Source organism: Clostridium ihumii AP5 (assembly GCF_000612845.1).
GTDB classification, from domain to species: domain Bacteria; phylum Bacillota; class Clostridia; order Clostridiales; family Clostridiaceae; genus Clostridium_J; species Clostridium_J ihumii.
In genome coordinates, this window is the sequence record NZ_CCAT010000083.1 from 230,686 (window position 1) to 427,593 (window position 196,908).

Below are 196,908 nucleotides of genomic sequence, written 5' to 3' on the forward strand. Positions count from 1 at the left end.
CACAATATATTCAGGAATAGCAACTTTATTAGCAGCAGCATTAGTTGCAGCAATAAGTAAAGTTGGATATAAGAAAATATTAGTTTTTGGTGGAGCAGTTTCAATAGCTGGATTAGTACTAGTAAGTTTTACTAGAAGCTGGATAGCTGTAAGCTGTATAACACTTGCATTATTATTAGGACTATTATTATTTGACTGTGTATTGCCACCGTTCTTAACACAATACACAACAGAAGAAGAAAGAGATAAAATGTTCTCAAGAACTATGTACTCAAACGTTGCAGGTATGGCAGTAGCTAGTTATACTGGCGGTATGCTAATCGTTTGGAGATTTGCAGCAAGAATGGGAATAGGATATGCAGAAGCAGAAGCTTTATCAAGTAAAGCAGCAGAATTTACATCAGCACAAAATACAGCATACATATCAGCACATACAGATATACTATTAATATTTGTAGTAATGGCTATTTTAGGAACAATTCCACTATTACTACTAAAAGAAGTAAAATCAGACTATAGAGCTGAAGGCAAAAATGGTGAAAAAGTTAAAACTGATTGGAAAGTTTTATGCAATAAATATGCATTATTATACTTAATATACAATAGTTTAATAAGATTTGGTGCATCTCTTATAGTTCCATACTTTACTATATTCTTAGGAACTCTAGGAATTGGTAGAGCGGTAGTTTCTAAACTTGTTGCAGTACAAACACTAGCAATGGTTATATTTATGGTATTCTCACCATGGTTCTCTAAGAAGTTTGGTAGAGTTACATCAATATCAGTATTATCACTACTTTCAATACCATTCATGTTAATCATAGGAAATGGTGATAAGTTTGGTAGTATGATGGTACTTGCTGTAGGAGCAGGATTATTCTTTAGATCAGGTCTTATGAATGCAGCTAACCCAATAGTACAATCATTACCAATGGAATTCGTTACTAAAGAATTAAGACCAGCATATAGTTCAGTTATATTCGTTTCTCAATCAGTAGTAACTATACTTGCAGGTTTATTCACAGCAGGATTCTTATTTAATGATAAGTTCTTAGGAGCTTCAGGATATAGAATAGCTTACTATGTTACAGCAGTTCTTTACCTTATAGCAATAGGAGTTCTAGCAACTCAATTCACTAAGAAATTTAATAGACCACAAAGTGAAAATAAAGAAGACGTAGCATAATAAAAAATGAAAGCAATATCAAAAAGAAAGTAAAATCTTTTTGATATTGCTTTTTTAATAAAATATTATTCCTAAGATAGCAGAAAATACAATTATTAATATAGGATGTATCTTGGTCTTGAATAATAGAATAGCAATTATTCCACCAATAATTAAACTTTTAAAATCTATATATGAGGTTTTACTAAGAGAAATAAAAACTCCAATTATTAAACCTATTAAAGCAGGTTTCATTCCAGAAAGTGCAGAAGTTAATAATTTAGATTCTTTAAATTTCTCAAAAAAGATATATGCAAGTGTTACTAGTATGAAAGAGGTTGTTACAACACCTAAAGTAGCAACTATACTTCCGAGTACACCATATACTCTATATCCAGCAAAAGTAGCACAATTTATAGCAACAGGTCCAGGTGTCATTTGAGAAATACCTATTATATCAACAAACTCACTAGAACTAAGCCAATGATTGTTTGTAACTACTTCTTTTTCTATAAGTGATAATATTGCATACCCACCACCAAATCCAAAAGTTCCAACTTTTAAGAAAGCTAAATAAAGTTTTAAAAGAATAGGCATTTAAGACACCTTCTTTCTATTATAAATTATGCCATATATAGCAGATAATATAATAATTATTACAGGGTTAATATCAAATAAAACTACTAAAATTACAGTAAATATAATTATAAGTATATTATTGATGTTTTTCTTTATAGATTTACTAAGACTGACAACTGCAACTAACACTAATAATGGAACAGCAGCATTTATACCTTTAAACATTCTTTCAACAATATGTAAACTTCTAAATTTTTCAAAAAACATTGCTATAAGGACTATTATAAAAAAAGATGGTAATGAGACCCCTAATAATCCTAGTATGGCTCCTGGAAGTTTGCCTATCTTATAGCCTATAAAAGTACAAGTATTAATAGCAAGAGCACCTGGGAAGCTCTGAGCTATAACTAGTATATCTAGAAATTCTTCCTTGGTAAGCCAGTTATGATTTTCTACAACTTCTTTTTCAATTAAAGGAATCATTGCATAACCACCACCAAATGTAAAACTTCCTATTTTGAAGAAAGTCCAAAACATTTGAAATAAATTTTTCATAAAATAATTCACCGCCTTTTATAATATTATTTACTAATGGTAATAAAAAAATGAACATAAAATAATAAACATTATATACCATTTTGAAAAAAATTACCAACAACATATTTTTTTATTAGCTTTCAATTAATAAAAGTTTTGTATATAAATTAAAATACCTATATAATATATGTAAGAATACAATCTAAAATTTTATTTATACATATAAGTGGAGGAGTTAAATGGAAATATCTAAAGTAAGGAATACACCGCAGTTGCAACAAGAAAAAAGTAGAGTTAGTAGGCAAATGGATTTTTCACAGAATTTTAACTTTGCACAACAAAAAAAATCAGAAGAAGAATTAAAAAAAATGCTTAAGGGCATAAAAAACAAAGGATTAAAGTTGGTGGCAAGTAAAAGTTATGCTGATGTTAAAGCATATAAAAGAGAAATAAAAGCATACTTAGAATCTGTTTTGGCATTTATGTATTCAGTTAAAAGAGATACAAGCTTTTGGCAAACTCAATATTTTTTAACTGTTGAAACTATAGATAAAAAATTAGAAGAATTAACTATAGCTTTAATAAATGAAGAAAAAGAAAATTTAGATGTGGCAAGCACTGTAGATGATATAACAGGATTGATAGTAGATGTATATAAATAAAATCAATGACATACTCAAATGAAGTATGTCATTGATTTTATTTATGCTTAGAAGTTTTATTTTTATGTTTTTCTGAGTTTTTGCGTTTAGCTGTTTTCTTTTTCATAACAGAATATCCAAAAGAACCTAAAGAATTAGGTTTTATTTCAAAGTATTCTCCATGAGCATATGTAATTAAATTTGCCTTTTCAAAGTGAATTTTCCCTTTTTCATCTATTAATGTATCATCAACATAAGATGACAGTATTTCAGCTAAAAATAAATCATGTGTACCTAGTTCTGTAATGGATTTTACTTTACATTCAAGTGTAATAGGACAAGATTCAATCATATCAACACTGATATTATCACAAGGAATCATATTAAAGTTACACGCTTTTATTTTGTCTATAGATCTTCCAGAGCGAACTCCACAAAAGTCTACTTCTTTAACTAAGTGCTTTGAAGGGATATTAACAACAAATTCCATTGTGTCCTTTACATATTCATAAGAGAGACGTTCTTTTCTAATTGCAACAGTAATCATAGGTGGCTTAGTACATGCAGTTCCAATCCAACCAACAGTAAAAACGTTTTGAAGGCCAGCTTTATTTTTACAACTAATAAGAACTACTGGCACAGGATTAAGCATAGCACTTCCTTTAAATTTTGTTTTGTTCAAGTTTTTCACATCGCTTTCCATTTGAAAATTACAAATTAGATTATAACATACAATTAATCGGAATACTTATTTTCAAAGAAAAGAATATTTGATATATTTGAATTCAATGGTGTAATATAATTATACTATTGAATTTAAAGAAGCTAACATATATAGGAAAGCAAGATCAAATGAAATTACTTTTATTTCAGTTAAGAAAGAGAGCGTTAAAGTATTGCACAAAAATTAACAATGAAGGATAAAATTAAAGTATCAGTTTTTAAAAATTAATTTTTATAATGATTTGTAAAACAAATTATTTAACGAGTATATAGAAACTTAGTTTTTACAAAATATCCAAAGTAATATTTATATTTACTATTAAACCTATGTTTAGTCAGAAGATTATAATGGGGAATTTATTCTCCAAAATGAATTTTTTATGGATAAATATTATATTAATTTTATTTGAAGTACAAATAAAACATTGTAGCGGGAATTTCAATCCCAAGGATATTTACCATCATTGTTAATTGCTAACTGTTAATTGGTTCAAAACATAACAATGGAATAAACTACAATATTAGTAGTATCATTTGAGAAAGCTATTATTTTGAATTTAAGCTTGGAACCCTATATATAAGAACAAACAATTTATTAGAAGAATTTATAGGCATGAAAGTAGGAGATTATATGAAAAGCAGAAAAGTAAGAGATTTAGTTATTGTTGATATAAATGAAAAGGAAAGAATGGTTATAGCTTGTGATAGTTCAGGATCTATTGGAAATAAAAGATATGATCTACTACAAGTAGAACCTTTTATTACAGGAAAGTATACTGTTAGAGTAGGATTATTAGAAATTTTATGTAGTGGTGCAGAAGTCATAACAATAGTTGATAATGTTTGTGCTGAAATGGAACCTACAGGGCGTGAAATTATAAGAGGAATTAATAGTGAACTAAAATTAGCTAAAATTGATGATGTACCTTTAACTGGTAGTACAGAAGAAAATTTTGAAGTATTTGCTACAGGGGTAGGAATTACTGTGATAGGTATAATAGATAAAGATAAGTTAAAAGTTAATAATATAAAGTCAAATTCGGTAATATATTCAATAGGTATTCCTAAAGTTGGAGATGAAATTGATTTTTATAACGATAATGATATATTTGGATATGAAACCTTGTATGATATAAAAGATTTAGAAGGAGTATATGAAATAGTTCCAGTAGGATCTAAAGGTATATTATATGAAGCTATTGGTCTGGCGACTAATAATGGAAAGAAATTTATTCAAAATGAAAATTTAAACGTGGATATAAAAAGAAGTTGTGGGCCAGCTACAGTGGTAATAGTAGCTATTGATAAATCTTTAGAGGATTATATAAAAGGAATAAAAAATTCTTGTAAAATTGGAGAAATAATATAAAAAAATAATCATACTATAAATTTAATACAAGCATGATTATTTTCCTAAAGTATATAATATGAATATTAATATGTATTCTAATATAAGTGTAATTGTGAGAATAAAAAATAACTTTTTAAAAATTTTCATACATACCTCCTAGTATAGAATTAAAATTATATAATCATATACTATAAGGTATGATGTTTAAATTAAAAAAGTTACTTAATATGTAAATTTAAATGTAACAAAATTTTAAATAAGGATGTTATCTAGTTTGATAACATCCTTATTTTTATCTTCTATGAGAAACTTCTATTCTCACTTTTCTTTTATTATTAATTTTTTTGCCAGAGCTTTTTTCTATTATTATATCAACTAATTGTGATGGAACATCTATAAAAGTAAATTTATCTAATATATCAATTCTACCAAGTTCTTTAGATTTTACACCAGCTGTAGTATCTAAAAACTTAACTAAATCTAGAGTGTTTACTTTGTCTAATCTACCAACAGATAAGAATAAACGAGATATATCATCATTATTAGCATTATTAGTATTATTAACAGTGTTATTCTGTAAAGTATCTTCTGTATAATCAAAGTTTGATTCTTTATCAAAAATTAATTTTATTAAAGAAGCAGAAACATCTTCAGCACCATATTCAGTTATAAGATCTTTAGAAATTTGTATAAATTGTTCATATGAATTAGCTTCTAAAGTTTCTTTTATAGAATCTATTATAGCCTCAGATTTTGATGCATATATATCAGCTAAAGTAGGGATTTGTTTTCTTAACATTTTACTTTTTGTTGTATTTTCGATTTGTCTTATCATAGACATTTCTTTACGACAAGCAAAACTATAAGCAGTACCTTCTCTATTAGCTCTTCCAGTTCTACCAATTCTGTGAACATATGATTCAGAGTCTTGAGGTAAATCATAATTTATAACATGAGTTACATCTTCAACGTCTATTCCACGAGCAGCAACATCTGTTGCAACTAAATAGTTTAATTTTCCAGATTTAAACTTATTTAATGTGTTTAATCTTTGGATTTGTTTCATATCTCCGTGCATACCTTCAACTATGTAACCTTTACTTTGCATAGATCCAACTAATTCATCTACACCTTTTTTCGTTTTACAGAAAAGAATAGCTGATTTTGGAGCATCAACATCTAAAATTCTGCAAAGTGCTTCAAGTTTATTTTTAGGACTAACTTCAAAGTAATATTGTTCTATTTTAGAAACTGTTAAAGACTTTTTAGCTATAGCTATATGTTGTGCATCTGGTTTCATATAATTTTTAGCTAAGTTTTTGATTTGTCTTGGCATTGTTGCAGAGAATAACATTGTTTGTCTAGTTTCTGGTAAGTTGTGGATTATTGCTTCTATATCTTCAATGAATCCCATATTTAACATTTCATCAGCTTCATCTAAAACTAAAAAATTAGCATTTTCAAGTCTTAAAGTTTTTCTGTTTATGTGATAAAGAACTCTTCCAGGAGTACCAACAACAATGTCAACTCCTTTTCTTAAAGGTGCAAGTTGTTTATCTATAGATTGACCTCCAAATATTGGAAGGATTTTAAACTTAGTATATTTATTAAGTCTTCCTAATTCTTCACTAACTTGTATAGCAAGCTCTCTTGTAGGTGCTAATATTATAGCTTGAACTTTACCATTAGAAGGCTCCATACGACTTAAAAGTGGTGCTCCAAAGGCTAAAGTTTTACCAGTACCGGTCTGAGCTTGACCTATAAAATCTTGTCCCTCTAAGCTTACAGGAATACTTTTAGCTTGTATATCCGATGGATTTTCAAATTTCAAATCATTTATTGCCTGTAAAACATCTGGGTTAAGATTTAATTCTTCAAATTTTATTTTATTCATTAACATTCCTCTTTCTATTATTGGTTTAGTATAAAAATTTTAAATAAGTTATTATCAATTAAGTAAGGGTATGACGTTGAAGTTCTAATATGAATTTTCAATATGAAAAGTTACCCTTTAGAAATCCAACAAAATGAATAATTAAACTTTGAAGCCGGATTTCTATATATGAAAATTTACTAATGAAATTTTTTATTTAAAGTTAACATACAATTCATAGTACCACAATATTAATATAATAGCAATCAATATATTTAAAAATATTAAAAAAATACAAGAAAAAATATGGCATATATGAATATAAGTGCTATATTTTTAGAGTGTAGATTACGTTGATTTACTATAGCCAATATATTATAGTATTCTAGAGAGTAATTTGCTTAAGACATTTCATTTATAGAAAAGCAAATTTAAAAATTAACTTAGTATATTTAAGTTAAAATCAAAAATTAGAACTAATGTTTTTTTTATTTAGGTTCAATTATTATATAATGTAGAGTTTAAAATAAATCTTTTAAATTATTAATTTCCAAACTTGGACACTATTAATAGTGAATTTAGATTAGAAATATTTTTACTACATATATATTATATTGTTTCTAAATACTAGTTTATTTATACATTAAGGTTATATTATTTATAAATAAATTTTATTAGAAGATTTAATCTAAGAAGAGGAGGCAGTATGGCAACTTATAAATTTGATACAAGAGATATTATATTAGAAAATGGAATAAGACTTATAACAATAAAAAGAGATACTCAAATAGCATCTGTTCATGTTGGTATTAATATAGGAGCTTTATATGAAAAAAAGGATATGAGGGGTATTGCACATTTCGTAGAGCACATGCTATTTAAGGGAACAAAAACTAGAAGTAATGAAGAGTTAAATTATGATTTAGAGTGCTTAGGTGGAGAATATAATGCATATACAGATTATAAATGCACTGTATACAATACAACAACATTAAATGAAGAGGTAGAAAATTGTATAAAAATTCTAGGAGATTTGGTTACAAATTCTATCTTTCCTGAAGAACAAATTGAAAAAGAAAGAAATGTTATTATATCTGAAGTGAAAAGTGGAAAAGATGATTTAGAAGACTTAAGTTTTAATAAAATAAATAATGCAGCATTTATTCATAGTCCATTAAAATGTGATGTTATAGGAAAGGAAAGTAACATAAAAAAATTTAAAAAGAAGGATTTAATTGATTTTTATAAGAGATATTATGTTCCTAATAATTGTGTTATATCAATTGTATCTAATTATGATCATGACTATATAAAGAAAGTGGTAGAATTAGAATTTGGAGGATGGATTAAAAATAATTTTGAAAGACCGGAAGTTAGTTTTGAAAAAAATGCAAATAAAACAATTGTAAGTCATAAAAAAGATATAGAACAAAGTACAGTAGTATATCTTTTTGCTTTTGATAAACTTACTAAGAAAGAAGAATTAGCACTTAGAGTTTTAAATCATAAATTAGGTGAAAGTGGAAACTCAATATTATTTAGAAGGTTGAGAGAAGAAAAAGGACTAGCTTATGATGTATATACTTCTTTAGATTTAAGTGAAAAATTAAAATCACTATATATTTATACTTCAATTTCAGAAGAAAATGTAAATGAAACATTAGATAGTATTGATGAATGTATTGATGATATTATAAATGAAAGAATTTCTTTTGATGATAAAAGTATAGAGCTTATGAAAAAAGTTTTTAAGACAGCAGTAGCATCTACTTTAGAAGATTCAACAGATCTTGGAAATTATGTTGTCCATCAAGCTATGGAAGGTGAAAACATCTATGAATTTGTAGATGAAATGGAGAATTTGAACAATATAAATCAGGATGACTTATATGATGTAGCTAGAAAAATATTAAAAAAACCTACTATTCATGTATTATTAAGGGAAGAATAGAGTATAACTTAGAGATGTGTGCGTAAAGTTAAATTACAAAGATTTCATAGAACAAAATAAATAAATTAATTTAATTGAAAAAATTGATTTTAAATCTCCGTGATATTCATTAGTATTATTAACTGTTAGTTTAGTTAAATATAAAAATATGAATAATTATGGACAACTTTACGCACAAAGGGCTATGAAAATAGGAATAACTTGTAACTCTAGAATTATCATTTGATAAAGATGTTATTTAAACTTCAAACTTGGAACTCTATATAGGAATTCAAATTAAAACTTTAAGGCATTCATGTTTCAGTTGAGAATTTTAACTCTAAGTTTTAATCTATATTTTTAAAATTAGCAATTGACATCGGACAGCTTTAGATATTAGGAACAAAGTGAGTAATATCAACCATCACTATTCACTCTTACTTTTTACTTGGTTCAAAATATAAAAACAAGAATAAATTATAACGCTACCAATATCATTTGATAAAAGGATTACTTTGAATTTGAACTTAAAGCTCTATATAATATAACGATTATATAAGTTTAAAATTAAATATTGAATTCTATATAAATTATTAGAAGGAAAGATGTTATGGAAAGTAAAATTACAAAAATTGAAACACAAAAAAATAATAAGGATAGAGTAAATATATATATAAATGAAGAATATGCATTTTCATGTAGCTCAGAACTTGTATATTATCATAAATTAGAAAAGGGAAAATTAATAGAAGAAAAAAACTTAAATGAAGTACTTAAAGAGGATGATTATATTAAAGCTAAAAGTGCTGCTTTAAAGGTTATAGAAAAATCATTTAAGACTGAAAAAGAAATTTATAAAAAACTTAGTAGTAAAGGATATAATGATGACATTATTGAAAGAGTACTAAAGTTTTTAAAGGAATATAAGTTTGTAGACGATAAAAAGTATACAGAACTATATGTTAAGGAAAAATCTAGATGTCAGGGTAAGAATAAAATTAGAAATTCACTTTTAAATAAAGGTATAAATGAAGAGTTTATAAATGACAAAATTTCAACAGTATCAGAAGAAAAGGAAGTAGAAGTGGCGCTAGTTCTAATTAATAAAAAATACAAAATATTGATAAAAAATGAAGATAATATATTAAAAGTAAAAAGAAAGTTATATGATTATTTGATTAGAAATGGATTTAATGGAAATGTTATAAACAGTGTTATATTACAGACTGTTAAAGAAGAAGATTTCATAAAAGAAGAAAATGAAGAAGATAAAGAAAAAAGTTTAAACGAATTATATACTTTAACAGAAAAAAGATTAAAAATAGTACAGAAATCTGAAAATGATGAACAAAAAATAAAAAGAAGAATATACGATTATTTATTAAGAAGGGGATATAAATATGATGATATAAAAAGAGTATTTGAAGATTTCTATTCTTAATCTTTAAATTTATGCTATACATTGTAGATTTTACAATTTATGCAATTCAATATGTATGGGGAAAGGGGTGGATTTTTGAAATATAATATAATTACTATAATTTTAGTGGCTTTTTTTATTTACCCTATAATAAAAGGTTTTTTATTTAAATATTCAAGCAAAGCATTAAAGAATACAATAAATTCTATATTTGGAAGTATTGCATTGATTTTATCTATTATAATAACAAGTAAAAATATAGGAAAAGTATTTAATTTAAATAACATAGGAAAGTTTGATAAGTTTTATAGTTATATTCCACAAAAAATATTAGAGTTGGCAAGAGAGAATCCGTTAATAACTAGAATAATAGTAACAATATTTTTTATATTATTGATACAAGGAATCATAATTTTGATTTTTTATATGTTCAATAGTATTATTTTTTATCCATTATTAAATCTTATGGATGAAAAGTTGAAAGGGAAAAGCAATATAACAAGAAGAATATGTGGAGCTGTATTTCAACTACCTAAATCAATATGCTATATAATATTAATTACTTTTCTGTTAACAATTACAGGCATGTTTAATAGAAATGAAAACTATTTAAAGGCTTTAGAGGATTCTGAACTATATACTTTGATATCTGAAAAAGTTGTGAAACCAATTACTAAATCAGATATAGTAAGAAGTCTTCCAAAGGTAGTTAATGATTCATTAAAAATTATAGTTGAAAATGATGATGTATCAAAAAAAATAGATAATAATATTTTAGAAAATTACTTAGAAAAGAAAGTTACAGTATATTATAATGGTATAACTTTAGATGAGGGGATAAAATCAAACGATACTATAAAAAACAAGACTTTAAGTATAACAAATAGTAAAAGTAGTACGTATGACAAAGCATATTCTATATATGAATGGATAGGAAAAAATATAGATTATGATGATGGAAAGGCAAATGATGTTATAAATAATAGTAAAGATGTTAAATCCGGTGCTATTGAAGCTTTTAAAACAGGTAGAGGTGTTTGTTTTGATTATGCATGTTTATTTGTGGCTATGTGCAGGGAAAGTAATATAAAAGTAAGGATGGTAATAGGAGAAGGATTTAATGGGAAAGAATGGGTGAATCATTCTTGGAATGAATTTTATGATGATGATAATAATAGGTGGATAAATGTAGATTCAACTTTTTACTCTGGTGGTAATTATTTTAATAATAGTGATTTTAGTAATGATCATAGAAATACTCAAGTTGTTGGTGAATGGTAAAAAAGACTTCTAATATTAAGAAGTCTTATTTTCGTTAAGGTAAGTATTTAAAATTAAACTTATTGCTTTCTCACATTCATTATCATCACCATTTAATGACCATGCTATATTAAAGTAATTTAATGCTTTCCTTTTGTCATTTAGCATTGCATAGCAATAGCCTAAATTGAAAAAATAGGAACTTTCTTTCTTTAGCTTTATTGCATTAAGTAAATATTGAATTGCATTCTCAAAATCTCTTAACTTGATAAAGCACACAGCAGTATTATAAAGAGATGATGATTCATTATCATTAAGTTCCATAGCTTTTTTGTACATATCTATAGCATGTTTATATTGCTTTTGATTATAAAATTCATTAGCTTTATCAAAATAGTTCATTAAAAAACCTCCAAATATAGTAATTTATATTTGTAATCATTGACAAAAAAAAGATTTATATACAATAAAGACTTTAATATTTACAAGAGTTTAAATAAATTGAAAAATAAAGAGTGAATTGTATAGATAATTAGAAATAGGGAAGAATTAAATGTATAAACGGCTATTGACTTTTCAATCAGTGTTTATTATAATTAATTAAAATTTAATAGTAAAAAGCAGTGAAAAAGAGGAGTAAGACTTGAAAGTATTAAAGAGAGGAAAACTTATAGCTGAAAGGTTTTCTATATAGAATTGTCTGAAGGTAGCTTTGGAGTTTCTTTATTGAATTTTTAGTAGATAGAGACGGTTGTCAAATCGTTAAATTAATGAGCCTATTATTATGATAGGAAAAAAAGGTGGTACCACGAGCTTTTCGTCCTTTTATGGAGAAGAGCTCTTTTTTATTGCATAAAAATATATGTAATTAATAATTTATATATTTATATTAGTTAGTAAACAAGGGAGGAATAGGTATGGAAAATAATAAAGAATTAGCAAAAAATTATGATCCAAAAGAATTTGAAGAAAGATTATATAAATGGTGGGAAGAAGAAGGATTTTTTACTCCAGAAGTAGATGAAAATAAAAAGCCATATACAATTATAATGCCACCACCAAATATAACTGGACAATTACACTTAGGTCATGCTTTAGATAATACTCTACAAGATATAATAATAAGAACTAAAAGAATGCAAGGTTATAGTACTTTATGGTTACCAGGACAAGACCATGCAAGTATAGCAACTGAAGTTAGAGTAGAAAAATCTCTTTTAGAAAAAGGTCTTAATAAAAAGGAAATGGGAAGAGAAGCTTTCTTAGAAAAAGTTTGGGAGTGGACTGAAGAATATAGAGAAAGAATTAGAAAACAACTTAAAAAAATGGGATGTTCTGCAGATTTTACTCGTGAAACATTTACAATGGATGAAGGAGTAAGTAAGGCTGTTAAAGAAGTTTTTGTTAAACTTTATAATGAAGGACTTATATATCAAGGAAATAGAATAACAAACTGGTGTCCAAAGTGTATGACTGCCATCTCTGATGCAGAAATAGAATATGAAGAGCAATGTGGAAATTTCTGGCATGTAAATTATCCTGTGGTTGGAAGTGATGAAAAAATAGAAATTGCAACTACAAGACCAGAAACTTTACTTGGAGATACAGCAGTTGCAGTTAATCCAAAGGATGAAAGATATGCACATTTAGTAGGAAAAACTCTTAAATTACCATTAGTGGGAAGAGAAATTCCAATAGTTGCAGATGATTATGTTGATATGGAATTTGGAACAGGTGCAGTTAAAATAACACCAGCTCATGATCCTAATGATTATCAAGTTGGAAAAAGACATGATTTACCAGAAATTGTGGTTTTAGAGGAAAATGGAACTATAAGTGAAGGATATGGAAAATATTCAGGACTTGATAGATATGAAGCAAGAAAACTTATGGTTGAAGATTTAGAAAAAGAAGGTTCATTAGTTAAGATTAGAGAACATGTTCACAATGTTGGAACTCATGATAGATGTAATACAGTTGTAGAACCAATGTTATCTAAGCAATGGTATGTAAAAATGGAAAAACTAGCTGAGCCAGCAATAAAAGCTGTAAGAGAAAAAGAAACTAAATTTATACCAGAAAGATTTGAAAAAATTTATTTCAACTGGATGGAGAACATTCAAGATTGGTGTATTTCAAGACAATTGTGGTGGGGACATAGAATTCCAGTTTGGTACTGTAAAGATTGTAATGAAATAATTGTTTCTGTAGATGAGCCAACTGTTTGTGATAAGTGTAAATCTACTAAGTTAGTGCAAGATAAAGATGTTTTAGACACTTGGTTTAGTTCAGCATTATGGCCATTCTCAACACTTGGTTGGCCAGAAAAATCAGAGGACTTAAAATATTTCTATCCAACTAATACATTGGTTACAGGATATGATATTATTTTCTTCTGGGTTGCGAGAATGATATTCTCTGGAATTCATAATATGGATCATGTTCCTTTTGATAATGTTCTTATACATGGTATTGTAAGAGATGATCAAGGAAGAAAAATGTCTAAATCATTAGGTAATGGTGTAGATCCATTAGAAGTAATAGAAAGCTATGGTGCAGATGCATTAAGATTTTCACTAGTAACTGGAAATGCTCCAGGAAGTGATATAAGATTCTATGAATCAAGAGTTGAAGCAGCAAGAAACTTTGCAAACAAGATTTGGAATGCATCAAGATTTGTTATGATGAATTTTAATGAAGAATTAATGGAAAAATATAAGGATTGTAAGAATTATTCAATAGCAGATAAATGGATATTATCAAGAATGAATACTGTTGCAAAAGAAGTTACAGAAAATGTTGAGAAATTTGAACTTGGTGTAGCACTTCAAAAAGTTTATGATTTCATGTGGACAGAATTCTGTGATTGGTATATAGAACTTGTAAAACCTGTATTATATAGCGAAGAAGAAGAAGCTAAAGGTGTAGTTTTAAATGTTTTAAATACTGTTTTAGTAACAGGATTAAAACTTCTTCATCCAGTTATGCCATTTATAACTGAAGAAATATATACTCATTTAAAAGTAGATTCAGAGTCTATTACTGTGGCAAAATGGCCAGAATTTAATAGTGAACTACAAGATGAAAAAGCAGAAGAGTATATGAACTATATAATAGATGCTATAAAAAATACAAGAAATGCTAGAAGTGAAATGAATGTACCACCTTCAAGAAAAGCTAAAACTTATATTTTTGCAACTGAAGCATTAGAAGCATTTAAAGAAGGAAGTCAGTACTTTGAAAAAATGGCATCAGCTAGTGAAGTAATAATATTGAATTCTAAAAATGATGCTCCAGAAAATGTTGTAACAGTAGTATCAAAAGGTGCAGAAATATATATGCCACTTTTAGAATTAGTAGATTTAGAAAAAGAACTTGAAAGATTAGAAAAAGAAAAATCTAAATTACAATCAGAAATAGATAGAGTAGAGAAAAAACTATCTAATGAAAGATTTGTATCAAAAGCACCAGCAGAAGTAGTTGAAGAAGAAAAAGCTAAAGGTGAAAAATATAGAGAAATGTATAACTCAGTAATTGAAAGTATAGAAAACTTAACTAAGTAATATTAAGTTATTCTATTAAAATAAAAATAACCTTCAAAAAGTGAAGGTTATTTTTATATATAAATGTAAAAAAATGTGATAACATTATTATAATGAAATAGAACTATAGGAATTCAAGTTAAAACTTTAAGTTATTCATGTTTCAGTTGAGAAAGAGTAGTTTAAAGTTATGTAAAAAATTAACAATTAACGATAAATAATTAACAATGAAGGATAAAACTGAAGTCTCAGTTTATTTGAATCAATTTTTATGATAATTTGCTAAACAAATTAGTTAAAGCATATAAAAAACTAGTTTTTTTATATTTCTATTTTAGATATTAGGAACAACGTGAGTAATATCCACCATCATTGTTAATTGATAACTGTTAATTGTTAATTGGTTCCAAACATGATAATAGAATAAACTGTAAGCTTAATAGTATCATTTCAGAAAGAGAACTTTAAGTTTGGAATCCTATAGTGATTAGTATTAATTTAGGGGGGATATATATGAATTATAATGAAGCGATTACGTATATAAAAGAGACTGCAAAATTTGGTAGTAAATATGGGCTTGAAAGAACTGAGAAGATATTAGAGTTCTTAGGAAATCCGCATAAAAAGATAAAATGTATACATATAGCTGGAACTAATGGAAAAGGATCGACAACAGCTATGATAACTTCAGTGCTTATGGAGGCAGGATATAAGGTTGGTAGTTATACATCTCCATATATTGAGGAGTTTGAAGAGAGAATTCAAATTAACAGAGAAAATATAGATAAAAACGATCTTTCTAATATAGTAACAGAAGTTTCAAAGGCCGTAGAAAAAGTATGTCAATGTGGATTTGGAAATCCGACAGAGTTTGAGATTATAACTTGTTGTGGTTTTCTATATTTTTATGAGAAAAATGTGGATTTTGCAGTAGTGGAAGTAGGCTTAGGTGGCAGATTAGATTCTACAAATGTGATAACACCAATGTTGAGTGTTATAGCATCTATAAGCTATGATCATATGCAATATTTAGGTGATACATTAGATAAAATAGCTTATGAAAAAGCTGGAATTATAAAGAATAATGTTCCTACAATCTTATTTCCACAAAAAAAGCTTGTTGAAGAAGTTATAGAAAGAATAGCAGATGAAAGAAATAGTAAACTTGTTAAAGTTCCTAAAAATGAGGCTGTTTATGAAGGTACATCTAAACGTATAATTAATGGTAAAGATGTGATGATGCAAACTATAACAATTAAAAATAATAAAATAAATGGAATAGAGAAATATGATTTATCACTGTTAGGAAAACATCAAGTAGATAATTCTGTTACAGCCATATATGCCTTAAATGAATTAAAAGGATTAGGGATTAACATAGAAAAACAGCACATATTAGAAGGTTTTAAAAAAGTTAAATGGCCAGGAAGACTTGAAGTAATGAAATCAGAACCTTTAGTTGTAATAGATGGTGCTCACAATATAGATGGAATAGAAAAATTAACTGAAAGTATAGATATGTATTTTAAGTATAATAAGTTAGTGCTTATTTTGGGAATATTAGCAGATAAACAAGTCAATGAAATGATAAAAATGATAGCACCAAAGGCTACTAAGATAATTTGTGTAACACCACATAGTGATAGAGCGGAACTTGCATCAGAATTGAAAGAAGCTATAGATAAATTAAATATAGATTGTAGTGTAGAAGCTGTAGAAGATTATGAAAAAGCTTATACAAAGGCACTAAATTATTGCGATAAAGAAGATTTATTGTTAGTAAGTGGTTCTTTATATATGATAGGGGATATGAGAAAAATAATAAGAGAATAAAAGCTAGTCTTAAAAAAGACTAGTTTTTTTTAGCATTAATATGACAAAAACTGTATCATATTAACTAACATTGTCATAAGATATATGGTAAAAGTTAATTCAAACAAACAATCAGACATATTGAGAGTTTAAATATAAATCTATATTTGAAACATAGAGAATATAGCCAAGCCATTTAAAATCAATGGTAAGGCTTTTTCTATCCCAAAATTGTATAAAGTGTTATTAAAAAGTTTAAAATCATGATAATTTTGGTTTGTATTATTTTCCTTTATTAAAATGTTACTAGAATATGTTTATGAAAAATTTAGTTAGGAGGTGATTTTTTTGAAAAATCTTTATGTTTGTAATACCGCTAGAGATGAAATCGAAAAGTTTGATTTAAAAACTTTAAAAGTTGTAGATTCTATAAAATTAGAAGGAAAAGAAAGAGTTTGGCCATATAGAATTTGTGTAAATAATAAAACTCTTATAATTTCAAGTTATAAGAATAATGCAATATTTTTAATTGATGAACATGGGGTGGTTGAGGAATTTTATTTAGGTAGTGGATGTACAGACATGAAAATTGTAAACAATTATTTATATGTTGTTTGCGAAGAATCTAATACTGTGGTATGTTTTGATATTATTTCTAAGGAAATAATAGAGGTTATACCTTGTGGAATATCACCTCGTAATATAGATTTTTCAAAAGTGAATAATAAGTTTATAGTATCCAATGCTTTGAGCAAAAATGTTACTATTTTTGACTTATTAGAAGGTGGAAGTATTCATAATATAAATGTAGATTCAAATCCTGTAAAAGCTATTTGGAATGTAAATGGTGAAAGTATTTTTATTTGTGAAAATAATGTTGGAATAAAAAGAAAAGGAATTTTAAGAGAAATATCATTATATACTAAAAAAGAGAGAACTATAGAAGTTGGAAATATTCCCGTAGATATGTGTTATGATGGTGAATATTTTTATATATCAAATTGGGGAGATGGAACTATAAGTATTGTAGATGCTTATAGGTTTAAAGAGATATCACGTCTTAAAGTAGGTGGCATGTTAAAAAAAATACTGATTGATGATAAAATTATATATGTATCTGAAATTCAGAAAAATAATATTATACGAATTGATAATAATAGAAAGAAAACATTATCTTTGGATTATGAACCACAAGGTATAATTATTCAATAATAAAATTTAATTTATAAATTATATGATGAAACATAAGAGATATAAAATAACTAGTAAAAAAATTTACTAGTTATTTTCATCAATTAAAATATTAATCATTTTATTATAAAGTTCTGATGAATTTGACTTCCATTTATAACATAATTCACGAGCTTGTTTATTTGAGGCAACACTTATTTTTATATCTATAAGTGTTGTATTATTTTCAGAGGCTATTAAATTAACTAGATAACTATTTTTGTTTTCTATAGTATAATCTGCAGTTACAGTTAGTTCCTTTTTTATAGTTGATAGTTTATTAGAAATATAAGTATTTATTAAATCTAATTTATCTTCTGAAATTCTGTTTTCAAATAAAGCAAGAACTTTTATACCTTCATCTGTTATAACTAACCTATCTTTTTCATTTTTAGTTATATGTCTTAAAAGATTTGAAGTAGTTAATTCCACTATATATTGTTGAAGTGTAAAATAACTCATAAAATTATTTTCAAGAACAATATCTGTTATCTGTAAATTAGAAATTGGAAGGTTTATTTTATTAAATATATATAGTAACAGAAGCTTATTTTCTGCTAAATTCATAGAGTCTTCAAACATTAAATTTCCTCCTCCTAATAAAATAAAAATTTTTTAGGCATATGAAAAATAGGCAACAAAATAAATAAGAAAATTTGAGGTAAGGCTAATGAGTTATTTTTATAATAATAAAGTATTTTAAAATTAGATTAACTATATGTTACACAAATTTATTTATAAATTTTGTTTAGTATTTTTATATATATCTTACTATAATATTATATCAATGATTAATAAATTTTTCATTAATAAATCATATAAAAATTTAAATAGGTATAAAAAGTAATATATATTCTTCTTTGTGAATATGATTTATTAAAATTAAGAAATTGTAGGGGGGATATATGAGAAAGAAGAATTTTATAATACCCTTTGTAGTTTTAATTTTAGCTTCTTTATTGATTATAGGAATTAGTAGTACAAGCACTATGCAGGCAATATCACAAAAAAATAAAAAATTACCTATATATTGTGTTGATACTAAGGAAAAGAAAGTTGCTATAACTTTTGATACTACATGGGGAGAAAAAAATATTATAGAAATACTAGATGTTTTGGACAAGTATAATGCAAAAGCTACATTCTTTGTAGTAGGACTATGGATAGATGATTTTCCTGACTTTATAAAAGAAATAGACAAGAGAGGACATGAAATAGGAAATCATAGTAATAAGCATCCTAATATGACAACTATAACAAAAGATAGAATAATAAAGGAAATGGATATAACAGATGCTAAGTTAATAGATACAATAGGAAAAACTAGTACTGTTTTTAGATTTCCAGAAGGAGCATTTAATGATGATGCTATTCAAATAGTTGAAGATACTGGTAGAAAGTGTATACAATGGGATGTTGATAGCATTGATTGGAAAGCACAAGGTGAAAAAGTAGAATATGAAAGAGTTATGAAAAAAGTTAAAGATGGGTCAATAATATTATTTCATAATGCTAAATATACACCTAAATCTTTAGAATTAGTATTAAAGGAATTAAAGGCACAAGGATATGAATTTGTAACTGTATCAGACCTTATTTATAATGAAAACTATAGTATAGATGGAGAAGGAACTCAAAGAAAAAATAAATAATTATTGCATAAGTGCATAATATGTATTATAATGGAAGAAATTAGAATTGAATGAAATTTGAGAAAATTTATAAAAATATTTATGGATTTAGTCATAGTTTTAAAAATAACATAGTATATTATGATATAAAATATATGAAATTAAACAAAGGGAAAGAGGGGTTACTATGGACAATACAATGTTGAACAACAAAATTTATTTAGAGGGAAAAGTTATTTCAGATTTAGAATTTAGTCATGAAATGTATGGAGAGGGTTTTTATAATTTTAGATTTGAAGTATCTAGATTAAGTGATACAACTGATATTTTAACAATAACAGTATCAGAAAGATTAATAACAGGTATAGATATGAACATAGGTAGGGAGCTTATTGTTGAAGGACAACTTAGATCTTACAATAAGTTTATGGATGGAAGTAATAGACTAATACTTACTGTGTTTGCTAGAGATATTAGAGAATTAAAAGAAAGAAGTAAAAATCCAAATCAAATATTCCTAGATGGATATATATGTAAAGCACCAATATATAGAACTACTCCTTTTGGTAGAGAAATAGCTGATATGCTTTTAGCAGTTAATAGATTATATAATAAATCAGACTATATACCAACTATTGCTTGGGGAAGAAACTCAAGATTTTGTAGAAGTTTAGAAGTAGGAGACAATATAAGAATTTGGGGAAGAGTTCAAAGTAGAGAATATCAAAAAAGAATATCTGATACAGAAGTTATTAAAAAAATAGCATATGAAGTATCAATCTCTAAAATGGAAAAAGTTGAAGATGATGAATTTGACATTGCAATAGATGAATCAGTAAAAACAAGTGAAGAAAGTCAATGTGAAGAAAACAATGATTGTAAAGAATCTGGTGCGATAGGGGAAGTTATATAAATAGATTAAATTAATAAAAAAGTTCCAAATTTAACTTGGAACTTTTTTATTATTTAAAATTATAAATTATTTTCTAAGGTCATCTAAAATTTCTGTTTTATCTTTAGTCTTATTATCTACTTGTTTTATTATTTTAGCAGGACAACCAGCGACAACAACATTCTCTGGAACATCTTCTGTAACCACAGATCCAGCTGCTACAACTGAGTTAGCTCCTATTTTGACACCTTCAAGTATTACCGCATTTGCGCCAATTAAAACATTATCACCTATTTCACATGGTGATTTGCTAGGTGGTTCTAAAACACCAGCAACAACAGCACCAGCACCAAGATGAACTCTTTTACCTAGCTTTCCTCTAGCACCAATTACTGCATTCATATCAACCATTGTTTCTTCGCCAATCTCAGCTCCGATATTTACAACAGCACCCATCATTATAACAGCATTTTTACCTATAGATACTTTATCTCTTATTATAGCACCTGGCTCAATTCTAGCATCTGTTTCTTTCATATCAAACATAGGAATTGCAGAATTTCTTCTATCATTTTCTATTTTAAAGTTTTTAATTATTTCTTTATTTTCATCTAGAAATACTTTAACTTCATCATAGTTACCAAATAATATGTAAAAATTTCCCTCGCCATAATATTCTATGTTATTAAAGTTACAGTTGGCTAAATTACCATTAACATAAACTTTAACCGGTGTAGCTTTTTTTGATTCTTTTATAAATCTAGCTATTTCATAAGGATCTGTTAAATTATAATCCATTAAAAAAACTCCTCTCCATTTAAATCTTAGAATTTAAAATTAAAACCTATAAATTTATAATAAGTTTTAATTCTAAATTTAAATCATATGTTTAAGTAAAAGTGGTTGAATCTACTTATTACATAAAATATATTACCATATAAATGATATAATAAAATAGTATTTAAATAAATAGTATATAGATATTTATTTGTTTTTTATGAAAATCTTATTCATAATCAATAAAAGAACAAGAGTTTGATATAATAATATATAAATAGAATAAAAATTAGCAATTAACAATGAGGGAAAAAACTGAAAGCTCAGTTTTGTTAATGGATTTTTAAAATAATTTGTAGAACAAATTATTTAAGGATTATATAAAACCCTAGTTTTTATGGACTTCTATTCAAAAATATTAGGAACGAAGTGAATAATATTAACCATCATTGTTAATTGCTAACTGTTAATTGTTAAGTGGTTCCAGACATTATAATAGAATAAACTGTAAGCTTAATAATATCACTTGATAAAGAGATTATTTAAATTTTGAATTTGGAACCTTATATTATAGAAAGGAAATGATTGTATGAGCAAGTTAAAAGAAGGATATGTACAAATTTATACTGGAAACGGAAAAGGAAAAACAACAGCAGCTGTAGGATTAGCTACTAGAGCAGCTGGAAATGAATATATGGTATATATGGTTCAATTTCTAAAAACGGGGGCAACTGGAGAGATAGAAAGTGCAAAAAAACTTGCACCATATTTTAATATATTTAGATTTCAGGAGGTTAAGGGCTTTTTTTGGAATTTAAATGAAGAAGAAAAGAAACAATTAAAAATTGAAGTTAAAAAGACTTTTGATTTTTGTTTAGATGCAATAGAAAATAGAAAATGCGATATACTTATAATGGATGAAGTTATGGGAACGCTAAGTAATGATCTTTTGAGTGAGGATGAGATTATAGCACTTATAGATAAAAAGCCAAAAGATATGGAATTAATTATGACAGGTAGGAATGTTCCAGAAAGAATAGCTGAAAAGGCAAACTTAATAACTGAGATGAAAGAGGTAAAACATTATTTTAAAGAAGGTGTACCAGCTAGAAAAGGTATAGAATTTTAAAAAAAGTTGTAAAGTAGAAGAGGTGGGTAAAAATGAACAATATTTTTTCGCAACAAGTGGAAAAAATTGAAATATCGGGCATAAGAAAATTCTATAATAAAGTGTCAGGTATTGAAGGAGCAATTTCATTAACATTAGGTCAACCAGATTTTAAAGTTCCTGATGTTGTTAAAGAGGCTATGATAGAAGCTATAAACCATGATAAAACAGTATATACACCTAATGCAGGGATAATTGAGTTAAGAATGGAAATTAGCAAGTTTTTATCTAAGTACAATATAGATTACAATGAAAATGAGATATGTGTAACGGTAGGTGGTAGCGAAGGTCTTATGAGTTCATTTATGGCTATATTAAATAAGGGGGAGAAAGTTCTTGTACCATCCATAGCTTATCCTGCGTATGAAAGCATAACTACTATGTTGAATGGCGAAATAATAAATTATGACTTAAATGATGATTTTACTATAAATATAGAAAATTTAGAGAAACTTATTATAAATGAAGAACCTAAAGTATTAGTATTATCTTGTCCAAGTAATCCTTGTGGCAATATATTGACTTTAGAAGAAAGAGAAAAATTACATAAAATAATAAAAGAAAGAGAAATATTAGTTATAACAGATGAAATATATGCACCGCTTTGCTATAGTGAATATTATTCCATAAGTCAATGCAATGATATAAAAGATAAAATTATATATGTAAGTGGTTTTTCAAAAATGTTTTCTATGACAGGACTTAGAGTTGGATATGTTTGCGCATCAGAATACATTTTGAAGAATATATTAAAAGTTCATCAGTATAATGTATCTTGTGCCACATCTATAAGTCAATATGGTGTTTTAGCGGGGTTGAAACATGGAATGAAAGAAGTAAGTGATATGAAGGAAAGCTTCAAAAAAAGAAGAGATTATATCTATGATAAATTAGTGAGGATGGGGTTTGAAGTTAACAAACCAGAAGGAGCATTTTACATATTACCATCTATAAAAAAATTTAATATGACAAGTGAAGAGTTCTGTGATAAATTGCTGAAAGAAGAAAAAGTGGCTATAGTTCCAGGAACTGCATTTGGAAAAGGTGGGGAAGGTTATATTAGAATTTCATATTGTTATAGTCAAAATGAATTAGATGTTGCTTTAAATAAATTAGAAAATTTTAAAAAAAAGCTAGGGTTTTAATCCCTAGCTCTTTTCTAATTATTAACTACATTATCCATTGAATATAGTCCTTTTTCTTTATTAAACATAAATGCACATGCTTTTAAAGCTCCAACTGCAAAAACTTCTCTTGATATTGCAGAATGTTTTATAGATATAACTTCACCAGCACCAGCAAATATAACTTCATGCTCTCCGATTATATTACCACCACGAATAGTATGAATTCCTATTTCTTTTTCATCTCTTTTAGCAATTCCTTCTCTGCCATATATGAAATGTGTATCATCTTGTATTGAATCTTTAATAGTATTAGCAAGTAATAATGCAGTACCACTAGGTGCATCTACCTTTTGATTATGATGTTTTTCAATAATTTCTATATCAAAATCATTGAAAAGAGTGTTGCTAATATTTTTAAGAATTGAATTTACTATATTTATACCTATAGACATATTTGCAGAATGGAAAACAGGAACTACTTTAGATAGTTCTAAAATTTTATTTTTCTCAGATTCGTTGTATCCAGTTGTACAAAATACTACAGGCTTATTATTTGTTTTTACAAATTCACAAATTTGATTTAGTGTAGCTGGTCTTGAGAAATCTAAAACAACATCTATATCTACATTGCAATCATCGATATTTTCAAATATAGGATAACCTAAAGAAGTATCATTATTTTTATCTACTCCAGCAGCTATCTCTAAATTTTCAAAATTTTTAACAGTAGAGGAAATCATTCTACCCATTTTACCGCTACATCCAACTAAAAGTATTTTTGTCATTGTATCCTCCTTAAAACTATATTAGTTTATGATTAATTAAAGTATCTTCTAAAACCTTCTTATTAGATTCTTCCATATCTACAAGTGGAAGTCTTAGAGGACCAACATTTTTATTCATTAAGTTAAGTGCTACTTTTACAGGAATAGGATTTGTTTCAATAAATAGATTATTAGCTAAATCTAAAGTATTTAATTGAAGTTCTAATGCTTCTTTGCACTTACCCTCTTCAAATAATTTACAAATATTATGAACTGTTTCAGGTATAACATTTGCAAGAACAGAAATAACACCTAGTCCACCCATAGCTAAAGTAGGAACTATTTGATCGTCATTTCCAGAATAAATATCTAACTTATCTTTACATAAAGCTTTAATTTTAATAATTTGGCTCATATCACCACTAGCTTCTTTAACTGCTGTAATATTTTTTAGTTCACATAATTTTTCAAGCATTGAAGGTGAAATATTCATTCCAGTTCTAGATGGAACATTATAAACTATAATAGGAGTGTTCACACTGTTATCTATAGCTTTAAAATGTTCAAATAATCCTTTTTGACTTGTTTTATTATAATAAGGATTTATAACAAGTAAACCATCTACACCTACAGATTCTGCATATTTACTCATTTCTATAGCAGCAGCAGTATTATTGCTACCTGTACCAGCAATTACTGGTATCCTTTTATTTACTGTATCAACAGTAAACTTGATAGTATCTTTTTTTTCTTTTTCTGTCATAGTGGAGGCTTCACCAGTAGTTCCACAAATTATAATAGCATCAGTATGATTTTTTACATGCCATTCTAATAATTCTTTTAATTTTTCAAAATTTACTCCGTTTTCATTAAATGGTGTTACAAGTGCTACACCAGATCCTTTAAAAATACTCATAAAAAACATCCTTTCTAAAATTAATCAACAAATATAATTTGATATTAAAATATTTCTTAGTAAAATATCTGTAGATTTATTTGAACGCATTTAAGATTAATAAATTAAAATTCCTATAATTAAATAATATCAAAGTGTATTAAATACTACAAATTTTAGATAAGTTTCTTTTCTATAAAACATTCTGCTATTTGAATAGCATTAAGAGCTGCACCTTTTCTTATATTATCAGCTACAACCCAAATGTTAAGTCCGTTGTCTAAACTAAAATCTCTTCTTATTCTACCAACATAAACTTCATCTTTTCCAGCGATGTCTATAGGCATAGGATATATATTATTACTAATATCATCTTTTAAAACTATACCATTAGAAGAATTATATAAATTAAAAATATCTTCTATATTAAATGAAGTTTTAAGTTCGATATTTATACTTTCGCTGTGACCATGATACACAGGAACTCTTACTGTAGTAGCTGTAATTTTTAATGCATCATCATGAAATATTTTTTTTGTTTCATTAATCATTTTCATTTCTTCTTTAGTGTAGCCATTATCTAAAAATGAATCTATTTGAGGTATTACATTAAAAGCTATAGGTGAAGTGAATTTTTGAGGAGCTTTACCAGTAACACCTTCTTCTAAATCTTTAAATCCTCCCATACCGGCTCCTGAAACAGCTTGATAAGTGGAGTAAATAATTCTATTTATACCATAATTATCATAAAGTGGCTTAAGTGCAACCATTGCTTGGATAGTTGAACAGTTGGGGTTAGCTATTATTCCTTTGTGATTTAATATATCATCACCATTAACTTCAGGAACAACTAATGGAACATTAGGATCCATTCTAAATGCGCTACTATTGTCAATTACTATTGCACCATATTTAACAAAAATTTTTGCAAAAGCTAAACTAGTATCTCCACCAGCTGAAAAAAGAGCAAAATCTATTTTTTTATTTTTAATATTATCTTCATTTAATTCTTCAACTGTTATATCTGTATTTTTGAACTTTAATATACTTCCTGCAGATCTAGAAGAAGAAAAAAAGTAAATATTATTAATTGGAAAATTCCTTTCTTCTAATATACTTATAAATTGTCTACCTACCATTCCAGTAGCACCTACTACAGCAACGTTATAACTCAAAACAATCACTCCTTAAAAATTTTTAAAACATTATCTTAATATAATATGAAATAAAATTAAATTATATCAATTTTATTATATATGGAAATAAGGTACAAAATAAATGTTAAATATAAAAATTTAGCACTTTAATTAATAAAATTAATTTTGAAACATATTTTATATTATTACCATAAATTCACTAAAATAAAATAAATTTAAAATCATTATAAAAACTGAAAATCTTATACTAATATTATATTTTAAATTTTTACCATGAATATATCTAAAAAGTGCTTAAAACATAGTAAAAAATGCTAATGGATATATTGCTAAGAAGAATTTTGTAATATTTATTTATATTATAAGTTTTCAATTTTAAATGACATTTTATTAAATAATAAATCTAGAATTGCAAGTTATTTCCATTGTAATATTGGGAATCAATTAAGAACTAAGAAGTAAGAGTGAAAAGTTAGGGTATATATTACTCACTTTGTTCCTAATATCTAAAATAGAAACACATAAAAACTAATTTTATGTAGTCTTTAACTAATTTGCTTTGTAAATTATTATAGGGATTGATTGAAAAACTAATACTTCAGTTTTATTCTTCGCTGTTCATCGTTAATTTTTGTACAACACTTTAAATTGTTCTTTCTAAATTGAGATAAGAGTAATTGCATTTTAAATTTATATTCTTATATAAAGGTGTATTATTTGCAATTAATAATTTGTCGCTATATATTTATAAAAAAATTAAAAAATGAAGTGAGAATATTAAATTATGTATATATCATATATATAATTTATATGAATAAAATATACAAAATAAACTGAAATATAAAACTTAGTATACGTATTCATTCAATTTAATAAAAAATCTTATCAATGTAAAATATCAGCAGAGCAAAATGCTAAGTTTGAAATATTCACACAATGTTAATAAAATATACCATAAAAATGAAGAAATATAAGAAAAAGATTAATTAAATGTGAAAAAAATGAAAAAAGTATTAAAAAATGTAATAAACAACAAACAAATAAAACCAAAATTGTTTGACAATTGAAAAGCTATATGATAATATTAAAAAAATAAAATTTTTAATAATTTTATTTGAATTAATAAAAAGTTAAGTATGAAAGTTTGCAAAAAATAAAAATCAAAATTTAGTTATTTGTTAAATTTTGAATTGCAATTATTTAGTTTAAATTTTAAAAGATATTATATAGGGAAAATGAATTGTCTAAAAATTCAAAATTAAAAAATAATTAGGGTTTAATTTTTGCATTCTAATAGGGGGAATAAGAAAATGAAAAGCAAAAGAATGTTGTCAACATTATTAACAGTGTCATTAGTAGCTTCAATGGCATTAGTGGGTTGTGGAGGAAATAATAGCTCTGCTACAGCTGCTGATGGAGAAAGTACAGGAGAAAATGGTATTGATAAAGAACAATACTTAAATGTTTTAACAAAGGAGCCAAAAACTCTAGATGTATCTAAAGCAACTGATTCGTATGCTTCAGATATTCTTGTGGATGCAATGGATGCATTAACAAGAATGGAGAAAAAAGGAGATGGACCTGAAGAACCAGCTCCAGCAGCGGCAGAAAGTTGGAAAACTTCAGAAGATGGTTTAACATGGACATTTAAAATAAGAGAACATAATTGGAGTGATGGAAAACCTGTAACAGCTAAGGATTTTGAATATTCATTAAAAAGGACAGTAAAGCCTGAAACAGCATCACAGTATGCATTTTTACTATTTCCAATAAAGAATGCGGAAGCAATAAATTCAGGAAAGATGAAAATTGATGATTTAGGTGTAAAAGCAATAGATGATCATACATTAGAATTTACTCTAGAAAATCCATGTGCATATTTTTTAAATTTAACTTATTTTAAAGTTATGCAACCACAAAGACAAGACATAGTTGAAAAGTATGGAGACACATATGGTTCAGATGCAAATACCTTAATATTTAACGGACCATTTAAAATTACTGAGTGGTCTCATGATCATCAAGTAGTTCTTGAAAAGAATGAAGAATATTGGGATAAAGATAAGGTTAAATTAGATAAAATTACAATGAGAATAATAAAAGAAGAGCCGTCTAGAATGGCTGAACTTCAAAATGGTACATTAGATACAGCTGGAGTAACTAAACCAGAATGGATTAAGAAAATGGATGAAACAGGAAATTTCAATGTAATAAATGCTTATGATGGAGCTACAACATATCAAATATTTAATACACAAGATAAGTATATGAAAAATGCAAAGATAAGAAAGGCATTTATAATAGCATCTGATAGAGAGGGTTCTGTTAGTACATTATTTAAAGGAATGGCTGAACCTGCTAATGCTTGGTGTCCACCAGCAGTTAAAGCTGGAGAAAAGACTTTTAGAGAGCAATCAGAGGATTGGATTACAAAATTAAAAGAAGAAAATCCTGATCCTAAAGAGTTGTTAAAAGAAGGTTTAAAAGAAGAAGGATTAGATCCAGATCCAGCAAAGCATACATTTAAATACTTACAGTCTGGAACAAGTGCTAGTGATAAAGAATTTGCAGATTTTGCTCAACAAAACTTTACTAAAGTTTTAGGAGTTCAAATAATAGCTGAATTAGCAGATTTCCCTACATTCCAAAAGAGAACTGAAAGTATGGATTTCCAAATAGCTGGTCAAGGATGGACAGGTGACTATAATGACCCAAGAACATTCTTTGATTTGTTTTTAAGCAATTCAGGATTATCTCATACTGGTTGGAAAAGTGAAAAATATGATGAAATAATAGCTAAAACTGAAAAAACTATGGATCAAACTGAAAGAGCAAAATTATTTAAAGAAGCAGAAAAAATGCTTATATATGATGAGGGAATTATTTCACCACAAGTTTATAGAAAAAGAAATACTTATGTTGCAAAATATGTTAAGGACATGATGTATCCATTATTTGGTTCTAATGAATACAAATATGTTTATACTTCAGGTAGAAAATAAGCATATTAAAAAATAAAATTGCAACGAACTGTTAGTTCGTTGCAATAACTTTATATTAAATGGAGGGATGATGTGATGTTAAAATTTATTTTAAAAAGATTCGGGTATATGATTGTAACACTTTTTATTGCAATTACGATTACGTTTATGTTAATTCATACTATACCTGGAGATCCACTAGCTGCAATGGCTAGAAATTTACCGCCACAAATAAAAGCAAACTATTATGAACAACATGGATTAAATAAGCCAGTTATTGTTCAATATCAAAAATTCCTTGAAAATTTAATAGTACATCGTAGCTTGGGTGAATCATTAGCTTATCCAGGAAGAGATATAGCTAAAACTATAGGAGAACATGCACCTATTTCAGCAAGAATAGGTATACAAGCAGTTGCTCTTGGATTTACTATAGGAGTTATATTGGGAATTGTGGCAGCATTTAATAGGGGGAAATGGCCAGACTATTTAGTTATGTTCATAGCAATACTAGGAATTTCAGTTCCGGGATTTGTTGTAGCATCTTTATTACAATTAGGATTTACTGTACACCTTAGATGGTTTCCAACTACAGGATGGGGAACATTTAAACATACAGTATTGCCTAGTATAGCAGCAGCATTTGGAGGAATTGCTACTTATGCAAGATATATGAGAGCAAATTGTTTGGATGTAATAGGACAAGATTATGTAATTACAGCTAAGGCTAAAGGTGTTTCTAAATTAAGTTTAATATGGAAACATATTATCAGAAATGCAATATTACCAGCAATAACAATTTTAGGACCACAATTAGCTATGATTTTCGTAGGTGGATTTGTTATTGAAACTATATTTGCAATACCTGGACTTGGACAATATTTAGTTTCAGCTATAAATGATAGAGATTATCCTATGGTTATGGGACAAACAATGTTTATATCAACATTACTTATAGTATCATTATTTGTAGTTGATATAGTATATGGATTAGTTGATCCAAGAATAAGAGTATCTAAAGGAAGTAGATAGGGGGGATAGTGCATGGCTGAATTATCAAAAGAGAAGTTTAAAATTATTGGTTGTGATGAGAGTAAGTCTAATGAAATTTTGAGACCGAGTATAACTTATTGGCAAGATGCATGGAGAAGATTAAAACAAAATAAAGTTGCAATATTTTCACTTTGTATATTAATTTTTATGGTTATAATGGTTGCCATAGGACCAGCATTAGGAAAGGCTATATCTGGTGTGAGTTTTGAAATTACAAATAATGATTTAATAAATCAAGGCCCAAGTTCTAAATATTGGTTTGGAACTGATCAATTGGGTAGAGATACATTTGGAAGAGTTTGGAAAGGTGGAAGAATATCTATATTTATAGGTATTGTTGGAGCAATAATTGATACAGTTATTGGTGCTATCTATGGAGGTGTATCTGGATTTAAGGGTGGTCTTGTAGATGATATAATGATGAGAATAGTAGAAATATTAGCTAGTATTCCATATTTAATAATAGTAATTCTTATTTCTTTCTATTTTAAAAGTGATAAAAGTAATAGTTCATTAATGCCATTGATAGTTGCTATGACAATTACAGGTTGGACTGGTATGGCTAGACTTGTAAGAGGACAATTACTACAAATAAAAGAACAAGAATATGTGCTTGCAGCTAAAGCTCTTGGTGCTAGTTCATCAAGAATAATAGCAAGACATTTAATACCAAACACTATAGGCGTTATGATTGTTGCTATAACTTTTGATGTTCCAGGTCTTATTTTCTCAGAAGCATTCTTAAGTTATATTGGATTAGGTGTACAATCACCAAACACAAGTTGGGGAGCTTTATCATCAGCAGCACAACAAAACTTGATATTCTATCCAGAGCAGCTATTATTCCCAGCACTTGCGATTTCGCTTACGGTTTTATCATTCCAACTTCTTGGAGATGGACTTAGAGATGCTCTAGATCCGAAACTACGTCAGTAATAAGGGGGGGACAGTAATGGAAAAAAGAGGAAAAACAGAAAGAATATTAGATATCAAAGACTTAAGAGTTTCGTTCCATACTTATGCTGGCGAAGTTCAATCAGTAAGAGGGACAACTTTTCATTTAAATAAAGGAGAAACTTTAGCTGTTGTTGGTGAGTCAGGATGTGGAAAGACAGTAACATCAAAAGCTATAATGAGATTATTACCAGAACCTATGCCAGCAGAAATAAAAGAAGGTTCACAAATAATGTTTGATGGAAAAAATGTATTGGATATGAATGAAAAGGAACTTAGAGAACTAAGAGGTTCAGATATTTCAATGATATTCCAAGATCCTATGACATCTTTAAATCCAACTATGATAGTTGGTAAGCAAATAGCTGAAAGTTTAATTATTCATAGAGGCATGAATAAAAGTGAAGCTATGGCAGAAGCAGTTAAAATGTTAGAGCTTGTTAATATTCCTAATGCAGATAAGAGAGCACGTCAATATCCACATGAATTTTCAGGTGGTATGAGACAAAGAGCTATGATAGCTATTGCACTTGCTTGTAATCCTAAGATATTAATAGCTGATGAACCTACAACTGCACTAGATGTTACAATTCAAGCACAAATTATGGAATTGATTGGTGAATTACAAGAAAAATTAGGCACTGCTGTTATATTGGTAACACATGATTTGGGAGTTGTTGCAGACGTTGCAGATAGAATTCAAGTTATGTATGCAGGTCAAATAATTGAAAGAGGAACAGTAGATGAAATATTCTACAATCCACAACATCCATATACTTGGGCGCTTTTACAATCAGTTCCAAGACTGGGAACTAAAAACAAAGATGTGCTTTATTCATTACATGGTACACCTCCGGATTTAATAAAACCACCAGTAGGTTGTCCATTTGCAGCTAGATGTGAATATTGTATGGAAATATGTAAAGAAGCAATGCCAGAAGTTACAGTGTTGAGTGATACACAAGAAGTATCTTGTTGGCTTAAACATCCTATGGCTCCAAAAGTTGAGGTACCTGAAATATTGAAGAGAGGTGAAATGTAATGGCAGAACAAAAAATTGTAAAACCTAAGGCACAAGAAAAAGAAGTGTTGATAAAGGTTAAAAATTTAAAAAAATATTTTGTTGTTGGAAAAAATGCTGTACTAAAAGCTGTCGATGATGTTTCATTTGATATATATAAGGGGGAAACTTTAGGACTTGTTGGAGAATCAGGCTGTGGGAAAACAACTTGTGGAAGAACTGTAATGGGACTTTATGGAGCTACTGATGGAGAAATATTATTTGATGGTCATGATATAAGTAAATTTAATAAAAAAGAGAAAAAAGATTTTACTAGAAGAGCTCAAATAATATTCCAAGATCCATATGCTTCATTAAATCCAAGAATGACTGTTGGAGATATAATTGGTGAAGGTATTGATGTTCATGGATTGTATAGTGGTCAAGAGAGAACAAATAAAATATTTGAATTATTAAAATTAGTTGGACTTAATAAAGAACATGCGTCAAGATTTCCACATGAGTTCTCAGGTGGACAAAGACAAAGAATTGGTATAGCTAGAGCACTTGCTATAGAGCCAGATTTTATAGTTTGTGATGAACCTATTTCAGCTCTAGATGTATCAATACAAGCTCAAGTAGTTAATTTACTTATAAAATTGCAAAATGAGTTAGGATTAACATATTTATTTATAGCTCATGATTTGTCAATGGTTAAGCATATATCTGATAGAGTAGGAGTTATGTATCTTGGATCTATGGTAGAACTTGCATCTAGTCATGATTTGTATGATAAACCATTACATCCATATACTCAAGCATTACTTTCTGCAATTCCTATTCCAGATCCAGAAGCAGTAAGAAGTAAGAATAGGATTCAATTAGAAGGGGAAGTTCCAAGTCCTATAAACCCTAAACCAGGATGTAGATTTGCTGGAAGATGTAGATATGCTAAACCAATATGTAGTGAAAAGACTCCGAAATTTAAAGAAGTTGAGCCATTGCATTTTGTTGCATGCCATTTAGTTTAGAATGATAAAAAACACACTGAAATTATTAATAATTTCAGTGTGTTTTTTTATTTATATTTTTGTTTATTAGAGAATAGAAAATTTAGAAGTTGTCTTTCTATATTAAAAAAATGAGCTATTAGAGGTTTGTTCTGTGTATCTAAATATTATTAGAATAATAAAGTGAGTATAAACAATTTATGTTTGTGCAAAATTTTAATGAAAAGATATTAATAAAAAATGAATTAAAGAAAGTTATTTTTAATTAAAAATTAAATTAAAATAAAAAAATACTTCAAAACGTGATAAAAACATTCAAAAAAAGACAGAAAATTTAAAAATATAAAATATTTTTTATGAAATTATTTCAATATTCATAAAAAGTTAACTTGAAGAAGAATAGAAATCAGTTTAATCTATATACATAAAATAGAATAATAAAAATATAAAAAATAGATAAAAGAAATGTTGAATATTGTTTAAATTAAAAGAAAATAGTCTAATCAAGTTACAATATTCTACAAATTTGAATTTAAAATTAATAGATTTTAAGGGGGATTATTATGAAAAGTAAAAAAATATTATCAGCATTAATTGTTTTATCTTTAGCAACGTCTATTGGATTAGTAGGATGTGGTGAAAAAAATAATAGTAATGATGGAAATTCAGAATCTGCATCTTCAGATAAGAGTATGGATAAAGATCAACATTTAAATACTATATTAGATCAAGAACCTAAGACAATAGATCAATCTAAATCTACAGATTCGTATTCTTCACAAATATTAACTAATATAAGTGAAGGGTTAACTAGATTGGAAGCTGATGAACAAGGTAATACATCTATTGAAGCAGCAGGTGCTGAAAGTTGGGAGACATCAGAAGATGGATTAACATGGACTTTTAAAATTAGAGATATGAAATGGTCTAATGGAGATAAGGTTACAGCAGGAGATTATGAATATGGAATAAAAAGGACAATAAATGCTGAAACAGGATCACAATATGCGTTTCTATTATTTCCAATAAAAAATGCAGAAGCAGCAAATAGTAAGAAAGTTTCTTTAGATGAAGTTGGAGTTAAGGCTGTAGATGAAAATACTTTAAAAATTACATTAGAAAAACCATGTCCATACTTTCTAAAACTAACTTATTTTAAAGTTATGCATCCTCAAAATCAAAAATTCGTAGAAGAATGTGGAGAAAGATATGGAAGTGAAGCAGATAAAATGATTTATTGTGGACCATATAAGCTAGCAGAATGGTCTCATAATAATAAGTTAGAATTAGAGAAAAATGAAGATTATTGGGATAAGGAAAATGTTAAACTTGATAAGGTTACAATGAGAATAATAAAAGAAGAATCATCAAGAATGAATGAACTCTATAATGGATCTTTAGATATGGCTGGGGTTAGTAAACAAGAATGGATTAAAAAGTTGGATGAAACAGGAGAATATAAAGTTATTAAGGGATATGATGGTTCTGCAACATACACATATTTTAATCAAAATGATAAGTATTTTAAAAACCAAAAAATAAGACAAGCATTTATGCTTGCAGAAGATAGGCAAGGCAGTGTAGACACATTATTTAGGGGATTAGCTGAGCCGGCAATGGCATGGTGTCCACCACAAGTTGCAGTAGGAGATACTGAGTTTAGAAAAGTTGTAGGAGATGATTTGATATCTAGTATTAAAGAAAAAAATCCAGATCCTAAGGCATTGCTAATAGAAGGATTAAAAGAAGAAGGATTAGATCCAGACCCATCAAAACATAATATAAAATATCTTCAATCTGGAACAGATGCAAGATCAAAAGAATTTGCAGAGTTTTCTCAACAAAATTATAAAAATGTTTTAGGTGTAAATATACAACCAGAGTATTGTGAGTGGGCAATATTCCAATCTAGAACTGATCAAATGGATTATCAAATAGCATCTCAAGCGTGGACAGGAGATTATAATGATCCAAATACATTCTTTGATATGTTCTTATCAAATGCAGGAATTGTTCCAAGCGGTTGGAAAAGCGAAAAATATGATAATTTGATAGAAGAAGCTAATAATATAACAGATAATCCAGAAGAAAGAGCTAAAAAGTTCTTAGAAGCTGAAAAGATTTTATTAGATGAAACAGTAATATCACCAGGTGTATGGAGATTTAAAAACACATATGTAAGAAATTATGTTAAAAATTACACACCAAAGATATTTGGAACAGTTGATTTTAAAGGAATGTACATTTCAGGAAGAAATAAATAACTAATAAAATATTGAAAATATTAATAACATAAAAGGCTACAAAATAATTATTTTGTAGCCTTTTATGTTATTAATAATTAAGTCATTGGAATTATACTAAATTAGATTATAGTTTATAAAAAGTGGTATTTGAATTTCGGAGACATTGAGTATATTTATTAATTTAAAGTTGAAGAGTGTATAGAAATATTAATAACATGTAAATTAAAATAAACAATAAAATATTAAAAATATAAAAAAAGTATAAAAAAAATAAAAGAAAATTAACAGATAAACCTTAAATTAAGAAAAAGTTAAAAAAGTTTAGTAATAAATAAAATTAATGCATTACATATTGTGGAATATATTAATAAATAATTAATTATACAATTAAAGTTAACAGTGGAAAATGTTGATAAAATTATTTAAAAGATGTATTTTATATACAAGGAGATTTTCAATATTAAGAATATTACAAAAACAAATAAGGGGTTGATTTATTTGAAAAGCAGAAAATTAATGGCTGCATTATTAACTGTTACAATGGCCACATCAATACTAGCAGTTGGATGTGGAAACAAAAAAGATAACAATAAGAATGAAAATAGTAAGAAAGAAGAAAAGAAAGAAGATAAAGAAAATAAAGATAATGCAAAAGAAGATAAAATGGATAAAGAGCAATATTTCAATGTTCTTAATACTGAACCTAAAACTTTAGATCAGTCAAAATCAACAGATGTATACTCTTCAGATGTATTATGTAATATTAGTGAAGCTTTAACAAGAATTAAATCTGAAGAATATGGAGTAGAAGAAAATGGACCAGGTGCAGCAGAAAGTTGGGAAGTTTCAAAAGATGGACTTACTTGGACATTTAAGTTAAGAGATATGAAATGGCAAGATGGAGAAAAAGTAAAAGCTCAAGATTTTGAGTACAGTATAAAAAGGACATTAGATCCTAAGACAGCATCACAATATGCATTTTTATTATATCCAATAAAAAATTCAGAAGCATATTTTGGTAAAAAAGTAAAGGCAGAAGATGTAGGAGTTAAAGCAATTGATGATAATACTTTAGAAATTAAACTAGAAAAAGCATGTCCATATTTCTTGAAATTAACAGCATTTAAAGTTTTTCAACCACAAAGAAAGGAATTTGTTGAAAAGTTAGGAGACAAATATGGAACAGATGCGGATAAAATGATTTCTTGTGGACCGTTCATTTTGAAAGAGTGGGCGCATGATAATAAAATTGTTTTGGAAAAAAATCCAGAGTATTGGAATGCTGAAAATATAAAATTAGAAAAAGTTACCATGAAATTAATAAAAGATACTAATTCTGCAATGACAGAACTTTATAATGGAGGATTAGATACTGCTGGAGCTAATAAAACAGAATGGATTGAAAAGTTAGATAAAACAGGTGAATTTAATGTACTTAAAGGTCCATCAGGTAATACTAGTTATGCTGTATTTAATCAACAAAATAAATATTTAAAAAATGCAAAGATAAGAAAGGCACTTTCGCTTTCAATAGACAGAGATGGAATGGCAAATACTTTATATTATGGAATTCATGAACCTGCTACTGCGTGGTGCCCTCCTAAAATTTCTGTAGCAGATGGTAAAGAATATAGAACATTAGAAAGTGAAGATTTAATAGGTAAATTGGCAAAAGAAAATCCAGATCCAAAGAAATTATTTATAGAAGGATTAAAAGAGATTAATGAAGATCCAGATCCATCTAAACATACATTGAAATTATTACAATCAGGAACAACACCTAGAGATAGAGAAGTTGCAGAATTTTCTCAACAAAACTTCAAAAAGAAATTAGGTGTAAATATAAATGTTGAATATTGTGAATGGGCTATATTCCAAGATAGAACAAAAAATAAAGATTTTGAAATTGCATCTTTAGGATGGACTGGAGATTATGATGATGTAAATACATTCTTTGATTTGTTTATGACTGGTAATGATATAATTCATTCAGGATGGAGTAGTACAGAATATGATAAATTAATAATAGAAGCGAACAAAATTATAGATAATCCTGAGGCAAGAGCTAAGAAAATTGCGGAAGCTGAAAAAATGTTAGTTTATGATGAAGCGATAGTAGCACCAGAAATGTGGGGTAATAGAAATACTTATATTCGTAAATATGTTAAAAATTATGTTCCGAAAATATTTGGAGCTGCAGATTTCTCAGACGTATATATTTCTGGACGTGAATAATTTTAAAAGAAACTACATTAAGGTAATTTAGTTTATAAATTTATTCTAAAATTACAGAATGTAAATATAGGACTATTGATAAATTTCAGTTTATCAATAGTCCTTTCTAATGTGTAGAAATTTAAATTTTTGAAATGAAAAAAGTAATAAACTATATGTAGTGGGAATTCATACTAGCAAATCTAACATAAAACTGTATTTGTAATCTAGTTTTGCGTAAGAATAGTGCTAAATTATATGTAAATAAAATGGAAAGTATATTCAAGATGATTTGAAAAAAGATTAAGGAATAAATTTGTAAATAAATGAAAAATCGCTTGATAATATTATTTTTGATGAAATAGAATACAATTATAATTAGTAGGAGGGGGGAATATTAAAATTTAATATGATTATATAGAGATTTTAATAGCATTTACATTTCGGAAAGAGAAAATAACAATAAATATTAAATGTAAATTTACAAATTAAAAACTTAGATTAGAATTATACAAATATAAATAAGGTTATTATAAAGTGAATTCTAAAAGTAATTTTGTAATGATTTTATTTTTTTTTATAAAATTATTTTTGTTTGTGTTAACAAATTACTAACTTTATATCAAAGGATTTTTCTTAATTTTTAAGAGATACAAATCTTATGATTAACAATTTTATTTTCAAAATTCAAATTTCTAATAAGAACATGTCAAGGTATTAAAGTTATAAATTTAGTATACCTAAATTCATATATGTATTAAAAGATATAGTATCTGTTACTGAAGATATTACTTTGAACTTGAATTTGTAACATTATAAAACAAATATTAGGAATATTTTAAAGGGATGATTAATAAATATAGTATTATAGAAATAAAAATGTATTTAATCATAGTAATGATTAAAAAGTAATTTATAGATATAAAAATTGATTTAGAAACATTGAAATTATATTAAAAAAATATGAAAATAATAGTAAAAATTAACATAAAGTACATTTATATATATAAATTACAGGAAATATTAAGTTATATACTTAAATTAGTTGTATAAAACATAAAAAAATATATAACTTAAATATTAAGAAAGTGTAAAAAGTACAATTAAAATTAACATGGTAAATTATTGATTTTAAACAATGAAAGGGTTATTCTTATATCCAAGGATAAATTGGAATAAACTTAAAAAAATTACATTTATTATTTAAGGGGGTTGATTTATTTTGAAAAGCAGAAAATTAATGGCTTCATTGTTAGCAGTGACAATGATGACTTCAAGTATTTTAGTTGGATGTGGAGGAACAGACAATAAAAAAGATAATAATAAAAAGGAATCTAGTGCACAAGAAGATAAAAATGGGGATAAGAAACAAGCTAATGAAGATAAGATTGATAAAGAGCAATATCTTAATACATTGTTAGGTGCAGAACCTAAAACAGTGGATCCATCTAAGGCTTCAGATACAATATCATCTGAAATTTTTACAAATACAATGGAAACATTGACAAGGCTTGAAGAAGATGAAACTGGAAAACTAGTTATATCACCAGGAGTTGCAAAAGAGTGGAAACAATCTGAAGATGGATTAAAATGGACATTTACTTTGAGAGATTCCAATTGGAGTGATGGTAAGCCTGTTACAGTAGATGATTTTATATATAGCTTTACTAGAACATTAGATCCTAAAACTGCATCACAATACTCACAAATATTATATTACATTAAAAATGGACAAGAATTTAATAAAGGAAAAGCAAAAGCAGAAGATTTAGGGCTAAAGAAAATCGATGATCACACTCTAGAAATTGAACTAGCTGCTCCATGTTCATATTTCTTAGATTTGACATATTTTAAAACTTTAGTACCACAAAGAAAAGATATAGTTGAAAAGTATGGAGATAAGTATGGTACTGATAAGGATAACCTTATATACAATGGACCGTTTATTATAAGTGACTGGAAACATGATAATGAATTAGTCCTTGAGAAAAATCCAGAATATTGGGATAAAGATTCTGTAAAATTAGATAAAGTAAGTATGAAAATAATACAAGAAGAAAGTTCTAGGATGAATGAAGCTTTAAATGGAAATCTTGATACACTTGGAGTAAGTAAACCTGAATGGATTGAAAAGTTTGATGCTACTGGTGAATATGAAGTAAAAAATAATTATGATGGTTCAAATTGGTATATGCTATTTAATCAAAAAAATAAATATTTAAAGAATGCTAAAATAAGAAAAGCACTATCATTAGCATTGGATAGAGAAGGATATGTTAAAACTGTAGATAGAGGCATACCAGAGGTAGCTACAGCATGCTGCCCACCTAAAGTTAATATTGGTAAAGATGAGTACAGAGATCTTGTAAAAAGAGATTATGTTGAAGAATTGAAAAAGGAAACTGAAGGAAAAACTCCAAAAGAGTTATTTGTAGAAGGATTAAAAGAAATTAATGAAGATCCAGATCCATCTAAAGTTACACTAAAATTATTGTCACAAGATGGTGGTGGAGCAAGATCAAAAGAGGGTGCAGAATATATTCAAGCTAATTACAAGAAAGAATTAGGAATAGATGTAAAAGTTGATTTGCAAAAATTTGCTATATTCCAAAAATTGATGGAAAATTTAGATTATGATATGGTTTCTGCTGGATGGCATGGTGACTATAATGATCCTAATACATTTTTTGAAATATTTAAATCAGACTCTACATTACAACCATCAGGTTGGAAAAATGAAGAATTTGATAATTTAATAAATAAAGCAGGTAATACAATAGACCAAAAAGAAAGATTAAAGATGTTTGAAAAAGGTGAAGAAACATTATTAGTTAAAGATGCAGTAATGTCTCCTATGTATTATACTAGAACTAACACTTATGTAAAAAAATATGTTAAAAAATACTCAAAACCAACTTGGTCACAAAGAGATTTCAAACACACTTATACTTCAGGTAGAGAAAAATAAAAAATGATTTAGAAAAGATTATGACAAACATTATGTTTGTCATAATCTTTTTATTTAAAAAAATAAGGAAAATAAATTATAAAATATGTGATAACGTTGAATATTAACATAGAATTAATATATAATTAATATAAGTAGTAAATTTAAAAAGTAGAAATACATATTATTTTATGATTCAAGTTGAGTTTAATACTAAGTTTTATAAAATACATAAAAGTAATTACCATTTAAAGTTATTTAACAAAAAGTTTAAATGCTGATTATTATAGAGTTCCAGCTTTATATTTAAAATTATTAATTTTTAAATTTGGATACTCGTAAGATATTGAAGCAGCTCAAAAATCTTTTCAAGCTAGTTTCAAGATTGAATAGGGCGAAATTTGAAGTAGACAAATTAAAAGCCTTATATATTATTCAAGGAGAAGTTTTAATGATTATGAAGATAAGGAAAATGTCAAAAATTATAATTAGTTTAGTTATGGCATCTGTAGTACTTAGTGCTTGTTCAACAAAACAGCCTAAAAATATTAAAGAAAATCAGGGTGATGCAAAAGTAAAACATAAAAGCAATATCAATGTAATGATAGAAGCAGAACCTAGAACATTAGATCAAGCAAAAACTATAGATACGTACTCATCAGACATATTAACCAATGTGATGGAAGGACTTACAAGAATTGAAATTGATGAAAATGGAAATGATGAGATAAAGGCAGCTGGAGCAGAATCTTGGAATGTTTCAGAAGGTGGCAAAGTCTGGACTTTTAAATTAAGAGATATGATGTGGAGTGATGGAAAAAAAGTAATACCTGAAGATTATATATATGGTATAACAAGAATGTTATCACCTGAAATAGCATCAGATTATGCGTTTTTATTATTTCCTATAAAAAATGCAGAACAATTTAATTCTGGACAAGCAAGAGCTGAAGATTTAGGAATAAAAAAAATAAGTGAAAATGAATTACAATTTACTTTAGAACAACCAACAGCTTATTTTTTGAAATTAACATATTTTAGAAGTATGAATCCTCAGAGAAAAGATATAGTAGAGAAAGAAGGGGATATGTATGGTAGCAATGCAAATAATATGGTATATACAGGGCCTTTTGTAATATCTAAGTGGGTTAGGAATTCTACTATTGAACTTGTGAAAAATGAAAACTATTGGGATAAGGAATCAGTTAAAATTGATAAGATAACAATGAAACATTTTGAAAATGAAAATGATAAACTTAATGCATTTTTAGATGGAAGTATAGATATAGGTGAATTTTACAATAACACATTTAGAAATACTTTAGATGAAAATAAAGAGTTTATAAAAAAAGAAAAATATGAGGGATCTACTAGTTATACGTTATTTAATCAACATGATAAATATTTTAAAAATGAAAATATAAGGAAGGCCTTTATAATTGCATCAGGAAGAGAACAAATGCCTAAAGAAATGTCTAGTAATTTGGGAAAACCTGCTACAGGGTGGTGTCCGCCAGGGGTAAAGGTTATATTAAATGACTATAGAGATAAAGTTGAGTATTCGCCTGTTGAAAATTTAAAAAATAGTTATGGAGATCCTAAAGAGTTGTTGGAAGTAGGATTAAAACAACTAGGACTAGATGAAACACCATCTAATCATACATTTAAATATTTACAGGCAGAAGGAAGTGAAAGAACTAAGCAATATGCTGAACATGAAAGAAATGTTATTGAAAAGACGTTAGGAGTAAATATAGAAGTTGAATATGTTGATTGGAATACTTTTCAACAAAGAACTAGACAAATGAAGTACCAAATGGCTTGTCAAAGTTGGACTGGGGATTATGATGATCCAAGTACATTTTTTGATATTTGGGTATCTACATCAGGTATAGTTCCAACGGGTTGGTCTAATGCAAAGTATGATGAATTAATAAAAAATGCTAATAGAAGTATTGATGAAGATGAAAGAACAGAACTATTTAAACAAGCAGAAAAAATATTAATAGAAGAAGATGGTGTAATAAGTCCATTGATATGGAGTAAGAAAAGCACTTATATACGTAAAAATATAAAAGGGTTTATGAAACCTATGTGGGGAAACATGGATTTTAAATATGTTTACAAAGAATAATAAAAGAGACTTGGATTTTATCCAAGTCTCTTTTAGGATGATTTAGCTTCTTTTAATAATTTACCTATATCATCTTTAGTAAATTCATATTTAGTATTGCAAAAATGACAGTGAATTTCTTCAGTTTTTCCATCATCATAAATTTCTTGCAAATCTTTTTCTCCAATGCTTAGAAGTACTTTTTCTACTCTTTCTCTAGAACAATCGCATTTAAAATTTATTTCTGTATTTTCTTCGTAAATCTTTAAATTCATGTCATCGAAAAGTGTATTTAAAATATCTTCAATAGATTTACCTTGGCTTATCATAGTTGTAATAGGTGGTATTTCTTGTAATCTATAAGTAAGTATATCAGCTAAAAACTCAGAAGCATCAGGCATCATTTGTATTATAAAACCACCAGCAGCTTTTATACTTAAATCTTTATCTACTAACACACCTACAGCTACGGCAGAAGGTGTTTGTTCAGAAACAGTAAAATAGTAAGCTAAATCATCTCCAATTTCTCCAGTACATATAGGAGTTTGACCAACATAAGGGTCTTTTAGTCCCATATCTCTTATGATTTTTAAATAGCCATTTTTACCGATTGCTCCACCTACGTCTAATTTACCCTTAGCATTTAATGGAAGGTCTACATTAGGATTGCCTATATAACCCTTTATATTTCCATCGGAATGAGTTGTTACAGTAATGCCTTTAGCATCTCCACCACCATCAATTTGCAATGTTAAGCTATCGTTTTCTGATTTTAGCATAGCTCCCATTAAACTACCAGCAGTTAACATTCTACCAAGAGCAGCTGAAGCTGTTGGTGAACAGTTATGAATTTTAGAGGCTTTTTCTACCATTTCAGTAGTAATTGCAGCTATTATTCTAATATCACCATTATTAGCTGTTGCTCTAACTAATTTGTCCATTTTGAATCCTCCTATTATAAATAAAAAATATAAAATTAAATAGGTTTATTTTCTTACTATATAAGTTATTCTTTCGCTTTCTTTTGTATATGGAGTGTTGTTGTAGCAATCTACAATATTATATATAGTAAAACCTAGTTCTTTTAGAATAGATATGATTGTATCTTCGGTATATGCTTTTTCTGTATGCTCTTCATCAAAGCGATTGTATACTTGTCCGTTTTTTACGAAAAAAGTAAGATACATATTTACAATATCGTTGTCTAAATAATTTTCCCATATGTAGGTAACATCTTCACTATCATAGTTAAATGTATTATTTCCTAATATATTGGTAAGTTTATTGTATGAATTCATATCAAAAATGAATACGCCATCATCTTTTAAAAGTTTATATACACCAATAAAATAATTTTTTAAATCATCTTCATCAATTATATAGTTGGTTGAATCTAGCGCACAAGTTATTAAATTAAACTGATTTTTTATATTAAGACTACATATGTTTTGGCAAAATACCTTTGAACGAATATTTTTTTGCCTTAATTTTTCTTCTGCAATAGAAAGCATTTCTTGAGATAAATCTACGGCATAAGTATTTAAAAAGTATGGTGCAAGTTCTATTGTTAAATTTCCTGTTCCGCAGGCCAAATCCAAGTAATTTTTTCTATCAATGTTTAGATTGTCGCAGATGTTTAATATTTTTAAAGCCCAGTATTTATAATTAACATCATCATATATCAATTCATCATAAATACTAGCGAAGTTCTCATAACAACTCAAAAAAATCCCCCTTCCTTAGTAATATTATCAAATTTATATAAAGCGAATAATACTATTAATAATATCATTAAATATTTTAATAAAAAATAAATATTAGTCAATATTTAAGAGTTTATTATATTATATTATATTATATTAAAGCTTTTAAATTTATTTGTCCAAGATTTTATAGGTTTACAGTGTATTCAAATGGTATTTTAAAGTATATCATCGTTTTTAGGAAGTTTCATAAGCTTTTTCTTTTTAGTCATAAGTCCACCTATTCTACCAGTTTCTTCAGTTGTGAGGCTACTCCAGCCATATTTATTAACTTTATCTATTAATCCTATTTCTTCAGCAATTTCATACTTCATTTGTTCACGTAGTTTTTCGTAAGGTGTTAATTCTCTATTGCTTTTAAGTTTTGCTTTAATAACTTTTTTTAATGGCGTTTTTCCCAAGTGTACCCCTCCTATTCATATTAAATATTTTGTGCTTTAAATGTTTTTTTATTCATAGTGAAGGTTTTTTATATTAATTTTTTAATATATTTCATAGTAAGGGAGTAGATCTAAAAGTATATCATTGGAAGTGGTTTTGAAATTTAATGTAGAAATCTAAATTTAAACTCTAAGTTATTCATGTTTCAGTTGAGAATTTTAATTTAGATTTTTTAAATGAAAAAAGGATAATTGATATTGAATAGTGAATGTAAAAAACAAAGTATTTAAGAGCAAAAAAGTTTAAAATAAAGCATAGTAAGAATAATTTGAAATAGGGATAAAAAACCATGTTGACAATTAAAGTGATTTTTTGTAAGATATAAATGTACTCAATGACGTACGAAATGGTCGCATAGCTCAGCTGGGAGAGCATCTGCCTTACAAGCAGAGGGTCACAGGTTCGAACCCTGTTGTGACCACCAATAATATGGCCTAGTGGCTCAGTTGGTTAGAGTACCGGCCTGTCACGCCGGGGGTCGAGGGTTCGAGTCCCTTCTAGGTCGCCATAATTTTAGGCTCGATAGCTCAGTCGGTAGAGCAGAGGACTGAAAATCCTCGTGTCGCTGGTTCGATTCCTGCTCGAGCCACCAAAATTATATATGGTATTAAAATGCGGGAGTGGCTCAGTGGTAGAGCGTCACCTTGCCAAGGTGAACGTCGCGAGTTCGAATCTCGTCTTCCGCTCCAATATGGCGCTATAGCCAAGTGGTAAGGCAGAGGCCTGCAAAGCCTTTATCCCCAGTTCAAATCTGGGTGGCGCCTCCATAAACTCACTATAATTATTATAGTGAGTTTTTTTGTGCATAAATTTAGATTTTAATGAGATTGAGCTTGTAAAAAATGACATCTTGTTAATCAATGTATTTGTAAATTTATTCCGTAAAATAAAAAATAAACATAAAAATATCATAATAACTGAAAAAAATAAACATAAAAAATTTTAAAGTAAAAATTAATAGTATAAAGTCGAAGTTAATTTTTAACAAATATACTATTAGTAAAATATAATAAATTAAGTAGTGAAACATGAGTTTCATAGAATTCAAAGTTGAATTTTTGAAAGTAATTATTCGAGTAGATCAGGGTGAATTTCATTATTTTAATAATTTATATATCTAAGAAAAAAATACTACCTCTATCGATCAATTTACCTTCATTTAAATATATTGGAGTTATTTTATATTTACATAAGAAATTTAATACCTCATCTTTATATTTATAATAATCTAAAGAACCATAAAACACTATGGAGTTTTTATTAAATAGCCCACAAGTTCCACCTATGAAACCATAGTCTAATCCAGGTAAAGTGATATCTCCAGGAGGTAATAAAAGTACATCTATATCAGTATTTAAAAGTGCTTTATGTATAGATGTATCGCTGGTAATTATTGCATTGTCGTTTAAAATTGCAGTGGAGCATTTAGTGTATCCTTGTTTAACGTGTATTAAATTTTTGTTAGTCACAAAAGATAATAGTTTCTTATCTGTGAATTTTAAATTATGTACAAAATAATTTTTTAAATTTAATGCATTTAAGGATATATCATAAGGATAGTTAGTTTTGAGACTATTCTCTGATAATATACAATTTAAATTAAATGTTTTTAATAAATGTATAAAGTTTATATCTATGTCTTTGTCCAATATTAATGTATCATTTGAAATGACATGAAGAGACATGTCGGGATGTCCACAAACTGCCTTGTATAGAGTGTTATTTATTGGACATTTTATAATTTTACAATTAAGCTTTGATAAATTTAGATACTCTGAGTCTGATATTCTAGGATCAACTAATGCTATTTTCAAAATAGTACCTCCTTAAGGTTGAAATTGGATGTTAAACCTGTAGTTTCTATGTATATATATTTAAGAATTTGTGTCGAAAATTGTTAAAATTATTAATGTATATCAATTTATATAATAAGCATAATAAGAAAGAAATATATTTTACCATGATAGCACTTACAAAAGTTTTTAACAAGTTTATAGCTTTTATAGTGAGGTATTCACCATACTAAAAAGGAGTGAGCTATATGTTGCTGTTAACATTAATAAAAGATGATACTAGAGAATATTTAATAGAGTCAATAAGGGAAGCAAGAGAATATTTTAAAGTGAAGAATGTAAAGGTAGGGATTTCAGAAAGTATAGAAAATAAGCATCATATAATAAAAATTTATTGTGATGATGTAAATTATGATGATAGATTTAGAAAAATGTTTAATCTTTATATAGGAAATATACTATTTAAAGAACTTGTTGATGAATTTTGTTCAAACAATATAAACAAATATCTTACTGAAAATTATTATTTTTTAAGGTATGAAGATATAATAGAAATTAGAAAAAATGTTGAAAGTGTAATGCAAAAAGAAAATAGCTCTATGGATGAGCACATGATATATTATATGAATAGGAAAAATGATATAATAGATGAAATTGTTGAGTTTATAGAAGAAAATGAAGTTATAAATATAAATGGTTTTATTACTTTTAGAATGAAGCAATTCATAAGTCAATTGGAAGGCATCTTAGAAAAAATAGTTGAAAAGTTTATGGTAGAAAAAGAATATGATGAATTTATAAAGCTTTTAAAATATTTTATAGATGTTCAGGAAAGCAAAATAGATGAGGTTCATATTATAATAAACAATGAAGGAAAATATGCGGTTGTTGATAAATTTGGAAATGATATTCTTCAAAATCTTATTAGTGAATTATATGATGGAAATGCAAACATTCAAGTTACTATGGAGGATTTGATTATAAGTGGACTTATAACAACAGCACCGAAAAAACTTATAATTCATTGTGTGGATAACTGCCAAAACAAAGAGATTATAGAAACTATAAAAAAAGTATTTGGAGATAGGTTGAATTTTTGTAATGAATGTATAAGATGTAAGCAAATAAAAAGTATAAATAAAATATAAAAATATAGTTGACAACAATGCAAAAGTATATTAAAATGAAAAAGGTTTGAAAAATAAATATAAAGTTACTTTTGAAGTAGAAACAGCCGTTTCTCACCTTGCAGCATTGCTAGAAAGGTTTACTGTAATGACTAATAATGAGTGATTGATACAGTAGGACGGCTATGCCGTCCTTTTTATTTTAAATAAATTTCGAAAGTATATTTTTATATATTTTATATAATACACCAGGAGGTGAAAATTATTAGTAAAAATAAAGACTTCATGATGAATGAAGAAATAAGAGCTAAAGAAATAAGAGTTATAGGTGATGATGGTGAGCAATTAGGCATTTTGCTTACTAAAGATGCTTTAAACCTTGCAGAAGAAAAGGAAATGGATTTGGTTGTAATATCACCAAATGCGACTCCGCCAGTATGCAAAATAATGGATTTCGGTAAATATGTTTATGAACAACAGAAAAAAGAAAAAGAAGCTAAGAAAAAGCAAAAAGTAATAAACATTAAAGAAATCAGATTAAGTGCTACTATAGAAGACCATGATATAACTATCAAATCTAACAATGCTAGAAAGTTTTTATTAGATGGAGACAAAGTAAAGGTTACTGTAAGATTTAGAGGTAGAGAGATAGAAAATTCAAAAGTAGGTCATAAGATATTAAACTCTTTTGTTGAAAAGTTAGGCGATGATTGTGTTGTAGAAAAGCCTGCTAAACAAGAGGGTAGAAATATGATATTAATATTAGCTCCAAAAAGAGCATAAACACTGAGAGGAGGAATCTATTATGCCAAAAATGAAAACTCATAGAGGTGCAGCTAAAAGATTTAAAAAAACAGGAACAGGTAAGTTAAAAAGAGCTAAAGCTTTCAAAAGCCATATATTAACTAAGAAAAGTTCAAAAACTAAGAGAAATCTTAGAAAAGCGGGATACGTTGCAACTGCTCAAGAAAAAGCAATGAAGAAACTATTACCATATTTATAATTTTAGGAGGTATTTTAAATGGCAAGAGTAAAGAGAGCTGTCAACGCTCGTAAAAAACATAAAAAGATATTAAAACTTGCAAAAGGATACTACGGTGGAAAAAGCAAGTTATACAAAACAGCTAATGAATCAGTTATAAGAGCTTTAAGAAATGCATATGTAGGAAGAAAATTAAAGAAAAGAGACTTCAGAAAACTTTGGATAGCAAGAATAAATGCTGCTACAAGAATGAATGGACTTTCTTATTCAAGATTTATGAATGGAATGAAGCTTGCTGGAGTAGAAGTTAATAGAAAAATGCTTTCAGAAATAGCTATCAATGATCCAAAAGCATTTGCTGAATTAGTAGAAGTAGCTAAAAAACAATTAGAAGCTTAATTAAATATAAGTACATAAAAATGTAGCCTAAGGCTACATTTTTATGCTTTATAATTATTTTTATAAATAATAGGGGAATACTATAATATGTTGATAAAAAAGTATATAATATACAGTATATTGAGATAGTATAAGGATTTGAGGTGTCTTAAATGCAATTGAGAGTGAGAGATGTTTTAAAGAATAAGGATTTTACTCCTGTGCAAATACTTGCAATAGGATATGCAAGTATAATATTTTTAGGGGCTGTATTATTAACATTACCTATATCTAGTAAAAATGGAAATGCAACACCGTTTTTAGATTCGTTATTTACGTCTACTTCGGCAGTATGCGTTACGGGGTTGGTTACCGTAGATACAGGTACATATTGGAGTTATTTTGGTAAAACTATTATAATGCTCTTAATACAAGTTGGAGGATTAGGATTTATGGCTTTTGCTACAATGTTATCATTAATAGCTGGAAAAAAGATAACATTAAGACAAAGATTAATTATGCAAGAATCTATGAATTCTTCTTCATTACAAGGAATTGTAAAATTAGCCAAATATATATTATTGTTTACATTTTCTATAGAAGGATTAGGAGCATTATTATTAAGTACTCAATTTATACCTATTTTTGGTCCAATAAAGGGTATTTATTATAGTGTATTTCATGCAGTATCTGCATTTTGTAATGCTGGATTTGATTTGATGGGGAATTATTCAAGTCTTATTGGATACTCAGGAAATGTTGTTATTATAATAACTATTTCTGCACTTATAGTTATTGGAGGTCTTGGATTTATTGTATGGAATGAAATATACACTTATAAAGTAAGAAAAAGATTATCTTTACATAGTAAAGTTGTAATATCAATGACTACTTTTTTAATATTAGGTGGAACAGTTTTATTCTTTATATTTGAGTATTCAAATCCTGGAACTATGAAGGCAATGGGATTAAAGGAAAGATTATTATCTTCTCTTTTTGCATCTGTAAGTCCTAGAACTGCTGGATTTAATTCAATTGATTTATCAAAACTTACAGTTCCATCAATATTTTTAATGATTATACTAATGTTTATAGGTGGTTCACCAGGTTCTACTGCTGGTGGAATTAAAACTTCAACAGCTGGAATTTTATATATGACAGTAAAATCTATAATAAATGGAAGAGAAGATACTGAAATATTCAAAAAGAGAGTTAATAAAGATATAGTTTATAAATCTTTTGCGATAACAATTATTGCACTTGGGGTTTTATTTACAGTAACTGTATTATTGGCAATAACTCAATCAGCTAGTGGAGAGCCTTTTGAATCTTATGTATTTGAAGCTGCGTCAGCACTTGGTACAGTTGGAAGTACATTAGGATTGACACAAAAATTGAATTCTATCGGGAAAATCATTATAATATTAACAATGTATGCTGGTAGAGTAGGTGCATTAACATTAATTTTAGCTATTGCTATTAACAAGAAAAAGAAAAATTTATCAATAAAATATCCAGAGGATAAAATATTAGTTGGGTAAAGGGTGAATAAAATGAGCAAAAAACAATTTATTGTAATAGGATTAGGTAGATTTGGAACATCTGTTGCACAAACACTATACTCATTAGGAAATGATGTATTAGCTGTAGATAAGGATGAAGATGTAATACAGAATATTGCAGATAAGGTAACTCATGCAGTTCAAGTAGATGCAAATGATGAATATAGTTTAAGAGCACTTGGAATTAGTAACTTTGATGTTGCAATAATAAGTATAGGATCAGATGTTCAAGCTAGTATATTATCAACATTACTTGTAAAAGAGTTAGGTGTTAAACATATAATAACTAAAGCTAATGATGCACTGCATGCAAAGGTACTTTACAAAATAGGTGCTAATAGAGTTATATTCCCAGAAAGAGATATGGGAGTTAGAGTAGCACATAATTTATGTTCATCTAATATATTAGATTATATAGAATTATCACCAGATTTTAGTATTGCAGAAATTGCAAGCTTAGAAGCATGGTATGGTAAATCATTAAAAGAACTTAACTTAAGAGCTGAGTATGGAATTAATGTAATGGCAATAAAATCTAATAATGAAATTAATGTAGCGCCTTCAGCAGATGAAGTTATTTCAAATGGTGATGTAATAGTAGCTATAGGAGATACAAAAGAATTGAACAATTTAGAAAAACAATCTAGATAGGAGATTAAGATTTGCAGTATATTACAAGTAAAGAAAATTCTTTGATAAAAAATGTTAAAAAATTAAAAGAAAAAAAACATAGAGTAAAAGAAGGTTTGTTTTTAATTGAAGGGTTTAGATTTATAGAAGAAGCAATAAAATCTTCATATAATGTGAAATATATATTTATTGATGAAAGTTCTCCTAGTGAGCTTTATGATAAATATATAAAAAAATATAATCTTAATGATTCTACATACATGGTAAGCAAAAACATATTCAATGCTATTGCTAGCACAGAAACTCCACAAGGTTCAGTTGCTGTAATTGAGGATAAAAAGCTACCAGTAGTAGATTGCGAAGGTTTTTATGTATTAGTAGATAAAGTTCAAGATCCAGGAAATTTAGGCACAATAATAAGAACTGCACATGCATCTGGAAGCTTAGGTATAATAATGACTAAAGGGACTGTAGATATATATAATGAAAAGACTTTAAGATCAACAATGGGTTCAATATTTAATATACCAATAATAGAGGATAAGGATTTATCTTTTGTTAATGAGTTAAGAAATAAAGGATTTAAAGTTATAACTAGTTCTTTAGATACGGAAAATAACTTTTATGATGTAGATTTGAGTGGAAAAGTTATAATATCTGTTGGTAATGAGGGAAACGGTATTAGTGAAGAAATTTATAATATTTCAGATGAAAAGGTGAAAATACCTATGCCAGGTGGTGCTGAGTCATTAAATGTATCAGTTGCATCTGCAATAATGATGTATGAAGTAGTAAGGCAAAATGATATTAAAGTAAAATAGATATTGAATTTGAAAATAAATATATGTATAATAAAATTTATATTGAGAATTAAATATTTTAAACTATGAAAGAGAAAAGTAAATATAAAATACATACAGGGAATAAAAATCATAGACTGAGAATTTTTAAATGAAGATTTTATATTGAAGTTCACTCTGGAGTTCTAACAGTGAAATTAAGACACAAAAAATAATTTGATAGTTTTAGTCTTTATAAGTAGTTGTTAGCGAGTAAAATCGATAAATTTTAACTAAGAGGAGCTTATTTTAAGTTCAATTAGGGTGGTACCGCGGATATATCCGTCCCTTCTATGGGATGGATTTTTTTATTTGTAAAATTTTAAAATTATAAAATAAATGTTTAAGAAGGGAGTCACAGAAATAATGAAAGAAAAATTAGAAGCAATTAAAGAAACCGCATTAAAAGAAATTGAAGCAGTTTCAGAAAAAGCAAGTCTTGAAGATATCAGAGTTAGATATTTAGGAAAAAAAGGTGAGCTTACTCAAATCCTAAGAGGAATGGGGGCTTTGTCATCAGAGGAAAGACCTATAGTTGGAAAACTTGCAAATGAAGTTAGAAGTGCTATAGAAGAAGAAATAGAAAAAATATCTAATGATATAAAAGAGAAGGAAAAGAAAGAAAGACTTAAAAGTGAGGTTATAGATATATCTATGCCAGGTAAAAAGCAAACAATAGGAAAAAGACATCCTATAGATTTAACACTTGAGCATATAAAGGATATATTCTTATCAATGGGATTTTCTGTTGAAGAAGGACCAGAAGTTGAAAAAGATTATTATAACTTTGAAGCATTAAATATACCAAAGGATCACCCAGCTAGAGGGGAACAAGATACTTTTTATATTAATGATAACTTAGTATTAAGAACTCAAACATCACCAATACAAATTAGAACTATGGAAAATCAGAAACCACCAATAAAAATGATTGCACCAGGAAAGGTTTATCGTTCAGATGCTGTAGATGCAACACATTCACCTATATTTTATCAAGTAGAAGGATTGGTTATAGATAAGGGAATAACTTTTGCAGATTTAAAAGGAACATTAGATTTATTTACTAAAAAAATGTTTGGAGATAATGTAAAAACTAAATTTAGACCACATCATTTCCCATTTACAGAACCTTCAGCAGAAATGGATGCAACATGTTTTGTTTGTAACGGTGAAGGATGCAGAGTTTGTAAGGGTGAAGGATGGATTGAAATATTAGGATGCGGAATGGTACATCCAGATGTTTTAAGAAATTGTGGAATAGATCCAGAAGTATATAGTGGATTTGCTTTTGGATTTGGATTAGATAGAATGGTTATGCAAAAATATGCAATTGATGATATAAGATTACTATATGAAAGTGATATGAGATTTTTAGATCAATTCTAGTAAGAGTATAGGAGGAAGAAAGATGAAAGTTCCAGTTAAATGGCTAAAAGATTACGTTAATATAGATATTTCACCTAAAGAGCTTGGAGATGCACTAACATTGTCTGGTTCAAAGGTAGAAGAAGTAGTAACTACAGGAGATGAAATTACAAATGTAGTTACAGGAAAAATAACAAAAATAGAAAGACATCCTGATGCAGAAAAATTAGTTATTTGCGCTGTTGATATAAATAAAGAAGAACCAATTCAAATAGTAACTGCAGCTACAAATATGAAAGAGCAAGATATAGTTCCAGTAGCTCTTCATGGATCAACTTTACATGGTGGGCTTAAAATAAAAAAAGGTAAACTAAGAGGTATTGTATCTGAAGGTATGTTCTGTTCAGAAGAAGAATTAGGAATAGCAGGAGATGAACCAGTACATGGATTATTGATAATGCCAGAGGATACTAAAATTGGAGTGGATATAAAAGAAGCTATAAGTATAGAAAGTTCTACTATAGAGTTTGAAATAACATCTAACAGACAAGATTGTTTTAGTATTATAGGAATAGCAAGAGAAACAGCTGCTACACTAAGAACAAATTATAAAATGCCTAATTTTAGTTATACTTGTAAATGTAGTGAGAATGTTAATGATAACTACAAAGCTGAAATAAAAGACGATTTATGCAGAAGATACATGATTAAAGGCATAAAAAATATAAAAATTCAACCATCACCAGGTTGGATGCAAGAAAGACTTTTAGAAGCTGGTGTTAGACCAATAAATAATATTGTAGACATAACTAACTTTGTAATGATTGAGTTAGGTCAACCATTACATGCATATGATGCAAGAGAAATAAAATCTAATAAATTTGTTGTAGAGAGAGCATGTGAAGGTGAAAAATTTACTACTCTAGATGATGTTGAAAGAACATTAGATAAAGATGTATTATGTATAAAAGATGGAGAAAATACAGTAGGCCTTGCAGGAATAATGGGAGGATTAGATTCAGAAGTTAAAGATGACACATCTATGATTCTTTTAGAAAGTGCTAACTTTAATGGTGTAAATATAAGAAAATCATCTAAAAGATTAGGCTTAAGAACAGAGGCATCATCAAAGTTTGAGAAAGACTTAGATCCAAATTTACCAGCTATGGCTATAGAGAGAGCATGTGCGTTAATTGAAGAGTTAAATGCTGGAGAAATTATGGAAGGCATTATTGATATATATCCACAAGTAAAAGCAAGCAAAACTTTAAAAGTAAGTGTTGAGTGGGTAAATAAATTCTTAGGAATTAATATATCTAAAGAAGAAATGAAAGGTATATTAGATAGTTTAGATTTAAATACAGAAATCGAAGGTGAAGACACTCTTATAGTTACATCACCAACATTTAGAAGCGATATAAATATAAAAGAAGATGTTGCGGAAGAAATTGTTAGAATTTATGGATATAATAATGTTCCAGCTACAATTGCTTTATGTGAAGCAGAAAAAAGTGGTGAAAGTGAAAAACAAAAATTAGAAAAGAAAGTGATTAGCGCTTTAACAAATAGTGGATTAAATCAATCAATAAGTTATTCATTTGTAAGCCCTAAGATATTTGATAAGTTATTAATACCAGAAGAAAGTTCTTTGAGAAACGCTGTAAAAATAAAAAATCCATTAGGTGAAGATTATAGTATAATGAGAACTACTACATTAGCTTCTGGTATGGAATCATTAGCTAGAAACAATTCTAAAAATAATGATATTGTTAGACTATTTGAGATAGGAAAAGTTTATGTTGGAACTGAAGATCCATATGAATTACCAACAGAAACAGAAACATTAACTATATCTATGTATGGCAATATGGATTACTTAGATATAAAAGGTGTTGTAGAAAATGTTTTAGCTACACTTGGAATTAAGAGTGTTTCATTTAAAAGAGAAAGTGAAAATTCATCATTCCATCCAGGAAAAACAGCTGCTTTATATATAGGTAGAGATTATATAGGTGTAGTTGGAGAAGTGCATCCAGATGTTGCAACTAATTATGAAGTAGAAGAGAGATGCTACTTAGCAGAATTAAATTTAAATGCTCTATATAAGTATGCTAAAATTGAAAGAAAGTATGAGGCTCTTCCAAAATTCCCAGCGGTTACAAGAGATATAGCTATACTTGTAGATGATGAGATTTTAGTTCAAGAAATTGAAGATACTATAAAAAGACAAGGTGGCAACATATTAGAAAGTTGCAAGCTTTTTGATGTATATAAAGGAAAGCAAATACCAGAAGGAAAGAAAAGTGTCGCTTATGCTATAGTCTATAGACACAAAGACAAGACTTTAACTGACAATGAAGTAAATAAAGTACATGATAAAATATTAAGAGCTCTAGAACATAAACTAGGTGCAGAATTAAGATAAATACAAAAGAAATGGTTAAAAAGAATTGTTCTTTTTAGCCATTTTTTTATATTTAATAATTATTGAAAAAATCATGACATTATGTGTTTCATTTCGGAAAATCATATGATAAAATATTAATAACTATAATCATTAAGAGGGTGTTTGTTTGAACATTATAACTGTTAGAATTAATGGAATGGAATATAATTTAAAAGGTGAAGAAAACGATGAATATTTACATATGGTAGCTAAGTATGTAGACAATCGTATACAAGAATTAATGTCAACTAATAAAAAGTTAAGTCCTGGAGATGCAACTATATTAGCAGCTTTAAATATGGGTGATGATATAATAAAAGGAAAAGAAAATTATGAAAGAGTAGCTGCAAATTATAAACAATTAAATGCAGATAATAAACTTTTTATTGCTGAATTAGAGAAGATGAAATCTAAAGTAGAAGCTTTAGAAAATGAAAATAAAAAAGTAAAAGATGAAAATGAAAGTTTACAAAATAAAAACTTAGAATTAGAAAAAAATAAAGAAGAGTTAATGCTACAATTGGAAAATGTAAATAGTATAGAAGAAGAGATAAAATTAAAAGATATACAAATAGATGAATTATTAAAAAATGAAAAGCTTCTTAAAGAAAAAGAAGAAGAAATTAAATTGAATAATGAAGAATTGCTTGAAAAAATGACTGAAATAGAAGTGTTAGAGAATGAATTAAAAGAACAAAAAGAAGAAACTAAACTTAGAGAAGCTGATTTAATTATGAAAACAAAAGATTTAAAAGAATCGGAAAAGAAATCTCAAATATATGTAGAGCAATTAGAAACTAAAGATTTAGAAATTCAATCTATGGAAGAAGAAATATCCTTATTAAAGGAAAAACTACAAAGCAAGTTACATCAGTTTGAAAATCAAAATGAAGAAATTAAAATAAAAGAAACTGAAATAAAAGATAAAATAATTAGAGTTCAAAAAGCAAGTGATGAGATTACTTTAGAAAATAAGAACTTAAAAGAAAAATTAGAAAAAGTAAGTAATGAAAAACTTGAGAATGAAGATAAGTATAATAAGCTTTTAGAAGAAATAGAAAAGCTAAATACGGAATTAGACATTACTACAGATCTATCTAAAAACTTAAAAAAAACTAATGAAAGTTTAATGGAAAAGCAACTTAGATTAGAAAAGTGGAATAAACAACTTTTATCACAAGTAAAAGAATTAAGAATGGCTAAAAGTGCACAGCTTGCAAAAAATAAAGATTTGATGGAAGAAATGGAGAAAATAGGAACAGAGTTATCCATTGAAAAATTAAAAAATAATAAATTATTAAATGTAAAACATAGCTTGTAAAATAATTTTTACAAGCTATGTTTTATGTATAGGAATCCAAGTTTAAACTTTAACTTATTCATGTTTCAGTTGAGAATTCTAATTAATTTAATTGAAAATGGAAAATTGAAAGTTGAAAATGAATGTAAAAATTGGATTTCCAATTTTAAGAAATGATTTTTTATTAAATTTGCAAAGCAAATTATTTAAACACAATATAAAAACTGAATTTTATAAAATATCCAAAGTAATAGGGATAGTTACTATTGAAACTGTGATTAGTAAGAACATTATAATGGATAAATATTATACTGATTTTATTTGAAGTACAAATAAAACATTGTAGCGGGGATTTCAATCCCCGTGATATTCACCACCTCTATTCACTTTTCACTCTTACTTTTTAATTGCTTTCCAACATGATAATATAATAATCTGTAAGATTAGTACTATCATTTAAGAAAGACATTACTTTAAATTTGAACTTGTAACCCTATACTATATTGGATTTATGTTAATACTATTGTTATAATTAAATAAGTAAAAAAATTTGAAATGAAAATTATATAATTTCAAAATGGGAGTGAAAAGATGAATAAAGTAGAATTATTAGCACCAGGTGGAAGTATGGAAAGTTTATATGCAGCTGTTTTATCTGGATGTGATGCAATATATATGGGTGGAAGTAAGTTTTCGGCCAGAGCCTACGCCAATAATTTCAATAACGAAGAGCTAAGAAATGCGGTAGATTATTGTCACATGTACAATGTAAAAGTATATATAACAGTTAATACTTTAATAAAAGAGGATGAACTTAATGAAGCAATAGATTATGTTAAGTATTTATATGAAATTGGAGTAGATGCATTAATAATTCAAGATTTAGGTTTATTTTATATTTGTAGAGAATTACTTCCTGACTTTGAAATGCATGCATCAACACAAATTACAGTACATAATGGAGAGGGTGCTAAATTTTTAAATAATTTAGGATTCGAAAGAATTGTATTATCAAGAGAGTTATCTTTAAATGAAATAGAATACATATCAAAAGGACTTGGAATTGAAACAGAAATATTTGTTCATGGAGCATTGTGTGTTAGCTATTCTGGTCAATGTCTTATGAGTAGTATCATAGGTGGAAGAAGTGGTAATAGAGGCAGATGTGCACAACCATGTAGACTTCCATATACAATAATGAATAGAAAAACAGGAATAAGTAAGGATGGATATTTATTAAGTCCTAAAGATATATGTACTTTTGAAGAAATTCAAAACATAATTGAAAGTGGAACATCTTCATTAAAAATAGAAGGTAGAATGAAAAGACCTGAATATGTAGCAGGGGTTGTTGGTAGTTATAAAAAAGCAATAGACAGTTACTATAATAATGAAGAAATTGATGTAAAGGCAGAATATAAAAAACTTGAACAACTTTTTAATAGAGAAGGGTTTTCAAAAGCCTATATGTTTGGAAATGTAGGCAAAGATATGATGGCTTATAATTGTCCTAAAAATAGTGGAATATATCTTGGAAAAGTTCAAAAAGATTTAACTATTAAATTGGAAGAAAATCTACATGTAAAAGATGGAATAAGAATTAAAGATGATGGATTTTCAGTTGCTGGAATAAAAATAGGAAAAATGGAAGTTGAGAATGCGAAAAAAGGGGATGTAGTATCATTAAAGCCATTAAAATATAAAGTGAATGATGTACTATATAAGGCGGGAGATACTAATCTTTTAGAAGAACTTTCTAAAGTATATCAAAATATTTTTGCTAAAAAAATACCATTAGATTTGAATGTTGAATTTAAGATTGGAAAACCAATTAAATTATTAGTTAAATTTAATGAAAATACATTTGAAGTAAATGGAGATATAGTAGAAGAATCAATAAAAAAACCAATGGATAAAGAAAGTTTAATTAAATCATTAAATAAACTTGGAGATACTCCATTTGAATTTAAAAATATAAGATTTAAAGAATTTGAAGAAGGCTTCATGAGGATATCTTCTATAAATTCAGTAAGAAGAGAACTTATAGATAAAATTTTAAATTCAATTTTATCAAATTACAGAAGAATAGATAAAAATAATAAAAGTATACATTCAATTGTAAAATCTAAAAATGATGTTTATGATTGTCCTAAGTTTATGGTTTTAGTAAGTAATAAAGACCAATTAAAAGCAGCAATAGAATGTAATGTGCCTAATATAGCAGTAGATTGTTTCTTTAAAGGTAATAAAATTGATATGGAAGTTATAAATAATCATAAAGAAATTAATTTTTATATTAAAACTCCAAATATAATAAAAGAAGAATTTGAAGGAATTTCAGAATTTATAGAGAAACATTTAAAGGGGATAAAAGGAATTATTACTTCTAATTTAGCAATTATAAGTAGATTTAGTGGAAGAACTAAATTGATAGGTGATTATAAGTTAAATATATTTAATAGTTATACTGCAGAATTTTATAAAAATTACTTAGATTTAGGTGTTATTAGTGTTGAATTAAACAATAAAGAGTTCAATAATGTGGTGAAAAAATCATCATTGAAACCACAGGTAATAGTATATGGGAAATATGAATTGATGGTTAGTGAATACTGTCCAGTTGGTAGTGTTTTAGGTGGAAAGACTGCTAAAAAATCCTGTGGAGAAAAGTGTTCTGAGGGAGATTATATACTAAGAGATCGAAAAGGTGAGGATTTTAAAATTTTAACAGATAAATATTGTAGAAGTCATATTTATAATAATGTTCCTGTGAATTTAATTCCCAATATGAAGGAATATAGAAGAAATAATATTGAATGCTTCAGAGTTGATTTGATAGATGAGAATTATGAAAAATCAAAAGAAATAATAAAAATGGCTATGGATGAAAACTTTGAAGGAGATTATAAGAATTTTACAAGGGGTCATTATAAAAGAGGAGTAGAGTAGGTGAAATAAATGCAAGAAAAAACTTTAAGGGTATTAGAATACAATAAAATAAAAGAAAATATCAAGAAATATGCAAAGACTTTGGCAGCTAAAGATTTAATAGATAGTTTAGAACCATATAGTAGCATATATGAAGTAAAAGAACATTTAGAAGAGACTAAGGAAGCATTTAGTCTTTTGATAAAAAAAGGTAATCCTCCATTTGAGGGAATCTATGATGTAAGAGAAGGAATAAATAGAGCTAAAAAAGAATCAACATTACATCCAGAACAACTTTTAAGAATAGCATCAATGTTAAAATGCAGTAGATTATTTAAAGATTATATATCACATAAAGATGATGAAGAGGGTTATAGAGTATTAGAAGACATTTGCATAGGTATAGTTCCATTAAAAAAAGTAGAGGATGATATTTTCTTTGCAATAGTAAGTGAAGAAGAAATAGCTGATAGAGCATCTGATGAACTTTATCATATAAGAAGAAAGTTAAAAGAAAAGTCATCATCTGTAAAAGATAAGGTGAATTCACTAGTTAGATCAAATTCAAAATATCTTCAAGAAAATCTTTATACAATTAGGGGAGATAGATATGTATTGCCAGTAAGGTCTGAATATAGAGATCAAGTTCCAGGTCTTATTCATGATCAAAGTGCAAGTGGAGCAACATTATTTATAGAGCCTATGGGACTTGTGAATTTAAACAATGAAATAAGTGAATTAATAATAAAAGAAAAGAAAGAAATTGAAAGAATACTAAGAGTGCTTTCAAAAAAGATAACAGTGAATGCTGATGTGGTAGAAAATAATGCGGATATATTATGGCAATTAGACTTTATATTCGCAAAAGCTAAATATGCTGGAGAAATAAATGGAGTTTTACCTAATATAAATAATGAAGGAATAATTGACTTAGTTGAAGCGAGACATCCATTAATAGATCCCAAAGTAGTTGTGGCTAGTGATATATATCTAGGGAGAGAGTTCACATCATTAGTTATAACAGGTCCGAATACTGGTGGTAAAACAGTAACATTAAAAACAGTAGGATTAATACATTTAATGGCTATGAGTGGAATTTTAATTCCTGCAAGAAGTAATTCAACAGTAAGTTTCTTTAAAAATATATATGCAGATATTGGTGATGAACAAAGCATAGAACAAAGTTTATCAACATTCTCATCGCATATGACTAATATAGTTGGAATAATAGATGAAGCTGATGAAAGTTCTTTATGCTTATTCGATGAGTTAGGATCAGGTACAGATCCTACAGAAGGTGCAGCACTTGCAATGTCTATATTAGAAAATTTAAGAGAAAGAGGGACTAGGATAGTAGCAACTACTCACTATAGTGAATTGAAGGGTTATGCCCTTAAAACTATGGGGGTAGAAAATGCATCAGTTGAATTTGATGTTGAAACTTTAAGTCCAACATATAAATTGTTAATAGGAATACCAGGAAAATCTAATGCTTTTGAAATATCAAGAAGATTAGGGCTTCCAGAGTATATTATTAATACTGCAAAAGAAAATATTTCTACTGAAAGCCTTAATTTTGAAGAACTTATACAAAGCTTGCAATCTAAGAGCATAAAAGCAGAAAATGATGCAAGAATGGCTGAAAGTTTAAAAAAGGATGCGGAAAAATTAAAGGCTAGATATGAAGAAAAATTATATAAATTTGAAAAGGCAAGAGAAAATGCTTTATATTCTGCACAAAGAGAAGCAAAAAATCTAATTAAAGAGGCGAAAGAAGAGTCAGATGAAATCCTAAAAAATATTAGAGAAATTGAAAGAATGGGATATGGCAATGATGCAAGACAAAAACTAGAAGCTGAAAGAATGAAAATAAAACAAAAATTAGAGAATGCTGAATTAAAAGCACAAAAGAAAGAAGAAGAAGCTAGTGGAGAAAAATTAAAAACGGTTAATGAAGGTGATGAAGTTTATTTACCAAAATTAAATCAAAATGTAATTGTTATATCTAAGGTTGATTCAAAAGGTGAAGTTCAAGTTCAAGCGGGAATAATGAAAATTAGTGTGAAAGTTTCAGACTTAAGAAAAGGAAAAACTACTAAAGAAGATAAAGTAAAAAGAAAAATGGAAAAAAGAGAAGCTAAGCTAAATATGAGAAATGTAGCAACATCTGTAGATTTAAGGGGTATGGATTCTCAAGATGCAATATATACTGTAGATAAATACCTAGATGATGTATACTTAGCTGGACTTAATGAAGTTTCTATAATTCATGGAAATGGAACAGGAGTTTTGAGAAATTCTATAAATGATCTATTGAAACGACATCCACATGTAAAATCTCATAGACTTGGTAAGTATGGAGAAGGTGGAACAGGAGTAACAATAGTAGAAGTTAAATAAAACACAAATTCAAAAGATTTTCTGAATCGATTTTTAAAGAAATACTAATTTAAATAAATTATGTTTCTTCATGAAAGAAAAAAATTTTCAATTGATAAATGTGTTATTTCAAGTTGAAAAAGAGAAATTTAAAGTGTTGTACAAAAATTAACAATTAACGATGAACAATTAACAATGAAGGATAAAACTGAAAGCTCAGTTTTTTAAATAGATTTTTAAAATAATTTGTAAAACAAATTAATTAAGGATTATATAAAAACTTAGTTTTTATGAACTTTTATTCAAAAATATTAGGAACGAAGTGAATAATATTAACCATCATTGTTAATTGTTAACTGTTAATTATTAATTTGTTCCAAATATTATAATAGAATAAACTGTAATATTAGTAGTATGGGTTAATAAATATATTATTTTAAACTTGAACTTGGAACCCTATATATGGAGGAGTTATGATATTAGTTAGTGCATGTTTATGCGGAGTAAATTGTAAATATAATGGTGAAAATAATTTAGATGAAAGAGTCTTAAAGTTGTTACAAGAAGGAAAAGCTATACCTGTTTGTCCTGAACAGTTGGGTGGACAAGAAACACCAAGACTTGCCCATGAAATTGTAGATGGGGATGGGGAATTAGTTTTAAAAGGTGAAGCTAAAATTTTAAGCCCTGATGGAAAAGAAGATGTAACAAAAGAGTTTGTTAAAGGTGCTACTGAAACTTTAAATATAGCTAAAAATATAGGAGCACAGTATGCTATTTTAAAGGCAAGAAGTCCATCATGTGGGTTTGGAAAAATTTATGATGGAACTTTTAGCGGTAATAAAATAGATGGAAATGGAGTTACTGCTGAATTATTACATAAAAATGGTATAAAAATATTTACTGAAGAAAACTTAGAGGAATTTCTAAATATAGTAGATATTTAAAGAGATTAAACTTAAGAAGGGTTTGGTGGAATAACAATGAAAATGAAAGATGTAAAATTAAATGCAAGACAAAACTTAAATGAGAGTTGTAAAGTTTGTAGAGCATGTAATGGAATTGCATGTGCAGGGGAAGTACCAGGTATGGGTGGAAAAGGTACAGGTGAAGCGTTTAAGGCAAATTTTGATGCATTAAATAATATAAAATTAAATATGAGAGTTATGCATGATGCTAAAAATCCGAATATTGAAACAGAATTATTTGGAAGAAAAATGGATATACCAGTATTTGCAGCACCAGTAACAGGCACTACTTTAAATATGGGTGGTAAATTTACAGAAGAAGAATATATAACATGGGTTATAGAGGGTTGTTTAAATGCAGGGATATATCCAATGGTAGGCGATACAGCTGTAGATGCATTTTTAATGACTAACTTAGAAGTCTTAAAAAAACATGATGGAAATGGAATTGTTTTTATAAAACCTTGGGAAAATAAAAATGTAATTGAAAAAATAAAATTGGCAGAAGAAGCAGGAGCCTTTGCTATAGGTGTAGATATTGATGCCTGTGGATTAATAACATTAGCATTACATGGAAAACCGGTTATGCCAAAAGGTATAGAAGAAATAAAAGAACTAGTACAAAGCACTAAATTACCATTTATATTAAAAGGAATAATGACTGTTGATGAAGCTATTCTTGCAGTGGAAGCAGGTGTAGATGCAATAGTTGTTTCTAATCATGGTGGAAGAGTGTTAGATCAAACTCCAGGAACAGCAGAAGTTTTACCGAAAATAGCCAAAGCTGTAAAAGGAAAAACTAAAATCTTAGTAGATGGTGGAGTGAGAAGCGGAGTAGATATATTAAAAATGTTAGCATTAGGTGCTGATGGTGTTCTTATTGGAAGACCATTTGTAACAGCATCATTTGGTGGACAAAGTGAAGGTGTTAAAGCATATATAGAAGAATTAAAAGGCGATTTAAAATCAGCAATGGTTCTTACAGGATGTAATAGTATAAAAGATATAAATGATAGAATAATATATAAATAATAAAGTAAAAATATAGTTTAAAACTGGAATTCTGTTTCATTAGAAAATTAAAATGAAATTGAATTTCAGTTTTTTTTATTGTTAATAGATTTAATTTGCTTATTTGAAAAGATAAATTTATAAAAAATAATGTAATATTAAGTGTATATTTTAGCTGTTAAAATTGACAAGTAAAGCTGAATAGGTATACTTAAATTAGGAATATTTTCACAAAATTAACATTATATTAAATAAGTAATATTTCATTATTTAAGACATTAATTAAAAATAAAGAATAGGATACTAAAGAAAATTGTTTGAATTTTCAAAAGTGTAAATTAATTTAAACGTAATATTGGAGGGAGACTTATGGTTAAAACTTTAGATGAGGTTATTATTAAAGCTAAAAGTGGTTCAAAAAAAACTTTAGCAGTTGCAGTTGCACAAGATGAGGTTGTTTTAAGTGCTGTAAATGAAGCTGTAGAAGATGGTATTATAAATGCTGTTTTAGTAGGAGATAAATCTAAAATTGAAATTATTGCAGGAAAAATAAATTTAGATTTAAGTAAATTTAGAATAATAGATGAGTCTAATATTAAAGTAGCTGCAGCAGTAGCTGTAAAATTAGTAGTAGATGGAGAAGCAGATTTTATTATGAAAGGAATGCTTGGAACAGCAGACTTATTAAGAGCTGTGTTAAATAAAGAATGTGGATTAAAAACTAATAATTTATTATCCCATGTCATGATTTATGATGTTCCAAACTATCACAAATTAATATTTTTAACAGATGGTGGAATGGTAACATATCCAGAATTGAAAGATAAGATAGGAATAATTAATAATGCTGTAAAATTGGCAAATGTATTAGATATAGAATGTCCTAAAGTTGCACCTATATGTGCAGTTGAAGTTGTCAATCCAAATATGCAAGCAACTTTAGATGCAGCAGCATTAACAACTATGAATAAAAGGGGTCAAATTAAAGGTTGTATAATAGATGGACCATTAGGACTTGACAACGCAATTAGCAAAGAAGCAGCGGAGCATAAAGGCATAGTTAGTGATGTTGCTGGTGATGCAGACATATTATTAGTTCCAAGCATAGAAGCTGGAAATTTTTTAGGGAAATCACTTACTTATTTTGCTAAGAGCGAAAGTGCAGGAGTTATTTTAGGAGCAAAATGTCCTGTAGTTTTAGTTTCAAGAGCAGATACTGCAAAATCAAAATTATATTCAATAGCATTAGGGGCAACATTAGTTTAGTAAAAATGTTATTTAAGGACATGTTTAAAATATTTTGAACATGCCTAATTTATAAATACTAGATAATAAATATATTAATTAAAGTTTATTATCTTTATATATGTGTAGGGATTTGGAGGAGAAGTTATGAAAAAAGTTATTATGACTGGAAATGAGGCAATAGCTAGAGGGGCATATGAAGCTGGATGCCATGTAGCATCAGCTTATCCAGGAACACCAAGTACAGAAATTTTAGAAAATTTCGCTAAATATGAAGGCGTTTATGCAGAATGGGCACCTAATGAAAAAGTAGGTCTTGAAGTATCATCAGGAGCTTCGATTGGTGGAGCAAGAGCATTATGTACAATGAAACACGTTGGTTTAAACGTTGCAGCAGACCCATTATTTACAATGGCATATGAAGGGGTAAATGGAGGGCTAGTAGTTGTTACAGCAGATGACCCAGGAATGCATTCATCTCAAAATGAGCAAGATAACAGATATTATGCACCACATGCAAAGGTTGCATTAGTAGAACCATCTGATTCACAAGAATGTATAGATTATATGAAAGAAGCTTATGAGATAAGTGAAAAATATGACACTGTTGTATTATTTAGAGTAACAACAAGAGTATGTCATTCTAAATCAATAGTAGAGTTAAATGATAGAAAAGATGTGGAAGTAAAACCATATGAAAAAAATGTGAAGAAATATATAATGACACCAGCAAATTCAAAAGCAAAACATTATGAAGTAGAAGAAAGACTAGAAAAGCTAAGACAATACTCAAATAATTGCAAATTAAATAGAATAGAAATGGGAGATACTAAAATTGGTATAATAACTAATGGTGTATCTTATCAGTATTGTAAAGAAGTTTTTGGGGATAGTGCATCTTATTTAAAGATAGGATTTAGTTATCCACTTCCAGATGAAATGATAAAAGATTTTGCAGCCAAAGTAGATAAATTATATGTAATAGAAGAAAATGATCCATATATAGAAACAGTTGTAAAAGCATTAGGTATAAAATGCACAGGAAAAGAAATAATTCCGATTTGTGAAGAATTAAATCCAACTATTATAAGAAAAGCAATATTAAAAGAGGAACCAGTAATAAAATATCATTCAGATGTGAGACCGCCATCAAGACCACCAGTTTTATGTCCAGGATGTCCTCATAGAGGAATATTTTATGCAGTATCAAAATATAAAGATGTAATATCTACTAGTGATATTGGATGTTATACATTAGGTATGAATCCACCGTTAAATGTAGGCGATACAGTAATTTGTATGGGTGCATCTATATCAGGTGGAATAGGAATAGAGAGAGCATCTATAGTTGCAAAACGAGAAGGAAAAAAGGTATTTGCATTCATTGGTGATTCAACGTTCTTCCATTCAGGTGTAACTGGACTTATAAATTCAGTTTATAATAATACACCAATTGTAACTGTGATTTTAGATAATAGAATTACAGGAATGACAGGACATCAAGAAAATCCAGGAACAGGTAAAACACTTCAAAACAAACCAGCACCGATGGTAGACATTGAAGCATTAGCAATATCTTGTGGAATAAGAAAAGAAAATATAAGAGTTGTAGATCCATATAAACTAGAAGAAACTGAAAAAGCAGTTAAAGAAGCACATGAAAGTACTGAACCATTTGTAATAATAACTAAGCAACCATGTGCACTTATAAAAGAAGTTGCAAAAAGAAGAGCAAAATTAAGTTGTAAAGTAAATGAAGAAAAATGTAAGAAATGTAAGATGTGCTTAAAAACAGGATGTCCAGCATTAAAAATGCAAAATGGTGTGGTATCTATAGATGAATCTATGTGTAATGGATGTGAGTTATGTAAACAAGTATGTCCATTTGAAGCTATAGAAAAGGTTGGTGAATAATAATGAAGGAAGTAAAGAGTATATTATTTATAGGTGTAGGTGGACAAGGTACAATACTTGCATCTAAAATATTAACAGAAGGGTTATTAAGAAATGGATATGATGTAAAAATGTCAGAAGTCCATGGAATGGCACAAAGAGGTGGAAGTGTTACAACACAAGTTAGATTTGGTGAAAAAGTTTATTCACCACTTATAGAAGATGGAAAAGCAGATGTTATAGTTTCTTTTGAAAAAAGTGAAGCATTAAGAGCATTACCATTTTTAAAAGAAGGTGGATATTTAGTAGTTAATGACTACGAAATTCATCCAGTTCCAGTATTAATAGGTGCAGAGAAATATCCAGATGGAGTTATAGAAGCTTTAAGGAGTGAAGTTGAAAATATAGTAGTATTAAATGCAGCTAAAATAGCAGAAGATTTAGGTACAATAAAAGCTCAAAATGTTGTACTTTTAGGAGCTCTTTTAAAAGCTTTAGATTTAAAAGAAATAAATTGGGAAGAAGTAGTAACTTCATTAGTACCTGAAAAGGCTATAGAATTAAATAAAAAAGCATTAAAGGCAGGAATGGAAGTTTAAAAATATATAATTTATAAGAAGATTGTCTTATTAAAAAAGGACAATCTTTTTTTATACATATTAATAAAATTTAATTTAATTATTGGAATTTTAAAAAAATTTGATATAATGTATTTATATTTTAAACATAATACATATGATATAGAGTTTGAGATTTTATGTAAATAGTGAAATATATTAGATAATTAATAAGGAGGGGTTTTATGGCAGCACTATATGAGTCACCATCAAAGCAATTGGAGGATAAGTTAAAAAAATATAAAAAAGCAATGGAAAAAATTTATGTATCTAAGCCTATTGAATTATATAATAAGTTATATAGAGAAGTAATTTTTGAAAAAGGAGGATTAAATGTATTTAGTACTTCTCCACAAAATTACATGTATGTGGATGAAAATGATGATATCATAGAAGATAAAATTTTTTGTGAAAGATTAGCAAGGATATTTTATTATATGGATATATATTTAAATGAAGAAAAGGGCAGTGTCTTAGCAGCTCTTCAGGATGAAGATGATACAAATAGAGATAAGCATGATTATAAAAGTGTTTTAGAGGGATTAGAACTTTTAAAAAATAAAAATAAAGAAGATGTAGAAAAGGTAAGATATGTTATAGAAAGATTACCAAAACTTAGAGAAAAGACTAATGAAAAATTGAAGATATTAAAAGAGCAAATAGAAATTGAAAAAGAAAAAAATAAGTATTTCAATGAAAAAATGATAGAAGTACTATATCCATACTATAGAAATGTTATGGAAATAAATTATGAAAAAATATTACTTATAGGGAAAGCTAAAGACAATTATGTTGAACTTAAAAAAAATGCAGATAAAAAAAGAAGAACTAACAATTTATTATTTAACACAAGACATACAGAGAAGCTTATGAGAACACATTATGTATTAGGATATTACAGTAACTTACTAAGATCTTATGGAAATGTGTTAGATATGAATTATAATCAATACATCAGAACACTGGATAATGCAGGATTTAGAATGGCAAAAAATAAGATGGCATCTCTTAGAAATGCTTAAAATAAATATAATATATTAATAATGTTAAGAATTAGAATCTATTAAGAAAAGTTAATAGGTTTTAATTCTTTGTAATTTTTAAAAGAAAATTGTAGTTGACACTAATTAAAACATATATATAATAAAGATTATGTTTTAATTATTTTAAAGAAGGGTAAATGATATGAGTAATAAAAGTTTATTAAATAAGTTTTTGTCATTTTCTATTGGGAGTTGGGTAACTTTTATAATAGGTATATTTAGTGCACCTATTGTAACTAGAATGTTTAATCCAGAGCAATATGGTATATATTCAAATTTTGAATTATATTGTACTTTGGCTATGATTATAATAATGTTTGGAATAGATCAATCATTTGTAAGATTTTTTTATGTTGAAGAAGAGCAAGATAGAAAAAGATTATTATTTAGATGCTTAAAAGTACCAATAATAACCAATATTGTATTGGTCATTATAATTATACTTTTTAGAGAACAAATATCTAATTTTTTATTTGAACAATATAGTGTAAAATTGATGTTTATATTTATACTACATATATCGTTTTTAATAATTAATAGATTTGCACTATTAGTGGTTAGAATGCAACAAAAGTCAAAAACATATTCACTATTAGTTGTAATGAATAAAGTATTTTATTTGCTTATGATATTTGTTACAGCAATTTTCTTTAAAAACAACTATATATCATTGGTATTAGCATTACTTGTATCCAATATAGCAGTAACTATATTGGCTATAGTATGTGAAAAAGGATATTGGAATATATTTAAAAAAGATACTTTAAATAGTACTATTAAAACAAGTACTAAAGAAATTTTTACTTATGGTGCACCTCTTGTTATAACTGGTGCTATACATTATATATTTCAGTCTGCAGATAAAATTGCAATTAAATATTTTTGTGGAGCAACAGAACTAGGAATATATAGTGGAGCTGCAAAAATAGTAGCATTACTGACTATTCTGCAAGGATGTTTTACTACATTCTGGGTTCCAGTAGCTTTTGAAAGATATGAAAAAGATCCGAATGATACTAAGTTCTTTGAAAAAGTAAACTTAATTGTTACAATAGCAATGTTTTTCTGTGCAATAGGATTAATATTATTTAGAGATGTATTAATACTATTTTTAGGAAAGCAATATAAGCCAGCTATGTTTATAATTCCGTTTTTAAGTTTTATGCCTATAATGTACACTGTTTCAGAAACTACAGTATTAGGTATTAATTTTAAAAAGGAACAAAAGAAACATATATATATATCAGTTATATCTTGTGCAGTTAATATAATAGGAAACTTTTTATTAGTTCCTAAGTTAGGAGCTGTAGGAGCTGGTATATCTACTGGATTATCTTATATAGTATTTTTCTCAATGAGAACATATATATCTCAAAAATACTTTAAGGTAAACTATCATTTGAAAAAGTTTTATATTATGACATTTTCATTATGTATTTATACTTTTTATGCTACATTTTATAATTTTGGATTGATGTATATAATATTAGGCATTTTAGAATTTGTTATATTATATGTATTATATAGAAAATACATAAATGATATCTTTATTTTAGGTAAAGAACTTATAACAAAAAAAATAAAAAATAAGAAAACTATATAAAATGAAAAGAAGTGGATAAAATAAAAAATTCACTTCTTTTTATTTTTTATAAAATTTGATTTTATTTTGTAACTAATTTTGAACTAAATGTAATTAAAATAATATCTAGGAAAATATTATTTGAAATAATATTTTAATTAAGGTGGTATATTGAGGTGTATTAGATTATGAAATCAAAAAGAAGAATAAAAAGGGAAAGAAATAGAAGGGATAGTTATATTAAAGTTATAATAGCTTGTATAGTAATATTGATTATTGCTACAGCCAATATGTCCATATTTAATAGTAATAAAAATATTAGTGTTGCAAAGGATGTAGAAATAGAAGATGGAAAATGTCAAACTATAAATATAAGTAATAAAAGTGATTTAGAACAAAAAATTAATATAAGAAATATATTAAAAAATAAAGATGTTGTATTGGTAAATGACAATACTTTAGAAAAAATACTAGCAGCATCTTTTGCTAGTTATAAAAACGCTACAATATTAACTATGAATAATAATGAAATAAATAATGAAACAATAGATACAATAAAAAAGTTAACTCCTAATAATATATATGTATTATTAAGTATAAAAAAAGTAAATTATGAAATGATAAAGAAAATGGATGGAATATGTAAAAATGTAAGTGTAATTAATGGAAAAGATATATATGAGCTGAATAAAAATATTGTTAAACAAATGGATAATCTTGAAAATATATTTGTAATAAATGATAAAGAAATAGAAAAAAATATTTTAATTACTAGTGCAATTTGCAAATTAAAAGCACCTGTAATATTATCTAAAGATGAAAAAATACCATATTTGCAATTACTTAAAAACAATAAATATAAAAATATATATGTTATAGGAAATGAAAAACTTAAAAATGCAAAAAAAATAAAGTTTGAAAAAATTGATAATAAGAATATATATGATTTTAATGATGAAGTAAATGAAAAATTTATGGAGAATTTTTCATCTGTTGTATTAAGTGATGGAAAAAATAGTGATGAAATTTTAAATGCATCATTGTTAAGAAAACCAATTGTATTAATAAAAGATAAAATTACAAGAAGGCACTGTAAATATTTAAGTAAAAGTAATTTCAAAAATGTATATATAACTAAAGAGATTTCAAAAGAAAATTTGGAGCAGGTTTTAAATATAAAAAACAAAATAGATAGTGGTGAAATAAAATTTAAAAAGCCAAAAGCAGCTTTCTTTTTTAGTCATGAAGATGATGTAGTACTTTTTGCACATTCAGCTATAATAAATGCTGTAAATGAATTAGGTGCACAAAATGTATATGTTGTATTAATAAATAAAGGTGATGGTTCTGGAGTTTATAGAGCTATACAAAAAAAACAGATTCCTAATATACCTTCAACAATAACAGTAGATGAATTTGTTGAAAATAGGAAAAATGAATTTTATGCGGAAATGGATGTATATGGAATTTTAAAAGAAAATATTAAATGTCTTGATATAAACGATTGGCAAACATGTAATAATATTGATAAAATCAGGGGAACTGTTAAAGAAATAAAGGGGGAAGAAAATGATTGTCAATTTTTCACATTTAGTTATTTTAATGAACCTGAAAGGGATCACGAAACACTAGGAAAAGCTTTTAGAGATATGTATGATAATCAAGAAATAGATAATGTATATTTTATAAATAAGCCTAAAGCCTATGATTTGATTTCTGATGATGTAAAGATATCAACTAATTTAAAAAGTGCAGAAGATGTTGAAAAAGCAAATCAAGCAAGGATGTGTTATATAAAACATGAACCAGAAAAAGGATTGTATGGAATAGGAAATTATTCTGTAAATGATATGTTTAAAAAATTAAATGAAAATATAAATCAAGGTGGGTATATATATGGATCAATACCAGGTCAAAAAGATGATAATTAAATATTAAAAAATACCATGTGAAGTACATATTCACATGGTATTTATATATTAATTTACATCAATGTATACAGCATCTTCTTCTTTAACAACCTTTATATATTCAACATTTGGATCTTCCGTTCCCTGAACATATAAACCAGTATCTTTTAATTTTTGAACATAGTCAACTATTTCTTTAGTGATTTTTTCACCAGGACATAATACAGGAATTCCAGGAGGGTAAGCCATTAAAAATTCTCCACTTATCATTCCTACACTATCTGAAATTTTGACAGCAGTATTTACACTGTTGAAAGCTTCACTAGGAATTTGAATTTGCTCTGGTATTTCAGGAATATCTATAAAGTCCGCTTTTTTTATTCCTTTTCCATAGTATTCGTCACTTATTTCTTTTAGGGCATCAAGTAATTTATTCATTCCTTCTTCAGTATCGCCAAATGATCCAACAATTAATACATTGTATAGATCAGATAATTCCATTTGAATATGATATTTGTTAGATAATATCATATCTAAATCATATCCAGTTATACCTAAATCTCTGCAAGTTATAGTGATTTTTGTTGGGTCAAAAGCATATGCTCCAGGCTTTCCAAGTATTTCTTCACCAAAGCAATAAAATCCAGGAATCTTATTAACTTCATCTCTAACATAATTTGAAAGTTCTATAGTTTTATCTAATAGTTCTTTACCTTCTAAAGCTATTTGCTTTCTAGCCGTATCTAGAGAAGCCATAAGTATATATGAAGGAGATGTAGTGTGCATTAAATTTATAACCTGTCTAACTCTACCTATGTTAATTCTTTTAGAATTAACATGAAGTAATGAAGCTTGAGTTAAAGCACCTATTATTTTATGTGTACTTTGTGCACATATATCTGCACCAGCTTCCATTGCTGACATAGGTAATTTGTCATTAAAGTTTAAGTGAGGTCCATGAGCTTCATCAACAATTAGTGGTATATCATAAGAATGAACGATATTACTAATTTTTTCTATATCAGTTGCAACACCATAATATGTAGGGTTTATTATTAATACAGCTTTAGCATCTGGATTAGCTTTAAGTGTAGCTTCAACAGTTTCAGGAGAAACACCATTTGCAACACCTATTTTTTTATCAAGCTCAGGTTGCATATAAACTGGAATAGCACCAGCAAGTATTATTCCGCCAGTAATGGACTTATGCACATTTCTAGGAATTAAAATTTTATCACCAGCACCTACAACAGAAAGTATCATGGCTTGGATTGCGCCAGATGTACCATGAACTGAAAAAAAGCATGCATCAGAGCCGTATGCATCAGCAGCTAATTCTTGAGCTTTTTTTATAGGTCCAGTTGGATGATGATAACTATCAACAAGTTTAAATACAGTTACATCAATTTTAAAAGGGTTTTCACCCATAAAATCTTTAAATTGTTTATATGCACCAACACCCTTTTTATGGCCTGGCACATGAAATGGAAGAGTATCTCTATTAACATATTCCATTAATGCGTCAAATAATGGTGTTTCGTGTTGATTTAATTTATACAACCAATATCCCCTCTTTCTATATACATTAAAATATTTTATTTCAATTAATTTAATCAATTAAAAAACAAGCAATATAATTTATTACATAACAGTATATAATAATACTAATTATTGCTTTTTAATTAATAAGTTATTTCATAGTTTTAAAACAAATTAATTATAAGATAATAGAAACTTAATTGCAATAGATTTCCTTAGTCATATTAAAATGAAAAATAAATGAATTTATATTTTATATTAATTTAGAAAATGCAATATAAAATATGTATATCTATTTATTATATATTAAGTATATAATAAATATGTATAAATTTTATTTTATAAAATATTAAAAAGTGTTTTTACTTGTTATTTTTTTTTATATGATTTATTATTTTAATGTTAAACATAAAAAGTAATAAGTTAAATGATACTAATTAAACGAAATTGTAAATTAGAAAACTTTTAATAAATAATATTGTTAGGATGGTGTAATATGAATATAGATAGTTATTTATTAGATAAATTATCAAAAATACTATTTTTAGAAATTAAAAAAGGTACTAAGTTAGGTAATTATGAATTTAAAGAAAATATTTATTTACCAGTTAAAAGTGAAGATGTAGTTGGAAAAGCAAAAGATGGTGATGATTTAAAAAACATTCCAATAACTTTATTTTTAGAAGGTATATTTTTTGTTCTAGGTTGTGACAATAATTTTAAATATAACAACGAGTACAAAGATATAGTAATGAATATAGATGGAAGTTTAAAGTTTATAAAGGGAAACATATTTAAAAATATTAAAGAAAGTAAATATGAAGATGCTTATATTTTATTGAAAGGATTAATAAAGGTTGAAAAATTAAACACTAATTATGATAAAGCATTTTTGCTATTAGAAGCATTAAGAAACACAAAAGTAGTATTTAAAGAAGAAGAATTAAAGCTTATAGATGAATGTAAAAAAATTATAGGATTTAGCACTCCATACTTATATGAAGCAATAATTAAAAAAGAAGATAATGATTATAAATTATCATTAGTAGCATTAAACGAATATTTAAATTTAAATGGTGAAAAAACAAATGAAGTTATAGAATTAAAAGATTCGTTAGAAATTATAACTAGTTATAATAAAGGAAAAGAAATGGTTTATAGTGAACCTAAGGAAGCTTTGAAAATTTTATTGCCATTAATGGATAAGTTAAGTGATACAGTAGAAATATACTATTATATAGCGGTAGCAAATAGAATGCTTGAGAATTATGAAAAAGCAATTTATTATTTAAATGAAGCACAAATGATAAATAATGATGATATTTCAGTTGTAAATGAGATGGGGATAAACTATGCGTCCTTGGGAAACTATGATAGTGCTATAAAGTACTTTAGAGCAGCATTTGAAGTTACAAAAGCTATAGATATATGCACAAATTTAATTATGTGCTACATAAATATAGGAGATTTAAAACAAGTAAAACTTCATATAGAAATAGCTGAAAAGTTAGACTCTAATGATGAGGTTTTAAAAGAAATAAAGTCTATGTTAAAGGATGTACAGTTATAAAAATATACATGATTATATATTAAAACTTGTCTTAAATATATATAAAAGGTATGAAAAGTACTGTAAAACGCTGTCAATAATGATAAAATGGTATTAAAAGGTTTAAAAAATAGTTGATTTATTGAAAAAATGTTGTAAAATTATAAAGAGATTTGAATAATTAAAAATGTACAAATGAAAAGTAATATTTTAATATTATAGTTTAGAGAGGTTGTTAGGATTTATATTTAAACCTTATAAAGACTTAGGAAGTGAATTTATGAAAAATGATAAAAAAATAATTATATTTGATGTCATATTTATAATGTTATCATTATATATGGCATTACTTTTAAAATTTGATTTTAAAATTCCAAATGAGTATGAAGTGTTTTTTGCTAGTTCAATAATACCTTTGGTTATATTTACAATATTTTTTAATAAAATATTTAAATTGTATGACAATATATGGAAATATGCATCTATTGATGAATTGTTTTCTATTGTTTATTCTGTAAGTTTAACTAATATAGTATTTGTAATTTATAGTTACTTTGTTAGTTATACAGTTTTAAAAGGACAGTACTATAGATTTCCTATGGCTGTTCATATAATATTCTGGGTATTAAGTGTATTAAGTTTAGGTGGATTAAGATTCTTATTACGAGTATTAGGAAACAAAGATAAATCAAAAGAAAAATGTGAGAATAAAATTAACACATTACTTGTTGGAGCAGGAGATGCAGGAGCATTAATAATTAAAGAAGTAAGAAAACATCCTGATTTAAGTTACAACATAGTAGGGATAATTGATGATAATGAAGACAAGACAGGCAAAAGAATAAATGGTATAAAAGTATTAGGTGGAAGAGATTCTATTCTAAATATATGTAAAGAGGAAGATGTTAAGGAAATAATATTAGCTATGCCTTCAGTTGAGTTACATGACAAAAAAGAAATTTTGAATATATGTAAGGAAACTAAATGTAAGTTAAAAACAGTTCCAGGAGTATATGAGTTTATCGATAACAATTTTAGTATGGGACAATTAAGAGATGTAAACATAGAAGATTTGTTAGGAAGAGAGCCGATAAAATTAGATAGTAAGAACATTGATAAATATATAAAAAATAGAGTAGTTTTAGTTACTGGCGGTGGTGGATCAATAGGTTCAGAACTTTGCAGACAAATAGTTAAGTTTAATCCAAGTTTACTTATTATACTTGATATATATGAGAATAATGCTTATGACTTGGAAATGGAGTTAAATAGAAATCACCCAGAACAAAACAAAAAAGTAATTATAGCTTCAATAAGAGATGTTGTAAGATTAAAAGAAATTTTTACACAGTATAAACCAGAAGTAGTTTTTCATGCTGCGGCACACAAACATGTACCACTTATGGAAGCTAATCCAAATGAAGCTATAAAAAATAATATAATAGGTACTTATAATTTAGCAAAATGCTGTGATGAATTTAATGTAAAGAAATTTGTTCAAATAAGTACAGATAAAGCTGTTAATCCAACTAATGTTATGGGTGCCACTAAAAGATTTTGTGAACTTATAATTCAAGCTTTTGATAAAGTTAGTAAAACAGAATTTGTAGCAGTTAGATTTGGAAATGTACTTGGAAGTAATGGTTCAGTAATTCCATTATTTAAAGATCAAATAGCTAGTGGTGGACCAATTACTCTTACTCATCCAGATATAACTAGATTTTTCATGACAATACCAGAAGCAGCACAACTTGTTATCCAAGCAGGTGGTATGGCTAAAGGTGGAGAAATATTTGTATTAGATATGGGTAAGCCTGTTAAAATTGCAGATTTAGCTAGAGATTTAATAAGTTTATCAGGATTACAACCAGATGTTGATATAAAAATTGAATGCATAGGATTGAGACCAGGCGAAAAACTTTACGAAGAGCTTTTAATGGATGAGATAGCTTTAACATCTACTGGACATAAAAAGATTTTTGTAGAAAAGCCTATGGAGATAGATATAAAATTTATAGAGCAATCTATAGAAGAATTTAAAAAAGTACAAAATAGAGAAAAAGAAGATGTAGTGTCATTATTATCTCAAAAAGTTCCAACATACAAAAGAAAAGATATTTAAATAAAATTGTTGGTCTAATGAGAGAATATATAGATTATTATTATCAAATAATAAAATATTATATGTTATAACAATGTAATATTAAAAATTAAAGTTGCTGTAAATTACTTGAATTTAAGAATAATCAATTGAATTATATAATTAGCAAATAATTATATAATTCAATTGAGATTGAAGATTGAATAATGAGGTAACTTTATTAGGAGGAAGCAAAATGTCAAAGGAATTAAGAGAAGAACTTTTATTAAAATTAAAAAATAAAACTGCTAAATTAGGAGTTGTAGGACTTGGTTATGTTGGGTTACCTTTAGCAGTAGAAAAAGCTAAAGCAGGATATAATGTAATTGGTTTTGATGTTCAAGATCAGAAAGTTGAAATGGTTAATGAAGGAAAAAATTATATAGGAGATGTTGTTGACACAGATTTAGCACAATTAGTTAAAGATGGAAAATTAAAAGCAACTACAGATTTTAGTTTTGTTTCAGAAGTTGATACTGTATGTATAGCAGTTCCAACACCATTAGATTTATATAAACAACCAGACTTATCATATGTTGTTAATTCAACAAAAAGTGTAGCTAAATATTTACATAAAGGCATGTTAGTTGTTTTAGAAAGTACTACATATCCAGGAACTACAGAAGAAGTTATAAAACCTATATTAGAAGAAACAGGATTAAAATGTGGAGAAGATTTCTTCTTAGCATTTTCACCAGAAAGAGTTGATCCAGGTAATAAAGAATATAATACTAAAAATACTCCTAAAGTTGTAGGTGGATGTACAACTGGATGTACAGAAGTTGCAGCACAACTTTATAGAAATGTATTAGAGGGAGATATAATGGAAGTTTCATGTCCAGCTGTTGCTGAAATGGAAAAAATCCTAGAAAATACATTTAGAAATATAAATATAGCATTAGCTAATGAAATGGCAATATTATGTAAAAGAATGGGTATAGATGTTTGGGAAGTTATAGATGCAGCTAAAACAAAACCATATGGTTTTATGGCATTTTATCCAGGTCCAGGACTAGGTGGACATTGCATACCACTAGATCCTTTCTACTTAGAATGGAAAGCAAAGGAATATGATTATCATACTCAATTAATAGAAACTTCAGGAATAATTAATGATTCTATGCCTGAATTTGTTATAGAAAATGTAATGAACTTATTAAATGGAGATAAAAAGGCACTTAATGGAGCTAAAGTACTAGTTATGGGTGCAGCATATAAGAAAGATATCGATGATATGAGAGAATCACCAACTTTAAAAGTATTAGAACTATTAGAGAAAAAAGGTGCTAATGTTGTTGTAAATGATCCATATATTCCTTCATTCAAACATAAAGGTAAAGAATATATTTCTGTTGAATGGGAAAAAGAAATAGAAAGTGCTGATATAGTTCTTATAACTACAGATCATAGTTGCTATGATTATGAAAAAATAGTAGAAAAGGCTACTTTGCTATATGATACTAGAAATGCAACTAAAAATGTTAAGAACAATAGACATAAAATAAATAAATTATAATATTATTTTTTATTTGGAGAGAGGCACATAGTTGAAAATCTATGTGCTTAATCTTTAAAGAGTTTAAAATAATTTTATTATTCAAGGAGGAAATTTTATGAAACAATTTAAATTTGCGGTAATAGGTTGTGGAAGAATATCTTATAAAGGTGTAGAAGCAATAGTAAACAATAAAGATGAAGCTAAATTAGTAGCAACTTGTGATGTAGTAGAAGAAAAAGCAATAGCTAAAAAAGATGAATATATAAAAAGTATGAATTGTGAATGTGATGTTAAGGTTTATACGGATTATAAAAAAATGTTAGATGAAGTAGAAATAGATATTGCATACATAGCAACTGAAAGTGGATATCATCCTGAAATAGCTATATATTGCATGAACAAAGGATTAAGTGTAATAGTTGAAAAACCAATGGCTCTTTCAGTTAAAGATGCAGATGAAATGATAGCAGTAGCTAAGAAGAATAATGTTACATTGTCTATATCTCATCAAAATAGATTTAATGCACCAATACAAAAGTTAAGAAGTGCTATAGAAGAAAATAGATTTGGTAGATTAGTAAATGGAACTGCAAGAATCTTATGGAATAGAAATATGGGATATTACGAGCAAGCACCTTGGAGGGGAACATGGGCTCAAGATGGTGGTACATTAATGAATCAATGCATACACAATATAGATTTACTTCAATGGATGTTAGGTGGAGAAGTAGATACTGTTTATGCACAATGTGATACATTCTTAAGAGATATAGAAGCAGAAGATTTCGGTGCTATATTAATAAGATTTAAAAATGGTGCTATAGGAATAGTAGAGGGTAGTGCATGTGTATTCCCTAAAAATTTGGAAGAAACTTTAAGTATATTTGGAGAAAAGGCAGCAGTTTGTATAGGGGGAATGGCTGTTAATAAAATAGAAACTTGGAGATTTGAAGACGAAAAAGAATTAGAAGAAGATGTAATAAAAGAAGCATCAGGGGAAGTTGATAATGTTTATGGAGCAGGTCATACAGCACTATTTAAAAATGTTATAGATGCAATAAACAATGGAACTGAACCATTAGTTAGTGGAGAACAAGGTAAAAAGGCTATGGAAATAATATTAGCTGCTTACAAATCTAGATTAACAGGAATGCCAGTAAAATTCCCAATGGAAAACTTTGCAAGCACTGATATGAAGGATGTTTCTAAAATTCACAACATAAAGTAATATGTAAATCCAAATTATATAATTAAATTATTTTAAATGAGGACCAAAATATTGTAATAAGTAAATTATAATTTTGGTCCTCTAATGGCTAATGTAAATTAAATTTCTTGAAATAGAAAAGGAGAGAAATAATTATGAATTATATTTCTGACAAAAGTAAAATTGGAGATAATGTAGAAATAGGAAGATTTTCAGTTATTGAAGATGAGGTAGTTATAGGAAATAATTGCAAGATAGGACATAATGTTATAATACATAGTGGAACTGTTGTGGGGGATAATGTAAGGATTGATGATAATACTGTTATAGGTAAGTTACCTATGAGAGGTGTTAATAGTATATTTAAAGATGAAGATAAGTTAGAACCAGCTCATATAAGTAATGAATGTTTAATTGGTGCTAATGTTATAATTTATACAGGATGTACTATTGGAAATAAAACATTAATAGCAGATGTTGCAACTATAAGAGAAAATGTAAAAATAGGTGAGAAAACAGTAATTGGAAGAGGAACAACAGTTGAAAATTTCTGCACTATAGGAAGCAATTGCAAAATACAAACAAATGTTTATATAACTGCTTATTCAGAAGTAGAAGATAATGTATTTATTGCACCTTGTGTTACAACATCAAATGATAATTATGCAGCACGTTCTAAGGAGAGATTTGGAAAGTTTAAAGGAGTTACTATAAAAAAAGGTGGAAGAATAGGAGCCGGTGCAGTAATACTTCCAGGTAAAATTATTGAAGAAGATGCATTTGTTGCAGCGGGTAGTGTTTTAACAAAAAATGTGCCAAAAGAAAAAATAATGGTAGGAAATCCAGCAAGAGTATTCAGAAATGTTCCAGAAGACCAACTTTTAAAAAATCAATAAGTTGCATATAATTTACAATAAATAATATCTATTTTGAAGCAATTTAATTATATATGGATTGAAAAATGGCAATGTACTTGTTCATATAAAATTTGAAATTCCATAATTTGAAATTATAGAACTCTATATGTGTTTATTTAGCATAGAATAATAAGAAAAATTGCATCAAATCTAGGAGGATATATGAAAAATATATTATTTATTTCATATTATTTTGAGCCTTTAAAGGAAGTGGGAGCTAAAAGAGTATCTTATTGGGCTAAATACATAAATGAAGTGGATAGAAGCATAATATGTGATGTTATAACTGCTACACAAGATACAGATAAAATCAACAAAGAATCTATAAGAAATATATATTATGTCCCAAACAACTTATCTAAAAGAAAAACTATAATAAAGGATGTAGGAAGAGAGTGGGAACAAAATCTTAAGAGGTTTTTCAATAAAAATGAATTACCTAAATATGATGTAGTAGTTATAACTGGTGGTCCATTTATGCAGTTTAATATCACTAAATTTATAAAAACAAAAATGAATTGTAAAGTAATTTTGGATTTTAGAGATCCTTTTGCTAACAATCCAAGGTTTAATAATAGTATAATAAAAAAGAAAATAAAATCTTATTATGAAAAAATGTTTATTTCAAATTGTGATAAAGTTATAACTGTTAATAAATATTGTACTGATCTATTAACAACAAAAGATTATAAAAAAGTTAGTATAATAGAAAATGGATATGATGAAAAGACTTTATCCAAAATAGATTTAAAAGATAATTATTTAAAAAATGATAAATCCATTACATTAGTTTATGCTGGTAAAATTCATGATATAGAAACTACAGATAAATTTTTAAAAGTTTTAACTAGAAATAAAAATAGAAATAGATTTAGTTTTTATTATATTGGTAATGATGAGAAAAAATTAATAAAGTTTAGCCAATTTTCCAATATACACATATTAGGACATAAAGATTATGAAGAAACTCTTAAGTATATAAAAAATTGTGATATAGGAATGGTTATAACGTCAGCAGATCCATTTATATCAACTACTAAAGTTTTTGATTATATTGCATTAAATAAAAATGTATTTGTGTTAACAGATAAAAATTTAACTCATGGAAGTTTAAGAGATATTTTATCTAAGTATTCCACAAAATGTTTTTGGAGTTGTTCAGATGAGGAGAATATAGAATTTATGCTGAATGATATAAGCAAATATTGTGAGATGAATAAAGATGAAGTAAAATCTAACAATGAAGAGTTTTCTAGAAAAATGGGACTGTTAAAATTAGTAGATATTATTAATTCAATGTAAATTTTTTAAAATTAACATATTTAAATTTGGAGGAAAACATTATGAAAGAAAACAAAGTAAGGAGATTAAATGTGGTAGATGTATACATGATATGTTTAGTTGGATTATGTATACTTAGTGCAATAGAAAATCCTAATAAAATTGTTGCACCAATATTTGCTTTAGTTTATATAGCCTTAATTTATTTTAAATTTAATAATAATTTTGTAGTAGTACAATTATGTACATTGTTATTATTTGCAGTACTCAATTCCAATTTTTATTTTAATGTAGGTGGTAGTGCAATATATGGTTTTTATGTGATAGTATTTTTATATTATATGTATTTAATTTTTGATTTATTAAAAAATAAACGTAAATCTAGATATGTATCAGTACTAAAACAATTTGACTTTTGGGTGGTTGCATTAATAATAGTATATGGTGTATTTACTATATTTATAAGTAATAGCAAAAGTGTGGCAATATCAAGTATAAAAAGTCATATTATTTCAATGTCTGTATTTATAATAATATTAATAGAAATGAGAAATTTAGAAAATTTAAAGGAAGTTTTAAGTTTTTTTAGATATTTATTAGTAGGTATTTTAGCTTTAAGTTTTTTAGAAATATTAGGCATAAGATATGGAATGGCTAATCATTTTCAAGCAAGTAATTTAAGTGAGAAAATATATCCACATATTAAAAGAGTTCCAGTATCATTTTTCTTTAATCCCAATAATTATTGTGTGTTTTTAGTTGCAAGTATGATTATTGTTTTAGGATTCATTTTATATGAAAACAGAAAAATAGATTATTTAATATATTTGGCATGTCTGATAACATTAATTTTTGGAATGAGTAGAACTGCGTGGATAACTTTATTATTTAGTTTAGGATTTATCGTTATTTTCTTTGTTTTGAATAAGGATAAAATTAATGTAAAAAAATCAATTATAATAGCTATAACAACAGTTATTATATTTCAAGGTTTATCATTTATACCACAAATGCAACCATTTTATGGTAAAATGCAACAATTAAAAGAAATGGAAGAAATGGAAGGCGAATTAGGAGGAATCAAGGTAGGAGAACAAGGTTCTATAAATATTAGATCAACTTTAATAGTAGATGTTACACAGGGCGTATTTAAAGAACATCATTTATTAGGATTTGGTCCAGGAAATACATCTTTATATATAAAGCAATTAGATAACACCTTTGGTATATATAATTTACATAGTTTAATATTGGAAATACTGGGGGATTATGGTGTTTTGGTTTTAGGAATTTTTATAGTCTGTTATATTGTAAAATCAATAAATTTATTAATAATCTATTTGAAATGCAATAAAGAAATTAAAGAATATGTATTCATTTCTGGGGTATTGATGTTCAATTTAATCTTATTAAGCTTTGCACCAAGTACTGTAATGAATTTCCCAATGTTTTGGGTATTTATGGGAATGGCAATGGGAGTTTCATCAATAAAAAAGAATATAATGAGATAACGAATTTTAAAGTGTAAATATTTAATTAAAAAGAAGACTTTGATGAAAATAAAATGTTATTGCATAAGATTTAGATTAAAATAAATTTTATTTTTAGGAGGAAAATATGAATAGAAAATGTATAATTCATTTGCCTTTCTATATTGATGTAGAACACCCTTCCGGATCTCAAATAAGACCTATAAAGATGATAAATGCATTTAAAAATATAGGTTATGATGTAGAAGTTATTAGTGGATATGGTGATAAAAGAAAAAGCATTATAAAAGAAATAAAAGAAAATATAAAAAATGGTATAAAATATGAATTTGTCTATAGTGAAAGTTCTACAGAACCAACATTACTTACAGAAAAAAATCATTTGCCACAATATCCAATATTGGATTTCAATTTTTTAAAGTATTGTAAAGAAAAAGGTATAAAAATAGGTTTATTCTATAGAGATATATATTGGAAATTTCCGATATATAGTGAAAGTGTAGGATTGTTAAAGAGAATAGTGGCAAAAAGCTTTTATAAATATGATTTAAAGCAATATAATAAAATAGTAGATGTATTATATTTGCCATGTATGGAAATGAGTAAATATATATCGGAAATCCAAAATGTAAAGATAAAGGAATTGCCTCCAGCGATTGATGAAGTTTGTGATGGTGATGAATATAATAGGAAAGATATAAAAGATAAATTAAGAATATTTTATGTAGGTGGAATATCAGGATTATATGACTTGAAAAACTTATTTATAGCAATAAATAAGTGTAATAATGTAGAACTTACAGTTTGTTGTAGACAAAGTGAATGGGAAAAATGTAAAGATAGATATGAAGAAAACTTGATTGGTAATATAAAGATAATTCACAAATCAGGAGATGAACTAAAAAAATATTATTTAGAAAGTGATATAGCTAGTTTATTTTTTCAGCCAAGTGAATATAGAAGTTTTGCAATGCCATTAAAACTGTTTGAATATATTCAATACAATAAGCCAATAATTACAACAAAAGGGACTGCAACAGGAAATTTTGTTGAAAGATATGGAATTGGTTGGAATATAAATTATGATATAAAAGATTTAGTTGATTTAATAAATTATTTAAATGAGAATAATGATGAAATATCTATAAAAAGTAAAAATATGAGTAAAATTATAGAAGATAATAAATGGAATTCAAGAGCAAAACAAGTTGAAAAAGATTTAAGTTAAGAGGTGTAATATATGAAAATTATAACAGTTATAGGAGCGCGTCCTCAATTTATTAAGGCCGCAGCTGTTTCTAATATAATAAGAAAAGAACATGAAGAAATCCTTATACACACAGGACAGCATTATGATGAAAATATGTCAAAAATATTTTTTGAAGAATTAAATATACCTAAACCAGAATATAATTTATCTGTAGGATCAGGTGGTCATGGAAAACAAACAGGAGAAATGATGGGAAAATTAGAGGCCATCTATGAAAGAGAAAAGCCTGATTTAGTTTTAGTTTATGGAGATACTAATTCTACATTAGCTGGAGCGCTAGTAGCAAGTAAAATGTTAATTCCAGTAGCACATATAGAAGCTGGACTTAGAAGTTTTAATAAAAATATGCCAGAGGAACAAAATAGAATATTAACTGATCATATATCAAAAATATTATTTACTCCAACAGAAACAGCTAATAAAAATTTAAAAAATGAAGGAATTAATAATAATGTATATAATGTTGGAGATGTAATGTTTGATGCAGTATTGCATTTTAAAAAATTAGCAAAACAAAAAAGTAGTATAGTATCTGAATTAAATTTAACAAAAAATAATTATATATTAACAACTATTCACAGAGCTGAAAATACTAATGATATAAATAGACTAAAAAATATAATAGAAGCTCTTAATGAAAGTAATGAAACTGTGGTATTACCATTACATCCTAGAACTAAAAAATACATTGAAAGCTATGGATTAAATTTCAATAATAATATTAAAGTTATAGAACCTATAGGATATTTAGATATGTTATCATTGGAGGAAGATAGCAAAAAAATAGTTACAGATAGTGGTGGAGTTCAAAAAGAGGCATTTTTTATGAATAAGCCATGTATAACTATGAGAGATGAGACAGAATGGGTTGAAACTGTAGAAAATGGATGGAATGTAATAGTTGGAACGGATAAAGAAAAAATACTAAATAATATAGTAAACTTTAATCCTACTACAGAGCAAAAACAACTATTTGGTGACGGAAATGCTGCAGAAAAGATATTAAAAATAATAAACCAGAACCTAAAGTAAGAAAGGTGGATTTAATTTGAAAATATTATTTTTAACACAATATTGTCCACCAGAAGTTGGAGCACCACAAAATAGGATTTTTGAACTTGCAAAACAACTTAAAAAGTTTGGACATGATATAACTATATTAACAGCAATGCCTAATTATCCAAAGGGTGAAATATTTGAAGGGTATGAAAATAAAAAGTTTTTAAAAGAAGAAATTGATGGAATTAAAATAGTTAGAACAAGTATATATGCAACTAAAAGTAAATCTTTTACTAAAAGACTTAGAAATTATTTATCATTTACATTTTCATCTGTAATAAGTGGAAGTAAACATATTGATAAACAAGATGTTATAATAACAGAATCACCACCATTATTTTTAGGATGGTCTGGTTATGTTTTAGCAAAAAGAAAAAAAGCTAAGTTTATTTTTAATGTTTCAGATTTATGGCCAGAATCAGCTGTTAAATTAGGCGTTTTAAATAATAAATTATTTATAAAAATGTCAACATGGTTAGAAGAATTTTGCTATAAAAAAGCTGCTGCAGTAACAGGTCAGACACAAGGAATTGTAAACAACATTGTTCAAAGGGGTTTTGATAAAAAGAAAGTACATCTTATAACTAACGGTGTTGATACCGAATTCTTTAAAAAAGAAAATAGGGATGAATTGTTTAGAAAAGAATTAGGAATACAAAATAAATTTGCTATTGTTTATGCAGGAATACATGGAATAGCTCAAGGATTAGAAGTTGTAATTGATTCCGCAGAAAGATTAAAAGAATATGATGATATTCAATTTATATTTGTTGGTGATGGACCAGAAAAGCAAATGCTAATAGAAAGAGCTGAAAGTAAAGGCTTAAAAAATGTTAAGTTTCTACCAGTTCAATTAAAGCCTCAAATGCCTAGAATTATAGCATCAATGGATGCTACAATAATACCTTTAAAGAGACTTGATTTGTTTAAAGGAGCATTACCATCAAAAATGTTTGAGGCATTATCATCAGAATTACCTATTGTATTAGCTGTTGAAGGTGAAGCTGAAAAACTTATAAATAGTGCTAAGGCTGGAATTGTAGTTCAACCAGAAAATTCTCAACAAATAGCTGATGCTATATTAAAATTATATAACGACAGGGAATTAGCATTAAATTTAGGAGCTAATGGAAGAAACTACGTTAAAGAACATTATTCAAGAGAAGCAATTGCGAGAAAGTTAGAAAAAATTCTTAAAGATATTACAGAAAAGTAGAAAATATGCTTAGTTATGAAAGATAAATTTAAATTGTCCTTTACACTTAGATATGTAAGGGGCAATTTAAATATTGTTTTGAAAAGATGGTGATATAAATGAATTTAATGGAATTAATATATTGGATGATATGTAGTTATGTTATAATGCTTCCTATCATTAATGAGAAATATTTAGCTATAGGAAAGTTACCGGATCTTGTATTAATATTAATTATTTTATTATATTTGGTTTACATACTTAAATCAAATAAGAATAGAAAAGAATTTTTTATGTGCATTATTGATTTTTTAAAATCTAAATTAGGTATTTCTATGATAATATTAACAATTATGATGATTATATCTACTTTGTATGCAAAAGAAAAAACACTTGCACTTATGGAAAGTTTTAGATTTATAACATATATAGTACTTGTATTTATAATTAAATATAATATAAAGGATAGTAATAAAATAAAAAATATAATTAGATGTATAGTTATATCCGTTACTATATTAACTACATTTGGGCTTATTCAGTATTTTACTACAATTGGATTAGAACCAAGATTTATATCAGAGGAAGGAACTAGAATTACATCTACTATGCAAAATCCTAATGGCTTTGGTGCATATTTAGTTTTAATGTGTTTCCCTATATTTATGCTTAGTTTTGTCAAAAAAGGTAGTAAAAAAATATATATACCTATAACTATTTTAATAATAGTGAATATATTTTTTACTTATTCTAGAAATGCAATTGTAGGATTAGCAATAGGAGTATTTGCATTAGCTATTATGTATAATTATAAAGTTTTATTTATATTTCTTTTAGGAATACCTGTAATGATATTTGGAGATAATGTAATAAATAGATTTGATAATATTGGGGAAAAAGTTTTAAGAGATCCAAGAATAAAATTGTGGAAAGTTGCAATGAAAATGATAAAAGACAATCCAATATTAGGTGTAGGAAATGGAAATTATGTAGCAAGATATGATGAATACATACAACGATATCCAGAACTAGCATATCAAGATTATACAAGATTTAGCAGTCATAATTCATACTTGAAAATGCAAAGTGAATTGGGTATAGTTGGGTTGATTTCATTTTTATTAGTTATTATATGTAGTGTTAATACTATTTATAAGGCTTACAAAAATTTAGAAGATAAAGAATTAAAATTATTTTTCATGGGTGTTATGGCTTCAACAGTAGCTTTCTTAGCTATGAATTTATTAGATAATTTATTTTTTTCTCCACAAACTACAACCTATTTTTGGGTATTTGTAGCATTAGGAGAAAATGTTTTATTTAATAAAAGATATGAAAAAAATAAGTAAAAACAATTATGTTGGAGGAAATACAATGGATGCTAATGAAATAAAAATAGATACATATACGGATATAAAAGATAAAAGTTTTCAATTTTTTATAAAAAGATTATTTGATATAATATTATCCTTAGTAGGAATAGTAATTTTATCACCATTATTTTTAATACTTTGGATATGGATTAAGTTAGATTCTAAAGGACCAGCTGTATTTAAACAAATTAGAGTTGGAAAAGATGGAAAGAATTTTACTATTTATAAGTTTAGAACTATGGTTGTAAATGCAGAAGCTAAAAGAGAATTAGATATAAATCCAGAGGATATGAATAATTTTGTGTTTCAAAGTAAATCTGATAATAGAATAACTAAATCAGGTGCATTTTTAAGAAAAACTAGTTTAGATGAAATACCACAATTATTTAATGTTTTAAAAGGTGATATGAGTTTGGTTGGACCTAGACCAGAAATACCAGATATAGTAAAATTTTATCCAGAAAGCTATTATCAAAGATTATTAGTTTTACCTGGAATTACTGGTCTCGCACAGACTAATGGTAGAGGAGAAATAGAACTTGGAAAAACAGTATATTATGATTTAAAATATATAAAAAATTTTTCCGTTTGGTTAGATATTAAAATATTATTTGATACAGTTATTAAAGTGTTTAAAAGTGAGGGGGCATTTTAATGGGGTCAAAGTTATTTAACTATGACATATTTTCAGAAACCCAAGATGAGCTTATAGAAAAAGTATTTTCTATGGATAAAGTTAATATTGTTTCAGGTAATCCAGAAATTTTAAATTTAGGATTACATGATGAAAAAATATTAAATTTATTTAATGATGAGAAATCAATTATAATTCCAGATGGTATAGGAACAGTTATAGCTTCAAAAATTGTAAAAAATCCTGTAAAAGAAAAAATTGCAGGTGTTGAAGTTATGGAAAGAATAGTGGAAAAGTGTTCAATAACTAATAAATCAATATATTTATTGGGTGCTTCACAAGAAGTTGTTGATAAATGTGAAGATGTATTAAAAGAAAAATATCCAGGAATAAATATATGTGGAAAACATAATGGATTTTTTGATATGGAAAATTGTGATGATATAATAAAAGAAATAGATGTAAAAAACCCATATGCACTATTTATAGCCATGGGTGCGCCAAGACAAGAAATTTTTATAATGAAATATATGGATAAATTGCCTTGTAGCATATATATGGGAGTGGGTGGAAGCTTTGATACAATTTCAGGAAAAACAAATAGAGCACCTAAATGGATGATAAATTGTGGTATGGAATGGTTATATAGATCAATTAAAGATCCTAAAAGAGTTAAAAGATTAGGAGTAATACCTAAATTTCTTTTTAAAGTTATAAAATCAAATTAAAAATTATATATTTATATAAAGAATAAGAATCACATATTAGTGATTCTTATTCTTTAAGTTATTATATAAATTTAATAATTTGTTCGTTACAAATTCCTCACTAAAATTAGATGTTACAAATTCTTTTATATACTCAGAATCAAATTTATAATAGTTAGTTATTAATTCTTTAAGTCCATTTTTCATAGCAAAAGTATCATCATTGTCAACTAATATTCCTGTAGAAGGAGTTATATACATTTGTGGACCTCCACACTTTGTAGATATGACAGGAAGACCTAAAATCATTGCCTCAATTCCTACAACACCAAAAGTTTCTTTTTTACTTGATATAACAAGAGAATTACAAGAATTTATATATCTTGAAAGTTTATCATTAGCGACACTTCCATGTAAAGTACAATAATTATTTAAATTTAAATTATTAATAATACGTTCTATATCAGTTCTAATAGCACCATCACCAATGATATGTAAATGGACATTAGAAATTTTATCATCATATATAAGCATATGAAGTGACTTAAGAAGCATAGGAATATTTTTAATATCACTAAATAAAGATACATGAATTAAATTAAATTTACCGTTATTCTTAATACTTTTAATATAATTATTAGTTGAAAATGAATCAATATCTATATAATTAGGCATAACAGAACAAGGAATGTTACCTAAGCATTTTACTTCATTTTGTAGAGTATTACTTACAGCTAAATATGTGTTTGCATTCTCAAAAACCTTTTTACATATTTCGGGGTTTTTTTTAACCATTTTTTCTAAAAATGAAAAATGTTCTGTTACAATATAAGGAATATTATATTTTTTACTTAATAGATATGATAAATATCCTCCATAATATGTAACTTGACCATGTATTATATCTGGCATACCAAATTTAGATATAACCTTTTCAAAACACTTGTAAACATGTTTTTCATACAATTTGTTTACAAGGGAATTACATTTTAATCCATAATTAAATTCTCGAAATCTGAATGTATGAACATTTTTTTCTATTGAATAATCATACTTATCTATTTTAAAATAGTTTTTTAATTCTTTAACAGATAAAAGTTCTAAATCTAAAACTGCAACATCTGCATGTTTAGCTAAGGCTTGTGCTTGATTTTTAAAAAATATACCTTTAAGAGGTTGTTTATCATTAGGATAATTTGTTGGAATAACTAATATTTTGAGCTTTTTCATCATAAATCACCTATTTCTGCATTATTTTTAAATATATATCGTTCATACTATTACAATTATCTTCCCAACTATAATTATCTAAAACAAATCTACGAGCATTTGAAGAAAAACTTTTCATTTTACTTTCATTATTAATTAATAATTTTAATTTATTTTTTAAGTCCACAATATCTTTTGATTTAAAAATAAAACCAGTTTCATTATCTAATACAACTTCTTTTAATCCACCAACATCACTACATACAACAGGACGTCCGCAAGCTTCTGCTTCAACAGCTGAAACGCCAAAGCTTTCACTAAGTGATGGTAAACATACAATATCCATTTTATTCATATATAATGGAACATCTCTATTTTCGATAGATCCTACAAATTCAACATTATCTTGTATATTCAATTTATGAGTTAAATCTTCTAATGATTTACGTTCTTCTCCATCACCAACTATTAAAAGACGAATATCCTTATTTACCTCTTTTATAAGAAGAGAGTAAGCTTCTATAAGAAAGTTTATACCGTATACTTTTCTTAAATGTTTACATACTCCAATAGTAATGTAATCATTAGATAAAATTTTAGTTTTTATGTTGAAATTATTAATATCAACTCCAAATGGTGTAATCTCAATATTTTTTTTATCATAATATTTTTTTATTTCTTTAGCCATATCATGACTTGTAGAACAAATTACGTCAGCACTAGATAAAATATATTTTAGTAAACTAGCTTTTAATTTATTAGACTTAGGGAATTCATAAACATCACTACCCCAAACGGATATGATGAACGGATGTTGATGGCTTAAACAACCATATAAACCATAACTAGTAGCGTAATGACTATGTAGTAAATCAGGTTTAATTTCTTTAATTAAATTTTTAATTTTGTTGGCTATAAAAAAGTAAGATAATTTGCTTTTAAATGGCGGTTTTACAATATATAGTTTAACATTAGAACTATATTTATAAGTAGTTTCTCTCATAGAAATTAAGTGAACTTCATCATAATGTTTAGAAAAGTAATCTATCCATTTATATGTATGTGAACTATTTGCATCAGATAAATAGCAAAGTTTAGTCATTAATTTTTCCTCCAATATAAAATTATCATTTATTGTTTCAAAGAAAATTATACTACAACACTAATAATTGTAAAGACACTAATTATATTTTACAATTAATTTACATGATGTAAAGTAATTGTAAAAAAAGTCGATAAATAGATATGTATATAAATATATAACTTTATAATATAAGGAGGTTGCTATGAAAGTAAAAAAGAAGTTATTGCTTACTATGATAATGATATTAGTTTTTAGTTTTAAAAGTAGTACAAAAATATTTGCAGTTGAAAATGAAGTAAGTAGTTTTGAGGAAATAGTTGGGAAAAATAGATTTGAAACTGCAATACAAGTAAGTAATAAATTTGAAGTTGTAGATGAAATAGTATTAGTTAACTCAAATGGGATAGTTGATGCATTGGCAGCAACACCATATGCTGCAATGAAAAATGCACCTATATTATTAACTAATTCAGAAAAGTTAAATTTACAAACTAAAAATCAAATTGAAAAATTAAATTGCAAAAGAGTAACTATAATTGGTGGAGAAGGTGTAGTTTCTGAAAATATAGTTAAAGAATTAAAGGCAATAGGGGTAGAAGTAGAGAGAATATATGGAAAAAATAGATATTCAACTGCATATGAAATTGCTAAAAAAATGGGTGCCATTGAAAAAGTAGCAGTAGTAAATGGAGAAACTGGGCTTGTAGATGCATTATCATTATCTGCACCAGCAGCAAAAGATCAAATTGCAATAATTTTATGCAATGGTGATAAGATATTAGAGGGCCAAGAATTTGTTGACAATGCTAGCACGAAATATGTTATTGGCGGAACTGCTGTTATAAGTGAAAATTTGGAACAGAAAATAGGTGCTAAGAGACTATATGGTTCTAACAGAAATTCAACTAATATAGCTGTATTAAATGAATTTTATCACGATAATGTTATAGATAATTTATATTTAGCAAAAGATGGATCAGATTCCAAGAGTGAACTAGTAGATGCCCTATCAGCTGGACCATTAGCTGGTATTAATAAAAGTCCAATTTTATTATGTGGAAATAAATTAATAAAAGAGCAGATAAAATTTTTAGAAGATAGAGACATAAGTAAAATTAGTCAAGTTGGTGGAGGAATAAATAAAAACATAATTTCTCAAATAAAAACTGGAATTTATGAAGAAGTTATTATAGAAAATCCTACAAATAATTGTTCTAAAAAAGGTGTATTTAAAGATTTTGGAATGACAGAACAGCCGTTTCAAATTAATACTGGAATAATGCATAATAATAATAAGGGTGAAAAGGTTATGTATGCAGGTACAATTGTAATGGGAGGAAATCAATGTACATTTTTTTCATTTAATACTATAAGTGAAAAAATAGAAAAAACGATTACAATTCAAGGTGCTGAAGGGATAATATCCATGGAGGAATGTGGAGATTATATTTATTTTGGAACATATAATAGTGCTATGTTATATAGATATAATACTAAAACTGAGGTGTTAGAAAAATTATGTGCATTGAATAGTAGTGATAGATATATTTGGGACATTAAACCGCACAATGGAAGAATTTATATTGGTACATCACCAAGAAGTAGAGTTTATAAATATTATGAAAATGAAAAGGTATTAGAAGATTTAGGATCATTCTCGAACAATCAATATGCTAGGTCTGTAGAATATTACAATGGAAATGTATATGCAGGAATAGGTTCTAGAGCAGAGTTAATAGAATATAATGATAAGACAAAAATGAAAACAAATATATTACCATCTCAATATGAAGGTCAATTTGTAAAATATTTAAAAATTATAGGAGATAAGATGTTTATAACAATATATCCATCTACAACTGTCTTAACATATGACTTTAAAACTAAAGAGATTACAGAACGAATGGATGAAATATCTAATGCTTATTATGATTATTATCCTACATTTAATGAAAATCATATAACATTTAAGGGGCCAGATGGTTACATATTTCATTACAATAAAGAGGAAGATAATCTAAAATGCTTACAGTATAATGGAAATAGCATGACATCAGCAGGAGTAATAAATAATCAATATATATGTGGTATAAATCAAGATGGTTATTATTTTAAAAACGATTTAAATGGTCATAATCCTAAAAAGATTAATTTAAGAAATCAAGGATTAAAAGGGGTGGGTGGTTTACCAGTTACAATGTATCCATACAACAATAAAATATATTTTGGTGGCAAGAACTTAGGTGTATATGATACTACATTGAAAAAGGCATTTTTTAAAGATATACAAGGTGAAGTGAAATCAATAGGAGTATCTAATGGATATTTATATACAGGAAATTATGCAGATGCAACTATTTGGAAGTTTAATAAAACTAATGTAGATGATGAAGATGTAATTGAATTGACAGATGAAAAAGATATGATTTTTGAAATACCTAAACAAGATAATCAAAACAGGCCATCTACTATGATTACAAATCCTAAAAATAATACCATAACATTAGCGTCACAACCTTCACCAGGATTTCATGGTGGAACTTTAACAACATATGATGCAACTAATGGAAAAGTTTACACTAGAAATGATGTAGTGAAAAACCATTACATTAATGATATGGTATATGACAATAAAAATCCAGATATAGTATACTTAGGGAGTTCTTGTAAATATAGTTATGGTTCAACTTCTTTAAATGAAAATGGAGTATTAGTTAAATATAATATAAAGACTAAGAGTAAGTTGTTTGAAATCATACCAGAGAACACTAGTACGCGTATAGCATCAGTAGCATATTTAGATAACAAAATATATTGTATAAATGATACTGGAACAATAACAATGATAGATGCAAATACTGGAAAAATATTAAAGCAATTAAAAAGATTATGGTATAGACAAATTTTAGCATCACGTGATGGAAATCTATATGCATTAAATAATGTTGGATTTTGGAAAATTAATCAGAATACACTAGAAGCTACTCTTATTAGGGGAAATTTGAAGAATCCTACTAATTTAAATGAAGATTATATGAACGGAAAAATATATTTTTATAATGATTATAATCTTTTATGTTATGAGTAATTCAAGATTTTAATAAAATATAATATTTATTTAAAATAAATTTTAAATTTTACAAGAAATGTAAGAATAAAGGATGATTTCTATGTTAATTAGAAGTCATCTTTTTTATATATTAAATTATATACAAATTTAGAAAAAAATATTTTAATATGATAAGTTTTAAATAAAAATTAACTATTTGTACATAAATTCTAATAGAACATTTAAAATTAAATTGAAAGTATAAAAAAATAATTTGACTTTTATTGTAATAATTGTATAATAATATATAAATTAACATGTTGATTAAATATTCTAAAAATTAACAATTACAAATAAATATTTTGGAGGAAAAATGAGTAAAATAGGATTAAATAGAGTTATAAATAGAAAGAAAATATCTATTGGTCTAGCGATTTTAATTGCAACTACATTAATGAGTGGGATAGCAAATTCAGCACAAGCATATGATTATCAGAGTGATGGAAGTGCAAAAATTCATAGCTGGCCTGTTGATGGTGGATCAAGAATAGATATATGGAATAATACTGTATCCAACTACAATCCACAAATGGTAACTGGAAAAATGGTATCAGGAGATTTTGATGGAGATAATCAGACAGAAATAGGATTGTTTTATGACTATACAAATAACAATACTGAGTTGCATATTTTAGATCCAAACGAATTAGGAAATATGTCATTTAGAAGCTCGTGGGAATCAAATTCATTTAATGCAAATAGAATAACAAGTAAGGTTACATCTGGAGACTTTGACGGAGATGGTAAAGATGAAATTGCAGCATTATATGATTATGGAAATAGTGAGACAGGATTATTTATATTTAAAGCACAATCAGGTTCAGTTAATAAATTTAATTGTATAAAAACATGGGAAAGCCCTTCATTCACAGGAGGATGTATAAAGGGAATTACAGCTGGAGATTTTAATGGAAATGGAAAGGATGAAATAGTAGCATTATATGATTATGGAAATAACAATACAGCAGTGTTTGAGTTTACAAGAGAAAATGATCAAAGTTATTCTGTTGAAAAAACTTGGGAATCATCTACTTTTAATGGTTCATGTGTAGGAGATAGATTTGTAAGTGGTGATTATAATGGTGATGGAAAAGATGAAATAGCGATGTTCTATAATTATGGCGGTAATAACTCAGCAATTTTCTCTTTAAATAAAGGAAATAATGGAATGTTCAATGTAGAGAAAACCTGGGAATCATCTACTTTTAATGTAGATAGGATAACTAGTAAAGTTGCATCAACGAAATTAGGTAATAAACAAAAAGATAAGATAATAGCATTTTATGATTATAGAAATAATACTACAGGAATGTTTGAATTTAGCATTAATTCAGGAAGTAATTTTGATTGTAAAACTAAACCTGAGCTTGGAAGTTACGAGGCATCTAGGATAGATGGAAAAGTTTTGGCTGGAAAATTTAATGGGAAAACATGGAGGATTGCTGCTTTCTATAATGGAGAAAAACAAGATAAAGGAAAAGAGATAGTGGAGTATGCAAAGCAGTTTCAAGGAATTCCATATGTTTGGGGAGGAACTACTCCAAGTGGATTTGACTGTTCTGGATTCACACAATATGTGTTTAGAAATAAAGCAGGAATCGATATTACTAGAACAACATATACACAAATAAATCAAGGAACATATGTATCAAGGGATAATTTAAGACCAGGTGATTTAGTGTTTTTTGGTAATGGAAGTCCTGATCATGTTGGTATTTATATAGGAAACAATCAATATATACATTCACCAGAAAGCGGAGATGTTGTAAAAATATCGCCGTTGACAAGACGTGATTATATGACAGCAAGAAGGATTGTATAAAAATCAACTAAATAAGTACAGATAGAAAAAGAGTAAATTCTTAGGATGAATTTGCTCTTTTTCTATCTGTTAAATAGAATTAGTTTTAATAGCAATTCTAAAAAACTTATATAAGTAAAAAATATAAAAATAATAATAAAATTAAGCTTTTGTCTGAAATATACAAGATAAATGATTTATGAAAAAAAGTATAGGTGTGAATAATGCTAGGTGAAGTATTAGAACTAATAATATATAGAGTATAAAAAAGTCATTGAAACTTAAAATATATTTTTAAAATAATAGTTAAAAAATAATTTTTATATTAAAATAAAACTATATATTTAACAAGTATTGAATTTTAATTACATCTTATAAAATATTTGTGAACAGGAATTAGAAGGTTAATTAAAACTTGAATAAATGTAATTTTAATTTTAAAATTTTATATATTAGAAAAGTTTTAAAATTAAATTTATCATTGATATATTAAGGAGGAGATTACTATAAAAATATTACATATTATATCAGGAAATGATAATGGTGGTGGTGCTCAACATGTACTTAGTATATGTAATGAAGAAAATATTTATTTTGAAAATGTATTAGGCTGTATAGGTGAGGGATATCTTTATAATAAAGTGAAAAATTTAAATATACAGTATAAATTATTTCCCAAGAAAGTTTTTAATAAGGAAATTGTAAAGTATGCAAATGATAACAACATAGATATAATAAATTTTCATGGAGCTCAACCATTTTTAATTCATTTATTTATAAAAAACAAATTAAAATGTGAAACTGTAGCTACAGTTCATAGTGATTATAGATATGATTTTTTAAATAGTAAGATTAAGTATTATATGTATACACCTTTAAGTGAACTTGGGTTAAAGAGCTTTGATAATTATGTAACAGTATCGGAAAATTTATTAAAACTTTTAGAAGGAAAAAATTTTAATGGAAATAAATCTGTAATTAATAATGGTATAAATGTTGAAAAATTTATAAAAAGATCAACCAATGAAGATATAAGAGAAAAATTTAAAATAGGTAAAGATGAGTTTGTGTTTGGAGTTATAGCTAGATTTCATCCTATAAAAAATCATGAGAATATAATAAGAGCATTTTCAAAATTTATTAAAGATAATCCAAAATCGAAATTATTGTTATTAGGTGATGGAGAAAATTTAAAAAATATAAAAAAAGTTATAGATGAATTACAAATAAATGATTATGTTATTATGCCAGGGTTTGTGGAGAATATATGTGATTATATAAAAATATGCAACGCAACTATAATTGCATCATATAGTGAAGGTGGTGCACCGCCATTAGCAATGATTGAATCGGCAGTAATGAGCGTACCCATACTATCTACAAAAGTTGGAGATTTAGAAAATATGATAAAACCTAATAATGGTTTAATAATTAATTCTCAAAATGAAAAAGATATATATATAGCTATGCTGGAGTGCTATGACAAAAAAAATAACTTAGAAGTATGGGGAAAGAATATAAAAACAATGGTTCTTGAAAACTTTACTATAGAAGAGTTTTGGAAACGATATAATGATGTTTATCTAAATATCATTAGAACTAAATTAAATTAATAAATTAGAATATAAATTTTTTAAATATAAAATGATAAGGATTTTTAAACATTCTTATCATTTTTTTTTATATGTTAATTAAATTCAAATTATCAAGTAAAAACATATATTTAAAAAAATCATTTTGTTTACAGCATATTAATAAAAAAATCATAAAAAAAATCAATTTAACACATTAAAGCTTAAAAAAGAAAATAATATATATAAAAATTCACTTTATAATTAATAAAGTGTAAAAAAATAAATTCAACATAATAAAAAATATATTAATATAAGTAAAAAAACTTTGTCGCAATACATAAAAAGTTCAATATATTTAATTATTGACTTAAAATTGTAAGAGATATAATATAAAAATAAGGGTGAATAATTAAAATAACAATATAAAAATTTAGATATATTAAATTAACCAATAAAATTTTATAAAAACAAATTTTAAAATATTGAGGGGGTAGAATTATGAGAAAAAAGAAAATAATAGTAAATATATTATTAATGGCGGTATTATCAACAATGATATTAGGTGGGTGTGGAAGTGATTCAAAGAAAAAAAATAGTAATAAACATAATACAAAACAAGATACAAAAGAAAAAAGTGCAAGTATTGATAAAGATCAATACTTAAATTTATTATTAGGTTCAGATCCACAAACGCTAGATCCATCTAAAGTTTATGATGTTTATTCTACAATGATTCATGTTAATACTATGGAAGCATTAACTAGATTAGAGACAGATAAAGATGGAAAGGATCTAATAAAGCCTGGAATTGCTGAAAGCTGGGAAACATCCAAGGATGGATTGACATGGACATTTAAATTAAGAGATGCTAAGTGGAGTGATGGAAAAGAAGTAACTGCAGAGCAATTTGTATATGGAATAACAAGAACTTTAGATTCTAAAACTGCATCACCATGTGGCTATTTATTATTTCCTATAAAAAATGGTGAAGCGTTCAATTCTGGAAAAGCAAAAATAGAAGATGTAGGAGTTAAAGCATTAGATAAAGAAACATTAGAAATAAAATTAGAACATCCATGTGCATATTTCTTAAATATGACATATTCAAAAATTATGGAGCCACAAAGAAAAGACATTATAGAAAAAAGTGGTGAGAAATATGGTTCAGAAGCAAATACAATGCTATATACAGGTCCTTTTAAAATTTCAAGTTGGGTGCAAAATAGTGAAATTAAATTAGAGAAAAATTCAGAATATTGGGATAAAGATAAAGTAAAACTTGAAAAGGTTACATTTAAAATTATAAAAGAAGAAAGTGCAAGAATGAATGAATTATTAAATTGTAACTTGGATTTAGCTGGAGTAAGTAGTCCAGAGTGGATAAAAAAATTAAATGATACAAATAAATTTACTGTAAAAAAAGGATATGATACATCAATTTGTTATACTTTTTTTAATCAAAACGATAAGTATTTAAAGAATGCTAAAATAAGAAAGGCATTACTATTAGCGCAAGATAGAGAAGGTGCTGTTTCAACATTATATAAGAATTTAGCTGAACCAGCTTATGCATGGGTACCACCAACAGTTTTTGTAGGTAATGAGGAGTTTAGAAAAAAGAGTAACTATGAACCTATTAATGAACTAAAAAAAGAAAATCCAGATCCTAAAGCATTATTAGTAGAAGGGTTAAAGGAAGAAAATTTAGATCCAAATCCAGAGAATCACACATTAACATTGTTACAATCAGGAACAAGTTCATCTTCTAAGCAAATGGCTGAATTTGATCAACAAAATTTCAAAAGTAAATTGGGTATAAATATAAAGTGTAATTTTGTTGAGTGGCCAATATTTCAAAAAAGGACTAATGAGCAAGATTATCAAATAGCATCACAATCTGTATCAGCAGATTATAATGATCCGATAACTTATTTTGACATGTTCATGTCTACAGCAAGTACAGTTCCAACAGGATGGGAAAATAGTGAATATGATGAATTAGTAAGAAAGGCATCTAAAATTAGTGATAATGAAGAGAGAGGTGAATTATTCAATGAAGCTGAAAAAATATTTATATATAAAGATGCTGTAGTTAGTCCAACAGTTTGGAGATTGAAAAACACATATGTTCATAATTATGTTAAAGAGTATATGGCACCAACATTTGGTTCAATAGATTTAAAATACACTTATACAGAAGGAAGAGATAACTAAAAGTCAAAAATTTGACATTAGTGTAAAAAAATCAAATTGATTATAACAATTGCAAATACACTGTTTTATGCGGATAAAAATAAAAATATGATTAATTTTTGACATTAATAAGAAGAGATTTAAATTAGAAAAAGCTTGATAGTACAGATATAAACTTAAAGTATAGTTAAAATACAATATGGCATAAATTTTGCTCTTACTAAAGTTGAAATGAATGTTTAGAAAATGGAGTGTTAATCATGAATAATTTTAAAGGTGGAATGTATGTCATAGGCTCAGCTACTCTATTTGGAATGATGCCAATACTAGCTAAACTATCATATAAATCAGGTTCTAATGTCCAATCTACATTGTTTCTAAGATTTCTATTTAGTTCAATAATGATATATATTTATTTGAAATATAAAAATATATCACTAAAATTAAATATAAATATTTTAATTTTAGTTTGCACAATAGGATTTCTAGGATATTCACTGATGTCAATATTTTTATTCACATCTTATAATTATATGTCAGTTGGTGTTGCGAGTATGGTATTTTTTATTTATCCAACTATAGTTTCATGTATCTCATTTATTATTTTCAAAGAAAAAATTACAAAAACAAAATTTGTAAGCTTAACATTATCAACAATAGGTATTATTACAATAATAGGAATAAGAGAGAATAAAATTAAGTCTATTGGATTAATTTTTGTATTATTAGCTGCATTAAGTTATTCAGCTTATGTAATAGGAATAAACACTAAATTAGTAAGAAAAGTTAATAATATTGTTATTACTTTTTATGTGGTTATAACTTGTACAATAACAACAGGAATAATAGGATTATTTACTAATTCAATAAATTTTAGGATAAACTATACTGGAATTATATATATATTAATCTTAGCGCTAATATCAACAGTTATAGCATTTATTCTTTTTTTAGAAGGTGCAAAAATTATAGGGAGTTCTAAGTCAGCTATATTAGGAACCTTAGAACCTATAGTAACTCTTTTTTTAGGACATATATTTCTAGATGAAAAGTTGAATTTTAGAGTTATAGTGGGATGTTTATTAGTAGTAATATCTATGGTGTTTTTAGGAAAAAAGGATGCGAGAAAACTAAAGTGTGTAAATAGAAAGAATATGATATAAAAAAATAAAATAAAAAAGTTTAATATATAGAAGTATATAAATTAATTTTAAAATTTGAAAATAGAAATAGACTTGTGTCTATTTCTATATTTTTATATAAAAATATACATAAAACTGTAAAATAATTTAGGACTTTATCAAATTAAAAATATTCAGACAATTTATTTTTCGTTTTTAGAAGGTTAAATAGGTATTATAAAGAATATGTATAAATATATTTATATAGTAAAAGGGTAGTAAATTTTATTTTAAAATATAAAAATTGGGGACTTTTATATTTTATTTAATAGAATTTAAAAAATAGGTTTAGTAAATTTTAAATTTACTAATATAAAGAGGGGGCTATTAAAAATGAATAAAGTAATTATAAATGGAAACGATTTAACTCTGCAACAAATAATAGATGTTGTGCGAAATGATTTTGTTGTGGAAATTAGTGATGAGGCAAAAGAAAGAGTTATTAAATCAAGAAAAATAGTAGATAAAATAGTAGAGAATGAAGAAGTTATATATGGAATAACAACTGGTTTTGGAAAATTTGCAGATGTAACAATAAGCAAAGACGACTGCAAAACATTGCAAAGAAATTTAATAATTTCTCATTCTTGTGGTTTTGGAGAGAAGTTAGACAGAGAATATGTTAGAGGAATAATGCTACTAAGAGCAAATGCATTATCAAAAGGATATTCAGGAATTAGATTATCAACATTAGAAACTTTAATATCAATGTTAAATAAAAAAGTTCATCCATGTATACCAGAAAAAGGTTCATTAGGAGCTTCAGGAGATTTAGCACCACTTTCTCATATGGTGTTACCAATGCTTGGTGAAGGTGAAGCTGAATTTGAAGGAGAAATATTAAGCGGTAGAGAAGCCATGAAAAAGGCTAATATAGAAGTTATAGAATTAACAGCTAAAGAAGGATTAGCACTTATAAATGGAACTCAAGTAATGACATCTGTAGCAGCTATAACTACTTATGATGCTATAAATTTAGTAAAGCTTAGTGATGTGTCAGCAGCTATGACAGTAGAAGCATTGAGAGGAATAAAGGATGCATACGATAGTAGAACTCATATAATAAGAAATCATGAGGGTCAAGGAAAAACTGCTAAAAATATATTAAACCTTGTTAAAAACAGTACTTTTGTAACTAATCAAGGAGATATAAGAGTTCAAGATGCATATACATTAAGATGTGTACCACAAATACATGGTGCAAGTAAAGATGCAGTTAGATATGTTCAAAAAGTTATAGAAACAGAAATAAACTCTGTAACAGATAATCCAATAGTTACTGAAGAAGGAGATGTAATATCAGGAGGAAACTTCCATGGACAACCAGTTGCATTAGCAAGTGACTTTTTGGGAATAGCTGTTGCTGAAATGGCTAATGTATCAGAAAGAAGATTAGAAAGACTTATAAATTATCAACTAAATGATTTACCAGCTTTCTTAGTTAAACATGGTGGATTAAATTCAGGATTTATGATAACACAATATGCAGCAGCTGCATTAGTATCAGAAAATAAAATCTTAGCTCATCCAGCAAGCGTAGACTCTATACCATCTTCTGCAAATCAAGAAGATCATGTAAGTATGGGTACGATAGCAGCTAGAAAAGCAAGAGATATATTAAAAAATACTCAAAGAGTATTAGCAACAGAACTTTTAGCAGCATGTCAAGCAATTGATTTTAGAGAAAATCTAGAATTGGGAGAAGGAACTAAAGAATGTTATAAAACAATAAGAAATAAAGTAAGCTTCATAGAAAAAGATGTAGTTATGTATAAAGAATTAGATGGAGTACTTGATTTAATTAAATCAGGAGAAATATTATCAGCAGTTGAAAATGTTACAAAATTAGATTATTAATATGAGCTTTTAAATTTTAAAATATTTAGCTTAAAATAGTTTAGTCAATTAGAGAAGAAGAAAAATCTTTTTCTCTACAACTAAACTTTAAAATTTTATTAAATATAAATGCTTTGAAGGGGGATTTTGTTATGGCAAGAATTATTGAATGTATACCAAACTTTAGTGAGGGAAGAGACAAAGAGAAGATAGAAAAAATAATGGACACAGTTAGAGGAAAAGATGGTGTCAAGTTATTAGACTATTCAAGCGATGCAGACCATAATAGAAGTGTAGTAACTTTAGTTGGGGATCCAGTTAAAGTTGAAGAAGTAATTATAAATATGGCTGAAAAAGTTTATGAACTTATTGATATGAGTAAACATGAAGGGGCTCATCCAAGAATGGGTGCATTAGACGTAGTTCCATTTGTTCCAATAAGTGAAATTACAATGGATGAATGCGTTGAAATAGCAAATAGAGTTGGTAAGACTATAGGAGAAAGATTTAACATACCTGTATATTTATATGAGAAGGCAGCATCAGCAACATACAGAGAAAACCTAGCTACTGTAAGAAAAGGACAATATGAAGGTTTCTTTGAGAAAATAAAAGAAGAAAAATGGTCTCCAGACTATGGTCCAAAAGAAGTTAATGTAAAAGGTGGCTGCGTAGCTATAGCAGCAAGACAACCATTAGTAGCATTCAATGTAAATTTAGGAACAGATAAATTAGAAATTGCAGATAAAATAGCTAAGACAGTAAGAAATCTAGGTGGTGGATTAAGATTCGTAAAAGCTATGGGAGTAATGCTTGAAGAAAGAAACATAGCTCAAGTATCTATGAACCTTGTAAATTATGAAAAAACTGCAGTATATAGAGCTTTTGAAATGGTTAAAATGGAAGCAAAAAGATATGGAGTGCCAGTAGTAGGTAGTGAAGTTATAGGTCTTGTACCAATGCAAGCTTTAATTAATTGTGCAGAATATTATCTTCAAATAGAAGATTTTTCAATGGATCAAATATTAGAAAAAAGAATAAGTGAATAATTTAAGATTATTTACAGTTGAGGTGTAGTATATGTCAATGATAATAAAGAATATTGACTGTTTAGTTACATGTAAAGGAAGTCATAAAAAAACAAAAGATGAAATAAAAGATGCAGGAATAATAGAAAATGGTTATATAGTTATTAAGGATGATGTAATAATTGAAGTTGGAGAAGGAAATGATTATAAAAAATATATAAATGATGAAACTACAATTATTGATGGAACAGGGAAGACTGTAACACCAGGACTTGTAGATCCACATACACATTTAGTATATGGTGGGTCTAGAGAAAATGAGCTTCCATTGAAACTAAATAAAATGGGATATATAGATATATTAAATGCTGGTGGTGGAATATTAAGTACAGTAAAAAATACAAGAAAAGCATCTTTAGATGAATTAGTTGAAGAAAGCAAAAAAAGATTAGATATAATGCTTAATTATGGAACAACTACTGTTGAAAGTAAATCAGGATATGGATTAGACTTAGAAACAGAGTTAAAAATGCTTGAAGTAAATAAAAAATTGAATGAAATTCATCCAATAGATGTAGTATCAACATTTATGGTACTACATGCACTACCAACAGAATATAAAGACGATAGAGAAGGTTTCTTAAAAATTGCTAAAGAAATGCTTCCACATATAACAAAAGAAAATTTAGCAGAGTTTGTTGATTGTTTCTGTGAAGATGGAGTATTTTCAGTAGATGAATGCAGAGAATTCTTAGAAGAAGGAAAAAAATATGGATTAATTCCTAAAGTACATGGTGATGAGGTAGAACCAATGGGAGGAGCTGAACTTGCAGGAGAAGTTAAAGCAATTTCAGCAGAACATCTTATTGCAGCTAGTGATGAGGGAATAAAAGCATTAGCTAAGAATAATGTTGTGGCTGTATTATTACCATCAACAGCATTTTATTTAATGGTAGGTAGTTTTGCAAGAGCTAGAGATATGATAGAAAATGGTGTTGCAGTAGCACTTGCAACAGACTGTAATCCAGGAACATCACCAACAGAATCTATGCAAGCAGTAATGACTTTTGCTGCTTTTGGAATGAGAATGTTTCCAGAAGAAATAATAAATGCAATGACAATAAATTCAGCAGCAGCAATTAATAGGGAAAAAGAAATAGGAAGTATAGAGCCTAATAAAAAAGCAGATATAGTTATGTTTAATTCTAAAAACTTGAATTACTTAATTTATCATTTTGGAATTAATGCTGTGCATAAGGTAATAAAAAATGGTAAAATCGTAGTTGAAAATTAATTTAGGAGGAATTTAAATGTTAGACAATAAAACAGTTAGAGAATTTATTAGTGAATTATCATCTAATTCACCAGCACCAGGTGGTGGAAGCGTAGCTGCAATTGCATCATCATTATCAGCAGCTTTAGTTGGAATGGTATGTAATTTAACAATAGGAAAGAAAGCTTATGAAGCATTAGGTGAAGTTGAAAAAGAAGAAGTTAATAATAGCTTAAAAGTATGTAACTCATTAAAAGATGAATTTTTAGATTTAATGAATGAAGATACAGAGGTTTTCTTAGAACTTATGAAGGCATTTAAAATGCCAAAAGAAAGTGATGAAGAAAAATCAGCTAGAAGTGCAAAAATACAAGAAGGATACAAAAAGTCTCTAGAAGTTCCTCTAAAAACAGCTAAGAGAACATTTGATGTATATGATTATATATTAGTGGTTGCAAAACATGGAAATAAAAATGCTATATCAGATGCTGGAGTAGCAGCACTTATGGCACAAAGTGGATTAGAAGCAGCCATATTGAACGTAAGAATTAATTTAGGTTCAATAAAAGATGAAAGTTATATAGCTACTGTAAAAGAAGAAATAGAACATCTTGTAAAAGATGGTATTCAAAAAAGAGATGAAATTTTATCTATAGTAAATGAAAAAATTTAATAGTAAATATAACAAAACAGTCACTAAATTTAATTTTTAGTGGCTGTTTTGTTATATTTATTTAAAATTACTCAGAATATTCAATATTTTTACAAAATATGATATACTGAACTTGATAAAATATTTTGAACTTTTGGGAAAAGGGGGAAGTTATTGTGGAGTTAGACATAATAAAAAAAATAGAAGAATTGTATGAACTTCTAAAAAGTCCTATAGATCAAGTATTTAAACAAACAGCCATAAATAGTTTTAAAAGAGATATAAAGATAGATGATAGTAAAATGATAGGGGAATATTACTATGAGTCGTTAAAAGAAAATAAAGAAAAGGGTATAGTTTATACTCCATATCCAATAAGTAAGTATATTGTTGAAAATACTATAATAGAGGAAAACGTTATAAATAATCCTTATATAAAAATAACAGATCCAGCTTGTGGAGCCGGAAATCTTATAATACCTTGTTTTTTACATCTTTATAATATTTATATAAAAAACTTAAAAGAAGTTAATAAGAAAAATAAATTAAAACTAAATGAAAACAATCTAAGTGAACATATTATAAAAAATAATTTGTTTGGTTTTGATATAGATAAATTAGCTTTAAAAATATTAAAAATAGATTTATTTTATTATAGTAATTTTTTTGATGAAAAGAATTTCTTAAATACAGATTTTTTATTTTGGGATGCAGATAATAAATTTGATATTATAATAGGAAATCCTCCATATGTAGGACCTAAATCTATAAATAAGGAATATTCATTAAAATTAAAAGAAGCATATAAAAATATTTTTAAGGATAAAAGTGATATTTCATATTGTTTCTTTGAAAAATCTTTAAATGTATGTAAAAGTAATGGAAAAATAGGATTTATAACATCTAGATATTTTTTAGAGTCTTCTAGTGGTAGTGAACTTAGAAAAACACTTACGGAAAGCACACACATAGAAAGAATAGTAGATTTTTATGGTGTTAGGCCATTTAAAGGAATAGGAATAGATCCAGTAATAATATTTATGAATAAGAAAAAGTCATTAGATATGGAATATAAGGATGTTGAAATTATAAAACCAATATCTGATAAAGGGAGAAAAGACGATAAGTTTTACAAATCATTGTTTTTAAATGAAGGATTAGAATATAGCAAGTTTTTAATAAGTCAAAAAGGTTTAGAAAAAGACAGATGGATTTTGAAAAGTGATAGTGTTAAGCGAATAATTGAAAAAATAGAAGAAAAATGTGAAGTAAAACTTTCAGATATATGTACAAGTCATCAGGGAATTATAACTGGATGTGATAAAGCTTTTGTTGTAGATGAAATAACTGTAAAAGTAGAAAAGTTAGAGAATGATATATTAAAACCATGGATAAAAGGAAGTTTTATAAAACAAAATGAAGTAAATAGAAAAAAAAGTTATTTAATATATTCCGACTCTATAGAAGACGAGAAAAAATATTTAAATTGTATAAATCATATAGCATTTTATAAACAAAAATTAAGTGGAAGAAGAGAATGTGTAAAGGGTGTTAGAAAATGGTATCAACTTCAATGGGGTAGAAACAAAGAAATATTTGAAAAAGAAAAAATAATATTTCCATTTAAAGCTGCAAGCAATAAATTTTCATTAGACTCAGGCAGCTACTTTAGTGCAGATGTATACGCACTTATATTAAAAGAAGATATGGAATTCAATTACAAATATCTATTGTATATATTAAATAGTAAATTATATGAATTTTATTTTAAGTCTTTTGCAAAGAAGTTAGGTGAGGATTTATATGAGTATTATCCCAATAATCTTATGAAACTTTTAATACCTAACATAAATGAAATAGAAAAATATGATAATGAAAGTTTATATAAATATTTTAAACTTACATCTGAAGAAATAAATTTAATTGAAAAAGTAATATAAAAATGTAGAAGGTATATGAGTTTATTTTTCATATACCTTCTACATTTTTATAAATAATTTCTTAAAATGGATCAAAATTATTAAATTTCAAATTTAGAACTATGTACATCTAGACAAAAGGAAAATTATTATGTAAAATAATAGGAAAATAATGTAATTTAATATAATATATGTTATAATTAAAAAGTAATATTATGATGTTGTTATACATATAATTATAAGTTACCAAAATATAGAATCTGGAGGTAGGGATATGATTTTAACTTTTAGCAATGCAGATGATAAAATGATTGTTGAACTTGTAGGGGAATTAGATCACCATAGTGCGTCAGAGCTTAGGAATAAAATAGATGATAAAATGGAAGTAGATGGGATTAATAAACTTATTTTAAATTTCTCAGGAATATCTTTTATGGATAGTTCAGGTATTGGAGCAGTTATAGGAAGATATAAGAAATTAGCAGCAAAGGGTGGAACATTATGTGTTACTAATTTAAAACCAAATGTAAAAAGGATTTTTGAACTATCAGGTTTATTTAAGATTATAGATGTTTATGATGATGTAAAAGATGCTATTGGAAGCATTTAATGGAGGTATGTAAAAATGAAACATAATGAGATGAAAGTAGAATTTCTAAGTAAATCTGAAAATGAGAGCTTTGCAAGAGTGGTAGTATCAGCATTTGCTGCTCAACTTGATCCAACAATAGAAGAAATAAGTGACATAAAAACAGCTATTTCTGAGGCTGTTACAAATTCAATAATTCATGGATATGAAGAAGATGAAAGTAAATTAGTAAAATTAGAAGGGTATATAGATGATAATAAACTTACAGTTGTTGTTATAGATGAAGGTGTTGGTATAGATGATTTGGAAAAAGCAAGAGAACCATTATATACATCAAGACCAGATTTAGAAAGATCAGGAATGGGATTTACTGTTATGGAAACTTTTATGGATAAAGTAGAAATTTTATCTGAAAAGGGAAAAGGAACTAAAGTTACTATGAGCAAAACTTTTAATTCCTTAAGATAGGTGAATATTATGAACGAAAATAGTAAATCTAATGGATACAATTATAATGATAATATGGAACTTATAAAAAGGGCAAAAGATGGTGACAAATTAGCTCTTGATTACTTAGTTGAAATGAATTTACCTTTAGTTTCTTCTTTAAGTAAGAAATTTCTTAATAGAGGATATGAGTATGATGATATATTTCAAATAGGATGTATTGGACTTGTAAAAGCAATAAATAATTTTGATAATAGTTTTAATGTTAAATTTTCAACATATGCTGTACCTATGATAGTAGGAGAGATAAAAAGATTTTTAAGAGATGATGGAATAATAAAAGTTAGTAGAAGCATAAAAACTATTGCAAAGAAAATACATTATGATAAAGATACGTTGGCAAAAACGCTTGGAAGAGAGCCAACGGTTGAGGAATTATCTGAATTTTCAGGAATAGATAAGGAAGAAATAATAACAGCACTAGAAGCATCTAATAATATGCAATATTTATATGATACAATACATCATGATGACGGGGCTCCGGTACTATTAATAGATAAATTAAGTGAGGATTATGAAGAAGACACAGAAGTATTAGATAAAATTGCATTAAAAGAAGCACTAGGAAAATTAGATAATAAATCAAGACAAATAATAATGCTTAGATATTTTAAAGATAAAACACAAATAGAAGTAGCTAAAATGTTAGGTATAAGTCAAGTTCAAGTTTCAAGGATAGAAAAAAGAGTTTTAAAGAAAATGAAAGAGAAGCTAAGTGGTTAGAACGTGCCACTTAGCTTTATTTATTTATTTAAGAATAATATATTGAGTAAATACTAATAATAAAACATATGTAAAAGAAATTTTTAATAAGTGAGGTGAAATTTATTTATGAAAGAAAAAACTATAAAAAAGAAATTTGAAAAATTATATGAATCAGAAACACCAAAACCTAAATTGCTTAGAAATTGTTTTAGAGCATTTTGGACAGGAGGATTGATTTGTACAATAGGACAAATTATATATAACATATTAATTGCATTTGGAATAAGTATTGAACAAGCTAAAGTATATTTACCCATAATAATGATATTTATTGGTGCTAGTTTAACAGGATTAGGAGTATACGATAAAATTGGTGATTATGCAGGTGCTGGTTCAGTTGTGCCAATAACTGGATTTGCAAATTCGGTAGTATCTCCTGCTATAGAACATAAAAATGAGGGATATATATTAGGTGTTGGAGCTAAAATATTTACAATTGCAGGACCAGTATTAGCTTATGGAATAACTTCATCTATAATAGTTGGTATTTTTTATTATTTTATGAGGTGGTGATTATATGGCTGTTAGAATAGGAAAGCAAACAGTAAAATTAGAAAGTAAACCTAGGATAATATCAACTTATACTGTTGTTGGTCCTAAAGAAGGTCAAGGACCATTAAAAGATGAATTTCATAATGTACTAGAAGATGACATGTGTAATTGTGAAAGCTTTGAAAAGGCAGAGAGTAAAATGCATTATATTGCAGTACAGGGTTGTATAAGCAATGCAGGATTAAAAGAAAGTGATGTAAATTATATATTTAGTGGAGATTTATTAAATCAATTATTTTCATCTAGTTTTATGGCAAGAGATATATCAATACCATATATAGGAATGTATGGTGCTTGTTCTAATATGACTGAAACTTTATCAGTTGCTGGTATGTGTGTTGAATCTGGTTGTGGAAAATATGTTATTGCATCAACTTCATCACATTTTTCAGCTGCAGAAAGGCAGTTTAGAATGCCATTAGAAATGGGAAGTCAACGTGCACCAAGTGCACAATGGACAGTAACAGGAGCTGGGGCTATGATGGTTAGTAGTGTTCAAGAAAAAGATAAACCATATATAACTTATATCACCACAGGAAAAGTTAAAGACTATGGTATAAAAGATCCAAATGAAATGGGTGCAGCTATGGCTCCGGCAGCAGTAGATACAATAAGGCAACATTTTGAAGATACTAAATTAAAACCTGACTACTATGATTTAATAGTAACAGGTGATTTGGGAAAAGTAGGGAAAAGCATAACTGAAAAGTTGCTTTTGGAATTTAATATTGATATTAGAAATAACTACATAGACTGTGGAGATGAAATATATGATGATGAAAATCAAGGAACTAACTCTGGTGGTAGTGGTTGTGGATGCTCAGCCTCAGTAATGGGGTCATATATATATAAAAGACTACTAAATGGTGAGTTTAAAAGAGTTCTTTTAATTTCTACAGGTGCATTATTAAATAGTATATCTCCTTTGCAAGGTGAAAGTATACCAGGAATTGCACATGCAGTTGCAGTAGAAATGGGGGAGAATTAAATGAGCGAATATTTATCAGTATTTATAGTAGGCGGAATAATTTGTGTTATAGGTCAAATACTTATGGATACAACAAAATTAACTCCAGCAAGAATACTTGTACTATTTGTTACTAGTGGTGTTATATTACAAGCGCTGGGAATATATGAGAAAATAGTTAAGATAGGTAAAGCAGGTGCAACTATTCCACTTCCTGGATTTGGTTATTCACTTGCTAATGGAGTAATGAGAGCTGTTGACAAAGAAGGATTTTTAGGAGTGTTTATAGGCGGTGTTCAAGGAGCAGCTGGTGGGATTGCAGCTGCAATAGTTTTTGGATATATAATGTCAATAATAAGTAAACCAAAATCAAAACAATAATAAAATTTAAAAAGGTTATCTAAAATATAAATTAATATTTTAGATAACCTTTTTATAATGCTCAAATATTAGCTTTTAAATATTGCTGAAAATAAATTGTGAATAAAATTTTCAGTAGTTTCAGCAGGTTTAGATGGATCTATAGGTTTAGATGGATCATCTTCTTTAGGCGGAACCTCATTTTTAGGAGGTTCCTCAGGTTTTACAGGAACTGTAGGTTTATTAGGTTTAGATGGTTCCTTCTCCTTATAGACTGTTGGATCTTTTTCGGTTGGTAAAACCCATTGAGAATCATTTAAAGTTGCTGAAGGGCTATAATCTCTTTTAATAAATACCCTTGTTTCTATTTTATCCTTTGGAGTTTTATCAGATGGTAAGTAGTATTTGCCATCTTCTCCTTTTACAACTTTTGCTTCTACATGAATATTATCTAAAGATGATGGTTCAGTACCAGCTATGAACATTTCAGTGTAAACTCTATTACCTCTAGGATCTTTATATGATAGTTCTGTTGGCAATGTTCCAGAGTCTCTAGAAACGTCTAAATTTACAATTCCGTTAGGTCTAGGAACTTCAGCATATTGTAAATTTTCATGTGCTATACCCATAATTCGTCCCCAAAGTAATGCAGGAATATCACTATTCATATAAATACCTGCAGCTTCATTAGTTAGTGAACTATAATCATCATTTCCTATCCAAACAGCTGCAGAATAATATGGTGTTAAACCAGCAAATGTAACGTCATTAGAGAATGATGATGTACCAGTTTTACCTCGTATTTCCATATTTCCAAAGTTTGCACTAGGACCTGTTCCTATTATAGGCTCTTTTAATAAATCATAAATTATATAAGAAGCTTGAGGAGTTAGAATAGTTTCAGTTTCTAACTTATTGTCTAAAATAACTTTATCATGTCTATCTAAAACTTTAGTATATAGTTTAGGGTTAGTATATACTCCGTTATTTCCAAAAGTTCCATAGGCAGCAGCTAGAGTTAATGGATTTGTACCACCTAAAGAGCCACCGTCTAATTGGCCTAATGCTATAGCAGCCATTGAAGCTTTGTCTTCTTCATCTAATTGAACTTTAAATTTTTCACCATAACTTACAGAAGTGGCTAAACTAACTTTATCTACAATTTTTGTAGCAGCAGTGTTTTTAGAACTTCTAATAGAATCTCTAACAGTCATATATCCATCATAAGTTGGTGGTGAATTTTTTGGATCATATGGTGGATTTCCATACTTAGAACCTATATCACTAGGTATAGGGGAATCCTCTACCATACTTCCAGCAGTTAATATTTTTTCATTAATAGCAGGTGCATAAACTGTAAGTGGCTTCAAACTAGAACCAGGAGATCTTAAGAAATTTTCAGAAGCAGCTCTATTGTAAGAGTTAGGTTCTGGAGTTCCACGACCACCGATTATACATTTAACTTCACCTGTTTTATAATTCATGATTACGGCAGAAGCTTGAGCTTTTGGAAAATTATTTGGATTAATAATTTCACCATTAGCATCATCAACTACAGATTGAACTTTGTTTTGAAGTTCTGTATCCATAGTAGTATATACTTTATATCCACCATACATAAGTTTTTCTAAAGCCTCAGATTTGCTAATTTTATAAACATTAACCATATCATTAACAACTTCGTTAATAACAGGTCTTGAAAAATATTCATAATTCATCATATTTATAGATTTTTTAGAAAATGTAAATGTTAGTGGTTCATTCATTGCAGTATCATATTCCACTTTAGATATTTTTTGAAGTTCTAACATTTTAGCAAGTACTGCTTTAGTTCTTGGAGAGTCAAAAGGTGTTCCATTTTTATAATTTTCATAAGCATTATAATGTGAAACAGTTGGATTTTGAGCAGCACCAGCAATAAAGGCAGCTTGTTTTATTGTTAAGTCTCCTACTGATTTATTAAAGTACATTTGTGAAGCGGCTTCTACACCATGAGATGTTCCACCAAGAAAAATTATGTTCATATAGGAATTTAATATTTGTTCCTTGCTTAATTCTTTTTCAACTTTTAAAGCTAAATCCATTTCTTGAACTTTTCTTTTAATAGAGGTTCTATTTTCTAATGAATCTTCAAGAAAATATCTATACTTTACTAATTGTTGAGTAATTGTAGAAGCACCTTGAAGATTGCCTTTAGAAAGACCTAAAACTATTTTTATATCTTCAAGTACAGCACCACCGAGTCTTTTAATATCGATTCCTGGATGAGTATAAAAACGTTCATCTTCTATACTTACAAAAGCATCTTTTAAAATTTTAGGAACTTCTTCAGAAGTTACAGTAATTCTACGTTCGGGAGTAATGAATTCATCTATTAAATTCGATTTAGAGTCATATATAGTTGATGTTTCTTCTACTTCTAAGAAAGCGTCTAAATTAAGTTTTGGAGAAGTTTGAGCAATTCCATATATAACACCTGTACCGATAGCGGCACAAGAAAAAAACAATACAAGTATTGTAATTAATATTACCTTAACAACTTTTTTCCATTTAGGCTTTTTAGGCTTTGATTTTTTAGCTTTATTTTCACTCATAAGGCGTCCTCCTTAAGATTTCTTAAACTTTTCGTAGTTTATTCCTTGTATTATATCATATCAAAGGAATTAATAAAATTACCATATTTTTATTCTGTATATAAATTAATACACATATAATATATTATTACTAATTTTTAATAAATTAATCATAAATATGTAAAAAAAACAAAAGGAAGGTAATTTTAATGAAAAAAGGGAAGAAAATAAAGCTAATATCTATAATAATATTTATATTAACTGTATTAATGGCTTTTATGTACTACTTTGATGAGATAATACTTCCCACTATATTAGTTATTTGTGATGGAGAGATGCGTGCAAAATCAGTTAATCTTATTAATGAAACTATCATTGAAAAATACATAGATAATTTCAATTATGAAGAAATTGTAAAATTTGATAAAGATGAAAAAGGAAATATAGTCTTATTAAAAGCAGATACTTTAAAAATGAATAAGATAGCTACAGAATTATCATTAGATATACAAGATAAGTTGAAAAATTTGGAGGATGAAGAAATTGAGTTTCCTATAGGATACATTACTAAAAATAATCTTTTATCCAATTTTGGACCTAGAATAAAAGCTAAAATGCAACCAATAGGATATGTTGAATCTAAGTATATATCAGATTTTGAAAGTGCAGGTATAAATCAAACTAGGCATAAAATATACGTAGAAGTTACAGCCACAGTAAAGGTTATATTACCCACTACAAGTAATGATGTTAAAGTAGTTACACAAGTACCAATAGCAGAGACTATAATAGTTGGAAAAATACCGGAATCATCTATTGTAGATCTTAATGCAAAATAAAAAAAGGGCTATATAGCCCTTTTTTAGCTTTCCCAGTTAAATATGTAAGGAATATTTCTATAATAATCACCATAGTTTAATCCATAGCCTACTACAAATAAATCTTCAATTGAAAAACCACAATAATCAGGTTTTATATCTGCTTTTCTTCTAGATGGTTTATCTAAAAGACTACAACATTTAACTGAATTTGCACCTAAAGATTTAACATGATCAACTACAAATTTCATAGTAATACCACTATCAACTATGTCATCTACGATAAGTACGTCAAATCCTTCTATATTGTCAGGTACATCATTCACAATAATAACATTACCTGAAGATTCTTCGTTATGACCATAGCTAGATGTTGTCATAAATCCTATTTTTGTTGGTACAGAAATATATCTTACTAAATCAGCAGCAAATATAAAACTACCTCTTAAAAGAGAAAGAACATAAAGTTTTTTGCCTTCATAATCTTTTGAAATTTCAGCACCTAAACGTTCATTAGCTTTATCAATTTCTTCTTTAGAAAATAATACGTTTACTTTTTTGTTTTCCATAGAATCACGTCCCTTAAATAATATTTACAATAATGAAGTAATAGTATAAAATTAAATGAAAGTTGTCAACCGTAAATAAAGAAAAATTCGGTTTTTATAAAATATTTTGATTATATTTTATGTTATTTTCAAATAATAAATAACAATAATCTAATATTAATAAAATAAATATTAAGAAAAGTTTGGACGGTGAGTTTATGATAGATGGAAATATAGAAGGTGTAAAAAAATCTATACTTAATAGTTTAGAAACAATACTTGATTTAAAAGTCCCTAAGTATACAGTAGTAACAGAAGAGATTATAGAAGTTTTAAAAAAAGCAACTATAGATTTAGATAGAGAAGTAAGTGTAGCTATAGATAGAAAAGGTAATATAATAACTGTTGCTGTTGGTGATAGCACTACTGTAGATATGCCATTAATTGATGTAAAAGAAGGAAAGTTATCTGGTGTTAGAATAATACATACCCATCCTAATGGAAATCCTAAACTTTCAGCTTTAGATATATCAGCATTATTAAAGTTGAAATTAGATGCTATAGTAGCTATAGGTGTAAGTAATGAAAAACCATTATGCTATAATATAGGATTTTGTGATGTATCAAATAACATATTAGTAGAAGAAGAAATAAGTATTAAATCAACAGAAGATTTATTAAACTTCGATTTAATGGATAAAATAAAATACATAGAAAGTATAATAAAAGAAAATGAGATTATAGAAGAAACAAAAGAAAAAGCTATATTGGTAGGAACAGAAGATGAAGAAAGTTTAGAAGAATTATCTGAACTTACAAAAGCATGTGAAGTTTTTCCGGTATATTCAGTGCTTCAAAAAAGAAGTAAAAACAAAATAGATCCTGCTTTTTATGTAGGAAGAGGAAAAGTAGAAGAAATAGCAATGATTAGACAATCATTAAGAGCTAATGTTGTAATTTTTGATGAGGAATTGTCTGGTGCACAAGTTAGAAATTTAGAGCAAGCATTAGGTGTAAAAGTAATAGATAGAACAACATTAATATTAGAAATATTTGCAAGAAGGGCTAAAACAAGAGATGGTAAAATACAGGTTGAGTTAACACAACTTAAATATAGATTATCAAGACTTGCTGGTCTTGGAACAGTACTTTCAAGAACAGGTGGTGGTATAGGAACTAGAGGCCCAGGAGAAAAGAAATTAGAAACAGATAAAAGACATATAAGAGAAAGAATTTTAGAACTTTCAAGAGAACTTGAAAAGATTAAACATATAAGAAGTGTTCAAAGAGAAAAGAGAAATAAAGATAGCGTGTCTAAAATAGCTTTAGCAGGTTATACAAATGCGGGAAAATCTACATTAAGAAATAAGTTATGTGATTTATATCCTTTGAAGTCTGCTAATGTAAAAGAAGAAGTATTTGTAAAAGATATGCTTTTTGCAACTTTAGATACAACAACTAGAGGAATTATGCTTCCAGATAATAGAGTTGCTACTATGACAGATACAGTAGGATTTATAAGAAAACTTCCTCATGATTTAGTAGAAGCTTTTAAATCAACTTTAGAAGAAGTTATATACTCTGATTTAATACTTCATGTTGTAGATAGTTCTAATAGTGATGCACAATCACAAATAGAAGTAGTTGAGGACATATTAAAAGAGCTTAAAGCAGATGATAAACCAACAATATTAGTATTAAATAAAGTAGATAATGCAGATGAAGAAAAATTACAAGAATTAAAAGAAAAGAATAGTAATTATAAAATTATAGAAATATCTGCTAGAGAAAATATAAATTTAGATTTACTATTAAAAGAATGTACAGAATTACTTCCATATAAATTAAAATCATTTAAAGTATTAATACCTTATAGTGATTCAAGTACAGTTGCATATCTTCATAGAAATGGAAAAGTTGATAGTGAAGCATATGAAGCAGAAGGAACTTTAATGGAAGTTCAAGGTGATGAAGAAGTTTATAATAAGTGTCAAAAATACATTATAGAATAAACATAAAAGAAGAAATTGATAATTCAATTTCTTCTTTTCTTTTAAATGATTAAATTTTAAATTTATATTATAATATATGTATATAGAATTAATAATTATAGGGTTAACGTTTAACTTAAAACTCTATAAAATGTTGGTGGTGAGAAAGATTAGTAGTGGATTAGTTAAGTTCGATTGGAATTTTATTGATAAATATTCAGAAGAAGAGATATCGTATTTTTTGCATTTAGAAGGAAAATCTTTAGATACTATAAGTAAGATTAGAAATAGAGATAAAAGCGAAATACAAAGACATATTATTTCAGCCAAAATTAAGTATAGATATTTAACTAAAAGTGAGAATATACAAGACTTATTTAATAATCTAGCCAATATTGCAAAGAATGAAAGAATTTATATATTAAATAGTTTAGATGTGGTAAACAAAACTAAGCTTATAGATTATATATTAAATAATCATTTAAATATTTCGTTAAAGGAAAAAGAAGCAGCTGTATGGATGCTAGGAGAATTAAGAGCAGAGAAAGCAGTGGATTTTTTAATAAAGTCAACAGTACATAAATTTGTAAATATAAGAAGGCTTTCTATTTCTGCATTGGGTAAGATTGGAGATAACAAGTGCGAGATGGCACTTTTAAGGGCATTACAAGATGAAAATGGTCAAGTAGTAAGTTATGCTATAAAATCTTTAGCAAAAATAAGAAGTGAAAAAGCATTTGAAAAGATAAAATGTATTGATGAAAAAACAGAACTTTCATATATAAAGAAAGCTTGTGAAGAATATTTTGAAATAATGAAAAAATAGATTGGAGAGTGGTTATGAGTTATTTTACAGTTAAAGATGAAGCTGAAGCTAAATTTGAAGAGAGAAAATCAGAGTTTATAGGATATGTAAAAAGAGTAACAACAGAAGAAGAGGCAAAAGAATTTGTTACTAAAATAAAAAATATGCATAAACAAGCAACACACAATTGTTCTGCTTATATTGTAGGCGAGAAAAAAAATATACAAAGATATAGTGATGATGGAGAACCACAAGGAACAGCAGGAATTCCTATATTAGAAGTAATAAAGAAAAATGATTTAACTGATGTTGCAGTAGTTGTTACTAGATATTTTGGTGGAATTCTTTTAGGGGCTGGTGGTCTTGTAAGAGCATATTCTAAGGGGGCATCAGAAGCTATAAAAGTAGCTGGAATAGTTGAAAAGGTAAAAGGAATTCAAGTGAAATTTACAATAGATTATGATTTGCTTGGGAAAATACAGTATGTATGTGGACAAAATCAGTGGCATATAGAAGATACTGTATATACTGATAAAGTTGAGATAATAATATATTGTGAAAGTAATAACTTTAATAACATGTGTGAGAAATTCACAGAATGTACTAATGGAAAAGTTATAATAGAAGATGAAGATGAAGAGTATTACTTTAAAATGGAACATAGACTTTATAAAGAAGCATAAACCTATAAAAATAAATTTATAACTATATAGTCAAGAATTTGAAAGCAAACTTTTGATATGTTATAATATTGCAGTAATATTTAAAAATGGGATGCATAAGCATTATTGATATATTAGTTAGGAGGAAATAAAATGTCAGGACATTCAAAGTGGCACAATATACAAGCGAAAAAAGGTAAAGTAGATGCTAAAAGAGGTAAAATATTTACTAAAATAGGTAAGGAAATAGTTGTTGCTGTTAAAAACGGAGGACCAAGCGAAGATACAAATGCTAGGTTAAGAGACGTTATAGCAAAAGCTAAAGCAGCAAATATGCCAAATGATACTATTCAAAGAGCAATAAAAAAAGCATCAGGAGAATTATCAGCAGTAAACTATGAAAATATAGTTTATGAAGGATATGGTCCTAATGGAGTAGCTGTAATAGTTGATGTTCTTACAGATAACAAAAATAGATCTGCAGGAAATGTTAGAAATGCCTTTACAAAAGGTGGCGGAAACATGGGTAACTCAGGTTGCGTAGGTTTCATGTTCCAAGAAAAAGGTGAAATCATCATAGAAAAAGAAGATAAAGATGATGACGAAATGATGATGATGGCATTAGAAGCAGGAGCAGAAGATTTTGCAGTAGAAGACGAAGTATATGTAGTAACAACTACACCAGAAGATTTTGGAACAGTTAGAGAAGCATTAGCAGCACAAGGAATAGAATTCTTAGAAGCTGATGTAAAAATGATTCCAGATACATACACTGCAATTGATGAAGAGACAGCTAAGAAAATGCAAAAAATGTTAGACTTACTTGAAGATGATGATGACGTTCAAGAAGTTTACCACAATGCAGAATTCCCAGAAGGATGGGAAGAATAATTCAATAGGTATATATGAATCACTTCTTATTAAATATAGGAAGTGATTTTTTGCGTTTAAATACTTTTGTAAAAAATTGAATTAGTGATATGGATTGATAGATGATGTTTAAATCATTATTCGTAAAAACTTCAAAGAAACTCTAAATGTCTTTTTATTTAATTTTTAAGACTTCCCACTGAAGCGACGTCCTGTCTGGTGCAGTGGCTAATCCGTCCTTGGATTAGGTCATAAAAATTAAATAAAAATTCAATAAGATTTTCTAAATCAGTTTTTAAAGAAATACTTATTTAAACATCACTATCCATAAATATAAGTTAATAAATTTATATTAGTAAGACATGAAAAAGAGTTATATAAAGAAAGAGACTTCTTAAAAGATAATGATTAATTATGAAATAGTAAAATTGGAATATATTAAAGATAGTATTATAAAGTATAAGCTATATTTTAAATCATATATGGGTAAGAGAATAACTGGTGAAGCAGTTGAAAAAATATATGGTAAGGAAGTTAAAATAAGATGATATCCTATACTTGCAGGCATTATTATGCTCAAACACAATTTTAAAATAGCTACCACGCCAATTGTAACTATCAAAACTAAATATCGTTTTATAAAACTTTGAAGCCTCTTCAAATAGAGGATTATAATTAAAACCATAAATTAATTGTATTTCAAAAAAGAAAGGTGTGCAACGCTTTATTTACTATACCCTTTTTAGGGGGAGGTTACTTGTATATGCACTCTAGCAAGAAAAATATAGATTAGGTAAGTTGAGCCAATGCAAAAAATCAACTATATCATAAATCATAAGGGAATTACTTCTGTTAGAACTTATGTAAGGTATTGATGATATGAAAGGTGGGCAACGACCAATAACCTTGAAATAACAGTTGTGGTGGAAACTTGGCACTCTAAAGAGTGGGTAAGTATTAGTAAAAGATAAAAACATTCAGGACAAGTTTTGAATGGTAAAGCTGATATGCATATCTGTGCAGTAATAACAGAAGTATTAAATGAGGTTCTCAATGAGTATACCAAACAATTAAAGTTTAATATGGTTGGTGAAAAACATATGGTAATAAAATTAAACTTAAATAAATATAAGGTTTAAATGGTAAAAATATTATCAAAAGTATATTAATGTGTTAAAATTGATTTATATATTTATAGAGGATGTGCATAAAGTGAATTTTGATGAATATACTAAAATAATTAAAGAAACTGTTTTAAATGAGTATCCAGCTTACTTTCAGAAAAAAATTATCAAGAGACTAAGCGAAAAAAAAGAAATTCATATTGATAGAAGACAAAAAAATGATAAAAATTTGTTAGATGTAACAATGTGTAATAGTATTAAAGATACTATGAAATATATATTAGATAATCATGATAGAACTATCAAAGAGATAGAAATGTTTGAATATGAAAAAGGCTATAGATATTGTTCAATATTCGCTATATCGAATTATGATGATGCTTTATTAGAAAAATTGAAGGGTGTTAAAATAAAGAAATTTTCGGATGATATTACAGAATATGATAATGTTAATTTTACAGTAATGAATCCAACATATAAAATAATGGATGATAAAACTATATTTAAATTTAGTATCTATTTAAAAAATAGAGATGATGAAAACAAAAGAATAAAATATCCAATATTGGCTATAATACATAAAGATATTGACGCTTTAGAAATTAGATTAGATACAGTAACATTTGCATATAAAAATAAAGAATCATTTTATAAAGATAACATTAATAGTGTTCTTGCTTGGTTGCGAAGTATGCTTTGCTTTAATGAAGATTCAAGAGTTATGATTGATAATATAAACTTTGAATCAATAGTAAGATATATGAAGAAAGAAAAGGTTGATGATGTAACAATTGTTGCACTAAAGATGCGCAGAGATGGGATGATGGCATATTTAGATTCAGCATCAAATGAGGAATTAATGATACCTATATTAGGAGAATTAAAGAAATTATTATATAAAGAAAAAGATAAGTTTGAAAAAAGCGACGATACTAAAGAAATAAAAAAAATATTAGATGACTTTATGGAGGAGATAGAAGAAACATCATCTTTGCCATCAGTAAAAATTTTATGGGAAGAAAAGAAGATAAAGATTTTATTAACACATGGTTATAAAAATGAAGAATATACTTTATTTAAGTATTCTGATGAATTAGGTGATGAGGAGATGATGAATTATGTTACCAATTATATTATCGGATGTAAAAAAGAACTTGATAAAAAGTGCGATAATTAATGAATATAGAATAGATTTATTGATTGATAATATGAAGTTTTGGAAAAAAGGAAAAGATATATATCCTAATAATATAAAATCTATAATTAATTCAGATTATCCAGTGGTATATAAAGTTTTGGATGAAATCAAGAAGATGGGAATATTAGAATATAGATTTGAAGTATATTGTAGTATATGTAATAAGTATCTTGATATAAAACAATTAAAAAGTTTAAATGAGTTTCCGAAGGACTTGTATTGTGATGAAAATCATAAGTTGAATCCTGTTGATAATACAATACTTATTTATAAGGTGATACGTGATGAGTAGGGGATTAAGTACTGCTGATATTATAAAATTAAAAGAAAATGATAAAGAAAAAGTAGAGGAATTTTATAAATTTTCCTCATGGACTGATGATGATTATAAAGAATATGATATTTTATTAAAACAGCTTAAATATAGTTATGGAAAGTGTAAGGATGATTGTAAAGAAAAAATAGTGACTAAAAGTAAGGGCGATGCTTTAGAAGATATAGTTAATTTTATTATTGAAAGAAGTTATTTTCTTGAGGTATATCCTAATAAAAGAACGTCTACTAATGAAATTGACCAATTAATAGTAATTAGTGATTATGGTAAACAAAGTATATATTCTCAAGGCTTCTCGAGAGAGCTACTACAATTTCGAGGAGATTTCTTTTTAGGTGAATGTAAAAATTATGATGATTCAGTCGGAGTAACCTGGGTTGGAAAGTTTAATACTTTATTAAAAGTATGTGGAGATTGTAAATTTGGAATAATATTTTCTTATAAAGGCTTAACTGGTAGTGAAAACAAGTGGGAAGCTGCTCATGGTCTCACAAAAGTAATTTATAAGGTTTCAGATGAAGGAGATAAAAAATATATACTTGATTTTAATATTAATGATTTTAAAAAACTTAATAACAAAGATACTAATTTTTTTAAAATGATTAAAGCTAAAAAATTAGCTCTTTCTACTGCATGCAAATCTGAGGCATTATATTATGATTGCGATGAAAAGGAAGAATTAGAGACTATTTATAAAGAAATGATTAATGGCAGATAAATAAATTATATAAGAATACTGATGATAATTATTATTAAAAAATTGATAAATGCATTTATCTAAAAGCATCTTGCATAGATGCTTTTTTTATGCTTAGGAAAGTATAAAAAATTTAAACATAGTAATATTGATGGATTATAAAGGTGAAAATTATACAAAAATATTGTAACTAATTTAGTAGTATCATCTTTTGGTGTATATAACAAGGATAAAAAGAAAATCTATGTCAAAGAGAATTACAGAATAGTAGATACTTCACTACAAGGTGGACAAAAAAATATATGAAATTTGAAACGATATCAAAACTTAAAAGTATTGACACCGATTAAATCATAACGTAAAATCAGTATATAGAATGGTTTCTAAACTTAGTGTCAAAAGTTTAGACTGAGAAATGAGGTTTTAATTATGATTTATGGATATGCAAGAGTTTCAACAAAAGGACAGGCTAATGATGGAAACAGTTTAGAAAGTCAGATAGAGAAGTTAAAAGAGAATGGAGTAGATAAGGTATATCAAGATTCTTTTACAGGAACTAAAACAGATAGACCAGAGTTTACAAAGCTATTGAATAAGCTAAAAGATGGAGATACATTAGTAGTATGTAAGCTCGACCGATTTGCTAGAAGCATGACTCAAGGAAGCGAACTTGTTAATGAGTTGCTTAAAAAGGGAATTAAAGTGAATATTTTAAATATAGGGGTTATGGATAACACTCCAGCTTCAAAGTTGATAAGAAATATATTCTTTAGTTTTGCAGAGTTTGAGCGAGATATGATAATTGAAAGAACACAAGAGGGAAAAGCGATAGCAAGAACTAAGGAAGGCTTTAAAGAAGGCAGACCTAAGTCATATACAGATAAACAATTGCAACATGCTTTGAGCTTACTATCAGTAAATGGTGGAGAGAAAAGTTATAGCGAGGTTGTTGAAATTACAGGAATATCAAAAAGCACTCTCATAAGAGAAAACAATAAAAGAAAAATAAAAAAATAATGAAGATAAATTAAGGGATTTGGACAAAAATAAAAAATTGTTCAAATCTTTTTTTGTTAAAGTTTACTCTGCAAAAAAGATTTATACAATATAAACATAAGGCAATTATAAAAAAGTGAATTAATTATAGTTGCAGAATTAAAAGAAATAAAATGAAAATTTTAATCAAAAGGAGAATATCAAATATGAAAGATTTAAACAAACATGAAGATTTTAAAATTACTTTAACACCAATTGATACAACAAGAAAGGAGCCTAAAGTAGCTTTTGGAGAACCACTAAAAAACTATAAAATGATGCTAATGGAAGAAGAAGAAAGAGAGTATCGAAGAATACAAAGGGAAAATCGTTACTATTATTAAGATGTTGGAGCTTATGCTCCAGCAATCTTACTCCTAAAAACACTATGAACTAAATACATACTATGAAAATAACATAGTTAAAAATTTTTAGGAGGTTGTTAACAAATGAAAAAATTAACTGTTAACGAAATTATAAAAAATGAAGGGATAATGCTTCATAAGAACAAAATAAATTTAATTGTAGTGCCAGCTGGAAGTGGTAAAACATATTATGTATTTAATACTTTGCTGAATCCATCTGAACGAAGCGTTTATTTATGTGATACAAGCAATTTAAAAGATTCAGTTTTAAAAGATGAAATATTTAAAGATAAAGTAATTGCGGTAGACGGATTTAAACATGGATTTGATTTAGACAAATATAACTGTACCGTAATGACATATGCCAAATGGTTTTACGAAAGAGATAAGCCTAAATATGCAGATGTTAAAACTATTGTATGTGATGAAATTCATAATCTATACAAATATAAAGACAGATTTGATAATAAAGACAAGGAAATAGAACATTATACTCAAGTTATTCAGGATATTCATTCAAGAGCCCAAAACGGCATTCAAGTTGTAGGTTTCACTGCAACACATGAAAGGATAAAAAGAGAAATGAACTGGTTATTGCCTAAAGATGATTCAGAAATATCCTGTATTTCTAATGATAATTGGAATGTAATTAATTTATCCAATAGAGATGATATAAGAAGACTTCATTCAGATTTCACATTTTTCTTTAATAATTACAGAAACTTAAACCATTATTTAAAAGCTTACAATGGCTTCAAGTATGGTAAAAAGGCGCTAATATACACAAATAGGATTACTAAATGTCAAGACATGATTAAAATTTGTGAATCCGTTGGATTGAGTTCAATAGCATTATGGAGTATGAGTAATGGAAATCATCCAATGAATGATGAACAAAAAAGTGTAAGAAAGAGCATTATAACTACTGGACTTATTCCATCACCTTATCAAGTTTTGATTATTAATGGAGCATATGAAACAGGAATCAATATTAAAGATGAAGATATAGAAATAATGATTTGCAATGATACTCAAACTGATACACAAATACAGTCACGCTCAAGAATTAGAAAGGATATCAAAGCTGAAATATTTAAGGCTAAAAATTGTATTGATGATATTAAAATATCTGTTCCTAAAGAATATTTGGAAAGACCATTGACTGCAAAAGATAAAAAAGAATTATGTAAAATAGTAAATGTATATGGTGAGATGAAAAGCATTTTAAAGTGGACTAGTATTAAGCAAATTGTAATCAATAGTGGATATGAAGTAAAGGATGGTACTATTAGAATTAACAAGAAAAGAACTAGAGTAGATACTATAACAGATTTGGATTCAAGTAAAAGAATTTTTGAATAATTAAGAGTGTACACAAAATACAGCACTAGCTATATATTTCTATAAGTAGTGGGTATATTTGTGTACATTTTAATTGAAAAGGGATTTGACATAATCTTTGCTTACTGCGTGCACTTCAGATACTCACTGCGCTACGCTTGTTCGTTATGGTCATATTAATATCCCTCCTGTTTTTTAGAAAAAAATGATGCTTGTTTTCTAGATGGACAACACCATATTTGTAAACACACAACATCCCAAATGAAGTTTTATGTGAAAGTAAAATAATGTAAAAGGATTGCGAAGTTGAAGTATATATCATGTGATATAATTAAACAAAAATGTAATTTGGAGGAATAATAATGTTTGATACTGAAAACGTACCATCATTAATTAAAACATATAAGGAAAAGTGGGAAGAATTTAGAGAAGCATTAATTAATGATGAAGTTCAATATTTTAATTTGAAAAAAGCAAAAGAAATAACTTTTTTATCAGTTTTAGATAATATGATGAAATATGAAAAAGATAATAATCTTATAAAAATACCTTTTATAGTATTAAATCGTCATTATAGTTTTTGTAGAGCGACTGAGTTTGATAAAATTAAGGATAAAGAACCGTTATCAATTGAAAGATTTTTACCCAATAAGGATTATATCAAAGATGATAATAGATTTAGTCCTAAAGGCATAGAATATTTATATTTAGCTTGCAAGGCAAGATGGGGAGAAGAAAAAAAATATAAATACATAGAAGAAGTTGCTATGAAAGAAGTGCGAGCAAAAGATAGAAAAAGATATGGAATTAGTAAATTTAGAATACCTGAAAAATTACAAACTTTTGATAAAAATATTATTGATTTAACAATAGCAGATAATAAATCATTTGAGGAAATTGAAAAGAATTTTATTTTCCAAATTAAGGATGCTAAAACAAAGGAAGCTCGACATAGTGAAGTAGAAAAATTAGCATTAAAAATATATTTTAAACTCATGTCAGAAGAATTATTTAAACCGATAAAAACTGATGATAAAAGTAATCAATATAAGCCATTTCACTGTTTGGCTGAATATTTTAAACAATTGGGATTTGATGGATTAATGTTTAAAAGTACTGTATGTAATAATGGACATGGTAAAAACATTGTATTGTTTGATAAATACTATGCTGAACCATTTGAATATGCAATAATTGACATGCCATATGTTGAACCAATGAAATATAAAATATTTCAAAGAAATAATAAATAAGGAAAGTCGCTATTATATTTGTTTTTTATGTGATTATTCATTGAGTTATGCATAAAATTAACTTTTCATTGAAATATATTGTGAGATAATATATAATTTCACTAAGGCATACAATCAAGATGCATTGACTTATGCAGTATTCTTGATTACGGTGTATGCTCTGATTTTATCAAAGAAGAAAAATATCTGAAATGGATATTAATATATAGACTTTACAAACTCAAAAAAGACCTTCAAAGCAGTAAAAATGATTCCAGATACATACACTGCAATTGATGAAGAGACAGCTAAGAAAATGCAAAAAATGTTAGACTTACTTGAAGATGATGATGACGTTCAAGAAGTTTACCACAATGCAGAATTCCCAGAAGGATGGGAAGAATAATTCAATAGGTATATGTGAATCACTTCTTATTAAATATAGGAAGTGATTTTTTGCGTTTAAATACTTTTGTAAAAAATTAAATTAGTGATATGGATTGATAGATGATGTTTAAATCATTATTCGTAAAAACTTCAAAGAAACTCTAAATGTCTTTTCATTTAATTTTTAAGACTTCCCACTGAAGCGACGTCCTGTCTGGTGCAGTGGCTAATCCGTCCTTGGATTAGGTCATAAAAATTAAATAAAAATCCAATAAGATTTTCTAAATCAGTTTTAAAAGAAATACTTATTTAAACATCACTATCCATAAATATAACTTAACAAATTTGCAATAATAAGACATAGAAAAAATTATATCAAGAAAGATACTTACTAAAAACATAGATTTTAATTCTTTTATGTAGCCAGGGGTTTTAACCCCGGAGAATTATAATGTGAATATAAATTTAAGAATTATAATTAAATTAGCGCCACGGATAGATGATGTTTAAATCGTTATTCGTAAAAATTAAATATTTGTAGTAGCTAATTTATTTTATAGTTTTTAAAATTAGTTAAGATTGAAAGGTGAGTTGGTAAGTTGTTATTTGAAGTTTTTTAAATACAAATAATAAGGTGCAATAATTTAACCATTAAATGTGAATGATGTTAATTTTACGTGACTACTATTAACAAAGTATTAACATTATTTGACATAAAACTAATAATTTGGTATATTTATAATGTAAGTAATTCTTAAACGTTTTCAAAATGAACTTTTAGTAAAGAGTTCATAAGTATTTACAATTCTTCGGCCGAATAGTTAATGTTGAATAAAATTATATGAGGGGGAGTTTATTATGAAAACAAGGTATATTGATTTACCTACTATGGCAAAGTATTTAAAGTCAGTTGGTCCTGAAAAGGTTATAGAGCGTCTTATACCATATTTGGAGGATGATTATAGACGTTGGGAGGAATTTCATAAGATTCCTAGAACGGCTCATCATAGTGATATAGGTGTTCTTGAATTGATGCCAGTAGGTGATTCAGAGACTTATTCATTTAAGTATGTAAATGGTCATCCAGAAAATCCTAAACATAATTTTTTAACAGTAATGGCTATAGGTCTTTTAGCAGAGGTATCAACAGGATTCCCATTACTTTTAAGTGAATTGACATTAACAACTGCTATTCGTACTGCAGCTACTTCAGTAATGGCAGCAAAATATTTAGCTAAGCCTAATCCAAAGAAAATGGCGTTAATTGGAAACGGATGCCAAAGTGAATTCCAAGCACTTGGATTCCATCATGTATTAGGAATAGAGGAAATTTATTGTTATGATGTAGATCCAGTTGCTACTGAAAAATTAATGGAAAACCTAAAAGGTGTAAAAAATCTTAAATTAGTTAAATGTAGTAGTGCAAAGGAAGCATGTAAGGGTGTTGATATTATAACAACTATTACAGCAGATAAGAAGAATGCTATAATTATTACACCGGATATGGTTGAGCCAGGCATGCATATAAATGGTGTTGGAGGGGATTGCCCAGGTAAGACAGAACTTGATTCTAAAGTTCTTGATATGGGAAATGTTTATGTTGAATTTGAACCTCAAAGTCGTATAGAAGGCGAAATTCAGCATAGAGGTGAAGATTTTAAAGTAACTGAAATTTGGAACATAATTAAAACTGGAAAACCTATAGATAGAAAACCAGATGAAATTACTATATTTGATTCAGTAGGGTTTGCTTTGGAAGATTTTTCGATTTTAAGATTGATGTATGATATATCAAGAGAAGAAAACATAGGTGTTCCACAATCTCTTGTACCAATATTAGAAAATCCTAAAAATTTATACGGTATGTTAGCATAATGTAAACAAAAATAAGTTTTTTATATAAAAATCCAGGCAATTAAGTATATGCCTGGATTTCTTTAGTTGTAATACATTTTTAATAAACGGTTAAATGATGCAGGAGAAAGTACTTATAATGAAGAATTTATAGTGTTATAAGTTTGAATGTAGTATTAAAAATAATTTGAATTTTAAATATGGTTTATTAATAGAATAAATTTGAGAGGTGCAAATTATGAAGAGATTTCATATAAAATACAATGCAAATGAAAATATTGATTTTATTGATGAAATGTTGAGATATTCAAATGCTAATGATAATGTGGGTATTGGTTATCCAAGATATGATACAGTTAAAGAATTTATAAATGAGATAGAAAGTTATGATAGTACTTTAGAAGATAGTATTGGAATAATTTATTATGAAGATATTCCTATAGGTATTGTTGGGATTTTGTATGAAGAAGGTTCAGAAAGTGGATATTTTGTAGGTCCTATAGTGATTAAAGAGTATTTTAATGAAGAAAATGTTAAGAATATTATAAAATTAATACTTGAAAGAAAAAATTGTAATATTAAAATACTTAGAGCTGCACCACTAAATAGTAACAAGATATTGAGAAATGCTTATGAAGATAATGAATGGATTTATGATGGTGATCATAGAGTTATGGTATGTTATTTAGATAATAAAGAAAGACAAGTTAAATACAACATTAAAATGATGGAAAATGAAGAACTTACTTATAATGAGAGCATATTTAATATTTTAAATAGTACTTTTAATTGGAATGGAAGTAAAGAAGAGTATGATGATCTTTTAAGAGATGATTATTTTACTTCATGTGTATTAGATAGAGATAAAAAAGTAATGGGTCTAGTGGTTTGGTCTTTGATGGAAGATGAACAGTGTTGTGTTTTAGAATATCTTGTAGTAGATGAAAATTATAGAAATAAAGGTATTGGCAAAGCTTTAGTTAATTATGTTATTAATAATGCTATAAAAAATAATAGAACTAGCGTAGAGTTGTGTACTCAGATTAATAATAAAGCTGCAGAACTATATAGAAAAATAGGATTTGAAGATACATTAGTAATGAATTTATATAAGAGATTTAATAATTGATTATAAGTATTTCTAAGGATACAAACTTAATAGTAAAATATATCTATAGGGTTCCAAGTTCAAATTTAAAGTAATGTCTTTCTCAAATGATAGTACTAATCTTACAGTTTATTTTTATATTTGGAACCAAGTAAGAGTTAAGAGTGAAAAGTGAAAAGTTATAGTTGATATTACTCACTTCGTTCCTAATATCTAAAAATAGAAATACCTAAAAACTACGTTTTTATATTGTTTTCAATTAATTTGCTATGCAAATTTAATAAAAAATCATTCTTAAAAATTGGAAATCCAATTTTTACATTCATTCTCAATTTTCAATTAAATTAATTATAATTCTCAACTGAAAAATGAATAACTTAAAGTTCCAACTTGGATTCCTATATATAAGAATAGAGGTTATAATTTTTGTATATAATTATTTAAAGATATATAGATGTAGGTGATAGTATGAATATAAGTTATGATTTAGAACATTTAAATATAGGGCTTGTGCTTTCTGGAGGCGGAGCTAAAGGAGCATATGAAGTTGGAGTGTTTAAGGCGTTATGGGAACTTGATTTAGTAGATAATATTAAAGTTGTTTCAGGAACTTCTATAGGTAGTATTAATGCACTATTTTTAGCCATGAATGATAAAGAAATTTTAAATAGTGGATGGAGTAGTCTTTCATATTCTAGGTTTATACATAAGCAAGAAAGCATAAGAATAGCTAAGGTATCGCAGCTTATAAATAGAGTTAGACATAGTGAAAATAGAATATTGGAAGAATTGAAAATTAGTGATATAGGGCTTTTATCTCAAAGTGGTATAGAAAATTTTATTGATGATTTCGTGGATATTGAAACTGTAAGAAAGTCAGAAAAAGATATATATGCTTGTACATATAATATAGATAAGGAAAGACCAGAATATTTTAAGTTAGATGAATTTAGTGAGGAAGATGTTAAAAAAATTGTTTTAGCATCATGTGCAGTTCCGTATATATTTAAACCTATAACTTTTAATGGTAATAGGTATGCTGATGGGGGAATAAATGCACCACAATACTCAAAAAACAATGTGGATAATGTACCGATAACACCACTAAAAAGTTATGATTGTGATTTTATTATAGTTGTACATTTGTCTTATAAAAATCCAATAAATAAAGATGAATTTAAAGATTCCAATATTATTGAAATTTTTCCATCATCAAGTTTAGAGCCTATAAATGGAATAGGTACAATTATTCTTGATCATCAAAGATTAATGAATAATATAGAACTTGGATATAGGGATGCTATGGTTATTTTAGCACCTATAATAATAAATTTAATTAAAGGGAAAGATATTTTACATTTGATAGATAAAAATGATGAGAGTAATAATTTATTGGTAAAGAAAAATAAAATTTTTGACTAAGTAACTAATTAAATTTATAAATATGTAATAATAGAAGAAAATACGACAATTAATGACATTATATATATATATAATTAAATAATATTTATAAAAATAAAGTTAAATTCAATTAATTGTTTTAAAGGTAAACTTATAGTAAATAATTTAAAAAATGTATAATATTATAAAAAAAATATGATATACTCCTATAGGCAATAAAAATGTATTGAGAAAATGGGAGGAATAATAATTGACAGCTTTTTTTGGAATTTTACTATTTTTATTTGTATTATGTATTATAGCTATTATATGTTCAGTTACAAAGAAAAAAAAGGGCTTTAGGTTCGTTTCTTTTGTAATAATTTTAGTATGCTTTTTTGAAGTTGTAATGTTTAAAAACTTATTTATGAAGACTTATGTTGAAGCTTTAAATTTAAACTGGAATATAAGTTTACCAAAACCTTATAAGCAAATAAATATACTAGATAGTGGGGGAAGTTTTAAAGGTAACAAGGAAAGTATCAAAAAGCTTGAATATAGTCAAGATGACATAAAAAGGATAAAGGAAGAAGCTAATTGGAATAAATCTAATGAGTACATAGTGTATGACATGAAAAAGTTTTACAATGAATCTAATAATAAATTAAAAAAGAAAGATTTAGATATAGGTAATAGTAATGATTTTTTATGTTTGCATAAATTTAAAAATAAAGAAAATGATTGGATAACAATGTTGTTGGATGAAAAAAATAGAGAAGTGTATGTGTTTGAATCAAAAGTATAAATGTATACAAAAGCCTTTGAGTTTTTATAAATTCAAAGGCTTTTGTATACATTTACAATTGAAGTGAGGGGATAATTTGAAAAATAAAGTTTTAATTATAGAAGATGAGAAAAATATTGTAGATATCTTGTATTTTTCTTTTAGAAAAGAAAATTTAGATGTTAGATATGCATATAATGGCAGAGAAGGTTTGGATTTAATAGATGTGTTTAAACCAGATTTGATTATTTTAGACGTAATACTTCCAGATATGAGTGGATTTGATATATGTAAAACTGTTAATTTTAATTATAGAATTCCTATTCTAATGTTAACAGCTAGAAATGATATTGAAGATAAAATATTAGGATTGGAATTAGGTGCAGATGACTATATAACTAAACCTTTTAATGTTAAAGAAGTAATAATTAGAGCAAAGGTTATTTTAAGAAGAATAGAAAAATTTTCTCTATATTATAATTTAGAAGATGATGAAATTATAAAGGTAAATGATGATATTATAATTTATACAAAATCTAGAGTAGTAAAGAAGCGTGGAGAAGAAATAAAATTAAAGCCACGAGAGTATGATTTATTGTTGTTATTATCAAAGAATAAAGAAAAAGTATTTTCAAGGGAGAATTTATTAGAAAGTGTATGGACTCTTGATTTTGAAGGTGATATTAGAACAGTTGATGTTCATGTCCAAAGATTAAGAAAGAAATTAGATGATAAATGTGGACAATCTATAATTACTACAATATTTGGGGTTGGATATAAAATGAGGTGATTTTATGAAGATAAAATACAAGTTTTTATGTGGATTATTAACTATAAGTATACTAATTCTTATTATGTTAAACGTATCATTTTATAAACTTATGGAAGAAAATAATAAAAAAATAGTATTAAAAGAAATGGAAAATTTATATTATTTATCTAAAGAATACATTAAAAATGATTTTTTATTTTCAGATGAACATTATTTTGAAGAAGATTCATCTAAACTATGTAAGGAAATAAGCAATATGAATGATTGCAAAGTTACTATTTATGATAAAAAGAACCATGTTATAAATACATCCTATGGTGGAAATACTTTTAAAATCATAAATGATTCAGAATTTAAAAGTAAAAAAATGAAACAAATAGACTTAGCAAAAGAAGATAAAAGTTCATTTAAAATAAATAAAATACAAGGAGATACTGTTGCAACAGTGGCCTTTCCTATATATAAAAATGAAAATATATTATGTGTAATTACATTTGATAAATATTATACTCATATATATAAATCATCAGAAAAAATATTTAAGTCTCTAAAATTAATAATAATTTTAGGATTTATAGTATTAGATACATTCACATATATATTATCCATATCTATAACAAAACCAATAATTAAGTTAAATAAAGTAGCTAAAGAAATTGCTAATGGAAATTATAATGAAAACATAGAAATTAAATCAAAAGATGAAATTGGAGAATTATCAAATCAGATTTCAATTATGAAAAATAAAATTAGTAATCAAATTGAACATATAAATGAAATTGCAAAATACAGAAAAAACTTTTTTGACAATGTTACACATGAATTAAAAACTCCATTGACCATAATAAAAGGATATTCAGAAATTTTAATTAATGAAGAAGTTGATAATGACTTTAATAAAATTTCATTAAATCATATAAAGGATGAAAGTGAAAGATTACATAATATGGTTATAGAACTTTTAGAAGTATCTAAAGAGGATATATTAAATGAGAGTAAATTGGATATGAAGAAAGTGAATATATCGAATTTAATCGAAGATATTTGTTATCATATGAGTTTTAAAGCCAATAAATATAATATGGATATAAATGAGGAGCTAGAAGATGATATTTTCATCTGGGGAGATGAAAATAAATTAAAGCAAGTATTTATAAATATTTTAGACAATGCTATAAAATATGGAAAAGAGAATGAGGTTATATATATAAATGAAAGTGTTAAAGAAAATAAAGTAAATATAAATGTAATAAATAAAACAACGGATTATAAAGAAAAAGAAAAAGGAAGTTTAGGTATAGGGCTTAATTTAAGCAAAGTTATAACAAAGCTTCATTATGGAAATTTAGATTTTTATAATGAAAATGGAGTAAATAAAGTTAATATTGAGTTTCCGTGTATATGAAAATAACAGGTACTAGAAATAATTTAAATTTGGCAATAACTTGGCAATATATATATTAAAATTGGTAACAACTTAAAACTAATATAGTAAGTAATAATAAAAGTATTTTAAATTTGAGGTGATGAGTTGGGGAGAAAAATTTCAAAATATTTATTGATGATTATTACTATAAGCATAATGATAAATTTTTGTGGTTGTGAAAGTGGAAAGGAGGAAGATAAAAATAAAAGTAAAGATGATATTGTAGTATTAGAAAACAATCCATCCAAAGCTATTGATGATCACTTAACATTTAAAATAAATAAAAGTGTAGAAAGAAATGAAAGTGAAAAAGATATAGTTCCTTTTAAAAGTAGATATAAAGTAAGGTTAAATAAAGACAATGTAGTAGAAGTTAAAGATAATGAAACAAAAAATAAAAAGTACAGTATTGAAAAAATACAAATGAAAGATAAATATATTAAAAATAAATTTTGTACTAATAATGGTAGTGATATATTTTTTTTAGGTTATGATGAAGATAAGAATATGGGAATAATGAAAACAAATTTAAGTGGGAAAATATTAAAAGTAATAGAACTGAATAGTAAAGATAAGATAAATAATTTTTATTTGTTACAAAATGAAAGTATTGTTTTTAGTGGTATTTATAATAGAGAAAGTGGAGTTTTTTATTATAATAACCAAAATAAAGAAATAAGTAAAATGTTAAATGGAAAAAACATTGTTTTTACAGTTTCACCGGACGAAAGAAAGATAGTGTATAGCATATTAAAGTCAAAAAATAAATTAAATTTATATGGTGCAAAATTTAATGAAAATAAGTTATTAAAAAACGATTTGATTTATGAAAATGTTTCTAGAAAGTCACTAAATCTTAATGCTTCAAAATGGAATAGTAATTCTAAGATACTTTTAATAAAAAAGGATAAAAGTGATAAAGAAAACTATACTATTTCATTTGATGAAGGAACTGAAGAGATAGAAATGATGATAAAAAAATTTATAACCTTTTATTACACTGTAGATGAAGAGGTTTATAAAAAATATGATAAGGTCATGAATGATATATCTATGAAAACGGAAAATGCATTTCAAAATATGGAAACAGAACTTGAAAATGATGTAAAGGTGTATAAAGATGATAAAGGTTGTATGATTGTATACAATGGCAAGGAAATAGAAGATTTAGTTGAGAGTATAAACCCATATGTAAATAAAGAGTTTAAAACAAATATTCTTAGATGGTATCCTTATAATAGTTGGAATGATGGATTTAAATTTAAATATTGTTATGAACCTAGCAATATAGAAGTTACAAATATAGCTTTAAAGGATGACTATATAGAATGTAATTGTAAATTTCAAATTGTTAAAAAAGTAAGCAATGATGAAGAAACTACTGAAAAAGAAATGAAGATTGGAATAGAATATGATGTTGATAGATGGGTAATAAATGAGCGTACAGAATTAGGGGATCAATAATAATGAGAAGTGCTTCTAAATTTAAGGGGATGATTATATGAAGAAAAATTTAAAAGTAATATTAATAATTATGGCGGCAATTATGACAATTACTTTTTATGGTTGTGAAAATAAAAAAGGTAAAGAAAAAAATAATAAAAAGGATATTGTTATTTTAGAAGAAAATATAAGAGAAAAAGATGAAAAAGAAGATGATTTACAATTTATTATACAAAAAAGTGTAAAAGGTAGTAAAGATATACCAGCATTTAAGTCAAAGTATGAAATTGGTATGATTATAGAAGATGATACTAAAATAATAAAAGTTAAAGATACTGAAAAAGATACAACGGAAGAAATAAAGTTTATGAAAGGTGACTCAAGTGAAGAAGAAAAACTTAGAACTAATGATGGTAAAAATATATTTTTTTTAGGTTACAATAAACTTAGAAATAGAGCAATAATGCGTGTAAATTTAAGCGGAAAGGCAGAGACGATACTAGAGCTAGACGGCAAAAAAGATAGAATATCAGATTTTAATATATTAAAAAGTGAAAAAATTATTTTTTCAGGAACTTTTAATAGTGAAAAAGGATTATTTTATTTTAATAGAACAAAAAACGAGATAAAAACTATTTTAAAAGGTAGGGATGTTGCATACACAATTTCTCCAGATGAAAGAAAAATTATATATATAGCTTTGTCATCTGAAAATAAGTTTAATTTATATGCAGGAAAATTAGAGGAAGATAAAATTACAAGTAATGAATTACTTTATGAAAATGTGCCACAAAATATATTGAATTGGAATAATGTGTTATGGGAAGAAAATTCAAAAGCTGCATTAGTTGTAAAATTAAAAGAAGATAAAGAAGTGAAAGAATACTATGAAATCAAATTTGATGAGGGAATAGATGAAATAGAGAATGTTGTAACTAAGTTTATAACTGGATTTTATACAGTGAATAAAGAGGTATATGAAAAAGATAATAAGATTATTAATAAAGTATTTGAAGATACTTACACAGAAAATGATTTCTATGAAAATTGTGCTCCAATAGTTCCATATGTTAGTGATAAATTAAAATCAATTATAATTAATGATAGACTATATCCATATAAGGAGAGTTTGGAAGAGTATAAAAGGAAAAATGTTTATTATGAAGTAGAAGATATAGGGATTTCTGATATTACAACTAAAGATGAATATATTACATGTGAATGTAAATTTAAATTAATTAAAATAGTAGATGAGAGTAAAGAAGTTGAAGAAAAAGAAAAAACTATATGTTTGGAGTGGGATATTGATAGATGGGTAGTAAATGAACTTACTGGCGTATATGATTAATTATAAAGAAAAGAGTTTGAGAAAAGCCACATGACAAATTCCAAACTCTTTTTTCTTAATTTTTAGGCAATTTCACTATCTATTTTAGATGTGCAAGAAGTATTTCTTTTATTCTTAAATACAATTCCACCTAAAATACCAGCGACTGTACCGCCTAATATAGCGAAAATTAATGCAAATATAACGTTTCTAGGAGTATTAAATGCAAAAGGTGCAAGAAGTCCAGGGATTGGTGAAGCAGTTCCCGGTGCATTGTTTATAATTTTGAAGAATGCAGCTGAAAGGCCAGCAAGTCCGCCACCTATAAAGTTAGAACAATATATAGGAATTGCATTTTTAGTTATTATATGTGCTTGAGTTAGAGGTTCTAGCATAACAGCTATTACATTACTCTTATTACCTAACTTAAGTTTGTGAAAAATTATTCCATTTGTAAATGATCCACCTACACAAGCTATAGATGCTATACCCATTGCTAATCCTTTAAGTCCTAACATTGCAGTAAGGGCCATTGAACTTAATGGGGATGTACAAATCATTTTCATTATACCACCTAATAAGAATCCCATAATTAGAGGAGATTGTTCAGCAGCAACAGTTATCATGTTACCTATATTTACAAGTGTAGCATTTACTATAGGATCTACAGCAAAAGCTAATAATCTAGCAAGTGGAGCAATAAGTAGAGCTCCTATTATTATATTTAAACCTTCAGGGAGTTTTTTTTCAAGAAGAGGAGATATAAGTCCTACAACATAACCAGCTATAAATCCTGGTAATATACCAAAGCCACCTACAGCAACTCCGGCTGCAACTGAAAATACAGGGTTAGATCCCATACTTAGAGAAACTAGTATAACAGCAGCAACGCCACCAAGACTTCCAGATGTTGAACCTACAGTACTTAAAAAACTTATGTTTAATAAATCACCTGTGATATACTTGTGAATTGCTTCTACTAAAAATGTAGCTACAGCAGCGTTTGCAAGACCAGACATAGCCTTACCACCTTTAGGCATCTTAGTACTAAATAACGAAAAAAGGGTGAGTGTTAGTAATAGTAATCCTATTCCTTGTAATATTGTTAACATAAAATCCCTCCTATATAAATACGTAAATCCATTAATCAATAAATTCAATAGATAAAAGTTTATTTATTTATCATTATAATAGTTGATTACAAAAAAACTCAGAAAAATACAAAAAGTAAAAATAAAAAAATCAAAATAAAGAAAATTCAATAAAATGTTAACATATATTAATAAAAATCAAAGAAAGAAAACACTTTACTTCATTAAATTGGAATGTGATATCTATTGGGTTTATGAAAAGGTTTTAAGTGATATTAAATATTTTCTAGAAATTATTATCTAGATTATAAATAAAGAATAAAAAGAATAAAGAAAAAACATGAAATATAACTTGCAAAAAAATAAGTTGTATTTCATGTCTAATTAATTTAAATATTAAAATTTAATTTTGGCTATAAAAGATAAGTGCATTAATAAATTTTTTTATGTTTATTTTTCCGTGGGAACTACTAATACCTCTAATATAATCCATTTCTTTTTTTACTTGTTCAAAATTATAAAGAGTGTTGGAATATTCGTTGAAAATTTCATTCATATAATCTTCTATACCTATATTAGCTAAATTTATCATGCCTACACTCGCAGCTCGTCGTATTCTTTGTTCCATAGTCTTAGGATTATCGGTAAATTTATTGCATAACTCACTTAAAGTATAATCATAAACAGTTTCATAAGAATCAATTAGATATTCTACAAGAGTTAGTATATCCTTACTACCTAGTTCACCCATTATGCCTAATCTCTGAAGTACAGTTTTTAGCTTTATAATATGTTTAGATTCTTTTGGTGTATTATTATCTATAGATATATTATCTGTTGGAGATATTTCGCTTAATAATAAGTTTTGCATTTTATTAAGTGTTCTATTCATAGCTATATTTTTAGATACGTTTTTAATAATTTTCTCTACTTCTATAGCATTTACTGGTTTTTGAATGAAAAATTCTACTCCGTTTTCATAAGCCTTTGATATCATATCTTTAGCATTTACTTGTGATAACATAATAAAATTAGTATTTATGTTTTTACATTCTTGTACTACAGAAATACCATCCATAAGCGGCATCAATAAATCTAAAATAACAATATCAGGAAGAAGGTTTTTAATATCTTCTATTCCATCTAATCCATTTGTAGAATAGCCTATAACTTCACCAAGTTCTCTATCTTCTATAATTATTTTCAATATATTTATTATATTTATATCATCATCTATTAGAAAAAATTTCATAAACTTTAAACCTCCAATATATTCTTTGGTATTTTTATCAAAAATCTTGTACCAATATCTTCCTTAGAATCAACAGTGATAGTTCCTTGTAACTCTTTGGTTACTATGTCTTTAACTAAGCTTAAACCTAAACCTCTATTAATTTCACCTGTATTATAATTTATTTTAGTAGAAAATCCAGGAGAAAAAATTAAACTTAGATGATCTTCTTTTATACCATTTCCATCATCTTTAATTTCAAAAATATGATATAAATCATCTGAAGTATGATTAAACCATATATGATTTAAGTTAGGAGATGGTGAAATGGCTTCTGTAGAATTAGTGATAAGATTTCTAAAAACTGACATAAGAAAATAATGCTTATTTGTCAAGAAATCATTGTTTGTACTTATTATAAGTTCTATATTTTTGTTTGAATTATAAATTTCTCTTTCTATAGTTTCTTTTAATATTAGCAGTATAACTTTGAAAGAGGTTGAATTATTAACATCAGTGGTGTCTAAAGCTTCTTTAATACCACGAACTATTAAAGAATATTCTTTTTTTACCTCATGAATATCTTTTGCAATAGTTAATGCTGAGGTAGACCAGGTTTTTATATCTCTATTTTGCTTGATTTTTTCAAACAATTCATATGAAATGGACATAGTATTTTCAATTTGGTACATGTTCTTTTCCATCCAAAAAATTTCACATTTAAGCTTAGAAGTTGTTAAAAGTAATTTTTTATATCTTTCAGCGTGTTCCTTTTTTAATAATAAAATTTCATAGTAATCAAGACAAAAAAATATTATAACAATTATAACTGTTCTAAGTGTAGCAACGAAAATAAGACTTTGCTGAATGGTAGAAGAAAAGCATTCGGGCCCAATTCTTACATACATTTCTAATAAATTTGAAAGATAGTCTATTAGAATCATTATAATGAAAAAAAATTTACTGTTAAAATTATTTTTAAAGTGTTTAGTATATAAGTAAAAAAGGAATCCATAACCAATATAAAACAATATTTCAGGTGCATATAATGCCAAAATGTTATTGTAATTACCATGGATAAGAAAATGTAATAAAATTCTTAACAAGAAAACACCTAATCCAGAAAAAATACTAGCTAGAATCACATTAAAATCTTCTAAAACATAAAGTGTTATAGGGAGTAATATTATGGCAAACGATACTTTAAGTTCCGTGGAAAATATATTAATATGCATTTGAGATATAAGAGAAATTACAATACTTATAAAAGCAACTTTCTTAAAATTTGTTGTAATATTTTTTGAAAAACACATAAAAATCATCCTTTTACAATATTTAAATTAGAAAATTAAATTTATTGAAAAAATTATCTACATTATAACTTTATAAAAATTATATTATTAATATTATCATAAAATCTACTGATTTTAAAAATTATTGATGAAAAGTGTATAAAAAAATACTTTATGGATAAAATTCCCTATATAAAGGAGGGAATTAAGATATGCTAGAAAAAATTAAAAAATATAAAAATCAAATAGCTATTTCAACTGGAGTACTATTAATTTTATTTATTAGTTCTTATACAATAAGTAGATACAATTTTAAAGATAAAGATGTTAATACATTAACTAAAGAAACTGCATCTCAAAATATAAAATCAGAAGGTGCTGAAATAAAATTCCTTATAAAATATAGTAATTGCAATGATTTTATAGAAGATGAAAAAATGAACAAAATAGTTGAAAAAGATAAAGACAAGTTGAAAGGTTTAACTCAAAAAGAACTAGAGGAAATTTATAAAGAATATAATTACAAATTAAGCAAATGTATAGATAATAAAATTGAGTTTGTAAAAGACATTGAAGGATACCAATATGGAAATGGTAAATTTTTTATAGGAATTAGTGGAGAAAAAGTTGTTATTTATAATAGAAACCAAGAAGGAAATTTAATTATAGCAGAAAGTGTAGTTCCTAATGGAAGAAGCGAAGATCAAAGACCTATAAAATTAAATAACATTAAAGATAAAGGAAATCTTACAGAAACACTTTATGAAGGAAAAAAAGAATATCAATTTGATACAAAAGAAGAAGCGTTAGAATATGCAAAAGCTTTATGTAATTCATAAAAAATAGCAAACACGTATACTTGTGTGTATAAGTGTTTGCTATTTTTATTATAAAGAAATTTAAATTTGTATTATAACCTTTTTCACTCTTACTTTTTATTTGGTTTCAAATGTAATGATAGAAATAAACTATAATCTTAGAAGTATCATTTGATAAAGACGTTATTTAAACTTCGAAGTTGGAACCCTATAAATCATGCTATAATATTGTTTAGAGTTGAATGAAAAATATTTAAATGTTAATCTATTATAAGAATAAAGACATAAATTTAGATTAAATCAACACAAAATGGATTAGTATGAATTTTTATTTAAGGAAGTGATAATAATGTATGAATATATAAAAGGAAATTTTATTTGTATAAATAAAGATTATGTTGTCATAGAAAATAACAATATAGGATATAAAATATTTACATCAGGAAACACTATGGCGAATATGCCAACTACAAAAGAAGAGGTGTTGCTTTATACTATACAAATTGTAAGGGAAGATTTTATAGGATTATATGGATTTCTAACAAAAGAAGAACTTAGTATGTTTAATTTACTTATAACAATAAATGGTGTGGGTGCAAAAGCTGCATTATCATTACTTTCTATATGTAATGTAAATAATCTTAAATATGCAATTTTAAGTGGAGATGAAAAAACTATAACAAAGGCTCCGGGAATAGGTAAAAAAATTGCACAAAGGGTTATACTTGAATTGAAAGATAAGTTAGATTTAAATGAAATTATAGACAAAGATGTTAAAGATGAGACTATGATAGAAATGGATAGTATACATAATGAAGCTTTTGGAGCATTATTAGCATTAGGTTATTCAGAAAAAGAAGCTGAAAAGGCAATAAAAGCTGTTGGAAAAGAAGCAACTGTAGAAGATATGATAAAAAAATGCTTGAGATACTTAATGGTTTAAAGTATGTATTGAGTTATAGAAAAGGGGTGTCTAGGTGGAAGATAGACTTATTACTTCTGAATTTACATCAGAAGATTGTGATGTTGAATACTCTTTAAGACCTCAAAGGTTAAAGGAATATATTGGTCAAGAAAAGGTTAAGGCCAGATTAGAAATATTCTTAGAAGCGGCAAAAATGAGAAATGAACCATTGGATCATACATTGTTTTATGGACCTCCAGGTCTTGGAAAAACCACACTTGCAAATATCATTGCGAAAGAAATGGGTGGAAATTTAAAGGTTACGTCAGGACCTGCTATTGAAAGAGCGGGAGATTTAGCATCTATACTTACATCTTTATGTGATAATGATGTTTTGTTTATAGATGAGATTCATAGATTAAATAGAGCTGTAGAGGAAATATTATATCCTGCAATGGAAGATTATTCTTTGGATATAATAATAGGAAAAGGAGCTTCTGCGAAATCTATAAGATTAGATTTACCTAAATTTACATTGATAGGGGCTACTACTAGGGTTGGTCTTTTGACAGCACCACTTAGAGATAGATTTGGAGTGCTATGCCCTATGGAATATTATAATGATGAAGAACTTAAGGAAATAGTTGTGAGATCTTCTCATATATTGGGCGCAGATATAGATGATGATGCTGCTCTTGAAATATCTAGAAGGTCAAGAGGTACGCCTAGGGTTGCAAATAGGTTATTAAAGAGAGTTAGAGATTTTGCAGTAGTTAAAGGTGATGGTAGAATCAGTAAAGATATAGCTGATGATGCAGCAAAATTATTAGAAATAGATAGTGAGGGATTTGATCAAGTTGATAATAAAATTCTAGAAGCTATAATATATAATTTTAGTGGTGGTCCAGTTGGAATTGAAACATTAGCTTATTATATAGGAGAAGAATTAGGTTCTTTAGAAGATGTGTACGAACCATTTTTAATACAGAAAGGATTTATAATAAGGACTCCAAGGGGAAGAATAGCATCAGAAAAAGCATACAAACATTTTGGTATAGAAAGGTCTAACAAAAATTAAAAATAATTTGTTATATCATAAACATATATGGTAAAATAGATAATCTAGGCGTTTTGTGTAGAATGAATGTGAAAACATAGTTTGTTTTTCAAAAGCCTATTTAATCTATTAATTAGTTAATTAATTTTTAGGAAGGTGTATATTAGTGAAAGTTAAGGACTTCTATTTTGATTTGCCAGAAGAACTTATAGCACAAGTACCATTAGAAAAAAGAGATGAATCTAGACTTATGGTAGTTGATAGAAAAACTGGTGAGTTAGAACATAAAAAATTTAAAAACATCATAGAATATCTAGAGCCTGGTGATTGTTTAGTTTTAAATGATACAAGGGTTATGCCAGCTAGATTATATGGAGCAAAAGAAGGTACAGGAGCAAAAATGGAATTTTTGCTATTAAGAAGAATAGAAAAAGATTTATGGGAAATTCTTGTAAGACCTGGAAAAAGAGCAAAAGTAGGCAATAGATTTGTATTTGGAAATGGAGAACTTAAAGGTGAAATAGTAAAAGTTCAAGATGATGGAAATAGAATAGTAAAGTTTGAATATGAAGGTATATTTGAAGAAGTGCTTGATAGACTAGGTGAAATGCCATTACCACCATACATAACAGAAAAGTTACAAGATAAGGAAAGATATCAAACAGTATATTCAAGAGAAGTAGGTTCTGCAGCAGCGCCTACAGCTGGACTGCATTTTACAGATGAACTTTTAGAAGAAGTAAAAGCAAAAGGTATAAAAATAGCATTTGTAACACTGCATGTTGGACTTGGAACATTTAGACCAGTTAAAGCTGAAACTGTAGAAGATCACCAAATGCATGCGGAGCACTATTACTTAAGTGAAGAAAATGCTAAGATAATAAACAGTGCAAAAGAAAATGGAAAGAGAGTAATTGCTGTAGGTACAACATCTAATAGAACATTAGAAAGTATAGCTAGTGAAAATGGAAGAGTTAAAGAAGAGTCAGGATATACTAGTATATTTATATATCCAGGATATAAATTCAAAATAGTAGATGCTCTTATAACAAATTTTCATTTACCAGAATCAACACTAATAATGTTAATCAGTGCATTTTCAACTAGAGATATAGTAATGAATGCGTATAGTGAAGCTGTTAAAGAAAGATACAGATTTTTTAGTTTTGGAGATGCTATGTTCTTACATTAATTTTGTTAAAAGGAAGGATATTTTATGTACAAATTATTAAAAAAGAGTGGAAAGGTAAGAAGAGGTGAGTTTACAACACCTCATGGAGTAATTCAAACTCCAGTATTTATGAATGTTGGTACTATAGCCGCTATAAAAGGTGCAGTATCGTCAATGGATTTAAAAGATATAGGATGTCAAGTAGAATTATCTAATACATATCACTTACATTTAAGACCAGGTGATAAAAATATAAAAGCGCTTGGTGGATTACATAAATTTATGAATTGGGATAGACCAATTCTAACTGATTCAGGTGGATTCCAAGTATTTTCTCTTTCTAAAATGAGAAAAATAAAAGAAGAAGGAGTATACTTTAATTCACATATAGATGGTAAAAAAATATTTATGGGACCAGAAGAAAGTATGCAAATACAAAGTAATATTGCATCAACAATTGCAATGGCATTTGATGAATGTATTGAAAATCCAGCACCAAGAGACTATGTAGAAGCATCTGTTGCAAGAACAACAAGATGGCTTGAAAGATGTAAAGTGGAAATGGATAGATTAAATTCTCTACCAGATACTATTAATAAAAAACAAATGTTATTTGGTATTAATCAAGGTGGAGTTTATGAGGATATTAGAATTGAACATGCTAAAACTATTGCAAAGATGGATTTAGATGGATATGCAATTGGTGGATTAGCTGTTGGGGAAACTCACGAAGAAATGTATAGAATAATAGATGCTGTAGTTCCACACTTGCCACAAGAAAAGCCTATTTATTTAATGGGAGTTGGAATTCCAAGTAATATATTAGAAGCAGTTGAAAGAGGTGTAGACTTCTTTGATTGTGTATTACCAGCTAGAAATGGAAGACATGGACATGTATTCACAAAGTATGGTAAAATAAATCTTATGAATGCAAAATTTGAGTTAGATGACAAACCTATAGATGAGGGATGTCAATGTCCAGCTTGTAAGCATTACACTAGAGCTTATATTAGACATTTATTTAAGGCAAAAGAGATGTTAGCTATGAGACTTTGTGTATTACATAATCTATATTTCTACAATAAACTTATGGAAGATATAAGAAATGCTATAGATGGAGATTACTTCCCAGAATTCAAAAAGCAAAAACTTGAAGAATGGGGCGGAAGAGCCTAAGCAAAGTTTATATATAATAATTAGTATATTATTTTAAAAAATTTATATATAGTATAAAATATATAAAAAGGGCAAGGATTAAAAAATGAAGTAAAAGATTAAAAAAAACTAAACTTTTACTGAAATATATGCTAGAATGTTCCATAGATATTTAAGAATAAAATATGGATTGATTCAATTTAATTAAATTGTAAGTTAAGAAAGGAGAATGAATTATGGCAGTTTTTGTACAAATGCTACCAATTCTATTAATGTTAGTATTATTTTATCTTATGATATTTTTACCAGAAAAGAAGAGAAAGAAAAAATATGATGAGATGTTAACTAACTTAAACTTAAATGATGAAATAATGACTAAAGGCGGTATAATGGGAAAAATCGTTAATGTACAAGATGAATTCATCATTTTAGAAAGTGGTCCAGATAGAGCAAGAATAAAATTATCTAAAAATGGAATTAGCTACGTTGTAAAATCAGCAGAAACAGCTGCTTTAAATAACGCAGAATAATGAATAAAACCCTCCATTTAATAATATATATTTAAATAAGTGGGGGGGATTATAATGGTTAAAAAACTTAAATATTCCTGTATAGGGCAAGGTGTTCTAAGGGCAATTTTACTTACAATTGTTTGTTTATTAGTTTATTCTTTACTTATAACACTTATATCTGTAGGAGGAAAATTTACTTCATTAATTATGATGATTGTAACTTTAGGTAGCATAATATATGGAACTATGTATGCAACCTTAAAAGCTGGAAGTAATGGATGGCTTATAGGGATTTTAGTTGGATTATTTTATATGATAGCTATGTTTATAGTTTCTATAATATGTGGGAAAGAATTTGCTTTTACAATAAAAGAGTTTTTAAGATTAATTATTGCAATTGTAGTAGGGGCTTTGTCAGGAATGATAACTGTAAATCTATAATATTTTATATAGATGTAATAATTAAAGATGGAGGAAATCATAATGAAACACATTAAAACAATTAACAAATCAAACATAAAAGAAAGCTTAAAAAAACCAGGTTGCAAAGAGTGTGCTAACTCTTGTCAATCAGCATGTAAAACTTCATGCACAGTAGCTAACTTAGCTTGTGAAAACTAGGAATATTAAAAGAGCAGTAACTTTTATGGTTGCTGCTTTATGTTTAGTAGGAGGGAAATTATGGCTTTAATTCATAAATTTAAACAAGGCAATGATTATTATGTAATAGATGTAAATTCAGGAGCAGTTCATTCAGTAGACGAATTAGTTTATGATCTTTTAGATGAAAATAAATTAAGAAGTAAAGAAGAGCTTGTTGAAGAATTCAAAAATAAGTATAAACAAGAAGAGGTAGAAGAAGTTTATGAAGAGCTTCAGGAACTTGTAAAAGAAGGAATGCTATACTCTTTAGATTTATATGAAGGAATAGCAAGAAAAACTGGACAAGCAGAGTCTTATGTTAAAGCTTTATGCTTAAACATAATTCATGATTGTAATTTAAGATGTAAATATTGTTTTGCTGATGAAGGTGAATATCATGGATGTAGAAAAAGAATGTCAGCAGAAGTTGGTAAGAAAGCAATAGATTTTGTTATAAAGAGTTCTGGACCAAGAAAAAATATAGAAGTAGATTTATTCGGTGGAGAACCATTAATGGCAATGGATACAATAAAGGAAATTGTAGACTATGCAAAAGTGGAAGAAAAGAAATACAATAAAAATATAAGATTTACTATGACAACAAATGCAACTCTTTTAAATGAAGAAAATATGAAATACTTAGATGAAAATATGGGTAACCTAGTACTTAGTATAGATGGAAGAAAAGAAGTTAATGATAAAGTTAGAGTAAGAATAGATGGAAGTGGATGTTATGATAGTATACTTCCAAAAATAAAGAAAATGGTAGATGTGAGAGATAAATCTAAATTGTATTATGCAAGAGGTACATTTACAAGAGAAAATACAGATTTCTTTGAAGATGTAAAACATATGGCAGATTTAGGATTTGATGAAATTTCTATAGAGCCAGTAGTACTTCCAGATGAACATGAGTTATCTTTAAGAAAAGAAGACTTACCAGTTATATTTGAACAATATGATAAATTGTATGAAGAAATGATTAGAAGACATAAAGAAGGAAATGAATTTAGATTCTATCACTTTAATATAGATCTTCAAGGTGGACCATGTGTATATAAAAGAATTTCAGGATGTGGAGCAGGTCATGAATATATAGCAGTAACTCCTGATGGAGATATATATCCATGTCATCAATTTGTTGGAAATGAAGAATATTTACTAGGAAATATTTATGATGGAATAAAAAATAATGATATGGTTCAAGAGTTTAAAGAAGCTCATATATACAATAAGCCAACTTGTAAGAAGTGTTGGGCTAGATTCTATTGTAGTGGTGGATGTCAAGCAAATAACTTTAATTTTAATGGTGATATGCATATACCATATGAAATTGGTTGCGAAATGCAAAAGAAAAGAATTGAATGTGCTATAGCGTTGAAAAGTAAAACAATGGATATGGAAGAGTAAAGCAAAACTTGAAAACATTGACTATTATTCATCTAGAGGATATAATAAATAACATTAGAAAAGTATAAAATCTACTAGAATAGGAAAGGGGATAAACATGAAAAGAGGCAAAAGTAGTGCTTTATTTGTGATAACAGTTTTAGTAATTGCGTTATTAGCATATATTGGCTATTTTGGGGCTGAAGCTTTTGGATATAGATTTAACTCTTTTGGTCAGTCTATAAATAAAGGCCTTGATCTTCAAGGTGGATCATCTATGCTTATGGAAATAAAAGAAGATAACGTAGATACTAGCACTATTGAAAGAACTATTGAACTTATTTCTATGAGAGTTAATAAAATGGGAGTTAGTGAAATATCAATAACTCGTGAGGGTGAAAAAAGGATAAGAATAGAAATACCGGGTCAATTTGATACTAAATCAGTTTTAGAAACTGTAGGAAAAACAGGTGAACTTCAATTTGTTGGTCCTGATGATAAGGTAATTCTTACAGGAAAAGATGTAAAAGACGCAATAGTTCAATATGATGAAAAAAATCAACCTGTAGTAGGATTAGAATTTAATGAAGAAGGAACTGAAAAGTTTGCTGAGGCAACACAAAAATTCCAAGGACAAAAGATAACAATAAAAATGGATGGTGAACAATTAACAAGCCCAGTAGTAAGTGCTGTAATATCAGATGGAAAAGCAGTTATTAATGGAATGGCGTCATTAGAAGAAGCTACAAAACAAGCAAATATTATAAAATCTGGTGCACTTCCAGTAACAGTAGAAACTCTTTCAGTTAAAACTGTTGGACCAACTATAGGTATGGAAGCTGTTGGATTAAGTAAAAAAGCTGCAATAGTAGGTATAGCGTTAGTTATGATATTTATGGCGGTTTATTATAGGGTGCCAGGAATTTTATCTTGTATAGCAATTGTTTTGTATGTAAGTCTTTTATTATATGCATTTGCCATATTTGATGTAACACTTACATTGTCAGGAATAGCAGGATTCTTATTAACAGTAGGTATGGCTGTTGATGCTAATGTTCTTATATTTGAAAGAATAAGAGAGGAACTTAGAACAGGTAAAACATTAAAGTCATCTGTTCAATCTGGGTTTGATAAAGCATTTGCAACAATATTAGATTCAAATGTAACAACAATAATAGCAGCAGTATCATTATATATAATTGGAACTGGATCTGTTAAAGGATTTGGATTAACACTTATAATTGGTATAATTATAAGTATATTTACTGCTCTTACAATAACTAAATTTTTACTAAATTTAGCTGTAGATATGAAATTATTAAATAAACCATCTCATTTTGGTGTTAAAAGGGAGGAGAAATAGTATGAAGATAATAGAGAAAACTAAAATTTGGTTTACTATTTCCCTTACTGTAATCATAATAGGAATAGGTTTTATGATGTTTAAAGGTCTAAATTATGGTATAGACTTTAAAGGCGGAACTGTTATAGATGTTAAAGTTGGAAAAGATGTAAACAAAGAACATGTTGGCAATATAGTAGATAAATATGCTAAAAATAAGTATGCATTAAAAACTGTAAATGATGGTAGTGAAATAGAAATAATTATCCAAGATGGAGTACTTACAGAAGATACTAATGACAAACTACTAAATGATATAAAAAAAGAATTAAAATTGGATGATAAAACAATAAACTCAGAAACTATTGGTGGAACTATTGGAAAAGAATTAAAAGAAAAAGCAATTCTAGCAACAATAATAGCAATGATTGCTATGTTAATATACATAGGCATGAGATTTGAGCTAAGCTTTGGTATTGCAGCAATAATTGCATTAATTCATGATGTTCTTATTACTATAGTGGTATATGCAATATTTGGAATACCAGTAAATACTCCATTTATAGCTGCTATTCTTACAATAGTTGGTTATTCAATAAATGATACAATAGTTGTTTTCGATAGAATAAGAGAAAATTCTAAGAAAATGAGAAAAGTAGAATTAAAAGAAATTGCTAATGTAAGTATACAGCAAACAATGTCTAGATCAATTAACACTGTTTTAACTACATTGTTTACAATTACAGCAGTTTATATATTTGTGCCAAGTATAAGAGAATTCTCATTACCATTAATAATCGGTATAGCAATGGGAGCATATTCATCTATATTTATAGCTAGCCCTATGTGGGTTATACTAAAAGGCAAAAAGAAAACTGGAAAAAGATAAAAATATACAAATTATGTAAGAGATAATGAGATTTTTTGATAAAAATTTCATTATCTCTTGTTTTTTTATAAAAATATTTGTAAAGTTGTAGATTTTAACTTATAATATAATGTGTTTTCTATTGTTGTGGAGGGTCAGATTTATGGATGAATACTACATAAAAAATACTTATAGTTCTCTATTATTAAAAGGAATGAAGAATGCTCTTAAAAGAATAATAAAAGCTATAAATGAAAGAGAAAAAATTGTCGTTTATGGATACTATGATTTTGATAGTATTACAGCAATATCTCTTTTAGTTTTGGTATTAAAATATTTGAATGCAGATGTAGAGTATTTTCAACCTAATAAGAATAGAGAAAATAGAAATTTAATTGAAAAAGACATACAAAATGATATAAAATATTTAGGTGCAAATCTTATAATAACCGTAGGCGCAACTGTTAACTCGCAAAGAGAAATTTCGCTTTGTAGAGAACTTAACATAGATATTATAGTTACTGATTATCATAAATGTACTAAACCATTTGATGATATTATAGTTATAAATCCAAATCAAATTGGATGCAATTATCCATTCAAAGAGCTTTCAGCATCAGGAATAGCATATAAATTAGCGCAAACTGTATCTTCATATTATAAAATGACTTGTATAAATAAATATATAGATCTTGTTATGCTTGGAACTATATCTAAAAGAGTTCCAGTTGTAGATGAAAATTTGTATATTGTAGATGAAGGATTTAAGCAATTATATCATAGTAACAATTATGGTATAAGAGCATTGATTGATGATAATAATGTAGAAGATATAAGTAAATTTATACATAATGATTTAACTATGGATATATTTCAAAAAACTAATACAATGGGAAGAATAGATAACGCTAAAATAGCAATAGAGCTATTTACAACCAATGATAAGTATCGAGCTAAACAAATATCAAAATATCTTTATAATGAAATAAAGAAGAACAAAAAGTTAAAAGATAAGAATAAGGATAATTTAAATTGTAAATTAAGTACAGTTTGAGAAATAAAAAATAATACTGGGAGAGCAATATATAGTATAAGATTTTAATAATATATGTATTTTTCTTATATATCATTGTATAAAATATTAATATGTATATAATAATAAAATATGATATATAGTTTTCCATCAAAATTAGAAGGGGGAAATAAAATTGAATTTAAAAGATAAAATTAGAGTTATAGACGGATTTCCAAAGGAAGGAATTAGCTTTAAAGATGTAACAACAATACTACAAGATAAAGAAGCTCTAAATGTTTGTGTAAATACGATAGTAGATCATTTAAAAGATAAAAATATAGATATTATAGTTGGACCAGAAGCAAGAGGATTTTTATTTGGAGTTCCAGTTGCATATGCATTAAATGCAGGATTTGTACCTTGTAGAAAACCAGGCAAATTACCATTTGAAACTTTTAAAACTAGTTATGGTCTAGAGTATGGTAGTGATGTTTTAGAAATTCACAAAGATGCTATAAAAAAAGGTCAGAGAGTAGCAATAGTGGATGATTTACTTGCAACAGGAGGAACAGTAGCTGCAGTTGCTGAATTAGTTGAAAAACTTGGTGGTGAAGTTGTAGCTTTAGATTTTGTAGTTGAACTTACAGAATTAAAGGGAAAAGAAAAAGTAGATAAATATGAGGTTATGTCAATAGTACAGTATGACTTATAATAATATTAGATATAACTAGGTTCATATAGTAGCTAAATATTTAAAAAACAAACCCATGGTATATAATATAAATTTTATTATATTTTATTTAAAATTTATAGTTTGACATAGAGTTTTACAATAATGTCACAATTTACTTAAACAAAATTGCATTAATAAAAATGTTATTATATAATAATATCATTAGTAAAAATAGTGGCTGGTTAAGGTAACCAGCCTTTAGTTTTAGGAGTGTAATCTATATGCTAGAAAAATTATTGGAGAAAATAAATAAAAATTGTACAAATATAGATATTGAAGAAGTAAAAAGAGCATTTGAATTTTCAATGGAAGCTCATAAAGATCAAAAAAGAGAATCAGGAGAGCCTTATATAATTCACCCAGTAGAAGTGGCATGTATATTAGCTGAATTAGGACTAGACACTTCTACTATAGTAGCTGGTTTATTACATGATGTTATAGAAGATACTGAATATACATATGAAGATGTATGCAATATATTTAGTGTTGAGGTGGCAGATTTAGTTCAAGGCGTTTCTAAATTAGGAAAATTTAAATATAAAACTAAAGAAGAACAGCAAGCAGATAATGTTAGAAAAATGCTTCTGGCTATGGCAAAGGATATAAGGGTTATTCTTATAAAACTTGCAGATAGATTACATAATATGAGGACTATAAAGTTTAAGAAAGAAGCTAAACAAAAAGAAAAAGCAAAAGAAACTTTAGATATTTATGCTCCATTAGCCCATAGATTAGGAATATCTAAAATAAAATGGGAGCTTGAAGATTTAGCATTAAGATATTTAGAACCAGAAGAATACTATAAATTAGTTAACGATATAGACCAAAAAAGAGCAGAAAGAGAAATAGAAATAGAACATATAATAAACAAATTAAAATCTAATTTGGGGAAAGTGGGTATTGAAGCTGAAATTGTTGGAAGACCCAAGCATTTTTATTCAATTTACAGAAAAATGGTAAGAAAAAATAAGACTATTGATCAAATTTTTGATTTGACTGCAGTTAGAATATTAGTTAATGATATTGGGGATTGCTATGCAACTTTAGGAATAGTACATACTTTATACAAACCAATTCCAGGAAGATTTAAAGATTATATAGCAATGCCAAAACCAAATATGTATCAATCTATACATACAACTGTAATAGGTCAATTTGGTAAACCTGTTGAAATTCAAATTAGAACATATGAAATGCATAAAATAGCAGAGTATGGAATAGCAGCACACTGGAAATATAAAGAAGGTGTAGAAGGTAGTGATTCACTAGATTCTAAGCTTTCATGGCTTAGAGAAATGCTAGAGTGGCAAGGAGAAACTTCAGATGCAGAAGAATTTATGGAAGGATTCAAAATAGATTTATTTTCTGATGAGGTTTTTGTATTCACTCCCAAGGGTGATGTTATAAATTTACCACATAATTCAACACCAATAGATTTTGCTTATAGTATACATACTGATATTGGACATAAGTGTATAGGCGCAAAGGTAAATGGTAAAATGGTACCATTAAATTATGCATTAAAAACCGGAGAAATAGTTGAAGTAGTAACTGCTACTAATTCAAAAGGTCCAAGTGTGGATTGGATTAATATAGCAAAAAGTAATAGAGCGAAAAGTAAAATAAAATCATGGTTAAAAAGATCTAAACGTGATGAGAGTATAGAAAAAGGTAAAGAACTTTTAGAAAAAGAAGGTAGAAGACAAGGTGTTACATTGAATCAGCTTCTAAAAGCACCATCTATGGAAAAAATATTGAAAAGATACAATTTGAAAAGTGTAGATGATTTATATGCTGAACTAGGAGTAAATGATATACTACCTGCAAATGTAGTTAATAAATTAAAAGAATCCATAGAAGGATTAGAAGTTAAAAAAGAAGATATAAAAGAGAAAAGCATTGTAAAAATAAAGAAAAATTATAGTAACTTATCACAGGTAAATGTAAAAGGAGAAGGAAACCTTTTAATAAGGTTTGCAAGATGTTGCAATCCAGTTCCTGGGGATGAAATAATTGGATATATAAGTAAAGGCAGTGGAATTTCAGTACATAGAAAGGATTGTAAAAATCTTAGTGCTTTAAAAGAAAAGAGTGCTGAAAGAATTATATGTGTAGAGTGGGAAGATGAAAAAGAATTTGGGGAATATATTAGTGAGATTCAAATAAAGGCAGAAGATAGAGTTGGAATACTTACTGATGTAATACAGTTAGTGAATGATAATAAAATAGCGATTACATCAATAAATGCAAAAACAATGAAATCTAATGAAATAATTATAAATTTAAAAATTTCTATATCTACAGTAGAACAATTGTCTAAGATACAAAAGAAAATAAGAGCACTTACAAGTGTTATGGATGTTTATAGAATAAAGAATTAGATAAGGGGAGAGAATATGCGCGCGATAGTTCAAAGAGTAAAAAATTCTAGAGTAGAAGTTGAAAATAAAATAATAGGAAGTATAGATGAAGGGTTTAATGTTCTAATAGGAATAAGCAATGAAGATACAAAAGAAGATATAGATTATATAGTTAGAAAAGTTACTGGCATGAGAGTATTTGAAGATGAAAATGGGAAAATGAATTTTTCACTTCAAGATGTAGGTGGAAGTGTTCTTTTAATATCTCAATTTACTTTATATGGTGATTGTAGAAAAGGAAAAAGACCAGATTTTATGAAGGCACAAAAAGGTGAAACTGCAATTAAGTTGTATAATGATCTTATTGATGCATTTAAAAATGAACTTGGAGAAGAAAAAGTTCAAACTGGAGAATTTGGTGCAGATATGCAAGTATTCATACAAAATGATGGTCCAGTTACTTTACTTTTAGAGAGTAAAAAAGATTTTTAGGTGTTAGGTGGTGTATTAAAGTGATTATAAAAAGAGTAGTTGCAGGAATTTATGGAGCAAATTGTTACATTATAATGGATGAAAATACAAAAGAGGCTGTAGTTTTAGATCCTGGTGGAGATGTAGATGATATAGAAAAAGCTATAAAAAGTATAAATGCAGATGTTAAATATATTCTTTTAACTCATGGTCATGTAGATCATGTTGGTGGTGTAGATGAACTTAGAAATATAGTTAATGCAAAAGTAGGAATAAGTGAAAAAGATTATGTTTTAATGGAAAAAGGAACATATATTTATGGAGATGCATTTAATAAAAATGTTGATTTATTTTTAAAGGAAAATGATATTATAAAGTTGAATAACTTTGAGGTTGAATGTATAGAAACACCAGGACACACTAAGGGTGGATTAGTTTTTAAAATAAATGAAAATGTGTTTACAGGAGATACATTATTTACAGGTTCTATAGGAAGAACAGATTTAGAAGGCGGTAATTATGAGGAAATAATGAACTCATTAAAGAATAAATTAGTTTCATTAAATGACGATTGTATTGTATTTCCAGGTCATGGACCACGTTCAACTATAGGAAATGAAAAAATGACTAATCCTTTTTTAAAAGAATTATAGAAAAGGAAATGATATAAATTGTACGATAGGAATAAAGTAATAAAAATAAATTTAAATAATTTAGATTTTAGATATGATGTTTTTCAAATGGTAAACTTATTTTATCCTTTTAGTGATATTGAATTTATAGAAGAGGAAATGAAGGATGATAACACTTTATGTGTTGAAGTTAATGACAATGAAGTTATTATATCTTATGAATTAGATAGTTATATTAGTAAAATAGATAAAAAATGCAGAGTAAAAGAAGAAGTGAAAAAATCAATCTTTAAATATATGAACAAAATAACAGGAAAAAAATTGGCATGGGGAACATTAGTAGGCATAAGACCATCTAAAAAAGCTTTAGAAAAATTAGAAGAAGGAATTTCAGAAAAAGAGATAATAAGGGATTTCAATGAAAGATATTTAACATCTAAAGAAAAAGCAAAACTTTGTATAGATGTTGCAAAATGGGAAAGAAATATAGTTAATAAAGATGAAAAAACTATAAGTATTTATGTTGGTATGCCATTTTGTCCAACAAGATGTGCATATTGTTCTTTTACTTCTAACCCAATATCAAGTTGTAAAACAATTGTAGAACCTTATTTACAATGTTTAAAAAAAGAAATTAAAATGATGAGTAAATATGTTAGAGAAAAAGAATTAAATGTTGAATGTGTTTATTTTGGAGGGGGAACGCCTACATCTATAAATAATGAACAATTTGAAGATGTTATGAAATCAATGTATGAATCATTTATAGAAAACTCTAATGTGAAAGAATTTACAGTTGAATGTGGAAGACCTGATAGTATAACTAGGGAAAAACTTATGTCAATGAAAGAATATGGTGTTCATAGAATAAGCATAAACCCACAGACCATGAATGATTCAACCTTAAAGTTAATAGGAAGAAGTCATGATGTTAAATCTGTTGTAGAAACATTTAAAATTGCAAAAGACTTGGGCTTTGACAATATAAACATGGATATAATTGTTGGTCTTCCAGGAGAAAAGTTTGATAACATAGAGATAACATGTAGTGAACTTGAAAAGTTAAAACCACATAGTATAACAGTACATGGAATGTCTATAAAAAGGGCATCTAAACTTCATGAAAACTTAGTAAATAATAAAAAGTTCGAAATTCCAAAACAAGATGAGTTAAATAAAATGTATGAAAGAACAGTAAATATGTCTAAAAAACTTGATATGAAACCTTATTATATGTATAGACAAAAAAACATGGTTGGTTCTATGGAGAATATAGGGTATGCAATAGAAGGGAAAGAAGGCATATACAATGTTCAAATGATAGAAGAAAAACAAACTATAATAGCATTAGGAGCAGATGCAGTTTCAAAAGTTGTTTTCTTAAATGAAAACAGAATTGAGCGATTTGCAAATGTGAAAGATGTTAGGGAATATATAAAAAGAATTGATGAAATGATAGATAAAAAAATAAATTTATTAGATTCTATGTATAATTAAATTTAAAAACTAGTTCTATCTATTTAGATATAAGAATTAAAATCCACATATTTTAAGTTTTGTGGTTAGGAGGTTTTTTATGAATTTTAAAGCACCAAAAGGTACTAAGGATATTTTGCCAGGAGAAATTTACAAATGGCATTATATAGAAAACTTAATGAGAGAGATTGCTGCAAGTTACGGTTGTAGAGAAATTAGAACACCAGCATTTGAGCATACAGATTTGTTTAAAAGAGGTGTTGGAGAAACTACTGATATAGTTCAAAAAGAAATGTATACTTTTGAAGACAAAGGTGGAAGAAGTATAACTTTAAAACCAGAAGGCACAGCACCAGCTGTTAGAGCATATGTAGAAGCAAGTTTATATGCAGATGCAAGGCCAACTAAATTATTTTATTTTACTCCAGCATTTAGGTATGAAAAAATGCAAAAAGGAAGATTAAGAGAACATCACCAATTTGGAGTTGAGGTTTTTGGAGCACAAGATGCAAGTGTAGATGCTGAAATTATAAGTATAATAATGAATGTTTATAATCACTTTGGAATAGAAGGATTAGAATTACATATAAATAATTTAGGATGTCCAACTTGTAGAAAAAAATATAATGATGCATTAAAAGCTTTTTTAGAGTCTAAAAAAGATGAGCTATGCTCTACTTGTAATAGTAGATTAGAAAAAAATCCACTTAGAATATTAGATTGTAAAGTAGATCATTGTAAAGAAATTGTAAGTGATGCACCAATAATACTAGATTATATTTGTGATGAGTGTAAAAATCACTTTGAAAACTTAAAGAAATATCTTGAAGTAATGAATATAAATTATATTGTAGATCCTAAAGTAGTAAGAGGGTTAGATTATTACACTAAAACTATTTTTGAAGTTATGGATAATGGATTTACACTTTGTGGTGGTGGAAGATACGATGGATTAATTAATGAGATTGGAAATCAAGATATTCCAGCAGTAGGATTTGGTCTAGGTATAGAAAGATTACTTTTAACATTAGAAGAAAAGGGGATAGAAATACCTAAACCTAATTACATGGACATTTATGTTGGTTCTATGGGCGAAACAGGAAAATTAGAAGCAGTAAAACTAATAAATTCATTAAGAAAATTAGGTGTAAAAGCGGAATGTGATCATATGGAAAGAAGTGTAAAAGCTCAAATGAAGTTTGCAAATAAAATAGGTACAACTTTTACAACTATTTTAGGTGAGGAAGAAATTCAAAATAGAGTATTTAAGTTGAAAAGAATGAGTGATGGAACTCAATTCGAAGTAAATTTAGATGATATAGATGAAATTATAAATATAATTAAGAACAACCAAAATTAGGAGGAAAGACATATGGGAGAATCATTAAATGGACTAAAAAGAACCATAATGTGTGGTGAACTTAGAGAAAGTCATATTTCAGAAAAAGTTACTGTAATGGGATGGGTTCAAAGAAAAAGAAATTTAGGTGGTTTAGTTTTTATAGATTTGAGAGATAGAACAGGAATATTACAAGTTGTATTTGGAGAAGCTATAAATAAGGAAGCATTTGAAAAAGCTGATTTAGCTAAGTCTGAATATTGTATAGCTGTTACTGGTGAAATAGTAAAAAGAGAATCACCAAATAGCAATATACCAACAGGAATGGTAGAGTTAAAAGGTGAAAGTATAAAAATATTATCAGAGTCAGAAACTCCACCAATATATATAAAAGAAAATTTAGATGCAGCTGAAAATGTAAGATTAAAATATAGATATTTAGATTTAAGAAGACCTGATATGCAAAATATATTCATGATAAGAAATAGAGCTAACAAAATAGTTAGAGATTACTTAGATGAAAATGGATTCTTAGAGATTGAAACTCCAATGTTAACTAAGAGTACACCAGAAGGTGCAAGAGATTATTTAGTTCCTAGTAGAAATTATCCAGGAATGTTTTATGCACTTCCACAATCACCACAAATATTTAAGCAATTATTAATGGTTTCAGGATTTGATAAATACTATCAAATAGTAAAATGTTTCAGAGATGAAGATTTAAGAGCAAATAGACAGCCAGAATTTACACAAATAGATATGGAAATGTCTTTTGTTGAGATGGAAGATATAATTGCATTAAATGAAGGTTTAATAAAGAGAGTATTCAAAGAAATTAAAGGAATAGATGTTAATCTTCCTATAAAAAGAATGCCATATAGAGAAGCTATGGAGAAATATGGTTCAGATAAACCAGATTTAAGATTTGGCATGGAAATAAAAAATATTACGGATTCAGTTAGAAATTCAGAGTTTGCAGTATTTAAAAATGCAATAGAAAATAATGGTTCAGTAAGAGCTTTAACTGTTAAAGGTTCATCTGATATGGGAAGAAAGAAAATAGATAAATTAGGTGAGTTTGTAAAAACATATAAAGCAAAAGGACTTGCATGGATAGCATATAAGCAAGACGAAATTAAATCACCTATAGCTAAATTCTTTAGTGAAGATGAAATGAAAAATATATTAAGTGCAGCAGATGCAGAGGTTGGAGACTTAGTATTAATAGTTGCAGATGTAGATAGTGTTGTATTACAAGCACTAGGTGCATTAAGATTAGAGCTTGCTAAAGAGTTAGAGTTATTAAAAGATAATAAAGAATTTAACTTTGTATGGATTACAGAATTCCCATTAGTTGAATATGATGAAGAGGAAAAAAGATGTGTAGCAATTCACCACCCATTCACATGTCCAATGGATGAAGACTTAGAACTTTTAGATACTGATCCTTTAAAAGTTAGAGCAAAAGCATATGACATAGTTTTAAATGGTGAAGAACTTGGTGGAGGAAGTATAAGAATTCATGATACTAAACTTCAAGAAAAAATGTTTACGCTTTTAGGATTCACTAAAGAAAGTGCTTGGGAGAGATTTGGATTCCTATTAGAAGGATTTAAATTTGGACCACCACCACATGGCGGACTTGCATATGGATTTGATAGAATGATTATGTTCTTAGCAGAAACAGAAAATATTAAAGATGTTATTGCATTCCCTAAAAATCAAAATGCTTATTGTCCTATGAGTGAAGCACCTAATGTAGTAGATGATAAACAACTAAAAGAATTAGCATTAAATATTGATAAAATAGATAATAAAGAAGAGTAATTTTTAAAAATATAAAAAATAAGTTACTTAATTTTAAATAAATGTAACATATATACAAAAAAATAAAGAAAATATTAAAATTGTATTATAAAATATTAAATTTTACTTATTAGTATTTGAAAATGAAAAGAATTTGATATATAATATGTTTATAAGTTAAATTAAATTTCCTGCTGTGTACGTGGAAGAGGTTATGTTGACCCAACATTTATACAATAGGAACCTAACTCTTTGCTTGGAGTTGTTGACTTGAGTACGGCTCAGGTACCAGAAGAGCAAAGGAAGGTTCCGCCCGTTGGAGAACGGGTTCAAATATTATCTTGGAGACGGCATGGTGGGGTTAATTGGAAAATTGAAGGGTTGCTTTATAGTGACCCTTTTTTCATATACTACTTTAAAGTAATATTTTGTTAAAAATTAGTTTAAAGCATTTTGTAATAAGACATGCTAGGAGGATTAATATTATGGGAGAGAATATTATTGATTTCAATAAGTTAAAAAGTAAAGCAAGTGATAAAGATATAGACAAATTTGAAGAATATATATATGGGTTATATTATTCAATGTCAGAAGGTAAACTGAACATGGGTGAATTCACTAAAAGTATAAAAGAGTATATGGAAAAAAACAATATTTCAGACGAAAAACTGATGAATATACAAAAAAAATTAATGGAGAGATATGGCTTTGATCCAGAAAATTTAGGCGAACAAATGAAAACCTTTGGTGTGGATTTAGAATCAATGGGACTAGGAAATTTAAATGAGAATTATGAAGAAGTTAGAAAAAATTTAAGTTTTCAAGAAAAATATAAATCTAGAATAACAAACGCTACTGTTATTACTTATAAGATTAAAAATGATTTAAATGATTTAGATATAATATTAGAAAAAGAGAATGTTATACTTAGAAGTAGTAAGTTGATAAATATTCAAGACAATGAATTAAACGAGTTTTTATGCTCATACAAAAAACTTTCAGAAGAGTCTTTAAAAATATCTATATGTGAAAATGCTAGAGAATTTGAATATTAAGAATAAAGAAAAACAAGATGAATATCTCATCTTGTTTTTTTATTTATTTAGCTTAGCCAATTTTCTTTTCATTGTAGATTTTGTTATAACTTTGCTTAATGTAGAAACAAACATTACACCTATTGCTATTGATCCAGCACTAAATAAAGTTTGTATTCCTTTAGTAAGAGCAAGATTATAATTTCCTTTTACAGCTTCGAAAGTTGTATAATACATTCCTCCACCAGGAACTAGTGGTATCAATCCACAAATTAAATAAACTGTAACAGGATTTTTAAATAAACGAGCCCATATTTCAGAAAGAATACTAACAGCTAAAGTACCCCAAAATAATGAAAGTACATCAGAGCATCCAATTTGTAAACTAAATTTATAAACTATCCATGAAACTGCACCACCGAGAGATGCAAAAAATAAATCTTTTCCTCTGATATTAAAAACAATACCAAATCCTAAAGAACTTATAAATGCATATAAGAAAGCTAAAATCATAGTACACCTCCTAATATGAAGACCATTATTTTAAATCCAAGTGCAGTACCAATTGCTATACTTGCAGCGATAATAATAGCCTCTATTGAACGAGAAATTCCAGAAAGTAAGTCTCCAGAAAGTGTATCTCGTATAGCGTTTGTAATTACAAGACCAGGTACTAATAGCATTATAGAACCTATGATTATTGTATCTTTATTAAATTCAGGATTAATGTGATTTACTAAAACTGCAATCATAGAAACAATTGCACCACAGCATACATTGCTGAAAAAACTATTAACTTCATGTTTATCAAAAAGTCTAGCAACTAATGTAATTATAAATCCAATTATAAATGCGATAACAAAATCTCTTAAAGCACCACCAAATAGTAAAGTGAATGCACCAGCACTAATTGCTGAAGAAAATAATGTAATGTTTTCACCATAACGTGGTAATGTGTTTATGTAATGCAATTCTTTTCTTATATCATCCATAGATAGATCATTTAAGTATAGACTTCGGGATAAATTATTTACAAGTGAAACCTTCTTTAAATTAACAGTTCTATTAGTTACACGTCTCACAGTTGTAATAGTTTTCTTATTGTCATTAGTTATTGAAAGTACTAAAAATGATGGAGTAACAAAATTCTCAACGTTTTTAACATCATATGCTTTACAAATCATTGAAAGAGTTTGTTCAACTCTGTAGGTTTCTGCACCATTTTCGAGCATTATTTTTCCTGCATCAGCAGCAATATCAATTATATTATCGGTATACATAGTTACTCCTTTCTTTTATGGAAAATTACTAACGATACATATTATATATTAAATTTAAGTAAATACAATAGCTCTTTAAAATATTAGAAAATTAAAAAAATGTATACAATAATTTTTAAAATAATAAAAAAATAAGTCTTATAAACATTTTTCCACAAAATACTACAAATTATAATTAGAAAATTGTCTATTTTTTAATTATAATTTATTTTATTAAAATTGTTAATGGTAACAAATGAAATAAAATTTAAATTTATAAATTTAAATTTTATTTGTGGCAAATGGTTATTATAAAAATATCTTAATAAATTGAAGTATAAGTAAAATGTATTTATAGTTTAAAATTTATTAGCAAAATAAATGGAAAGAATTTATAGAAAATAAAAAAAATTCTTCACTTTATCATTGATTATTAGTAAATATAAATTTATAATCGTAGGTATAAAGAACTTTTATACTAGGGGGTTATATATATGAGCTTAAATCAATTAGAAATTCATGATAATGAAATAATGAATCTTATTAATGAGGAGACAATGCGACAAGAAGAACATATTGAACTTATTGCTTCTGAGAATTTTGTATCAGAAGGTGTAATGAGAGCTTTAGGTTCTGTTTTAACAAATAAGTACGCAGAAGGATATCCAGGCAAAAGGTATTATGGGGGATGCTTTGTCGTGGATAAAATTGAAGATTTAGCAAGAGAAAGAATGAAAAAGTTATTTAATGCGGAACATGCTAATGTTCAACCACATTCTGGATCACAAGCAAACATGGCAGTATATTTAACAGTTTTAAATCCAGGTGATACAGTTTTAGGAATGGATTTAAGCCATGGTGGACACTTAACTCATGGTAGTCCAGTTAATTTCTCAGGAAAATTATATCATTTTGTTTCTTATGGAGTTGATAAAGAAACTGAAACAATTGATTATGAAGAAGTTAGAAATAAAGCAATAGAGCATAAGCCTAAGTTAATAGTTGCAGGTGCTAGTGCTTATTCAAGAATTATAGATTTTAAGAAATTTAGAGAAATAGCAGATGAAGTTGGTGCTTATTTAATGGTTGATATGGCACATATAGCTGGATTAGTCGCAGTTGGAGCACATCCATCACCAGTGCCATATGCAGACTTTGTAACAACAACTACACATAAAACATTAAGGGGACCAAGAGGTGGTGCAATTCTTTGCAAAGAAGAATTTGCAAAAGCATTAGATAAAACTATCTTCCCAGGAATACAAGGTGGACCACTTATGCATTGTATAGCTGGAAAAGCAGTATGCTTTAAAGAAGCTATGGAGGATGGTTTTAAAGTTTATATAGATCAAGTAGTTAAAAATGCAAAGGTACTAGCAGAAGAACTTACTAAATATGGTTTTAGAATAGTATCTGGTGGTACAGATAATCATGTTATGTTAGTTGATTTAACTAATAAGGAAATGACAGGAAAAGAATTAGAAAAACTTTTGGATACTGTAAAGATTACAGTAAATAAAAATACAATTCCATTTGAAACTAAGAGTCCATTTATAACTAGTGGAATAAGAATTGGTACAGCTGCTGTTACTAGTAGAGGATTTAAAGAAGAAGAAATGAGACAAATTGCTAGTTTAATTAATGAGATTGTTGAAAATAGAGATGGTGACTTAAAAGGTGTAAGTGAAAAAGTAGCTACTATATGTAGAAAGTATCCATTGTATAATAAATAAATGGTGATTGTTAATGAAAAGTGAGTACATTTTAGAGTATTTAATAAATAATCTTAATGAAGGAATTCATATAGTTGATAATAAAGGAAAGACAATATATTACAACACTGCAATGGAAAAAATAGAAGGATTAAAAAGGGAAGATGTAATAGGAAAAAAGGTTTATGAATATTTAAAAGAAATGGAAAACAGCTCAACACTTATGAATGCATTAAAAGATAGAAAAGAATATAAAGATGTACTGCAAAATTATTTTAGAAAAGATGGTAGAGAAATAACATCTTTAAATACAACAATTCCTGTTGTTGTTAATGACAAAGTAATAGCAGCTATAGAAGTTGCTAGAGATATGACACAAATAAAATCATTAAATGAGAAACTATGTAATTTAGTTAAAAATGATAAAAAAAGTCAAGGACATTATCTCTTTGATGATATAATAGGTGAAAGTTTAATATTAAAGAATGAAATTAATAAAGCTGTTAGAGCAAGCCTATCTAATTCATCAGTATTAATATATGGAGAAACAGGAACAGGAAAAGAATTGTTTGCACAAAGCATACATTATGGTGGTGTAAGAAGTCAAAAGCCATTTATTCCTATAAATTGCGCAGCGATACCTAGTGCATTATTAGAAGGAATGTTATTTGGAACAGTAAAGGGAAGTTTTACTGGTGCTGAAAATAAAAAAGGTCTTTTTGAGGAAGCAAACAGAGGTACTATTTTATTAGATGAGGTAAATTCCATGGAGCCATATCTTCAATCTAAACTTTTAAGAGTTCTTCAAGATGGATATATAAGACCATTAGGTAGCAATAAAATAATAGATGTAGATGTAAGAATAATTGCTACATTAAATGAAGAACCTAAAAAATTAATAGAAGAAGGAAAATTAAGAAAAGATTTTTATTATAGGCTTAGTGTTATTCAAATAAATGTTCCTCCACTTAGAGAGCGGAAAAATGATATAGAAACTTTAGCTTATTATTTTTTAGATTATTACAATAGAGTTTTAAATAAGAATGTTAAGTTTATAGATTCTAGTATTATAGAAGATTTTTTATCTTATGATTGGCCAGGAAACATTAGAGAGTTAAAAAATGTTATAGAGTCAGCTATGAATATGATAGATGATGGAGAAATGTTAAGTAGAGATGCTTTTGAAAATAGAAATATATTTTTAAAATCTGAAACAGATTTAAAGTCTTTAAACAAAAATATTTCTTTGAATGATTACTTAAATGGAATAGAAGAAAAGATTATAACAAATGAAATGAAGAGAAATCTAGGAAATATAACTAAAACAGCAAGTAAATTAAAAATTTCAAGACAGAATCTTCAATATAAATTAAAAAAATATAATATACAATAAAAATATTAATTGAAATAGATAAACTGAAAAATATTTTGCAGTTTATCTATTTTTTTATTTTTAATATGGAAATTAATTAAATAGAGCAAACTAAATAGCAAAAATTTTTTCACTATATGCAAGAAAATAGGCAATATCAAAAGAAGTTAAGCAAAAATTAAAAAATAATTACTATTTATTCAAAAAAATACATATAAATACTATGTATTTATATAAAAAAATTGGTATGAAAATTGCTATTAAATTAATTATAGGAAAACAATTGTTTCCCATAGTTGTAGTTGGAGGAATATATGTATGGATACAATAGGAATATTTCTTTGGGGATTAGGTACAGTAGGGGTTGAACTTGCAAAGTTAGCTTTAAATAAAGAAGGTGTAAAAATTTTAGGTATAGTAGATGAAGATAAAAATAAAATAGGAAAAGATTTAGGTGATATTTTAAGTATAGAAAAAACTAATATAATTATCAGTGATCCAAAAGAAAACTTAATAGATAAAGTAGAAGCAGATGTAGTGATATTATCTACAAAATCTCAGATAAAATCAATATTTACAGTAGTTAAAGATATATTAAAAAGTAAGAAAAATTGTATAACTATTGCTGAAGAAATGGTTTATCCATATTGTGTAGAGCCTGAATTATCTATTAAAATAGATGAACTTGCAAAAGAAAATAATGTTACTATATTAGGCACTGGTGTCAATCCAGGATTTATTCTAGATTCATTAATAATAACATTGTCTTCTACTTGTAATAAAATTAGGAAGATTACAGCAGAAAGAATAAATGATTTATCTGATTTTGGATTAGAAAGTATGAAGTTTCAAGGAGTTGGAACAACATTAGAAGAGTTTGAAAAAGGTATAGATGATGGAGAGATAGTAGGGCATATAGGTTTTCTACAATCTATATCTATGATAGTAGATACATTAGGGATAGATTATGATGAGATAATTGAATCAAAAGAACCAATAATATCCAATACTTATAGAACAGCAAATGGAATTGAAGTTGAACCAGGAATGGTAGCAGGTTGCAATCATGTAGCTATAGCATATAAAAACGGAAAAGAAATCGTAGTTTTAGAGATGGTAAATCAAATATATCCACAAAGTGAGGCAATTGATACAGGTGATTATATAAATATATATTGCGAAAATGATTTACACTTTTCAATAAAATCTGGAATCCAAGGTATAAAAGGAAGTGCATTATTAGCTTTAAATATGATACCACAAGTAGTAGCTAGTGAGAGTGGTTTAAAAACAATGGTAGATATGAAAAATCCACATGCTATTGAAAATAATTTTATGGACCAACTTAAGTATTACAAGAAATTATGATATTTGAAATAAAATTTATTAGGGAGGATTTGAAAATGGTTAAAAAGGGAACATATGTTGAAATATCATCTATTGTATTAGAGGTTAAAGATAGATCACAAAGTATACCAGATGACACAAAAAATACTCCACTTAAGATGTGGGCAAGAGGTAATACTCTTTATGACTCTGAAATTGGGGAAGAAGTTGAAATTGAAACTATTATAGGAAGACGTATGAAAGGAATTCTAGAAAATATAGAACCAAATTATGATCATAATTTTGGTGCACATGTAAGTGAAATAGATTATATAGGAAAACAAGCAAAGGATATTTTATTTAATAAATAGATTATTTGGAGGTGATATAAAAATGAACAAATATGAAGCTTTAATGGAAAGAAAAAATGAAATAATGATTAAATCAGTTGGAATAGATTTTTCTAAATATGAAAAAGGTAAGTTAGCTTTTGATTATGAGGAAATGATGAATGATATAGGATATTCTTTAGAAGAAGTAATAGAAATTCAAAAACAAACAGGTGTTGGAAATACACCATTATTAGAACTTAGAAACATTACTAATTTAGCTAGAAAGGTATCTAAAACTGGTAAAGCAGCAAGAATATTTATAAAAGATGAAAGTTCAAATCCATCAGGAAGTTTTAAAGATAGAAGAGCAGCTATATCTGTATATGATGCTAAACTCAGAGGCTACAAAGGTGTTGCTTCAGCTACATCAGGAAATTATGGGGCAGCTGTAGCATCACAAGCAGCAATGAGAGGTCTTGATTGTATAATAGTTCAAGAATGTTATGATTCAAAAAAGATAGGACAACCTGAAATTATTGAAAAAGGAAGAAAATGTGATTGCTTAGGAGCAGAAGTATTGCAACTTACTGTAGGCCCAGAACTTTTTTATACTTTTTTAGATGTTCTTGATAAAACAGGTTTCTATAATGCTTCATTATATTCTTCTTATGGTGTAAGGGGAATAGAAACCTTAGGATATGAAATTGCAAATGAATGTAAGAGTAAGTTTGGATGCTATCCATCTGCTGTAATAGCAACTCATGCTGGTGGTGGGAATGTAACAGGAACAGCAAGAGGACTTATAAAAGCTGGAGCAAAAGAAACACAAATGATAGGTGCTTCTGTAAATTTAGAAGGTCTTCATATGGCAAGTGATAATGCGTTTAATAGAAAATCTTTTACAACAGGACATACTGGTTTTGGAATACCATTTATGGTGTGGCCTGATAGAAGTGATGTTCCAAGAAGTGCTGCAAGACCATTAAGATATTTAGATAGATATGTAACAGTATCTCAAGGAGAAGTATTTTATATGACAGAACTATTATCTAAGATAGAAGGTCTTGAAAGAGGTCCAGCAGGGAACACATCTTTAGCAGCAGCATTTGCAATAGCTCAAGAGATGGAGAATGATGAAATTATAGTAGTACAAGAAACAGAATATACAGGAGCTGGCAAGCATATATTGCCACAATTAACATTTGCAAAAGATAACGGCATTGATATTTTAATAGGAGATCCATGTGAAGAAGTGGCAGGAAAGAATATTATACTTCCTGATCATCCATCTAGATTATCTGTAAAGGATAAGGATTTGAATCATTATAGGGAATCACTTATAAAAAATAATATTAAGTTACTAAAAGACAAGTATATTTCTAAAGTGGATTTAGAATATTTAGCAATAGAAACTAAATTGTCTGAAGAAAAGGTAAAAGAAATTCTTTCAAAAAAAGAAATAAATATAGAATAAATTTTTATTTTCTTATTTGTATATCATTAAAAGATAATAGATATAAAGTGATTTAATACAGCTATATTGAATTATTTATTAATAAAAAAGGGGGAAATGGCATTGAAAAGAGAAGATGATTTTGAGGTAAGAAGAAAACATTTAAGTAATTTAAGTGATGAAGAATTATATAATAGATTTTGGGAGTTAACAGAGGAAATAGTAAGTCCGCTTATAGATTTAGCTTATAAAAACACATCTCCATCAATAGAACGTTCAGTACTTTTGAGAATGGGATTTTCAAGTTTAGAGGCTTCTAAAATAACCAATGAAGGAGCTAAATTAAATTTGTTATCTAAAGGTATGGGAAATGTTGTTGTGAAATATGCAAAGAAAAATAATATAGATTATTTAGAGGCTGGAAAAATTTTAAGTGAAGGAACTGGATGGAATGAAGTAATAGAAATTTTTAGGGGGGATAAAAATTGTTAGAAAGAAATGAAAAAATAAATGTAGAAGAAATATTAAAAGATTTAGATAAATACACACCTAAAAGAAGAGGTTGGCATTGGAGAGAAAAGTATGAAATGCCAGTAGGTGAATTTAAATATGATGAAATTTCAATGCCATTAAACAATAGTAGAAGTCTACCATCCTCCAGAAGTTTTAATAGTATAGATCCACAACCGATACCAGTAATAACATCAGAAATAGCATCAGGTAGATTTGAAGATGATATAAGAAGAATGAGAATGGCAGCTTGGCATGGTGCAGACCATATTATGGTTATAAGGACAGCAGGTCAAAGTCACTATGATGGATTGATTGAAGGTACACCAGAAGGAATAGGTGGAGTTCCTATAACAAGGAAAGAGGTTAGAGCAACAAGAAAAGCGTTAGATTTTATAGAAGAAGAAGTTGGAAGACCAATAAATTTCCACTCATATGTATCTGGAGTTGCAGGTCCTGATATAGCAGTAATGTTTGCTGAAGAAGGTGTAAATGGGGCACATCAAGATCCTCAATATAATGTTTTATATAGAAATATAAATATGGTGCGTTCATTTGTGGATGCAGCTGTAGCTAAAAAACTTATGGCATGGGCTGGAATATTGCAAATTGATGGAGCACATAATGCAAATGCAACAGCTATGAAAGGATATAATGTAATGCCTGAATTAATGGTGCAACATGCTATAAATTCAAAATTTTCTGAAATGATAGGTATAAAAAGTGAAAATATAGCACTTTCTACAGTTCCTCCAACAGCACCTCCAGCTCCATGCTTAAAATATGATTTACCATATGCTGTAGCACTTAGAGAGTTATTTAGAAACTATAAAATGAGAGCTCAAATGAATACTAAGTATATGGATTCATGTACAAGAGAAGCAACTGTTACTCATGCATTAAATTTATTATTATCAAAGCTTACATCTGTGGATATTCAAAGTACAATAACACCAGATGAGGGAAGAAATGTGCCTTGGCATTATAATAATATTCATGCTGTAAATACTGCTAAACAAGCACTTATAGGTATGGATGGCTTAATGGAAATGGTTGAACTTAAAAAGGATGGATATTTAAGATATAAATCCAGAGAATTAAAAGAAAGAGCGGTTCTTTTCTTAGAAGAAATTTTAGAGAATGGTGGATATTTTGAGGCTGTTGAAAAAGGCTTTTTTGTAGATTCAGGAGAATATCCAGCAAGAAATGGAGATGGAATTGCAAGAAAAATTCAAGGAGGAATTGGTGTAGATACAATAGTGGAAAGAGATGAAGATTATTTTGCTCCAGTATGTGCACATTTTGGATACAATAATATTCCAAAAGAATATGAAAACCCTTGTGATGCTATAAATGGATGCACACTTTGTAAACATGAAAAAATTCAATATATAGATGAATTAGATGATGAAGATAATGTATATAAAAGAATGGAGAGAGTTAAAGATGATGGAACTATAGTTCCAGAAGTAGAATGGAAAAATGATGGATATGTATCTGTAACATTATTTATACCAGAAGAAGAACGTATAGCTGAAGCAGCTGCATTAGAAATGGGCAAAAATATGAATTTAAGTGATGTTGAAGTTATTCATAAGCAAATAATGCAAGATGCTGAGGGAACTTTAGTTGAAATAAAAGGAAGGGTAAACTTTAAGATTAAAAAGAATGAGCTAAAAGTTCCAGAGAAAAAAGAACTTTTAAGTGACGATATTATGAGAGAATATGTTAAGGAAAACCCAGTTAAGATAGTTGCAGCAACAGTAGGTGAAGATGAACATTCTGTTGGTTTAAGAGAAATAATAGATATAAAACATGGCGGTATGGAGAAATATGGAATAGAATGTGTTTATCTTGGAACATCTTGTCCAGTAGAAAAATTAATTGATGCTGCAATAGAAACGAAAGCAGATGCAATAGTAGCTAGTACAATAATAACTCATAATGATGTTCATACAAAGAACATGCAAAAAATTCATGATTTATGTGTTGAAAAAGGCGTAAGAGATAAGTTTATATTAGTTTCAGGTGGTACACAAGTTACTGATGAAATAGCTAAAGCACATGGAATGGATGCTGGATTTGGAAGAGGTACTCATGGAAATAATGTAGCATCATTCATAATAGAAACATTAATGAGAAGAAAATAACTTTAAATTTGAAATTTTTTATAGGGAGGTGAAAAATGATGAATGTAGATTATTTGGTTGCAGAGATAGGAAGTACTACTACATTAGTAACGGCATTAGATTTTAAAAATGGTGCAGAAATAGTAGGGCAAGGAAAAGCTTTTACAACAGTGCTAGATGGAGATGTTACAATAGGATTAAAAAATGCTATTAGAGAAATTGAAGAAAATATAGGAAGTAAGCTAACGTATAAAAAAATGTTAGCTACTAGTAGTGCTGCTGGAGGGCTTAAAATAACAGTTCATGGCTTAGTAGAAGATATGACTGTAAAAGCAGGAAGAGAAGCAGCATTAGGTGCAGGTGGAATAATAAAAATGGTGACAGCAGGAAAATTAAGAAAAGGTGATTTAAAAAGAATAAAAGAGATAAATCCAAATTTAATTATGATTGCTGGTGGAACAGATTATGGTGAAAGAGATACAGCTTTATATAATTCAGAAGTTATAAGCAAAGAAGGTTTAAAAATACCTATAGTTTATTGTGGGAATGTTGCAAATATAGATGAAGTAAAGGAAATTTTTAAGGGACAAGAATTATATATTATAGAAAATGTTTATCCAAGGGTTGATGAAATTAATGTAGAGCCTGCGAGAAAAGTAATACAAAAAGCATTTGAAAATAATATTGTTAAAGCACCAGGCATGGAAAAAATAAAGGAAATGGTAGATGGAACAATTATGACAACTCCAGGTGCAGTTATGGAAGCTACTAAACTTTTATATGAAGAAATAGGTGATGTAGTGGTTATTGATGTAGGGGGAGCGACGACAGATGTACATTCAGTAACAGAAGGATCCTCAGAAATATTAGATATGTTAGTTATTCCAGAACCTAAAGCAAAGAGAACAGTAGAAGGTGACTTAGGCGTTTATATAAATAGTTTAAATATATTAGAATTAATGAGCAATGAAGAATTAAATGGTATGAGTAGAGAAGAAATATTAAAATATATAAAGCCTATACCTAGTAATGAGATAGAAAAAAAATGGAGTGAAGTATTAAGAGACAAAGCCGTTAATATTGCCTTTAAAAGACATGTAGGTGTAATTAAACGCTCCTATGGAAGTGGAAAAAATTTTTTGGCATATGGAAAAGATTTATCAAAGGTAAAATATATAGTAGGCACAGGTGGTGCACTCACTAAATTACCTAATGGAAAGACAATTTTAGAAAAAATTAAGTATATTGGTAGTGATTTAACTATGTACCCTAAAGATGATGCAAAAGTATTATTAGATAATTTATATATAATGGCTCTTGCTGGAGTATTATCTAAAGAAGATAAAACTTTAGCGATTAAGCTTTTAAATAGGAGTTTGGAAATATGAAAAGAATATATCCTTGCATAGAAATAGATTTAGCAAAGATAAAAAATAATTGTAGTATTATAAAGAAACTTTGTGATGATAAAAATATAGAAGTTGTAGCTATAACTAAAGGATTTTGTGCTGAAAAGCCAATAATAAAAGCAATTATAGATTCTGGTATAAAAAGTGTAGGTGATTCTAGAATACAAAATCTTAAGCCAGCACAAAATTTTAATTGTACAAAATATTTAGTAAGAATACCAATGGAAAGTGATGTTAATAATGTAATAAAGTATTCAGATATAAGTTTAAACTCAGAATTGGAAGTTATAAAAAAATTATCTAAAGTAGCAAAGAAAGCTAAAAAAATTCATAAGATAATACTTATGATTGATTTAGGAGATTTAAGAGAAGGTATTTTGGAACTTGATCTTTTAGATGTAGTAAAAGAAGTGTTGAAACTGCCTAATATAGAATTAGTAGGACTTGGAACAAATTTAACTTGTTATGGTGGAGTAATACCAGATAAAGATAATTTAGGGAAGCTTATAAAACTTAAAGAGCGTGTTGAAAATGTATTTAATATTCAAATACCAATAGTGTCAGGTGGAAACTCCAGTAGTTTATATATGGTTATAAATGGTGAAATACCAAAGGGTATAACTCAACTAAGAATAGGAGAAGGAATACTTTTAGGTAATGAAACAGCTTTTGGAAATGTTATAGATGGAACATCTCAAACAGCATTTAAGTTAAAAGCTGAAATTGTTGAAATAAAAAATAAACCATCAGTTCCAAAGGGGAAAATTGGATTAAATGCATTTGGTGAAGTGCCTACGTTTAAAGATCTAGGTGTTATGAAAAGAGCCATAGTTGCAATTGGAAGACAAGATATTAATATAGATGGCTTAATTCTTGAAGATGAGAAGATAAGGTTATTAGGTGCAAGTAGTGACCATTTAATATTAGATATTACAGAAAGTGATAAGGAATATAAAATAGGTGATATAATTGAATTTAACATAAAATATTCATGTTTATTGCAATCTATGACATCTAATTATATTACAAAGTATTATAAAAAGTATGACAATATAAAAGATGAATGATAATTATCATTCATCTTTTATATTTATAAGTTTAAGCATTTTTAAATATTATATGACGACTGTTACATTTCTTAGAGTATGCTTTTAAAATACATTCACCAACTAGAAGACAAGCTTTAGAGGAATATACAACATCCTTTTCAAAATCATTATCTAAAGATGTATCACTTGCATAATCATCATGCAAACTTTTAATAGCGCTTAAAACATCTTCTGAAGAAGTAAAATCATACTGAAAATTTAGTAAATTTTCTAAAATTTTATCTGCATTTTTTTTAATATAAAAAACTTCATTTTGTTCATAAATATGATGTTGAGACCTGCTTCCTTTATAATATTCGTTATGAGGTAAACAGAAATAATCACATATGAAATGAAATATAGAACCAAGTTCAATTACAAATTTATTATAAGTAAGATTATCATTTTCTATATCAGAATATATATTATTAGTTAATCTATTTATATGCTCTAAGCAGTAGTGATTTACATGATATTTCATTATTTTTGTTTTCTTTATATCAGGTCTAATATTGCCGTATAAAAAACTTAAAGGTTTTATCTTTATATCTAATTTTTCTTCCAATATAGGTCTAAATTTTGATGCCAAAGATAAATGTGCCATTATATTCATTATTGATACCTCTTTTAAAATTAATTTTAATTATATGATTCCAAATTTGTAATATAAATTATTCATTTTTAAAATTTAATATATTTTTAAATAAAAAATAATTTCACATTCATTGCTAAGTGTAATTCATCAATAAAAATAGTAATTTAAATTAATGTTTTAAATATATAAAACTTACAATGTATGTAATTAATATTATATTATAAATTTATTAATAAAAGTTACAAAAGTATATCTAAATAAGCTTGAATTTTCACTAAATAATATTATAAATTAATATTGCGAAAATTTCATTATAAAAAAAATGGCAGAAATCAAATAAAAAACATTATGCAATAAAAAATTTAGTATATATTGTGAAATTAAAAAAGCTTTCTATTAATTTATAGAAAGCTTTAAAATTTTTTACATATATAAATTTATATTTAATAGTAAAGTTATTTATTAATCAAATAAAATAGAGGAATCTATTTCGGAATATTTATCTAGATAGTATTTTCTATTAGTTGCTATTTTATTAAGTGCAAAGATTAATTCATTTATTTCAGATATAGTATTGTACATACCAAAACTAATTCTTAAGGTTCCTGGATATTTTTCCTTTGGTAATGTTAAATTTTTCATAATTTCACTTTGAGAAATATTTAAAAGTTTTTGCATATAAGGTTGTGCACAAAAACAACCACTTCTGACACCTATACCAAATTCTAAAGAGAGGACTTTGGATACAAGTTTATGATGAAGACCATTAATATTAAAAGGTATTATACTTACTTTATTATTAAAATTTAAATAATCACCATAAAGAATTACATTTGGAATTTTAAGCATATTTAGTGTTGCATATTTAGTTAAATACCTTTCATAGTTTTCGATATTTTTCATACCACAATCAGATAATGTTTCAATAGCTGATACAATAGCGATTGAACCTAAAACATTCGGTGTTCCTGCTTCGTATTTATCGGGTGAATCGGCCCAAATTACAAAATCATGTGTAACAAAATCAATAGTACCGCCACCTACGTAATCAGGAGAACAACAAGATAAGATATCCTTAGGTCCTATTAATGCACCACTTCCAAATGGTGCATAGAATTTATGACCAGAAAATGCTGCAAAATCTATATGCTCTAAACTATCATAAGGCATCAAATTCACTGGTGAATGTGGAATTAGTTGAGCTCCATCAACTAATATTTTAGCATTATAATTGTGAACCAATTTAGCAATTGAATTTATAGGTGTTTTATGCCCAGTAACATTTGAAGCGCCAGTAACTGTAACAAGCTTAACTCTATTATTATATTTAATAAGTTTAGATTCCAAATCATTTATATCTAAATTGCCATTATCATCTACATTAACATAATATACAGAATACAATTTTCGCCAAGGTAAATCATTAGAATGATGTTCCATGAAGGTAGATAGTATAACATCTTTTTCAGGTTCATAATCTTTTAAAATATTAGCTAATTTGTTAATTGCTTCTGTACAATTTTTTACAAAAATTACATCCATTCTATCATCATCACAGTTTAAAAAACTTTTTATAGTATCTCTGCTATCATCATATATCTTTGTGGATAATTGAGATTTATATCCATCACCACGGTGGATTGAAGAATAATATGATGAAAAGTTATTTATATCATTAAGAACTTTATGAAGCGGTGGTGTAGTTGCTGCATTATCAAAATTTATATAGTTCTTTAAATATCCAGTTATTAGAGGTACTTTAGCATTAACTCCAACTACTAAATCTCTATAAGGATTATAGTTATTATTCATTTTATACCCCCTAACTAAAATAAGATAGGATTATAGGGAAACAAGATAAAACTTAAAATTATCTTATTTACTGTATATATTTGATTTTGAATTTATTATTTATTTTAAAAGATTTTCAAGTTATTTCATGACTTATTAGATAGAAGAGGAACTTGAAAATTCATAATAAGTTCTTTAAAGTATATAGGTTTCCTCAATGTAGAGGGTTATCTCCCTATATAAATATAATATTAAAAAAAAATATAAATGGTACAATATAATTTGAAAAAAAACCACAATATAGGTGATTTATTGGCAAAATATAAAGGTATATTACATAAAACAGAAAAAATATATAAATTTATAAATTAAAAAGATTATTGATTTTATTTAGTAATAATAAAAAATAATATATGAAATTTAAGCATAAAAAACAATTATTTTTACAATTAAATTTGGAAAAAATATAGATTTTACTTTCAAAGTTTTATAAGTCAAATAGCTTCAAATAGCCATTTAAAGTCTTGATAAATAAAAGAAAATTTATAGTTGACAAGAATACTCTGATTTGCTATTATCAAAGTATAGTAAAACACTCAACATTAAGGAGTGATAAAAATGAAGTTATCTACAAAAGGAAGATATGGTGTAAAAGCCATGGTAGACTTAGCTATCAATTATGGAGGAAATCCAATATCTATAAAAAATATATCAGAAAGACAAAATATATCTGAATATTATCTAGAACAATTATTTTCTAGTTTAAGAAAAGCTAAGCTTATAAAAAGTATAAGGGGTGCAACTGGCGGATATGTTTTAGGAAAGGCTCCAGAAGAAATTACAATATATGATGTATTAGAAGTTTTAGAAGGACCAATAGAAATATCAACTTGTTTAGACAGTGATTGTTGTAATAATATTGATTGTTGTGCAACAAGAATGGTTTGGAAAAAAATTAAAGATAGTATAGATAGTGTTACAACGTCTATAACTCTTAAGGATATAGTAGAAGATTACAAAAGTATTTCAAAAATCAAAGGAGTGACAATTCAAAATGAATAAAAAAACTGTTTATATGGACTATGCGGCAACAACATACACAAAACCAGAGGTTCTAGAAGAGATGATTCCATATTTTAATCAATATTTTGGAAATCCTTCTTCAATTTACTCAATTTCAAGAGAAACTAAAAAAGCTATAGATATGTCTCGTGACAGAGTAGCTAAAGCCCTTAATGCAGATAGAAGTGAAATTTATTTTACAGGTGGTGGATCAGAAGCTGATAACTGGGCAATAAAAGGAATAGCATTTGCTCATAAGAATAAAGGTAATCATATTATAACAACAAAAATAGAACATCATGCAGTATTACATACTTGTGAGTATTTAGAAAAATATCATGGCTTTGAAATTACATATTTAGACGTTAATGAAGAAGGCATAATAAGCTTAGAAGACTTAAAAAATGCAATAACAGATAAGACAATATTAGTTACAATAATGTTTGGAAATAATGAGATTGGTTCAATTCAACCAATAAAAGAAATTGGTGCAATTTGTAAAGAAAAAAATGTATTTTTCCATACAGATGCAGTTCAAGCAGTAGGAAATGTAAAAGTAGACGTAAAAGATATGAACATTGATTTATTATCTTTAGCATCACATAAATTTTATGGACCTAAAGGTGTAGGTGCATTATATATAAGAAAAGGAATAAGAATTCATAATTTAGTTCATGGTGGAGGACAAGAAAAAGCAAGACGTGCAGGTACAGAAAATGTAGCTGGAATAGTTGGAATGGGAAAAGCTATAGAACTTGCTACAGAGGATATAGAAAAGCATCAAAGTAGAATATTACCATTAAGAGAAAAATTAATAAAAGGATTACTAGAAATACCACATACAAGATTAAATGGACCTACAGGAGATAAGAGACTTCCTGGAAACGTAAATGTTTGTTTTAAATTTATTGAAGGAGAATCAATACTTCTAATGTTAGATGCTATGGGAATATGTGCATCAAGTGGTAGTGCTTGTACATCAGGTTCACTAGATCCATCACATGTATTATTAGCAATAGGACTTCCACATGAAATAGCTCATGGATCACTAAGATTAACAATTGGAGACGGAACTACAGAAGAAGATATAGATTATGTTCTTGAAAAAGTACCAACAATAATACAAAGATTAAGAGATATGTCACCATTATATGATGAATTTATAAAAGGAGATGGAAAATAATGATATACAGTGAAAAAGTAATGGACCATTTTACAAACCCAAGAAACGTTGGAGAAATAGAAAATGCAAGTGGAATAGGTGAAGTAGGAAACGCAAAATGTGGAGACATAATGAGAGTTTACCTAAAAGTAGAAAATGATGTAGTTACAGATGCTAAGTTCAAAACTTTTGGATGTGGATCAGCTATAGCATCTTCAAGTATGGCTACAGAACTTATAAAAGGAAAATCTGTAGAAGAAGCTTGGACTTTAACAAATAAAGCTGTTGCAGAAGCATTAGATGGACTTCCACCAATAAAAATGCATTGCTCAGTATTAGCAGAAGAAGCAATTCATAAAGCTATAAATGATTATAGAGAAAAACAAGGTTTAGAACCATGGGATTTTAAAGAAACTGATCATGATGCATTACATGATGTTGTTCACGGAGAATAGGTGATAAAATAATGAAGAAAAAAGTTGTTATTGGAATGAGCGGAGGAGTAGATAGTTCTGTTGCAGCATATCTTTTAAAAGAACAAGGATATGATGTTATAGGAATTATGATGAAATTATCTCCAGATGATCCAGAGTATGCAGAAAATGAAGGTGGATGTTGTTCGCTTTCAGCAGTATTAGATGCAAGAAGAGTAGCAGATAAATTAGACATACCATTTTATGTTATGAATTTTAAAGCTCCATTTCAAAACTATGTAATAGATAATTTTATTGACGAGTATTTTAATGGTAGAACACCTAATCCATGTATTATGTGTAATAAACATATAAAATTTGAAGAGCTTTTAAGGAAAGCTATAGCTATTGGAGCTGATTATGTTGCTACAGGACATTATGCTACAGTAGAAGAGATAGATGGAAGGTATTTACTTAGAAAATCAGAAGATGATAAGAAAGATCAAACATATGCATTATACAATTTAACTCAAGAACAGTTAAAACATGTATTAATGCCTTGTGGAAAATATTCTAAGCCAGAGATAAGAGAAATTGCAGAGAAAATTGGATTAGAAGTATTTAGAAAGAAAGATTCACAAGAAATATGTTTTATACCAGATAATAATCATGGTAAATTTCTTGAAAAGAAAAGTGGTAGAAAAGTAAAACCAGGAAATTTTGTTGATAAAGATGGAAATGTTTTAGGTAAACATAAAGGTATTGTGTATTACACAATTGGACAAAGAAAAGGTCTTGGTATAGCACTTGGAAAACCAATGTTTGTAACAGATATAATTCCAGATAAAAATCAAGTAGTGCTTGGTAATGAAGAAGATATATTTAAAAATACTTTAATTGCAAAGGATGTTAATTTGATACCTTTTGATAAAGTTGAAGGTGAAATAGAAGTTACAGCTAAAGTCAGATATTCAGCGAGACCAGCAAAGGCAAAATTAACTCAAGTTGGAGAAAATAAAATAAAATTAGTATTTGAAGAAAATCAAAGAGCTATTACTAAAGGCCAATCAGTAGTGTTCTATAAAGGAAACTATGTAGTTGGTGGTGGAATAATAGAAGAAATACTATAAAATAAAAAACCTTAAGATAAGAAAAAACTTATTTTAAGGTTTTTATTTTATATATAAATTTAAATTTAAAAAAATCGTGATATAAGTATGGATAGTAATATGTTTGTCAATATGTGAAAAAATAAATTTATAGAAAATAATGGCGAAAAGTTCAAACAAATAGATGTGTAAAATGTATAGTATATATGAAGAGGGAATTAATTGAGGAAAGGGGGGATGAAATTTTGAACAAAAGGGAGTTTATGGAGAACCTTATTGATGACTACAAAGATATGGTATATGACTTATGTATGAGACTTACTAATGATGTTTATAAGTCGGAAGATTTATTTCAAGATACATGGCTTAAGGTAGCTAAAAATTTAGATAAAGTAAATAATGATAGAAACATTAGAAATTATATTTATACTATTTGTATAAACACTTATAAAAATAACTATGGTAAGGAAAAAAGATGGTTAAATATTATAAGAGATTATTTTTCAAATAATGAAAAAGAGAGTGTTATAAATAATATATGTTTTGATGAAGATGAAACAATCAACGATGTTATTAGAAAATTTGATGAAACTATAATTCAAAATGGAATAGCTAATTTAAAGGAAATTTATAGGATACCTATAATCCTATTTTATTATAAAGATTTTTCTTATGAGCAAATTTCAGAAATTCTAAAAATACCATTAGGAACTGTGAAGTATAGACTTAATATGGCTAAAAAGTTATTAAAAGAAATGTTAGAGGGGGAAATGAAGTATGTATGAAGCACCAGAAGAATTAGTAAAAAAAACTAAGGAAATTGTTTTGAAAAATATAAAAGAGACTAATTATAAAAAGGAAAATAATATAGTGATAATTTTAGCAACAATTGCAAGTGTTATTATTGGAACAATTAGATTGTTGGTATTTATAACTAATTCATCAATAGGTTTAAATTTAGATTTAATAGGTATGATTAAATGGCTTGGAAACTTAAATGGAATTATTTGTATGACGACTTTGCCTTTAATTATATTTGCATTTTATAAAAAAGAGGGGGTTAAATAATATGGATTTTAATTTTTTGATGTGTATACCATATATTCCTATAGTAACTATGTTTGTCATTAATATACTTATGGGAGTTTGGGTATATAAAGATGCACGTAGTAGAGATATGAATGGACTTTTATGGTGTTTAGTAACAATAGTTGTTCCTAATTTTTTAGGACTTTTAGTTTATTTAATTGTAAGAGGAAAAGAAAACAGGTATAGATGTGAAAAATGCAGTAAATTACTTGAAGAAGATAGTATGTACTGTAAATATTGTGGAACTATGATTGATTATAAAAATTTTGAAGCTATAACATTTAAAAAGAACAATAAAATACTAATTGCTATTTTAACAATAATAATAATTGTTAGTTTATTTTTTGCTAGTATATTTATAATTCAAATGAAATCAATGAAAAGTACTATAAATGGCGAGAGTTTATTTAATAGTGAAGCTAAAATTGAAAATAAAATAGTAGAAAAAGATGGATATGGATTTAAGTATTATATTTCATTTGAAAATTGTAGTAAAAAGAAAAAGAAAACTATAGAAATTGATTCTAATACAGAATATATAGATTGCAATTTAAATTTACAAAAGGGAAATGGTACAGTAATTATAAGTGATGATAATGGAAATAAACTTGAAACTATAAACAGTAAAGGATACAAAAAAGTGCCTATTGAAAAAGGAACCAATAAAATTGTAGTAGAAGTAAAACTAAAAAAAGCTACAGGAGGATTTACTATAAATTAATGTTTATATAAGTATAAATTTAAAATAGTATAGTTAAACTAAAAAAGTTGTGTTAGAAGTAAAATTAAAAGATTTGTAGAGAAAATGACTAAAATTAGAGGAAAATGTTTACAAAACAATAATCTTTGTGTATAATAATAACATAAATTACTTTAAAAGTAATAAAAGGGGGATTTGATATGATTAAAAGAAAAGTAAAGATTAAATTAGGAGCATTAGCTTTAGCTTGTTGCACACTTATTAGTTCGACTGCCTTTGCAGGTTATATAGTTGCAGGAAATTATACAGGTACAAATGCTAAAAGTGCTTATACTATACTAGGAAATGGTACTCATTATTTATGGGGAAATACTTCGATAGGTAGTGCGACTATTAGTGCAAAAAAGGTAAATAGTTGTGCACCAGATGCTACCGTTGCTAAAATTAAATATACTGCTGGAGGTGGAACATCACCTAGTCAATCATTTAATGCGAGTGCGTACAGTAAAAATGGACAACCTCAATCTTATTATATACTTTTTCAAGGTAATAATAGTAGCACTAAAGGTAGAGCAGGAATAACTCACTAAAACAAATAATGGTTTGCATCAATATTGATGCAAACCATTATTTAAGACAAGGAGTTGGAGTTTTTGAAAAATAAGTCTTATAAATTTTATGTTAAAACTATAAAAAAAACACCTTTATTTGTTATAACTATATGTATTATATTTTTTTTAAGTATATTTCAAAGTTTTTCTTTGAAATTTTCTATAAATGCGTATATTGATAATATTAGTTATGCATTAATTGCCTCGCATTTATTTACAATAATGTATATTTCATATTTACTTTTAAATAAGTATGAAATTTTAGAATATATTGAAATAAATATATTTAGAAAATACTTAAGTATATTGATAACTACAATTAAAATATCAATTTTAACATGTTTGATACCTACTAGTATTATTTTAACTCTAAAAAGTAAATATATGTGCTCTATTTTTAATTTAAAGGGATTATTTAACTTAATAATTTTATGGATTTTATCAAACTTATTTGTAGCTGTATTAACTATTATGTTAAGCATTTTATTTGATAACAAAATTATTATATTTTTGAGTATTGGTATATATATTCCAATAACAGGTTACAGTATATCAAATACCAAAAATAATGTATTTTCAAAATTTATTAATATTTTTTCAGATTCGGTAGGTGTTGCATCTAATAATATATCAGACATTATTATTAATAAGTTTTATATATTAGACAAATTATTTATATTAGTATGTATAGTATTTATGCTTTGTATAATTTATTACAAATTTAATAAAAATAATAAGATGTTGATTGTAATTACAATATTTTTTATTCTTTTTCAAGGGGTAATTTTACATAGTGGTAATCATAGTTTCAAAAAAGTAGATATGAATTTAAATAAAGTTGATAATGTAACTTATGATGTTGAAAATTATAAAATGAATTTAAGTTTAAAAAATAAACTTAAAAATACATGTAAGATTGAATTAAATATTAAAGAAACTGATAAGGAGATTAAGTTTTTACTAGATGATAGTTTTAAGATTTCTTCTGTACAGATAGGTTCTAAACATGCTTTATTTTTACATGAAAAAGATATTTTGTATATTAAATTACCTGAGAATATACCTAATAAAATAGATATAACAATAAAATATGAAGGAAATATTTTTGTTCTAGATGAAATGAATCATAATATATTTTATACAAGTTATACATCAAATAATTTGCCATGCAAGGCATTTTATTGGTATCCATCGATTCAAGATGATGAAGAAGTTGAATTTGAAGTTGGTGTTTGTAGTTCTTCTAAATTATTTTCAAATTTGGACATTATAAAAAAAAGTCAAAAAAAATATTTTTATTATTTATTTAAAGGGAAATCTAAAGGTGTAAATATTTTTTCAGGGAATTATAAATTGATAAAAAAAGATAATATTGAATACATTCTTCCAAAGGGATACTCTGATGAGAATTTTGATTTGATTTTTGATTCATTTGTTGCTGATATAGAGAATAATAATCAATATTTTTCGATTGAAGATATAGAAAAAATAAGAAATAGAAAATTTAAAAAGTTAATTGTATGTATTTGGAATGAAAATATGAATGTTAATCTTAATTATAAATTTCAAATTTTTGAGGATACAATATTATTTAATGATACTTTTTAGGAGGATTACTATGTATAATAACTTATTAGTGAAAGATATTAAATTTTCTTACGGCCAATCTAATATTTTAAGTAATATAAATTTTAATTGTGGTAATGGTGTAATTGCTTTATTGGGAAATAATGGTGCTGGAAAGACTACATTAATGAATATATTGTCAGGGTTAAAGAAGGTTTCTCATGGACAAGTACTACTTAATGATATAGAATTATTAAAAAATCGTAAATATATTGTTGATAATGTTGGATATTTGCCACAAAATTTTGATGTTTTTAAACAGGTTACAGGATATGATTTTTTATCGTATGTCTATGATGTAAAGAATCTTAATGTTAATGATAAAAAATCTTACATAGATGATATTGTATATAGATTTAATTTAAATGAAATGATAAAAAAGCCTGTAGGAAAATATTCTGGGGGATATAAAAAGAGACTTGGAATTGCACAAGCTATAATTGGAGATCCAAAATTAATTATAGTAGATGAACCAACTGCAGAACTTGATCCAGAGCAGCGATTAGAATTTAGGCGATATCTTCAAGAATTGGGAAATAATAAAATAATTATTATATCTACTCACATAATTGAGGATGTTGAATTATATTGTAGTAAGTTGATTATACTAAAGAAAGGAGAAATTATTTTTGATGGAACTCCAGATAACGCCATTAAAATAGCATCTAGACATATATTTGAAAAAAGATTAACTTTAAGTGAATTAAATAAATTCCAATATATGTATAAAATTATAGAAGAAAGACGAATTGAAAATGATTATATTAAAGTGAAATTTATAGCAGATGCATATGATTCTTTAGAATCTTTGTCTAAAGGAGGTGTTACATTAGAAAATGCATATATTTATCATCAAAAATAAGAGTGTATTTTTAAATTTATTTTCTTTATTTGATTATAAAGGTAAAAAAATGAAATTATCGGTGATTATATTAATTTTGTTTTTTATAAAATCTATAATAAGTCCTTTACCATCAAACTACTTAAATGTTACAAAAAATGGTATGATGTTAATTGGATTTGATTCTTTATTTGAATATCATCTATCTTTTTTAGCTAGTGTAATAATTGCATTAGTATTTTGGGAAGACTTTTCTAATAAAAATTATGAAATACTTTACTTTTATAATGGTATGAAATTTAATAAAAATATATTCTTGCGGTTTTTTGTTTATATGTGTATATTTATTTTTAGTGAGTTTATTTTAAGTATTATATATGTAAGAAATATACCCCAAAATTTTTTTAGTTTAATATTGTTAAGTGTAAGATATATTCCTAGTTTATTATTTATGTGTTCTTTATCATTAATAATGATGATATATACTAAAAATAATATTGCATCAATTTTAATATGTACTTGTTTTTACATGATAGATTTCATAAGCAATGGTCATTTTTTTAAAATATTTTCTTTAGGTGGTTGTACATTTAATTTTATATACTACAATTCATTTAATTACTACTTGATAAATAGAATTTTATTATTAATTATTAGTTTATTATTTATATTTTATTCATGCAAAAAAGCTACTCAGGTTTAAATTATACTTTTGGTAGGAAAAATTTAGTGAGAATTAATAAGATGATTTCTGTATTGAACATAGATCATCTTTTTTAGTTACATTGATACCTATAGTTATCGTAATAAATCATATATTGGTTAATTTTTTTAAAAACTTTTCTAAAATTTATGTGTACATTTATCTTTAAAATGTGGGAAAAATAAATTTAGAGGATATTATATAAATAGTTGTGACTGCTACACATTGATTAGTTTAACACATCTTTATATAAGTTATTAGAAAATAAGGTCAATATAATCAAGACTATGATATGAATGAAACAAGTGACTTAATTAATTTTATATTTTATTATTTTTTACTTATATAGTATATTAATTGTATATTTAACTTTATGTTGCTATACAAATTGTACGCTAATATTTGATTTGTATAAGCATCTTTAATTGATTGAGTAATAAATGGATTTTGAAAATAAATGAAATAACTTTCAAGTATATTAAAGAAAAAATATATAAAGTATTATTAATGTTATTATAAGAAATGTATATTTTAAACTTTTACTTGAGCCAAACAGAATTTAAATTTTAACAACCATATGTTATAATAAAAGAAGATTGAAAATAGTTTTACAATTTATTTTTAGGGGATGATTTTAATGGAATATAGCGATAAAGTATTAGAACATTTTTATGCTCCAAGAAATGTAGGAACAATGCCAGATGCAGATGCCATAGGTGAAGCAGGAGATGCTAATTGTGGTGATATTATGAAGATTTACATAAAAGTAAAAGAAAACGTTATAGATAAAGTAAAATTTATGACTTTTGGATGTGGCTCAGCAATAGCGTCCTCTAGTATAGCTACAGAACTAATTAAAGGAAAAACATTAGAGGAAGCATGGAGTTTAACTAATAAATCAGTAATTGAAGCATTGGATGGACTACCAGCTGAAAAAATTCATTGCTCAGTACTTGCAGAACAAACGATACATAAAGCTATAAATAATTATAGAGAAAAAAATGGTTTTGAAAAATGGAAAGACAAATGGGAGAATGACAATTAAGAATTCATGTTAAATCATGAATTCTTTTTAAATATAAAAATATATTTTGAGGTGGTTAGTTGAAAAATAGGGTTATAGTATTGGTCGGATTCATTTACTCAATTTTAATAGGTATAATTCTATTAAATATATATTCTAAATATGCTTATGATATAAATTTTATTGAGTATATAGAGAAATCGAGAAAGATAACTTATGAAGAAAAAAATTGGTTAAATGAAAATAAAAATATAATATATATATCAGATCAAAATTCATATCCATTAGCATTTAAAAGTCAAGAAGGACAGTATAAAGGAGTTTTAGTAGATTTTATGAATGCATTATCTATAGAAATAGGTAAAGATATTATATTTGAAGTTAACGATGGGTGGCAAAATTATATAAATAAAAGTAGTGTTGATGAAATAAAATGCTTTGGATTAATTCCATCAAAAGAAAGAGAAGAATACTTTGTGTTTTCAGATCCTATTTATATTATAAGAGGAAATATTGTAAAGCCTAAAAGGTTAAGGAGGATAAAAAGTTATAAGGATTTAAAAGGATATAAAGTAGCAGTTCCCAAAAGTAATTATGCTGTAGAATTCTTAAAAGAAAATTTAAATGAAGTAGAATTTGTTTTTACTAAAGACTTAGAAGATACTATAAATGCACTAGAAGAAGGAAGAGCAGATGTGGCTATTGGGGACGAACCAGTATTGAAATATTATATGGAAAATAAAGGCATGAATAAAAAATATGAATTTCTTAAAGAATGTGTGTATAAAAAGCCTGTAGTAATTTCAATACCAAAACAAAAGAGAGAGTTACTGAATATTATAAATAAGGGTATATTTTCATTAAGAAAAAATGATATGTTTAAAAGTGTAAAAACAAAATGGTATAGTGAAGATTTGGCTTTGTTAGATGAAAATAAAAATGATAACATGGTTAGATTTGTGTTTATATTTATTTATGCTTTATTTATTATGATATATATTTTTTTTACTTTAAATTATACATTAAAAAAGCAAATAAAGATAAAAACTAAGGAGTTATCAGATAGTAGAAATTCTTTAAGAAATACATTAGATAGTATAACTGATGTAGTTATTGTACTAGATAAAAATAATGATATATTACATGCAAATAGAGCTTTTAATAAATTTATAGAAAATAATAATGTGGATTTAAACGTAAATCAATGGATATTTAAAGATATAATAAATAATACATTCAAAGAAAAGGCTGAAAATTCTAAAGAATACTTTTTGAAAGAAAAAATATTAAAAATAAATACATTTCCTTTTGATGATAGTGATAATATTTTAGAAAGTATAGTAATTGTAATTAAGGATATAACAAAGGAGAAAGTAGCTGAAAGAGAAATTATTCAGGATAATAAAATGATTGCAATAGGACAATTAGCATCTGGAGTAGCACATGAAATAAGAAATCCATTGGGAATAATAAGAAATTATTGTTATCTTCTAAAAAGCAGTATTCAAGATGAGGAGAGTTTAGAATTTATAGGTGCTATAGAAAATAATATAGAAAGAGCTAGCAAAATAATATCTAATTTACTTAATTTTGCACGAATATCTACAAATGCTAAAAACAATTTAAAAATTAAGGGTTTTTTAGAAGATATAATGTTGTTAGAAGATAAAACTTTAAGAAATAACAATATAAAAGTATCAATTGATTGTGATGATAATATAACATTTTATATAAATGAAGAGGTATTAAGACATATATTTATCAACTTAATATCTAATTCAATTGATGCTATAAATGAAAATAAAAAAAATATATATGAGGGTGAGATTAGAATAAGTGTTATTAAAAAAGATAAAACTTTGTCAATAGATATATCTGATAATGGATGTGGAATAGATGAAGATGATATGATAAAAATATTTAATCCTTTTTATACAACAAAGCCAATTGGGAAGGGAACAGGCCTGGGACTTTATATAACTTATAATGAAATAAAAAGAAACAATGGAAATATAAAAATAAACAGTAAAAAATGTGTTGGAACTACTTTTAAATTAGAATTCAAAAATTAATAAAAGTAGAGTTGATTTACATTTGTGCAATAGAACTTACTCTTAAGTTAAAATATTAAAATGAACTAAGAAATTTACTATATGTTAGTTATGATTGGGGGAATATGTTTTTTGAAAATTTTAATTGTTGATGATGAAAAAGAATATAGAATGATTTTAAAAAAAATCATAGAAAAACATGGTTATAGTGTAGATGTGGCTTGTAGTGGTGAAGAAGCAATTAAAAAGATAAAAAATGAAAAATTTAATTTAATATTATCTGATTTGATTATGGACAAAATGAATGGGATAAAATTGTTATCTAAAGTAAAAGAAAGTGATAATGATATAGAAGTAATATTAGTAACTGGATATGGGAGTATACAAAATGCAGTTGAAGCAATGAAAAAAGGTGCTTTTTCATATTTTATAAAAGGTGATCCACCAGAAGAACTTATAAATGAAATAAAAAAAGTAGAAGAAAAATTTAAAGATGACACTGATGGTGAATTTATTCTTAAAACCAATAATAAAAAATTTTTGGAGTTATTAGAGCTTGCAAAAAATGCGGCGAAAAGTAATGTTAATATATTAATTTTAGGTGAGTCTGGTGTTGGAAAGGATGTTATAGCAAATTATATTCATAATTGTAGTGATAGGAAAGAAAGAGATTTTATTCCTGTAAATTGTTGTGCATTTTCAGATTCACTTTTAGAGTCAGAACTTTTTGGGCATGAAAAAGGGGCTTTTACAGGAGCATTGGATAAAAGAATTGGAAGATTTGAAAGTGCTAACAATGGAACTTTGTTTTTAGATGAAATAGGAGATATATCATTAGATGTTCAAGTGAAATTATTAAGGGTTTTAGAAAAAAGAACTGTTGAAAGAATAGGAAGTAATGAAGAAATAAATGTTGATTTTAGGCTTATATGTGCTACTAATAAAAATTTAAACAATGAAATACGAAAAGGAAACTTTAGAGAAGATTTCTTTTATAGAATTAGTACTATAGTATTAGAAATACCACCATTAAGAGAAAGAAAAGAAGATATAGAAATGCTAATTAAATTCTTTTTGAATCAATGTGAAAAAGAATTTAATAAGAATATAAAGAAAATTGATGAAAAAGTTATGAGTTTTTTAATGAATTATAATTACCCAGGAAATTTAAGAGAAATGAAAAATATAATAAGAAGATTAGTTGTACTAACACAAAATGGAATCATAACATCAAAATATTTACCAAATGAAAGTAGTATTCTTATAGAAGATGATTATGATGAAGTAAGACCATTAAGAGAAATACGAAGAGAATTTGAAGCTGAATATATAGAAAAAGTTCTAGGAAAATGCAAAAATAATGTATCTGAAGCTGCAAGAAGATTAGAGATAAGTAGAAGACAACTTAGTAATAAAATAAACGAATATAATATAGGATAGGAAAAAAATTTCATAGTGTATAGGAAATTTTTTTCACACTATACAAAAAAAGAGGCAATTATTGCCTCTTTTTCTATTTTAGAATGCTTTATTAAATAATTATTAAATAAAATATGTAAAACAAAATTTAAACATTTACATTTATATTTATTTATGTAAAATATGAATTTAAATATTAATAAGGTGTGAATATATTTATATGATAAAGCTTTTTTTCATGTTGGCATATCAGTTGCTTATTATATAGATAAATAGATTTATAGTTAATGGCTAAGAGTGAAATTATTTCTACAATCAAAGGCTAAGGTTGAGAATACAAATTAAAACACTTTAAAACTAGCAACATTACTGGGGTATTCTTTGTTAATAAGTTTAAACTTGAAAATAAGTTATTGTAAATAATAAAGTATACGCCTATAAATTTAAAGTTAATAGAAGGAGGGGCTATGAATGGAACAAAAAAGAGAGAATTGGGGAAGTCGATTTGGATTTATAATGGCGACAGCTGGTTTTGCGATAGGACTTGGAGCAGTTTGGAGATTTCCTTATATGGTAGGTGTAAATGGGGGTGGAGCATTTTTATTAGTATATATAATAATATCAGCAATAATTGGAATTCCATTATTTATCGCTGAAATGGGACTTGGAAGAAAGACTCAACTTAACCCTATAGATGGAATGAGAAAACTTACAAAGAAAGGGAGCATCTGGGTAGCTATAGGTTGGTTAGGAGTTGCAGCCGCAACTATAATAATGTCATACTATGTAATGCTTATAGGTTGGATGCTTGCATATTTTGTTAAAATGATAACTGGACAATTTACAGGAACAACTGCAACTGAAATTTCAAGTATATACACAGCATTTACATCGAATCCAGGGCAAGTAGTTGTATACACATTAATTATGATAGTTATTTTAGGGGTAATAGTAAATAAAGGTTTGAAAAATGGAATAGAAAATTGCTGTAAATATTTAATGCCAGCATTATTAGTGCTTTTAATTATATTAGCAATTAGATCACTTATGTTACCTGGAGCAATGGAAGGTGTTAAATGGTATCTAAAACCAAATTTTTCAAAGATAAATGGTAAAGTAATTCTAGCTGCACTTGGACAATCTTTCTTTGCAATAGGTATAGGATTTGCAGGATCCTTTGTTTATGGCAGTTATTTAGATAAGAACAATAGTAACTTACCAGGAGATGCAACAATAATAGTGGTAGTAAATACTATTATTGCAGTAGTTGCTGGACTTGTTATATTTCCGGCTATATTTTCTTTTGGAATGTCACCAACAGAGGGGCCAGGGTTAACCTTTATAACTATGCCAAATTTATTTTCTAAGATGGCAGGAGGAAGAATATTTGGTGGTGCATTTTTCTTTTTAGTTATAATTGCAGGGATAACTTCAGGAATAGGATTTTTAGAAGCAATAACTTGCACAGTATCAGAAGTTTTTAAAATAGATAGAAAGAAGACTGTATGGAGAGTTTTGGCAGTTATATTTGTATTATCAATACCATGTATATTATCTCAAGGACCATGGAGTAATGTTGAAATAATAGGAAAAAATTTATTTGATTTAGCTGATTATATATCAGGAAGTGTATTAATGCCATTAGGAGCACTTTTAATATCATTATATATAGCTAAAGAGTGGAAGTTCAAAGGATATATGGATGAATGTAATGTAGGTGGAGGAAAATTTCAAATAAAAAGATGGTGGAAACCTATAGTAATTTTATTAATACCAATATCAGTATGTACAATAATGATAACAGGACTAATTCAATAAACAACACTTTAAAATATATAATTTAGAAATATGAACTGCAAAAAAGCTATGAATTTAGATTTATTAATTAAATTCATAGCTTTTTTGTAGACTAAATAAACTAGGATAGGTAAATAATATATACAAAATCAAATCGCTTTTGTATATGGAGATGATGAATTTGAGCAAAATTAGAGATTATATATATATGGATGTTGTTGATATTAATGGAAAGAGACTTGGATATATAAAAGATATACTTATAAATTTTCACGAAAAAAAAGTTATTGGGTTTGACATAACACCATACAAACTATTTGGGAAAAATTTCAATATTATGAAAGAAGATGTTTTATATTTTAATAAATATATGGTTGTAAAAAAGATAAGCAAAGAGAAATGCTTAAGATTTGCAGATATAAATAAAATGTATGTTATTGATAGGAATTCTAATATATTAGGTGTAGTTAAGGATTTGATTTTTGATGAAGATGAAATGAATATACAGGGAGTTATTATAGCTACAAATATTTTAAATTTATTTCTAAAAAGACAAGTTCTATTGGCTAAAAATTTAATATTAGGAGAAAAAAACTTATTTTATATGTCTACTGAAGAAAAAATAAACTTGGAGTGCATACCAAATAAATTTTTGAGTATAGGAGAAGGTGATATATTTGAAAAAAGAAGTAAGTAAAAAAATTATAAAGTATATAATTATAGGTTTAATAATTATATTTACAATTATATTAATAAAGAAAATTCCTATATTTTTAGATTTATTTGGAGTTATAGTGATATCTTTTATAATTTCATATAGTTTAAGACCATATTATAAATTTTTAGTTAGAAAAGGAGTAAGTAAAAAAGTAAGTGCATTATTAGTATTATTAAGTATAGTAGTATTTATAATACTAATTTTAACTATATTAATACCTTGTATACTAAGTGAGGGCAAAAACTTAGCAGAAATATTGAGTAACTTGGAAGGGTATTTAGGAAGTGCAAAAAACATAGATATTCCTTTTGGTGATAATGAATATGTAATTAAAGGTTTAAATAATGTATATTATAAACTTCAGGAAATTGTAAGCCAAGGCATAGGAAACTTAGGCGAAAAAATAATATCTATAGGTGAGAATATATTAATTTTTTTAATTTCTCCAACTATGATATACTTTTTCCTTTGTGATGATGAATTAATATTAAATGGAATAGCAAAATTCATACCTAATGGTGGTAAAAGAGAGTTTAGAAAAGCAATTATACATGTTGATAAAGTATTGGAAAGATACATAATAACACAATTCGAATTATGTGGAATAATAGGGATTTTAACATTTATTTCATTGATGATACTAAGAGTTAAATTTCCATTATTATTATCTTTTATAAATGCTATGTTTAATATAATACCGTATTTTGGACCTTTTATAGGAGCAGTACCAATAGTTATACTTGCAAGTATAAAGTCAATAAAAAGTGGAATATATGTGGCAATTGTTTTAACTATAATACAACAAATAGAAGGTGATGTAATAGGACCCAAAATTATAGGAGATAATATAAATGCACATCCATTAACAGTACTTATGCTATTACTAATAGGTGGAAACATAGGTGGAGTTTTAGGTATGATAATAATAATACCTATATGGGTTACTGCAAAGGTTCTATATGAAGATTTAGAAGGATATCTATATTAAAATACAATAATAATAAATAACTATTAGTTGATAAATGTGTAATTTAAAAGCTAAATCTATAATTTTATATTGTGAAAAGTAGTTGACAAAAAAATCTTTTTTAATATAATGAAAATATAAAATTTAATATTAAGTGATGATAAGAATTAGTAAATATATTGAGGCATTAAGAGAGGAAGTGGTTGGTGAAAACTTCTTGGGAGATATATTGAAGCTATCTTGGAGCTAACATATAATTAAGTGATATTAATATTTAGTATTAATATAATTAGGGTGGTAACGCGGAACTTTCGTCCCTTTTCTGGGAAGGAAGTTTTATTTTTTTATTTAAAAATAAAATATAGAAATAAAGATTAGAGTTAAATTTTTAGAATTATAATTAACAATTTATATATAGGAATCCAAGTTAAAACTTTAAGTTATTCATGTTTCATTTGAGAATTTTAATTTTAAGTTTTAATCTATATTTTTAAAAATTGACAATGGACAATTGACGGTGGACAGTGAATGTGAAAATTGGATTTCCAATTTTAAAGAATGATTTTTTATTAAATT

164 protein-coding genes, 5 tRNA genes, 1 other RNA gene, 1 pseudogene and 3 other annotated features (1 of these 174 only partly in view) are annotated in these 196,908 nt (G+C 26.9%); of the genes and pseudogenes, 145 read left to right on the top strand and 26 right to left on the bottom strand.

Going from position 1 to position 196,908, the window contains the following annotated elements; translation table 11 throughout:
* Positions 1–1,186, top strand: the 3' portion of a protein-coding gene (locus tag BN346_RS16815; RefSeq protein WP_040330134.1) for an MFS transporter. It extends 146 nt beyond the left edge of the window; 1,186 of the gene's 1,332 nt are visible here — the last part of the coding sequence; its start codon lies beyond the left edge, outside the window; its stop codon occupies positions 1,184–1,186.
* A 54-nt stretch (positions 1,187–1,240) separates the two neighbouring features.
* Here the strand turns inward: BN346_RS16815 and BN346_RS16820 are convergent, their stop codons facing one another.
* Positions 1,241–1,762, bottom strand: coding sequence for a chromate transporter (locus BN346_RS16820; RefSeq protein WP_040330135.1), 522 nt, complete (start codon positions 1,760–1,762; stop codon positions 1,241–1,243).
* Positions 1,763–2,299, bottom strand: a complete 537-nt coding sequence (locus tag BN346_RS16825) for a chromate transporter (RefSeq protein WP_040330136.1) — start codon at positions 2,297–2,299, stop codon at positions 1,763–1,765.
* Between the two features lie 221 nt (positions 2,300–2,520).
* Between BN346_RS16825 and BN346_RS16830 the strand changes: the two genes are divergently transcribed.
* Positions 2,521–2,943, top strand: coding sequence for a YaaR family protein (locus BN346_RS16830; RefSeq protein WP_040330138.1), 423 nt, complete (start codon positions 2,521–2,523; stop codon positions 2,941–2,943).
* A gap of 37 nt (positions 2,944–2,980) precedes the next feature.
* Here BN346_RS16830 and BN346_RS16835 read toward each other — a convergent pair whose 3' ends face one another.
* Positions 2,981–3,604, bottom strand: coding sequence for a flavin reductase family protein (locus BN346_RS16835; RefSeq protein ID WP_040330325.1), 624 nt, complete (start codon positions 3,602–3,604; stop codon positions 2,981–2,983).
* Positions 3,605–4,276: 672 nt separating this feature from the next.
* Here BN346_RS16835 and BN346_RS16840 point away from each other — a divergent pair.
* Positions 4,277–5,014 (top strand): AIR synthase related protein, encoded by a 738-nt coding sequence (locus BN346_RS16840; RefSeq protein WP_040330140.1) that lies wholly within the window; start codon positions 4,277–4,279, stop codon positions 5,012–5,014.
* A 274-nt stretch (positions 5,015–5,288) separates the two neighbouring features.
* Here the strand turns inward: BN346_RS16840 and BN346_RS16845 are convergent, their stop codons facing one another.
* Positions 5,289–6,890, bottom strand: a complete 1,602-nt coding sequence (locus tag BN346_RS16845) for a DEAD/DEAH box helicase (protein WP_040330141.1) — start codon at positions 6,888–6,890, stop codon at positions 5,289–5,291.
* A 685-nt stretch (positions 6,891–7,575) separates the two neighbouring features.
* On the opposite strand from BN346_RS16845, the gene BN346_RS16850 reads away from it, so the two are divergent.
* The 3 genes from BN346_RS16850 (at position 7,576) to BN346_RS16860 (ending at position 11,500) form a co-directional block, all read left to right on the top strand.
* Positions 7,576–8,820, top strand: a complete 1,245-nt coding sequence (locus tag BN346_RS16850; protein ID WP_040330142.1) for a M16 family metallopeptidase — start codon at positions 7,576–7,578, stop codon at positions 8,818–8,820.
* A 589-nt stretch (positions 8,821–9,409) separates the two neighbouring features.
* The gene (recX, locus tag BN346_RS16855; protein ID WP_040330144.1) at positions 9,410–10,240 is read left to right on the top strand and encodes a recombination regulator RecX; all 831 of its coding nucleotides are present in this window, start codon (positions 9,410–9,412) and stop codon (positions 10,238–10,240) included.
* 75 nt (positions 10,241–10,315) lie between these two features.
* Positions 10,316–11,500 carry a transglutaminase-like domain-containing protein gene (locus BN346_RS16860; protein ID WP_051540471.1) on the top strand — a complete coding sequence of 395 codons (1,185 nt, stop codon included), beginning with the start codon at positions 10,316–10,318 and terminating at the stop codon, positions 11,498–11,500.
* Between the two features lie 15 nt (positions 11,501–11,515).
* Here BN346_RS16860 and BN346_RS16865 read toward each other — a convergent pair whose 3' ends face one another.
* Positions 11,516–11,881, bottom strand: a complete 366-nt coding sequence (locus BN346_RS16865) for a tetratricopeptide repeat protein (RefSeq protein WP_040330145.1) — start codon at positions 11,879–11,881, stop codon at positions 11,516–11,518.
* A gap of 212 nt (positions 11,882–12,093) precedes the next feature.
* Positions 12,094–12,307: a binding site (T-box leader), on the top strand.
* Between the two features lie 89 nt (positions 12,308–12,396).
* On the opposite strand from BN346_RS16865, the gene BN346_RS16870 reads away from it, so the two are divergent.
* From BN346_RS16870 to BN346_RS16880, 3 genes are all read left to right on the top strand, one after another.
* Positions 12,397–15,042: a valine--tRNA ligase gene (locus BN346_RS16870; RefSeq protein ID WP_040330147.1), complete on the top strand. Its 2,646-nt coding sequence runs from the start codon at positions 12,397–12,399 to the stop codon at positions 15,040–15,042.
* A gap of 492 nt (positions 15,043–15,534) precedes the next feature.
* Complete coding sequence (locus BN346_RS16875) at positions 15,535–16,854, top strand: bifunctional folylpolyglutamate synthase/dihydrofolate synthase (protein ID WP_040330148.1); 1,320 nt, start codon at positions 15,535–15,537, stop codon at positions 16,852–16,854.
* Between the two features lie 327 nt (positions 16,855–17,181).
* Positions 17,182–18,045: a YncE family protein gene (locus BN346_RS16880; RefSeq protein ID WP_040330149.1), complete on the top strand. Its 864-nt coding sequence runs from the start codon at positions 17,182–17,184 to the stop codon at positions 18,043–18,045.
* A gap of 66 nt (positions 18,046–18,111) precedes the next feature.
* Here BN346_RS16880 and BN346_RS16885 read toward each other — a convergent pair whose 3' ends face one another.
* Complete coding sequence (locus BN346_RS16885) at positions 18,112–18,645, bottom strand: DUF4364 family protein (RefSeq protein WP_040330150.1); 534 nt, start codon at positions 18,643–18,645, stop codon at positions 18,112–18,114.
* A gap of 323 nt (positions 18,646–18,968) precedes the next feature.
* On the opposite strand from BN346_RS16885, the gene pdaB reads away from it, so the two are divergent.
* Both pdaB and BN346_RS16895 read left to right on the top strand, forming a co-directional pair.
* A complete protein-coding gene (gene pdaB, locus BN346_RS16890) occupies positions 18,969–19,715 on the top strand; it encodes a polysaccharide deacetylase family sporulation protein PdaB (protein ID WP_040330152.1) in 747 nt (248 codons plus the stop codon).
* A gap of 166 nt (positions 19,716–19,881) precedes the next feature.
* A complete protein-coding gene (locus BN346_RS16895; protein WP_040330153.1) occupies positions 19,882–20,607 on the top strand; it encodes a single-stranded DNA-binding protein in 726 nt (241 codons plus the stop codon).
* Between the two features lie 66 nt (positions 20,608–20,673).
* Here the strand turns inward: BN346_RS16895 and dapD are convergent, their stop codons facing one another.
* Complete coding sequence (gene dapD / locus BN346_RS16900; RefSeq protein ID WP_040330155.1) at positions 20,674–21,384, bottom strand: 2,3,4,5-tetrahydropyridine-2,6-dicarboxylate N-acetyltransferase; 711 nt, start codon at positions 21,382–21,384, stop codon at positions 20,674–20,676.
* A gap of 568 nt (positions 21,385–21,952) precedes the next feature.
* Between dapD and BN346_RS16905 the strand changes: the two genes are divergently transcribed.
* A complete protein-coding gene (locus BN346_RS16905) occupies positions 21,953–22,492 on the top strand; it encodes a cob(I)yrinic acid a,c-diamide adenosyltransferase (RefSeq protein WP_040330156.1) in 540 nt (179 codons plus the stop codon).
* A 32-nt stretch (positions 22,493–22,524) separates the two neighbouring features.
* The gene (locus tag BN346_RS16910; RefSeq protein ID WP_040330157.1) at positions 22,525–23,676 is read left to right on the top strand and encodes a pyridoxal phosphate-dependent aminotransferase; all 1,152 of its coding nucleotides are present in this window, start codon (positions 22,525–22,527) and stop codon (positions 23,674–23,676) included.
* 14 nt (positions 23,677–23,690) lie between these two features.
* Here the strand turns inward: BN346_RS16910 and dapB are convergent, their stop codons facing one another.
* The 3 genes from dapB to BN346_RS16925 all read right to left on the bottom strand — a co-directional run bounded on the left by dapB (position 23,691) and on the right by BN346_RS16925 (position 26,492).
* A complete protein-coding gene (gene dapB, locus BN346_RS16915; RefSeq protein ID WP_040330158.1) occupies positions 23,691–24,443 on the bottom strand; it encodes a 4-hydroxy-tetrahydrodipicolinate reductase in 753 nt (250 codons plus the stop codon).
* 16 nt (positions 24,444–24,459) lie between these two features.
* Positions 24,460–25,338, bottom strand: a complete 879-nt coding sequence (dapA, locus tag BN346_RS16920; RefSeq protein ID WP_040330159.1) for a 4-hydroxy-tetrahydrodipicolinate synthase — start codon at positions 25,336–25,338, stop codon at positions 24,460–24,462.
* Between the two features lie 155 nt (positions 25,339–25,493).
* Positions 25,494–26,492 carry an aspartate-semialdehyde dehydrogenase gene (locus BN346_RS16925; protein ID WP_040330160.1) on the bottom strand — a complete coding sequence of 333 codons (999 nt, stop codon included), beginning with the start codon at positions 26,490–26,492 and terminating at the stop codon, positions 25,494–25,496.
* 1,292 nt (positions 26,493–27,784) lie between these two features.
* Here BN346_RS16925 and BN346_RS16930 point away from each other — a divergent pair.
* The 9 genes from BN346_RS16930 (at position 27,785) to BN346_RS16970 (ending at position 43,013) form a co-directional block, all read left to right on the top strand.
* Positions 27,785–29,476: a peptide ABC transporter substrate-binding protein gene (locus tag BN346_RS16930; RefSeq protein ID WP_040330161.1), complete on the top strand. Its 1,692-nt coding sequence runs from the start codon at positions 27,785–27,787 to the stop codon at positions 29,474–29,476.
* Positions 29,477–29,551: 75 nt separating this feature from the next.
* A complete protein-coding gene (locus BN346_RS16935; RefSeq protein ID WP_040330162.1) occupies positions 29,552–30,487 on the top strand; it encodes an ABC transporter permease in 936 nt (311 codons plus the stop codon).
* A gap of 12 nt (positions 30,488–30,499) precedes the next feature.
* Positions 30,500–31,444 carry an ABC transporter permease gene (locus BN346_RS16940; protein ID WP_040330163.1) on the top strand — a complete coding sequence of 315 codons (945 nt, stop codon included), beginning with the start codon at positions 30,500–30,502 and terminating at the stop codon, positions 31,442–31,444.
* A 16-nt stretch (positions 31,445–31,460) separates the two neighbouring features.
* On the top strand, positions 31,461–32,504 hold the full coding sequence (locus BN346_RS16945; protein ID WP_040330164.1) for an ABC transporter ATP-binding protein: 1,044 nt from the start codon (positions 31,461–31,463) through the stop codon (positions 32,502–32,504).
* A complete protein-coding gene (locus BN346_RS16950) occupies positions 32,504–33,493 on the top strand; it encodes an ABC transporter ATP-binding protein (RefSeq protein WP_051540472.1) in 990 nt (329 codons plus the stop codon). The genes BN346_RS16945 and BN346_RS16950 overlap by 1 nt, the downstream gene beginning before the upstream one ends.
* Positions 33,494–34,035: 542 nt before the next feature.
* Positions 34,036–35,736 (top strand): peptide ABC transporter substrate-binding protein, encoded by a 1,701-nt coding sequence (locus BN346_RS16955; RefSeq protein ID WP_040330165.1) that lies wholly within the window; start codon positions 34,036–34,038, stop codon positions 35,734–35,736.
* 480 nt (positions 35,737–36,216) lie between these two features.
* On the top strand, positions 36,217–37,953 hold the full coding sequence (locus BN346_RS16960) for a peptide ABC transporter substrate-binding protein (protein WP_040330166.1): 1,737 nt from the start codon (positions 36,217–36,219) through the stop codon (positions 37,951–37,953).
* Between the two features lie 1,201 nt (positions 37,954–39,154).
* Positions 39,155–40,900: a peptide ABC transporter substrate-binding protein gene (locus tag BN346_RS16965; protein ID WP_040330168.1), complete on the top strand. Its 1,746-nt coding sequence runs from the start codon at positions 39,155–39,157 to the stop codon at positions 40,898–40,900.
* Positions 40,901–41,330: 430 nt separating this feature from the next.
* Positions 41,331–43,013 (top strand): peptide ABC transporter substrate-binding protein, encoded by a 1,683-nt coding sequence (locus BN346_RS16970; RefSeq protein ID WP_242838448.1) that lies wholly within the window; start codon positions 41,331–41,333, stop codon positions 43,011–43,013.
* A 32-nt stretch (positions 43,014–43,045) separates the two neighbouring features.
* Here the strand turns inward: BN346_RS16970 and hslO are convergent, their stop codons facing one another.
* From hslO to BN346_RS16985, 3 genes are all read right to left on the bottom strand, one after another.
* The gene (hslO, locus tag BN346_RS16975) at positions 43,046–43,933 is read right to left on the bottom strand and encodes an Hsp33 family molecular chaperone HslO (protein WP_040330169.1); all 888 of its coding nucleotides are present in this window, start codon (positions 43,931–43,933) and stop codon (positions 43,046–43,048) included.
* 45 nt (positions 43,934–43,978) lie between these two features.
* A complete protein-coding gene (locus tag BN346_RS16980) occupies positions 43,979–44,716 on the bottom strand; it encodes a class I SAM-dependent DNA methyltransferase (RefSeq protein ID WP_040330170.1) in 738 nt (245 codons plus the stop codon).
* 197 nt (positions 44,717–44,913) lie between these two features.
* Positions 44,914–45,156, bottom strand: a complete 243-nt coding sequence (locus tag BN346_RS16985; RefSeq protein ID WP_040330171.1) for an alpha/beta-type small acid-soluble spore protein — start codon at positions 45,154–45,156, stop codon at positions 44,914–44,916.
* 388 nt (positions 45,157–45,544) lie between these two features.
* Between BN346_RS16985 and BN346_RS16990 the strand changes: the two genes are divergently transcribed.
* From BN346_RS16990 to BN346_RS17010, 5 genes are all read left to right on the top strand, one after another.
* Positions 45,545–45,620: transfer RNA gene (locus BN346_RS16990), tRNA-Val, on the top strand.
* Between the two features lie 7 nt (positions 45,621–45,627).
* Positions 45,628–45,704, top strand: a tRNA-Asp gene (locus BN346_RS16995).
* A gap of 8 nt (positions 45,705–45,712) precedes the next feature.
* Positions 45,713–45,788, top strand: a tRNA-Phe gene (locus BN346_RS17000).
* 22 nt (positions 45,789–45,810) lie between these two features.
* Positions 45,811–45,885, top strand: a tRNA-Gly gene (locus tag BN346_RS17005).
* A 4-nt stretch (positions 45,886–45,889) separates the two neighbouring features.
* Positions 45,890–45,963 (top strand) — tRNA-Cys (locus BN346_RS17010).
* Between the two features lie 342 nt (positions 45,964–46,305).
* Here BN346_RS17010 and BN346_RS17015 read toward each other — a convergent pair.
* A complete protein-coding gene (locus BN346_RS17015) occupies positions 46,306–47,010 on the bottom strand; it encodes a DUF6873 family GME fold protein (protein WP_040330172.1) in 705 nt (234 codons plus the stop codon).
* A gap of 227 nt (positions 47,011–47,237) precedes the next feature.
* Between BN346_RS17015 and ytxC the strand changes: the two genes are divergently transcribed.
* From ytxC to BN346_RS17120, 20 genes are all read left to right on the top strand, one after another.
* Positions 47,238–48,137, top strand: coding sequence for a putative sporulation protein YtxC (gene ytxC, locus BN346_RS17020; RefSeq protein ID WP_040330173.1), 900 nt, complete (start codon positions 47,238–47,240; stop codon positions 48,135–48,137).
* A 234-nt stretch (positions 48,138–48,371) separates the two neighbouring features.
* The gene (gene infC, locus BN346_RS17025) at positions 48,372–48,899 is read left to right on the top strand and encodes a translation initiation factor IF-3 (protein ID WP_074432733.1); all 528 of its coding nucleotides are present in this window, start codon (positions 48,372–48,374) and stop codon (positions 48,897–48,899) included.
* A gap of 22 nt (positions 48,900–48,921) precedes the next feature.
* Positions 48,922–49,119, top strand: a complete 198-nt coding sequence (gene rpmI / locus BN346_RS17030) for a 50S ribosomal protein L35 (protein ID WP_040330174.1) — start codon at positions 48,922–48,924, stop codon at positions 49,117–49,119.
* A gap of 18 nt (positions 49,120–49,137) precedes the next feature.
* Positions 49,138–49,497 carry a 50S ribosomal protein L20 gene (gene rplT, locus BN346_RS17035; RefSeq protein ID WP_040330175.1) on the top strand — a complete coding sequence of 120 codons (360 nt, stop codon included), beginning with the start codon at positions 49,138–49,140 and terminating at the stop codon, positions 49,495–49,497.
* 152 nt (positions 49,498–49,649) lie between these two features.
* Positions 49,650–51,017 carry a TrkH family potassium uptake protein gene (locus BN346_RS17040; RefSeq protein ID WP_040330176.1) on the top strand — a complete coding sequence of 456 codons (1,368 nt, stop codon included), beginning with the start codon at positions 49,650–49,652 and terminating at the stop codon, positions 51,015–51,017.
* Between the two features lie 12 nt (positions 51,018–51,029).
* Entirely contained in the window at positions 51,030–51,689 is a 660-nt protein-coding gene (locus BN346_RS17045; RefSeq protein WP_040330178.1) for a potassium channel family protein, read from the top strand.
* Positions 51,690–51,700: 11 nt separating this feature from the next.
* Positions 51,701–52,489, top strand: a complete 789-nt coding sequence (locus tag BN346_RS17050) for a TrmH family RNA methyltransferase (protein ID WP_040330179.1) — start codon at positions 51,701–51,703, stop codon at positions 52,487–52,489.
* 56 nt (positions 52,490–52,545) lie between these two features.
* Positions 52,546–52,800, top strand: a binding site (T-box leader).
* Positions 52,801–52,873: 73 nt separating this feature from the next.
* Positions 52,874–53,893 (top strand): phenylalanine--tRNA ligase subunit alpha, encoded by a 1,020-nt coding sequence (gene pheS / locus BN346_RS17055; protein ID WP_040330180.1) that lies wholly within the window; start codon positions 52,874–52,876, stop codon positions 53,891–53,893.
* A 22-nt stretch (positions 53,894–53,915) separates the two neighbouring features.
* The gene (gene pheT / locus BN346_RS17060; RefSeq protein WP_040330181.1) at positions 53,916–56,297 is read left to right on the top strand and encodes a phenylalanine--tRNA ligase subunit beta; all 2,382 of its coding nucleotides are present in this window, start codon (positions 53,916–53,918) and stop codon (positions 56,295–56,297) included.
* Positions 56,298–56,445: 148 nt separating this feature from the next.
* Positions 56,446–57,639, top strand: coding sequence for a cell division protein ZapA (locus BN346_RS17065; RefSeq protein ID WP_040330182.1), 1,194 nt, complete (start codon positions 56,446–56,448; stop codon positions 57,637–57,639).
* Positions 57,640–58,209: 570 nt separating this feature from the next.
* The gene (locus BN346_RS17075) at positions 58,210–60,567 is read left to right on the top strand and encodes a U32 family peptidase (RefSeq protein WP_040330185.1); all 2,358 of its coding nucleotides are present in this window, start codon (positions 58,210–58,212) and stop codon (positions 60,565–60,567) included.
* A gap of 9 nt (positions 60,568–60,576) precedes the next feature.
* Entirely contained in the window at positions 60,577–62,946 is a 2,370-nt protein-coding gene (locus BN346_RS17080) for an endonuclease MutS2 (protein WP_040330187.1), read from the top strand.
* A gap of 452 nt (positions 62,947–63,398) precedes the next feature.
* On the top strand, positions 63,399–63,872 hold the full coding sequence (locus tag BN346_RS17085) for a 2-thiouracil desulfurase family protein (RefSeq protein ID WP_040330188.1): 474 nt from the start codon (positions 63,399–63,401) through the stop codon (positions 63,870–63,872).
* Between the two features lie 36 nt (positions 63,873–63,908).
* A complete protein-coding gene (locus BN346_RS17090; RefSeq protein WP_040330189.1) occupies positions 63,909–64,925 on the top strand; it encodes an alpha-hydroxy-acid oxidizing protein in 1,017 nt (338 codons plus the stop codon).
* Between the two features lie 348 nt (positions 64,926–65,273).
* On the top strand, positions 65,274–66,170 hold the full coding sequence (locus tag BN346_RS17095) for a phosphate butyryltransferase (RefSeq protein WP_040330190.1): 897 nt from the start codon (positions 65,274–65,276) through the stop codon (positions 66,168–66,170).
* 126 nt (positions 66,171–66,296) lie between these two features.
* The gene (gene iorA, locus BN346_RS17100) at positions 66,297–68,063 is read left to right on the top strand and encodes an indolepyruvate ferredoxin oxidoreductase subunit alpha (RefSeq protein WP_040330191.1); all 1,767 of its coding nucleotides are present in this window, start codon (positions 66,297–66,299) and stop codon (positions 68,061–68,063) included.
* Between the two features lie 2 nt (positions 68,064–68,065).
* The gene (locus BN346_RS17105; RefSeq protein WP_040330192.1) at positions 68,066–68,641 is read left to right on the top strand and encodes an indolepyruvate oxidoreductase subunit beta; all 576 of its coding nucleotides are present in this window, start codon (positions 68,066–68,068) and stop codon (positions 68,639–68,641) included.
* A 203-nt stretch (positions 68,642–68,844) separates the two neighbouring features.
* Positions 68,845–69,681: a hypothetical protein gene (locus BN346_RS17110; protein WP_040330194.1), complete on the top strand. Its 837-nt coding sequence runs from the start codon at positions 68,845–68,847 to the stop codon at positions 69,679–69,681.
* Positions 69,682–69,844: 163 nt separating this feature from the next.
* Entirely contained in the window at positions 69,845–71,305 is a 1,461-nt protein-coding gene (locus BN346_RS17115) for a lipopolysaccharide biosynthesis protein (RefSeq protein ID WP_040330195.1), read from the top strand.
* A gap of 167 nt (positions 71,306–71,472) precedes the next feature.
* Positions 71,473–73,215, top strand: a complete 1,743-nt coding sequence (locus tag BN346_RS17120; protein WP_040330196.1) for a cell wall-binding repeat-containing protein — start codon at positions 71,473–71,475, stop codon at positions 73,213–73,215.
* A 48-nt stretch (positions 73,216–73,263) separates the two neighbouring features.
* On the opposite strand, the gene BN346_RS17125 is transcribed toward BN346_RS17120, so the two are convergent.
* Complete coding sequence (locus BN346_RS17125; protein ID WP_040330197.1) at positions 73,264–74,754, bottom strand: aminotransferase class I/II-fold pyridoxal phosphate-dependent enzyme; 1,491 nt, start codon at positions 74,752–74,754, stop codon at positions 73,264–73,266.
* 475 nt (positions 74,755–75,229) lie between these two features.
* On the opposite strand from BN346_RS17125, the gene BN346_RS17130 reads away from it, so the two are divergent.
* The 13 genes from BN346_RS17130 (at position 75,230) to BN346_RS17190 (ending at position 91,074) form a co-directional block, all read left to right on the top strand.
* Positions 75,230–76,303, top strand: coding sequence for a tetratricopeptide repeat protein (locus tag BN346_RS17130; protein ID WP_040330199.1), 1,074 nt, complete (start codon positions 75,230–75,232; stop codon positions 76,301–76,303).
* A 259-nt stretch (positions 76,304–76,562) separates the two neighbouring features.
* Positions 76,563–78,404: a polysaccharide biosynthesis protein gene (locus BN346_RS17135; protein WP_040330201.1), complete on the top strand. Its 1,842-nt coding sequence runs from the start codon at positions 76,563–76,565 to the stop codon at positions 78,402–78,404.
* 214 nt (positions 78,405–78,618) lie between these two features.
* The gene (locus BN346_RS17140; protein WP_040330202.1) at positions 78,619–79,938 is read left to right on the top strand and encodes a nucleotide sugar dehydrogenase; all 1,320 of its coding nucleotides are present in this window, start codon (positions 78,619–78,621) and stop codon (positions 79,936–79,938) included.
* 97 nt (positions 79,939–80,035) lie between these two features.
* Positions 80,036–81,148 (top strand): Gfo/Idh/MocA family protein, encoded by a 1,113-nt coding sequence (locus BN346_RS17145; protein ID WP_040330203.1) that lies wholly within the window; start codon positions 80,036–80,038, stop codon positions 81,146–81,148.
* A 128-nt stretch (positions 81,149–81,276) separates the two neighbouring features.
* Positions 81,277–82,023 carry an N-acetyltransferase gene (locus BN346_RS17150; RefSeq protein WP_101541715.1) on the top strand — a complete coding sequence of 249 codons (747 nt, stop codon included), beginning with the start codon at positions 81,277–81,279 and terminating at the stop codon, positions 82,021–82,023.
* A 183-nt stretch (positions 82,024–82,206) separates the two neighbouring features.
* Positions 82,207–83,346, top strand: a complete 1,140-nt coding sequence (locus tag BN346_RS17155; RefSeq protein WP_040330205.1) for a glycosyltransferase family protein — start codon at positions 82,207–82,209, stop codon at positions 83,344–83,346.
* A 41-nt stretch (positions 83,347–83,387) separates the two neighbouring features.
* Positions 83,388–84,836, top strand: a complete 1,449-nt coding sequence (locus BN346_RS17160; protein ID WP_040330206.1) for an O-antigen ligase family protein — start codon at positions 83,388–83,390, stop codon at positions 84,834–84,836.
* Between the two features lie 106 nt (positions 84,837–84,942).
* Positions 84,943–86,043 (top strand): glycosyltransferase, encoded by a 1,101-nt coding sequence (locus tag BN346_RS17165; protein ID WP_040330207.1) that lies wholly within the window; start codon positions 84,943–84,945, stop codon positions 86,041–86,043.
* Between the two features lie 12 nt (positions 86,044–86,055).
* Positions 86,056–87,117 carry a non-hydrolyzing UDP-N-acetylglucosamine 2-epimerase gene (gene wecB, locus BN346_RS17170; protein ID WP_040330208.1) on the top strand — a complete coding sequence of 354 codons (1,062 nt, stop codon included), beginning with the start codon at positions 86,056–86,058 and terminating at the stop codon, positions 87,115–87,117.
* Positions 87,118–87,133: 16 nt separating this feature from the next.
* On the top strand, positions 87,134–88,360 hold the full coding sequence (locus BN346_RS17175; RefSeq protein ID WP_040330209.1) for a glycosyltransferase family 4 protein: 1,227 nt from the start codon (positions 87,134–87,136) through the stop codon (positions 88,358–88,360).
* A 98-nt stretch (positions 88,361–88,458) separates the two neighbouring features.
* Positions 88,459–89,688, top strand: a complete 1,230-nt coding sequence (locus BN346_RS17180; protein ID WP_040330210.1) for an O-antigen ligase family protein — start codon at positions 88,459–88,461, stop codon at positions 89,686–89,688.
* 25 nt (positions 89,689–89,713) lie between these two features.
* Positions 89,714–90,367 carry a sugar transferase gene (locus tag BN346_RS17185; RefSeq protein WP_040330331.1) on the top strand — a complete coding sequence of 218 codons (654 nt, stop codon included), beginning with the start codon at positions 89,714–89,716 and terminating at the stop codon, positions 90,365–90,367.
* Complete coding sequence (locus BN346_RS17190; RefSeq protein WP_040330211.1) at positions 90,367–91,074, top strand: WecB/TagA/CpsF family glycosyltransferase; 708 nt, start codon at positions 90,367–90,369, stop codon at positions 91,072–91,074. Before BN346_RS17185 ends, BN346_RS17190 begins: the two co-directional genes overlap by 1 nt.
* Positions 91,075–91,110: 36 nt before the next feature.
* Here BN346_RS17190 and BN346_RS17195 read toward each other — a convergent pair whose 3' ends face one another.
* Complete coding sequence (locus BN346_RS17195; RefSeq protein WP_040330212.1) at positions 91,111–92,283, bottom strand: glycosyltransferase; 1,173 nt, start codon at positions 92,281–92,283, stop codon at positions 91,111–91,113.
* Positions 92,284–92,293: 10 nt separating this feature from the next.
* On the bottom strand, positions 92,294–93,364 hold the full coding sequence (locus BN346_RS17200) for a glycosyltransferase (RefSeq protein WP_040330213.1): 1,071 nt from the start codon (positions 93,362–93,364) through the stop codon (positions 92,294–92,296).
* A 184-nt stretch (positions 93,365–93,548) separates the two neighbouring features.
* Here BN346_RS17200 and BN346_RS20700 point away from each other — a divergent pair, with 184 nt between their 5' ends.
* The 16 genes from BN346_RS20700 to spoVAE all read left to right on the top strand — a co-directional run bounded on the left by BN346_RS20700 (position 93,549) and on the right by spoVAE (position 113,673).
* A complete protein-coding gene (locus BN346_RS20700; RefSeq protein ID WP_051540473.1) occupies positions 93,549–96,434 on the top strand; it encodes a cell wall-binding repeat-containing protein in 2,886 nt (961 codons plus the stop codon).
* A 334-nt stretch (positions 96,435–96,768) separates the two neighbouring features.
* Positions 96,769–98,277 carry an NlpC/P60 family protein gene (locus BN346_RS21780; RefSeq protein ID WP_051540474.1) on the top strand — a complete coding sequence of 503 codons (1,509 nt, stop codon included), beginning with the start codon at positions 96,769–96,771 and terminating at the stop codon, positions 98,275–98,277.
* Positions 98,278–98,897: 620 nt separating this feature from the next.
* On the top strand, positions 98,898–99,869 hold the full coding sequence (locus BN346_RS17215; RefSeq protein WP_051540475.1) for a glycosyltransferase: 972 nt from the start codon (positions 98,898–98,900) through the stop codon (positions 99,867–99,869).
* 459 nt (positions 99,870–100,328) lie between these two features.
* A complete protein-coding gene (locus BN346_RS17220; protein WP_040330215.1) occupies positions 100,329–102,044 on the top strand; it encodes a peptide ABC transporter substrate-binding protein in 1,716 nt (571 codons plus the stop codon).
* Positions 102,045–102,283: 239 nt separating this feature from the next.
* On the top strand, positions 102,284–103,186 hold the full coding sequence (locus BN346_RS17225; protein ID WP_051540476.1) for a DMT family transporter: 903 nt from the start codon (positions 102,284–102,286) through the stop codon (positions 103,184–103,186).
* A 351-nt stretch (positions 103,187–103,537) separates the two neighbouring features.
* A complete protein-coding gene (gene hutH, locus BN346_RS17230) occupies positions 103,538–105,061 on the top strand; it encodes a histidine ammonia-lyase (RefSeq protein WP_040330216.1) in 1,524 nt (507 codons plus the stop codon).
* A 131-nt stretch (positions 105,062–105,192) separates the two neighbouring features.
* Positions 105,193–106,089, top strand: coding sequence for a glutamate formimidoyltransferase (gene ftcD / locus BN346_RS17235; RefSeq protein ID WP_040330217.1), 897 nt, complete (start codon positions 105,193–105,195; stop codon positions 106,087–106,089).
* Positions 106,090–106,126: 37 nt separating this feature from the next.
* On the top strand, positions 106,127–107,362 hold the full coding sequence (gene hutI, locus BN346_RS17240) for an imidazolonepropionase (protein ID WP_040330337.1): 1,236 nt from the start codon (positions 106,127–106,129) through the stop codon (positions 107,360–107,362).
* Between the two features lie 16 nt (positions 107,363–107,378).
* Entirely contained in the window at positions 107,379–108,014 is a 636-nt protein-coding gene (locus tag BN346_RS17245; protein WP_040330218.1) for a cyclodeaminase/cyclohydrolase family protein, read from the top strand.
* 155 nt (positions 108,015–108,169) lie between these two features.
* On the top strand, positions 108,170–109,933 hold the full coding sequence (locus BN346_RS17250) for an Eco57I restriction-modification methylase domain-containing protein (protein WP_341350024.1): 1,764 nt from the start codon (positions 108,170–108,172) through the stop codon (positions 109,931–109,933).
* A gap of 253 nt (positions 109,934–110,186) precedes the next feature.
* Complete coding sequence (spoIIAA, locus tag BN346_RS17255) at positions 110,187–110,522, top strand: anti-sigma F factor antagonist (protein ID WP_040330219.1); 336 nt, start codon at positions 110,187–110,189, stop codon at positions 110,520–110,522.
* Positions 110,523–110,537: 15 nt separating this feature from the next.
* On the top strand, positions 110,538–110,969 hold the full coding sequence (gene spoIIAB / locus BN346_RS17260) for an anti-sigma F factor (protein ID WP_040330220.1): 432 nt from the start codon (positions 110,538–110,540) through the stop codon (positions 110,967–110,969).
* A 9-nt stretch (positions 110,970–110,978) separates the two neighbouring features.
* On the top strand, positions 110,979–111,731 hold the full coding sequence (gene sigF, locus BN346_RS17265; protein WP_081771052.1) for an RNA polymerase sporulation sigma factor SigF: 753 nt from the start codon (positions 110,979–110,981) through the stop codon (positions 111,729–111,731).
* Between the two features lie 108 nt (positions 111,732–111,839).
* Positions 111,840–112,286 (top strand): stage V sporulation protein AC, encoded by a 447-nt coding sequence (spoVAC, locus tag BN346_RS17270; RefSeq protein WP_040330221.1) that lies wholly within the window; start codon positions 111,840–111,842, stop codon positions 112,284–112,286.
* A 4-nt stretch (positions 112,287–112,290) separates the two neighbouring features.
* Positions 112,291–113,313, top strand: a complete 1,023-nt coding sequence (gene spoVAD / locus BN346_RS17275; protein WP_040330222.1) for a stage V sporulation protein AD — start codon at positions 112,291–112,293, stop codon at positions 113,311–113,313.
* Positions 113,314–113,673: a stage V sporulation protein AE gene (gene spoVAE, locus BN346_RS17280; RefSeq protein ID WP_040330224.1), complete on the top strand. Its 360-nt coding sequence runs from the start codon at positions 113,314–113,316 to the stop codon at positions 113,671–113,673. It abuts the gene before it with no gap.
* 68 nt (positions 113,674–113,741) lie between these two features.
* On the opposite strand, the gene BN346_RS17285 is transcribed toward spoVAE, so the two are convergent.
* On the bottom strand, positions 113,742–116,246 hold the full coding sequence (locus BN346_RS17285; RefSeq protein ID WP_074432734.1) for a transglycosylase domain-containing protein: 2,505 nt from the start codon (positions 116,244–116,246) through the stop codon (positions 113,742–113,744).
* A gap of 188 nt (positions 116,247–116,434) precedes the next feature.
* On the opposite strand from BN346_RS17285, the gene yunB reads away from it, so the two are divergent.
* On the top strand, positions 116,435–117,064 hold the full coding sequence (yunB, locus tag BN346_RS17290; RefSeq protein WP_051540477.1) for a sporulation protein YunB: 630 nt from the start codon (positions 116,435–116,437) through the stop codon (positions 117,062–117,064).
* Positions 117,065–117,087: 23 nt separating this feature from the next.
* Here yunB and hpt read toward each other — a convergent pair whose 3' ends face one another.
* Positions 117,088–117,612 carry a hypoxanthine phosphoribosyltransferase gene (gene hpt, locus BN346_RS17295; protein ID WP_040330226.1) on the bottom strand — a complete coding sequence of 175 codons (525 nt, stop codon included), beginning with the start codon at positions 117,610–117,612 and terminating at the stop codon, positions 117,088–117,090.
* 197 nt (positions 117,613–117,809) lie between these two features.
* Here hpt and hflX point away from each other — a divergent pair, with 197 nt between their 5' ends.
* The 22 genes and pseudogenes from hflX (at position 117,810) to BN346_RS17385 (ending at position 139,747) form a co-directional block, all read left to right on the top strand.
* Positions 117,810–119,603 (top strand): GTPase HflX, encoded by a 1,794-nt coding sequence (gene hflX / locus BN346_RS17300; protein ID WP_040330227.1) that lies wholly within the window; start codon positions 117,810–117,812, stop codon positions 119,601–119,603.
* Positions 119,604–119,751: 148 nt separating this feature from the next.
* Positions 119,752–120,408, top strand: a complete 657-nt coding sequence (locus tag BN346_RS17305) for a HEAT repeat domain-containing protein (RefSeq protein WP_040330342.1) — start codon at positions 119,752–119,754, stop codon at positions 120,406–120,408.
* A 14-nt stretch (positions 120,409–120,422) separates the two neighbouring features.
* Positions 120,423–121,070 carry a YigZ family protein gene (locus tag BN346_RS17310; protein ID WP_040330228.1) on the top strand — a complete coding sequence of 216 codons (648 nt, stop codon included), beginning with the start codon at positions 120,423–120,425 and terminating at the stop codon, positions 121,068–121,070.
* A 132-nt stretch (positions 121,071–121,202) separates the two neighbouring features.
* Positions 121,203–121,940: a YebC/PmpR family DNA-binding transcriptional regulator gene (locus BN346_RS17315; protein ID WP_040330229.1), complete on the top strand. Its 738-nt coding sequence runs from the start codon at positions 121,203–121,205 to the stop codon at positions 121,938–121,940.
* A 383-nt stretch (positions 121,941–122,323) separates the two neighbouring features.
* The gene (locus tag BN346_RS21785; protein WP_158644509.1) at positions 122,324–122,467 is read left to right on the top strand and encodes a hypothetical protein; all 144 of its coding nucleotides are present in this window, start codon (positions 122,324–122,326) and stop codon (positions 122,465–122,467) included.
* A 441-nt stretch (positions 122,468–122,908) separates the two neighbouring features.
* A complete protein-coding gene (locus BN346_RS21790; protein ID WP_158644510.1) occupies positions 122,909–123,058 on the top strand; it encodes a hypothetical protein in 150 nt (49 codons plus the stop codon).
* Positions 123,059–123,131: 73 nt separating this feature from the next.
* Positions 123,132–124,220: a hypothetical protein gene (locus BN346_RS17320; protein WP_040330230.1), complete on the top strand. Its 1,089-nt coding sequence runs from the start codon at positions 123,132–123,134 to the stop codon at positions 124,218–124,220.
* The gene (locus tag BN346_RS20705) at positions 124,162–124,533 is read left to right on the top strand and encodes a hypothetical protein (RefSeq protein ID WP_051540478.1); all 372 of its coding nucleotides are present in this window, start codon (positions 124,162–124,164) and stop codon (positions 124,531–124,533) included. The genes BN346_RS17320 and BN346_RS20705 overlap by 59 nt, the downstream gene beginning before the upstream one ends.
* Entirely contained in the window at positions 124,526–125,293 is a 768-nt protein-coding gene (locus tag BN346_RS17330) for a hypothetical protein (protein ID WP_040330231.1), read from the top strand. The genes BN346_RS20705 and BN346_RS17330 overlap by 8 nt, the downstream gene beginning before the upstream one ends.
* Positions 125,294–125,701: 408 nt before the next feature.
* Positions 125,702–126,289 carry a recombinase family protein gene (locus BN346_RS17335; RefSeq protein ID WP_040330232.1) on the top strand — a complete coding sequence of 196 codons (588 nt, stop codon included), beginning with the start codon at positions 125,702–125,704 and terminating at the stop codon, positions 126,287–126,289.
* A 185-nt stretch (positions 126,290–126,474) separates the two neighbouring features.
* Positions 126,475–126,651: a hypothetical protein gene (locus tag BN346_RS21795; protein WP_158644511.1), complete on the top strand. Its 177-nt coding sequence runs from the start codon at positions 126,475–126,477 to the stop codon at positions 126,649–126,651.
* Between the two features lie 105 nt (positions 126,652–126,756).
* Positions 126,757–128,034, top strand: coding sequence for a DEAD/DEAH box helicase family protein (locus BN346_RS17340; RefSeq protein WP_040330233.1), 1,278 nt, complete (start codon positions 126,757–126,759; stop codon positions 128,032–128,034).
* Between the two features lie 341 nt (positions 128,035–128,375).
* Positions 128,376–129,266 carry an RES domain-containing protein gene (locus BN346_RS17345; RefSeq protein WP_040330235.1) on the top strand — a complete coding sequence of 297 codons (891 nt, stop codon included), beginning with the start codon at positions 128,376–128,378 and terminating at the stop codon, positions 129,264–129,266.
* Positions 129,267–129,507: 241 nt separating this feature from the next.
* A pseudogene (locus tag BN346_RS21040) lies at positions 129,508–129,651 on the top strand (YebC/PmpR family DNA-binding transcriptional regulator); the annotation flags it as partial.
* Positions 129,652–130,490: 839 nt separating this feature from the next.
* The gene (locus BN346_RS17350) at positions 130,491–131,507 is read left to right on the top strand and encodes an ornithine cyclodeaminase (protein WP_203226306.1); all 1,017 of its coding nucleotides are present in this window, start codon (positions 130,491–130,493) and stop codon (positions 131,505–131,507) included.
* A 217-nt stretch (positions 131,508–131,724) separates the two neighbouring features.
* On the top strand, positions 131,725–132,615 hold the full coding sequence (locus BN346_RS17355; RefSeq protein ID WP_040330237.1) for a GNAT family N-acetyltransferase: 891 nt from the start codon (positions 131,725–131,727) through the stop codon (positions 132,613–132,615).
* Between the two features lie 447 nt (positions 132,616–133,062).
* Positions 133,063–134,016 carry a patatin-like phospholipase family protein gene (locus BN346_RS17360; protein WP_040330238.1) on the top strand — a complete coding sequence of 318 codons (954 nt, stop codon included), beginning with the start codon at positions 133,063–133,065 and terminating at the stop codon, positions 134,014–134,016.
* Between the two features lie 229 nt (positions 134,017–134,245).
* The gene (locus BN346_RS17365) at positions 134,246–134,779 is read left to right on the top strand and encodes a hypothetical protein (RefSeq protein ID WP_040330239.1); all 534 of its coding nucleotides are present in this window, start codon (positions 134,246–134,248) and stop codon (positions 134,777–134,779) included.
* Positions 134,780–134,855: 76 nt separating this feature from the next.
* Positions 134,856–135,548 carry a response regulator transcription factor gene (locus BN346_RS17370; RefSeq protein ID WP_040330241.1) on the top strand — a complete coding sequence of 231 codons (693 nt, stop codon included), beginning with the start codon at positions 134,856–134,858 and terminating at the stop codon, positions 135,546–135,548.
* Between the two features lie 4 nt (positions 135,549–135,552).
* Positions 135,553–136,935 (top strand): sensor histidine kinase, encoded by a 1,383-nt coding sequence (locus BN346_RS17375; protein ID WP_040330242.1) that lies wholly within the window; start codon positions 135,553–135,555, stop codon positions 136,933–136,935.
* 126 nt (positions 136,936–137,061) lie between these two features.
* On the top strand, positions 137,062–138,420 hold the full coding sequence (locus BN346_RS17380; RefSeq protein WP_040330243.1) for a hypothetical protein: 1,359 nt from the start codon (positions 137,062–137,064) through the stop codon (positions 138,418–138,420).
* Between the two features lie 37 nt (positions 138,421–138,457).
* A complete protein-coding gene (locus tag BN346_RS17385; RefSeq protein WP_040330244.1) occupies positions 138,458–139,747 on the top strand; it encodes a hypothetical protein in 1,290 nt (429 codons plus the stop codon).
* A gap of 62 nt (positions 139,748–139,809) precedes the next feature.
* On the opposite strand, the gene BN346_RS17390 is transcribed toward BN346_RS17385, so the two are convergent.
* The 3 genes from BN346_RS17390 to BN346_RS17400 form a co-directional block, all read right to left on the bottom strand.
* On the bottom strand, positions 139,810–140,838 hold the full coding sequence (locus BN346_RS17390; protein ID WP_051540479.1) for a PTS sugar transporter subunit IIC: 1,029 nt from the start codon (positions 140,836–140,838) through the stop codon (positions 139,810–139,812).
* A 382-nt stretch (positions 140,839–141,220) separates the two neighbouring features.
* Positions 141,221–142,069, bottom strand: a complete 849-nt coding sequence (locus BN346_RS17395; protein ID WP_040330246.1) for a response regulator — start codon at positions 142,067–142,069, stop codon at positions 141,221–141,223.
* 5 nt (positions 142,070–142,074) lie between these two features.
* Positions 142,075–142,992, bottom strand: a complete 918-nt coding sequence (locus BN346_RS17400) for an ATP-binding protein (protein ID WP_158644512.1) — start codon at positions 142,990–142,992, stop codon at positions 142,075–142,077.
* A gap of 560 nt (positions 142,993–143,552) precedes the next feature.
* Here BN346_RS17400 and BN346_RS17405 point away from each other — a divergent pair.
* The 21 genes from BN346_RS17405 to BN346_RS17500 all read left to right on the top strand — a co-directional run bounded on the left by BN346_RS17405 (position 143,553) and on the right by BN346_RS17500 (position 164,085).
* Positions 143,553–144,179, top strand: coding sequence for a hypothetical protein (locus BN346_RS17405; protein ID WP_040330248.1), 627 nt, complete (start codon positions 143,553–143,555; stop codon positions 144,177–144,179).
* A 328-nt stretch (positions 144,180–144,507) separates the two neighbouring features.
* On the top strand, positions 144,508–145,101 hold the full coding sequence (gene ruvA / locus BN346_RS17410; protein WP_040330250.1) for a Holliday junction branch migration protein RuvA: 594 nt from the start codon (positions 144,508–144,510) through the stop codon (positions 145,099–145,101).
* Between the two features lie 34 nt (positions 145,102–145,135).
* Positions 145,136–146,140: a Holliday junction branch migration DNA helicase RuvB gene (gene ruvB, locus BN346_RS17415; RefSeq protein ID WP_040330251.1), complete on the top strand. Its 1,005-nt coding sequence runs from the start codon at positions 145,136–145,138 to the stop codon at positions 146,138–146,140.
* A 145-nt stretch (positions 146,141–146,285) separates the two neighbouring features.
* Positions 146,286–147,311 carry a tRNA preQ1(34) S-adenosylmethionine ribosyltransferase-isomerase QueA gene (gene queA, locus BN346_RS17420; RefSeq protein ID WP_040330252.1) on the top strand — a complete coding sequence of 342 codons (1,026 nt, stop codon included), beginning with the start codon at positions 146,286–146,288 and terminating at the stop codon, positions 147,309–147,311.
* Between the two features lie 24 nt (positions 147,312–147,335).
* Entirely contained in the window at positions 147,336–148,466 is a 1,131-nt protein-coding gene (tgt, locus tag BN346_RS17425; protein ID WP_040330253.1) for a tRNA guanosine(34) transglycosylase Tgt, read from the top strand.
* A gap of 215 nt (positions 148,467–148,681) precedes the next feature.
* Complete coding sequence (yajC, locus tag BN346_RS17430; RefSeq protein WP_040330254.1) at positions 148,682–148,975, top strand: preprotein translocase subunit YajC; 294 nt, start codon at positions 148,682–148,684, stop codon at positions 148,973–148,975.
* A gap of 54 nt (positions 148,976–149,029) precedes the next feature.
* Entirely contained in the window at positions 149,030–149,398 is a 369-nt protein-coding gene (locus BN346_RS17435; RefSeq protein WP_040330255.1) for a TIGR04086 family membrane protein, read from the top strand.
* Positions 149,399–149,440: 42 nt separating this feature from the next.
* Positions 149,441–149,578, top strand: coding sequence for a six-cysteine ranthipeptide SCIFF (gene scfA, locus BN346_RS17440; protein WP_017414649.1), 138 nt, complete (start codon positions 149,441–149,443; stop codon positions 149,576–149,578).
* A gap of 60 nt (positions 149,579–149,638) precedes the next feature.
* Positions 149,639–151,009 (top strand): thioether cross-link-forming SCIFF peptide maturase, encoded by a 1,371-nt coding sequence (gene scfB / locus BN346_RS17445; RefSeq protein ID WP_040330258.1) that lies wholly within the window; start codon positions 149,639–149,641, stop codon positions 151,007–151,009.
* 97 nt (positions 151,010–151,106) lie between these two features.
* A complete protein-coding gene (secD, locus tag BN346_RS17450) occupies positions 151,107–152,351 on the top strand; it encodes a protein translocase subunit SecD (protein WP_040330260.1) in 1,245 nt (414 codons plus the stop codon).
* A gap of 1 nt (position 152,352) precedes the next feature.
* Positions 152,353–153,219: a protein translocase subunit SecF gene (gene secF, locus BN346_RS17455; protein WP_040330262.1), complete on the top strand. Its 867-nt coding sequence runs from the start codon at positions 152,353–152,355 to the stop codon at positions 153,217–153,219.
* Positions 153,220–153,361: 142 nt separating this feature from the next.
* Positions 153,362–154,252 carry a DHH family phosphoesterase gene (locus BN346_RS17460; RefSeq protein ID WP_051540481.1) on the top strand — a complete coding sequence of 297 codons (891 nt, stop codon included), beginning with the start codon at positions 153,362–153,364 and terminating at the stop codon, positions 154,250–154,252.
* 154 nt (positions 154,253–154,406) lie between these two features.
* Positions 154,407–154,925 carry an adenine phosphoribosyltransferase gene (locus tag BN346_RS17465; RefSeq protein WP_040330263.1) on the top strand — a complete coding sequence of 173 codons (519 nt, stop codon included), beginning with the start codon at positions 154,407–154,409 and terminating at the stop codon, positions 154,923–154,925.
* Between the two features lie 242 nt (positions 154,926–155,167).
* Positions 155,168–157,327 carry a RelA/SpoT family protein gene (locus tag BN346_RS17470; RefSeq protein ID WP_040330264.1) on the top strand — a complete coding sequence of 720 codons (2,160 nt, stop codon included), beginning with the start codon at positions 155,168–155,170 and terminating at the stop codon, positions 157,325–157,327.
* 15 nt (positions 157,328–157,342) lie between these two features.
* Complete coding sequence (gene dtd, locus BN346_RS17475; RefSeq protein WP_040330265.1) at positions 157,343–157,798, top strand: D-aminoacyl-tRNA deacylase; 456 nt, start codon at positions 157,343–157,345, stop codon at positions 157,796–157,798.
* Positions 157,799–157,818: 20 nt separating this feature from the next.
* Positions 157,819–158,430: an MBL fold metallo-hydrolase gene (locus tag BN346_RS17480; RefSeq protein ID WP_040330266.1), complete on the top strand. Its 612-nt coding sequence runs from the start codon at positions 157,819–157,821 to the stop codon at positions 158,428–158,430.
* An 87-nt stretch (positions 158,431–158,517) separates the two neighbouring features.
* Positions 158,518–159,906 carry a coproporphyrinogen III oxidase gene (locus BN346_RS17485; RefSeq protein WP_051540489.1) on the top strand — a complete coding sequence of 463 codons (1,389 nt, stop codon included), beginning with the start codon at positions 158,518–158,520 and terminating at the stop codon, positions 159,904–159,906.
* A gap of 79 nt (positions 159,907–159,985) precedes the next feature.
* Entirely contained in the window at positions 159,986–161,245 is a 1,260-nt protein-coding gene (gene hisS, locus BN346_RS17490; protein WP_040330268.1) for a histidine--tRNA ligase, read from the top strand.
* Positions 161,246–161,257: 12 nt separating this feature from the next.
* Entirely contained in the window at positions 161,258–163,051 is a 1,794-nt protein-coding gene (gene aspS / locus BN346_RS17495) for an aspartate--tRNA ligase (RefSeq protein ID WP_040330269.1), read from the top strand.
* Between the two features lie 164 nt (positions 163,052–163,215).
* Positions 163,216–163,396: non-coding RNA, 6S RNA (ssrS, locus tag BN346_RS21045), on the top strand.
* 119 nt (positions 163,397–163,515) lie between these two features.
* Entirely contained in the window at positions 163,516–164,085 is a 570-nt protein-coding gene (locus BN346_RS17500) for a DUF3867 domain-containing protein (protein WP_040330270.1), read from the top strand.
* A gap of 39 nt (positions 164,086–164,124) precedes the next feature.
* Here the strand turns inward: BN346_RS17500 and BN346_RS17505 are convergent, their stop codons facing one another.
* Both BN346_RS17505 and BN346_RS17510 read right to left on the bottom strand, forming a co-directional pair.
* Entirely contained in the window at positions 164,125–164,577 is a 453-nt protein-coding gene (locus BN346_RS17505) for a threonine/serine exporter family protein (RefSeq protein ID WP_040330271.1), read from the bottom strand.
* A complete protein-coding gene (locus tag BN346_RS17510; protein WP_040330273.1) occupies positions 164,574–165,344 on the bottom strand; it encodes a threonine/serine exporter family protein in 771 nt (256 codons plus the stop codon). Before BN346_RS17510 ends, BN346_RS17505 begins: the two co-directional genes overlap by 4 nt.
* A 473-nt stretch (positions 165,345–165,817) precedes the next feature.
* Here BN346_RS17510 and glyA point away from each other — a divergent pair, with 473 nt between their 5' ends.
* From glyA to orr, 9 genes are all read left to right on the top strand, one after another.
* Positions 165,818–167,056 (top strand): serine hydroxymethyltransferase, encoded by a 1,239-nt coding sequence (gene glyA / locus BN346_RS17515; protein ID WP_040330274.1) that lies wholly within the window; start codon positions 165,818–165,820, stop codon positions 167,054–167,056.
* A 13-nt stretch (positions 167,057–167,069) separates the two neighbouring features.
* The gene (locus BN346_RS17520) at positions 167,070–168,428 is read left to right on the top strand and encodes a sigma-54 interaction domain-containing protein (protein WP_040330275.1); all 1,359 of its coding nucleotides are present in this window, start codon (positions 167,070–167,072) and stop codon (positions 168,426–168,428) included.
* A gap of 297 nt (positions 168,429–168,725) precedes the next feature.
* On the top strand, positions 168,726–169,775 hold the full coding sequence (gene ord / locus BN346_RS17525; RefSeq protein WP_040330277.1) for a 2,4-diaminopentanoate dehydrogenase: 1,050 nt from the start codon (positions 168,726–168,728) through the stop codon (positions 169,773–169,775).
* A 35-nt stretch (positions 169,776–169,810) separates the two neighbouring features.
* Positions 169,811–170,104, top strand: coding sequence for a 2-amino-4-oxopentanoate thiolase subunit OrtA (ortA, locus tag BN346_RS17530; RefSeq protein ID WP_040330278.1), 294 nt, complete (start codon positions 169,811–169,813; stop codon positions 170,102–170,104).
* A 22-nt stretch (positions 170,105–170,126) separates the two neighbouring features.
* Positions 170,127–171,539: a 2-amino-4-oxopentanoate thiolase subunit OrtB gene (gene ortB / locus BN346_RS17535; RefSeq protein ID WP_040330279.1), complete on the top strand. Its 1,413-nt coding sequence runs from the start codon at positions 170,127–170,129 to the stop codon at positions 171,537–171,539.
* Between the two features lie 96 nt (positions 171,540–171,635).
* A complete protein-coding gene (locus tag BN346_RS17540) occupies positions 171,636–172,010 on the top strand; it encodes an ornithine aminomutase subunit alpha (RefSeq protein ID WP_341350025.1) in 375 nt (124 codons plus the stop codon).
* Positions 172,004–174,178, top strand: a complete 2,175-nt coding sequence (gene oraE / locus BN346_RS17545) for a D-ornithine 4,5-aminomutase subunit OraE (RefSeq protein ID WP_040330281.1) — start codon at positions 172,004–172,006, stop codon at positions 174,176–174,178. Before BN346_RS17540 ends, oraE begins: the two co-directional genes overlap by 7 nt.
* A gap of 35 nt (positions 174,179–174,213) precedes the next feature.
* The gene (locus tag BN346_RS17550; protein WP_341350026.1) at positions 174,214–175,545 is read left to right on the top strand and encodes a GlmL-related ornithine degradation protein; all 1,332 of its coding nucleotides are present in this window, start codon (positions 174,214–174,216) and stop codon (positions 175,543–175,545) included.
* Complete coding sequence (orr, locus tag BN346_RS17555; protein ID WP_081771055.1) at positions 175,542–176,633, top strand: ornithine racemase Orr; 1,092 nt, start codon at positions 175,542–175,544, stop codon at positions 176,631–176,633. The genes BN346_RS17550 and orr overlap by 4 nt, the downstream gene beginning before the upstream one ends.
* A 31-nt stretch (positions 176,634–176,664) precedes the next feature.
* On the opposite strand, the gene BN346_RS17560 is transcribed toward orr, so the two are convergent.
* Both BN346_RS17560 and BN346_RS17565 read right to left on the bottom strand, forming a co-directional pair.
* Positions 176,665–177,267: a zinc dependent phospholipase C family protein gene (locus BN346_RS17560; protein ID WP_040330283.1), complete on the bottom strand. Its 603-nt coding sequence runs from the start codon at positions 177,265–177,267 to the stop codon at positions 176,665–176,667.
* A 444-nt stretch (positions 177,268–177,711) separates the two neighbouring features.
* Positions 177,712–179,061 carry an aminotransferase class V-fold PLP-dependent enzyme gene (locus BN346_RS17565; RefSeq protein ID WP_040330285.1) on the bottom strand — a complete coding sequence of 450 codons (1,350 nt, stop codon included), beginning with the start codon at positions 179,059–179,061 and terminating at the stop codon, positions 177,712–177,714.
* 597 nt (positions 179,062–179,658) lie between these two features.
* On the opposite strand from BN346_RS17565, the gene BN346_RS17570 reads away from it, so the two are divergent.
* From BN346_RS17570 to BN346_RS17650, 16 genes are all read left to right on the top strand, one after another.
* On the top strand, positions 179,659–180,102 hold the full coding sequence (locus BN346_RS17570) for an RrF2 family transcriptional regulator (protein WP_040330286.1): 444 nt from the start codon (positions 179,659–179,661) through the stop codon (positions 180,100–180,102).
* Entirely contained in the window at positions 180,095–181,285 is a 1,191-nt protein-coding gene (gene nifS, locus BN346_RS17575; RefSeq protein WP_040330287.1) for a cysteine desulfurase NifS, read from the top strand. The genes BN346_RS17570 and nifS overlap by 8 nt, the downstream gene beginning before the upstream one ends.
* Complete coding sequence (gene nifU / locus BN346_RS17580; RefSeq protein WP_040330288.1) at positions 181,285–181,719, top strand: Fe-S cluster assembly scaffold protein NifU; 435 nt, start codon at positions 181,285–181,287, stop codon at positions 181,717–181,719. The genes nifS and nifU (BN346_RS17580) overlap by 1 nt, the downstream gene beginning before the upstream one ends.
* 11 nt (positions 181,720–181,730) lie before the next feature.
* Positions 181,731–182,807 (top strand): tRNA 2-thiouridine(34) synthase MnmA, encoded by a 1,077-nt coding sequence (mnmA, locus tag BN346_RS17585; RefSeq protein ID WP_040330290.1) that lies wholly within the window; start codon positions 181,731–181,733, stop codon positions 182,805–182,807.
* A 224-nt stretch (positions 182,808–183,031) separates the two neighbouring features.
* On the top strand, positions 183,032–183,571 hold the full coding sequence (locus BN346_RS17590; protein ID WP_051540482.1) for a sigma-70 family RNA polymerase sigma factor: 540 nt from the start codon (positions 183,032–183,034) through the stop codon (positions 183,569–183,571).
* Positions 183,564–183,854, top strand: a complete 291-nt coding sequence (locus BN346_RS17595; protein WP_040330291.1) for a hypothetical protein — start codon at positions 183,564–183,566, stop codon at positions 183,852–183,854. Before BN346_RS17590 ends, BN346_RS17595 begins: the two co-directional genes overlap by 8 nt.
* A 1-nt stretch (position 183,855) precedes the next feature.
* Entirely contained in the window at positions 183,856–184,596 is a 741-nt protein-coding gene (locus BN346_RS17600; RefSeq protein ID WP_040330292.1) for a PLD nuclease N-terminal domain-containing protein, read from the top strand.
* Between the two features lie 179 nt (positions 184,597–184,775).
* The gene (locus tag BN346_RS17605; RefSeq protein ID WP_040330294.1) at positions 184,776–185,165 is read left to right on the top strand and encodes a hypothetical protein; all 390 of its coding nucleotides are present in this window, start codon (positions 184,776–184,778) and stop codon (positions 185,163–185,165) included.
* 63 nt (positions 185,166–185,228) lie between these two features.
* Positions 185,229–186,794, top strand: coding sequence for a hypothetical protein (locus BN346_RS17610; RefSeq protein WP_040330295.1), 1,566 nt, complete (start codon positions 185,229–185,231; stop codon positions 186,792–186,794).
* A 10-nt stretch (positions 186,795–186,804) separates the two neighbouring features.
* A complete protein-coding gene (locus tag BN346_RS17615; RefSeq protein WP_040330296.1) occupies positions 186,805–187,674 on the top strand; it encodes an ATP-binding cassette domain-containing protein in 870 nt (289 codons plus the stop codon).
* Positions 187,675–188,993: 1,319 nt separating this feature from the next.
* Positions 188,994–189,401, top strand: coding sequence for a Fe-S cluster assembly scaffold protein NifU (nifU, locus tag BN346_RS17625; RefSeq protein WP_040330299.1), 408 nt, complete (start codon positions 188,994–188,996; stop codon positions 189,399–189,401).
* A gap of 59 nt (positions 189,402–189,460) precedes the next feature.
* Complete coding sequence (locus BN346_RS17630) at positions 189,461–191,452, top strand: ATP-binding protein (protein WP_040330300.1); 1,992 nt, start codon at positions 189,461–189,463, stop codon at positions 191,450–191,452.
* A 111-nt stretch (positions 191,453–191,563) separates the two neighbouring features.
* On the top strand, positions 191,564–192,871 hold the full coding sequence (locus BN346_RS17635; RefSeq protein WP_242838450.1) for a sigma-54-dependent transcriptional regulator: 1,308 nt from the start codon (positions 191,564–191,566) through the stop codon (positions 192,869–192,871).
* 450 nt (positions 192,872–193,321) lie between these two features.
* Positions 193,322–194,668 (top strand): sodium-dependent transporter, encoded by a 1,347-nt coding sequence (locus BN346_RS17640; protein WP_040330301.1) that lies wholly within the window; start codon positions 193,322–193,324, stop codon positions 194,666–194,668.
* 160 nt (positions 194,669–194,828) lie between these two features.
* On the top strand, positions 194,829–195,344 hold the full coding sequence (locus tag BN346_RS17645; RefSeq protein WP_051540483.1) for a PRC-barrel domain-containing protein: 516 nt from the start codon (positions 194,829–194,831) through the stop codon (positions 195,342–195,344).
* Positions 195,325–196,353 carry an AI-2E family transporter gene (locus BN346_RS17650; RefSeq protein WP_051540484.1) on the top strand — a complete coding sequence of 343 codons (1,029 nt, stop codon included), beginning with the start codon at positions 195,325–195,327 and terminating at the stop codon, positions 196,351–196,353. Before BN346_RS17645 ends, BN346_RS17650 begins: the two co-directional genes overlap by 20 nt.
* Positions 196,354–196,480: 127 nt before the next feature.
* Positions 196,481–196,654, top strand: a binding site (T-box leader).
* Positions 196,655–196,908 lie beyond the last annotated feature (254 nt).

Coding starts and splice junctions, on each gene's coding strand:
- BN346_RS16820 (WP_040330135.1), bottom strand. CDS start 1,762: ATGCCTATTCTTTTAAAACTTTATTTAGCTTTCTTAAAAGTTGGAACT.
- BN346_RS16825 (WP_040330136.1), bottom strand. CDS start 2,299: ATGAAAAATTTATTTCAAATGTTTTGGACTTTCTTCAAAATAGGAAGT.
- BN346_RS16830 (WP_040330138.1), top strand. CDS start 2,521: ATGGAAATATCTAAAGTAAGGAATACACCGCAGTTGCAACAAGAAAAA.
- BN346_RS16840 (WP_040330140.1), top strand. CDS start 4,277: ATGAAAAGCAGAAAAGTAAGAGATTTAGTTATTGTTGATATAAATGAA.
- BN346_RS16845 (WP_040330141.1), bottom strand. CDS start 6,890: ATGAATAAAATAAAATTTGAAGAATTAAATCTTAACCCAGATGTTTTA.
- BN346_RS16850 (WP_040330142.1), top strand. CDS start 7,576: ATGGCAACTTATAAATTTGATACAAGAGATATTATATTAGAAAATGGA.
- recX (WP_040330144.1), top strand. CDS start 9,410: ATGGAAAGTAAAATTACAAAAATTGAAACACAAAAAAATAATAAGGAT.
- BN346_RS16865 (WP_040330145.1), bottom strand. CDS start 11,881: ATGAACTATTTTGATAAAGCTAATGAATTTTATAATCAAAAGCAATAT.
- BN346_RS16870 (WP_040330147.1), top strand. CDS start 12,397: ATGGAAAATAATAAAGAATTAGCAAAAAATTATGATCCAAAAGAATTT.
- BN346_RS16875 (WP_040330148.1), top strand. CDS start 15,535: ATGAATTATAATGAAGCGATTACGTATATAAAAGAGACTGCAAAATTT.
- BN346_RS16885 (WP_040330150.1), bottom strand. CDS start 18,645: ATGTTTGAAGACTCTATGAATTTAGCAGAAAATAAGCTTCTGTTACTA.
- pdaB (WP_040330152.1), top strand. CDS start 18,969: ATGAGAAAGAAGAATTTTATAATACCCTTTGTAGTTTTAATTTTAGCT.
- BN346_RS16895 (WP_040330153.1), top strand. CDS start 19,882: ATGGACAATACAATGTTGAACAACAAAATTTATTTAGAGGGAAAAGTT.
- dapD (WP_040330155.1), bottom strand. CDS start 21,384: ATGGATTATAATTTAACAGATCCTTATGAAATAGCTAGATTTATAAAA.
- BN346_RS16905 (WP_040330156.1), top strand. CDS start 21,953: ATGAGCAAGTTAAAAGAAGGATATGTACAAATTTATACTGGAAACGGA.
- BN346_RS16910 (WP_040330157.1), top strand. CDS start 22,525: ATGAACAATATTTTTTCGCAACAAGTGGAAAAAATTGAAATATCGGGC.
- dapB (WP_040330158.1), bottom strand. CDS start 24,443: ATGACAAAAATACTTTTAGTTGGATGTAGCGGTAAAATGGGTAGAATG.
- dapA (WP_040330159.1), bottom strand. CDS start 25,338: ATGAGTATTTTTAAAGGATCTGGTGTAGCACTTGTAACACCATTTAAT.
- BN346_RS16930 (WP_040330161.1), top strand. CDS start 27,785: ATGAAAAGCAAAAGAATGTTGTCAACATTATTAACAGTGTCATTAGTA.
- BN346_RS16935 (WP_040330162.1), top strand. CDS start 29,552: ATGTTAAAATTTATTTTAAAAAGATTCGGGTATATGATTGTAACACTT.
- BN346_RS16940 (WP_040330163.1), top strand. CDS start 30,500: ATGGCTGAATTATCAAAAGAGAAGTTTAAAATTATTGGTTGTGATGAG.
- BN346_RS16945 (WP_040330164.1), top strand. CDS start 31,461: ATGGAAAAAAGAGGAAAAACAGAAAGAATATTAGATATCAAAGACTTA.
- BN346_RS16950 (WP_051540472.1), top strand. CDS start 32,504: ATGGCAGAACAAAAAATTGTAAAACCTAAGGCACAAGAAAAAGAAGTG.
- BN346_RS16955 (WP_040330165.1), top strand. CDS start 34,036: ATGAAAAGTAAAAAAATATTATCAGCATTAATTGTTTTATCTTTAGCA.
- BN346_RS16970 (WP_242838448.1), top strand. CDS start 41,331: ATGATTATGAAGATAAGGAAAATGTCAAAAATTATAATTAGTTTAGTT.
- hslO (WP_040330169.1), bottom strand. CDS start 43,933: ATGGACAAATTAGTTAGAGCAACAGCTAATAATGGTGATATTAGAATA.
- ytxC (WP_040330173.1), top strand. CDS start 47,238: ATGTTGCTGTTAACATTAATAAAAGATGATACTAGAGAATATTTAATA.
- rpmI (WP_040330174.1), top strand. CDS start 48,922: ATGCCAAAAATGAAAACTCATAGAGGTGCAGCTAAAAGATTTAAAAAA.
- rplT (WP_040330175.1), top strand. CDS start 49,138: ATGGCAAGAGTAAAGAGAGCTGTCAACGCTCGTAAAAAACATAAAAAG.
- BN346_RS17040 (WP_040330176.1), top strand. CDS start 49,650: ATGCAATTGAGAGTGAGAGATGTTTTAAAGAATAAGGATTTTACTCCT.
- BN346_RS17045 (WP_040330178.1), top strand. CDS start 51,030: ATGAGCAAAAAACAATTTATTGTAATAGGATTAGGTAGATTTGGAACA.
- pheS (WP_040330180.1), top strand. CDS start 52,874: ATGAAAGAAAAATTAGAAGCAATTAAAGAAACCGCATTAAAAGAAATT.
- pheT (WP_040330181.1), top strand. CDS start 53,916: ATGAAAGTTCCAGTTAAATGGCTAAAAGATTACGTTAATATAGATATT.
- BN346_RS17075 (WP_040330185.1), top strand. CDS start 58,210: ATGAATAAAGTAGAATTATTAGCACCAGGTGGAAGTATGGAAAGTTTA.
- BN346_RS17080 (WP_040330187.1), top strand. CDS start 60,577: ATGCAAGAAAAAACTTTAAGGGTATTAGAATACAATAAAATAAAAGAA.
- BN346_RS17085 (WP_040330188.1), top strand. CDS start 63,399: ATGATATTAGTTAGTGCATGTTTATGCGGAGTAAATTGTAAATATAAT.
- BN346_RS17090 (WP_040330189.1), top strand. CDS start 63,909: ATGAAAATGAAAGATGTAAAATTAAATGCAAGACAAAACTTAAATGAG.
- BN346_RS17095 (WP_040330190.1), top strand. CDS start 65,274: ATGGTTAAAACTTTAGATGAGGTTATTATTAAAGCTAAAAGTGGTTCA.
- iorA (WP_040330191.1), top strand. CDS start 66,297: ATGAAAAAAGTTATTATGACTGGAAATGAGGCAATAGCTAGAGGGGCA.
- BN346_RS17105 (WP_040330192.1), top strand. CDS start 68,066: ATGAAGGAAGTAAAGAGTATATTATTTATAGGTGTAGGTGGACAAGGT.
- BN346_RS17110 (WP_040330194.1), top strand. CDS start 68,845: ATGGCAGCACTATATGAGTCACCATCAAAGCAATTGGAGGATAAGTTA.
- BN346_RS17115 (WP_040330195.1), top strand. CDS start 69,845: ATGAGTAATAAAAGTTTATTAAATAAGTTTTTGTCATTTTCTATTGGG.
- BN346_RS17120 (WP_040330196.1), top strand. CDS start 71,473: ATGAAATCAAAAAGAAGAATAAAAAGGGAAAGAAATAGAAGGGATAGT.
- BN346_RS17130 (WP_040330199.1), top strand. CDS start 75,230: ATGAATATAGATAGTTATTTATTAGATAAATTATCAAAAATACTATTT.
- BN346_RS17135 (WP_040330201.1), top strand. CDS start 76,563: ATGAAAAATGATAAAAAAATAATTATATTTGATGTCATATTTATAATG.
- BN346_RS17140 (WP_040330202.1), top strand. CDS start 78,619: ATGTCAAAGGAATTAAGAGAAGAACTTTTATTAAAATTAAAAAATAAA.
- BN346_RS17145 (WP_040330203.1), top strand. CDS start 80,036: ATGAAACAATTTAAATTTGCGGTAATAGGTTGTGGAAGAATATCTTAT.
- BN346_RS17155 (WP_040330205.1), top strand. CDS start 82,207: ATGAAAAATATATTATTTATTTCATATTATTTTGAGCCTTTAAAGGAA.
- BN346_RS17160 (WP_040330206.1), top strand. CDS start 83,388: ATGAAAGAAAACAAAGTAAGGAGATTAAATGTGGTAGATGTATACATG.
- BN346_RS17165 (WP_040330207.1), top strand. CDS start 84,943: ATGAATAGAAAATGTATAATTCATTTGCCTTTCTATATTGATGTAGAA.
- wecB (WP_040330208.1), top strand. CDS start 86,056: ATGAAAATTATAACAGTTATAGGAGCGCGTCCTCAATTTATTAAGGCC.
- BN346_RS17180 (WP_040330210.1), top strand. CDS start 88,459: ATGAATTTAATGGAATTAATATATTGGATGATATGTAGTTATGTTATA.
- BN346_RS17185 (WP_040330331.1), top strand. CDS start 89,714: ATGGATGCTAATGAAATAAAAATAGATACATATACGGATATAAAAGAT.
- BN346_RS17190 (WP_040330211.1), top strand. CDS start 90,367: ATGGGGTCAAAGTTATTTAACTATGACATATTTTCAGAAACCCAAGAT.
- BN346_RS17195 (WP_040330212.1), bottom strand. CDS start 92,283: ATGAAAAAGCTCAAAATATTAGTTATTCCAACAAATTATCCTAATGAT.
- BN346_RS17200 (WP_040330213.1), bottom strand. CDS start 93,364: ATGACTAAACTTTGCTATTTATCTGATGCAAATAGTTCACATACATAT.
- BN346_RS20700 (WP_051540473.1), top strand. CDS start 93,549: ATGAAAGTAAAAAAGAAGTTATTGCTTACTATGATAATGATATTAGTT.
- BN346_RS21780 (WP_051540474.1), top strand. CDS start 96,769: ATGAGTAAAATAGGATTAAATAGAGTTATAAATAGAAAGAAAATATCT.
- BN346_RS17220 (WP_040330215.1), top strand. CDS start 100,329: ATGAGAAAAAAGAAAATAATAGTAAATATATTATTAATGGCGGTATTA.
- BN346_RS17225 (WP_051540476.1), top strand. CDS start 102,284: ATGAATAATTTTAAAGGTGGAATGTATGTCATAGGCTCAGCTACTCTA.
- hutH (WP_040330216.1), top strand. CDS start 103,538: ATGAATAAAGTAATTATAAATGGAAACGATTTAACTCTGCAACAAATA.
- ftcD (WP_040330217.1), top strand. CDS start 105,193: ATGGCAAGAATTATTGAATGTATACCAAACTTTAGTGAGGGAAGAGAC.
- hutI (WP_040330337.1), top strand. CDS start 106,127: ATGATAATAAAGAATATTGACTGTTTAGTTACATGTAAAGGAAGTCAT.
- BN346_RS17245 (WP_040330218.1), top strand. CDS start 107,379: ATGTTAGACAATAAAACAGTTAGAGAATTTATTAGTGAATTATCATCT.
- spoIIAA (WP_040330219.1), top strand. CDS start 110,187: ATGATTTTAACTTTTAGCAATGCAGATGATAAAATGATTGTTGAACTT.
- spoIIAB (WP_040330220.1), top strand. CDS start 110,538: ATGAAACATAATGAGATGAAAGTAGAATTTCTAAGTAAATCTGAAAAT.
- sigF (WP_081771052.1), top strand. CDS start 110,979: ATGAACGAAAATAGTAAATCTAATGGATACAATTATAATGATAATATG.
- spoVAC (WP_040330221.1), top strand. CDS start 111,840: ATGAAAGAAAAAACTATAAAAAAGAAATTTGAAAAATTATATGAATCA.
- spoVAD (WP_040330222.1), top strand. CDS start 112,291: ATGGCTGTTAGAATAGGAAAGCAAACAGTAAAATTAGAAAGTAAACCT.
- spoVAE (WP_040330224.1), top strand. CDS start 113,314: ATGAGCGAATATTTATCAGTATTTATAGTAGGCGGAATAATTTGTGTT.
- BN346_RS17285 (WP_074432734.1), bottom strand. CDS start 116,246: ATGAGTGAAAATAAAGCTAAAAAATCAAAGCCTAAAAAGCCTAAATGG.
- yunB (WP_051540477.1), top strand. CDS start 116,435: ATGAAAAAAGGGAAGAAAATAAAGCTAATATCTATAATAATATTTATA.
- hpt (WP_040330226.1), bottom strand. CDS start 117,612: ATGGAAAACAAAAAAGTAAACGTATTATTTTCTAAAGAAGAAATTGAT.
- hflX (WP_040330227.1), top strand. CDS start 117,810: ATGATAGATGGAAATATAGAAGGTGTAAAAAAATCTATACTTAATAGT.
- BN346_RS17310 (WP_040330228.1), top strand. CDS start 120,423: ATGAGTTATTTTACAGTTAAAGATGAAGCTGAAGCTAAATTTGAAGAG.
- BN346_RS17315 (WP_040330229.1), top strand. CDS start 121,203: ATGTCAGGACATTCAAAGTGGCACAATATACAAGCGAAAAAAGGTAAA.
- BN346_RS21785 (WP_158644509.1), top strand. CDS start 122,324: ATGATTAATTATGAAATAGTAAAATTGGAATATATTAAAGATAGTATT.
- BN346_RS20705 (WP_051540478.1), top strand. CDS start 124,162: ATGTTACCAATTATATTATCGGATGTAAAAAAGAACTTGATAAAAAGT.
- BN346_RS17330 (WP_040330231.1), top strand. CDS start 124,526: ATGAGTAGGGGATTAAGTACTGCTGATATTATAAAATTAAAAGAAAAT.
- BN346_RS17335 (WP_040330232.1), top strand. CDS start 125,702: ATGATTTATGGATATGCAAGAGTTTCAACAAAAGGACAGGCTAATGAT.
- BN346_RS21795 (WP_158644511.1), top strand. CDS start 126,475: ATGAAAGATTTAAACAAACATGAAGATTTTAAAATTACTTTAACACCA.
- BN346_RS17340 (WP_040330233.1), top strand. CDS start 126,757: ATGAAAAAATTAACTGTTAACGAAATTATAAAAAATGAAGGGATAATG.
- BN346_RS17345 (WP_040330235.1), top strand. CDS start 128,376: ATGTTTGATACTGAAAACGTACCATCATTAATTAAAACATATAAGGAA.
- BN346_RS17350 (WP_203226306.1), top strand. CDS start 130,491: ATGAAAACAAGGTATATTGATTTACCTACTATGGCAAAGTATTTAAAG.
- BN346_RS17355 (WP_040330237.1), top strand. CDS start 131,725: ATGAAGAGATTTCATATAAAATACAATGCAAATGAAAATATTGATTTT.
- BN346_RS17360 (WP_040330238.1), top strand. CDS start 133,063: ATGAATATAAGTTATGATTTAGAACATTTAAATATAGGGCTTGTGCTT.
- BN346_RS17375 (WP_040330242.1), top strand. CDS start 135,553: ATGAAGATAAAATACAAGTTTTTATGTGGATTATTAACTATAAGTATA.
- BN346_RS17385 (WP_040330244.1), top strand. CDS start 138,458: ATGAAGAAAAATTTAAAAGTAATATTAATAATTATGGCGGCAATTATG.
- BN346_RS17390 (WP_051540479.1), bottom strand. CDS start 140,838: ATGTTAACAATATTACAAGGAATAGGATTACTATTACTAACACTCACC.
- BN346_RS17395 (WP_040330246.1), bottom strand. CDS start 142,069: ATGAAATTTTTTCTAATAGATGATGATATAAATATAATAAATATATTG.
- BN346_RS17400 (WP_158644512.1), bottom strand. CDS start 142,992: ATGATTCTAATAGACTATCTTTCAAATTTATTAGAAATGTATGTAAGA.
- BN346_RS17405 (WP_040330248.1), top strand. CDS start 143,553: ATGCTAGAAAAAATTAAAAAATATAAAAATCAAATAGCTATTTCAACT.
- ruvA (WP_040330250.1), top strand. CDS start 144,508: ATGTATGAATATATAAAAGGAAATTTTATTTGTATAAATAAAGATTAT.
- tgt (WP_040330253.1), top strand. CDS start 147,336: ATGTACAAATTATTAAAAAAGAGTGGAAAGGTAAGAAGAGGTGAGTTT.
- yajC (WP_040330254.1), top strand. CDS start 148,682: ATGGCAGTTTTTGTACAAATGCTACCAATTCTATTAATGTTAGTATTA.
- BN346_RS17435 (WP_040330255.1), top strand. CDS start 149,030: ATGGTTAAAAAACTTAAATATTCCTGTATAGGGCAAGGTGTTCTAAGG.
- scfA (WP_017414649.1), top strand. CDS start 149,441: ATGAAACACATTAAAACAATTAACAAATCAAACATAAAAGAAAGCTTA.
- scfB (WP_040330258.1), top strand. CDS start 149,639: ATGGCTTTAATTCATAAATTTAAACAAGGCAATGATTATTATGTAATA.
- secD (WP_040330260.1), top strand. CDS start 151,107: ATGAAAAGAGGCAAAAGTAGTGCTTTATTTGTGATAACAGTTTTAGTA.
- secF (WP_040330262.1), top strand. CDS start 152,353: ATGAAGATAATAGAGAAAACTAAAATTTGGTTTACTATTTCCCTTACT.
- BN346_RS17460 (WP_051540481.1), top strand. CDS start 153,362: ATGGATGAATACTACATAAAAAATACTTATAGTTCTCTATTATTAAAA.
- BN346_RS17470 (WP_040330264.1), top strand. CDS start 155,168: ATGCTAGAAAAATTATTGGAGAAAATAAATAAAAATTGTACAAATATA.
- dtd (WP_040330265.1), top strand. CDS start 157,343: ATGCGCGCGATAGTTCAAAGAGTAAAAAATTCTAGAGTAGAAGTTGAA.
- BN346_RS17485 (WP_051540489.1), top strand. CDS start 158,518: ATGGTAAACTTATTTTATCCTTTTAGTGATATTGAATTTATAGAAGAG.
- hisS (WP_040330268.1), top strand. CDS start 159,986: ATGAATTTTAAAGCACCAAAAGGTACTAAGGATATTTTGCCAGGAGAA.
- aspS (WP_040330269.1), top strand. CDS start 161,258: ATGGGAGAATCATTAAATGGACTAAAAAGAACCATAATGTGTGGTGAA.
- BN346_RS17500 (WP_040330270.1), top strand. CDS start 163,516: ATGGGAGAGAATATTATTGATTTCAATAAGTTAAAAAGTAAAGCAAGT.
- BN346_RS17505 (WP_040330271.1), bottom strand. CDS start 164,577: ATGATTTTAGCTTTCTTATATGCATTTATAAGTTCTTTAGGATTTGGT.
- BN346_RS17510 (WP_040330273.1), bottom strand. CDS start 165,344: ATGTATACCGATAATATAATTGATATTGCTGCTGATGCAGGAAAAATA.
- glyA (WP_040330274.1), top strand. CDS start 165,818: ATGAGCTTAAATCAATTAGAAATTCATGATAATGAAATAATGAATCTT.
- BN346_RS17520 (WP_040330275.1), top strand. CDS start 167,070: ATGAAAAGTGAGTACATTTTAGAGTATTTAATAAATAATCTTAATGAA.
- ord (WP_040330277.1), top strand. CDS start 168,726: ATGGATACAATAGGAATATTTCTTTGGGGATTAGGTACAGTAGGGGTT.
- ortA (WP_040330278.1), top strand. CDS start 169,811: ATGGTTAAAAAGGGAACATATGTTGAAATATCATCTATTGTATTAGAG.
- ortB (WP_040330279.1), top strand. CDS start 170,127: ATGAACAAATATGAAGCTTTAATGGAAAGAAAAAATGAAATAATGATT.
- BN346_RS17540 (WP_341350025.1), top strand. CDS start 171,636: ATGGCATTGAAAAGAGAAGATGATTTTGAGGTAAGAAGAAAACATTTA.
- BN346_RS17550 (WP_341350026.1), top strand. CDS start 174,214: ATGATGAATGTAGATTATTTGGTTGCAGAGATAGGAAGTACTACTACA.
- orr (WP_081771055.1), top strand. CDS start 175,542: ATGAAAAGAATATATCCTTGCATAGAAATAGATTTAGCAAAGATAAAA.
- BN346_RS17560 (WP_040330283.1), bottom strand. CDS start 177,267: ATGAATATAATGGCACATTTATCTTTGGCATCAAAATTTAGACCTATA.
- BN346_RS17565 (WP_040330285.1), bottom strand. CDS start 179,061: ATGAATAATAACTATAATCCTTATAGAGATTTAGTAGTTGGAGTTAAT.
- BN346_RS17570 (WP_040330286.1), top strand. CDS start 179,659: ATGAAGTTATCTACAAAAGGAAGATATGGTGTAAAAGCCATGGTAGAC.
- nifS (WP_040330287.1), top strand. CDS start 180,095: ATGAATAAAAAAACTGTTTATATGGACTATGCGGCAACAACATACACA.
- nifU (WP_040330288.1), top strand. CDS start 181,285: ATGATATACAGTGAAAAAGTAATGGACCATTTTACAAACCCAAGAAAC.
- mnmA (WP_040330290.1), top strand. CDS start 181,731: ATGAAGAAAAAAGTTGTTATTGGAATGAGCGGAGGAGTAGATAGTTCT.
- BN346_RS17595 (WP_040330291.1), top strand. CDS start 183,564: ATGTATGAAGCACCAGAAGAATTAGTAAAAAAAACTAAGGAAATTGTT.
- BN346_RS17600 (WP_040330292.1), top strand. CDS start 183,856: ATGGATTTTAATTTTTTGATGTGTATACCATATATTCCTATAGTAACT.
- BN346_RS17605 (WP_040330294.1), top strand. CDS start 184,776: ATGATTAAAAGAAAAGTAAAGATTAAATTAGGAGCATTAGCTTTAGCT.
- BN346_RS17615 (WP_040330296.1), top strand. CDS start 186,805: ATGTATAATAACTTATTAGTGAAAGATATTAAATTTTCTTACGGCCAA.
- nifU (WP_040330299.1), top strand. CDS start 188,994: ATGGAATATAGCGATAAAGTATTAGAACATTTTTATGCTCCAAGAAAT.
- BN346_RS17640 (WP_040330301.1), top strand. CDS start 193,322: ATGGAACAAAAAAGAGAGAATTGGGGAAGTCGATTTGGATTTATAATG.